Below are 205,326 nucleotides of genomic sequence, written 5' to 3'. Positions count from 1 at the left end.
GGATGCCGATTTAGCCGCGCCGGGCCATGGATGGCCCGTCGCGGCGGCCCGCGGAACCGGGCCGGAGTGCGGGCATGCCGAGCCTAGGCGAGGCACCGAGTGGTGGGGCAAAGACCTTTTGGTTACTTTTGGGGCGTTTGCCAAAAGTGACCCGCTGTAAGAGCGGAACCATAAGCGGCCGTTACCGCAGCAACGGATATGTACACGGTCCATTACAACCAACTCAAACCCCACACAACGAACGCAACAACCCGGTATCCAGGTGCCGCTCTACCAAGTCCGCCAACCGCTCAATATCCCGCTCCCGCAACCCGTGATAATCCACCGATTGCACATCCTCCAACCCCGCCCACCGCAACAACGCACTACACGCAGCCGGCGTCTCAAACACCCCATGCAGATAGGTCCCGAGAACCTGCCCATCCTCACTCTGAGCCCCATCCAGGCGCCCATCGTCCAACTGCACCGCAGCCCGCACCAAGCCAGCGCCACTGGTTACACCCGCGTGGATCTCATACCCACTCACCTCGGTATCCTCCAGTAACAACCGCCCCCGCACGTTACGCAGCTGCTTCTCCTCCTCCAGGGTCGTACTGAACGCCAACAACCCCAGCCCAGCGCTAGAACCACAAGGCCCTTCCAAACCCAGCGGGTCATGCACCTGCTCCCCGAGCATCTGCAACCCACCACAAATCCCCAGCACCTTCCCGCCATAACGCAGGTGCCGCGCCACGGCCGTGTCCCACCCATTGGCCCGCAAATACGCCAAATCACTGCGCACACTCTTCGAGCCCGGCAAAATAATCAGGTCCGCCGCAGGAATCGCCTGCCCCGGCCCCACAAACTGCAAATCCACCTGCGGGTGCAAGCGCAACGGATCAAAATCCGTGTGATTACTGATCCGCGGCAACACCGGCACCACCACCTTGAGCACCTGCGCCGCCTTGTCGATCTGGCGCTGGTCGATGCCGTCCTCGGCCTCCAGGTGCAAGTCCATCACATACGGCAACACCCCCACCACCGGCTTGCCCGTGCGCGCTTCCAGCCAATCCAGCCCCGGCTGCAATAGCGCGATATCGCCGCGAAAGCGATTGATGATGAAGCCTTTGACCCGCGCCTGTTCGGTGGGTGACAACAATTCCAGAGTGCCCACAAGGTGCGCAAACACCCCGCCGCGATTGATGTCGGCAATCAGCAGCACCGGGCAGTCCACCGCTTCGGCAAAGCCCATGTTGGCAATGTCGTTCGCCCGCAGATTGATCTCGGCCGGCGAACCCGCACCCTCGACCATCACCACCGGGTAAGCCGCACTCAACCGCGCATGAGAGGCCAGCACCGCTTGCATCGCGATGGCTTTGTAATCGTGATAAGCCACGGCATTCATGGTGGTCACGGCGCGCCCGTGGATGATCACTTGGGAGCCCGTGTCGCTGTTGGGTTTGAGCAGCACCGGGTTCATGTCGGTATGGGGCGCCAGGTTCGCGGCCTGGGCCTGCACCGCCTGGGCCCGTCCGATCTCGCCACCTTCGGCGGTCACGGCGCTGTTGAGCGCCATGTTCTGCGGCTTGAAGGGCACCACCGGGATGCCCTGGCGCACCAGCCAGCGGCAGAGTGCGGTCACCAGCGTGCTTTTGCCGGCGTCAGAGGTGGTGCCCTGCACCATCAAGGTACTCATGAGGCTTCCTTGTAGGCCTTCAGTGCCTGTTCCAGCCGCAACCAGTCGGCCTCGGTATCCGGCAGGCCGAAACGCAGGCTGCTGTTGTCGACAAACAAGCGCAGCAGAATGCCGCGCTGGGCCATGAATTCATGCAGCTGCTCAGCCCGGTCCGTGATCATCCACTGGAACAACGCGCAGCCGCCCTGGGGCCGCAAGTCGTGGCGTTCAAGCACATCAAACAGGCGCTGGCTGGCCGATTCGCAACGCAGCCGCTGTTGCGCATGGCCGGCGGTATCGCGCAGGCATACTTGCCCAAGCACCCGCGTCGGCCCGCTGACGGCCCACGGCCCCACCTGTTCGGCGAGCAGCTTGAGCAGCTTGCGCTCGGCCAGCACGAACCCCAGCCGCACTCCGGCCAGGCCGAAGAATTTGCCGAACGAGCGCAGCACGATCAGGCCGACTTGATGGGCCTGGCCCGCCAGGCTCAGTTGCGGGGTGATGTCCATGAAGGCTTCATCCACCACCAGCCAGCCGCCGCGTTGGGCCAGGCGAGCATGCCAGTCCAGCAGGCGTTGCGGCGTCAGGCTCAGGCCGGTGGGGTTGTTGGGGTTGACCACCACCAGCACGTCGAGGCTGTCGAGGAAGAAGTCGACTTCCTGCTCCAGCACTTCGCGCACGATGTAGCCGGCGCGACGCCAGGCTTCTGCGTGTTCGGCGTAACACGGCGACAGCACACCGACCTTGCCGGCCCGGCGCAGGCGCGGCAATAACTGGATCGCGGCCTGGGAGCCGGCCACCGGCAATACGTGGGGCGTGCCGTAATATTCACAGGCAGCCTGCTCCAGGCCGTCGTCGTTTTCAGGCAGGCGCGCCCAGGCCCGCAGCGGGATTTCCGGAATCGGAAACGGCCATGGCGCCAGGCCGCTGGACAGGTCCAGCCAGTCTGCTTCTGGAATGCCGTACTGCATCGCCGCCTTGCGCAAGCGGCCACCGTGCTCAAGCATAAAACTCAGCCCCCACACACAGGATCAGCAACCACAGCCACACGCCGCGTTGCACCAGTTGCCAGCCACGCTCGATGGAATCCGCATCCGCCGGCGGGCCTTCGCCCAGTGGCGGGCGCTGGTGCAGCTCACCGTGATAAATCGCTGCACCGCCCAACTCCACGCCAAGGGCACCGGCACCCGCAGCCATCACCGGGCCGGCGTTGGGGCTGTCCCAGGTCGGGCCCTGGGTGCGCCAGCATTTGAGAGCCAGGCGGGTTTTGCCCAGCAGCGCGTAGGTCAACGCCACCAGGCGCGCCGGAATGTAGTTGAGCACGTCATCGATCTTTGCTGCGGCCCAGCCGAAACGCTCAAAGCGTTCATTGCGATAGCCCCACATGGCATCCAGGGTGTTGCTCAGGCGATAGAGCACCACGCCGGGCACGCCAGCGACCACAAACCAGAACAAGGCGGCAAATACCGCGTCGCTGCCGTTTTCCAGCACCGATTCGGTGGCTGCACGGGCGACTTCGGTGCGATCCAGCTCGCTGGTCTGGCGGCTCACCAGATAGCTGACACGCTTGCGGGCCTCGTCCAGATCATCACTGCGTAACGCTTGCGCCACCGGCAGCACGTGTTCGCCGAGGCTGCGCATGCCGAGGGCGCAATACAGCGCGAGGATTTCCAGGACCCAACCGATGTAAGGCGCCCACGAGAGGGCCGTGGCCAGCAGGGTCAGCGGCACCACCGCAATCACCCAGGCGGTAACGCCATGGCTGCGCCAGCCACGGCCGCCGGAGTTGAAACGCTGCTCGATACGCCCGGCAAAATTGCCGAACGCCACCAGCGGATGCCAGCGCCTGGGCTCGCCCAGCAGCGCATCCAGCGCCACGGCAGCGACACTCAGCAAGGCCACACTCATTGACTCACTCCCCAAACATTCTCGTACAACATGTCACTCAGCGGCCGTGGTTCGGTCCAGCCTTCGAGCTGCAACATCGGTGCCGGGTAGAACTCGGCCACCGGGCCCAGGCACAACACGGCCAACGGCTTGGCACCGGGCGGCAGGCCCAGCAGATCGGCCAGGGCCTGGGGCTCGAACAGCGAGACCCAGCCCATGCCCAGCCCTTCGACACGAGCCGCCAGCCATAGATTCTGAATCGCACAGGACAACGATGCCATGTCCATTTCCGGCAAGGTGCGGCGCCCGAAGATATGCCGCTCGCGGTCGTCCATCAAGGCAGCCACCAGCACTTCGGCGCAGTCGTTGATGCCTTCGACCTTGAGCTTCATGAACTGGTCGGAGCGCTCGCCGAGAGCCTCGGCGGTGCGTACGCGTTCTTCTTCCACTAGCTGCTGGATCTGGCCGCGCAGGTTGCGGTCGCTGATGCGGATAAAACGCCAGGGCTGCATCAAGCCGACGCTCGGCGCCTGGTGCGCGGCTTGCAGCAGGCGATGGAGCAATTGCGGCGCCACGCTGCCACCGCTGAAGTGCCGCATGTCGCGGCGTTCGGCAATAGCGCGGTAGACGGCTTCGCGGTCGGCTTCCGGAAAGGCGTTGTCAGTCATGGCCTCTTCGCGAGCAAGCCCGCTCCCACATTGGATTGCGTTTCAACTCGGTCAAGTGTGGGAGCTGGCTTGCCTGCGATGGCGGTCTCAAGGCTTGGCGCAAACAAGGCAGCCACCGCCATCGGGTTGGACGGGAAGTAAAAGTGCACGTAGGACGCCGTCATCCGGCCCTGACGATAAACCGCCTCGGCACCGCGCCCGCCATTCGGGCTCAGGCCCCGGGCAATCGGCTGCCACTCGGTGCTGGTCAGCGAGTGATGGTAGGTGTGACCGCGCAAGAGGCCTTCGGGCAGTTCGACGTTTTGCAGGGCCAGTGCCGCCAGACGCTTTTGCATCACGGCGTCGCCCTGGAGCAGGCCGACCAGTTCGGCACGGGTGCCGTCGACATCGGTGAGTGAGTCCAGCAGATAGAGCATGCCGCCGCATTCGGCCAGCAGTGGCTTGCCAGCAGCGTGGTGGGCGCGGATGGCGTCGAGCATCGCGGTATTTTCCGACAGCGCCTGGTGATGCAATTCCGGATAACCGCCGGGCAGGTAGAGGCTGTCAGCTTCGGGCAATGCGCGGTCACGAATCGGCGAGAAGAAGCGCAGCTCGGCGCCCATCGCTCGCAACAGGTCGAGGCTGGCGCCGTAGGTAAACGCGAAGGCTTCGTCGCGGGCCACGGCGATGCGCACGCCGGCCAGCAACGGTTGGGCCTCGATTACCTCGGGCGCAGCGAATTCCACCGGCGGTGGCAGCGCTACCTCACAGCTGCTGCCCAGGGCCTGGGCGGCGGCGTCGAGGCGCAGGTCGAGGTCGTTCAATTCGCTGGCCTGCACCAGGCCAAGGTGGCGGCTGGGCAATTCGATCCCGGTTTCCCGGGACAGTGCGCCGTACCAGCGCAGGCCTTCGGTGAGGCTGCCCTCAAGCAGTTGCGCATGGCGCAATGTGCCGACGCGGTTGGCCAGCACGCCGGCAAACGGCAGGTCCGCCTGGTAACGCGCCAGGCCCAATGCCAGGGCACCGAAGGTCTGGGCCATGGCCGTGCCATCGATGACCGCCAGTACCGGCACGCCAAAATGCCGCGCCAGGTCGGCGCTGGACGGCGTGCCGTCGAACAGGCCCATCACGCCTTCGATCAGGATCAGGTCGGCTTCCCCCGCCGCTTCCCACAGCAATCGGCGACTTTCCTGCTCGCCGACCATCCACATGTCCAATTGATAGACCGGCGCACCACTGGCGCGCTCGTGGATCATCGGGTCGAGAAAGTCCGGGCCGCATTTGAACACTCGCACCTTGCGCCCCAGGTTGCGGTGCAAACGGGCGAGCGCGGCGGTGACGGTGGTTTTGCCCTGGCCGGACGCCGGTGCGGCGATCAGCACAGCAGGACAGTGACGGGGCTGATTCAAAGTTCGATGCCTTTCTGCGCCTTGATACCCGCCTGGAACGCATGCTTGAGCATGCCCATTTCAGTTACGGTGTCGGCCATTTCGATCAATTCGGGTTTCGCGCCACGGCCGGTAACCAGCACGTGTTGCATCGGCGGGCGGGCCTGCAGGTCGCTGAGTACCTGGTCCAGGTCGAGGTAGCCGTGCTTGAGGGCGATGTTCAGTTCATCCAGCACCACCAGGCCGATGGCCGGGTTCTGCAGCATTTCCCGGGAGACCGCCCAGGCGGCTTCGGCGGCCACGATGTCGCGGGCGCGGTCCTGGGTTTCCCAGGTAAAACCTTCGCCCATCACGTGGAAGCGCACCTGCTCGGGGAAACGGCGGAAGAACAGTTCTTCGCCAGTGCTGTTGCGGCCCTTGATGAACTGCACCACGCCACACTGCATGCCGTGGCCCATGGCCCGGGCGAGCATGCCAAAGGCCGAGCTGCTCTTGCCTTTGCCATTGCCGGTAAGCACCAGCAGCAACCCGCACTCGTTCGGTGAATTGGCAATGCGCTCGTCAATCACGGCTTTTTTGCGCAGCATGCGCGCCAGGTGGCGTTCGTCACGATCGGGGGATTCAGTCATGGCAGCTCTCCGTTGGGGCTGGACAAAAACGGCGGGCAGGAAAAAGACACATACAGACAGCCAAGCATCGCCCACCGTGATGCTGTTGGATGGATCAGGCCGGTCTCCGGGCTCATGAGTGGCATTGGATGCCGAAGGTGCGCCTTCCCATATCGCGGGCGATACAGTGGCTTAAGGCACCGTCTTGACTCATTTACCGTTGCGGGGGCAGCGCCGGGATCGTGGCAGCACTGTAGAAAAATGCGCTCACTCACCGGCTTCCCTGTTTCACTCAGTCGGCGCGTACGCCACAGAGCACCTGAAACAAGCCGCGAAGGTTAGTGGGTTGGGGGTGGAGCGTCAATTAAAGCCGGACATGCGCGTGAACCATCGGGCCGCTGCGCGCCTCTACCGCTACAGGTATTAAGGAGAAAACCATGCACAAGACCCGACTTGCCCTACTGATCATGCTCGCCGGCACCCTCGCCGCCTGCGGCGAAAGCTCTACCCTGCAAGTGTCCGACGGCACCGGGCCCTCGCCCAAACTGCCGGAACCGAATAAAACCCTGATCCCCACGGTGAATATCGCCCCAGCCATCGGCTGGCCCGAAGACACCAAGCCAACGGCGGCGGCAGGCACTCAAGTAGCGGCGTTTGCCGAAGGCCTGGACCATCCGCGCTGGCTGTATGTGCTGCCCAATGGCGATGTGCTGGTGGCAGAAACCAATGCGCCACCCAAGCCGGACGATTCCAAGGGTATTCGTGGCTGGGTGATGGAGAAAGTCATGGGCCGCGCCGGGGCCGCCGTGCCGAGCCCCAACCGCATCACCCTGCTGCGGGACGCCGACCACGACGGCATAGCCGAAACCCGCACGGTGTTCCTGGAGAACCTGAACTCGCCGTTCGGCATGACACTGGTGGGCAGCGACCTGTATGTGGCCGATTCGGACAAGCTGCTGCGCTTCCCCTATCAGCCAGGCGAAACCTCGATCAAGGAAGCCGGCACCACGGTGACCGACTTGCCGGGCGGCAGCATCAACCATCACTGGACCAAGAACGTGGTCGCCAGCCAGGACGGCAGCAAGTTGTACGTCAGCGTGGGCTCCAACAGCAACGTCGCGGAAAACGGCCTGGAAGCCGAACAAGGCCGCGCCGCGATCTGGGAAGTGGACCGTGCTACCGGCCAGCACCGCATCTTCGCCTCCGGCCTGCGCAACCCCAACGGCATGGCTTGGGAACCGCAAAGCGGCAAGCTGTGGACGGCGGTCAATGAGCGCGATGAAATCGGCAGCGACCTGGTGCCGGACTACATCACCTCGGTCAAGGATGGCGCGTTCTATGGCTGGCCCTTCAGTTATTACGGCCAGCACGTGGATGTGCGGGTGAGTCCGCAGAACCCTGAACTGGTAGCCAAGGCGATTGCCCCGGACTACGCGGTAGGCCCGCACACAGCCTCCTTGGGACTAACCTTTGCCGACGGCAGCAAGCTACCGGCGCAATTCAGCAATGGCGCGTTTATCGGCCAGCATGGTTCGTGGAACCGCAAGCCCCACAGTGGCTACAAGGTGATCTTCGTGCCGTTTGAAGGCGGCAAACCCAAAGGCCAGCCGGTGGATGTGCTGACCGGGTTCCTCAATAGCGATGAGAAAGCCATGGGCCGCCCGGTCGGCGTGGTGATCGACAAGCAGGGGGATTTGCTGGTGGCGGATGACGTGGGGAACAAGGTGTGGCGAGTGTCGGCGGCTAAATAGTCAGCTTCGCAAACACCGCAAAACAAATGTGGGAGCGGGCTTGCTCGCGAATGCAGTGTGTCAGTCAGCTTGTTGTCGACTGATCCACCGCATTCGCGAGCAAGCCCGCTCCCACATTTGGTTTCGTGTTTTCCTAGGGGTTTCGTGCCAGGTGCTCGGCTGGCAACACACGCTTGGCGCTCAGGTAGGCGTTTTGCCAATAGGCTTTGGACAGCGTGTCCAGCTTCACCGTACCGCCGGTTTGCGGCGCATGCACAAAGCGCCCTTCTCCCACGTAGATCCCGGCGTGGCTGACCTGCGAGCCGCCACCGGTGGCGAAGAAAATCAGGTCGCCGGTCTGCAGGTTGTTTTCGCTCACGTCCTGGGCGCGCATCACGATCAGCTCGCGGGTGGTACGTGGCAAGGAGATGCCCGCCGCGTCACGGTAGACGAAACCGATCAAGCCACTGCAATCAAACCCCGAGTCCGGCGTGTTGCCGCCCCAACGATAAGGCGTGCCGACCAGGCCCAGCGCACGAAAAAGCACGTCTTCGGCCGCAGGCGAGAAACTTTGGGTGGCATAGGTGTTGAACACCGGCTTGGGCTTGACGGCCACGGGAGCAGGCGGAGGACGACTTGCGCAGGCGCTGAGCAGCGCGGCGCAAACGAGAAGAATTAGGCGGGCCGAGGTCGACATGGGCAGAACAATCCTGATCTGGATGCGGCTTTCGCTGCCGAACGTTGAAAAACAGAACGCGCAAGCAAAGCTCGCGCGATCAATTTACAACAATGTCCAGGGATTCTAGCGCTTACACGTCAAACTTCAAGTATCACTTTAACTTTACTTGCTGGCGGTAACGGTAGTCGGGGCCATCGCCAGGGCGCGCTTGGCTTCGATGAAGGTTTTGCTCCAGTAGCTGTCACCCAGGTTGTCGACTCGCACACCACCGCTGCGGCGGCTGCTGGAGTGGATAAACTGGTTGTCGCCCAGGTAGATACCGGCGTGGCTGACACGACCACGGCCAGCCGTACTAAAGAAAAGCAGATCACCGGGCTTGAGGTTGTTCCGCGCGACCAACGGTGCATCCACGTTGATCATTTCGCGGGTGGAACGCGGCAGGTTCATGCCGGCTTCCTCGCGGAACAGGTAGCCGATGAAACCGCTGCAGTCGAAACCGGCTTCAGAGGTACCGCCGAAACGGTAACGGGTACCGATCAGGGACATGCCGCGTTCGAGAATGCTGTCGGCCAGAACGGGAAGCTGGTAAGGCTTGGCGCCGGCGAAGTCGGCGAGTTCTTTTTCAGTTGCGATCTCTTCCTGATAAACAGTGGAAGACTGCGACGCAACGAATTTTGCCTGGGACTGCTGTACTGGTTTTTGCTGCTCAGCCACGTTTTGAGTGTGGGTGGCGCAACCAAACAACAGGGTAACGAGTGCGAGAGGCACGAGGGGTGCGAAGCGATTTAGCATGGGCACGACCGTGGCTGATGTGTAAAGAAGCCGAGACTATGCCTTCTATCACATCGATTTGCAAATTCAATCGTGATCTATGTGACTTCTTGTTTGGACTATGACATCTAAGCCCTTAACACCCTATGCCAGCCATTTGCGTGGCCAAAACGGCCCAAACGCAGGTTTTCTGGCGCCTGTAATTTGCCGAAAACCCCGGTTTTAAAGGGCTGGCTACCAGCCCAGGGTTTCTTTGAGGAAGGGAATAGTCAGCTTGCGCTGGGCTTGCAAGGAAGCCTGGTCGAGCTGTTCGAGCAAGTCGAACAGTGCGCTCATGCTGCGTGTACCGCGGGTGAGAATAAAATGCCCGACTTCATCGGTCAGGTGCAACCCGCGGCGCGAAGCACGCAGTTGCAGGGCCCGCAGTTTGTCTTCGTCGGACAACGGGCGCATCTGGAAAATCAGCGCCAGGGTCAGCCGCGACTTCAAGTCCGCCAGCTTCACCGGCAGCTCACGTGGCGAGGTGGAGGCGGCAATCAACAAGCGCCGCCCGCTGTCACGCAAGCGGTTGAACAGATGGAACAGTGCCTCTTCCCAATCTGCCCGCCCCGCCACTGCCTGCAAATCGTCCAGGCAGACCAGTTCGTATTGTTCGAGGTTGTCGAGGATCTCGATACCGCGGTCCAGCAGCTCCGCCAGCGGCAGGTACACCGCCGGTTCACCCATCTGTTCGAAGCGCAGGCAAGCGGCCTGTAACAAGTGGGTACGCCCCACGCCGTGCTTGCCCCAGAGGTAGATCAAGCTTTCGGTCCACCCGGCGTCGGCTTCGCAGAGCCGCTCGACATAGCCGAGTGCAGCGGCATTGGCGCCTGGGTAGTAATTGATAAAGGTGGCGTCGTCACGCAGACGCACACCTAGGGGCAGCTGAATCGGTTTCATGCTGACTGAACGGTTCCAATCGAACCGTTAGTGACCTCTGTGTAAAGTTTGCAAAGTTTATACCCGTGACGCCGGGCGCACAATGCAGCAGACCACAAGCAAAATCAAAGGTTTGCGTTAACTTGTTGGATTTGGTGAGGAATGTTTGACGCAATGGCGAAACGCCAGAGCCGATAAATGACAAACCCGGCCTTGAGCCGGGTTTGTGATGCTGCGGTTATAACTCCGGTTCGTCGGTTCCGGCGTACATGTCCGAGTCCTTGTACAAGTCGTGCACATGGCGCACCAGCACCATGATCACCGCCGCCACCGGCAGCGCCAGCAGGATGCCGGTAAAGCCGAACAGCTCGCCGCCCGCCAGGATCGCAAAGATCACCGCCACCGGATGCAGGCCGATCCGGTCGCCCACCAGCAACGGCGTCAGCACCATGCCTTCCAGGGCCTGGCCGACCATGAACACCGCGACGATCCCGAGCATCGGGTACAGGTCGCCGTGGAACTGGAACAACCCGGCCACCAGCGCCGCACCGATACCAATCACGAAGCCCATATAAGGCACGATGGCTGCCAGGCCGGCGATCAGGCCGATCAACAGCCCCAGTTCCAGGCCGATCGCCATCAACCCCGCCGCGTAGATGATCCCCAGCGCCAGCATCACCAGCAACTGGCCACGGACGAAGGCGCCGAGCACCTCATGACACTCCTCGGCCAGGGAGACAATGCGCTCCTCACGGTCGCGCGGCAGCAGGCCGCGGATCTTGGCCATCATGATGTCCCAGTCCCGCAGCAGGTAGAACGCCACGACCGGGATCAGCACCAGGTTGGTCAGCCAGCCAATCAGCGCCAGGCTCGACGCCGTCGCCTGGCTCAGCACCACGCCGACAATGTCGGTGGTCTGGCCCATGTGCTCGCTGATGGCCGCCTTGACCTTGTCGAACTTCCAGAAGCCGTCTGCCAACCCCAGCTTGGCCTGCGCCCACGGCATGGCCGTGTGTTGCAGCCAGTCGAGCATCTGCGGCGCCAGCTCATAGAGCTTGAACAACTGCTTGGCCAACATCGGCACCAGCACCAGGACCAGCGCCGTGATGATCAAGGTGAACAACGCAAACACCGCCACCACGCCCCAGGTACGTGACAGGCCGATCTTTTCCAGGCGATCCACCACCGGATCGAACAGGTAGGCCAGCAGTAACGCGACCAGGAACGGCGTCAGGATCGAATGCAGCAGGAACACAAAAACGCACAGCAGGACAATCCCGCCAAGCCACACCCAACGACGCGTATCCGCCATAAACCACTCCCTCTGTTATTTGCTTCCTGCTTCTATATAAGAAGGAAGAACACTTACCAATGAAAACGTAGCTGCGGCGTCGGCTCGACCGGTGCCGGTTGCGCGCCTTCTACCACCGGCTGCGGAGCCGGAGCTTCACCTGCCGGGATTTCCTGCAACTTGGCCAGGCTCAACTGGGTGCGCAGCTGCTCGGCGCTGCCATTCACCCGATAAACGATGCGAGTGCCGTCCACGCGCACCGGCTGGGCACCGAACGGTTCCAGCAGATGGCCGAGGGCGGCGTAATGCTCGAGATTCATGCCCTGCACTTCCAGCAACTGATCACTGGTGGCAGCGCCTGCCTTGACCGCAAAGCGTGGTGCCAGGCGTTCGCTGACGGCCAGCAGCACGGCGTCAGCCAATGCGGCAGTATCAGTGCCGGTGGCGGTGCCCTGCTCGCTTTTATCCCCCAGCCACAGGCGCCATTTGGCCGACCATTGGCCGCCATCTTCGCGAGCATGCACCGCCAGCAAGGCATCGGCCCCATAACGCTCGGACGCGGCGCGCAGCGGTGTGGCGTCAGGGCTTTCAAGATTCGGGGCGGTGGCGACGATCTGTTCGTCCAGGTCACCCAATGGCAGACGCAGCGGCAAACCACGGTGCTGGGCCGCGCGGCGCAGCGGCTGGGCGACAGCCTGGCCATCACCGACCAGGCTGCTGCCTTCCACGGAGTCGTTCAGCCACCAACCGAGGATCGATGGCCGATTGCTGCCCCACAGCGCCAGGCCCGCGCCACGCAACGCGCGGTCGGTGCTGACCGGGTCGAAATCCACCTGCAGGCTTTCCGGCGGGCCGGCGTCGTAGCCATACTGACTGATGATTTGTTGCGGGTCTTTGCGGATCGCCGCCAGGCCCGGGCCATCGGCGGCCTTGGCGTCGCCGGTCAGGCGGATCACCAGGGTTTGCAGGGCACGCTGGGTCGCCTGGTCGCGCTCCTGGGGAGACTGACTGCTGACCGGCTCCAGCACTTGATAGAGACCATTGAGGGTTTCGGCATGACTCGCCAGGCTGACCAACGACAAGCAGCCCACAAAAAAATATTTACTCAGACCCATGAAAGAAGATTCCCGAACGGCAAATAAGCGGTTGGAACAGACCGCGTGAACACTGTTGAGCAAGGCTGTGACCACAGCGACCGGCAAAACATTCACAGGGTCTCGGCAAGTTTTTGTACTGTCATAACGATAGCGAGTTAAAGGCTATACCTTAATAGGGCCTGTGACCGACTCGATTAGCGATTTTTTTAACAGCTATTGCCCCTGCCCGTCGGCCCGAGGATGGCCGCTGCCCCTCAAGCCTGATAAAATCGCGCGCCTTCGCAGACCGTCAATGGCAGGCCGTGCTGAAACTTCAGGTTTCGGTACACCCGCCGCATTCGGTCGTTACCCCTGAATCCCCCCTAAAGGCCTGGATCATGAGCAAGCAACCCTCCCTGAGCTACAAGGACGCCGGTGTAGACATCGACGCCGGTGAAGCATTGGTCGAACGCATCAAGAGCGTCGCCAAGCGCACTGCGCGCCCCGAAGTCATGGGCGGCCTGGGCGGTTTTGGCGCCCTCTGCGAGATCCCGGCCGGCTACAAGCAGCCTGTATTGGTCTCCGGCACCGACGGTGTGGGCACCAAGCTGCGCCTGGCACTGAACCTGAACAAGCACGACAGCATCGGCATCGACCTGGTTGCCATGTGCGTGAACGACCTGGTGGTGTGCGGCGCCGAGCCGCTGTTCTTCCTTGACTACTATGCCACCGGCAAGCTCAACGTCGAGACCGCTACCCAGGTGGTCACCGGCATTGGCGCTGGCTGCGAACTGTCCGGCTGCTCCCTGGTCGGCGGCGAAACCGCTGAAATGCCAGGCATGTACGAAGGCGAAGACTACGACCTGGCCGGTTTCTGCGTCGGCGTTGTCGAAAAATCCGAAATCATCGACGGTTCCAAGGTGGCTGCCGGTGACGCCCTGCTGGCCCTACCATCGTCCGGCCCGCACTCCAACGGCTACTCGCTGATCCGCAAGATCATCGAAGTGTCCGGCGCCGACATCGAAACCATCCAGCTCGACGGCAAGCCCTTGACCGACCTGCTGATGGCCCCGACCCGCATCTACGTGAAGCCGTTGCTCAAGCTGATCAAGGACACCGGCGCGGTCAAGGCCATGGCCCACATCACCGGTGGCGGCCTGCTGGACAACATCCCGCGCGTACTGCCTGAAGGCGCCCAGGCGATTGTCGACGTGGCCAGCTGGCAGCGCCCGGCAGTCTTCGACTGGCTGCAAGAGAAAGGCAACGTCAACGAAACCGAGATGCACCGCGTGCTGAACTGCGGCGTGGGCATGGTCATCTGCGTGGCTCAAGAGCACGTTGAAAGCGCGCTGAACGTATTGCGTGAAGCCGGCGAACAGCCTTGGGTCATCGGCCAGATCGCTACCGCCCCTGAAGGCGCGGCTCAGGTTGAACTGAAGAACCTTAAGGCGCACTGATGCCTGCAACCTGTGATGTCGTGGTGCTGCTCTCCGGCACCGGCAGTAACTTGCAGGCCCTGATCGACAGCACGCGCGCCGGCGACAGCCCGGTGCGCATCGCTGCGGTGATTTCCAACCGCAGCGACGCCTACGGCCTGCAACGCGCCAGGGACGCAGGTATCGACACCCGCTCCCTGGATCACAAGGCTTTCGAAGGCCGCGAGGCCTTCGACAGCGCCTTGATCGAACTGATCGACGCCTTCAACCCCAAACTCGTGGTACTGGCCGGCTTCATGCGCATTCTCAGCGCTGACTTCGTGCGTCACTACAACGGGCGTCTGCTGAATATCCACCCGTCCCTGCTGCCAAAATACAAAGGGTTACACACCCACCAGCGTGCCCTGGAGGCCGGCGACACCGAGCACGGCTGCAGCGTGCACTTTGTCACCGAGGAACTCGATGGCGGGCCTCTGGTCGTACAGGCAGTAGTTCCGGTAGAGTCTGCGGACTCTGCGCAGACGCTTGCGCAACGGGTTCACGCCCAGGAACACAGGATTTACCCGCTGGCTGTTCGCTGGTTCGCTGAGGGACGGTTGATTCTTGGCGACCACGGTGCATTATTGGACGGTCAGTTACTTGCGGCCAGCGGCCACTTGATTCGAACCTAGGAGACTTTATGCGTCGCGCCCTGCTCTTCGCTTTTGCGCTGTTCGCCTTGCCTGCCGTGCAAGCGGCAGACCTTCACCCTTTCTCCGCCAGCTACACCGCCGACTGGAAACAGTTGCCCATGAGTGGTTCGGCAGAACGCAGCCTAACCAAGAATGACAACGGCAGCTGGACCTTGAATTTCAAGGCTTCCATGATGATCGCCAGCCTGACTGAAACCAGCGTGATCCGCTTCGACAAAGACGCCCTGCAACCGGTGAGCTACACCTTCGAACGCGGTGGCCTGGGCAAGACGAAGAAGATCAACCTCGACTTCGATCAGACGGCCAAGAAAGTCACCGGCTTTGAAAACAAGGACCCGGTCAACGTGGCCCTTCAAAGCGGCATGCTCGACAAGTCGACCTACCAGCTGGCATTGCAGCGCGATGTGGCAGCAGGCAAGAAAAGCATGAGCTACAACGTCGTCGAAGGCACTGATGTCGATACCTACGACTTCCGCGTGATCGGCCCGGAAAAGGTCCAGACCAAAGCCGGCTCCATCGATGCGATCAAGGTCGAGCGCGTGCGTGACCCGACTCAAAGCAAGCGCATTACCCAAATGTGGTTTGCCAAGGACTGGGGCGGCATCCTGGTTGCCCTGCGCCAGGTCGAGACTGACGGCAAGGAATACAACATCATGCTGCAAGACGGTACCGTTGACGGCAAGGCTGTCAAAGGCAGCTGATCCTCTGCGCAATGAAAGAGCCTCGCGTACGCGGGGCTTTTTTTCGCCTGTCGCCTGACGCCAACATGAAACTTTTGTCATAAAACTCAGCGCCCTGCGACGCAATGTCGCGGTTTCCGTGGGCTCGCGGGATTACTCCAGTTTCTGTAAAGGTGTGTTGCAATTCCTGGTTATTTACTTAGCAAGCTAACAAATCATATAACAAAGGCCTGCGACGCCTTGCCGCAGATCAACCAGAGATTGGAGCAAGCAGATGACTGTAAAAGTAACTGAACGCGACGATGAACATATGTCCCATGAAGCAGTAGCCCACGGGATTCACATCTGGGATGTACACCAGCAAGACCTGCTGGTCGGCATGTTTCACGACGAGGCCGAAGCTCATAATTATAAAAACGAGCTCGAGACCCTTGAGATGAAACGCCAGGCGCAAAGCTCCTGAAACTCTGAAATCCTGTAGATAACCAGCCCCACGCAGCTGGAGTGTCTATAAACACAAACCCCGCCTTTTGAGCGGGGTTTGTGTTTTGGGGGTTGGGGGTTGGGATTTTGGGGGCGCTTCGCGCCCCAGCGGGAGCAAGCTCCCTCGCCACAATGTGTGTTTCTAACGCATTACCACATCAGGTCATCAGGGATCTGGTAGGCGGCGTACGGATCATCCTCATCCGGCACCTGGCTTTCGGTCAGCACGTTCATCTGGACGATGCGCTCTGGCGCCCGCTCCTGGATCTTCAGCGCGGCTTCGCGCGGGATCACCTCGTAACCGCCACCGTGGTGCACGATCGCCAGGGAGCCGTTGCTCAGCTTGTTACGCATCAGCGTGTTGACCGACAGGCGCTTGACCTTCTTGTCGTCCACGAAGTTGTAGTAGTCCTCGGTGGTCAGCTTGGGCAGGCGCGAGGTTTCGATCAATTGCTTGACCTGCGCAACGCGGGCCTTAGCCTCGGCTTTTTCCTGCTGCTGACGGTTCAGCTCCTGGTCGCGCTTGACCTTTTCGGCATGCGCCTGGATGGCCAGGCGCGCCTGGCTATCGTCCGCTTCGGCCTGGCCTTTATGCACCAGGCGCTGCTGTTTCTGTTTCTCTTTGCCGACCTGCTTGGCCTGCTTTTGGTTGACCAGGCCTGCTTTGAGCAACTGGTCGCGAAGGGAAATGCTCATGGTGCTTACTCACTTGGGCAACGGCTCAGCCGCAGCTGGACAGATTCTTTTCCTGGCGTTTGGCTTCGCCCCACAGGGCGTCCAACTCTTCGAGGGTGCAATCTTCTATGGGACGGTGGGTCTCGCGCAATGCCTGTTCGATAAATCGGAAACGTCGTTCGAATTTAGCGTTGGCTAAACGCAAGGCTGCTTCCGGATCGACCTGGAGGTGACGGGCCAGGTTGACCGCCGCAAACAGCAGGTCACCTACTTCATCGGCGATGGCTGCCGGGTCGTTATCGGCCATGGCTTCGAGCACTTCATCCAGCTCTTCGCGCACGTTATCCACCACGGGCAACGCGGCCGGCCAGTCGAAACCCACCTGCCCGGCACGCTTTTGCAATTTGGCTGCGCGGGAAAGCGCCGGCAAGGCCGTGGGCACATCATCCAGCAGGGATAACTGCTGTGGGACGTCGGACTTTTCCGCACGCTCCTCGGCCTTTATTTCTTCCCAACGCTGCTTGACCTGCTCCTCGCTCAGCTGCGGAATATCCAGCGGCGCGTACAAGTCTCCCGTGGGAAACACATGCGGGTGACGGCGAATCAACTTGCGGGTAATGCTGTCGATCACCCCGGCGAATTCGAAGCGCCCTTCTTCCCGCGCCAGCTGGCTGTAATACACCACCTGGAACAACAGGTCGCCCAACTCACCTTGCAGGTGATCAAAATCCCCGCGCTCGATCGCATCAGCGACTTCGTAGGCTTCTTCCAGGGTGTGGGGGACGATGGTGGCGTAGGTTTGCTTGATGTCCCACGGGCAACCGTATTGCGGGTCGCGCAGGCGGTTCATCAGGTGCAGCAGGTCTTCAAGTGAATACATCAGTCTCTTTCCGCAGAAGTGGGAACGCTGAGGATCAAATGTGGGAGCGGGCTTGCTCGCGAAGGCGTCGTGTCAGTTGCCTGATATTTGACAGACACATCGCCTTCGCGAGCAAGCCCGCTCCCACATTTCAGTCCGCGCTCATCCAGCTACTCATGGCGTGCGATTACGCCGGGTCTCAATGATGTTCGGCAACTGGGAAATACGCCCCAGCAACCGACCCAACGCGTCCAGCCCCGGAATCTCGATGGTCAGGGACATCAGCGCCGTGTTGTCCTCTTTGTTCGAGCGGGTGTTGACCGCCAGCACGTTGATCCGCTCATTGAGCAGCACCTGCGACACATCACGCAGCAGCCCGGAACGGTCGTAGGCACGAATGATGATGTCCACCGGATAGGTCAACACCGGCACCGGGCCCCAACTGACCTGGATGATCCGCTCCGGCTCGCGCCCGCCCAGTTGCAACACCGAGGCACAGTCCTGGCGGTGAATGCTCACCCCGCGGCCCTGAGTGATGTAACCGACGATGGCGTCGCCCGGCAATGGCTGGCAGCAGCCGGCCATTTGCGTCATCAGGTTGCCGACGCCCTGGATCTGGATATCGCCGCGCTTGCCCGGCTTGTAGCCGGTGGCCTTGCGTGGAATCAGTTCCAGCTGCTCGCTGCCCCGCTCCGGCTCAACCAGTTGCTGGGCCAGGTTGACCAACTGCGCCAGGCGCAGATCGCCGGCACCGAGGGCGGCGAACATGTCTTCGGCGATCTTCATGTTGGCCTTTTCGGCCAGCTTGTCGAAGTCCACCTGCGGCAGGCCCAGGCGTGCCAATTCGCGCTCGAGCAAGGTCTTGCCGGCGGCGACGTTCTGGTCGCGCGCCTGCAATTTGAACCAGTGGACGATCTTCGCCCGCGCCCTGGACGTGGTGATGTAGCCCAGGTTCGGGTTCAGCCAGTCGCGGCTCGGCGTACCGTGCTTGCTGGTAATGATCTCGACCTGTTCACCGGTCTGCAGGCTGTAGTTGAGCGGCACGATGCGCCCGTTGATCTTGGCGCCACGGCAGTTGTGGCCAATCTCGGTGTGCACCCGGTACGCAAAATCCAGCGGTGTGGCGCCCTTGGGCAGGTCGATCGCGTGGCCGTCGGGGGTGAAGATGTAGACCCGGTCAGGTTCGATATCCACCCGCAGCTGGTCGGCCAAACCGCCGATGTCGCCCAGCTCTTCGTGCCACTCCAGCACCTGGCGCAACCAGGAGATTTTCTCTTCGTACTGGTTCGACCCGGCCTTGACGTCGGTGCCCTTGTAGCGCCAGTGAGCGCATACGCCCAGCTCCGCCTCTTCGTGCATCGCGTGGGTGCGGATCTGTACTTCCAGCACCTTGCCCTCGGGGCCGATCACTGCCGTGTGCAATGAGCGGTAACCGTTTTCCTTGGGGTTGGCGATGTAGTCGTCGAATTCCTTGGGGATGTGCCGCCACAGCGTGTGCACGATACCCAGCGCGGTGTAGCAGTCGCGCATTTCCGGCACCAGCACACGCACGGCGCGCACGTCGTAGATCTGGCTGAAGGCCAGGCCCTTGCGCTGCATTTTGCGCCAGATGGAATAGATGTGTTTGGCCCGGCCGCTGATGTCGGCTTCAACGCCGGTGGCCTGCAATTCCGTGCGTAACTGGCTCATCACGTCGGCGATAAAGCGCTCACGGTCCAGCCGCCGCTCATGGAGCAGCGTGGCAATCTGTTTGTATTGATCGGGTTCGAGGTAACGGAAGGACAAGTCCTCCAGTTCCCACTTGATATGGCCGATGCCCAGGCGGTGGGCGAGCGGCGCGTAGATGTCGAACACCTCGCGGGCGACGCGGTTGCGCTTTTCGTCGTCGGCGGTTTTCACCGCCCGAATCGCGCAGGTACGCTCGGCCAGCTTGATCAAGGCGACGCGCACGTCGTCGACCATCGCCACCAGCATCTTGCGCAGGTTTTCCACCTGGCCCTGGGTGCCCAGCACCATCGACTGGCGCGGGCTGAGGCTGGCACTGATCGCCGCCATGCGCAGCACGCCGTCGATCAGCTTGGCCACCACGGTGCCGAAACGCTGGCTGATGGTGGGCAGCTGAATGTGCCCTTCGCGCACGCCGCGATACAGCACCGCCGCGATCAGCGAATCCTGATCGAGCTTGAGATCGGCGAGGATCTCGGCGATTTCCAACCCGGTGCGAAAGCTTGAAGTGCCTTCGGCCCACAGGTTCTTCGCCGCATTGTCTTGCTGTTCAGACTCACGAGCGAACTCGCAGGCTGCTTTCAAGGCTTCACGGTCCAGTGCCGGGTCGACACTGATGGCATGATCCAGCCATGCCTCGAGATTGATACTGCCGTCGGTGTTGATCGGCTGGTGTGCTCTCACCTGTACCATCTTGCTTACCTTCCCTACGACGCACCTTTTAGTGCGTCAAAATCATCGCTGACCTGCTTTACAAAAAAAGCTTGTGCACGCTCCCTGGCAGGTCACAGGCCCAGGAGATGCAGGCCAGTCGGATTAAACGGGCATCCTAGCCCGCTTCAAATAACGCCATGGCCTCGACATGGGCCGTCTGGGGAAACATGTCGAGGATCCCGGCACGTTTTAGCCGGTAGCCTTGCTTGACCAACTCGACCGTGTCCCGCGCCAGCGTTGCCGGATTGCAGGACACATACACCAGGCGATCAGCCCCCAGGGTAGCGAGCTTGCGCACAACCTCCAGGGCACCATCGCGGGGTGGGTCCAAGAGTACCGCAGAAAAGCCCTGTTTGGCCCATTCCGCGTCGGTCAAAGGCTGGGACAAATCGGCCTGAAAAAACTGAACATTATGCAAATTATTGCTGACGGCATTCTGTGCCGCCCGGTCCACCATGGCCTGCACGCCTTCCACCGCCACCACTTCCCGCACTTGGCGGGCCAGCGGCAAGGCGAAGTTGCCCAAGCCACAAAACAAATCCAGCACCCGCTCGTCGGGCTTTGGCGCCAGCCAATCCAGCGCCTGGGCGACCATCGCCTGGTTGACCCCGGCGTTGACCTGCACAAAGTCTCCCGGGCGGTACGCCAACTGCAAATCCCACGGTTCCAGACGATAGCCCAAGGCCTGGTCTGGTTCGACCGGTTGCGGCTGGCCCTCGCCATGCAGCCACAGTTGGGCTTCATGGAACGTGCAAAATTCCTGCAGGATCGTCAGGTCCGCTTCGGACAAGGGCGCCATGTGTCGCAACAACACGGCAATCGACGAACCACTGAATAATTCCACATGCCCCAATGCCTGAGGCTTGCTCAAGCGCCGCAGCATGTTGGGCAAACGCTGCATGATCGGTTGCAAGGCCTGTACCAGCACCGGGCAATCGTCGATGGCGACGATGTCCTGGCTGGCCACGGCACGAAAGCCGACCTCGAGTTTCTTCGCCTTGGCATCCCAGCGCACGGCCACGCGGGCGCGGCGACGATAGCCGAATTCCGGCCCGCTCAAAGGCGCGGCCCACTCCTGGGGTTCGACACCTGCCACACGGGATAATTGCTCGGCGAGCATGCGCTGTTTCAGGGCGAGTTGTTCGTCATGGGGCAAGTGTTGCAGGCTGCAACCGCCGCAACGGCCGGCGTGGACACAGGGTGCCGGACGGCGCAGTTCGCTGGCGGTAAATACGCGCTCGGTGCGCGCCTCGACCACTTTGCCGTGGGCGCCCAACACCCGCGCTTCCACCTCTTCGCCGGCCAGCGCACCCACGACAAACCAGGTGCGGCCTTCAAAGAACACAATGCCACGGCCGTCGTTGGCCAGGCGCTCGATGGTCAGGCGCTGCTTCTTGCCTACGGGAATCTGTGGGGCCCGGCTGCCGCCCGTCGGTTGGAAGCGCAGGCCTCTCTCGTGCTTGGCCATCAGTTGGGCGCGTCGAAAATGCCGGTCGACAGGTAACGGTCGCCACGGTCACAGATGATCGCGACGATCACCGCGTTTTCCAACTCCTGGGACAAGCGCAACATCCCAGCCACCGCGCCACCGGACGACACGCCGCAGAAGATCCCTTCTTCACGGGCCAGGCGGCGGGTGGTGTCTTCGGCTTCACGCTGGGCCATGTCGATGATGCGATCGACGCGAGCCGCGTTGTAGATCTTCGGCAAGTACTCTTCGGGCCAACGACGGATCCCCGGGATCGCTGCGCCTTCCATCGGTTGCAGGCCGACGATCTGGATCTCGGGATTCTGCTCCTTGAGGTAGCGCGAGTTGCCCATGATAGTGCCGGTGGTGCCCATCGAACTCACGAAGTGAGTGATGGTGCCCTGGGTCTGGCGCCAGATTTCCGGGCCAGTGGTGGTGTAGTGCGCCTCGGGGTTGTCGCCGTTGGCGAACTGGTCCAGCACCAGGCCACGGCCTTCGGCAGCCATACGCTCGGCGAGGTCGCGGGCACCTTCCATGCCTTCTTCCTGGGTGACCAGGATCAACTCGGCGCCGTAGGCGGTCATCGCCGCCTTGCGCTCGGCGCTGCCGTTGTCGGGCATGATCAGGACCATCTTGTAGCCCTTGATCGCCGCGGCCATGGCCAGGGCAATCCCGGTGTTACCGGAGGTGGCTTCGATCAGGGTGTCGCCGGGCTTGATCTGCCCACGCAACTCGGCGCGGGTGATCATCGACAACGCCGGGCGGTCCTTGACCGAGCCGGCCGGGTTGTTCCCTTCGAGCTTGAGCAACAAGGTATTGCTGGTGTTGCCCGGCAGGCGCTGCAAGCGGACCAGCGGGGTGTTGCCGACGCAATCGGCGATGGTGGGGTACTGCAAGGTCATGGCGTATTCGCAATCCAGACTGCGGGGGCGACTATCATACCGGGAAAGGCTTGCGGGCCATATCACGCAAAGTGTGGTGCTTATCGCTTAATGGAATAAGTCAGGCGGGGCCGTGGTTTCTCTGGAACACTTCATCGCCCATCGCGGCAATCTGTCCTTCGATCAATGCCTCGAACGGTTTCAGCAGCGACTCAAATGAGGTGGGCGCTTCAAGCACCTGCAACGCCTGCACGATGGCCTCCACCGTCGACAACGCCCCGGGCCCCGGTGCCTTGCGCAGCCGATAACGGGACACGGCGCCTTCCGCCAGCGTCACCCGAGGCAGCGCCGCCAATAAAGGATTGAGGTGCAGCAACTTGCGCGCCTTGCGCCAGGTACCGTCCGGCACCACCAGCAGCAACGGTTCGTCGGATGGCGTATAGGCCTGCAAGGGTTGGGCATTTTCGTCCGGAAACAACAGACGCGCCTGATAACCCGGCGGATTCAACAACGCCTGCAAATCCTCAAACACCTCCCCCACCACCAACTGCGCATTCACCAAGCCCAGCGCCGCCAACCGCGCGGTATTCAAGGCGTGATTGACCTCACTCGGATGCTGCAACAGCAACACCCGGGTTCGGCTATCCAGCCGGGGAATCAGCGCGCACAGGCAGTGAGTGGTGGGCCGCAGGCAGCGGGAGCATTGGGGTCTGGACATGGGTTTTCAGGCCTGGTTGAGCTGGGCTTTGAGTAAATCGCGGAAGGTCTGGATCAGGGGTTCGCGGCTGCGGCCCCGGCGCATGATCATCGAGAACGGCGCCTGGTAACCAAAGGTTGCCGGCAGCAGTACCCGCAAATCCCCTTTGTCGGCCCAGGCCTGGGCGTAGTGTTCAGGGAGGTAGCCGATATAGGCGCCGGACAGCACCAGGATCAATTGCGCCTCCATACTTTCCACCGTGGCGGCGCTGTGCTTGAAGCCGTGACGCGCCAGTTCGGCCTGGCTCCAGTAACCACGACCGACCATGCGTTGCTGGGTGATGACTTGTTCGGGAATGCGCCGCTCGTTGAACAATGGGTGACGGGTGCTGCAATACAGCCAGTGCTGTTCGCGGTACAGCGGCATATAAATCAGCCCGCTCATCCGGTTGGAAAACGCACCGATGGCCAGGTCCAGGCGATTATCCTGGACGCCGAGTTGCAACTCGTAAGGACTCATCACCGACAGGTGCAAATGCACCGCCGGGTGTTCCTGACTGTAGGCGCCGATCACTTCGGCAAACGGCAAGGCCTTGTCGCTGACGGTGGAGTCGAGTACGCCGAGTTTCAGGGTGCCGCGCAGTTCGCCTTTGAGCGCGGCGGCGTATTGCTCGAAGCCTTCCAGCTCGCCCAGCAGGCGCAGGGTTTCCTGATGGAACAACTCGCCCTTGCTGGTGAGGCTGAACCCGCCCCGCCCGCGATGGCACAGCACCAGGCCCAACGCGGCTTCCAGCTGGCTCATGTAAGTGCTGATGGCCGAGGTCGACAGGTTGAGTTCGTGCTGGGCATTGGCGAAACCCTGGTGCCGCACGACGCTGACGAAGATGCGCAGGAGTTTCAGGTCGGGCAAGGCGTTGGCCATGGGCTCTCCAGAGGCAAACATAAAACCTGTGGGAGCGGGCTTGCTCGCGAATGCGGTGGATCAATCGAACCCTCCGTGACTGACACACCGTATTCGCAAGCAAGCCCGCTCCCACATTTGAACCGAGTTTACCTCAGGCATTAGTTTAGAAAAATCTGAACTAAGTATTTGCCCCTGCCGATTCTTCCCTTCCCATGCATTTCGCAGAATCGGCTTCTAATAAACAAAACGATGAGGCAATCCCGTGGACAAGATTTTCCACCAACCACTGGGCGGCAACGAAATGCCGCGCTTCGCCGGCATCGCCACCATGATGCGTCTTCCCCATCTGCAATCGGCCAAGGGCCTGGATGCCGCCTTCGTCGGCGTGCCCCTGGACATCGGCACCTCCCTGCGTGCCGGCACCCGTTTCGGGCCGCGGGAAATTCGCGCCGAATCGGTGATGATCCGCCCTTACAACATGGCCACCGGCGCCGCGCCGTTTGACTCGCTGTCGGTTGCCGACATCGGCGACGTGGCGATCAACACCTTCAACCTGCTGGACGCTGTGCGCATCATCGAAGAAGCCTACGACGAGATCCTCGAACACAATGTGATCCCGATGACCCTGGGCGGTGACCACACCATCACCCTGCCGATCCTGCGGGCGATCCACAAGAAACACGGCAAGGTCGGGCTGGTGCACATCGATGCCCACGCTGACGTCAACGACCACATGTTCGGCGAGAAAATCGCCCACGGCACCACCTTCCGCCGCGCGGTGGAAGAAGGCTTGCTGGATTGCGACCGCGTGGTGCAAATCGGCCTGCGCGCCCAGGGCTACACCGCCGAAGACTTCAACTGGAGCCGCAAACAGGGCTTCCGTGTGGTCCAGGCCGAAGAATGCTGGCATCACTCCCTGGCGCCTCTGATGGCTGAAGTGCGCGAGAAAGTCGGCGGTGGCCCGGTGTACTTGAGCTTCGATATCGACGGCATCGACCCAGCCTGGGCGCCCGGCACCGGCACCCCGGAAATCGGTGGCTTGACCACGATCCAGGCGATTGAAATCATCCGCGGCTGCCAAGGCCTGGATCTGATTGGTTGCGACCTGGTAGAAGTTTCGCCGCCGTACGACACCACCGGCAACACCTCGCTGCTGGGCGCCAACCTGCTGTACGAAATGCTCTGCGTATTGCCGGGCGTGGCGCACCGCTGATGAGCGCCCAGGCCGAGGTATTAAAAGCCGCGGCCGACCTGGTGTCGGCCTTCGCCCGCAATGATCGCGATGCCTACTTCGGTGCGTTCAGTGCCGACGCCAGCTTCGTGTTCTACACCCTCCCCCAGCCGCTGCTGAGTCGCGATGCCTACCAGGTGTTGTGGGACAGCTGGCGCCGGGACGAGGGATTTGAGGTGCTGTCCTGCACCTCAAGCAACGCTTTCGTCAGCCTGCACGGTGACGTCGCGGTATTTGTGCATGACGTGGCCACCGAGCTGCGCATGAACGGGGAGCAATTCTTTAGCCAGGAACGCGAGACCATTGTCTTCAAGCGGCAAGGGGATCGCACACAACAAAAAGAAGGCCTGTGGCTGGCCTGTCACGAACATTTGTCCGCTATGCCGGAAGGGCTGCCGCCCCATTAGCCAATGTGATCGGAGCAGATCATGAATAATAAAAACAACGAAAACAGTATTCGCAACATAGAAACCAACGGCGTCGAACAGATCCCGGACCACGAACGTACCGCCGGGCCGAAGGATTTGTTTCGCCTGATTTTCGGCGGTGCCAACACCTTCGCCACCGCGGTGCTGGGGAGCTTTCCGGTGCTGTTTGGCTTGTCGTTCCAGGCCGGCGTCTGGGCGATTGTGCTGGGCGTGCTGGTGGGTGCGGTGATCCTCGCCCCCATGGGTCTGTTCGGTCCGATCAATGGCACCAACAACGCCGTGTCTTCCGGTGCGCATTTTGGTGTGCACGGGCGGATTGTCGGCTCGTTCCTGTCGCTGCTGACCGCTATCGCGTTCTTTTCACTGTCGGTGTGGAGTTCAGGCGATGCACTGGTGGGCGGTGCGAAACGTCTGGTGGGCTTGCCGGAAACCGACCTGACCCTGGGCCTGGCCTACGGCGTCTTCGCCATTCTCGTGCTGACTGTGTGCATCTACGGCTTTCGCTTCATGCTGTGGGTCAACCGCATCGCAGTGTGGGCGGCGAGCCTGCTGTTCCTGCTGGGGATCTTCGCCTTCGCGCCGGCCTTCGACAGCCACTTCGCCGGCACCGTTGCCCTCGGCCAGACCGGCTTCTGGGCGGCGTTTATCGGTGCAGCACTGGTGGCCATGAGCAACCCGATTTCCTTCGGCGCGTTCCTCGGTGACTGGTCGCGCTACATCCCGCGGGAAACCTCGAAGATGCGGATCATGCTGGCGGTGGTGTTCGCGCAGATCGCCACCTTGATCCCGTTCCTGTTCGGCCTGGCCACCGCGACCATCGTGGCAGTCAAGGCACCGGACTATATCGCGGCCAACAACTATGTCGGCGGCCTGCTGGCGGTGGCACCGAGCTGGTTCTTCCTGCCGGTGTGCCTGATCGCGGTGATCGGCGGCATGTCCACCGGCACCACCTCGCTGTATGGCACCGGCCTGGACATGTCCAGCGTATTCCCGCGCCTGCTGTCCCGGGTCAAGGCGACGCTGCTGATCGGGGTGATGTCGATTGCCTTCATCTTTATCGGACGTTTCGCCGCCAACCTGGTGCAGAGCGTGTCGACCTTCGCCGTGCTGATCATCACCTGCACCACGCCGTGGATGGTGATGATGATCATCGGCCTGATCGTGCGCCGGGGTTACTACTGCCCGGATGACCTGCAAGTGTTCACTCGCGGCGAAACCGGCGGGCGCTACTGGTTCAGCCATGGCTGGAACTGGCGCGGCCTGGGGGCCTGGATCCCGAGTGCGCTGGTGGGCCTGTGCTTCGTCAACCTGCCGGGGCAGTTTGTCGGGCCGCTGGGCAACCTCGCCGATGGCATCGACATCAGCTTGCCGGTGACCCTGGGCCTGGCCTCGCTGGTGTACCTGACACTGCTTCGCGTGTTCCCTGAACCGGCTGCCGTCTACGGGCCGACTGTGGCGAGGGAGCCTGCTCCCGTTCGACTGCGCAGCAGTCGCGAGGCCGCCTGATGAATTGCGTGGAATGGATTGGGGCTGCAATGCAGCCCAGCGGGAGCACGCTCCCTCGCCACACAGCCCCCTTTAGCCCCACATAAAAAAGATAATCGGAGACTCGCCGTCATGGCCTTAGATCTATTCGTCGTCCTCATCTACGCCGCCGGCATGCTGGTGCTCGGCTACTACGGCATGCGCCGCGCCAAGACCCATGAAGACTACCTGGTGGCCGGCCGCAACCTCGGCCCGACGCTGTACATGGGCACCATGGCTGCCACGGTGCTGGGCGGTGCGTCCACCGTCGGCACCGTGCGCCTGGGCTATGTACATGGTATTTCCGGTTTCTGGCTGTGCGCCGCGCTGGGCGCGGGGATCATTGCGCTGAACCTGTTCCTGGCCAAGCCGCTGCTGAAACTGAAAATCTTCACCGTGACCCAGGTCCTGGAGAAACGCTACAACCCCATGGCCCGCCAGGCCAGTGCGGTGATCATGCTGGCCTACGCGCTGATGATCGGCGTGACCTCGATCCTGGCCATCGGCACCGTGCTGCAAGTGTTGTTCGACCTGCCGTTCTGGATGTCGGTATTGGTAGGCGGTGGCGTGGTGGTGGTGTACTCGACCATTGGCGGCATGTGGTCGCTGACCCTGACCGACATCGTGCAGTTCGTGATCAAGACGGTCGGCCTGATGTTTATCCTGCTGCCAATCTGTCTGTACCGCGTCGGCGGTTGGGATGAATTGGTGGCCAAGCTGCCCGCGTCGAATTTCAGCTTCACTGAAATCGGCTGGGACACCATCATCACCTACTTCATGATCTACTTCTTCGGCATCCTGATCGGCCAGGACATCTGGCAACGGGTGTTCACCGCCCGTGACGAAAAGGTCGCCCAGTACGCAGGCACCTTCGCCGGTTTCTACTGCATCCTCTACGGCCTGGCCTGTGCGCTGATCGGCATGGCCGCCCACGTACTGATCCCGGACCTGGACAACGTCAACAATGCGTTCGCCGCCATCGTCAAAGTCTCGCTGCCCGACGGTATCCGCGGCCTGGTGATCGCCGCTGCACTGGCTGCGATGATGTCCACCGCCAGCGCCGGCTTGCTCGCCGCTTCCACCGTATTGACCGAAGACCTGCTGCCGCGCCTGCGTGGTGGCAAGCAGTCGAGCTTGAAGATCAACCGTCTGTTTACCTTGCTGACCGGTATCGCTGTGTTGGGTATCGCGCTGGTGGTGAGTGATGTGATCAGCGCACTGACCCTGGCGTACAACCTGTTGGTGGGCGGCATGTTGATCCCGCTGATCGGGGCGATTTTCTGGAAACGTGCGACGACTTCCGGGGCGATCACCTCCATGACCCTGGGTTTTGTGACCGCGCTGGTGTTCATGATCAAGGATGGTTTGGACGCCAATACGCCGATCTACTACAGCCTGGGTGTGGGCCTGGTGAGTTTTGTGCTGGTGAGCTTGCTGTCGCGTCGTCCGGAGGCTGTTGCGGCTCGGGCGATCTGAACGAATAGTTGAAAGTAGCTTTCTTCAGCGGGTGCGACGTCGGATGTCGCACCCGTTTTTTTTATTCCCACATTGCCGAAACCGCCGGCGCTCTGGCCTGGATGACTTCCTGGACCAAAGAGGCCCATACCAATCCCTGCGTGGTGCCCCCGGCATAAGTTGCCCCCGCGACAATGCGGTTGTAGGCGGACCAATGCACGATTGAAAGTCCATCTGCGGTGCCGGGCCTGGCACATTCGATTTGTTGCAAGTCGCCACGTTCGATTGCGCGGCTGCAGGACTTTGGAAAGTGTCGAGAAACGGCAGCCAGGCACGCCGCCCGTATCTGTTCCTTGTACTGCGGCGTCGAATCGGGCGGCACCTGCCCGGCGGAGACAAGGATGCAGTTCCCGTCCAGGCGGCAATTCATGACGCCGATTGGCAGGTCGTACTGCAGCTTGAGTCCGCGCATGTCGACACCTTCATCATCAACGGCGCGCAGCTTGAAAAACCAGCCAATGATCGGGATGACCTCTGGCTCGTCCACCCCCATGGCCGTGACGACAAAGTGCTCTCTACTCAGATCGGCAATTTGGACCGGACTCAGGTGCCGTGGCAGGAACTCAACCCCTGAGCGCTGCAAAAGCGTCACCATCTCATCCATTAAATGGATAAATTCCAGATCGTAGCCCGACACCTCAATCGCCCGCCCGACCTCGGGAACTCCATACATTGCCTGGAATTGCAGCTGACTGATCTCTGCAAGCTCTCGCCCCGGCTTGCCACTCGGCCATGGCCTGTTTTCAATATCCCGTTGCTCGCGGATCGCGGCCTCCGTGCCACTGGAGTCGTCCACATAGGCTCGTACAATTCGCGATCGTGCAAATCGTGCCAGCGATGGGTTGTCGGCCAGGAATTTTTCAAACAGCTCGATGCCTGCGCGATTGCACTCAATGGCCAGGTACTGATTTGCGGGAGTCAGGTAATCGTTAGGCAGCGGTTTTGCAGTCGTCTCCGTTGCTGACAGATGACGCATGTTCACCTGCTTGTGACTGGCACCATCGCGCTGCTGATTTCCTCCGTAAACCGTGACCTGATAATTTGCCAGGCGGAACATCACGGCTTGGAGCAGCCCGTTGATACCTCTGCCGATGATCGACACACGCGGCGCACCGGCATCGGCTTGCCGAGAGGGGATCGCCAAAGAGTGTGCGAGTTTGCGCCGGACAAGGCCGCGCAAGGCCATCAAGCTCAGTTGCACCGAGACCGCATAGTCGAGGTCGCAATGGCAGGCTTCGGTGGTGGCCGCCTGTGTGGTCAGCGTCGCCGGCTTGTACCACGTGGAGACACTGCAGCCGAGCGCTTGTGTGCGCACCCGAAACGCATCCAGTGTCCTGGGGCCGTAGTCCAATATGAGCTGGATGTCTTCGGAGATTGCCAGGGTCTGCAACGCATCGTCGCTAAAGACATCCGGCTTGGCGACACAGACAAGGCGAGCCTTTCTGTGCAGGCACTGAATGAGGGTCCGATCAATGCGATAAATGGATTCATCATTCAGGGATAAGCATAGGGCGACTGCATTGGCCCCCTCGAGCGCCTCAAGCCAGTCGTCAACCAATGAAACCCTACAATCGGAAGAGGCTTTCCCGAAACTGTCCGGCACTCGATCGCGTCGATCCAACACCTTAATCCGAACATCCGGATCTCGAGCAAGCAACAACTTAACAAGCTCTTTCCCTACATTGCCGTATCCCAGTACACAGATGTCACGGGGCAAGGAGCCATCGGCCAGCGTCAGCCAGTGCGCAACATAGGCAGCAACATGCGGCGCATTGACCCCTGGCGTGTTAATCACTCGAACATTGTTGCGCTCGCACAGATCCAATCGGATCTTATCCAGACTTGTACCTCTGCGGACCAAATAGAGTTCGCCAAATGGGTGGGATATACGCCATTGGTTGATGACGTCGGCATCAATAACCTGGTCTGCGACAACGAGCGTTGATGGGCGCAGCAGTGCAATCTGTATAAGCAGAGCCTGCTTGGTTAACGTCGGCGGGAAAAACACCACGTTGCCGGGTGCATCAGCTTTCCAGCCACGCGATGCACGGGCGATATGCAAGATGTTTTCGGTGGTGGCAATGAGTGACGCGGCGACTGGCGGAACGGAAGAGAACATCATGGTTTTGTCTCCAACAGTTCTGACTGGCTCATACTCCGGAGAGCGCAACTCAATGAAGTTGGGGGCTTGCAAGAACTGCAAACGATACAAATCTTTTCGTGATGAAACTCAACCTACGCCTATCCTAATAATCAAATAAGCCCGTCGACTCTGACAAACAGGTAGTCCAATTCCGATACTTAATGGCAAAACTCGACTGACGCGCACACGTCCGGACTACCAATCGGTATTACCGTGGCATTGTTAAATTAAATATTTGAAGGATTATTCCGAAAGCAGGTGTCTTGAGAAAATCACCAAACCCCGGAAATGAAAACGTCCGGCCAAAGCCAGACGAAGAATTGAAGTACACAGCAACGGGTCATGATCAATCATGACTCCAATACATAGGCAAACCTCCTGGCCGCGCCCAAACAAACATGCTTGAGCGCTTTCCAGGACTTACCTGCGACGCGGGCGACGCTGCTCGTCATCGGTGCGGATTGGCACCGGTTGCAGCGGTGGCTCGATCAAGCCGAGTGCGACGCCGAGGTCGTGCAGCCAGTTTTGCAGTTTCTCTTTCATGGTGCCCCCTTGGGGTAATGCCGAGCGGCTGGAATTCTGTGGCCGCTTCCTACAGATAGTAGTCTTAAGTCTTACGTATTGCTTGAACGAAACCACAACGAACTATTACTGAATTGATCAAAATCCTGACGGATCGTTCAAGCAATCGCTCGGGTTTCGGTTTCCGGTAGCACCTTGCCCTCCTGCTGCAGGTCAATCCACGCATTGAGGTTAGCGCCGAGCATGCCCTTGCGCCACATCAACCAGGTGGTGGCGCTGGCAAAAGGCTCGGCCAGCGGATGAATGGACACGCTGTCCTTGCCCGGCAGGCTGTCGAGCATCGATTCCGACATCAACGCCACGCCGGAACCGGCGATTACACAGGCCAGCATGCCCTGGTAGGACTCGATCTCGATGGCCCGGCCCATGGCCACGCGATCGTGGGAAAACCAGGCTTCCAGGCGCGCCCGATAAGAACAACTGCGTCGGAAAGTGAACACCGAACGGCCGGCAACATCCTGCGGCCCACGCACCGGCGGATGATCCGCCTCGCAGATCAGCAGCAGGCGCTCTTCGCACAGCGGCACGCCGTCGAGGGTGGCCAGGGTCAACGGCCCATCCACCAATGCGGCGTCCAGGCGCCCGGTGATCAAGCCTTCCAGCAGTTCACCGCTGGGAGCTGACTGCACCTGCAGGTTCACCATCGGATACGCCTTGTGGTAACGCGCCAGCAGCTTGGGCAAATGAATCGCCGCCGTGCTGTACATGCTGCCGAGCACAAAGTCTCCAGCCGGTTGCCCGCCTTGCACCGCGCCATGGGCTTCGTCATGCAGGGCCAGCAGGCGCGCACTGTAGTCCAGCAGCACTTTGCCTGCAGGAGAAAGCTGCAAGCGCTGGCGCTCGCGCACGAACAGTTCGACGCCCAGTTGTTCTTCCATCTGTTTAAGCCGGGTCGACAGGTTGGACGGCACCCGGTGCAAGCGCTCAGCGGCACGGGTGATGGAGCCTTCCTCGGCCACGGCCTGGAAAATCCGCAATTGACTGAACTCCATCACCATTCTCCAAAACTGAACAAGTTACTCACTATTATTCATTTTTAAAGAAAGTCAATCCGCTTTAGCCTGATGGTCACTCGCTGCTCCCAGGAAAAACCACCATGTCACCGCTGATCCGCTTACTCGCCAGCTTTATCGCCCTGATGATGGCCATGGGCATAGGTCGATTCGCGCTCACCCCGCAAATGCCGCATTTGCTCAGTGAAGGGCAAATCGACCTGACCGGCGCCGGCCTGATTGCGGCGGCCAACTACCTGGGTTATTTCGTCGGTGCGGTGGATTCGATCTTTGCCCGCAGCCATCATCATGTACGCGGGCGTTTGTACGGTGGGCTGTGGCTGTGTGTGCTGCTGACCCTGGCGTCGTACTGGGCCCACGGGTTCTGGCCGCATCTGTTGTTGCGCTTTGGTACCGGTGTAGCCAGTGCCTGGGCGCTGGTGATGATTACCAGCCTGAGCCAGCCGCTGGCCATTGCGGCCGGGCGCCCACGCCTGGGTGCGCTGGTATTTGCGGGGCCGGGGCTGGGAATTCTGTTGACCGGGTTGCTGGCGCTGGGCTCCAACCTGTTGGGGCAAGACTCTGCAACCTTGTGGCTGGTGTATGGGGTAGTCGCCCTGGTCATGCTGCTGGCAATCCTGCCGTTCCTGCCCAAGCCTTCTGCTGCCGACTCGCCCGCTGCCAGCCACACCGACGTGGCCAGCAACGGCAGCATCACACACCTGTGCTGGATCTACGTGTTGTATGGCCTTGGCTACATCATCCCGGCGACATTCCTGTCACAGATGGCCAGCGCGCAATTCAAGGGCGCATGGCAAGCAGACCTGTTCTGGCCCTGCTTTGGCCTGGCTGCCGCGATTGGCGTGGTGGCGGCAAGTTTGCGCCGCAAGGACCCGGACACTACCCGTCGCTGGCTGATGACAACCCTTTGGCTGCAAGCGGCCGGCGTGTTTGCCTGCCTGCTGGGCAACGGTTGGGGGCTGGCGCTGGGGGTGTTGCTGTGCGGTGGGCCATTCCTGGCGTGCATGCAACTGGTGATGGCGCGCTTGCGTGAGGTCGCCCCCCACGGCTACCAGCGCAGCACCGGGTTGCTGACCGCCAGCTTTGCGATCGGCCAATTGAGCGGTCCGTTGCTGGCGTCGGTGAGCAGCCACCTCAGCGGTGGCCTGCAACCGGCGCTGGTGGTAGCAGGCGCCGGCTTGTTGGTGGCCGGATCGGTGCTGGTCAGCCGGCAACCATCGACACAGGCGCGCGAACCTGTTCACGCCGCGCCAACACCAGGAAAAACAGCCCACCCAGGAAGCAGCCGGTAAACCAGGCGAAATTGGCCATGCCCTGCAGCGCCGGGGTGAAGGTGATCGCGACGCCTACCAGCGTCGCGGGCACCAGTGCCTTGACCGCCGTCCAGTTCACGCCGCCGTCAAAGTAGTAGCGCCCGCTCGGGCTGTCATCGAACAGCGCATCCACGTCGATCTTCTGTTTTTTGATCAGGTAGAAATCCACCAGCAGAATCCCGAACAACGGCCCGATAAACGCGGCGAGGATATCGAGGGTGTAGTGGATCATCAGCGGGTTGTTGAACAGGTTCCATGGGGTGATGAAGATCGAGGCCACCGCCGCAATCATTCCACCGGCACGCCAGCTGATTTTGCTCGGTGCCACGTTGGCGAAGTCAAAGGCCGGCGAGACGAAGTTGGCCACGATGTTGATGCCGATAGTCGCAGTGACAAAGGCGAACGCCCCCAGCAACACAGCCATGTCATTGTCGATGCGCGAAACGGTGGCAATCGGGTCGTGGAGCATTTCGCCGAACACCGGCAAGGTGCCCGAGACGATCACCACGGTGACCAGGGAGAACGCCAGGAAATTTACTGGCAAGCCCCAGAAATTTCCGCGACGCACGTCTTTCATCGTGCGGCAGTAGCGGCTGAAATCACCGAAGTTCAAGGTCGGCCCGGAAAAGTACGACACCACCAACGCGGTTGCCACGATGATTTGGCCAAACGCCTGCCAGCCTGATAGGGATTTTTCCGCCAGGGTGAAGCTGATATTGGCCCAGCCAGCCTTCCAGACGATCCAGCCTGCCAGGGCAAACATCACCGCATAGACCACAGGCCCCGCCCAGTCGATGAAACGACGGATGGACTCCATGCCCGCCCAGAACACCAGCGCCTGGAGCGTCCACAGGCTGAGGAAACCGAACCAGCCCAGGTACGACAGGCCGGCAAAGTGCGGTTCTGCGTATACCGCCATCTGTGGGAAAAAGCGCAGCACCACGATGATCAATGCACTGGACGCCAGGTATGTCTGGATCCCGTACCAGGCCACTGCGATCAACCCACGAATCACCGCCGGGATATTCGCCCCGAATACCCCAAAGGCCAACCGGCAGATTACCGGGTACGGCACTGCCGCCTGCTGGCTCGGCTTGGCCACCAGGTTGGCGATCAATTGCACAATGCAAATCCCGGCGAGCAAGGCGATCAATACCTGCCAACTGGCCAGCCCCAGGGCGAACAGGCTGGCGGCGAATACGTAGCCGCCGACGCTGTGCACGTCGCTCATCCAGAAGGCGAAGATGTTGTACCAGTTCCATTTTTGCGGCAGCGGTCCCAGGTCCTGGTTGTACAGGCGCGGGCTGTAGCCTTTGGGCAATTGTTCGGTCATCGCAGGGCTCCTCGTAAATACCGGCCTGCCACCCGCGACGGGAGTGCGTACGGGAGGCGACATGGTTTGTATACGAGTTGTTGAGCAGAATGCGTGCCAATGCAATAAAACTCGGCACAATCCCCCGTGGAGCTTGGCTCTTCAGGAGGCGTAGAGACGATTGAACGGTGATGATTCGCTCAGGGATGGTGCAGGGCAATCCTGTACACAATCAATTGTGCACCCTGCGCGCACATTGATAGCCCACGGTGCAGCAAACGGCAGTCAGGAAGGTGCCCCAGGCGATGTCCATGAAGGCCAAACCGGCCGACCAGCCCTGCAGGGTTGCCCAATTGCTCAGGTCATAGGTGCCGTAGGCTACCAATCCCAGGAGTGCACCAAGCCGCGCGGCACGCTGCCAGCCGCCGCTCGCCAACGCAGGCAGCACGACAAGCACCACACAACCGAATACATAGAGGAGATAGAACGCCACGGCTGGGAACAGGCGCGGCTGATCAAGCATCAACGGACCGAGCAGCGCTTTGTAGGTCGGGCCCATGAGGACACCGAGCCACAGGCCGTCAAGAATCAGAAAGGCAAGCAACGTACCGAGGTAGGCGAAAAGCGTTTTTCTGGACATTGAGGCGGCCTTCTGCAGGAGCAAGCGTGCTCCTACAGAAGAGCAAACCGCGATCAGCTTAGTTCAATGCGATCCGCGTGGATCACGATGTGACCCTGCTTGTAGAGGGCGCCGATGGCCTTCTTGAAGTTGCCTTTGCTGACACCGAACAAACTGCTGATCAGTGCCGGGTCGCTTTTATCGCTGACCGGCAAGGTGCCGTTGTTGTCGCGCAACTTGGCGAGGATCTTCGAGTTCAGGCTGGAGGCCGCTTCTTCACCCACAGGCTGCAGGCTCAGGCTGATATTGCCGTCGGCGCGGATTTCCTTGATGAAGCCTTTCTCTTCCTTGCCCGGGCGCAGGAACTTGAACACTTCGTTCTTGTGGATCAGGCCCCAGTGCTTGTTGTTGATAATGGCCTTGAAGCCCATGTCGGTGGCTTCGGCCACCAGCAAGTCAACTTCCTGGCCGACCTTGTAGGTGGCCGGGGTCTTGTCCAGGTAGCGGTCAAGGCGTGCGGTGGCGGTGATGCGCTTGGTGTGTTTGTCGAGGTAGACGTGTACCACGCAATACTCACCGGCGGTCAGCTGGCGCTTTTCTTCGGAGTAAGGCAGCAGCAGATCCTTGGGCAGGCCCCAATCGAGGAATACACCGATACTGTTGACTTCAACCACTTTCAGACTGGCAAATTCACCCACCTGTACTTTTGGTTTTTCGGTGGTCGCGATAAGTTTGTCATCGCTGTCCAGATAAATGAAAACGTTGAGCCAGTCTTCATCTTCACTGGGAATATCTTTGGGGATATATCGGTTGGGCAAGAGGATTTCGCCCTCTTGATCACCATCCAGGTACAAACCAAAGTTAGTGTGTTTAACCACTTGCAAGCTGTTGTAGCGCCCGACTAAAGCCATCTCAAATACCCTCATTGCGTGGGCGGCATTCTACCCGAGTTGACGACGGCGGTCCCGCGTACCGGCGTACAGGCCTGAAAAATCATGGGTTTGCCGAGAAGCGCCCCGCTCGTCAGGTCATCGGGCTGAATCCGGCCAGTACCCACGGCCGGATTTCCTCGAGGGATTCGAGTTAAAACAGCAAGTTAGGTGAGTATTTCACTTAATAATCCAGGCGATTCATAAACCCTGCGTATATTTCAGGGGGATATTTGCCAAGCAATTGTCAAGCATTTCATGTACGATGCATGGCCAAGTTAATTTTCTACAGGTTAGTGGCCGCCATGCGCGTAAAAGCATCCAACAGCAAAGCAAAGCCAGCTCCCGCCGTTGAAACCAGCGAATCGATCAACAGCCAAATTGCTGCATTCCTCAAGCAGGGCGGCGAAATCCAGCAGATTGCCAAAGGCGTAAGCGGCCAGACTTTCGGCCCGTCCAAGCAGATCACCCTGGGTAAAAAGTAAGACTCGCGCATTACACCTGGTCCCTATGCGCTTTGCCTTTCAAGGCGCTAGGACTAGAGCCCGCACTACCCCCTGATACACCCCTTTATTACGCCAATCGACGAACGGGCCTCATCTGCGAACCATCGCCGGTATGCTTGCACACGTCTAGATCGGGCATTTGCCTGATATTTCCCGTTACTGCTCCTCGCTTTTCATGGAGTGAAGCATGCTCAAATCCTGCATATTCCTGGCCGGTGCCCTGTTGGCCAGCCCCCTCGCCGAAGCGCAGGTTTTCCAGCGTGAATTGGGTGATTTCGACCTGAAATTGGGCACGACACCCAGCCGAAGCATGGCTCAAGGCCTGGTAAAGCCCACGGCACCCGGGAGCGACTCGTTCCATGGCGGCCTGGACCTGAGCCACGGCAGCGGCCTGTACCTCGGCCAATTCTCACCGAGCATGGGCATTTCCCCTACCAGCAACCTGGAAGTCGACTCCTACCTGGGTTTCAAACGCCCCTTCGACCAGACCCTGGGTTATGAACTGGGGATGATTCACTACAGCTATCCCAAGCTGAGCCCCCTCGACAGCCAGGAGTTCTACGGCGGCCTGACCTTGCTGGGCAATCGCTTTGGCGCCTCCTTCAGCAACGACCCGGACCGGCAGGACAGCACCCTGTTCGCCGACCTCGGCGGCACCAAGCCGTTCGGCATCGGCGTCAGCATGAAATACACCACCCACCAGCTCGGCACCCCGGTCTCGGTGGCCGATGGCAGCTCGATCCGCAGCTTCAGCGACTGGTCGGTACAATTTTCCAGGCCATGGATGGGCGTCGACCTGAACCTGATCTACAGCGACTCCAGCCTCAGCGGCGGCGATTGCTCGGCCTACTCCGGACACAACTCGCAATGCGACGGGCTGTTGACCCTGAAGGCCGAGCGGGCGTTTTATTGATGGGCTGAACTGTCGCTGCCCTGACGGGTTCAGATGCAATACTCTCGTCTGCGCAAGGACTCGCTCATGCTGCGTCGGTTAAAATTTCTGGTGATGTTGCTGACCCTCAGCCTGGTGCTTGCCGGCTGCAATCGGGTGGGCCTGGCCTATCGCAATCTGGATGTGATCATCCCCTGGACCCTCAGCGACTACCTGGAAATGAACGCCGGGCAGAAGAGCTGGTTCAACGACACACTCAAGGAACACTTGGCCTGGCATTGCACCACACAATTGCCGGGCTACCTGGACTGGCTCGATCGCCTGCAACAGATGGTCGACACCAACCAGGTGACTGACGCCGCCCTGCAAACCCGTACCGCCGAAGCCAAACAAGCCATTGCCGAGAGCGCCCGTGCGATCACGCCGTCCGCCGTCGAGCTACTGCAGGGGCTGGACGACCAGCAAGTACAGGATATGGAGCAAGCGTTCGCCAAGGACCTGCGCAAGCGTCAGGACGAATACCTGAAACCGCCCCTCGAGCAGCAGATCAAGGAACGCGCCGAGCGCATGAACAAGCGCCTCGATGCGTGGCTCGGGCCGTTAAGTGCCAGCCAGCAGAATCGCGTCACCGCCTGGTCGATCGCCTTGGGTGAGCAGAACCAACAATGGATTGGCAACCGCGCCCACTGGCAAACACTATTTATTGCAGCCGTCAAAGACCGCCACAGCAGCGATTTCCCACAGAAGATCGAGCAACTGCTGGTGAACCGCGAAAGCCTGTGGACGCCGGAATATCGCCAGGCCTACGCCCAGACCGAAGCCGCTGCCCGCAGCCTGATCGTCGACCTGATGGCGGAAAGCACCGTGCAACAACGCCAGAAGCTGACACAAAAGATCGACAAGGTGCGCAGCGACTTCAAGGCACTTAAATGCCTGAAGGCTGGCACCCCATAGTCATCAGGCAATCTGTGGTTTGGAAGCCAGTTCATCAAACGTCGCCGGATCCAGCGCATCCGCCTGCTCGTCCAGCACCTGACGCGGGTGATTATCACCGGGGATACAGCTGTCGATCAGGCTCAGCAACTGTGAGCCGCGCTGGGTCAATTTGAAGTTCTCACCATTGCCGCACTCTTCCTCTGACCGCGACTCAATAAAGCCGTGCTTGAACAACAACGCCTCGTAATCCGCCGCGAGCTTTTTAAATTCATCGAGATTACCGATGGGCTCTCCGGCGGCGGCCCTTTTAGTCGCTTCTTCCTCGGCGTATTTGCGTGGGGCGAAGCTGGCGCCACCGTTCTGTACCTCATGCAGCAGTCGTTCGATCAAATCCCAATCGTAAGTCGTCATCCTGATTCCTCCTGAAGGCACACGAAATAGGCCCTTCAAAGGTGTGACATGCCGGACCCGTCGTCCGTTCAGCCTAGCGGACGGACGCGATTTCGCTGAACTTTTCAGTGCTCACGGCCCTCAACCGTTCATCACCGCCATGGAGGTCCGAATCATGAAAACCCTGCTGAATATGGCCGTCGCCGCCACGCTGCTTGCCGCCCTGCCCGCCTGGGCCTGCACGCCGGAAGAAGCCACCGCCAAACGTGAGCAACTGGCCAAGAAGGTGACCGAGCTCACCCAACAGAATCCAGAGAAGGCCAAGGAGATCAACGAAGAACTGCAGAACATGAAGCTGGAAACCGCCAGCGCAGACCTGCCCGACAAGTGCCAACTGATCGACCAGCGCCTCACGGAACTCAATGAGGCGACCGACAAAACTAAAAACTGAGGCGAAAAAAAACCGGACATTGTCCGGTTTTTTTATGGCTCAAGCCTTACTCGGCAGCCGGTGCTTCCGGCTTGCGGCGCTTCAGAGGCGCCATGCCGTCCTTGCTGACCAACGACAGGTTGTCGGTCTTTGGACGGTTGGCAATCTTGCGCTTGGTCGGCGACTTGGCACCGGCCTTCTTCTTGTCGCCCTTGGCGTCGACCTTTTTCTTCTTCACGCCAACGGCCTTGCCCGATGCCTTGACCTTCTTCGGCCCGCCGTAGGTGCCTTTGACTTCCTTGATGGTGCGGCGCTCGAACGACTGCTTCAAGTAGCGCTCGATGCTCGACATCAGGTTCCAGTCGCCATGGCAGATCAGCGAGATCGCCAGGCCATCGTTGCCGGCACGCCCGGTACGACCGATACGGTGCACGTATTCGTCGCCGCTGCGGGGCATATCAAAGTTGATCACCATGTCCAGGCCATCCACGTCCAGGCCGCGGGCGGCAACGTCGGTGGCGACCAGGATCTTCACGCCGCCTTGCTTGAGGCGGTCGATGGCCAGCTTGCGGTCCTTCTGGTCTTTCTCACCGTGCAGGACGAACGCCTTGTACTCCTGAGCCACCAGGCGACCGTAGATGCGGTCGGCCATGGCCCGGGTGTTGGTGAACACGATAGCCTTCTGATAGGTCTCGTTGGCAAGCAACCAGTTGAGGATCTGCTCTTTGTGCACGTTGTGGTCAGCAGTGATGATCTGCTGACGGGTGGTCGAGTTCAGGTCGCTGACGTTGTTGACCTGCAGGTGCTCAGGGTTGTTCAGGACCTTGGCGACCATGTCGCGCAGGGTCGAACCACCGGTGGTGGCCGAGAACAGCATGGTCTGCTGGCGGTTGACGCACTCTTGCACCAGGCGCTGCACGTCGTCGGCAAAGCCCATGTCGAGCATGCGGTCGGCTTCGTCGAGCACCAGGACTTCAACTTCCTTGAGGTCCAGGTTGCCGGCGTTCAGTTGTTCGATCATCCGGCCCGGGGTGCCGATCAGGATGTCCGGCACCTTGCGCAGCATGGCGGCCTGGACCTTGAAGTCTTCGCCGCCGGTGATCAGGCCGGACTTGATGAAAGTGAACTGCGAGAAGCGCTCCACTTCCTTCAAGGTCTGCTGGGCCAGTTCGCGGGTCGGCAGCAGGATCAGGGTCTTGATGCTGACACGGACTTTCGCCGGGCCGATCAGACGGTTAAGAATCGGCAGGACGAAAGCGGCAGTCTTGCCACTCCCGGTTTGAGCCGTCACCCGCAGGTCACGCCCTTCGAGCGCGAGCGGGATGGCCGCTGCTTGCACAGGCGTTGGCTCGACAAATTTAAGCTCGGCCACGGCTTTGAGCAGGCGTTCGTGCAGGGCGAATTGGGAAAACACGGGTGCTACCTCGAAGAAATACAAAAAAACAGCTGCATAGGGTAACGGTTTCGGGCGCCGAGGCCGAGTTTCTTTACGCGAACTGGGTTAATCAGGCGCTTTTTTGTCAGGGGATTTGTCCACAACCACAACTTTGACGTACTTAAATGCTCTAATCGGCCCGTCACGTCTTACAGAAGAATCGCGTTTACCCATGGATATCAAACAGCTCTGGCTCAACGTCAAAGACCTTTGGGGCACCCTCGACGAACACCCGCTGCTGCATTCCAGCCTCGCGCTGATGGTGTTGCTGGTAGTGGCATTGCTGCTCGGACGAGTGGCCCGCTACCTCATCCTGCACGCCGTCAAGCTGCTGGGCCGGCAACCCGCGCTGCACTGGCTCAATGACCTGCGGCACAACAAAGTCTTCCATCGCCTGGCACAGATGACGCCGTCACTGGTGATCCAGTTCGGCCTGTACCTGGTGCCGGACCTGAGCAAGACCGCCACCCTGTTCATCGGCAATGTCGCCCTGGCGTTCACCATTCTGTTCATGGTGCTGGCGATCAGTGCACTGCTCAACGCCCTGCTGGACATCTATGCCCGCACCGAACACGCCCGCACCCGCTCGATCAAGGGCTATGTGCAGTTGGCGAAGATGGTGCTGTTCGTGTTTGGCGCAATCATCATCGTCGCCACGTTGATCGACCGCTCGCCACTGCTGCTGCTTTCCGGTCTGGGTGCAATGTCGGCGGTGATTCTGTTGGTCTACAAGGACACCCTGCTGTCGTTCGTCGCCAGTGTGCAACTGACCAGCAACGACATGCTGCGGGTCGGCGACTGGATCGAAATGCCCCAGGTCGGCGCCGACGGTGACGTGGTCGACATCACCCTGCACACCGTCAAAGTGCAGAACTTCGACAAGACCATCGTCTCGATTCCCACCTGGCGCCTGATGTCCGAGTCGTTCAAGAACTGGCGCGGCATGCAGGCCTCCGGTGGCCGGCGGATCAAGCGCAGCCTGTATATCGACGCCAGCGGCGTGCGTTTCATCCGCGACGACGAAGAGCTGAAGCTCACCCAGGTACACCTGCTGACCGACTACATGAGCCGCAAGAAGGCCGAGCTCAAGGCCTGGAACGAAGCCCAGGGCAATGTCGCGGCGATGTCCGCCAACCGCCGACGCATGACCAATATCGGCACCTTCCGCGCGTATGCCTTGGCCTATCTGAAAAGCCATCCGGAGATCCAGCCGAACATGACTTGCATGGTGCGGCAGATGCAGACCACCGCCCAGGGCATTCCGCTGGAGATCTACTGCTTCACCCGCACCACCGCGTGGGCCGACTACGAGCGGATCCAGGGCGATATCTTCGACTACCTGCTGGCGGTGCTGCCGGAATTTGGTTTGAGCCTGTACCAGCAGCCCAGCGGCGGTGACTTGCGGGCGGGGATATTGCCGGCGGTGCTGGGGGCCAGTCACCTGCCCCCGGCGGAAAAGGCAGTGATGTAACAACAAAAAACGGCACAACCCGAGTTGTGCCGTTTTTTTTGCGTTGGACCTTACTTGACCTGACGCTGCGGCGCGCCGTGAACCATGGTGTAGGCGTAATCCACGCCCATGCCGTAAGCGCCGCTGTGCTCCTGTACCAGGCCCATCACCGCGTCGTAGGTTTCCTTGTGAGCCCAGTCACGCTGGTATTCCAACAGCACTCGCTGCCAGGTGACCGGTACCGCGCCCGCCTGAATCATCCGCTGCACCGACATGTCATGCGCTTCTTTGCTGGTGCCGCCGGAGGCGTCGGTGACGATGTACACCTCGTAGCCTTCGGCCAGGGCTTCCAGGGCCGGGAAGTTCAGGCACACCTCGGTCCACAGGGCCGCCATGATCAGCTTCTTGCGCCCGGTGGCCTTCACCGCGGCCACCAGCGCCTTGTCTTCCCAGGAGTTCATCGAGGTGCGCTCGATCGGCTGCTGGTCCGGGAACACGTCCAGCAGTTCCGGCCAGATGTAGCCGCTGAAGCTCTTGGTCTCAACCGAGGTCAGGATGGTCGGCACGTTGAAGATCTTCGCCGCCTTGGCCAGCGCCACCGTGTTGTTCTTCAGGGTCTGGCGATCGATCGACTGCACGCCAAAGGCCATCTGCGGCTGGTGGTCGATCAGGATCAGGGTGGAGTTGGCTGGGTTGAGCAATTCGCGAATAGACATGGTGACTTCCTTTTAATGGTTTCGATTCGGTAAGGGGTGCGTTCAGCGCCGCTGTGAAGCTTGGCTGGCGGCTTGGAAGTAACTTTATGGGATGGATAAAATCGAGACAATTACCTAAAATCGAGAATCATTGATTCTAAAAAAGGGACAATCATGGATCGTATCGAATGCATGCGGGCGTTTGTCGTCACGGTCGGCGAGAACGGCTTCGCGGCCGCCGCGCGAGCCATGGACGTACCGCGCTCAAAAGTCAGCAAACAGATTCAGGCGCTGGAAGAAGCCATAGGCGTGCAACTGCTTCAGCGCACCACCCGCAGCCTGCATTTGACGGAGGCCGGGGCCGAGTATTTTGAAGCTGCGCGTGAAGTACTGGCCGCCCTGGACGAAGCCGAACAGCGGGCCCGGGATGGTATCGGTGAGCTACGGGGCGTGTTGCGGGTCAATGCGCCGATGTCGTTCGGGCTGCATCGCCTGGGGCGGTTGATTCCGCTGTTCCATGAACAGCATCCGCATATCGAACTGCAACTGGTGCTCAGTGACCAGCAGGTGGACCCGGTACGCGGCGGGTTCGACGTGACCATCCGCATCGCCAGCATGCCCGACTCAACGATGATCGCCCGCCAGTTGGCACCTGCGCCAAGGATCATGGTGGCTGCGCCAGCCTACCTGGCACGCGCGGGCATACCGCAGACCCCGCAAGACCTGCGCCACCACCAATGCCTCAATTATGGGTATCTGCAAAGCGGCGTCAGCCTGCAATTGAGCAAGGGCCAGGAAACCCAGCGGGTCAACGTTACCGGCCCTCTGCACGCCAACAACGGCGACCTGCTGGCCCAGGCGGCAGAGGCCGGGATGGGCATCGCGCTATTGCCGGACTTTATCGTCGAAGACGCCCTGAGCGCCGGGCGCCTGGTGCCGGTGCTCTGCGAATGGCAGGCGCCGGCAATCACCATCAATGCGGTTTATTCGTCAGCGCGACGCGTGCCGCAAAAGACCCGCGCATTCATTGATTTTTTGCTGACGCAATTGGCGCCGACGACCGCAGGCCCAGCCGGCTGATCCACACCGCCCCGAGAATCACCAACCCGCCCAGCAGCAACCTGCCCAACGGTTCATGCTGATTCCAGATCAGCAAGTTCAGCAACAACCCCACCGGCACATGCAGGTTGTTCATCACCGCCAATGTGCCACCGTTGACCAGGCAAGCGCCCTTGTTCCACCAGTACATGCCCAGTGCCGTGCTGACCAGCCCGAGGAATACCAGCACGCCCCATTGCAACGGCGCTTCCGGCAGGTAGTTGGCCTTGCCGAACATCAGGAACGCCGGCAACGCCACCGCCAACGCACCGAGGTAGAAGTAGCCAAAGCGCCGGTAATGCGGCAGATCACTTGGATGACGGGCCACCAGATGCTTATAAAGCACCTGCCCGGCGGCGTAGGTGAAGTTGGCCAGTTGCAGTAGCAGGAAACCCATGAAGAAGTTCGGGGTGATCTGGTCGAAGCGAATCACAGCTGCCCCCGCCACCGCCACCAGTGCGGCCACCAGCGCCCACGGGTTGAAGCGGCGGTTCAGGGCGTCTTCGATCAAGGTCACGTGCAACGGTGTCAGGATGGTGAACAGCAACACCTCCGGCACAGTCAGTACGCGAAAGCTCAGGTACAGGCACACGTAGGTCACGCCGAACTGCAGTGCGCCGATCAACAGCATGCCGCGCATGAACGCCGGCTCCACCGAGCGCCAGCGGGTCAGCGGGATAAACACCAGCCCGGCCAACAGTACACGCACCAGCACCGCGAAATAACTGTCGACGTGACCGGCCAGGTATTCGCCGATCAAGCTGAAGGAAAACGCCTGGATCAGCGTCACAACAAGTAGATAGCCCATGCTCGCCTCATTTTGAATGGGCGCGACATTAGCGGTTTTCCGCGCGTTACGAAACTCAAGGCAAAAAAAACCCGACCTCGCTAAAAGCGTCAGTCGGGCGGGAGCACTCAGGAGCAAAAAGTGCAAAGGGAGGTTCGATACGCGTACTTGAAGGGTTGCGTGGAGCTATCTAAACAGCGGGCGATTATCTGACGATTAACATCTCACGCCACTTGGGCCAACAACGCCTTGGCCTGGTTCAAACCCTTCTCCTGGAAATCACCGCCCAGGTTCACCCCTTCGGCATGAATGAACGTGACGTCATGGATGCCGATAAAGCCCATGACCTGACGCAGGTACGGTTCCTGGTGGTCGGTGCTGCCACCGGCGTGAATGCCGCCGCGGGCGGTCAGCACAAAGGCGCGCTTGTCGGTCAGCAGGCCCTGGGGGCCGGTGGCGGTGTACTTGAAGGTCACACCGGCACGCAGCACATGGTCGAGCCAGGCTTTGAGGGTGCTGGGAATCGCGAAGTTGTACATCGGCGCGGCCATCACCAACACATCGGCGGCCAGCAACTCATCGGTCAGTTCGTTGGAGCGGTCCAGGGAGGCCTGTTCAACCGTGCTGCGCTGCTCGGCAGGTTTCATCCAGCCGCCCAACAGATTGGCATCCAGGTGCGGAACCGGGTTGATGGCGAGGTCTCGTACGGTGATCTGATCAGCCGGATGGGCGACTTTCCATTGGCTGATGAATTGTTGGGTCAGCTGCCGGGAGATTGAATCCTGCTGACGGGCACTGCTTTCGATGATCAGAACACGGGCCATGATTATGTAAGCTCCATCGGTGAATGCTGTAAGGCGATGGAGTGAAGGTTAGACAGGGTCCGTTCGATTAAAAAGCGTAAAAAACTGCTATAACCCATCTAGAAATTTGTTTATAAGCGGAGTATTGCTGTACGCAAGCTCCGCTTTTGCCTTATTTCGGTGCGCAGGTCAGCTGGATACGCATCTTGATGATGGCACGGCTGAAATTGGCCGTGGTGTTGGTGGTTTTCCCTGCCGCGACCGTGACCTTGCGCGTACGCGGGGCTTCCGGACCATTGGTAAAGCGTACCTTGCACTCCGCGTCATTGGGGCCGTAGTTGGTGAGTTGGATCGAACTGATAGTGCTGTCGACGTCCGACGCGCTGTAATCGATCTTCACGCCTTGAATGTCTTTCGTCACATCGGTACTGAATGCAAACGCACTCAACGGCAGCAACGCCAGCAGCACACAACAGAATTTTCTCATTCGGCAGTCTCCAATAAGGACCGCCAGCTTAGGACAAGAGGAGCTCATCTTGAAAGCGCCCCGCGTTACCCTTGATCAATGGCGCACCTTGCAAGCCGTGGTCGACCATGGCGGCTTCGCCCAGGCGGCCGAAGCGCTGCACCGCTCGCAATCCTCGGTGAGCTACACCGTGGCCCGCATGCAGGATCAGCTTGGCGTGCCGCTGCTGCGCATTGACGGGCGCAAGGCCGTGCTCACCGAAGCCGGTGAAGTGCTGCTGCGCCGCTCCCGGCAACTGGTGAAAAACGCCAGCCAACTGGAAGACCTGGCCCACCATATGGAACAAGGCTGGGAAGCCGAGGTGCGGCTGGTGGTCGACGCGGCCTACCCCAACGCCCGCCTGGTGCGCGCCCTCACTGCCTTTATGCCGCAAAGCCGTGGCTGCCGGGTGCGTTTGCGCGAAGAGGTGTTGTCCGGCGTCGAAGAGCTGTTGATGGACGGCATGGCCGACCTCGCCATCAGCGGGTTCATCATTCCCGGTTACCTCGGTACGGAAATGAGCGACGTCGAATTTGTCGCCGTGGCCCACCCCGAACATCCGCTGCACCAACTGCACCGCGAACTGAGCTTCCAGGACCTGGAAAGCCACATGCAGGTGGTGATCCGCGACTCCGGCCGCCAGCAGCCACGGGACGTCGGCTGGCTCGGCGCCGAGCAGCGCTGGACCGTCGGCAGCCTGCCCACCGCCGCCACCTTCGTCAGCAGCGGCCTGGGCTTCGCCTGGCTGCCGCGACACCTGATCGAACGCGAACTCAAGGAAGGCCTTCTCAAGCTACTGCCCCTGGAACGGGGTGGCAGCCGCAACCCGACCTTCTATCTTTACTCGAACAAGGACAAACCCCTGGGCCCGGCCACGCAGATTCTCGTCGAGTTGCTGCGCACCTTCGACACTGCACCACTGGACGCGCCATTCGCCGCACCGCAGCAAGCCTGAACAAGGAGTTCACGTGGCCTATTTCGAACATGAAGGTTGCACCCTGCATTACGAGGAATATGGCCACGGCGCGCCGCTGATCCTGATCCACGGCCTGGGCTCCAGTTGCCTGGACTGGGAACTGCAAGTGCCCGTGCTGTCCCAACACTATCGCCTGGTGGTGGTGGATGTGCGCGGTCACGGCCGCTCCGACAAACCCCGTGAGCGCTACAGCATCGCCGGCTTCACCGCCGACCTGGTGGCCTTGATCGAACACCTGCATTTGCCGCCGGCCCACGTGGTCGGCCTGTCCATGGGCGGCATGATCGCCTTTCAACTGGCAGTGGATGAGCCGCAAATGCTCAAGAGCCTGTGCATCGTCAACAGTGCGCCCCAGGTCAAGGTTCGCAGCGCCAGCGACTATTGGCAGTGGGCCAAGCGCTGGAGCCTGGCGCGCATCCTCAGCCTGAACACTATCGGCAAGGCCCTGGGCAGCCTGCTGTTTCCCAAGCCCGAACAGGCCGAACTGCGGCGCAAGATGGCCGAACGCTGGGCAAAAAACGACAAACGTGCTTACCTCGCCAGCTTCGATGCGATTGTTGGCTGGGGCGTACAGGAACAACTTTCGAAAATCTCCTGTCCAACCCTGGTCATCAGCGCCGACCACGACTACACCCCCGTGGCGCAGAAAGAAATCTATGTAAAACTGCTGCCCGATGCGCGGCTGGTGGTGATCGAGGATTCCCGCCATGCCACGCCGCTGGACCAACCTGAACGCTTCAACAACACCCTGCTCGATTTTCTCAAGACAGTCGAAACCACAACCCAGGATCACTGACCCATGCTGAAAAAAATCGCCTTCTTTGCCGGTTCCGTACTGTTCGCTGCCAACCTGATGGCGGCCGAACCCGCCAAGGCACCCCACGTATTGATCACCACCACCAATGGCGACATCGAGATCGAACTGGACCCGGTCAAGGCCCCGATCAGTACCAAGAACTTCCTGGCCTATGTCGACAAGGGCTTCTATACCAACACCATTTTTCACCGGGTAATCCCGGGTTTCATGGTGCAGGGCGGTGGTTTTACCCAGCAAATGTCGCAAAAGCCGACCGAAGCACCGATCAAGAACGAAGCCAGCAACGGCCTGCATAACGTGCGCGGCACCCTGTCGATGGCGCGTACCAACGACCCGAACTCCGCCACCAGCCAATTCTTCATCAACGTTGCGGACAATGCCTTCCTCGACCCGGGCCGTGATGCCGGTTACGCGGTGTTCGCCAAAGTGGTCAAGGGCATGGACGTGGTCGACATCATCGTCAACTCGCAGACCACCACCAAACAGGGCATGCAGAACGTGCCAATCGATCCTGTCCTGATCAAGTCGGCCAAGCGCATCGACTGAAGGCTACAGGGAGTTTCGCGCGGGGCCCGCAGGGCGTCGCGCGCATTTGAACAGGAGAGCCCGCCGCGCGGGCGTCAGACCTAATGCTCTATCGTCGTTTTGAACAACTGATCGACATCTTCCGCGAACCTCCCAGCGCGGCCCCTCCAGACAAAGTCCTGCCCTTCTACGTCTATTACCTGCGCCAGGTATGGCCAAGCTTTGCCGCCTTGCTGGTGGTGGGCCTGATCGGCGCGCTGATCGAAGTGGCGCTGTTCAGCTACCTGAGCCGCATCATCGACCTGGCCCAGGGCACGCCGCCCGCCAACTTCTTCCAGATCCACGCCACCGAGCTGATCTGGATGGCCGTGGTCGCCCTGCTGTTGCGCCCGATCTTCGGCGCCCTGCATGACCTGCTGGTGCACCAGACCATCAGCCCCGGCATGACCAGCCTGATCCGCTGGCAAAACCACAGCTATGTGCTCAAACAGAGCCTGAACTTCTTCCAGAACGATTTCGCCGGGCGCATTGCCCAGCGCATCATGCAAACCGGCAACTCCCTGCGCGACTCCGCAGTGGCCGCCGTGGACGCGATCTGGCACGTGGCGATCTACGCCATCAGCGCCCTGGTGCTGTTCGCCGAAGCCGACTGGCGCCTGATGATCCCGCTGATCACCTGGATCGTCGCCTACAGCCTGGCCCTGCGGTACTTCGTGCCACGGGTCAAGGAGCGCTCGGTCATCTCCTCCGAGGCACGCTCAAAACTGATGGGGCGGATCGTCGACGGCTACACCAACATCACCACCTTGAAGCTGTTCGCTCATACCAATTTCGAGCAGAACTACGCCAGGGAAGCGATCGTCGAGCAGACCGAGAAAACCCAGTTGGCCAGCCGCGTCGTGACCAGCATGGACATCGTGATTACCACCATGAACGGCCTGCTGATTGTCACCACCACCGGCCTTGCCCTGTGGCTGTGGACCCAATCCCTGATTTCGGTGGGCGCCATCGCCCTGGCCACCGGCCTGGTGATTCGTATCGTCAACATGTCCGGCTGGATCATGTGGGTGGTCAACGGCATTTTCGAAAACATCGGCATGGTCCAGGACGGCCTGAAAACCATCGCCCAGCCGCTGGCAGTGACCGACCGGGAAAATGCCCCGCGCCTGGAAGTGCCCCATGGCGAGGTGCGGTTCGATCAGGTGGATTTCCACTACGGCAAGAAGAGCGGGATCATCAGCGGCTTGAACCTGGCGATTGAACCGGGTGAAAAGATCGGCCTGATCGGTCCGTCCGGCGCGGGCAAATCCACCTTGGTCAACCTGCTGTTGCGCCTGTACGACCTGCAAGGCGGCCGTATCCTGATCGACGGCCAGAACATCGCCGACGTCGCCCAGGAAACCCTGCGCGAACAGATCGGCATGATCACCCAGGACACCTCGCTGCTGCACCGCTCGATCCGCGACAACTTGCTGTATGGCAAGCCGGACGCCACCGACGAAGAGCTTTGGGCCGCCGTGCACAAGGCCCGCGCCGACGAGTTCATCCCATTGCTGTCGGACGCCGAGGGTCGCACCGGCCTCGACGCCCACGTCGGCGAACGTGGGGTGAAACTCTCCGGCGGGCAACGTCAGCGCATCGCCATCGCCCGGGTACTGCTCAAGGACGCGCCGATCCTGATCATGGACGAAGCCACCTCCGCGCTGGATTCGGAAGTCGAAGCGGCGATCCAGGAAAGCCTGGAAACCCTGATGCAGGGCAAGACGGTAATCGCAATCGCCCACCGGCTTTCCACCATTGCCAGAATGGACAGGCTGGTGGTGCTGGAAAAAGGCCAGATCGCCGAGACCGGCAGCCATGCCGAATTGCTCGCACACGGCGGTTTGTATGCGCGATTGTGGCAACACCAGACCGGTGGCTTCGTCGGAATAGACTGATTCCGTTGGTTAACCGCGACCTCAATTCCGAACAATTCTGACAGTTTTCTCTATCCCGCTGGTCTTGCGACACAATCCTGCTGTACTCCAATCAGGCCCCAGGAGGGCCCTGATTTAAGGCAGCAGGGATGCATCACAGACCCGTTAATCAGATAGAGCAATCTATTAAGGATGTGTTCATGTCACTGTTCAAACGTTCCGTTACGGAAGGACTGGGTACGTTTTGGCTGGTGTTGGGTGGCTGCGGCAGTGCGGTACTGGCCGCATCGTCCCCGGTCGGGATCGGTGTGCTCGGTGTGGCCCTGGCGTTCGGGCTCACGGTGCTGACCATGGCATTTGCCATCGGGCACATCAGCGGTTGTCACCTGAACCCTGCAGTGTCGGTGGGGCTGGTAGTGGGCGGAAGATTTCCGGCCAGGGAGTTACCGGCGTACATCGTGTCCCAGGTAATCGGCGGCGTCGTTGCCGCTGCATTGTTGTACTTCATAGCCAGCGGCAAGCCGGGGTTCGAACTGGCTTCGGGCCTGGCCAGCAACGGCTACGGCGAGCATTCGCCTGGTGGTTATTCGATGGCAGCGGGGTTTGTGTGCGAGTTGGTGATGACGGCCATGTTCGTGCTGATCATCCTCGGCGCCACCGACCGTCGTGTGCCGACGGGCTTCGCGCCCATTGCCATTGGCCTGGCGCTGACGCTGATCCACCTGATCTCGATCCCGGTCACCAACACCTCGGTCAACCCGGCCCGCAGTACCGGCCCGGCGCTGATTGTCGGCGGTTGGGCGCTCCAGCAGTTGTGGATGTTCTGGCTGGCGCCGATCCTCGGTGCAGTGGTCGGCGGCATTACCTATCGATGGCTCGGCACGGAAAAAACCGCCTGAGCCAGACAGGTTCAGCCCTGCCGATAAGGCAGGGCTGTCCTCGCCTCCTCGGCATACGCCAGGATCCCCACGCTTTCGCGCTCCAGGAAATCCGCCACGGCGGTCTTCAATCCCGGGTGTCGCAGGTAATGCCAGGAGTGCGTGATCACCGGCTCAAACCCGCGAATCAGCTTGTGCTCGCCCTGGGCGCCGGCGTCGAAACGCTGCAGGCCATGGGCAATCGCGTAATCCATGCCTTGGTAGAAGCAAGTCTCGAAATGCAGCCGGTCGAACTCGGCCAGGCAGCCCCAGTAACGCCCATAAAAACTGTTGCCGCCGATCAGGCTGAAGGCCATGGCCACCGGCCGTGAGCCTTGCTTGGCCAGCACCACGCGAATCGCCTCGGGCATGCGCTCGGCCAGCAGACTGAAAAACGCCCGGGTCAGGTACGGCGATTGTCGGCGTATGGCGTAGGTATTGGCGTAACAGGCGTAGACAAAATCCCACTGCGCCTCGCTCAACTCATGACCTTGCAGCCACTCGAACTCGATGCCCTGCCCCGCCACTTGCTCGCGCTCCTTGCGCATCTGTTTGCGCTTGCGCGAACTCAGCGCGTCGAGAAAGTCCTGGAAGTCGCGGTAGCCGCGGTTTTGCCAATGAAACTGGCAGCCCAGGCGTTGCAGCCAACCCGGCTGCCGGGCCAGTGCGGTGTCCGCCAGGGCGTCGGTAAAGTTGATATGGGCGCTGGAAAGGCCTTCGATTTCCAGGTAACCGGGCAGGCTTTTAAGCAATTCGAAACCGTCCTCGGCGCTGGCGGCCAACAGGCGCGGGCCGCTGACCGGGCTGAAGGGCACGGCCGTCAGCAATTTCGGGTAGTAGTCAATGCCCGCCCGCTCGCAGGCATCGGCCCAACCGTGGTCGAACACGTACTCGCCATAGGAATGCCATTTGCGATAGCTGGGCAACGCGGCAATCAGCCGTCCACCTTCATAGTGCAGCAAATGCTCGGGCTGCCAGCCGGAGTGCGGGCCGATGCTGGCGCTGTCTTCCAGGGCACTGAGGAACGCATGGCGCAGAAACGGCTGATCGACGGGGACCAACGCGTTCCATTCATCGGGCGCAATCTCGGACAGGTTATTCAAACGTTGTAACGGCATCCCATTCCCCGACGGTCACGGCTTTGTGTAGGAGCGAGCGTGCTCGCGATGATCGTTAACGACAACGCGACCATTCTGACAGAACGCGGTGATCTCGGGTTCTTCGCGAGCAAGCTCGCGCCTACAGGACACGGCGCAAAAAAAAGCCCCGCCAAACGGCGGGGCAAACCAAATGAGGAGCGCTTTGACGGATGAAGAAAGAGCGCTTTGGAGCGGTATTACAGGTTGCCTAGAACACGTATTGCACGCGGGCCACGATGGCGTCGCCGCTGTCGTCGCCGGCGGCGTTAACCACTTTGTCGGTCTTGGCCTTGATGTAGTTGGCAGAGACTTTCACCGCCTCGTTGGCGTACCAGTTCACCCCGATGATGTTCAGGTTGGCCTTGGCATCGCCCACTTCACGGGTGGCGGTGTTGCGCACTACGTTTTTGTCATCAACGGTGATGTTGTCGTAACGGTAGAACACTTCCCACGCGCCGTACTGCTTGTTCTCGGGCTTGATGGTGTCGAACTTGGCACCGTCGAGTTTGTAGACGCGGGACTCTCCGGTCAGGGTGTAGGCCACCTGGCCGTAGAAGCCGCTGGCTTTCACGTCCTGATAGGCACTGCTGTCTGCCTTCATCTTGCGGTTCAGGTATTCGCCCTGCAGGGACAACGGACCACGGGCGAATGCAAATTCGCCGCCGAACACGGTGTCGGTGTCGTAGGCGTCGTTCGCCGTCAGGCTGCCGGAATCCAGACCCACACCGCCGCCGAAGGTCGCACGGTTGCCGTTGGCGCCCGCATCGTTGCCGCCGTTGGTGGAAACGCCGCGAACCCCAAGACGCGGACGAATACGCGAGTCGAAGGCCGTGTCCTTCAGGTCACGTACCGCGTAATCCAGGCCCAGGTGCAGCACGTTGCCGGTGTCATGCATCGGCGCAAACACCGCACGGGCGTTGAATTGCTTCACGCCTTTGCCGTTCTTGTCGTTGATGTCCTTGGAAGAAACGCTGGCCGACAGGTAAGCCATGTCGCCGACCACCGAGCTGGCCTGGATGCCCATGCCGTTGGCGTGGGAGTGGATCCAGTCCGCGACTTCATACGCTGCGTTGCGGTCAACGCCGGTGACCCACTTGGAGCTGGTGGCTTTTTCCAGGCCGAAGTCTTCGTCGAAGCGACCGGCGCGAATCACGACAGGCTTGAAGCCGGTGTAGGACATGGACGCTTCATCGAAGTAGCCATCGTCTGCGTTGCCGGAGTTGTGGGACAGGTCGTAGTTGACCTGGTATTTCCAGTCCTTGTAGACGGTGCCGCCAAACTCGATGTAGGCGCGGCGGAAATAGGCCGCGTCAGCCGAGTTGCCATTCTTGGTGTAAAAGCCATCAAACGTGCCGTAATCGGCCTGCAAACGACCACCCAGCTTGAAGCTGAAATTCTGGTCGGTGGTTGCAACCTCAAGGCCGCCCTTGGTTTTGACAACGATATCGGCACCGTCAGTAGTGACAGTACCGGCGAAAGCCTGGGCGGTGACGGCCAGGGCCAAGGCGCTGGCCGCGAAACCGGCGAAGTGCTTGCGGATCATCGAAGAATTCCCCTAATTGATGGTCTTGTGCATTGGTAAAACACGCGGTTTAGAGCCGCTGGTGTTGGGGGGCGATCTTGGCGAGGGGATATTTCAGCTGGGTTGCCGGAACATAAAGATTTTGTTACTCGGGAACTTTTTAATAGCCATTCGAAATAAGCTAGAGCCTACGGAAATCAAGGCTCCAGCCCTGAAAACTGGTGAAAATGGCAGATGATACAAAATGTAAAAACACCTGATAAAAATGAAATATTTTTCATCTTGGTTGTTTTTTGAGCAAAAAAAAGCCCGCATCTTTTGTCGATGCGGGCTTCGTTTCAGTGTGAAAAGTGATGGATATTATTGGTCGCGGGAGCGCTCGGCGGCCAGGCGTTCGGCCAACGCATCAACATCGGCGATAGGCGGCTCGGGCAGGATCTTCAGCGTCGCCTGCATCAAGCGCATCTGCCGGATAAAGCGCCGGCAGTTGGGGCAGAACATCAGGTGATGGCGCACCAGCAGGCGCTCGCGAAAGGTCAGTTGCCCATCGAGATAGTCACTGGAACGTGCCACTTGTTCCTTACAGGTCAACATTCGCCGGTTTCCTCAAAATGCTCCACCGTGGCGAAGACTTTAAGCCGTGCTCGATGCAACAGCACACGAACATTGGAGAGCGATAGCGTCAGAAGATTACAAATCTCCTCCAACTCCAGCCCCTGACGTTCGCGCAGCAGCAGTACGCTGCTTTGCAGTTCGGAAAGACTGGCCAGCGTGTGCTCCAGGCAATTACGCAGTTCGTCTTCGGTAAGCAGCGCTTCGGGAGTGTCCTGATGCCAGGCAAACGGCGCGACCGCCCAGTGGCCATCGTCGGGCACAAAGCGATCATCACCGATGGTGCCATGGGGCGCCGGCAAGTCATCGAGCAGTACTTCCCGGCGGTTCTGCTTGTAGCGGCCCTTTGCCGAGTTGGCCGTGATGGTCAGCAGCCAGGTCTTGAGGCTGGAACGCCCCTCGAACTTCGCCAGGTTACGCACCACCGACAGCCAAGCGTCCTGCACCACCTCATCGGCATGGCGCTGGCCAACGATGGCATAGGCCACGGCACGCATCGCGCTCTGGTAGGTGGTGACCAACTCCTTGTAGGCCCGCTGCTCACCCTTGAGCAATCGTTCAAGCAGGTGCGCGTCGTCCGCTGCTGCCATTCAAGACCTCGATTTCAAAACATGATCAGCGTTTGCGCAGGATCACGCTACCAATCGAATACCCTGCGCCAAACGAGCTAAGCACAGCCACAGCGCCCTTGGGCAAGTCGTCCTGGTAGGTGTGGAACGCAATCACCGAACCCGCCGAACTGGTGTTGGCGTAAGTATCGAGGATCACCGGCGCCTCTTCCACAGAAGCCTCGCGGCCCAGCAGTTTCTTCACGATCAGGTGATTCATGCTGAGGTTGGCCTGGTGCAGCCAGAAACGCTTCACATCGCCAACATTCAGCTGGTTTTCCGACAGGTGCTTGCCGATCAACTCGGCGACCATCGGGCAGACATCACGGAAGACCTTGCGGCCTTCCTGCACGAACAGCTTGTCCGGGGCACCAATCCCCTCTTCCGCCGCGCGGTTGAGGAAGCCGAAGTTATTGCGGATGTTGTTGGAGAACTTGGTCAGCAACTTGGTGCTCACCACGTCGAACTGATGCTCGGAAGTGGCCAGGTCGGCCCGCTCCAGGATCACGGCGGTGGCCGCATCGCCAAAGATGAAATGGCTGTCGCGGTCGCGGAAATTCAGGTGGCCGGTGCAGATCTCCGGGTTGACCATCAGGATCGCCCGCGCCTGGCCCAGCTGGATGCTGTTGGCGGCGTTCTGGATACCGAAGGTCGCCGAGGAACATGCCACGTTCATGTCAAAGCCAAAACCCTGGATACCCAGCGCTTCCTGGACTTCGATGGCAATCGCCGGGTACGCCCGCTGCAGGTTGGAACAGGCGACGATCACACCGTCGATATCGGCGGCGGTCTTGCCGGCGCGGTGCAAGGCTTGCTCGGCAGCACTGACGGCCATCTGGCAGAGGATCGACCATTCGTCGTTGGAGCGCTCGGGCAGGCGTGGCGCCATGCGTTGCGGGTCGAGAATGCCGGCCTTGTCCATGACAAAGCGGCTCTTGATGCCCGAGGCCTTCTCGATAAAGGCGGCGCTGGATTCGGTCAGGGCCTCCACGTCACCGCGTTCAATGGCGGCGGCGTTATCCAGGTTGAACTGTTGCACGTAAGCATTGAAAGACTGCACCAGCTCTTCGTTGGAGATGCTGTTGGCCGGGGTGTACAGGCCTGTGCCGCTGATGACGACGTTATGCACGGTCGTTCCTCTAAATCTGTTCAGGCAGAAGGGTATTGGTACCGTCGTACCAAACCGTAAGTAGTTTTATGCCGCCCAGCGGCCTTCAAACTGGAAACGCTTTATTCCATCGCGCCACGGCTGCACCAGCCCAACTCGACGATCCCGGCATTTATAACCGCGAAGTTTGCCACAACATCGGACACTTGGCGCCTATCCCGCGCAAACACCTTCCCTGTGGCGAGCGAGCAAGCTCGCTCGCCACAGTTGCTTGCCGCACGTCGGTCACGCTTCGACCAGGCTCCATTGCTTGCTCAGGCGCTTGTCGGAAATCGGTACCTTGGTGCCCAACTGCTGGGCAAACAGCGAAACCCGGTATTCCTCCAGCCACCAGCGATACAGCTCCAGCTGAGGGTCGCGCTTGCCTTCCTGGGCGTGTTTGTTCAGGCGGTTCTGATACTGGCTCCACAAGCCGCCCAACTCGGTACTCCAGACCCGGTCCTTCTGCACCTGGCTTGGCAATTTCTCCAGGCGCAGCTCGATGGCCTTGAGGAAGCGCGGCAGTTCCTTGAACCATTGCGCCGGGGTTTCCCGTACGAAACCGGGATACACCAGATTGCTCAGTTGCTGCTTGATATCATTCAGCGCCACCGCCTGGGCCAGGTCAATCTTGCCCTTGAAGCGTTTTTGCAGGCCATGCCACAGTTTCAAAATTTCGAGGGTCAGGCGCGCCTGGCGCTCGGCGTGCTCGGTCCAACTGCCACGCTTGCGCTCGGCCAGGGCGGCCAGGCCGGCGCCGTCCCGCGGCAGGCTGGCTTCGCCTTCCAGCACGCAACTGTCGAGGCTGGCCAACAGAATGTCTTCCACCAGGGCTTCGATACGCCCCAGCTCGCGGTACATCAACCCCAACTCGGTCAGGCCCGGCAATTTGCCCCGCAGGAACTTTGCCGGCTCGGCCAGTTGTTGCAGCAGCAGGCGCTGCAAGGCTCGACGGTGCTGGAACTCAGCCTCGGCAGCGGTAGAGAAACGCCCTTCCTTGACCGTGCCGTTTTCTTCGACCAAGGCCGGATACACCGTCATCGAAAGCCCGGCGATGTTTTGCTGGGTTTTCTCGGCCACCGCCGCGAACACCTTGGCCTCCACCGGCTGCTGGCTCTTCGCAGTCTGCGGCACCGCCAACGCAGCTTGGCTGGCCTCGGCGAAACGCGCGGTCAACTCGGCCAGGTCGCGGCCTTCACCGAGGAACTTGCCCTGGCCGTCGACCACTTCCAGGTTCATCTTCAGGTGGCTCTCCACCTGCTGCGCAGCCTCGGCCCAGGCTTCATCGCTGACCCGTGCCCCGGTCATGCGCAGCAGCTCACGCCCCAAGGCCTGAGGCAACGAGCCTTGGCCGAACTCGATACGTTGCAACGCCGCCTTGACGAAATCCGGCACCGGCACGAAGTTCTTGCGCAGGGCCTTGGGCAAGTTGCGCACCAGGGCAATGCACTTGGCCTCGATCACACCCGGCACCAGCCATTCCAGGCGCTCGGGTGGCAAGGCCGGCAACAGCGGCGCCGGCACGCGCAGGGTCACACCGTCCCGTGGATGGTTGGGTTCGAAGTGATAACTCAAGGCCAGGGCCAGGTCGCCCAGGTGCAAGGTGTCGGGGTAATGGGCGGCGGTGACTTCACTGGCCTCGCGGGCCAGCACGTCTTCTTCGCGCATGATCAACAGCTGCGGGTCTTTCTGGCTGTTGACCTTGTACCAACTGTCGAAGGTCGCAGTCTGGTGGATCTCGGCGGGCAGGCGCGCATCGTAGAAGGCGTACAGCGTTTCCTCGTCCGCCAGGATATCGCGCCGGCGGGCCTTGGCTTCCAGTTCGTCGAGCTGCTCCAGCAATTGCTGGTTGGCCGTCAGGCAGCGGGCCCGGGACTGGATCTCGCCGCGCACCAGGCCTTCGCGGATAAACAGCTCGCGGGACGTCACCGGATCAATCGGCCCGTAATGCACCGGCCGGCGCCCGACGATGATCAACCCGAACAGGGTGATCTGCTCAAACGCCACCACCTGGCCGCGCTTCTTTTCCCAATGGGGTTCGAAGTGGTTTTTCTTGATCAGGTGCCCGGCCAACGGCTCGATCCAGTCGGCGTCGATCTTGGCCACCATCCGCGCGTACAGCTTGGTGGTTTCCACCAGCTCGGCGGTCATCAGCCATTGCGGACGCTTCTTGCCAATACCCGACGACGGGTGAATCCAGAAACGCCGCTGACGCGCGCCGAGGTAATCGCCCTCTTCGGTCTTCTGGCCAATCTGGCTGAGCAGGCCGGACAGCACCGCCTTGTGCAGTTTGGGGAAGTCCGCCGGTTCTTTGTTGACGGTCAACTGCATGTCGCGACAGATCAGGCTCAACTGGCGGTGGGAGTCACGCCATTCCCGCAGGCGCAGGTAGTTCAGGAAATTCTTGCGGCACCAATTGCGCAGCGGGCTGGCGGTCAATTCCTGGCGCTGCTCTTCAAAACCCCGCCACAGGTTCACCAACCCGGCGAAGTCCGAATCCGCGTCCTTCCATTGTGCGTGAGCCTGGTCGGCGGCTTGCTGGCGCTCCGGCGGACGCTCGCGCGGGTCCTGGATCGACATGGCGCTGGCGACGATCAGCACTTCCTGCAGGCTGCCAAGCTTGGCTGCCTCCAGCAACATGCGGCCCATGCGTGGGTCCACCGGCAGACGCGCCAACTGGCGGCCCATCGGTGTCAGCTGGCTGTTGCGGTCAACGGCGGACAACTCTTGCAGCAGGTTGAAACCGTCGCTGATGGCCTTGCCGTCCGGCGGCTCGATAAACGGGAAATCGGTGATCTCGCCCAGGCGCAGGTGCAGCATCTGCAGGATTACGGCCGCGAGGTTTGTGCGAAGAATCTCGGGGTCGGTAAATTCCGGGCGCCCGATAAAATCCTCTTCGCTGTACAAGCGCACGCAGATACCGGGTTCGACCCGCCCGCACCGGCCTTTACGCTGGTTGGCACTGGCCTGGGAAATCGCCTCGATCGGCAGTCGCTGCACCTTGGCCCGGTAGCTGTAGCGGCTGATGCGCGCGGTGCCGCTGTCGATCACATAACGAATGCCTGGCACGGTCAGCGAGGTTTCCGCGACGTTGGTCGCCAGCACCACACGCCGGCCTGGGTGCGACTGGAAGATCCGCTGCTGCTCCGCCGGTGACAGGCGCGCATACAGCGGCAGGATTTCAGTGTGCTTGAGCTGGGCCTTGCGCAGCATGTCGGCAGCGTCGCGAATCTCGCGCTCGCCGGGCAGGAACACCAGCACATCGCCGGGGCTCTTGCGCTCGCTGCGCTCGAAGGCGGCGATCTCATCGAGAGTGGCGAGAATCGCCTGGTCGACGGTCAGGTCGTCCTCGACGCGGTTGCCCTCCTCGTCCTGCTCCAGGGTCAGCGGGCGATACCAGGTTTCCACCGGGAAGGTGCGGCCCGACACCTCGACAATCGGCGCATCGTCGAAGTGCTTGGAAAAGCGCTCCAGGTCGATGGTGGCCGAGGTGATGATGACCTTGAGGTCCGGGCGACGCGGCAGCAGGGTTTTCAGATAACCCAGCAGGAAGTCGATGTTCAGGCTGCGTTCGTGGGCTTCGTCGACGATGATCGTGTCGTAGCGTTCGAGGTAGCGGTCGTTCTGGGTTTCGGCCAGCAGGATACCGTCGGTCATCAGCTTGATCAGGGTGTTGGAATCACTCTGGTCTTCAAACCGCACCTGATAACCCACCAGGGAACCCAGCGGCGTCGCCAACTCTTCCGCGACCCGGCTCGCCACGCTGCGCGCCGCAATCCGCCGCGGCTGGGTGTGGCCGATCAGGCCGTATTGGCCGCGGCCGATTTCTAGGCAGATTTTCGGCAACTGGGTGGTTTTACCCGAACCGGTCTCACCGGCAATGATCAGCACCTGATGCTTGAGCAACGCTTCCTTGATCTCGTCACGCTTGGCGGCGATCGGCAGGCTGTCGTCATAGCGAATCACCGGCAGGCTGGCGCGCCGCGCCGTCACCTGGGCGCAGGAGGCCTGCATCCGCGTCACCCACTGCGCAAGTTTTTCCTCATCGGGTTTCTTGCGCAGCTCAAGCAGCTGCCGCCGCAGGCGGTGGCGGTCGGCGAGCATGGCGTGATCGAGGTTTTTCAGCAGTTGGTCGATAGCGGGCGCTTGGTCAGTCATCAGGTACGCAAAGGTCGTCTATGTAGGCAGGGGGCGGATTGTCGCAGAAAAGCGCCGCCGCGCGCTCCCCTCATTCATTGTCCAGGCCCTTGCGCCGGTAAGGAAACACATCGATTACCTTGCCGGCGCGAATCGCCTCTTGCAGGCCTTTCCAGTAGTCGGCGTTGTACAACTCGCCGTGCAGTTCGTCGAACAGGCGGCGCTGACCGGAATCAGCAAACAGGAATGGCGGAAACTCCTCGGGAAACACGTCCAGCGGACCGATGGAATACCAGGGCTCGGAGGCCATTTCATCTTCCGGGGTACGCGGCGCCGGAATGTGGCGGAAGTTGGCCTCGGTCAGGAAACAGATTTCGTCATAGTCGTAGAACACCACGCGACCGTGGCGGGTGACGCCAAAATTCTTCAGCAGCATGTCGCCCGGGAAAATATTCGCCGCCGCCAGTTGCTTGATCGCCAGGCCGTAGTCTTCCAGGGCTTCGCGCACCTGGGCTTCGTTGGCGTTTTCCAGGTAGAGGTTCAGCGGGGTCATGCGCCGCTCGGTCCAGCAGTGGCGGATCAGTACCGTATCGCCTTCGACTTCGACGGTACCGGCGGCGACTTCCAGCAGTTCGGCCAGGCATTCAGGCTCGAATTTGCTCAACGGAAAACGGAAGTCGGCGAACTCCTGGGTGTCGGCCATGCGCCCTACCCGGTCGACACTTTTCACCAACCGATACTTCTCGATCACGGTGGCGCGGTTGACGTTTTTCGACGGTGAAAACCGGTCCTTGATGATCTTGAACACGGTGTTGAAACCCGGCAGGGTAAACACGCTCATGACCATGCCGCGCACGCCCGGCGCCATGATGAACTGGTCATCGGTGGTGGCAAGGTGGTTGATCAGCGCCCGGTAGAATTCGGATTTGCCGTGTTTGTAGAAGCCGATGGAGGTGTACAACTCGGCGATGTGCTTGCCCGGCAGGATGCGCTTGAGGAAGCCGATAAACTCCGCCGGCACCGGCACGTCCACCATGAAATAGGAGCGGGTGAACGAGAAGATGATCGACACATCGGCCTCGTCGGTGATCAGCGCGTCGATCTGGATGCCGCGCCCTTCGCGGTGCAGCAGCGGGATCACCAGCGGCCACTGTTCGTCGCGGGTGTAGATGCGCCCTACGAGGTACGCGCCTTTGTTGCGGTACAGCACCGAGGAAAACAGTTCGACGTTGAGGTCCGGGTCCTTGCACACCCAGTCCGGCAGGTTTTCGCGCAATTGCGCCTCCAGGCGGCGCAGGTCGGCGGGCAAGTCGGCGTAGGGTTCGCTGAAACTGTAGTCGGCGAAAATCTGCTCCAGCATGCCCGCCAGCTTGCCGCCCGGCTTGTAGGTGCGGGTTTGCGCCGCCCGGGCGCGGCGCAGGCTGGGCCGGGTGGTGTGGATGAACATGCAGCCATCGCTGATCAGGTCATGGCTGAACAGGCCGCAAAACGTCGAGTTGTACCAGGTCTCGGACAGCTCATCGTCAAACCGCAGGTCGATCAGGCTGATGTAGGCACTTTTCACCAGCGGCCAGGCGGCAATGTCGAGCAACACGGCTTCATCGAAAGCCGCGCGCAGCCGCGCCGTGACTTCGCTGACCTTCTCTTCGTAAAGATTGATGCGCGCAGCCGATGCCGCCTGCCCTTGCTGCCACTGCGCCTTTTCAAAACGCTCCCGGGCGCCGTCGGTGATCTGGCGGAAGTGCTCGCGGTAGTCGTCGAAGCCGTCGAGGATCATCTGCGCAATGTCGAGGGCGGGCGTTGGCTGCGGCATTCGGGAAACCTCTGCGGGCATTTGGAGTGAGCTGAGCTTAGCCAGTGTGCGGGAACAGGAGAAGGATCATTTTTCATTCAGACTTGTACAAGATTGTTCATTTCGTACATTTATTTACTCTTTATTTAATTCGACTAACCGGTCAACAAAAAACCCGCGCGTCACCCTTCCCGCATTAAACGTTTCATCTACAGGCCTTGTGTGACGTGGCCTGCCTGTGCGAGCCGGGGTAAATAAGAGTCTTTGCTCTACTGCTCCGGTACTGGTGGCTTCTCGACCATTGGATCCAACGTAAGGGAAACCCTGACTACCCTAGCTAGTGGCACTTTGCTATATAGCGCGCCCTCTCCCACCTAACAAGGTCAGAAGACCGATCCGGGATCAGGTTCTAACCGCCAAAGGAGCATTGAGATGTCATTGAGGAATATGGGGATCGGCCTGCGCGCCAGTCTGAGCTTTGCGGTACTGGCCGGCTTGCTGGTAGTGGTGGGTCTGTTTGGCTTGGGGCAAATGGCCAAGCTGCGGGAAAGCGCACTGATCATCGAAGAGTCGTGGATGCCGAGTATTGAAAACATTCACGACAGCGCCGCCTACGTCGCCAGCATCCGTCTGGAAGCGTTGCGCTTGCTCACCTCCGATGAGTCCCGGGTGCGTGACAACAGCAAAAACCTGATCACCCGCCAGCGTGGCGACCTTGAAGAACTGCTGAACCGTCACGAAACCCTGCTGAGCAACGAGCAGGAACGCGACCTGCTCAAACAGTTGAAAGCCAACGTTGCGAGCTATATGACGATCGTCGGCCAGATGATTCAACTGGTCGACCAGGACCAGCAGCAAAACGCCATGGACCTGCTCAACAGCCGCCTCGCCCCCCAAGGCATGGTCCTCAACAAAAGCCTGGAAGACATGATCACCTTCAACCAAAAAGGTGTGGAAGACGCCGCAACATCGGCGGCGCAGATGTACACCAGCGCCCAATGGGTGGTCGGCACCATCATCGTCACCGCCCTGATGGCAACTTTGCTGCTGGCCTGGCTGCTGACCCGCAGCATCACCGCGCCCATTGGTCAGGCACTGACAGTGGCCCGCACCATCGCCTCCGGCGATCTGAGCCGGCCGATCGTCGTGGAGGGCAAGGATGAGCCGGCGCAACTGCTCACCGCGCTGGCCACCATGCAGGCCAACCTGCAGGAAACCATCCGTGGCATCAGCGAATCGTCGCAGCAGTTGGCCTCGGCGGCGGAAGAGATGAGTTCGGTAATGGAGCAGAGCACCCGCGGCCTGCAAGCGCAGAACGACGAGATCGAACAGGCTGCCACCGCCGTGACGCAGATGAGCGCGGCAGTCGATGAAGTGGCGGGCAATGCGGTGTCCAGCGCCGAAGCCTCCAAGGCCTCCGACGAAGACAGCAAGCACGGTCACTACCAGATCAGCGAAACCATCAGCTCGATCCAGAACCTGGTGGACGAAGTCCTCGGTGCCTCGACCAAGGCCGAGGGCCTGGCGGCACAGGCCCAGGACATCAGCAAGGTGCTTGAAGTGATTCGCGGGATTGCCGGGCAGACCAACCTGCTGGCACTCAACGCGGCGATTGAGGCGGCCCGCGCGGGCGAGGCCGGTCGTGGTTTTGCCGTGGTGGCTGACGAAGTGCGCTCCCTGGCACAACGCACCCAGGACTCCACCGAAGAAATCGAGCAGATGATCAACGGTATCCAGCAAGGTACCCAGGACACCGTCGGCGCCCTGAACAGCAGCGCCGAACACGCCGGCCAGACCTTGCAGCGAGCCAACAGCGCCGGCAGTGCACTGGAGAAAATCACGGCGGCAATCTCACAGATCAGCCAGCGCAACCTGGTGATCGCCAGCGCCGCCGAGCAGCAAGCGTTGGTGGCTCGTGAGGTGGACCGCAGCCTGGTGAACATCCGGGACCTGTCGACGCAAACCGCCGCCGGTGCCACCCAGACCTCGGCGGCCAGCCAGGAACTGTCGCGGCTGGCGGTGGACCTCAATGGCTTGGTGACGCGTTTCGTGCTGTAAAACATGTATTAGCGATTGTGCCAGACAGGTCGGTGGGCAACACTTCCGCCCTTATCAAACTGGAGTTCCTCCGTGAGACCTGTCGACACCCTGCACCTGTTGGTGCTGGCCGCTATCTGGGGCGCGAGTTTTTTGTTCATGCGAATTATCGCGCCGGAAATCGGCACCCTTCCTACCGCGTTTTTCCGGGTGTCGATTGCCGCCACCGGCCTCCTGGTGATCCTCGCCATGATGCGGGTGAGTTGGGATTTCCAGGGCAAGTTCAAGACGGTCCTGTTGCTCGGGGTGATCAACTCGGGCATTCCCGCGACCATGTATTCAGTGGCGGCCCAAGTGCTGCCGGCCGGTTACTCGGCGATCTTCAATGCCACGACGCCACTGATGGGCGTGCTGATTGGCGGGTTGTTCTTCAGTGAGCGCCTCACGCCGTCGAAAATCGCCGGGGTATGCCTGGGCCTGTTCGGCGTTGGCATCCTGACCCGCGCCGGGCCGGTGGCCTTCGACATGGAATTGTTGATGGGTGCGCTGGCATGCCTGTTGGCGACCACCTGCTATGGCTTTGCCGGCTTTTTGGCACGCCGCTGGCTCGATCAACAGGGCGGGCTGGACAGTCGCCTGGCGGCCCTGGGCAGCATGCTCGGGGCCACGCTGTTCCTGTTGCCACTGTTTGCCTGGAGTGCCATCAGCCATCCACCGGTCAGCTGGGGTGGCTGGCCTGTATGGTTGTCGCTGCTGGGGTTGGGGCTGGTATGCACGGCGTTTGCCTACATCCTGTACTTCCGCTTGCTGACGTCCATCGGCCCGGTGAAGTCGATGACCGTGACCTTCATGATTCCGCCATTCGGGGTGTTGTGGGGCGCGTTGCTGCTGGATGAGCCGTTGTCCATGGCGCATCTGTATGGCGGGTTGTTGATTGCGGGGGCGTTGTGGCTGGTGCTTCGGCCGGGGAAATTGGCCCGCAAGCTGTAGGAGCTTTTTGGCTCCTACAGCGTTGGTTTTATCAGCTCTTACGGAACACAAAAGCCAATCCGACGATGATCAAGCCCATCCCCAGCAAGCTCAACATTGCCAGCTTGTTGCCGAAGATCAGGTAATCCATCACCGCCGTCACCGCGGGCACCAGGTAGAACAAGCTGGTGACATTCACCAGGTTGCCCCGGGCAATCAGCCGGTACAGCAACAGCGTCGCCAGCAATGACACCACCAGCCCCATCCACAGCACCGGCACGAAAAAGCCGGTGTTGTGTTCAAAGTGGAACGGCTGGAACGGCACAAACACCGAGCACAACAGCAAGCCGGCCAGGTATTGCACAGGCAACGTGCCCAACGGGTTATCGGTGATGCGCTTCTGCATGATCGAACCAAAGGTCATGCTGGCCAGGGCCAACAGGCCAAAAAGCATGCCTGCCAGGGACATGCCGGACATCCCGATGCCCTGGTACACCACCATGATCAACCCCGCCAATCCCAGCGCGAGGCCGAACATCCGGCTCCAGGAGCGCCGACGCTCCATCAACACCACGGTCAGGATCGGCTGCACGCCCATGATGGTTGCCATCATGCCGGGCGTGACTTTGAGGTCCAGGGCCAGCAGATAGAAAATCTGGTAGGCCCCCAACAGCACCAGCCCGGTAGCCGCCGCGTAAAGCATCGGCTTGCCGGGACGCGGCAACTTCAGCTTGAGGATCGGTACCAGTATCACCAACCCCGCCAGGGCGATGGCGAAACGGATCAGCAGAAACGCAAAGGGTGAAGCGTGGGCCAGGCCCCATTTGGAGAAAATCGCCCCGCTGCTCCACAGCAAGACAAACAGGCTCGTCGAGGCCGCCGCGGCCACGGATTGTTTCGAAAGAACAGACATGGATACCACCTGTGATCAGGCAAAAAGCCAACTCAGCAACAGCTGAAATTCAGTAGGTTTTTTCAGGCGGGCACAGGGGAACAGCCATCAGCTGATCAGCCCGAAATGCCAACACCCGGCGGTGATACGACTGCGTACACCGGCGTGCTACTGACAGGTGGGGGGTAGTGACTGATCTGCGCAGGCTGCTGGCTCCCGCACGGCACGACCGCAGCGTTGACCGCTGAATCGACTACCGCTATGCGCAGGGAAGCTGGCATGTGCTGATCTTTTATGAAGGGATGAACAAGGTGTCTGGAAACACCTGCGGCCGACTATAACCAGCTGGGGACATGCTTTGCAATAACTTCGCCCGCACAAATCCAGCGCATAAAAAAACCGCTCATCGGAGCGGTTTTTTCGTGCCTGCAAAAGCCTTAACCAAACAACCAATACCCCAGCGCCGTCAGCACCACCACCGCCAGCACTGGCCGCAGGATGCGATAAGCCTTCGGATGCTTGCGCTTCCACTGCTTGACCACGCCACTGAAGCTGTCGCTGAAGCGCTTGCTCCAGGCATACGCCTGGTTGATCCCGCCAACGCGTTCGTCATCCAGGTTCTGCGGCGCGGTGGCGCGCCCCAGTTGCGCGCTGACCCAACGGTTGATGCGGGTCATCAGGCGGTTGCTCAGCGGGCGTTCGATGTCGCAGAACAGGATCACCCGGGTGTGCTCGGTTTCGTTCTTCACCCAGTGCACGTAGGTCTCGTCGAACATTACGTCTTCACCGTCGCGCCAGGCGTACACCTGGCCGTCGACGAAAATACGGCAGTCGTCGGAGTTCGGCGTGGACAGCCCCAGGTGATAACGCAGGGAACCGGCAAACGGGTCGCGATGCGGGTTGAGGTGGCTGCCACCTGGCAACAGGGCGAACATCGCGCCCTTGACGTTGGGAATGCTGCTGACCAGGGCCACGGTTTTCGGGCACAGCAGTTCAGCCGACGGCAACGGTTTGTCGTACCACTTGAGGTAGAAACGCTTCCAGCCCTTCTTGAAGAACGAGCCGAAACCGGCGTCGTTGTTCTTCTCCGCGGCGCGGATGTAGCCCTCGTCGAACAGGTGCATGGCCTCTTCGCGAATCACTTCCCAGTTGTCCTTGAGCACGTCCAGCTCCGGGAACTTGCTGCGGTCCAGGTACGGCTTGGACGGCACGGCGGAGAAGATGTACATCAAGGCGTTGTACGGGGCGAACAGCGCTGAATGGTTGACGAACTGACGCAACATCGGCAAACGGGCCTTGCCACGCAAATGCACATACAGCGTGCTGCCGATAAACAGCAGCAACACCGACAGTTTGGCGGCCAAAGAAAAGGTCATGCAGCAACTCCTGGAAATAGGCGTCTGGCCATTAGCCTCCCGTTAAGGGGAAACCAGACGTAGCAGCCGGCCATGATAAACACTCCGGGCCTCGGGAAAAACCCGCGCACTCCAACAATCAGCATCTAGCGGTGCGCGATAACGGGCCAATTATGCATAAGGGCCACGCCATCGCGCTGATTTGAATCAAGCCTGGTTTTCCTGATCGGTGAACAAATCGGCGAACAGCATGCTCGACAGGTAGCGTTCACCGGAGTCCGGCAGCACCACGACGATGGTCTTGCCCTGCATTTCCGGCTTCTGCGCCAGTCGCACCGCCACGGCCATCGCCGCGCCGCAGGAGATACCACACAGAATCCCCTCCTCCTGCATCAGGCGCAACGCCATGGCCTTGGATTCTTCGTCGCTGACCAGTTCGACCCGGTCGACCATCGACAGGTCGAGGTTCTTCGGCACAAAACCGGCGCCGATACCCTGGATCTTGTGGGGGCTGGGCTTGATCTCTTCACCGGCCAGCGCCTGGGTAATCACCGGCGAACTGATCGGCTCCACCGCCACTGACAGGATCGGCTTGCCCTGGATGTTCTTGATATAGCGCGACACCCCGGTGATGGTGCCGCCAGTGCCCACGCCCGCTACCAGCACGTCCACCGCGCCATCAGTGTCATTCCAGATTTCCGGACCGGTGGTTTTCTCGTGGATCGCCGGGTTGGCCGGGTTTTCGAACTGGGCCGGCATAAAGTACCTGGCCGGGTCGCTGGCAAGGATTTCGCCGGCTTTTTCAATCGCGCCCTTCATGCCCTTGGCCGGCCCGGTCAACACCAGTTCGGCGCCGAGGGCCTTGAGCACCTTGCGGCGCTCGATGCTCATGGAGGCGGGCATGGTCAGCAACAGCTTGTAACCACGGGCGGCGGCGACAAATGCCAGGCCGATCCCGGTGTTGCCGGAAGTCGGCTCGACAATGGTCATGCCCGGCTTGAGTTTGCCGCTGCCTTCGGCATCCCAGATCATGTTTGCGCCAATCCGGCACTTCACCGAATACCCAGGGTTACGCCCTTCGATCTTGGCCAGGATAGTCACGCCACGCGGCGCGATACGGTTGATCTGAACCAGGGGCGTGTTACCGATGGAGTGCGCGTTGTCTGCAAAAATGCGGCTCATGACGGGTCCTTAAGGCAATTTCAGGAAGGCCCCAAGGGTATGCCTCGTGTTGCAAGGCGTCCAGTCAAGCGAACGTCCGGCGGCGCCAGCAGTCAATCGCCTACACGGATGGAGAATTTTCCTATGAAACGTCGCTACAGTTGGCCCCTCTGGACCCTCGTCGGGGTCGTGGTACTGCTGGTCGTCCTGGATATCGCCCTGCCCTATCTGGTGCGCAATTACCTGAATGACAAACTGGCCGACATGGGCGATTACCGCGGCCAGGTCACCGATGTCGACCTCGCACTGTGGCGCGGCGCCTATCGGATCAACGGCCTGCAGATCGTCAAGGTCGACGGCAAGGTGCCAGTACCGTTCGTCAAGGCGCCGGTGATCGACCTGTCAGTGAGCTGGCATTCGCTGTGGTACGACCACGCGGTGGTGGCCGAGGCACAGTTCATCAAGCCGGAGCTGAACTTCGTCGACGGCGGCACCAACAAGCAGGCATCCCAGACCGGTCAGGGCACCGACTGGCGGGCCCAACTGAGCAAACTGTTGCCGATCACCCTCAACGAGGTACGCATCGACGACGGAAAGATCGCGTTCCATAACTTCAGTTCGAAACCGCCGGTCAATATGTACGCGACCCAGGTCAACGCCAGCTTCTACAACCTGACCAACGTGGTGGATGTCAAAGGCCAGCGCGACGCGCGCTTCGACGGCAAGGCGCTGTTTCTGGGCCAGGCACCGCTGGAAGCCACCGCCACGTTCGACCCCCTGAGCAATTTCGAAAACTTCGAATTCCGCTTCCGGGCCCGGGATATCGAACTCAAGCGCATGAATGACTTCGCCTCGGCCTACGGCAAGTTCGACTTCAATGCCGGCAACGGCGACCTGGTGGTGGAAGCCCAGGCCGAAAAAGGCCAGTTGACCGGCTACATCAAGCCTTTGCTGCGCAATGTCGAAGTGTTCAACTGGCAGCAGGATGTCGAGAACAAGGACAAGGGCATCTTCCGGTCGATCTGGGAGGCGGTGGTTGGCGTCAGCGAAACCGTGCTGAAGAACCAGCAGAAAAACCAGTTCGCCACCCGCGTGGAGCTCAGCGGCAACGTGCACCAGCAAGATATCAGCGCGTTCCAGGCGTTTTTGCAGATTTTGCGCAATGGTTTTGTCCAGGCCTTCAACGCCCGCTATGAACAACCCAAGCCCTCGACAGATTGATCTTCAACGTGACTGCCCATTCAGAGACTGAATAGCCCGTCTGCGTTCACAGTCGCCGGGGCTGCGCGGTATAGTCGGGCCAAGCTGATTACTCGCCCGCTTCGGTCCTGCACCGTTCGGCGTCACGTTCGAGGATTGATAGATGAAGTTCGAAGGCACCCAGGCCTACGTTGCCACCGATGACCTGAAACTGGCCGTCAACGCCGCCATCACATTGGAGCGGCCACTGCTGGTCAAGGGCGAACCGGGCACCGGCAAGACCATGCTCGCCGAGCAACTGGCCGAATCCTTTGGCGCCAAGCTGATCACCTGGCACATCAAGTCCACCACCAAGGCGCACCAGGGCCTGTACGAGTACGACGCGGTGAGCCGCCTGCGGGACTCGCAGCTGGGCGTGGACAAGGTGCACGACGTACGCAACTACCTGAAAAAGGGCAAGCTCTGGGAAGCCTTCGAGTCCGAGGAGCGGGTCATCCTGCTGATCGACGAAATCGACAAGGCCGACATCGAGTTCCCCAACGACCTGCTGCAAGAACTCGACAAGATGGAGTTCTACGTCTACGAAATCGACGAGACCATCAAGGCCAAGAAGCGCCCGATCATCATCATTACCTCCAACAACGAAAAAGAGCTGCCGGACGCGTTCCTGCGCCGCTGCTTCTTCCACTACATCGCCTTCCCGGACCGCACCACCCTGCAAAAGATCGTCGACGTACACTACCCGAACATCAAGAAAGACCTGGTCAGCGAAGCCCTCGACGTATTCTTTGACGTGCGCAAAGTACCGGGCCTGAAGAAAAAACCGTCCACCTCCGAACTGGTGGACTGGCTGAAACTGCTGATGGCCGACAACATCGGCGAAGCGGTACTGCGCGAGCGCGACCCCACCAAGGCCATCCCGCCCCTGGCCGGTGCCCTGGTGAAGAACGAGCAGGACGTGCAGTTGCTGGAACGCCTGGCGTTCATGAGCCGTCGCGGTAACCGATAAGGGCGATTGCCATGCTGCTCAACCTGTTCAATGAAATGCGTGCAGCCAAGGTGCCGGTGTCGGTGCGTGAGCTGCTGGACCTGATCAACGCGCTGAAACAGCGCGTTACCTTCGCCGACATGGACGAGTTCTACTACCTGGCCCGGGCGATCCTGGTAAAGGACGAACGGCATTTCGACAAGTTCGACCGGGCCTTCGGCGCCTACTTCAATGGCCTGGAAAAACTCGATGATCACCTGCAGGCGCTGATCCCCGAAGACTGGCTGCGCAAGGAATTCGAACGCTCGCTGACCGACGAAGAGCGCGCACAGATCCAGTCCCTCGGCGGCCTCGACAAGCTCATCGAAGAATTCAAGAAACGTCTGGAAGAACAGAAGGAACGCCACGCCGGCGGCAACAAGTGGATCGGCACCGGCGGTACCAGCCCCTTCGGCTCCGGCGGCTTCAACCCCGAAGGCATACGCGTGGGGGATGCCGGCAAGCGCCAGGGCAAGGCGGTCAAGGTCTGGGACCAGCGCGAGTACAAGAACCTCGATGATTCGGTGGAACTGGGCACGCGCAACATCAAGATCGCCCTGCGCCGCCTGCGCAAGTTCGCACGCCAGGGTGCGGCGGAAGAGCTCGACATTGACGGCACCATCGACCATACGGCCCGCGATGCCGGGTTGCTGAATATCCAGATGCGCCCGGAGCGGCGCAACACCATCAAGCTGTTGCTGCTGTTCGATATCGGCGGCTCGATGGATGCCCATGTGAAGACTTGCGAAGAGTTGTTCTCGGCGTGCAAGACCGAGTTCAAGCACCTGGAGTATTTCTACTTCCACAATTTCATTTATGAATCGGTGTGGAAGAACAACATGCGCCGGGGCTCGGAACGCACCTCGACCCAGGATTTGCTGCACAAGTACGGCGCCGACTACAAAGTGATCTTTATCGGCGATGCGGCCATGGCGCCGTATGAAATCACCCAGGCCGGCGGCAGCGTCGAGCACTGGAATGAAGAGCCCGGGTATGTGTGGATGCAGCGGTTCATGGAGAAGTACAAGAAGCTGATCTGGATTAATCCGTACCCGAAAGATACCTGGGGCTATACGGCGTCCACCGGGATTGTGCGGGATTTGATCGAAGACCAGATGTTTCCGTTGACGTTGCGCGGGCTTGAGGAAGGGATGCGCTTTTTGTCGAAGTAAGTTGTTTCCCAGACAACCACGATCAAATGTGGGAGCGGGCTTGCTCGCGAAAGCGCAGTGTCAGTCACCGAATATATTGGCTGATACACCGCCTTCGCGAGCAAGCCCGCTCCCACATTTTGTCCTGCGGCGGTCTTTAGTTTCTGGCAAGGTACTGCAAATACTCCACTTGCTGGCGATGCGCCGTCTCCTGCACCACCGGCGCCAACCTCACCTTCTCCCCCGGCAAGCACTGCGTCAGCCGCGCCAACGCCAATGGCGTCAACGCGCCCAATCGTGGGTAGCCGCCAATGGTCTGCCGGTCATTGAGCAACACAATCGGCTGCCCGTCCGGCGGCACCTGGATCGCCCCCAGCGGGATGCCTTCCGAGATCAGCGACGGCCCCTGATATTCCAGCGGCGTACCCAGCAAGCGCATGCCCATGCGGTCGGCACGGCTGTCGAGGATCCACTCGCTGTTGAACACATCAAACAGACTCTGCCCGCCAAACTGACCGATCTGCGCCCCGAGGATCACCTCCAGTGGCGCCTTGGAATCCAGCTTCGGCAATTGCCCGGCGGACAACACCTGCATCGCACCGCCCACGCCCGAATAGGTCAATTGCGCACCTTCGGCCAGTGACCGGCCAAAGCCATCCAGCCCGCCCAGTTCTTCACGTCCCACCGTGGCGCAGCTGCCCAGCACCTGCGGCGCATCAAACCCGCCCGGCGCTGCCAGGTAAGCCCGCGCACCGCTGAAAGGCTGGGTAAAACGCAAGCGCTGGCCCTTTTGCAGAATAAAGCTGCGCCCCGGGCTGATCGCGCGCTCGTCGACATACGCGCCCAAGTCCGCCCCGGCCAGCGCCAGCAGGCAATAGGCCTCGGCCTGCACGGTGAAGCCACCCAAGGTGATTTCCACCACCGGCGCATCCAGGGCATTGCCCAGCAACCAATTGGCCCACGACATCGACACCCAATCCAGCGCGCCGCCCTGGGTCACGCCCAAATGCCTGACGCCAAAACGTCCGGCGTCCTGCAACAGGCACAGCGGCGTGCTGGCCTCGATCAGCAAGCGGCTCATGCCTGCGCCTCCAACGGCGTGTCATCGCCACCCAGGTTGATGAATTCGCGATGGCTGACCGCTTCGTAACGCACGGTGTCCCCCGGCTGCATCAGGCTGTAGCCGTCGCGTTCGCGGTCAAACAACTTGGCCGGTGTGCGGCCGATCAGGTTCCAGCCGCCTGGCGAGACCACCGGATAAGCCGCCGTCTGCCGCTCGGCGATGCCCACGCTGCCCGCCGCCACCCGCTTGCGCGGGGTGTTGAGCCGCGGTGTCGCGAGCTGTTCATCCACCAGCCCCATAAAGGCAAACCCCGGGGCGAAGCCCAAGGCGAATACCTGGTACTCATGCTGGCTGTGACGGCGAATCACCTCCTCCACTGCCAGGCCACTGCGCTGCGCCAGCAACGCCAACTCCGGGCCGACACTCAGGTCATACCAGACCGGCAACACATGGCATCGCCCGCTGCCCTTGGGTTCGGGCTGCAATTCCTTGAGCGCCTGGTCGATCAACGCCCGTGCCTGGCCAGGGTCCAGCGCCAGCAGGTCGTAGTGCACCATCAGGGTCGTGTAGGACGGCACCAGGTCCACCAGCGCCGGGCCAAAACCTTCGCGCAAACGGCGGGTGGCGGCGAGCATCCAGGGCATGTTGTCTTCGGCGATCACCTCAAACAGGCGCACCATCAGGCAGTCGATGGCCACCACTTCAATCCGTGGCTTCATGCTGGGGTCAACGCCTCGCGGATGCGCTGCACGGCAGCCACTGAGCTGGCGTTATCGCCATGCACGCACAAGGTATTGGCTTGCAGGTGCAACGGACTGCCATCACTGGCGACCAACTGTTCTCCCCGGGCGATGATCAAGGCCTGCTGGATGATCTTTTCCGGGTCATGATGCACCGCGCCCGGCAACTGGCGGGAGACCAGATGGCCGGCGCTGTCGTAGGCACGGTCGGCAAAGGCTTCGAACCACAGGGTCACTCCATATTCCTCACCCAGGGCCTGGGCGGCGCTGTTGTCACGGGTGGCCATCAGCATCAATGGCAGGCTGGCGTCGTAGGCCGCCACGGCCTGGATCACCGCTCGCAATTGCGCAGGCTTGGCCATCATGTCGTTGTACATCGCGCCATGGGGTTTGACGTAGCTGACCCGCCCGCCCTGGGCCCGGCAAATACCGTCGAGGGCGCCGACCTGGTAGTGCAACAGGTCCTGGATTTCCTGCGGGGTGTAGGCCATGGAGCGGCGGCCGAAACCCTGCAGGTCCTGGTACGCCGGGTGCGCGCCCACCTGAACGCCATGCTCGAAGGCCAGGCTGACGGTCTTGCGCATGATGCTCGGGTCGCCGGCGTGGAAACCGCAGGCTACGTTGGCGCAATCAATGAACGGCATGACTTCGGCGTCCAGACCCAAGGTCCAGTTGCCAAAGCTTTCGCCGATGTCGCAGTTCAATAGCAGGCGGCTCACGGTAGGGCTCCTGTAGGCTTTATTTTTTTGTAGTGTGGGATCTTTTACCAAGATCTCGCAACGATGTTGTCCCGAGCCCCAACGACGCTTATCGTGAGACAGCTCGATTTTTGGCGGTTGCGGCACGCTGCGTCCAACTAATAAAAAACAATCCATGCATAAGAAAAGTTGATCCCATGAATTTGAAGTTCCTCGAAACCTTCGTCTGGGTGGCCAAGCTCAAGAGCTTTCGCCTCACGGCAGAGAAGCTGTTCACCACCCAGGCCTCGATCTCCAGCCGCATCGCCGTGCTGGAAAGCGAGTTGGGGGTAAAGCTGTTCCTGCGCGATTCCCGAGGTGTGAGCCTGACGCCGGAAGGCTTGAAGGTGCTCGATTATGCCGAGCAGATGATGGCGACCATGCAAGGGCTCAAGCAGTCCCTGGAAACCACCAGCAGCAAGGTCGGGCGTATCCGCATCGGAGTGATGGACACGGTGATCCACACCTGGCTGAGCGCGCTGGTGGCAGAACTGACGGACAACTTTCCGCGGGTAGAAATCGAGTTGGTCGCCGATACCGCGCTGAACCTCAGCGATCAGTTGCAAAAAGGCTTTCTCGACCTGATCCTGCAAACCGACCTGCTGCGCCAGGAAACCTTGCGCAGCCTGGAACTGGCCAGCCACCCCATGGGCTGGATCGTCGCCAGCCACTCGATCTACAACCGCGACTACGCGTCCCTCGCCGAACTGGCCCAGGAGCGCATCATCACCTACTCGAAAAACTCCTGTCCGCACCAGGACGTGCTCAGCCTGATGCAGGCTAACGGCGTATCCGCCCCACGGATGAACTGTGTGAACTCGGTGTCAGCGATCACCCGCCTGCTGCGGGACGGGTTCGGGATTGGTGCGTTCCCGCCCGTATTGGTCAGTGAAGAGCTGGCACGAGGTGAGTTGACCATGCTGCCCATGGAACAACGGCCGCCGAACCTGCAGGTGGTGGTGTCGTGGCGAGTGGGCGTGGAGTTGGTGGAGGAGATTGTGGCGCTGTGCCAGAGCGTGGTGCAGCAGTATGCGCAGAAGGTGGGCGAGGACTTGATGGTGTTGAGCAAACCCATGCCACTGAAGGAACCGATTTAAAACTGTGGGAGCGGGCTTGCGCGCGAATGCGGTGTGCCAGCCAACCCCTATGTCACTGACGCACCGCATTCGCGAGCAAGCCCGCTCCCACAATTTGACCGCGTCAGCCTTTAAAGCCCCTTGAGGTCCCGCTCTTCAATCGGTCGGCTCTGGCGCAGGCGCTTGCCGCCCAACACCACCCAGTCGATCAGGCGGAACAGGCACTCGATGCCGAACGACAACAGCATCGCCCCGCCCAGGCCCCAGCCCATGGCTTCCGGGGTCAGCAACAGCATGTAGCTGTAGCCGTTCCAGGTTTCCTGGCGAATCGCCGGGTCGGCGGCCACCGCCACTTGCAGCGCGCGGATGTACCACGGGCCCTGCATCGCCTGGAACTGCTTATCCAGCGCTACCTGGCGGTCGAGCAAGGTGCCCAGGCTGTTGGCATCGCTGCGAAACACCGGGTCGTCACTGGCACGGTAATGGGCCACCAGCGCCTGCAAGTCACCGTTGAAGAACTGTTGCGCCGTGGCATCGAAGCCGCGCAAGCCGGTCTGGGCTTCGATCAAGTGGGCTTCGACGCGCTTGGCGTAGTCGCTGATAAACCCCGGCACCTGCACACCGACCAACAGACCCACGGCAAACAACACCAGTCGCAAATAGCTGAGCAACATATTCGACGTCCTTATTCCGTTTTACCTTGGCTGACACATTCGCCGCGTCGCCACAGGCTCCACTGGCCCGGTTCGTAGCGGGTCCAGGTCTCGTTTTCGGTCAGGGGTTCGGTGGCAATTACCGTCACCACGTCATTGGGGGTGGTTTCGGCCTGAAAATCGACGATCACGTCGACATCTTTCAACCGTGCGGGGCCAAATGGCGCACGCCGGGTGATCTGTGCCAGCTTGGTCGAGCAATAGCAGAACAGCCAGTCACCGTCGCTGAGCAGGCAGTTGAACACGCCCTTGCTGCGGTATTCGCTGCAGGCGGCGATCAGGTCCGGCAGCACCTGTTCGATGTCCACCGGTTCCGGGAACGCTTCACGGACTCGGTTGAGCAAATCGCAGAACGCCGCTTCGCTGTCGGTATCGCCCACCGGGCGGTAGAACGTGGCGCGGGGGTTGAAGTCCGCCAGTTGACCGTTATGCGCAAAGCACCAGTTGCGGCCCCACAGTTCACGGACGAACGGATGGGTATTGGACAGGCACACCTTGCCCACATTGGCCTGGCGGATATGGCCAATCACCACTTCACTCTTGATGGGATAACGCTGCACCAGCAGCGCGACTTCCGATTCGCTGCTGGCCGCCGGGTCCTGGAACAACCGCAGGCCACGGCCCTCGTAGAAGGCGATGCCCCAACCGTCGCGGTGGGGCCCGGTACGTCCGCCGCGCTGCATCAGCCCGGTGAAGCTGAAGACGATATCGGTCGGTACGTTGGCACTCATGCCCAATAATTCACACATGCCAGGCTTCTCGATACAGGGCGTACAACGTTAAAGGCGCGGTTCGACCCGCATACCGCTGACAGGTGCCGGGCGACCGTAACGCTCATCGGCGAAGGGTTCGTCGTCATCCTCCGGCTCGGCAGCAGCGGCTGCCGCAGCGGCGGCCTTCTGCTCACGACGAACCCTGGCGGCACGCTCGATGGGCCAGCGGATCAGCACGAACACCAGGTACACGCCGAACGCGATCATGCAATACATGAACAGATCGGAAATCGCCCGCCAGGCGTTGTTGCCGACCTTGAGCACCAGGTCCAGGGCGGTGATGGCCACGGCCGGGGCGAACTGGGTCTTCACCGGGTCGACGATGGTCGGGCTGAACAGCAGCACCGCCACCAGCAACCGCAGTGGCTCGCGCAGCCAGCGCCACATCCAGCGGGTCATGGCAAACCACACCAACAGGCAACCCAGGGCTGCGAAGGCGTAGAGGCCCCAAGCGATCAGATAGTCGTTCTCGGTCATGGTGTCCATGGCAAGGTAGGCAAACAGGCCGCTATGATAACGGCTTTTCAGTGCCGAGGCTGCAATGCCGTCGGCCAACCGCCAGACAGAGAGTGATCCATGCCCCCATCGACCCACATCACTGCCGCCCCGATCGCCCGCAAGGCCCCAGGCACCGACCCGTATGCCTGGCTGCAAGCGCGTGACAGCGCCGAGGTGCTCGATTACCTCAAGGCGGAAAATGCCTGGCAAGAAGCACAATTGTCCGACCAGCAGGCGCTGCGCGAGACCCTGTTCGAGGAGATCAAGGGCCGCATTCTCGAAACCGACCTGTCCCTGCCCTCGCCCTGGGGCCCGTACCTGTATTACACCCGCACCACCGCCGGCGACGAATACGCCCGCCACTACCGCTGCCCGCGCCCGGCGGACGACAGCCAACAGGTCGACGAAAGCGCGGAAGAGCTGCTGCTGGACCCGAACGTACTGGCCAATGGCGGCTTTTTCTCCCTCGGCGCCTTCAGCATCAGCCCGGACCACCAGCGCCTGGCCTACAGCCTGGATACCAGCGGCGAAGAGATCTACACCCTCTACGTGAAGGAATTGGCCACCGGCAAGGTCAGCGAACTGGAGTTTGAAGACTGCGATGGCAGCATGACCTGGGCCAACGACAGCCTGACCCTGTTCTTCACCGAACTGGACGACACCCATCGCCCGCACAAGCTGTATCGCTATCGCCTGGACGGCACTGCCGCCGAAGAAGTGTTCCACGAGCCTGACGGACGTTTCTTCCTGCACTGCTACCGCTCCAGCTCCGAGCGTCAGTTGCTGCTGGCCCTGGGCAGCAAGACCACCAGCGAGATCTGGGCCCTGGACGCCGAAAAGCCGCAGCAGGCGTTTACCTGCATGGCGCCACGGGTCGAAGGCCATGAATATGACGTCGACCACGGCAAGCTGGACGACCAGTGGACCTGGTTTATCCGCAGCAACCGTGACGGCATCAACTTTGCGCTGTTCCAGGCGGCCGACACCGGCAGTGTGCCGACCCAGGACGACTGGCTGAACCTGATCCCCCACGACGACGCGGTAATGCTCGATGGCGTAAGCCTCAATGCCCGGGCCATGACCCTGAGCCTGCGGATCGGCGGCCTGCCGATCATCGAAGTGCACCCACAGGGGCAAGCCGCTTATCGCGTGGAGTTACCGGACGCGGCCTACAGCCTCTATGTGCAAAACAGCCTGGAATTTGCCAGCGACAAGATCCGCCTGCGCTATGAGGCGCTGAACCGCCCGGCCCAGGTTCGTCAGCTGGAACTGGCCGGCGGCGCACAACAAGTGCTCAAGGAAACCCCGGTGCTGGGCGTGTTCAACGCCGACGACTACGTCAGCCAACGCCTGTGGGCAACGTCGGCCGATGGCACTCAGGTGCCGATCAGTCTTGTCGTCCGACGCGATCAGTTGGGTAAGCCGACGCCCCTGTATCTGTACGGCTACGGCGCCTACGGCCACAGCCTCGACCCGTGGTTCTCCCACGCCCGCCTGAGCCTGCTGGACCGTGGCGTGGCCTTCGCCATTGCCCATGTACGCGGCGGCGGCGAACTGGGTGAGGCCTGGTATCGCGGCGGCAAGCAGGAGCACAAGCAAAACACCTTCAGCGACTTTATCGCCTGCGCCGAACACTTGATCGCCCAGGGCCTGACCACCTCCAAGCAACTGGCCATCAGCGGCGGCAGCGCCGGCGGCCTGTTGATCGGCGCGGTGCTCAATCAACGCCCGGAGCTGTTCCAGGCGGCGATTGCCGAAGTGCCGTTCGTCGATGTGCTCAACACCATGCTCGACCCCGAGTTGCCGCTGACCATCACCGAGTACGACGAATGGGGCAACCCGCAGGAGCCCGAGGTGTATGAGCGGATCAAGGCGTACGCACCGTACGAAAACGTCAGCGCCCAGGCCTATCCGGCCACGCTGGTGATCGCCGGCTACAACGACAGCCGCGTGCAGTATTGGGAAGCGGCGAAGTGGGTGGCCAAGCTGCGCGACACCAGGACCGACGACAACCTGTTGCTGCTCAAGACCGAGCTGGGCGCCGGCCACGGCGGCATGAGTGGTCGTTACCAGGGATTACGTGACGTAGCACTCGAATATGCATTTGTTTTCAAGGCGCTGGGGCTGATTTAAGGAACTCCGCCTGGCGGGCCGGTCTGAACACTTGACCGCCGGGCGCGCCCTGCACGATTTATGGACAAAGACTGTAAGCCTCATGCCAGAACCGACCTTACTCAATAACGAAATCCGCGACATGCTGATGGATTGCGGCCTGTTCGACCCGTTGCTGCCGGAAGACTTCCACGTAGCGGCGGGCTATTTCAACATCAGCAGCATCGCCCGCGATGAGGTGATTTTCCTCGAGGGCGACGCGGGCACCTTCATGTGCATCATTCACTCAGGCCAGGTGGCGGTGCAGAAGACCAACCATGCAGGCCAGCGCCTGACTATCGCCACCTTGCGCAGCGGGCGGACCTTTGGCGAGATGGCTGTGCTGGACGGCGAGCGCCGCTCCGCCAGCTGTGTGGCGGCCAGCGATTGCGTGCTGTTGAACCTGGGCAAGGATTCCCTGGAAAAGATGCTCAACGATGCACCGAAAATCGCGGCCAAGATCATTCGTGCGATTGCTATCGCCCTGTCCAGGCGCCTGCGCATGGCGGACGGGCAATTGCTGTCCCAGCAGTTTTAGCCGCCTGGGGTCTTGGGCTTGATGTCGTTTTGCTGCAAGCCGGGGATCGTCTGGTCCTTCGGCGGCGCGGGCAGCACGATCGGCGCCAACAATGGCTCACCGCTGCCGGCCGCCTTTGGCGTTGCCGGTGGCGTGACTTGCGGGTAAGGCGTGGGCGTTGCAGTACCCGGTGAACCCGCCGTGGGCGCGGGGGTAATCGGCACGGTTTGCGACTCCTGAGCCTGGGCCACACCGCCAAGGGCGAGCGCGCTCCACACAATGACCGTTAGAATGCTGCACTTCATCGATGGCTCCATGGCCTGACCGTAAAGTCGTAAGGCTACTCCCAACCGCGCAAGAATGCCCTTCCCAATGAGATTTCCATGAAACGTTTCGTTCTGCTGGACACCACTCCGATCCCCGATAACGGCGGTGCCTTGTGCCTGTTCGAATACGGTGAGGACTTTGTCATCAAGATTCAGGGCGGTGACGGTGGCCAGTTGATGAACACGCGCATGCACGGTTCCGAGGATGCGCTGGCGGAGATTCCGTGCCGCAAAGTCGCCGGTCGGCCCGGCTCCAGGGTGTTGATTGGCGGCCTGGGCATGGGTTTTACCCTGGCGGCAGCGCTCAAGCATTTGGGCAAGACTGCCGAAGTGGTGGTTGCCGAGCTGGTGCCCGGCGTGGTCGAGTGGAATCGCGGGCCCCTGGGGGAAAAGTCCGGCCGCCCGCTGCTGGACCCGCGCACCGTGATCCGTATGGAAGACGTGGCCAAGGTGCTGCAGGCCGAGCCCCAGGGGTTTGACGCGATCATGCTGGACGTCGACAACGGCCCCGAAGGCCTGACGCAAAAAGCCAACAGCTGGCTGTATTCCGCCGGTGGCCTAAGCGCCTGCGCCAAGGCGCTACGGCCCAAGGGCGTGCTGGCGGTATGGTCGGCCAGCGCCGACAAGCAGTTCAGCGACAAACTGCGCAAGGCCGGCTTCAAGGCCGAGGAAGTGCAAGTGTTTGCCCATGGCAACAAGGGCACGCGGCATACCATCTGGATTGCCGAGAAACTCAAGGGCTGAAACAGCCGCCTGAATTCACTGCGCGGGTCGTAGGTCAGATCGACCGGCGCAGTCGATTCAAATGCCTCAAGCCTTCCAGCACCAACACCACCACCGCCAGCCAGATCGGCAGGTAGGTCATCCATTGGCCCGGTTTGAGAGCGTCTCCCAGCATCAGCGACACGGCCACCAGCAGCACCGGTTCCGCGTAACTGAGCAAACCGAACAGGCTGAACGGCAACAGCCGGCTGGCCAGGATGTAGGAATAACCCGCCGCCGCGCTGACCAACCCCATGAGTGGCACCAGCCAATAGAGCGCCGGGCGCTGCGCCAGGGTCTCGTTGATGGGCTCACTACCGAGGACGAACCACAGCGCGACCGGAATCATCAGCATCATGTCCAGCCACAGCCCGCCGAGGTTGTCGGTGCCACAACGCCTGCGCAGCACGAAATACAGCGGATAACCGACGCACACCACCAGGGTGGTCCAGGAGAACCCGCCCGTGCGATACAGCTCGTTGGCCACGCCCACCGCCGCCAGCGCAGCGGCAATTTTTTGCAGATGGGAAAGGCGTTCGCCGTAAACGATGCGCCCGGTGATGACCATGGTCAGCGGTAACAGGAAATAGCCCAGCGACACATCCAGGCCGTGGCCATTGAGGGGCGCCCACATGAAGATCCACAACTGCACACCCACCAGGGCACTGGTGAGCACGACACAGGGCAGCAACGCGGGTTTCTCCCGCAGACGCTTGTAGATCAACGGCACCCACTTCCAATCCCCGGACAGGCACAGCAGCAACGTCATGAAGGGCAAGGAGATGAGCATTCGCCAGCCAAATATCTGCTGGCCATTCAAGGGTTCAAGAAGGGAGGTAAAGAAATACAGCACACCAAACAGGAAGGAAGCGGAAACCGCCAGAACAACGCCTTTAGACACAACAGCCTCTACAAAAAATTGCATGCATTCAATTGAAGCAGGCCGTTGCATTCACGCAGTGTGAATGTCAGTGAGATGAACATCAGAAGTTTATTAACGGGCACCATAAACTTACAACTTGCACAGGACACCTATCCCGAATCTTCAAGTTATAACAACAGGGTAACGCGTTGATTTTTTATTATTTGCACGACGATCATCAGACACTTCAACCACCCGACTTCGGTTATTGGAAGCAGTACGCTCTGGATGAGCGCTTCTGATTTGAAACGCCACAACGTCAACCACGGCGGTTGATATCGTGAAAGGAAAGCCCGGCTTGCGGGAAACTGACAGTCGCCAGGAAAGACCTGACGTATTGACTACCTGACGCCACCACAGAACACACTAACGGCAGTAGGCCAAGAGGCGCCACATTAAACAAACTGGCAAAGTTAGTCCAACACTTTATCACCCTGAAGCCAATTAAATGCCCCACGGCATTTAAATCGATATTTGCCGGATCTTTACTGTATATTAAGCCGTTATACGCCCGACAGAAACAGCACAAGGCCGCCCCTGCCGGTTCGTCACTTAGTTACTTCTACTGTCGATAACGTAGGGCACTTTCTTCTTGAACGTATCGTTCAGTTCTTTGCGGTCAAGTGACGTGAAGCCGCCCAACTGCCGGGCGCTGAAGCCGCTGTCCCCTACCGGTGCCTCGGGCGCCAGGCTGACCATGCGCTTGGCTACCGCCTCGATTGCCTTTTCATACCCGCCTTGCTTGTTCAGGTTGAACGCGCCGAGGTCAATCTGCGTGCGCAACCATCCTCCCCAGTAAAACTCCAGGAATTCCGGCACCACCTCACCAGAGGTCGGCTTGCCGTAGGACGCCTTGCGGGAGAAGTAAACCAGGCTGCGGAACATATCGTCGCCGAGGTCCTTGAAGCCCAGGTGTGCCGGAATGTGCTCAGGCGTGATGGTCTTGCCCTGGCCGTCCTTGAGCCAGACCTTGCGGCCCTGCTCCATGCGTTTCCAGAAAGTCGCCAGGTCGGGACTGTCGCTGAAGTTATCGGTGACCCGCACCCACATCTTCAGTTTGGCGCCGGCACCTGGCTGCTCCCACAAGGTACTGAACGAGTGGTGGCCGTCAGTGAGGTACAACTGGCCAGCGGGGCCGACCACCACGGTTTTCATGTCCGCCACGTGAGCGCCCACCGGGTCTTTGCAGGTGAAGCTGCCTGGCTTATGCAGATCGGCATCTTCAGGCACCTTGTCGACACCGCCCTGGCCGTTGGTTTCACAATATTCGTCGAACACTTTTTTGGGCGACTCGGCAAATACCCCCAGCTTGTAATGAATCTGATCAAAACCGATGACGGCCTGGGTCGGGTGGAGCTGCTCCAGCGCCACATTGATCACCTGGCCTGGCTGGGGCGTGGAAAACGCCTGGACCTGAACACTGACGGCGCACAACAGCAGCGCCCACAACCATGAATGCATCCGCATGAGTACCGCTCCTTATGATTCAGTTCGTCGATACTACAAACAATCCCCCTCACCGGTATGACCGCGCCTGAAAAAGCCGGAGGTTTATTAGCCCGCAAGCAGCTAGAATCAACGCTATCCGTGATCCACTAAAAGACAGGAGCCATGATGAGCTCGACCAACCCGCCCTCCCACACCGCCAAGCTGGACCGCATCCTCGCCGATGCCCAGCGCGACCGGGAAATGGGCTACCGCGACAAAGCCCTGAAGATGTACCCCCACGTGTGTGGCCGCTGCGCCCGTGAATTCGCCGGCAAGCGCCTGAGCGAACTGACCGTGCACCACCGCAACCACAACCATGACGACAACCCACAGGACGGCTCCAACTGGGAGTTGCTGTGCCTGTATTGCCACGACAACGAACACTCGCGTTATACCGACCAGCAGTATTTCGGCGAAGGCTCCACCAGCAGCCCGACGATCGCCAAGGCGACGCACAACCCGTTTGCGGCGTTGGCCGGGTTGATGAAGAAAGACGACTGAAGCGATGTAATGACCGACCTGCTGTGGGAGATGGCTCGCTGTGGAAGGAGGCTCGCAGTGGGAGAAGGCTTGTTGTGGCGAGGGAGCTTGCTCCCGCTGGGCTGCGTAGCGGCCCCACGTTTTTTGGGAGCGCTTCGCACTCCAGCGGGAGCAAGCTCCCTCGCCACAGCAAGCCCCTTTGCCATAGCAAGCTCCCTTGCCACAGTGTTGCAACACGTGCCGCTCAAACTGACCGCCTTTCGAGCAATCCCCGTATAATCGCGGTTTTTCTCGAAGGCACCCTCTCCCGTGGGCAATAAACGCTACAGCTGCATCGGTCTGTACAACCCCAAATCCCCCGAAAACGTCGGCTCGGTGATGCGCGCCGCCGGCTGCTACGGCGTGGCCTCGGTGTTCTACACCGGCAAGCGCTATGAGCGGGCCCGGGACTTTATTACCGACACCAAGAAGGTCCACCACGACATTCCGCTGATCGGTATCGACGACCTGAAAAAGATCCTGCCCCTGGGCTGCATCCCCGTCGCCGTCGAGCTGGTGGAAGGCGCCCGCCCTCTCCCCGAATACACCCATCCGGACCGTGCGCTGTATATCTTCGGCCCGGAAGACGGCTCCCTCGACAAAGAGATTCGCGACTGGTGTGAAGACGTGATCTACATCCCGACCACCGGTTGCATGAACCTCGCCGCCACCGTCAACGTGGTGCTTTACGACCGTCTGGCCAAGGGCAACAACACCCGTTCGGGCCCCAAATACTGATTTTTTGGGAACATCCGCGGCCTGTGTGCAGTCAGCTGCATATCAATCAGCCCTTGTTGGAGACAGATCATGAGCGACAGCAAAACCCTGCGACCCGTTATCCGGTCCACCCCGTTCGAGCCCCAACCCACGCAAAACGTCCAGGGCTGGGAACGCATCGGCTCCCTGGCTGGCGGTGTGGTGATGATGGGCAAAGGCCTGCGCCGTGGCGGCTTTTTCGGTTTGATCCAGGTGGCGATTGGCGGCGTAGCGCTGGCACGCGGGATCAGCGGGCATAGCTCGGCGAAAGAGTTGCTGGAGCGCAGCCGCCAGGAAATGAACAGCGTGCGAACCAAGATCGAACGCGCCGGTGAGGAACTGAAAAACCTCAAGACCAAGGCTGAAGTGGCGGCTGAAAACGCCAGCAAAACTGTGGGTTAACCCCGATCAAAAGTGGGAGCGGGCTTGCTCGCGAAAGCGGAGTGTCAGTCACTGACTGTGTTTCTGATACACCGCTTTCGCGAGCAAGCCCGCTCCCACCTTGGTTTCAGTGCAGCAGTTTGGTATCGAGTACTACCGACGACTCGCCAATAATGCTCTCCCCCAGCTGCACGAATTCCTTTGTGCTGATGCTGTTCAAGCGCATCACCGCCTGGGTCAAATCATCCAGCGAACGCTTGTTGTGGGTTTTCACACGAATCTCGCGGTCCAGCTCCTGCAACAACACCACCGCTCGTGAGACGGTCGCGCTATTGGCGTGCTCGACCCGCAGGGTGGTCACGTCCTTGCCTTCGTTGGCCAGCCGGGCCTGCAGGGCGGCATAACGATCGTCGCTGATCCCCCCTGCGCGGCGCATCAGCTCAATGGCGTAGTACTGCGCCAAGCCCTCGCTGATCCAGTCGCTGCCCTGGTGGTCGTTGAAGCGGCCGATAGCCTGCACCACTTCACGGATCAACGGGCTGCTGCCGTTCTCGCTGACCAACGGCGTACGGCTGTTGAGGTAGATCGAGTCCCGCGCCGAATACGCACCGCGCCGCATCGGGTCACTGGCGCCCACCACCAGCAATTTCGCCGGGTGCCGTGGGAATGCCGCTTGCACTTGCGGCCAGACAAACGTCAGCAAGGTCAGCACATCCATGCGATGCATGCCTTGCCCTTTGGGCGACGCCACGGTGATTTCGGTTTCCCCCAGGCGCATCCTGCGACTGCCCAGCGTACCCGCGAGCATCCAGCCGGTGGGCCGGTCAAACAGGCGGGAAACGTTATCGATGCGGAATTTGTTCTTGCCGATGCGCGGCCAGGACGTCTCGACGCTTTTCCAGCCGGCAGGCAGTTCAAACACCAGGCGCGACACCAGTTCAATGCCGTCCTGTTGATCCAGACGTGCAGTGGGCACCAGGTCTTCGCCGCGAAACAGCGCCCAACTCGGGGTCATCCGCGCTTCATAGACGCCTTTCTTGCGGGCGTGGGTGAGGCGTACACGGTAGGTCAGGCTGGCCTTGTCGGCACTCGGTTGCCACAGGCCGCGGCTGTCACCCGGGGTAATGCCCGGCAACACTTGCCACTGGCCATCGGCCTTGAAGTCGCTGTAGTCGCCGTCGCGGCCCAGGTCGAAGTTGAGGCTGCGCACCGCCGAGCCCTGGGACAGGCTCAGGCGCACTTCTGCCTGATCACTTTGGGGCAACAGCTTGACGTGATAGTCCAGGTCAACTTTCTTCGCCGCCCACGCCGGCGCACTCAATACCAACAACAGCAGGCTCGCCGCCAGCCTGGCTCCAACCGTCATACACACTCCTTCTCAGCCTGCTCGAAAAATCAGGTAATCCTCCCAGTCATCCTCGGGCACGCTGCCTTCGCTGAGCATGCGCCCGGACTGGGAAATGCGTTCCTGGTGCACAGCGTCGCGATCGCCGCAGACCAGGTGGTGCCACAGCGGCAAGTCCTTGCGCTCGCTGACCAGCCGGTAACCGCAGGTGGGCGGCAGCCATTTGAACTGGTCGGCCTGGCCCGGAGTGAGCTGGATGCAATCGGGCACCGAGGCGCGACGGTTGGGGTAATCGGTGCACTGGCAGGTTTTCAGGTCCAGCAGTTTGCAGGCGATGCGCGTGTAGTAGACGCTGTTGTCGTCTTCATCCTCGAGCTTTTGCAGGCAGCACAGGCCGCAGCCGTCGCACAACGACTCCCACTCATCCTGGTCGAGTTGTTCGAGGGTTTTGCGGATCCAGAAAGGTTCGACTTTGGCGGCCATGGCTCTACATCAATATCGGTATGTTAAAAGGCCGCCAGTCTAGTGCCCATGGCCCCCGGGGCCAAGCGCTTACGACTGTCGGTAGAACAAGACTTGTCAGCCACCCGGCGGCGAAGTAGTTTTGAACCCCGGTTTTTCATCAGGATCAGCCCAATGAGCAGCAACCCACGCGTCGCCGACTATCCGATCCACCCACAATTCACCGACCGCTGGTCGCCGCGCGCCTTCACCGGCGAAAGCATCCCGGTGGACACCCTGTTGAGCTTCTTCGAAGCCGCGCGCTGGTCACCTTCGGCCTACAACTCGCAGCCATGGCGTTTTCTCTATGCGCGCCGCGACACGCCGAACTGGGAACGTTTCCTGGGCCTGCTGAACGAATTCAACCGTGGCTGGGCACAGCATGCCTCGGCCCTGGTGATCGTCGCGTCGAAGACGACCTTTGCCGTGCCTGGTGCCACCGAAGAAACCCCGGCCCTGTGGCACACCTTTGACACCGGCTCGGCCTGGGGCCACCTGGCGCTGCAAGCCAGCCTCAGCGGCTGGCACACCCACGGCATGGCCGGTTTCGACCAGGAACTGACCCGCAAGGAACTGAAGATTCCTGAAGGTTACGCCCTGCACGCTGCGGTGGCGATTGGCAAGCTCGGCGACAAATCGACCCTGGCCGACTACCTGCAAGCCCGGGAAACCCCGAGCCCGCGTCGTCCATTGAACGAGCTGGTGTCCGAAGGCGACTTCAACCACCAGGACTGAACACGCTCTGGCAGTCGTTGACGGTCACGTCAAAACCCTGCTGCTGCGATCACAGCAGGGTACACCCGCCACAAGTGCAGCTACGCCTTGGCGATCAGCGCGTAATAGGCCCTGCGCAGCTCGTCTCGATCACGCTTGTACATACTGGCGAGAAACGGTGTCATGTCTTCAAGACCGTTTGCGTTCAAGTCCACTGGATAGATTTTATTATCCCTCGCTGAATACAGGAAATTACTTAACTGCAGATCGTTGTGGTAAAGATTTTTCTGTTCCATGCGCCGAAATGCGTCATCCAGTAAAAGCCTGGCCTCTGGGGGCAAACTTCCCCTTGCCAGGGTATTTACATCCACCCCGTCCAGCTTGCCCATTTTCAAATAACGGCGACCATTTTCAAATATCGTGGTTGCAAAGCCGTCACCGTAATAGCTGTTCAGGCACAGGGTCTCGTTATCGACAAAGTCGTCGGCAGAAGTCATGGATGAAGGGCCATAGTCCTTATAGACACTTTTCCCGTCGAGACTGTCGTAGATCGTCCCCTCACCGCCCCCGCCAATTTCCGGCCCCAGGTCTGATGCCACAGAAGGCGGGTTACCGCCGCGTGCCCCCAGGCGCTGCCATTGGTCCCCCTGAAGGTGCTGCACCAGCAACGGCGTTTGCCGGTTGTTGTGATAAATCTGCGCCTGTACGGCACCGTCGGCGGTGCGAGTCACTTGCCGCACTTCGTAGACCGCAGTGTTGCCGGCAGTATCGGTATGGCGGATGTGGGACAAGTGACCGTCCGCCGCCACATAGATCCCCTGACTGTTGCGCGCAAGCCCGGCTATTTTCGATTCGGCCACGCTGTAGTCGCCAAGCAACCGGTTGTTCAGGGCGCTGCCCGGCTCGGCAGGCGTGGTGATGATCGCCCCATCCATCGCACTCGTTTTTGCGGTGAAGCCTTCAAGAGGGCTGCCGTAAGGCCGCATCCTGTCCACATCAAACGCATACCATCGACCGTTCTGGAGTACCGCGCCTCCATCAACGCTTTGCCCGGCGACCTTGAAGGTACCCGTCGCTGCTGCGTCATAGTGTTTACTGGCAGCCTTCAACAGGTCATAGCTGCCGCTCGCGCCCCTGAGCTTGTTGACCACCTCTGCACCCGTGGCGCGTACAAAGTTGGCGCCTTTGCCCAGCAATCGGGCACCGCCCGCGACCAGTTCGCTGAAGCCATCCAATGGGTTGAATGCTTGAATGGCAGCCACACCGATGACTTTTGCCACTTGAATGGCCTTGGCGGCGGCGCTCGCGACCTTGGCCCCCGCCTTCGTGACTTTCGCCGCCACACCCGCGCCCGCCGTGACAAAACCAAAGACATCCAGCGCCAGGTCACTGGCCCCTTCCAGGTGGTTACCCCTGGAAAAATTCACGATGGCGGACCTGAGCGGAATCAGGTCAAGAAAAAAGTGGGTGACGTTCCACTCGGTTGCCATTTGTTTATCGAACGAGGTGACACCCCGGGCATAGGTTTTTATGTCATCACTGTCGAGATCAAGATGCTCAACAAAGGCATCGGCAATGTGCTGGGTTCGCGCACTGGAAAAACTGGGGGGCGGCGTTGACAAGCCGTCCTGGCTCTTTTGGCCAAGGGCAGCCTCGCTCACGGTCTTGGGCTTGAAGGGCTCCGTCTTGAACTCCTTGTTGGCCTGCCGCTCGCGTTTTGTTGTTAACTCCGAGGCCGGCACCGACTTGATTGCACCTGCGTTCAAATCAATTTCATAAACGGTGTTGCCATTTCTTCCGGTGGCCTTGACCCACAGTTTGTTTTCCGCGCCCTGGCGTTTTTTAGAGGTGAAGTCGAGGCCCAGTTCATAAGTGTTTTTCTGAAAAAACTCGAGCTTTGCAAACTCCAGGTTTTCCCGGTCAACCAAGGGCAGTGTTGCGACAAGGTGCCTGATGACGCTGCGAACCCCTTGCTGGCGAGAAGTGATTGCTTGTTCAAATTCTTCGTTGAAGATTTTGTTCACGCTGAAATCCAGGCTCTTGCCTTTGATTGCCTCGGCAATGCTCGAGTCCCTGGTTTCCCATGGGTATTGGCCAAGTCCGCTCATGGCGATGTCCAACAACGAGAAAAGCCCGCCGGGCGCCCGGTTCGGATCATAAAGTGGTTGGGCTGACGGTTGTTTCGAGTCAACGATCTTCAGTCGTTTCTCTTCAAAAGGTACGTGTTCGCCAAACCGCTCCTTCAAATGGGCCAACGCAATGTCTTTACGGCTTGGAATTTCGGCTTCCAACAAACCGGTAGCCGCAAGCGTCGACTTCAGTTGTGCGTTGAATGCCGTCCTTGCACGGTCTATCTCATCGTCGCTGTAACGATCACCTGGCTGGCATGTGACGATCCCGTTGACCACGGCCCAGTCCACCAATGCCGCCTTTTGTGCATGTTCGGCGGCGGCTCGATTCGTCAGGATCGCGTTTTCCGCGCTGGACATGACTTGGGCAAAGGTCATGTGCGCCACCTTTCCGGGGAACTGCGCCTCTATGGCCGCCGCTGCGACCGCGAGGCTTACCCAGGCCGGGCTGCCGTAGGTCACGCGGTCGGGGATGTCCTTGATCAAAAACTCGGGCGCCTTTCGTGCCAGTAACAAATAGGCGCCGGCCTTGGCCATCTCGGGACTGGTCTTGTGATTTTCGTGCAGGTAAGTGCTCAGGCGCTCGAGCACTGTCGAAGCCGGCTTGCCCCAATGGGCTTGTTGGGCGAGGTCGAAACCCGCCACGCGGTTACGGTGCGGCGCCGTGATGGACTCCGGGTCAAGCAGCAGATGGATCGCACTCAGTGCGTACTCGTTCACGCTGGTCTCGGAGGCGGCGCCCCCAAGCTGGTCCTGTATGGCTTGCCCCAGTGCCTGCCCGCGGGTGGAGCTGACGAGGGTTTCGAGTGCCTTGGCAGGATCAGCCAATGCCTCGCCCGACAACGGCTGGTTCGCGTTCAGATATTCCAGTACACCCACGCTTGCGCCGATGTGCGGTGCATTGGGGTTCTGGCTGCCATGGTCGGTAGCCGCCGCCAGTACCCTGCGTTGTTCAGCGGCGCTCATGGGAACAGGCCAGGACAACCCGCCGCCAAAATTGCCGAGCGGATGCTCCAGTGCCCTGTCACTCACCGCATGGGCATGACCGGTCAGCTGAAAATGATTGGTGGGCAACCCCAAGCCGATACTTCCGAGAAAGGTCTCTACCGTCGCCGCTTTACCCGCCTGGGTCGGGTAGGACGAGTCGGGGTGTATTTGCATCGGTGTCGTTTGCAGCGCGGCCAGCACCGCTTGAGGGCTGGCATTCACGCCAAGACGGCTGGCGATTTCGTTGAGCTTCTGGCCCAGTGTCCGCAGATTCTCGCGGTCGCCCAACGCCGCGGTGAGACCGGATTGCCGGGGGACTGGGGCGAGGGCCTGCGTATCGCGATCGGCCGTAGCACCCAGAGCAGAGGGCAATAGAGGGAGCGCCGCCGGCTCGGTAGAAAGCGGGGAAAGTTGCGGAGTTACCCGTGGAGGGAGAGACACAGTGCCAGCATTCAACATGAGAATGTACCCATCTGGAGAGGGGTACGAGCCTCACATACGGCCTGCGAAACGAACATCTGATTAGTGTTTGCAGAAATTTGTAAGCGCCCGGTAACACGCGTTGCCGGGCCTTCGCGCTGTCAGTAACCGCGCTCGAAACTCACTTCGCCGCGCAACGTTTCCTGCGCCTGGTACGCGCGCAAATTCTCGACAAATAATTGCACCATCATCCCCGGCGAAGTCGGCGCCGAGCTGTGCCCGGTCAGCAGCAAGCCCCAGGCGGTCCAGAACGGATGGCGCTGGGGCAATGGTTCCTGACGGCAAACGTCAATCACCGCGCCGGCCAGATGGCCTTCCTTCAACGCTTCCACCAGGTCCGCATCGACCACCGCCACACCGCGCCCGACATTGATGAACAACCCGGTCGGCTTGAACTGCTTGAACAGCGCCGCATTGTACAAATCGTGGGTATTCGGCGTGTTGGGCAGCAGGTTGACCACGTAGTCCACCTCACCCACCAGGCGCGGCAACGCGTCGAGCCCGGCAACTTCGACAAACGGCGCCTGCTCACGGGCCTCACTGGCAATGCCGTACAGCTCAACGCCAAACGGCTGCAGGAATTGCGCAACGCTGCGGCCGATATCACCGGTACCGACGATCAGCACTTTGCGCCCCGCCAGGCTCTGGCCCATGCGGTTATCCCACTTGCGCTCGACCTGGCTAACCAGCCGCGCCAGCACTTCACGCTCATGGCCAAGCATGTAAGTCAGCACGTATTCGGCCATCACCTGGCCAAAAATGCCCACGGCGCGGGTCAGGCGGTAATCCCGCGGCAGGCCGTCGGCCAGCAGCGGCGTAATGCCGGCCCAGGTGGATTGCAGCCATTGTGGCTGGTGCCCCTGGCGCAGCAAGGTGGCCAGAAGATCCGGCTGGCCCAGCCACACCGGGCAATCGGCCGCCAGGCGCGACAATTCGGCGGAGTCGCCGCTGGTCATGACCTCAAGGTCCGGCGCCGCTTCGCGCAGCAGCCGGGCGTACAGCGGGTGATCGTGTTCAGCAATCAGAACGCGCATGGTTCAAACCTTTCAAAAACACTGCAGGCGGCCGCCGGTCCAGTTCACTGTACCGTGCGGCCGCCGCAAAAAATTGAATTCCATTGATGAATGTGCCCCGGACGGGGCACTGACCGATCACATCGGGTCATTGCGTCGCAGCAGCTCTTCGGGCAAGTGTTCGATGTACTCGTCCTCGGCCGGCGGCATTTGCAGGTGGTAACCCTGCTTTTCGAGGTTCTCCAGAACCACGGTGATGTCCTCGCGGGACAGCTTGCGCTCCGGGCTCAGCACCAGGTCGAAGGCGTGGTGCGGCTTGCCGAAGGCGGCCAGCAGACTTTCCGGCACGCGCTCCAGTGCATCGCTTTTCAGCACGTAGAGGTACATCTCGTTTCGTTTGAGGCTGCGATAGATGGAGCAGATACGTTTCAAGGCTGTTCTCCGGCAGTGGCCAGGCTGTCCAGCAGCGCCTGGCCCATCAGTTCGCGGCGCCAGCCACGCAGCGAATCTGGCAATTGGTAAGGCCCCTCGGGGTAGCCGCTCTTGACCAGGGCTTCAAGGGTTTTCTTGCGCAGCATCAGTTCCGGCGCCATGTCCAGGCGTTCGGCCTCGGCCTGGCCCAGGGCGCGCAGTTGCTTGATCAGCGTGGCGGCGTCCACCGGCAATGGCTCGGCAACCGCCGGTGGCCACTGGTCCATGGGCACGCTGCCGGCGCGCTTGATCAGGCCCAGCAGGAACTCGCCGTCCTGGCGCACGGTGCGCGGGTGCATGTCTTCGATCTTGCCCAGCGCGGCGAGGTTATCCGGCTGGGATTTGGCCAGGGGCCATAACGAGTGCTCACGGATGATCCGGTTGCGCGGCAGGTCACGGGCACGGGCTTGCTGTTCGCGCCAGGCGCACAGTTCCCGCAATACGGCGAGCTGGGCACGGGAGAGTTTCCAGGCGAGCTTGGCGTCACGGTAAACCTCGTACGGGTCGACTTCGCGGCGCAGGTTGGCCACCAGTTCGGCACCGTCTTCCAGGACCCAGGCGTATTTGTCGTCGGAAAGCTTCGGGCGCAGGCGTGTGTAGACTTCTGCCAGGTGCACCGCGTCTTCGGCGGCGTAGCTGATTTGCGTCTCGGACAATGGCCGCTGCAACCAGTCGGAGCGGGTCTCGCCCTTGGGCAACTCGATATCGAGGACGGCTTGCACCAACCGCGAATAGCCCATGGAGAAACCGAGGTTCAGGTAGGCCGCCGCCAGTTGCGTGTCGAACAACGGCACCGGCAGGCTGCCGGTTAGGCGCAGCAACACTTCCAGGTCTTCGCTGCACGCGTGTACCACCTTGATCACCGCCGGGTTCTCCAGCAAGGCGGCCAGGGGTTGCCAGTTGTCGATGGTCAGGGGGTCGATCAGGTAAGCGCGCGCGCCATCACCGATCTGGATCAGCCCGGCTATGGGATAAAAGGTGTCGACCCGCATGAATTCGGTGTCGAGGGCGACGAATGGCAACTGCTGCCATTCGGCGCAGTGCTGGCCGAGGCTATCGTTGTCGCAGATCCAGTGAATATCGATGGCCACACGGCTCTCCCTTGAAGAATGGCGCGCAGTATATATCGCGAAAGGGAGTTGCGAGCATTCGCAGTACAGCATCCGCCATGAAAACTCTTATAGGAGCTGAAGAATAGTCCGACAGTCGGTACTTATCCTCTCTTACGCAGGACATACACCCGCCACATGGCTGAGCCGGGCATGAACTCCTGTTGACCGAGGACCTTGAAACCCGCCAGGCGAAACTCCGCCTCCACTTGCGCCCGGTGGCTGGCAACTGCCGCCGGGCCAGGCTGCAACGCCCGGTAGCCGCTGTCGCTGTTGACCGAAACAATTACCGTGTCGCGGCTTACCCGATGAAACTCACCGAGCAGGGCCAGGCGCCCTTCTGCCGTTGGCACATGGCGAAACAACTCCAGGCAAAAAATGCAGTCCACCGCGTTGGCCGAAAGGCCGATGGAAAATGCCGAGCCCTGGAAGGTCTTGATCCGCTTGAGCAAGCCCGGCGCGTGGTGGGTACGTGCGTGGTCGAGCATGTCCTGGGAATTGTCCGACGCCAGGATCACCCGGTTGCTGTGCTCGGCCAGCACCGGCCAAAAGCGCCCGGAGCCGCACGCCAGGTCGAGAATCAGCCCTGGCTCGCCGGCGATCTTCAGTGCACGGCGCACCAATTGCTCATCGCGCCACAACCCCAGGCGCCGCAACAGCCCCGGCGGGCGCGTGTCGGCGCAGACCAGGGCATGCTGCTGGCCAGCGCGTTCGGCAAATTCAATCTCGATGGAAGACGGCGGTTGCGACGGCATCACACGACTCTGTTAATGGATCAGACATTCGCAGCTTAACCACCGTCTCGTGAAAAAAAGGTCGAAGGATTGTTCGCCGTTAATGCAGAACCAGTATCCAGCCCGCTGCCTGTCTGTTAACTGTCTGTGATCAGCGCCTTCATCTTCAGGCCTGGTGCAGATACCAGCGCCAATCCTGCTCGCCCACCTCGCCCATGAACTGACGGTATTCGGCCCGCTTGACCGCCAGGTACACGCCGAGGAATTCGCCGCCGAACGCCTCACGCGCCCAAACCGAGCCTTCAAGCGCACGCAAGGTGGTCAGCCAATCGGTGGGCAGCAACTCCTTGGCCTGGGCATAACCGTTGCCCTCCACCGGCGCGCCGGGGTCGCGCTGTTCGCGGATGCCCCGGTGGATACCGGCCAGAATCGCGGCCGCCGCGAGGTACGGGTTGGCGTCGGCGCCGCAGATACGGTGTTCGATATGCCGGGAAAACGCCGGCCCGCCGGGCACCCGCAGTGTGACGGTGCGGTTGTCCACGCCCCAGGTCGCGGCCAGCGGCGCGTAGCTGTTGGTCTGGAAGCGTCGATAGGAGTTGGCGTTGGGGCAGAACATCAGCAACGAGTCGAGCAAGGTGCTGAGCATGCCGCCCACCGCGTGGCGCAACAGCGGCGTGCCGTCGGGCGCTTCGCTGGCAAACAGGTTATTGCCGTCGCGGTCCGCCAGGCTGACGTGCATGTGCATGCCGGTGCCGGCCAGATCGTCGAACGGCTTGGCCATGAAACACGCGGTCATCCCGTGCTTGTGGGCTACGCCCTTAACCAGGCGCTTGTAACGCACCGCCTCGTCCATGGCTTGCAGGGCATCGCTGCGATGCTCCAGGGTGATTTCCACCTGGCCCGGGGCGTATTCGGAAATCGCCGTGCGCGCCGGGATGCCCTGGAGTTTGCAGGCGCTGTAGAGGTCGGCGAGGAACGGTTCGATCTGCTCCAGCTCCCGCAGGCCGTAGACCTGGGTCGAGCGCGGGCGCCCGCCGTCGACATCCCGCGCCGGTTGCGGGCGGCCGTTGCTGTCGGGTTTCTGGTCGAGCAAATAGAACTCCAGCTCCGCCGCCATCACCGGGTAATAGCCGTCGGCCTTGAGGTCGTCAATCACCCTGGCCAGCAGGTGCCGGGGATCGGCCACGGTAGCGGGCATGCCTTCGGTGGGGTGCATGCTGACTTGCACTGCTGCCGTCGGGATCAGGCGCCACGGCATGCGCTGCAAACTGCCGCTGACCGGGTAGGCACGGCAGTCGATATCACCGACTTCCCAGACCAGCCCTGAGTTCTCCACGTCGTCGCCATTGATGGTCAGGCCGAGGATGGTACTCGGCAGCGGCCGGCCACTTTCATAGACCGCCAGCAGTTCATCGCGGTGCAGCAGTTTGCCGCGAGGCACACCGTTGTTGTCGAGGATGAACAGCTCGAACATCTCGATATCCGGGTTCTGCTCAAGAAAGGACTGGGCTTCGTGCAGGGTGGCAAAGGGCGTGCTCATGGGCATTCTCATACGTTCGCGTCAGGCAGGCGCGCGGGCGCTGCCGGGCAGATGCGCGGGGCATCCATTCGGGCAAATCAACGTAGGAGAAAGGTGTCCGGTGGGCGCGCGTGGCGGCAGTGCCAGAGCGCCCAGAAGGCGAGTTCGGAAGGGAGGGCATCAGCGGTGACTCGACGACGATCCGGACGGCTGGACGCGGTGGCGCCTGGCGATGTCTCAGGGTGTGTGTCGGGGGAACCGTCCATGCGGGATTCACAGTAAAGAGATGCCGGGCAGCCTCACACGCGAGGTTAAGCCGTTAAATCCAGTCTTGATGGAGTTTGGTTGTGCCGTGGCTAAACATTTGCAAATAATGGCGGCCCTGCCCATGCCCAAGGACCCGACCGCATGAAAGCATTGCTGACCCTTTCCCTGCTGGCCGGCCTGTCTGCCCAGGCCCTGGCCGACAGCCCTGCGTCGCGCCTGGATGAAGTGCTCCAGCGCGGCGAAATGAGCGTCTGTACCACCGGCGACTACAAGCCGTACAGCTATTTACGCCCGGACGGCAGCTACGAAGGCATCGACATTTCGATGGCCCAGTCCCTGGCCAAGAGCCTTGCGGTGCAGGTGAAGTGGGTGCCGACCACCTGGAAAACCCTGATGCCGGACTTCCTGGCCCAGCGCTGTGATATTGCGGTGGGTGGTATTTCAGTGTCCCTGGAGCGGCAGAAAAAGGCGTTTTTCAGCCAACCATTGGGCGTCGACGGCAAGATCCCGCTGGTACGTTGCGCCGATGTGCAGCGCTATCAGACGGTGGAGCAGATCAACCAGCCGCAGGTACGCGTGATCGAGCCTGCGGGCGGCACCAATGAAGTATTTGCGCGGGCGCATTTGGGCAAGGCACAACTGACGCTGTTCCCGGATAACGTGACGATTTTCGAGGAACTGCTGGCGAACAAGGCGGACGTGATGATCACCGACGCCAGCGAGGCGCGGTATCAGCAGAAGCTCAAGCCGGGACTGTGCGCGGTGAATCCCGAGCGGTACATGCAGTACAGCGAGAAAGCGTTCCTGCTGCCCCGCGATGATGTCCCATGGAAGAGTTACGTGGACCAGTGGCTGCACTTGAGCACGGTGACCGGCGTGTATGACGGCATCATCAATCAGTGGCTGGCTGCGCCCTGACCAGCTCGACAAACGCCCTGCACGCCGCACTGCGATAGCCTCCCTTGCGGCTGAGCAACGCCGCCGTGCGTTGCGGCAACGGCGGGCTTAGCGGCACCGCCTGCAACCCCGGCTGCACCTGGGCAATCGCGCTGGGCAGGATGGTCGCCAACTGCGTATTTCGTACGATTTCGATAATCGCGCTGATGGAATTGGCCTCCATGGTGATCAGCGGTTTCACCGCCTGGCTGCGAAAATACTCATCGATATAGCGACGCGTGGCGAAGCCGGCATTCAGCAGCACCAACGGCTGCTGGAGCCACGACTGTCGATCAATGCCGGGATGACCGGCGCTCACCACTACGCTCAACGCCTCGACAAACACCCCTTCACACTCGATATCCGGCAAATGCTCGCCGGTAAAACCGATGCCGATATCCAGCAAATCCTCCGTCAGTGCCGCCTCCATGCGGTCCTGGGTCAGCTCCTCGACACTCACTGTAATCCCCGGATACAGCCCGTTAAATCGCGCCAGCAGCGGCCCGATCAGGTAGGCGGTAAATGTCGGCGTCATCGCCAGGCGCAAGCTGCCACGGCTCAGGTCCTGCACGTCATGCATGGCGCGGGTGCCGGCCTGCAGATCCTGCAAGGCCAGGCGCGCAAACCGCACATAGGCCTCGCCTGCATCGGTCAGGCTGACGCTTCTGCCGGAACGGTCCAGCAGTGGCGCACCGAGAGTGTCTTCCAGTTGCCGGATCTGCTGCGACAAGGTCGGCTGCGACACATGCAGCGCCTCCGCCGCCCGGGTGAAATTACGGTGCTCGGCAACGGCCAGCAGGTAGCGGATATGACGCAGCAACATGGAAGGCGCTCCAACTATAGGCATGACTTATAGAAACCATAATAAGCCGGTCTTGGACGCTATAGCTGAAAACTTCCATCCTTGCCCCATCAGCGACGCAAGGAGAACCACCATGCAAGATCTCATCGACGGCTTTCGCAAGTTCCAGGGTGAAGCCTTCACCCAACGCAGCGACCTGTTCAAACACCTGGCTACCACGCAAAACCCCGGCACGTTGTTCGTGTCTTGTTCCGACAGCCGCGTAGTCCCGGAACTGCTGACCCAGCAGGAACCCGGTGACCTGTTTGTGATCCGTAACGCCGGCAACATCGTCCCGTCCTACGGGCCGGAGCCTGGCGGCGTGTCGGCCACCGTCGAATACGCAGTAGCCGTTCTCGGCGTCAGCGACATCGTGATCTGCGGCCACTCCGACTGCGGTGCCATGACCGCGATCTCCACCTGCAAATGCCTCGACCACTTGCCCGCCGTGGCCAACTGGCTGCGCCACGCCGAGTCGGCCAAGGTGATCAACGCCGCCCGCACTCACGCATCGGATGCCGACCGGCTGAACTCGCTGGTACGGGAAAACGTGGTCGCCCAACTGGCCAACCTCAAGACCCACCCTTCCGTGGCCCTGGCCCTGGAACAAGGCCGGCTGAGCCTGCACGGCTGGGTCTACGACATCGAAAGCGGCGCCATCGACGCCCTGGATGGCCGCAGCGGGCGCTTCGTGTCGCTGCTCGACCACCCGGCCACCCGTGCCTACGCCGCCTGAACCTTATTCAAACCCAAGAGGACATCACCATGCTGCAATCCCAATTCGCCCAATCCCCACGCCTGGCCCTGGCCGACACCATCATCGACATCAAGGCGCGCAAGAACCTGTCATGGCAGGACCTCACCGACGGCACCGGCCTGAGCCTGGCGTTCGTTACCGCCGCCCTGCTCGGCCAGCATCCGCTGCCCAAGGACGCTGCCGATGTGGTCTGCGAAAAGCTTGGCCTCGACCAGGACGCCAGCCGCCTGCTGCAAACCGTGCCCCTGCGCGGCAGCTTCCCGGGCGGCGTGCCGACGGACCCGACCATGTACCGTTTCTATGAAATGCTGCAGGTCTACGGTTCGACCCTCAAGGCCCTGGTGCACGAACAATTTGGCGACGGCATCATCAGCGCGATCAACTTCAAGCTGGACATCAAGAAGGTCGAAGACCCGGACGGCGGCTCCCGCGCGGTGATCACCCTGGATGGCAAATACCTGCCGACCAAACCGTTCTGATTTGCCGGCAAACCGTCTACGCTCTTGGCACACCAACAAGATCGAGGGACGGGTAATGAAGGCAATGCTCCGAGCCACCTGGCTGCTGCTGTTATGTGTTGGCCAGGTGCACGCCGCCACCGCTGAGGAGGCGGATGCCCAAGCCGCCAAGGCCTTGCTGGAAAAGGCCTTGGCGTATTACCAGACGAATGGTGACAAGGCTTTTGCGGCGTTCAGCCGCCAGGGTGAATTCGTCGACCAGGACCGTTACGTGTTCGTGGTCAACACCAAGGGCGTGCTGCTGGCGAGTGGCGGGCCCTCTTCTGCGTTGATCGGGCGCAATGTTTCCGAGGTACTGGGGCCGGATTTGAACAAGTCGTTCAAGGAGGCGTTGGCGGTGCCTGAGGGCAGTGGCATCCAGCAGGCCGATTACCGGTGGCAGAACTGGAATGACGGCAAGGTGGAGCGCAAGCATGTGTATTACCAGCGCGTCGGGCAGCGGATTTTGGCCGTTGGCTACTACCTGCCGCGGGCGACGCCGGAACATGCCAGAGCGCTGCGAAACAAAGCCGTCAAGGCGCTGGAGAAAGACCCGGTTGGGACGCTCAAGGCCATCAACGCCATGCAGGGTGGTTTTCTACAGGACGATTTGTATGTGTTTGTGGTTGACCTCGACACCCAGCGCTACGTGGCCCATGGCACGACTCCGCGGCTGGTGAATACGGATTTCAGCAACATCAAGGATCCCGACGGGAAGCCGGTGGGTGAGCCGATCCTGGCGGTCATGGCCGAGCAGGATCAGGGGGAATACAAGTACCGCTGGAAAAATCCGGTGACCGGAAAGGTTGAGAACAAGCATGCGTATTTGCGCAAAACCGGACATTTCATGGTGGCTGTGGGGTATTACAGCCCGTGAAGGTCAGCTATTTAAATGCTGGAACGCAATCGAATGTGGGAGCGGGCTTGCTCGCGAATGCGGTGTATCAGCCAACCTATTTATCAACTGACAGACCGCATTCGCGATCAAGCCCGCTCCCACATTTAATCTTCATTGTTCCAACTATTTGGCCTTGTCTTCCCGACCCCGCAACACGCGATCAGGCATGGCAATCGCCGCCGCCAACCCCAACAACGACACCCCGGCACTGACCATCAGCAAATGCCTGAAGGTAATCAACAACTCCCCCCGCAAGGCATCCTGCGCCGGCCCAGGCGCGGCATTCAAACCATCCAGCAGCACATTCCCCGAACTCCCCTCCGCGACCAGCGCCCCACTGGCCAGGTGCGCAAAACTGGAGTCCTGCAACAACGCCAGCAACAGCGCCGACATGCATGCCACCCCAACCGCACCACCCAGGGAACGGAACAGGTTGGTGGTGCTGGTCGCCACCCCGATATCCCGCTGCTCCACCGAGTTCTGCGTACCCACCAGAGAAGTCGGAAACTGCATCCCGGCGGCAATCCCGCACAGCAACATAAACAGACTGGTGACCGCCACCGCCTGAGGTGCACTCAACGCCATGCCGAAAATCGCGATCGGGCTCAGGAAGGCGCCAATCAGGATCATCGGTTTATAACGCCCGGTCACCGAGGTCATGCGCCCGGCAAAATACGCCCCCATCGGCAAGCCCATCGCCAGCGGCAGCAAATGCAAGGCGGCACTGTCGGCACCGGAACCGGTGACGGTCTGGTAGCGCAGCGGCATCAGCACCGTCAGGGAAATCGCCTGGAAACTGGTAAAGAAAATCGTGCACCAGCACAATACCGCGCTGCGGTTGGCAAACAGGTGCATCGGCAACAAGGGCTCCCGCGCCCGGCGCTCGTGCCACACAAACACCGTCAACGCCACCACGGCACAGACCAACAGCCCCAGCACTTCATCGTCGCGCCAATGATGGCCCTGGCCGATTTCGGTGATACCCAGCAACAGCGCCGTCAAACCGACGATCATCAGCACAGTGCCGAGGTAGTCGATCACCGGCTTGCGTTGCGGCACCGGCAGCCCCACCAGCGTGCGATGGGCCACCCACCAGGCGCCCGCGCCCAGCGGCAGGTTGATCAGGAACACCCAGCGCCACGACAGGTACTCGGTCATGTAGCCGCCCAATACCGGGCCGGCCACGCTCGCCACCGCGTACATGCTGCTGAAGTACCCCTGGTAGCGCCCGCGCTCACGGGGCGGAATAATGTCGCCGATAATCGCCTGGCTGACCGAAATCATCCCGCCGGCACCGATGCCCTGGAGGATCCGCGCCAGCACCAGTTGCTCCATGCTCTGGGCCATGCCGCAGAACAGTGACGCGAGAGTGAACAACCCCATGCCGATCAGCATCATTGGCCGGCGCCCGTACAAGTCGCCGAGCTTGCCGTAGATCGGCACGGCCACGGTCATTGCCACCATGTAGCCGGAGATCACCCAGGCCAGCAGGTTGACGTCATGGAACTGCGCGGAAATCGCCGGCATGGAGACGGCGACGATGGTCTGGTCCAAAGCCCCGAGAAAGATAGCCATCATCAAGGCGACAAGGACACTGCGCACGGCGGGTGTGGCGGGCTGATTGAGGTTGGTCACGGCAGAACCTGCGAGCAAGGGCCCGCGGGAAAAGGAGGCCCACGGGAATGCTCGTCAGTGTACTAGATAGCTGACTATTCGATAGCCTCGTAAGGAAGTCCGACGTAATTTTCTGCAATGGTTTTACGACCGGCTTCTGAGTCGACGAAGTATTCCAGTTCGCTCTGGGCGATGCGCTGGCTGAAGCCGTCCGCCTCAGGGAATTGGTGCAACATCGAGGTCATCCACCAGGAAAACCGTTCGGCCTTCCAGATCCGCCGCAGGCAAATCTGCGAGTACTTCTCCAGCAATTCCACTCGGCCCTCGCGATACACCTTGAGCAGGATATTGAACAAGGTACTGACATCGCTGGCCGCCAGGTTCAAACCCTTGGCGCCGGTGGGCGGCACAATGTGGGCGGCGTCGCCGAGCAGGAACAGGCGGCCGTACTGCATCGGCTCCACCACAAAACTGCGCAGCGGCGCGATGCTCTTTTCGATGGACGGGCCGGTCACCAGTTGCTCGGTGAGTGAGTTGGGCAAACGGGTTTTCAGTTCATCCCAGAAGCGCTCATCGGACCAGTCGTCCACCGACTCATCGGCCGGCACCTGCAGGTAATAACGGCTGCGGGTCGGTGAACGCATGCTGCACAGGGCAAAACCGCGTTCGTGCTTGGCGTACACCAGTTCATCGTGGATCGGCGGGGTGTCGGCGAGGATGCCCAGCCAGCCAAACGGATAGACCCGTTCAAAGACTTTCAATGCCTCGGTGGGAATCGACTGACGCGCCACACCGTGAAAACCATCGCAGCCAGCGATGTAGTCGCAGTCCAGCCGGTAATGCTCGCCTTTATGTTCGAAGCTCAGCCACGGCTCCGGGCTTTTCAGATCATGGGGCTGCACGTTGCCGGCTTCATACAACGTTGTCGCGCCGCTGGCCTGGCGCGCGGCCATCAGGTCGCGGGTGACTTCGGTTTGCCCGTAGATCATCACCGTCTTGCCGCCGGTCAGCGTCTTGAGGTCGATATGGGTCAGTTGCCCATTCAGCGCCAGCTCAAAGCCCTCATGCACCAGGCCTTCGGCATCCATCCGCGCACTCACGCCGGCCTGGCGCAGCAGGTCGACCATGCCTTGTTCCAGCACCCCGGCACGGATGCGCCCTTGCACGTAATCCGGCGTCTGGCGCTCAAGAATCAGGGTTTCGATCCCGGCGTTGTGCAACAGTTGCCCGAGCAGCAGCCCCGAGGGACCGGCGCCGATGATGGCGACTTGGGTTTTCAGCGTTTTCATTATTTTTATGGCCCGCAAGCTTCACCCGAACGTATCCGGTGAAAGAGTTGTCATTGAAGGTGTTGCTGGCATTTTTCACTTGAGTGCCCGGCATAAGAAGGTGAAAACTGAGCCCAAAGCTGCGCTTTTCGCCAATTGGGGCGATTACCGCACAACTCTCCCGAAGTATCGGATGAAGCCATGACCAAAACTGCCAGTGCCGCGATTCCAGTGTTCAAACTCTACGGTGAGAGCCAGCAATGGCCGACCCCGGATTTGTTGCACTGTGAAACCATCTCCCGGCGCAGCCGTGAGTACCAGTGGGAAATCCAGCCCCACCGGCATGCGGACCTGTGCCAGTTGCTTTACGTGCACAAAGGCCAGGCACAACTGGAGATCGAGGGGCAGCGCAGCACCCTGAATGAATCGACGCTGCAGGTGCTGCCGCCGTTATGCGTGCATGGCTTTCGCTTTTCCGAAGACGTCGAGGGGTTTGTGGTCACCCTGGCCGCGCCGCTGATGGCGCACCTGCAGGGGCAACTGGGCGCGGCGCTGGATGGCCTGAATGCCCTGGGCAGCTACCCTGCCGGCAACGACAGTGACTACCTCAACAGCCTGTTTGCGCGCCTGCAGGAGGAGTACGCCAGCGACCAACCGGCGCGAGACATGATGATGCACGCCCTGGTCAGCGTACTGCTGGTGTGGATCAGCCGCCAGGCCATCCAGCGTCGCCATCCACGGGCACCGCGGGGCCGCGAATACTTCCGCCGGTTCACCCAGCTGGTAGAGCAACATTATCGCGAGCACCCGAAAATCGAAGACCTGGCCCACAAGCTCGGGATCTCGGTCTCACACCTGAACGGTACGTGTCGGGAGTTGGGCGGGCAGCCCGCGTTGCAGATCATGCACGACCGCCAGTTGCTGGAAGCCAAGCGCCTGCTGACCTACACCAGCATGACCATCAATGAAATGTCGGAGGTTTTGGGCTTTTCCGACCCGACCAACTTCTCACGGCTGTTTCGCCGACGCGTCGGGTTCTCCCCGAAGGCGTTTCGGGAGCAGTTGAAAGCCGACCAGGACGCTAGCGAAGCGAACTGAAGGCAGCCATGTGGCCAACGCATTGACCGTGATTGCAGCTGGAGGCGAAGCCCGGCTGCATGCGGGTCTGTTCGACGCGGTAGGCGGCAGTGCCATAGAGCGCGGTGGCGGCGGCGCACAGGGTGAAAATCATCAGGTACTTTCTTGTTTTGATCGACATGATGCTGACCTCTGATCCGATCAAGAAGGTGCTTTGATAAGCATAGGTCAGCTGGGGCAAGTCGCCATTATCGGGCGACATTCAACCTGTTTATGTCGGCTTAGAGACCGACGTCCCACACCGGCTCTTCCGGAAACCTCAATACCAGGAAATCCAGCAGGCTGCGCAGCGCCGCCGGCATATGCTTGCGCGAGGCGTACACCGCGTAGATGTTCATCTGCTGCGGCTCGGCCTCGGGCAACAAGCGGATCAACTCGCCACTGCGGATGTAGTCGCCCGCCTGATAACTCGGCAGCCGCGACACCCCTGCTCCCGCCAGCGTCACCCGCAATAAGGTACTGGCCTCGTTGGCGCTGATATTGCCCTGCACCGGCACCGACACCGGCTCGCCGTTCTCCATGAAGTGCCACAGGCTTTTGCCGAAGTAGGAGTGGGTCAGGCAATTGTGCCGGGCCAGGTCCTGTACCTGCTGCGGCTGCGGATGCTCCAGCAGGTAAGCGGGCGATGCGCAGATCACCGAACGGCACAGCGTGAGGCGGCGGGCGATCAGGTTGGGGTCCAGCTCGAAGCTGGTGCGGATCGCCAGGTCGATGCGCTCATCCACCAGGTTCACCGTGCGATCAAGCATCTGCATATCGATGTTGACCAGCGGGTAGCGCTTGACGTATTCGGCCATGGCATCGGCCAGCTGTGCCTGGCCGAACGAGGTGCTGACACTCAGGCGCAGCAGGCCTCGAGGCGCTTCGTCGGGTTCGCTGACGGCGGCCTGCATGTCGCTGCACAACTCCAGCATCTGTCGGCAACGGGGCAGGGTTTCGCTGCCGGCGGCGGTCAGGCTGAGCTTGCGGGTGGTGCGGTGCATCAGGCGCGCGCCGACCCAGTCTTCCAGCTCCGCCAGGTAGCGCGACACCACCGGGCGCGACAGGTCCAGATGGTCGGCTGCCGCCGACTGGCTGCCCAAGTCCACCACCGCGACAAACACCCGCATTGCTTGAAGACGATCCATGATTTGCCCGCTTTTAGAAACAAACTATGTCCAAGCATCGCATTTTTTGTAGCGTTTGGTGCAACTAAGCTCTGTCCACACCTTACCGATGACTGGAGCTGCACATGTTTGGATTCTCCCCGCTCAAGCGCGTGGCCCTGGCCGCCGCCTCCCTGGCCTTCGCCGCGCACGCCATGGCGGCCGACCTGACCCTGGACGCCTACAACCCGGGCGAAACCGCGATGATGCCGGTCACCTCGGTACTGGTCAGCGGCGACAAAGATGCGATCCTGGTGGACGCCCAATTCGGCAAGACCCAGGCCGAGCAACTGGTGCAAAAAATCCGCGCCAGCGGCAAGCGCCTGACTACCATCTACATCAGCCACGGCGACCCGGACTACTACTTCGGCCTCGATACCCTGACCGCCGCCTTCCCCCAGGCCAAAGTCCTGGCACCGCAGCCGGTGGTGGACCATATCAAGGCCACCGTTGAACACAAACTGGCGTTCTGGGGCCCGAAACTGGGCGCGGACAAGCCTGGCAAAGCCGTCATTCCCCAGGTGCTTGAGGGCCACAGCCTGACCCTCGAAGGCAAGCAGTTGGAGGTGATCGGCCTCGACGGCGCACAACCGGACCGCACCTTTGTGTGGATCCCGTCGATCAAGGCGGTGGTCGGTGGTGTAGTCGTCGCGGAAAACATTCATGTGTGGATGGCCGATACGCAGACCGCGAAGTCCCACACCGATTGGCTGGCCACCCTGCAACGTATCCAGGACTTGAAACCGCGCACCGTGATTCCGGGTCACTACCTGGGCACGCCGTCGCTCAAATCCGTGGCGTTCACCGCCGACTACATCAAGGCCTTTGACGAAGAAACCGCCAAGGCCAAGGACTCCGCCGCCCTGATTGCGGCGATGCAAAAGCGTTACCCGAACCTGGGTGACGAGAGCACCCTGGAACTGGGCGCCAAAGTCGCCAAGGGCGAAATGCAGTGGTGAGTTGATTCAACCCTTAACCGTACTGGAGAACGTCATGAGCAAGATCGCAATCATTGGTGCCACCGGTCGTGCCGGTAGCCAACTGCTGGAAGAAGCGCTGCGTCGCGGGCACACCGTCACGGCCATCGCACGTAATACCGACAAGATCGGGGCGCGCCCTGGCGTCACCGCCAAGCAAGTCGATGCGCTGGATGCCCAGGCGCTGGAACAGGCCATCCGCGGCAACGACGTGGTGATCAGTGCGGCGCACTTCGCCACCCTGCCTGCGGAAGCAGTGATCGACCCGGTGAAAAAAGCCGGCGTGAAGCGCCTGCTGGTGGTCGGCGGTGCCGGTTCGCTGTTGTTGCCGGGCGGCAGCCGAGTGATCGACAGCCCGGGCTTCCCCGAGGAATACAAAGCCGAAGCCAGCGCCGGCAGTGTTTTCCTCGATACCCTGCGCCAGGAAAAAGACCTGGACTGGACCTTCCTGTCGCCTTCGGCGGAGTTCGTCGAGACCGCACGCACCGGCACATTCCGCCTGGGCCAGGATGAATTGCTGGTGAGCAGTGAAGGCCGCAGCTGGATCAGCTTTGCCGACTTTGCGATTGCGCTGATTGATGAAGTGGAAACACCGAAGCATTCACGCCAGCGGTTTACCGTCGGCTACTAAGGCTGACGCGCACTAAAAATGTGGGAGCGGGCTTGCTCGCGAATGCGGTGTGTCAGTCAACAGATGTATTGGCTGACCCGGCGCCTTCGCGAGCAAGCCCCCTCCCACATTTTGATCTTCATTGTGACGGCGACTGTGCCTGGCTCACCAGCCAATCCATAAGCTGCTCCAACCCCGCCGAGGGCTCAGTGCCCGGCGGGTACACCAGGTAATACCCCATCCCCGTCGGCACCCGTAGTTCAAACGGCGTGGCCAACCGCCCCGCCTTCAGGTCCTCGCCAATCAGCGCGCTGTCGCCAATCGCCACGCCCGAGCCTTGGGACGCCACCGTCATCGCCAGGTCCAGGGTTTCAAAATGATGCCCCTGGGCCAGATTGCTCAAGCGTGTATTCGCCGCTTTCAACCACAACGCCCAATCGCGCTCATCCCGCGTAGGGTGCAACAACACCTGTTGCTGCAAATCGGCGGGCGTGTGCAAGTCACCGAGCAAGGCCGGCGCGCACACCGGTGTCAGGCGCTCATCGAACAGATGCCGGGCCTGGGCCGACTGCTCGGCAATCGGCGCGTAGATCACCGCGGCATCGAACTGCTCGCGGCGAAAGTCGACGGTATAGGCCACGGTGGTGGTCAACTCCACCGGCACATCCGGGCGTTCCTGCTGCCACTGCATCAGGCGCGGCAACAGCCAGCGCATCACGCAGGTGGAGGCCTTGAGCTGCAAGGTCTCGCGGCGGGTGCCGATCTGCTCCACCGCCTCGCCGATCAGGCCGAACACCTGCTGCGCCCGCAGTGACCATTCGCGGCCCTCTTCGGTGAGGCTCAAGCCACGAGCCTGGCGCTGGAACAGCGCATAGCCCAGATGACTTTCCAGCCCGGCGATCTGCCGGCTCACCGCGCCCTGGGTGATGTGCAATTGCTCGGCGGCTCGGGTGAAGTTGCAGCACTGGGCCGTGACCCAAAAGGTGTGCAGGGCCGGCAGCGGCGGAAGACGTTTCATAAGGGCGCAGCCATGACGTGAGGACATGGCTAGTATGACTTTTTATCGATTGTTGCCGCTACGGGCCAGCCGTTCCAATACGGGCCTTTATCAACAATAAGAGCGACGACAATGGCGACCTGCGGCGAAGTATTGGTCAACCTGCTGGAAGGCTACGGCGTGGACCAGGTATTTGGCATCCCCGGCGTGCACACCGTGGAACTCTACCGGGGCCTGGCGCGCTCGAGCATCCGCCACGTCACCCCGCGCCACGAACAGGGCGCCGGTTTCATGGCCGACGGCTATGCGCGCACCAGCGGCAAGCCCGGCGTGTGCTTCATCATCACCGGCCCCGGCATGACCAACATCACCACCGCCATGGGCCAGGCCTACGCCGACTCGATCCCGATGCTGGTGATCTCCAGCGTGCAGTCCCGCAGCCAGCTGGGCGGCGGGCGCGGCAAGCTGCACGAGCTGCCGAACCAGAACGCGATGATCGCGGGCGTGGCGGCGTTCTCCCATACCTTGATGTCGGCGGCCGAATTGCCCGGTGTACTGGCCCGGGCATTTGCGCTGTTCCAGGCCGGACGACCGCGCCCGGTGCACATCGAAATCCCGCTGGACGTGCTGGTGGAAAACGCCGACGCGTTGCTCGGCAGTGAACCGGTCAGCGTTTCCCGCGCTGGCGCTGCGCCGTCGGCGGTCAAGCAGATGAGCCAGTTGCTCGCAGCGGCGAAACGTCCGCTGATCCTCGCCGGTGGCGGTGCCATCGACGCAGCCCCCGAGGTGACGCAGCTGGCCGAAGCCCTCGGCGCGCCGGTGGCGCTGACCATCAATGCCAAGGGCATGCTGGCCGCCAACCACCCGCTGCTGATCGGCTCGACCCAAACCCTGGTCGCCACCCGCGCGCTGGTGGCCGAGGCAGACGTGGTGCTGGCGATCGGCACCGAGCTGGCCGAAACCGACTACGACGTGACCTTCGCCGGCGGCTTCGACATTCCCGGCGCCCTGCTGCGCATCGACATCGATTCCGACCAGACCGTGCGCAATTACCCGCCGCAAGTCGCGCTGGTAGCCGACGCGCAAATCGCTGCGCAGGCACTGCTTGCCGAGCTGGGCAACAAACCCCTGGCCGCCCGCGACAGCAACTGGGGCGCCCACCGCGTCGCCCGCCTGTGGAGCGAACTGGAACCCACCTGGGACGCCGCCACCCGCGCGCAAACCCTGTTCCTCAACACCGTCCTGGACGAACTGCCCGACGCCGTACTGGTGGGCGACTCCACCCAACCGGTGTACACCGGCAACCTGACCCTGAACCTCGACCAACCGCGCCGCTGGTTCAACTCCTCCACCGGCTACGGCACCCTCGGCTACGCCTTGCCGGCGGCCATCGGTGCGTGGCTGGGGCGCGGCAACGGTGCGCCGGTGGTGTGCCTGATCGGCGACGGCGGCCTGCAATTCACCCTGCCGGAACTGGCCAGCGCCGTGGAAGCGCGCACGCCGGTGATCGTGCTGCTGTGGAATAACCAGGGCTATGAGGAGATCAAGAAATACATGGTCAACCGCGCCATCGAACCGGTGGGCGTGGACATCTACACCCCGGACTTTATCGGCGTGGCCAAGGCCCTCGGCGCTGCTGCCCAGCGCATCCGGGGTGTTGAGGAATTACGCAGCGCCTTGCGTGCCGCGACTGATCGCCAGGGCCCGACGCTGATTGAAATCGACCAGGGGCTTTGGATGAAGGAGGTGGCGGTATGAGCGCGGTATTGAATGGGCTGTTTATCAATGGCGCGTGGCGTGCCGGCCATGACGTGCTGGACGTGATCAACCCGGCCACCGAGGCCACCCTGGCCCAAGTGAGCGTGGGTGATGCAGGCGCGGTGACTGAGGCCATCGGCGCCGCCAGCGCGGCCTTCCCGGACTGGTCGAAAAGCACCGGCCGCGACCGCGCCGCACTGTTGCGCAAGATCGCCGAGGGTGTGAGCGCAGAGCGTGAACACCTGATGCAACTGCAATCGAGCAACAACGGCAAGCCGCTGTTTGAAGCCGGCATCGATGTGGATGACGTGATCGCCACCTTTGCCTATTACGCGAACCTGGCCGACGAAATGGACGCCACCCAGGACCGTCCGGTGGCGCTGCCCACCGAGGACTTCAGCGCCCGCGTACGCCGTGAACCCTGCGGCGTGGTGGGCCTGATCGTGCCGTGGAATTTCCCGATGGTGACCACCGCCTGGAAACTCGCCCCCGCGCTGGCGGCCGGTTGCTGCGTGGTGCTCAAGCCTTCGGAAGTGACGCCGCTGGCAGAGCTGGAACTGGCCCGGATCATCGCCTCGGTGGGCTTGCCTGCCGGTGTGTTCAACCTGGTCTGCGGCACTGGCCTGGCGGTGGGCGCGCCGATGGCGGCTGACCCACGGATCGCGAAAATCTCCTTCACCGGCAGCAATGCCGTGGGCGTGCAGGTGATGCAGCGCGCCGCCGAAACGGTCAAGGGTGTGAGCCTGGAACTGGGCGGCAAATCCGCGTTGCTGGTGCTGGCGGACGCCGACCTCGACCTGGCCGTGGAACTGGCCTGCGGCGGTGGTTTCTTCAACGCCGGGCAGATGTGTTCCGCCACCAGCCGGGTGTTGGTGGCCGACGAACTGGCGGACGAGTTTCTCACCCGCTTGCAGGCCAGGGCCGAGAGCATTCGCGTGGCGGACCCGTTTGCCGAAGACGTGGAAATGGGCGCATTGGTCAACCGTGCGCAGTACCAGCGGGTGCTGGGGCATATCGAACGTGGCCTGCAAGCCGGCGCGAAGCTGCTGTGTGGCGGCGGGCGCCCGGCGGATTTGCCTCATGGGTATTTCATTCGCCCGACGGTCTTCACTGAAGTGCCGTTGGACAGCGCGTTGTGGAACGAGGAGATCTTCGGCCCGGTGCTGTGCGTGCGCAGTTTTGCCAATGAGGCCGAGGCGGTGGCGCTGGCCAATGACAGTGAGTTTGGCCTGGTCGCGAGCGTGCTGAGCAGCAACGTGGAAGCGGCTGAGCGAGTGGCCAATGCTTTGCAGGTGGGTTTGGTGTGGATCAATGCGCCGCAGGTGATCTTCCCGCAAACGGCGTGGGGTGGTTACAAGCAGAGCAGCATTGGCCGCGAACTGGGGCCTTGGGGGTTGCAGGCGTTTCAGGAGATCAAGCATGTGATCCGGGCGGTGTAGAAACACTCAAGAGCACCACTGTTCCCTGTGGGAGCTGGCTTGCCTGCGATTGCGGTCTATCAGACACAGATGTGTTGCCTGAGCCACCGCTATCGCAGGCAAGCCAGCTCCTACCTGTTGATTTGTGCCGTGTCAGCAGATGCATTTTTTCAATAGCGCCAACGACTTTCTCATTTGCCGCCCTCCCCCACGCCCGGCCTAATACTGCCCTTGTCAGTTTAAGGCCTGCCCATGGAAAACGTCCGCGCAAAACCCGCCACCGCCGTTTGGCTGATGATCAGCGTTGTGCTGGTTGCCCTCAACCTGCGCCCGTCGATGGCCGCCGTCGGCCCGTTGTTGTCGTCGATTCGCGCCGATGTGGCCCTGAGTTTCAGCACGGCCTCCCTGCTGACCATGCTGCCCGTCATGGCCATGGGCCTGGCGATGTTTTTTGGCATGGGCGTGGCCAAACGCTTCGGCGAGCATCGCAGCATTGTGCTGTCGCTGGTGGTGATCGGCCTGGCCACCGTCTCCCGGTTGTTCCTGGACTCGGCGGTTGAGCTGATCCTCAGCGCCATTGCCGCCGGTGTGGGGATCGCGATGATCCAGGCGTTGATGCCAGCCTTGATCAAGTCGCGCTTCAGCGACAACGTTTCCCTGTTCATGGGCCTGTACGTCACCGCGATCATGGGCGGCGCGGCCCTCGCCGCTTCGTTCTCGCCGTTTATCCAGGTGCAAACCGGCAGCTGGCGCATCGGCCTGGCCATCTGGGCGGTTCTCGCGGTATTGGCGCTGGTGTTCTGGTACGCCCAACGCTCGGTACTGCCGCCGCTGCCGCAAGCCGGCGCAGGCCCGCAGGCGTCATTCTTCGGCAATCGCCGGGCCTGGTTGCTGGCGATTTTCTTCGGCCTCGGTACCGCGTCCTACACCTGCGTGCTGGCCTGGCTGGCGCCGTACTACGTGGAACAAGGCTGGAGTGAACAGAACGCCGGCCTGTTGCTGGGCTTTTTGACGGCCATGGAAGTGGTCTCCGGCCTGATCACCCCGGCCATCGCCAACCGCCGGAGGGACAAGCGGGGTGTGGTCGCGGTGCTACTGGTGCTGATCATCGCCGGCTTCTGCGGGCTGATCCTTAGCCCGCAATACCTGAGCCTGCTGTGGCCGTGTTTGCTCGGCCTGGGGATTGGCGGCTTGTTTCCGATGAGCCTGATCCTGTCCCTCGACCACCTCGACAACCCGCGCCGTGCCGGTGGCCTGACGGCCTTTGTGCAGGGCATCGGCTACCTGATCGCCGGTTTGTCGCCGCTGATTGCCGGGATGATCCGCGACCAGTTGGGCAGCTTCGAGTGGGCCTGGTGGTCACTGACGGCCGTGGTGGTGGTGATGCTGCTGATCGTACTGCGCTTCGATCCCCGGCATTACGCGCGGCATATTCGCTGAGGTCGTGTTGTAAACATTATTTGTCCCACCTCAAACAGAGAAAGGTCCGACAGAGCTTTCTATTGGTACGAGCGTTCCGTTAACATTTTGTATTGTCTTGTACCGAGTTCGGTACAAAGCGCTTGCGGACGGAACGGATGCTAAACAGCAACTTGCTTAGAAAGCTCGATATGCAGGACCTGATGGTGTTTGTCGCTGTTTACGACCAAAGCAGCGTCACCGAGGTTTCCGAAACCCTGTTCGTCAGCCAGTCCACCGTGAGCTACAGCCTGAAGAAGCTGCGCACGAGCTTCGAAGACGAGTTGTTTATCAACACCCGGGCGGGCATGCGTCCTACGTACAAAGCCGCCACCATGTACGGGCATGTGCAGAAAATCCTCGAAAGCATCAACCTGTGCCATGCCGGCAGCCAAACGTTCGACCCCACCCAGAAAACTGTGACCTTCAACGTCTGCGCCCCCGAATACTTCGAACAGTTGATCCTGCCGCGCCTGCTGAAAAACTTCGACCGCGCCGACCTGCCGGTGATCGTCAACGTGCAGAAGCTCGAAACCGAGGTCCCGGCCGACGCCTTGCGCGACGGGCGTCTGGACCTGGTGATTTGCTTCGGGCCGCACTTTCATCGCGAGCACAAGGACATCAAGACCCAGATGCTGCTGGAGGACGACCTGGTGTGCGTATTCGACAAACACTCGGCGCCCCGGGAACCGGCGTTCAGCCTGCAATCCTTCGTCGCCCGGCGCCATGTGTTCCCCACGCCCTGGAGTTCCGACACCAACATGATCGACGGCTGGCTGGCGCGCCAGTCCCACAAACGCCAGGTGATCGCCCGCGCCAACAGCTACAGCGCGGCGCTGAAGATGATCACCGGCACTGACTTTATCGTCACCTTGCCCCGTCGAGTGCTGAAGCTGCTGGCAGACACGACCGTGTTCGGCCATTGCGAAGCGCCGAACGGTTTGCCGGGGTTTACCCTGGATATGCAGTGGAATGAACACAGCGCGCAGGACAGCGCCAACACGTGGTTCAGGGAGCAGGTGGTGAAGGTGTGTGCGGATCAGGGGTTGCTATAACTTTTTTGTAGGAGCGAGCTTGCTCGCGAGGAACGTTAACGATGACACGGGCATTCAGGATCCCCGCGTCGTCTGTTAGTTTTTCGCGAGCAAGCTCGCTCCTAAAGTAGTTAGCCGATGGTGACTTTGCTGTAGGAATCGCGATCCATGTCTACCAGCAGGACGCTGAGCTGAACCTGCAAATCCGCCGGCCATTCGCCCAGGTCCTGCAGCGCCGCCAACAGGCTTTCCGACAATTGCTTCTTGACCTGCGGTGAACGCCCGCTAAGCAGCGACAGCTTGACCGCGATAAAAGCGCGCGGGCTGATGGACGTGCCAACCTGGAATGTCTCCACCTTCAGCGCGCGGCTTTTGATATCGAACTCGGAACCGAACTGCCCGGACGCCATCAGCACGTTGTTGAGCCGCAATAAGGTTTTCTCAACGGCCAGCTCTGTGAGGTTGGCGGTGTATTCCAGATGCAGATGCGGCATGAAAGGCTCCGAGTTGTTGTAGGAAAAGAGTCATACATATAGCACGGGGCCGGGCGGAATCAGACCGCTTTCAGTGTGAAACTTCGGTCAGGCTGTGCAGCGAGCGATTTTCCCAGATCGCCACGATCACCAACACCGCCGACGTCAACGCCCCCAGTACCAACGCCGAAAACACCTGCTGCAATCCCAGCGGCAGCAATACCAGCAGCATCAGCAAGCCGCCCAGGTGCGAAAACGGTGGCAACGGCCGGTCGCTCATCACCCACTTGAACAGCGCACTGCCCAGCAGGAACAACCACGGGCCGGCGATGATCGCCACCACGCCCGCCTGGCTGGCATGCCCCGGATGCACCAGCACCAGTTCGTCGGCCACGGCGCTGACGATAATCCCGGCGACGATCAATACATGCAGGTAGGTGTAGGCGATCCGCGCCTGACGGCCCGGGTCGGCAGAGCTGGCAATGCGATGGTGGGCGCGCTCGGCGCCGCTGTCGAAATAGATCCACCACAGGGCGATGCTGCCCACCACTGCCACCAGGAATGCCGCCAGCCCGTCCACGCTCCAGGGCAGTTCGGCGAAGGTCGCGCCGGTCACCAGCAACGACTCACCGAGGGCGATGATCACAAACAGGCCGCAGCGTTCGGCCATGTGGTTGCCTTCCACATTCCAGTCCGCAAGCGTCGAGGGCCCAAGCCCGGGCACCCAGAAATACACCGACGGGGAAATCAACTCGATCAACAGCGCCAGGGCCCAGAAGGCCAGGCGCTGCTCGCCTTCGAGCAGCGCACCGGTGATCCAGAACACCCCGGAAAACAGCATCCACGCCAGGATCCGCTGGAAATTGCGGGTCATGTTCAGCGACTCGCCGCGCACCGCCCACAACGCAAACAGCGTGCGTCCTACCTGCATGAACACATAGGCGCCGGCGAACAACAGCCCGCGATCGGTAAACGCCTTGGGGATCGACGAGGACAGCAACAGGCCCGCCACCATCAAACCGAACAGGCCGATGCGGATCGGGATTTTTTCCGGGTCCAGCCAGTTGGTGACCCACGAAGTGAAGATCCACACCCACCACACCGCGACCATCATCAACGCCACCTGCACGGCACCGCCGATGGACAAGTGGGCGAGCAGCGAATGGGACAACTGGGTCACGGCAAACACGAACACCAGGTCGAAAAACAGCTCGACCATGCCAACCTTGCCGCTGTCATGACTGCCGCGCCCACGCAGCAAGGAACGGGATGGGGCCATGCCTGGATCTCCCTGAAGGTTTTATCTCAAGATTTGGGTGCGACCACCGGCAGCATGTCCCGCTCGCTCATGAACGCCTCCAGCCGCGAACGCATCCAGCGCTCCGCCGGATCGGTGTCAACGTGGCTGAGCCAGACCATCGACAAATCCAGGGTCGGGGTTTCGAACGGGAACGGTTCACAGAACAGATTGCCCCCGGCGGCCATGGCCTGGGCGGTGTAATCCGGCAGGCTGGCGATCATGTCGGTGCCGGCGAGCAGCGCCGGCAATGCGCTGTATTGCGGCACCGAGAGCACCACGTGGCGCTTGCGACCGATTTCCGCCAGCCACTCATCGGCAAACCCGGACACGTTGGCGGTGTGGGACACCAGCACATGGGGCCGTGCGCAATATTCGTCGAGGGTCAGGGGTTTGTCCGAGGCGTCCGCCCGCAGCAGGCACGGGCGGATATGCCGCAATAATTTGCGCTTGGCATTGGCCGGCAGGCCGCGGGTCTGGGTGATGCCGACGGTGATATCCCCGGAACCCAGCAGGTCCGGGATGCGCCAGTAATCCACATGCTGCACCACGAACACCACCTGCGGCGCTTCCTGGCGCAAGGCGCGCAGCAGCGGCGGCAGCAGGCCGAACTCGACGTCATCGGACAGGCCGATGCGAAAGGTCATGGTGCTGATGGACGGGTCGAAATCGTGGGTCAGGCTCAGGGCCGACGACAAGGAGTCGAGGGCCGGCGACAGGTGCTTGATGATTTCCTCGGCCCGCGCGGTAGGTTCCATCCGATGGCCGACACGAATGAACAGCGGGTCATTGAACAACGTACGCAGGCGGTTGAGGGCCGAACTGATGGTGGGTTGCCCGAGAAACAGCTTCTCCGCCACCCGGGTCACGTTGCGTTCGAGCATCAAGGTTTCAAAGACCACCATCAAATTGATGTCGGCCTTGCGTAATTCATTGCGATTCATCGGCGACCGCCCCACTGCCCTGGATAACTCGCAGTTTAGAAACACCCGGGGCCCTGCGTCTATGCGCACACTGTTCAACACGGGCCTTTGGGACTATAAAGCAGCTTCCAAGGCTTGCGAGAACACCATCGTGCTGGTCATTTCTGCCTTGAGCGTCCTGGTTGCCGGGATTTTGCTCTGGGCCATCAAATTCATCGCTCATCCCACCGCCAGGACACTGTTACGGGTATTTGTCGGTTTGTGCCTGGCGGCAGTCGTGGCTTACCTGGTGCTGGCTTCGGGGTTTCCTACCTCGTTGCTGGTGTGACCGGGCTCCTGCTCCTGCTCCTGCCCCTGACGCAAACGCAAGGCGGCCAACGCGGCCACCACCAGCACCACGGCAATTACCTTCAAGCCATTCGTGGCATTGCCGGTGCTCATCTCGATCGCGCCCATCACCGACGGCCCGACAAACCCGCCGAGCAATCCGCAGGCATTGACGAAACCCAGCCCGCCCGCCAGCGCCACGCCCTTGAGGCGCGAGGCCGGGTAGAGAAAGATGATCGACTGCACCACAAAGAACATCACCGCCGACACACAAAAGCCCAACAGGCTGAACACCGGCCCCGACACCGAGGCAATCCCCAGCCCCAACGCCATGGTCAGCAAACCGGTAATCAACAGCCGCCGGGCACGGGTGGGCGTGGTCGCAAAGCGCGGCAGCAACACAGCGCCGGCCGCTGCGGCAATCCACGGCAATGAGGTCAGCAAGCCGACGCTCATGGTGCTCAATTCACCGTATTTGCTGATGATGCTCGGCAGGAAAAAGATCACGGTGTAGATGGTGATCTGATGGCAAAAATACACAAAGATCGCCAGCAGGATCTGCGGTGTCAGCCAGTTCTTCAGGGAATGCCCGCCCTCGCCTGCGCCCTCTTCGGTCTCCATCGCGATGCGCTGTTCAATCCCGCGCGCCTCTTCGGCCGAGAGCCATGGTGCCTTGCTCGGACGGTCCGGCAACTTGCACCACACCACCCAGGCAAACGCGACTGCCGGCAGCCCTTCGAGCAGGAACATCCACTGCCAGCCGTGCCAGCCGAGCAGCCCGTCCATGCGCATCAACGCCGCGCCCACCGGGCCACCGATGATGTTGGCAAAACACACGCCGAGCAGGAAATACCCGGTAGCCCGCGCCCGTTGCTCGCGGTTGAACCAGTAGGTGAGGTACAGCATCACCCCGGGAAACAGGCCGGCTTCGGCAATGCCCAGCAGCAGGCGCAGGATATAGAACGAGGTCTCACCCTGGACGAACGCCATGGCCGCCGAAATCAGGCCCCAGGTCACCATGATCCGGGCTATCCAGAACCGCGCGCCGACCTTGTGCATGATCAGGTTGCTGGGGATTTCCGACAGCGCATAGGTCAGGAAAAACAGCCCGGCGCCCAGGCCATAGGCCGCTGCTGAAATCCCCAGGTCAACGTCCAGGTGGTGCTTGGCCAAGGCGATGTTGGTGCGGTCCAGGAAGCTCAGCACGTAGGCGATGATCAGCAAGGGCATCAGCTTGACGAACATCAGTTTGTTCAACTCCCGTGGTTCACGGGCGGCGTTGGCAGTCTTCATCGGGCAATTCCTCTTGGCGCCCCGCCAGCGCAACGGCTGGGGGACGCATCGGTGTTGTTCTAGGGTTCGAGTTGCGCAACCAGCGCCGGCGGGCGATGGGAAAACAGTTGCAGCAGCGCCCCGCCCAGGGCGCAGCCGGCCATCACGAAGAAGCACACCGTGTAGCCGTGCAAGGTGGTCCAGCCTCCGCCCATGGCAATCAGGCTGCCCATCAGCACCGGCGCCAGGCCGCCACCGATAAACATCGCGGTGGTGATGATGCCGTTGGCGGTGGAGGTCGCCGACGGCTCGGCCGAGTCGCAGGCCACCGCGTAGTAGATCGGCCACACTGCGTTGGCCACCAGGCCGAACAGCAGTTGTACGACGATGATCAGGGTCAGGGTGTTGGCGAAGTAGAACGCACCGACACTGGCCGCCATCCACACCCCGCAGATGATCAGGGTGACGCGCCGGCCAATGATGTCCGACAGCGACGGCCACACCAGTTGCCCGAGAATCCCGGTCAAGGTGAACACCACGCTCATCCCCGCCGACTCGGCCAGGGACAGCCCGGCGATGTTGTACAGGTAGGCCGGCAGCACGATGTTGACGCCCATGTACACGACTTGGGTCAGCATCGTATTACCCGCCGTCAGGGCGATATTGCGGTTGCGCAATGTGGCGATAAAGGTGCGCCAGGCGTGGCCCTTCACTTGGCTGGCCGGTGCGTTGTCCGGCGGGGTCATGCCCTTGGCGGCGATGTCGACGTACAGCGCGGTGATGCGTTCGGCGGTGGAATACCGCGCCCAGAAAATCATCAGCGGCAACGCCACCACGAACGCGAAGAAGAACACGTAGCGCCAGTTGTCTTCACCGAAGGTGCTGATGACAAAGCTGGCGACGATGCCACTGAGCATGGCGCCGATCGGGTAACCGGTGTGGTGGGCGCCAAGGGCAAAACCACGACGCTCCACCGGCCACCATTCGGCGGTGTTGCTCACGCCCACCGGCTCGCCCCAGCCTGCGCCGAGGTTGACGCCGACCCGCAGCGCGATAAAGGTCGCGAGGTTGCCGCTCAGGGCCTTGAACCCGGAGAGGAACGAAATAGCCGTGTAGCCCAGCACCAGCGGCACCTGGAACCGTGCGCGCTTCCAGCCACCGCCGTAGCGGTCACTCCACATCGAGCCGGGAATATCCAGCAGGGCCAGGGCGAGCATGATCACCGTGGCCATGGTGCCCCACTGGTCGGCCGACAAATCGAAATGCTTGGAGATGGTCGGCCCCAGGCGCAGCACGATCTCACGGTCGTAGGCGTTGAGGATCCAGATCATCCAGCACACCAGCAGCGACACCCAGGAGTGCCGGTGAATACTGCGCAGCGAGGCTTTTTTCAAGGTTGCCATGGGTTTCTCCAGGCGCGCGAGGGCGCGCACTGACACAAGGTTGCGAAAGGAAAGTGCCTTGTTGAAAAAAACGCGCTAGCTGGCGAACCGTCGCTCGGCTATTCCTTGCACGCCCAGCCCGGTGATCGCAAAAAGCGCCCCGCGCTGCTGACCGTCGGCCGGGAAACGCGGCAACGGTGGCTTGGCCATGGAGGTGACAAACAGGGTGTCCAGGTTCGGCCCGCCAAAGGTCAGGCTGGTGACCTTTTTCACCGGCATCTGGATGATCCGGTCGACCTGGCCGTCGGGCGTGTAGCGCACCAGTTTTCCGGCATAGACCAGCGCCTGCCACAGGCAGCCTTCGGCATCCACGGTGCAGCCGTCGGCAGCGCCACCGCCGCTGGTATCGACCTTGGCGAAGGTGCGTCGATTGCTCACCGCGCCGCTGGCTGGGTCGTAGTCATAGGCCCAGATCTCGCCGGACCAAGTGTCGCAAAAGTAGAACGTATCGCCCGCCGGGCTCCAGCACGGACCGTTGGACACGATGATGCCTTCGTCCAGGGTGTGCAGGCTCAGGTCCGCGTCGAGGCGGTAGAGCTTGGCGCTGGCGCTGTCTTCGAGGGTGTCCATGGAGCCGAAGACAAAGCGCCCCTGGCGGTCGACCTTGCCGTCGTTGAGGCGGTTGTTGGGTAGTGCGGGTTCCGGGTCGATCACCAGGGCCAGTTCGCCGCTGTTGAGGTCCAGGAGGTGCACGCCGTTTTGCAGGGCGACGATGGCTTGCTCGCCGCTATGGCGCAGGGCCATGGAGCCGATTTTCTGGCCCACATCCCAGGCGCGCAATTCGCGCCCATCCTCGGTGCAGCGCAGGATCCGGCCGTCGGCGCTGTCGATCCAGTACAACCGTTGTTGTTCGACGTCCCACACCGGGCCTTCGCCCAGGGTGGTCTTCACGTCCACAAGCACTTCGATACGCATGGTGTTATCCCCTTTTTTGTTGTTGTGCGGGATGGGCATGGCCGCGCCGTGACGCGGCCGGTTTATCACTTAGAAATTGACCTGGTCACGCCCCTTGAGCCCGAGGATTTCCCGCGCTTCATCCGGCGTGGCGACCTGATGGCCGAGGGCTTCGATCACTGTGCGAATGCGCCGTACCTGGTCGGCGTTGGACGCGGCCAGTTTGCCCGGGCCATCCCACAGCGAATCCTCCAGGCCGACCCGGGCGTTGCTGCCCATGGACAGGCCCATGGTGGCCAGCGGAATCTGCCCACGGCCGGCGCCGAGGATCGACCACACGTAGTCGTCGCCAAACAGGCGGTCGGCGGTGCGGCGCATATGGGCCAGGTCTTCCGGGTGCCCGCCGATGCCACCGCGCAAACCGAATACCGACTGGATAAACAACGGTGGTTTCAGCAGGCCGCGCTCCAGGAAATGGGCGGCGGTGTACAGGTGGCCGATGTCGTAGCACTCGATTTCAAAACGGGTGCGGTTCTCGGCGCAGGAATTGAGGATGTGGGTAATGTCGCGGAAGGTATTGCGAAAGATCCGGTCGTCGCTTTCTTCCAGGTACGGACGCTCCCAGTCATGCTTGAACTCGGTGAAGCGGTTGAGCATTTCGTACAGGCCGAAGTTCATCGAGCCCATGTTCAGCGAGGCCAGTTCCGGCTTGAACTGCATCACCGGTTGCAGGCGTTCTTCGACGCCCATGGTCGGTGCGCCGCCGGTGGTGATGTTGATCACCACGTCGCTGGCGGCCTTGATCTGCGGCAGGAATTCGGCGAACAGCGCGGGGTCCTGGCTGGGACGGCCATCGATGGGATCACGGGCATGCAGGTGGACAATGGCGGCGCCGGCTTCGGCGGCACCGATGGCGGCGTCGGCAATTTCCTGCGCGGTGATCGGCAAATGCGGCGACATCGACGGCGTATGGATGGCACCGGTGACGGCGCAGGTGATGATCACAGGACGATTTTTGGACATGACGATTCTCCGACTTTTATTCTTATGAAAAAAATCCCGGGTGTAACTTGTGTGTTCTTCCCTGGCTTAACGCTGACGCGGCCTACAGGTACTCGACGTTACCGTCGACACTGATCGCCTGGCCGGTGACATTGCGGGCAGCAGGCGAGCAGAGAAACAAGGCCATGGCCGCGACGTCTTCGGCGGTGACCATGCGCTTGAGGGAGATCTTGTTCAGGTATTCCTGGCGCATCCCGGCTTCCGGCACACCGACCTGTTCGGCACGGGCGCGGATCACGCCGTCCATGCGCGGGCCTTCAACGATGCCGGGCAGCAAGGCGTTGACGCGGATGTCGCTTTCACCCAGCTCCGAGGCCAGGGATTTCATCAGGCCGACGATGGCCCATTTGGTCGCCGCATACGGCGTGCGCCAGGCGTAGCCGAGGCGCCCGGCGACCGAGGCGATATGCAGCAGATGGCCGTGGGACGATTCCTTGAGCATCGGCACCGCGTGGTGGGCAAAGCGGTATTGCGCCGTCAGGTTGATATTGATCGTGGCTTGCCACTCGGCATCGCTGATGGCGTCGATGCCGCCGGTGGGCCCGGCAATCCCGGCGTTGTTGACCAGCACATCCAGCCCGCCGAATTGCTCGCGCTGCACCTGGAACACCGCCTCGATCTGCGCGGCATCGCTCACGTCGGCACGGGTGGCGACAGTGCCCGGGTACTTGTCGCGAAACGCCGCCAGGGCCGCTTCGCTGACATCACACACATGCACCTTGGCACCCGCCTCCAGATAGGCCGCCGCCAACACTTCACCGATGCCGGCAGCCCCGCCGGAAATCAACACACGTAACCCAGGATAGGGCTGCAGCCGCTGTAGGACACTCATGCACGTTTACCTCCTGAAACAGACGACCTCGAACGGTCGTTCTTGACGAGCAGGCGCGCCAGGGAATCGGCGGCCTGCATGATGTCATCGGTCACGGCCGCGCGGGCACCGGCGCCATCGCGGGCGGCCAGGGCTTCGACGATGCGCGTATGCGCCTCCATCGAGCGTTGCAAGTGAGCTTTATCGGGGGCGACCAGGGCAAAACACGGGCCCATGTGCAGCCAGAAGTTTTCCACGGCGGCCATGGTCAATTCGGCCTGGGCGACGGCATAGATCCGACGGTGAAAGGCGAAGTTGGTCCACAGGTAGCGGGAAACGTCGACTTCGTCGGCGGCCTGTTGCATCTGTTGGCAGAGGTCGGAAATTTCGTCGAGGTCGGCTTTTTCCAGGAGCAATACGGCCTTTTCTGCCAGCAAACCTTCCAGGGCGACCCGCGCATCGCGGATTTCCCGCAGGCGTTCGACCGTCATCATGCGTACCCGCAGACGGGAGGTTTCGGTGACTTCAAAGGCGTTTTCGGCGCTGAGGCGCTGGAGGGCTTCGCGCACTGGCATGGGGCTGGAGCCGAGGGCTTCGGCGAGGCCGCGGATGGTGAGTTTCTGGCCGGGCTGGAAACGACCACTCATCAAGGCTTCGCGGATCTGGCGATAGACCTGGTCTTGCAAGGTATCGCGGGACACCTGGCGCAAGGTGGGAAGGAGAAGCGGGCCATCTGTCATGAGTCAAAACCTGTGTTGTCGTTCTTATGGCTCCAATATGTGATCACAAATCAAATATGTCAAATAGTTTCCCGTTGACGGTATGCACGACGCTGACTCTAATGAGCCCTTTCTCCAGCAAGGACCGCTGAACCATGAAATTTGCCTACACCATCGTCTACGTCCCGGACGTCGCTGCATCCCTGCAATTCTTCGAAAAAGCCTTCGGCTTCAGTCGCCGTTTCCTGCATGAATCGGGAACCTATGGCGAGTTGGATACCGGTGATACCACCCTCTCTTTTGCAGCGCATGAGTTGGGCGAGATGAACTTCAAGGGCGGGCATGTGGAGGCGCATGCTTCACAGCAACTGCTGGGGATGGAGTTGGGGTTTGTTACCGAGGATGTGTCAAAGGCTCATGCCAGAGCGCTGGCCGAGGGTGCGACAGAACTTGCTGCGCCGAGCACCAAGCCTTGGGGGCAGGTGGTGTCGTATGTGCGGTGCCCGGATGGGACGCTGGTGGAGTTGTGTACGCCGATTCAGTGAATCGTACTGTGGCGAGGGAGCTTGCTCCCGCTGGACCGGGCTGGCGCTCCAGTGCGAAGCGCTCCCAAAAATCTTGGGGCCGCTTCGCAGCCCAGCGGGAGCAAGCTCCCTCGCCACAGCAAGCTCCCTCGGCACAGCAAGCTCCCTCGCCACAGTGAATTGCCTGCATCAGGGCTTGAGCGGTCGCTCCTGGTCACGCTCCGACAGCTCGGTGCCATCGTCCGGATGCTTCCAGGTCTGCGGCTTTTCTTCCTCGCGAAGCTTCCTCGCCCGCTCCTGCTCCAACTCTTCGCGCTGCTTCTGTTCGTTGCTCATACCCACCTCCCATCCGTAAGAATTGGACACACTGGGCAAGCATAGATGAGGGAGCGGTTTTGTGTGCATCCGGCAATTGATAACCACGACGCATCAATACATGTAAACAACTCACTTATCATTTCCAAATGTGTCAGCCACTATCCGCGGTCTTAAGCGAAACAAGCACTTTAAAAAGAACGCTGGAGACACAAGAAAATGCAAAACCCTTCACGGCCTGACTCTGCCCGCTCCAAAGTCGGCGCGGTCTTTCGCGTCACCTCCGGCAACTTTCTCGAACAGTTCGACTTCTTTCTGTTCGGTTTCTATGCCACCTATATCGCCGCCGCCTTCTTCCCTGCCGCTAATGAATTTGCGTCATTAATGATGACCTTCGCCGTGTTCGGCGCGGGCTTTTTGATGCGTCCGCTGGGGGCTATCATCCTCGGCGCGTACATCGATGATGTGGGCCGTCGCAAAGGCTTGATCGTGACCCTGGCGATCATGGCCAGTGGCACCCTGCTGATCGTGCTGGTGCCCGGCTATCACACCATTGGTTTGTGGGCACCGCTGCTGGTGCTGATGGGCCGGCTGTTGCAAGGTTTCTCGGCCGGTGCCGAACTGGGCGGCGTGTCGGTGTACCTGGCCGAAATGGCCACCCCGGGCCGCAAGGGTTTCTATACCAGTTGGCAATCGGGTAGCCAGCAGATCTCCATCGTGGTCGCGGCCGCCCTGGGTTATGGCCTGAACCAGTGGATGGAACCAGCCGTGGTTGCCGATTGGGGCTGGCGCATTCCGTTCGCCATCGGCTGCGTGATCATCCCGTTCATCTTCGTCCTGCGCCGCAACCTGCAGGAAACCGAAGAGTTCGCCAACCGCAAGCATCGCCCGACCATGCGCGAAGTGCTGGCCACCCTGGTGAAGAACTGGACCATCGTGATCGGCGGCATGATGATGGTGGCGATGACCACCACGGCCTTCTACCTGATCACCGTGTACGCACCCACCTTCGGCAAAACCGTACTCAACCTGACCACCGCCGACGCCCTGCTGGTGACCCTGCTGGTGGCCGTGTCGAACTTCATCTGGCTGCCCATCGGTGGCACCCTCAGTGACCGTTTTGGCCGCAAGCCGGTGCTGATCGCCATGACTGCTTTGACCGTGCTGACCGCTTACCCGGCACTTTCCTACGTGGTCAATGCGCCAAGCTTCGCGCACATGCTGGAAACCCTGCTGTGGTTCTCCTTCCTCTACGGCATGTACAACGGTGCCATGATCCCGGCCCTGACCGAGATCATGCCGGTGGAAGTGCGTGTGGCCGGCTTCTCCCTGGCCTATAGCCTGGCGACCGCGATCTTCGGCGGTTTTACCCCGGCGATTTCCACCTGGTTTATCCACGAGACGGGCGACAAGGCATCGCCCGCCTACTGGCTGATGTTCGCCGCGCTGTGCGCCCTGTGCGCGACGTTCGCACTGTATCGCCGCGCCAGCGCCCGTCTGCAAGTTGCCTGAGGAGTCGCACTGATGAACCCCATGCTGAAAACACTGGCGGTACTGGCGATCGGTTCCCTGGCGATGGTCGCCCACGCCGAAGAGCTGAAAGTCATGACCTCCGGCGGCTTCACCGCTGCCTACAAGGTGCTGGGTGCGCAATACGCCACCCAGAGCGGCGACACCCTCGACACCATCCTCGGCCCGTCGATGGGCAAGGCGCCGGAAGCGATTCCCAACCGCCTGGCCCGTGGCGAACACGCCGACGTGGTGATCATGGTCGGCTACGCCCTGGATGAGCTGATCAAGCAAGGCAAGGTCGACAAAGCGTCCCGGGTTGAACTGGCGGACTCGCGCATCGGCCTGGTGGTCAAGGAAGGCGCGGCCAAGCCCTCGATTGCCACCGATGCCGAACTGAAGACGGTACTGACCAACGCCAAATCCGTCGCGTACTCGGACAGCGCCAGCGGCGTCTACGTCGAAAAGGAACTGTTCAAGAAGCTCGGCATGCCGTCCAAGGGCACCATGATCGAACGCATCCCGGTGGCCTCACAGGTGGCCAAGGGTGATTACGAAGTGGGCTTGCAACAGGTGTCCGAACTGCTGCCAATTCCAGGCGTGACCTACGTCGGAAAGATCCCTGAAGACGTGCAGTCCGTCACCCGTTTTGCCGCCGGCATTCCGGTAAATGCGCAGCACCCGGCGCAGGCGAAAAAGCTCCTGCAATTCCTCGCCTCGCCCCAGGCGCAACCCGTGGTGCAATCCACCGGCCTGGATTCGGTCTCACACTGACCGGAACGGCATCTCCCGCGTCAACCGCTCCAGTTCCAGTGCCGCCGGCGTCAACGTACGCCCGCGGCGCTTGATCAATCCCACGTTGCGCACCACCTCCGGCTCCACCAGCGGCACGCTCGTCAGAATCGGATGTTCGCCGCCCGGCATCGCAATCGACGGCACCATCGCCACCCCAAGCCCCGCCTCCACCAGCCCGATCATGGTCGTCACGTGATGGGTTTCGCAGATGCTTGGTTTCTTCACCCGCACGCCGCGCAGGGCCTGGTCCAGCAGGAAGCGGTTGCCTGAGGTCTTGTCCACGGTGATGTAGTCGTGCTCGTACGCCTCGGCCCACGTCACACTGGCGCGGTCCGCCAGCGGATGCTCCCGGCGACAGGCCAGTACATAACGCTCCTGCAACAGCAGCTCGAACTCCACCCCGTCTGCCAGGCTGCCGCTGAAACTCACGCCGAAATCCGCCTCGCCACTTTCCACCGCCGCACACACCTCGCCCGCACTCGCGTCCAGGACCCGCAGGCGAATCTTCGGATAGAGCTTGTGGAATTCGGAGATCACGTGGGGCATGAAGTAGTACGCGGTGGACGGCACACAGGCGATGGTGACATTGCCCATGCGGGTCGAGGCGACGTTGCTGATGCCCATCAGGGCGATGTCCAGGTCATCGAGCATGCGCTCGACTTGCGGCAGGAACGCGCGGCCGACCATGGTCAGGCTGACCCGGCGCGTGGTGCGTTCGAAGAGTTTGACGTCGAGGGCGGATTCGAGCTTCTCGATACGCCGGCTGAGGGCCGGCTGGGAGATACGGATGGCTTCGGCCGCCGCACGGAAACTGCCCTTATCTACGACGGCGCGGAAGGCCTGGAGGTCGTTGAGGTCGAAGTTGATGATCACGGGGGCAGCCATTGGTTGAGCAGATGTGGCGGGCATTATCGTATGGAGGCTGGCGGGATGCTATTGGCGCGGGCCACAGAATCGGGATCAGCCAATAACCCTACGGAAAATATGCGGTCATACATATCAGCAGGGAATTTGCGTGGGTTGGAAACGAGACTTCTGAAAAGCGTCAATACTGACAGCTCTTAGGTACCACCTCACAGGTCTAACATGGGAAAAACAGTTGTCAGCACAACACTGCTGATTTGTCTTACTGGATGCGTAGGGATCCATCTAGCCCTTCCCGATGATAAAGATGCTCACACCAACACCCGACCACAACCTACCAAACGTGAATGGTGCGGAATGACTGTATGGGCTGTAGTTCCACTCCCACTGAAATTGCCTATGTGCAACTCGCCTCCTGCCAAATCCCCGCTGTATGCCTGCGGTCCCTTTATGTTTCTCGCACCACTCATGCATGGGTATAAAGGAAATTCTTTATGCGGGAAAATTCCTGCTTAGAGCCTCTTGCAGGATGACGACGACAATCAACCGCAGCGGCAATCTTTTCCACTCACGAATACAGACTGGTAACGCAATCAATGGATGAAACAATAAAAAGGACTTCCAGCCCTGCGCCTCTCTATCGAGCGCTTCGAGCGGGGTTGTGGCTCCTGGGTTTGCTCTGCCTTGCAGCTTTGGGCTTCTTCGCCTGGCAAAGCTTCTACCCGGTCAGTGCAGCCGAAGACTGGAGTGTTCATGTCGTCCACCGAGACGTAGCAAAGGCCGCATCACTGATGCCGATGCCCGACGGTTCGCTGATGGTGAGCCAGGAATTGAGCGATGGGCTTGGCAGTATCGTACGCATCTTGCCCGACGGAAAACGCGAGCTGGTTGTAGGAAAACTATCCAAGCCCGATGGCATGGTCGCCACTCAGGGCGGTTGGGTGTTCAGCCAGGAAGTGGACGGCGCGCCGGTCAGCTTCCTCAAGGACGGCGTCGTCACCGAGCTGTTCAGGGGAGAAAGCGTGCAAGGGCTGTGGGACGACGGCGAGTACCTGTATGCCATCGAAGACCGCAAGGTCGGGGCGCGGATTCTGCGCTATCACTGGAGCGACAGGACCTTGAGCGTCGTGCGTGACCAACTCAGCGAAGGCGAGTCGATTGTTCGCTGCACGGATGGGCGCATGCTCTACACAGAAAAGAAGAAGGGTGTGGTCCGCGAATTAACCGAGGACGGTAGCGATCCAGTGGTACTGAGCCAATTGAACAAACCCACCTTCCTGATGTGCGATGAACGCGGGTTATGGATCAACGAGGATTCCACCCACCGCGCGCGTTTGTTGTTGATCGACAAGCAAGGACGCCAGCAGACGATCCTGTCTTTCCTGAAGGCGCCACAGTCGATTGTGCGTACGACGAAGGGAACGTACCTCGTGGCCGAAGGTGGCCGTGACCGTATCCTGGAACTGGTGCCATCCGTGGCACGAGTAGACCCCGTTACAGCTGAAACCGCGCCACCGCCTCATTGAGCGACACGGCCAAGCGCGCCAGCTCTTGGCTCGACCCGTTGATCTGCCCTGCTCCCGAAGATGATTGCGCGGACAGGTCACGAATGTTGACGATGTTGCGATCCACTTCCTTGGCCACTTGCGCCTGCTCCTCGGCGGCGCTGGCGATGACCAGGTTGCGCTGGTGAATCTGGTCGATGGAGTCGGTGATCTGGCTCAAGGCTCCACCGGCGCCTTCGGCCAGGATCAAGGTTTCGCTGGCCCGCTGGGTGCTCGATTGCATTGAGGTCAGTGCCTCGCTGGAGCCACTGCGCATCGCGGTGACCATCTGGTCGATTTCCAGGGTCGATTGCTGGGTGCGATGGGCCAGCGCACGCACTTCGTCGGCCACCACGGCAAAGCCACGCCCGGACTCACCGGCACGCGCCGCCTCGATGGCGGCGTTCAGGGCCAACAGGTTGGTCTGCTCGGCGATGGAGCGAATCACATCGAGCACCTTGCCGATGTCCCGCGATTGATCGGCGAGGTTTTGCACCAGGCTCGAGGTTTCACCGATGTTGGTACTCAACGCCTGAATCGCGCTGACCGTCTCGCCGACGCGCTGCTGGCCATCGCGGGCCGTTTCATTGGAGAGCCGGGTGGATTCGGAAGTGGAGACTGCATTACGTGCCACCTCATCGGCGGCCGAGGTCATCTCGTTGACCGCGGTGGCGGCTTGCTCGATTTCAGCGGTCTGCTTTTGCAGGCTACGGCTGCTCTGGTCGGTGATGCCGTTGAGGTCGGTGGCCGATGCCGCCATCTGCCCGGCCGACTGGCGAATCAGCTGCAAGGTACTGCGCAGGCTGCCTTGCATGGTCTGCAACGCCACCAGCAGGCGCGTCACTTCGTCATCGCCGGTCACTTCAACGGTTTGCGTCAGGTCGCCTTGGGCGACGTTTTCTGCGGCGCGCACCGCGTGGCTCAGCGGACCAACGATGCTGCGCGTCAGCAACCAGGCCAGGGCCACGGTGCTCAACGCCGCCAGCAGCACGAAGCCGAAGACCATCGTGCGCGAGCGGCTGTACTGCAACTCGGCCGTCTGGCCCTGCAGGTTTATCTGGGCGTTGTAATAGTCGGCCAGGGCATTGAGCTGATTGCCGGAACCGTCGACCACGGTCTTCATGTCCACCAGCAGCAACTTGTTCAGCTCGGCGGTCTGCTGCTTGTCGGCAAGGATGAACGACTGGGTGAGGCCTTGCTGGTATTGCCGCAGGGAGACCTGAAACTGGTCGTAGAGATTGCGTACCTCAGGTGTATCAAGCACCGCACTCAGGTCGGCCAGTTTCTTTGCCAGATCCTGGCTGCGGGTGTCCATCTGGCTGCGGTATTGCGAGAGGCTCGCGGGATTGGGATCAAGGGCCATGCGCAGGGAAATAGTGCGGATGCGCAGCATGATTTCGCGGATATCCGAGACCAGGCGCATTTTCGGCACCAGGCCACTTTCAACCTGCACGGCGCTTTCGCGGATGCTTGCCATGTTCGAGAGCGCAAAGAACCCCAACAGCGCCACGAGCAAGGCAATCAAGGCAAAACCGAGACCCGCACGGCGGGCGATGGACAGGCTGCGGAGCGACATGGCGATTGTTCTCATTATGGGCATACGACATCGTATGACAGAGTTTCGGCCAGTCGGGGCGGGACTTTAGGGGTGTCGACCAGAAGTTAAGAGATATAAATTATCGACGTGAAAGGCCCACGGGGCGGACGCGCCTTGAATGTATTTCCAAGGCAGTCCGGGGCGCTTTATTCAGCGGGTTACATCGACCACGCCTGCGCACTTGCAAAAAACGCCTGAGCATTACTGTCCAGCGTTTCCAGGTGATACCCGCCCTCCTGCACGATCACACACGGCAACCCCAATCCACGAATGCACTCCCCCAGCCGCGCAAATCCTTCCCGCGTCACCGCCACTTTGCTTTGCGGATCCAGCTCGTAGATATCGAACCCCAGCGACAACACCAGCACGTCCGCCGAGAAGTCCTTCACTGCCTTCAATGCCAGTTCCAGCTTTTGGAAAAACACCGCCTCACTCGCGCCATGCGCCATCGGCAGGTTGAGGTTGAAGCCTTCCCCCTTGGCTGCGCCGCGCTCCTCCGCAAAGCCTGCAACCCCCGGATAGAAGTTGGTCGGGTCGCCATGAATCGACACGTACAGCACGTCATCACGCTCGTAGAAAATCTCCTGGATGCCTTGCCCATGGTGCATGTCGGTGTCGAGCACGGCGACGCGCTCGAAGCCAGCGCGCAACGCCTGCGCCGCAACCGCCGCGTTGTTGATATAGCAGAACCCACCGGCTGCATCAAAACGCGCGTGGTGGCCTGGCGGGCGGCACAGCGCGTAGGCCGCGGGTGCGCCGTCGAGGATGTCCCGGGCGGCAGCGACGGCGCTTTGGGCGGACCAATAGGCCGAGCGCCAGGTGAGTTCGCCAATCGGGCAACTGCCGTCGGCGAGGTAGCGCGCCGCCTGGGCAAGGATGCCGCGCAGGGCGTTGGGCTCGCGCACGAAGATGTTGGACATGACTTCGTCGCCCCAGTCTTCGGGGATTTCTTTCCAGCGCTGGTGGGCTTCCTGGAGGAAGGCCAGGTAGGCCGCACCGTGCACAGCCAGCAGTGGATCAAGGCCGTGGTCGTGGGGTTGCTGGATGTCGAAGCCCAGGTTTTGCGCGGCCAGCAGCAGATTGCGGGCGCGCTCCGGAACTTCCTGCGGGGTACGCATCTGGCCACGGGAGTAGTAGCTGCGAGGATGGTGCAGGAGTTGTTCGGGGTGGAAATAAGTACGCATGGGATTTCTCCTGATGGGCACACATCTGCGGTTGAACACCGGACCTGTAGGAGCTGGCTCGCCTGCGATTGCGGTGGCTCAGATACAAATTTGTTGCCTGAACCACCGCTATCGCAGGCAAGCCAGCTCCTACATTTTGATCGTGTTCAACCTTGCAGAAATGTTTCGTTAATTAGCCTGGCCGGCACGTTTCAACACGGCATTGAGCAATACATCGGTGCCCTGGCGAACATCCTCGGGCAGCACATCTTCGGCTTCGTTATGACTCAAGCCTCCCACGCACGGAATGAACACCATCGCCGTGGGGCAGAACCGCGCCAGGTGGATGGCGTCATGGCCAGCACCGCTGACAATCGATTGCTGGGCATAATCCAACGCATCCACGGCGGACTGCACACAGGCGACACACTCGGCATCAAACGGTGTCGCCGGGCTGATCCAGTGCGGGCTGACGGTGACGCTCAGACCACGTTGGGCGGCGATGTCCTGCAAGCGGGCACGCACCTGTTGCTCCATGGCTTCTATGTCGGCGTCGCGGTGATGACGCAGGTCGACGGTAAAATTCAGCAAGCCGGGAATGGTGTTGCGCGACGACTTGGCGATGCTCAATTCACCCACGGTCGTGAGGCCCTCAGGCGCAAAATCAGCCCCCAGGTTTTCCAGCGACTGGATCATCTGCGCGGCGCCGTACAAGGCGTCCTTGCGCAGTGGCATCGGCGTGGTCCCGGCATGGGCGGCCATGCCTTCCACGCGCACGTCTAGCCAGCGAATCGCCTGCCCACCGGTGACCACGCCAATGCTCTTGGCGTTGTCTTCCAGAATAGGACCTTGCTCGATGTGCGCTTCAAAATACGCATCCACCGCGCCACCCAAGGGGCGCTCGCCGTTGTAGCCGGTGCTGCGCAACGCATCCGCCACGCTGACACCGGCGACATCCCGGGTGGCCAGCGCGTTATCCAACGCCAAGGTGCCGGTGAACACGGCCGAGCCGAGCATGGCCGGGGTAAACCGGGCGCCCTCCTCGTTGGTCCACACCGCGATTTCCAGCGGTTTGCGGGTCTTGATGCCGTGGTCGTCGAGGCTGCGGATCACTTCCAGTCCGGCCAGCACACCATAGACGCCATCAAAACGCCCGCCTTCCGGCTGGGTGTCGAGGTGGCTGCCCATCATCACCGGCGCAGCTTCAGGGTCGGTGCCAGCCCGGCGGGCGAACAGGTTGCCGATGGCATCGACGCTCAGGGTCAGCCCGGCATCTTCACACCAGCGGCTGAACAGTGCGCGGCCCGCCTGGTCTTCGGCGCTCAACGCCAGGCGGCAACTGCCACCGCGGGCCGTGGCGCCGATTTCGGCCATGGCCATCAGGCTGGCCCACAGGCGCTCGCCATTAATCTTCAACATACACATTCTCCAATCAAACGCTTCAAGCCATTTCAAGACGGTGGGCGGTGGCGTGACGCCGGGACAACGCAAGTACGCACAGCAGCGAAACCGCCGCGATCGCGCTGTAGAACACAGCCATCGGCCACCACTGGCCCTGGTATTCATGGGCCAGCCAGGTGCCGATCAACGGCGTGAGGCCACCGGCCAGTGCGCCGCACACTTGGTAGGCCAGGGAGATGGCGGTGTAGCGCACGCGGGTTTCGAACAAGCCGCTGACGAAGCCTGCAATCACCGCATAAAACGAGGCCATGCACACCACGGCCAGGGCGATGCCGAGGATGATCAATGGCGCCTGGCCGCTGCTGACAAGCACGAACATCGGATAAGGCGAGGCCATCGCAAGCACGCTCATCGCACACAGAAAGCGTGTGGCACCGACCTTCTCCGCCACCCAGGCCGCCAGCGGCTGGACACAGAACTGGATGATGGCCACGACAAACAGGCATTCCAGAATCAACGAGCGCGGCAGGTTAAGTTGCTGGGTGGTGTAGGCAATCATGAAGGTGTTGGTGAAATACACCCCGGCAATCCCCAGGGTGTTGGCGCCGATGCACAGCAGCAGCGGGCGCCAGGCCGTTTTCAGCACTTCGATCACCGGGGCCTGATCCTGGGTGATGGCCCGGGCCTTTTCTGCCTTGGCTTTGTCTTCCAGGAACTCAGGCGATTCGTTGACGCCCAGGCGGATTGCCAGACCGACGATCAACAACAAGGCACTGGCCAGGAACGGCACGCGCCAGCCCCAACTGAGCAGGTCGGCCTCCGGCAAACGGGTTACCGCACTGAAGGCCAGCAACGACAGGATCAAACCCGCCGGGCTGCCCAACTGTGCAAAGGAGGCAAAGAAATTGCGACGGCCTTTGGGTGCATGTTCGCCGGCCATCAGCACCGCCCCGCCCCACTCGCCGCCAACGGCGATGCCCTGCACGATGCGCAGCAGCACCAGCAACACCGGCGCCGCGACGCCGATCTGCGCGTAGGTCGGCAACAGGCCGATACATACGGTGACCACGCCCATCATCACCAGCGTGATCACCAGGGATTTCTTGCGACCGATACGGTCACCGATATGCCCAAACACAATGCCGCCCAATGGCCGAGCGAAAAAGCCCACGGCAAAGGTGCCGAACGCGGCCATGGTGCTGAACAGTTTGTCGTCGGAAGGGAAGAACAATTGACCGAACACCAGCGCGGCGGCGGTGGCGTAGATGTAAAAGTCGTACCACTCGATCATGGTGCCGATGAAAGCGGCGGCCGCGGCACGGCGCGGCTGCGGCGAAGCGGAAGGCTTCATGGGGCTGGCTCCTTTGGTTATTTTTTTGGCAGGAGAAAGGTCTGGCGCACGCGCTCTGATGGCGCTGGTTGAGGGTGATTTTTCGTCTCGGCCCTATGATTAGTCAATTTTCTATTTATTATTCCGATTATAAATCCTGCTTATTATCGAGCTGTCGACATGCCTGAAAATCGCCGCGATGCTCATCCGCTGCTCAATGACCGCCTGGACTGGAACCTGTTGCGCACCTTCCGGGTGATCGGCCAGGAGTTGAGCATCAGTCGCGCCGCCGCCCGCCTGCACCTCACCCAGCCGGCCATCAGCCAGGCGCTCAAGCGCCTGGAAGAACAGCTCGACTGCCAGTTGATCGCCCGGCGCGGCCCGCGCTTCGTGCTGACCGAAGCCGGCGAGCAGATTTTCGCGATCGCCGGCGAGATGTATGGCCAGGTCTCGCAGATGAGCAACGCCCTGCAAAAGCCTGGCGACGAGGTGCTTGGCAAAGTGCGGTTGCTGATGATCAGCCGGATCAGTTCGGACACCTTTGATGACTTCCTGGCGGACTTCCATCGCCAGCATCCCCGGGTCGACCTGGACGTTGAGGTGATGCGCAGCTCTGACATCGTCGCCGCCCTGCTGGAGAAAACCGCGACGCTGGGCCTGAGCCTCAATCGCCGGCCGCAACCACGGCTGGAGCAGCACCTGTTCCTACGTCAGCGTTATGCATTTTTTTGCGGGCGGCATCACCCGTTGTTCGGACGCACCGGGCTGGCGGAGGGAGATTTGCAGTCGGAGAACTTCGTGAGTTTTACCAGCGACCAGATCGGCGGGATGCTCTCGCCGTTGACGATCTTTCGCGACCAGCAGGGCTTCAGCGGGCGCATCGTGGCGTCGTCCTCCAGCCTGGAGGAAGTTCGGCGGTTGGTGATTGCCGGGTTTGGCCTGGGCTGCCTGCCGATTCATGTGGTGGCCGAGGATGTGAAGCATGGGTTGCTCTGGCGCTTGCCGCCAGACGAAGGGATTACCGACGTGGATATCCACCTGCTGTGGAACCGTGAGCAGAAGATGAGCCGGGCGGAGACGGTGTTTATCGAAAGCCTGTCGGCACGGTTGGCCGCAGAATAAATGGCGTGATATGCAAGTCACTTGGCAGCCTCTTGCTAGTGTATGAGAGAGGCCCGTCGACCATCATTCGTTCACAAGTTACTCCCGCAGTCTCAAACGAAGAGGTGTTCGAATGTCCAGGATATGGTTTATCACCGGCAGTTCCCGCGGCCTCGGCCGCTCGATTACCGTAGCCGCCCTGCGCGCCGGTGATCGTGTGGTTGCCACCGCGCGCAATCCCAAGCAGTTGGATGACCTGGTGGCCGAATACGGCGAGGCGATTTATCCGGTCACGCTGGACGTGACCAATAACCAGCAGGTGCTGGAAGCGGTGGATGCCGCGGTGAAACATTTTGGTCGCCTGGATGTGGTGGTCAATAACGCCGGCTACGGTGACCTGGCGTCGGTGGAAGATGTGACGCTGGAGGATTTTTCCGCGCAGATCAGCACCAACTTCTATGGTGTGGTGCACGTGAGCAAGGCGGTGGTGCCGGTGCTGCGCGCCCAGGGCCGTGGGCATATCTTCCAGGTATCGTCGTTGGGTGGCCGCATCGGCATGGCCGGCCTGGCCGCGTATCAGAGTGCGAAATGGGCAGTCGGTGGATTTTCCACAGTACTGGCACAGGAAGTCACACCACTGGGCATCCAGGTGACCGTGCTGGAGCCGGGCGGCATGCGCACGGACTGGTCGGGCAGTTCCATGACGATTCCGGCCATCAGTGAGCCCTACCAACAAACGGTCGGCGCCCTGGTTGAATTGCTCAACTCCCCCGGCATCCTGCCGACGGGTCCGGACCGGGTTGCCGAAATCGTGCTGGAGCTGGCACTGAACAAAGACGCCCCGCTACGCTTGCTGATCGGCAGCGATGCCGTGCAATACGCCGCCCGGGCAGCGGCAGACTTGGCCGAGTCGGATAAAAAGTGGCATGACCTCAGCGTGTCAGCCTCGGATTAATCTCACGCTTTTGAAAAAGGTGCCGCATGCCTGACGTGACCCAACCCCGTTTCAACATACCGGATGTGTTCTGGCTGGCGCTGCAGAGCGTCGGGCTGGAGCCGTCGGTGGTGTTGCGTCAGGCACGCTTGCCCATGACCCTGCATATCCGCGAGCGGCGAGACCGGCGGCAGGTGACGACGCTGGAGTTCTTTCGCTTGTGGGAGGCGGTGCGCATACTTAATCCTGATCCGGCTGTCGGGATATTACTGGTGACGCGGCTGGATATCACCGCGCTTCCACCCTCCAGCTTTGCCGCTTTTATCGCCCGGGATTATCGCGATGGCCTGCACCGCCTCGCCCGCTTCAAGCAATTGTGCACACCCGAGCGCCTGCAGGTTTGCGAGGATGGCCGTACCTGTACGGTGACCATCGACTGGTTGCACACGCCAGAATTACCGCCTGCGCTGCTGGTGGATGCGGCGTTTGCGACGTTTGTTGAATTGGGGCGACGGGGAGCACGGACGCAGATCACTCCCCTGCAGGTCGAACTGGTTCGCCCGGACGATGGCAGCCGTGCACTGGCCGAGTTTTTCGGTTGCTCCGTGCGTTTTGGTGCCGGGCGCAACGCGCTGATACTGGACGCCGCCGATCTGGACCGACCTTTTCCGGGGTACAACCCGCAAATGCTCGAAATGCTGAACCCGGGCCTGGTGGCAGCGCTTGCCGAGGCCTCGACACCGGCCAGCATCAGCCATCAGGTCAAGATCACCCTCAAGCGCTTCCTGGCCAGTGGCCGCCCCGAGATGGTCGAGGTAGCGCGGGAGCTGGGCATGAGCGAACGCACGTTGCAACGGCGCATTACCGAGGCCGGCACCAGTTTTCGGCAACTGATGCTGGAAACCCGCCAGGAAGTGGTGCGGCATCTGCTCACCGAGCCGTCAATTGAGATAGACGAGATCGCGTGCCTGGTGGGCTATGAAGATACCAACTCGTTTTATCGTGCGTTTCGTTCCTGGGAGGGGACGACGCCGGCTCGGTGGCGGGCGTTGCAGACGCCCTCATCGTCTCATTGACGCTATGCCGACAAAGCCTTCTCGGCACTGCGCGCCATGATCTGCAAATCCTCGAACGGGTTTCTGCCAATCAACATGAACGCATGGGACGGGCTGGACCAAAACACCACGTTCATGCCCCGGCGCTGTTCGGTGGCCATGGCCACCGCACCTTTTTTCGCCGCCGTAATGCACAGCGCCAGCGGGCCGTGGCGCGCGTCGAGGTAGGTCAGTTGGCCGATCAGTACGCCGTCATAATCAAGGATTTGTGCGCGGCGAAATTCGGCGCCAGGCAGGTGTACTGCATCCGGGTTCAACGACAGGCCGAGCTGGGTCCCGACCGAACTCAGCTGGGCGATATGGGAGTCGGGATCGGCGCTGAGGTTTTCCAGGGTCTGGGGCGTATACAGCGCCATGTATTCGGCCACCGAGGCACGCCAGCCCGAACCGGGCTCAGGCCGGGGCCAGGTCATGAACAATCGATCAGCGACCACACCTGCCACCGCAAAGCTTGCTGCTACCGCGAGAAATTTGCGTCGACTCAGGGTCGGTGTTTGTGCCGGCGGCAACGCATCGAGCATCACCTGCAAACGCTCTGTAGGGGCTTGATCGAGAACCGAATCGAAGGCTGATTTGAACGGCAAGTGGCCGCGCTTGAGCAGCTCCAAGCGGGCTGTCACGGCAGGATCGATCCCCAGCAGGTTATCGATAAGCTGGCGCTGCTGAGGGTCTAACTCACCGTCCAGGTAAGCCACCAGCAGTTCATCCGACGGTGGTGTATTTTGAGTCATCGTCGTTCTCCGCTCGATTTATCCAACAAGCCGCTTGAGTGCGCAGTTTCAGCCAGCTTCATGCGTGCAGCGGCCAACCGGCTCATCACCGTTCCTACGGGAATATGCAGGACTTCGGCAATTTCCTTGTATGAGAGGCCTTCGACGTAGGCCAGAAAAACAGTCTCCCGCTGCGCTTCGGGTAATGCATTGACGCGCTTGATCACCTGCGCGGCCAGGACCTGGTCCTGAGCCAGGGCTTCACCGTCGAACGACAACGCCTGCTCGGCGTCGACAAACCCCTGCCCTTGCCGTACTCGCTGGGCGCGCAATTCGTTAAGCCAGATCGAATGCATGATCGTCAGCAACCAGCGGTCCAGCCGCGTGCCAGCCACGAACTGGCCTGCACGCTCCAACGCCCGCACGCAGGTGGCTTGCACCAGGTCATCAGCCACATGCTTTTGTCGCGACAGCACCAGTCCGTATCGCCATAAACGTGGCAACAGCTGGCTCAACTCTCGGCGCAACTCAGCGTCTGTGGTGATGGCAATCTCCCGGCTGTTCGCTCACAGCTTCAAGCCTGAGGCGCGGCGGCGATGGCTTCAGCCAGGTCTTCGTACTCTTCGCAGGTGGTGCTGCACAACGCCTTGATCTTCACCAGTTGCTCCTGGGCCAGGTCCACACGGCCCTTGATGACGTAGGCCTCCCCCAGGTACTCACGGACTTGTGCGTAGTTGGGGTCCAGTGCCACGGACTTCAGGTAGTAGCTGATGCCTTCATCGGTGCGCCCCAGTTTGCGGGTGGCGTAGCCGCGGTAGTTCAGGGCCTTGGCGGTGTTCGGGTTTTGCAGGGTGTCGAGCAGTGACAAGGCTTCTTCATAACGCCCGTCCTTGGCCAGGCGATAGGCGTAGTCGGTGCGGTCGGCGTCCGACGTGGCCTTGCTGGTTTGCAGCACGCACTTGCCGGTCTTGGTATCCCAGACCTGGCCTTTGGGGCAGTTGGGCTTGGGCGGCGCCGATTCGTCACCGGAGGCATGGGCCTGGCCGGCCAATAGCGCGGCGGCCATACAGGCGCCAAAGAACAAAGCGGTGCGGTAACCAACGGCGTGCTCGGGACGATTCTTCATGGCATTCATGCTCCGTAACGATAGGGAAAGTACAGCAGCAAACTCAGTAGGGAAGATCGCCACGAGGGGCCGGCAGCATGCGGCGCAACGTGCTGTCGCGCTGGATGTAGTGATGCCACAGCGCGGCGCAGGCATGCAGCCCGGCGAGTACGATGATCGCCCAGGCGACATTGTTGTGCAGGCCACCCAGAGTGCCTCGCAATTCGTGATCGATCACAAAAGGCGCTGGCACCGGGAACAGTCCGAAAAAGTTGAAGGGCTCGCCCTGGGCCCAGCGGAACAGGAAGCCCAGGGTCACCTGCGTCAGTAACAACAGGTATAAACAGCCGTGGGCGATTTTGGCGGCCACGTTAAGCGCAGGGTGATTGTCGGCCTTTGGGTGATTGCCGCCGAACACACGCCAGAGGATACGTGCAGCGATCAGCACCGCCATGGCGATGCCCAGGGAGATATGGACCGATTGCAGGCCCTTGCGCAGTGGCGTGCCTTTTTCCAGGTTTTCCCAGACGTGGGCGCTGGCGAACATGAAGATCACCAGGGCGGCGGTCAGCCAGTGGAAGGTGCGGGTCAGGCGGTCGTAGCGGTCGGCGGGATTGTTCATGGGCGTTTCCTGAGTGGTCTGTGTGGTGAACACCGCAGCAGGAAAACTTATTCAGAGGGATGGAAAATTTACAGATTAGACTTGTTTATTTTCCAACCCCGCATCCTTGGTCAAAATATGCGAACTAAATGCTAGAAACTCATCCAGGTGTTTTGTAATGATCGCTACAGTAATCGGCAATTGAAGCGTCTGGTACTCGTGAACAGCAATGTTACGGAACCCGACCATGTTCTTCAGGTTGGTCAGCAACGCAGGATTGACCCAACCGCCCTGACATAACAACTCAAACACGTCACGAGCTCCTTGTGGAACACCCAGGCGCTCACGACGAATCAAATGCTGGCCCATGTCCAGCGCTGCCTCACAGGCACGCTGAATATTAAAAATCGCCGCATCCTGGCGCGTGAAATCGGTGGTGAAGCTGGTGGGATCCTTATCGTATTCCTGACGGGCGCGCGCAACGCAACGCTCAATACTGGCTGCTTTATTGATGAGAACATCATCGACCATAAACTTTCCCTTCCTTCTGGATATCCGCCAACAACTCAGCCCTTGCCGTGTCCAGCGCGGCTTTTTCGCTCAGGACGTAGCTCTCGAATAGACCCGCCTGGACGTTCCCGGACCAGAGCCGACGCCCAGTGGTCAATACTTGGTATTGCATTACCGTTGAGGCTGCGCGCAAATCAAGCAAGTCGACGGGAACTCCAACGATATCGGCCAACTCCCCAGAAAGCTGCCATAGCAATAAAGGCTCGACCACTCCCGCAGAAAGGACCGCAACATCCAGATCACTCTCACTACGTGCCTCACCCGTCACTTGGCTACCGAACACATACACAGCCAATAGCTCGGGAACTTCAGCCTGCAAATGCGCCAGTACTTTTTTAAAATTCATGACCGATGTCCGAAGCGCCAATTAACGAAGACCGTAGCAGAATTCATTATGCAGTTTCTGACTGAAAGCAAAAAACCCCCGACAACATTGAAGTTATCGGGGGTTTTTCATTTTTCAATAATGGCGGAGAGATAGGGATTCGAACCCTAGGTACCGGTGAAGGTACAACGGATTTCGAATCCGTCCCATTCGGCCACTCTGGCATCTCTCCAACGGCGCGCATCATAACAGCCTGTTTCCTGGAAGCAAAGCGCAAAAGCGATTTTTTTCCGTGCTATCAGATGCTTGCGTCGATTACAGCGGTACGCCGAGACGGTTGGCGACTTCTTCGTAGGCTTCGATAACGTCACCGAGGCCCTGGCGGAAGCGGTCTTTGTCCATCTTCTTGCGAGTGTCTTTGTCCCACAGGCGGCAGCCGTCCGGGCTGAATTCGTCGCCCAGGACGATGGAGCCGTCGTGGAACACGCCGAATTCCAGTTTGAAGTCCACCAGCAGCAGGCCGGCGTCGTCGAACAGTTTGCTCAGGACGTCGTTGACCTTCAGCGACAGCTCCTTCATGCGAGCCAGTTGCTCAGCGGTGCCCCAACCAAATGCCACCACGTGGGATTCGTTGATGAACGGGTCACCCTTGGCGTCGTCTTTCAGGAACAGTTCGAAGGTGTAAGGGTTGAGCTTGAGGCCCTCTTCCACGCCCAAACGCTTCACCAGGCTGCCGGCCGCGTAGTTACGCACGACGCACTCGACCGGGATCATGTCGAGTTTTTTCACCAGGCATTCGTTGTCGCCCAGCAGTTTGTCGAATTGGGTCGGAATGCCGGCCGCTTCGAGTTTCTGCATGATGAAGGCGTTGAACTTGTTGTTCACCATGCCTTTGCGGTCGAGCTGTTCGATGCGCTTGCCGTCGAACGCCGAGGTGTCGTTGCGAAACAGCAGGATCAAGCGGTTGGCGTCGTCGGTCTTGTAAACCGATTTGGCTTTGCCGCGGTAGAGTTCTTCACGTTTTTCCATGATGGGCTCCGCTTGCTAAGTAGGTGGGCTAGGCGATGTGTCGCCAGTCGAGCCCTGAATCTTGATCGGCCAGTTGCAGCCAGTCCGGGTCGCACCCAAGGGTGTCGACAAAACATTGCCGGGCCAGCTGCGGCAGGTTGTTCTTGCTGCTCAGGTGGGCCAGGACCAGGTGTTGCAGGTCTTGCCAGCCCAACTCATACACCAGGTACGCCGCCTGGTGGTTGTTCAAATGTCCAAACTGCCCGCCGACCCGCTGCTTGAGAAAGGCCGGGTAGTGGCCACGCGCAAGCAGGTCACGGCAGTGGTTGGACTCGATCATCAATGCGTCGAGGTCCCGGTAACCGTCCAGCACCTTGGCGCAGTACGAACCCAGGTCAGTGAGCAGGCCAAAACGCCGTTCACCGTCACTGAATACGTATTGCGTCGGTTCCTGGGCATCGTGGGCCACTTCAATCACATCGATGCTCAAGGCACCGATCTGCAATTGTTCGCCACCGGCCAGCAAACCTGCGGGCTCAATCGGTTTGCGCATCCCGCGCAAGGTGCCGCGACTCAGGTACACCGGAAGATTGTAGCGCCGAGACAGCAAACCCACGCCATGCACGTGGTCGGCATGTTCGTGGGTCACCAGAATCGCGCTCAGCTGCGCGGGGTGAACCCCCAGGCGCAGCAGGCGCCGCTCGGTTTCCCGCAGGGAGAAACCACAATCCACCAGGACGTACGTGTCGTCATGGGCTACAAGCGTGCCGTTCCCTTGGCTACCGCTGCCGAGAACGGCAAAACGCATCGGATCAGCCCAGGTTGTCCTGAATCACGCCCAACACTTTGCGTGCCACTTCTGCCGGCGCCACGGTGTTGATGTTTTTCTCGACGGTGACTTGCACGCTTTCGCCTACCTTGCTCAAACGAACCTGGTAACGCTCGGCGCGGGTCTCGATCTCTTCCTTGGTCGGCTTGCTGCCGAACAACTTGCTGAAGAAACCTGGCTCGTCGTCTTTCTTCTCGGCTTTTTCGGCCAGGTTGATGTAGTACAGGCCCAGGCTGCGGTTGATGTCTTCAACGCGCCATTCGCCGTGCTCCAGTGCGCGGCCGACACTCGACCAGGCGCGGTCCAGGTCTTCACCCAGGTTGAGCACCACGTTGCCGCTGCCGTCTTCGCTGAGGCTGACGCGGCTAGGTGTGTCAAAGCTACCGGCGGCGAGCAGGGAGACGGAGCCGCCCTTCTCGGAAATACGGCTCATGCTGGCGAGCATTTCGTCGACCAGGGCAGCGTCCACGCCGGTGTTGACCGAACGTGGCGTGAAGTCGACGTTGGCGGTGCTGCCGGCAGGACGCTCGGCGCTGACTACGTAGACTTCACTGGTGTTGCGTTGCACGCCTGGCTCGATACGCACGCGGATGCGGGCTTCGCTGTCATTGGCTACACCACCGGCCTGCAGGCGCTTGGCCATGGATGCCGACAGTTCGCTGGTGTGCTGCCACGCGGTGGTGAACTCACCGGTCTGCGGGCGTTGTTCGTCAATGCGGAAACCGTTGTCCTGGAAGAACTGGACCGCCACCGGCCAGACTTCGGCAGGTGGGCGCTGTGCCATGACCCAACGGGTATCGCCGCTCTTCTGCAGGCTGTAGTCGCTGGCGTCGGCCACGGCCGACAACGGCTGTGGACGCGGCACTTCGTATTCACCCTTGACGGTGTCGTCGGCCACGTTGCGCGGAATCGGCAGCAACGGGTCAAGGCGCTTGGCGACATTGACGTCCGACGGCAATTTCATCGGGGCGGTTTGTTGGGCTTCCAGGTAATCGCTACCGCGGTCGCGGAAGTAGCCTTCCGGGCCCCAGATCCAACCGCAGCCACTGGTGCTGGAGATAATCAAGGCAAGTGCGGAAAGTCCGGCCAATCGCTTCATGCGTAGTGCTTCCTCAATTAAACCAGGACGCCGGACTGGCGCAGGGCCTGTCGCAGCGGTTCGTGACAGGCTTCGCTGAGCCAGGTGAGCGGCAGACGGATACCGTCCGGCATCAGGCCCATCTCATGCAGCGCCCATTTCACGGGGATAGGGTTGGATTCGATAAACAGGGTTTTGTTGAGCGGTGCCAATTGTTCGTGGATCGCCCGGGCCTTGACCGCATCGCCGGCAATGGCTGCGGCACACAGCTCGCTCATGGCGCGCGGTGCGACGTTGGCAGTCACCGAGATGTTGCCTTTACCGCCCAGCAGGATCAGCTCGACCGCCGTGGCGTCGTCACCGGAATACACCAGGAAGTCGCTGCTGACGCCGGCCAGGATGTCCTTGGCGCGCTGCAGGTCACCGGTGGCTTCCTTGATACCGATGATGTTCGGTACGGTGGACAGGCGGATCACGGTCTCGGCCTTCATGTCGCAGGCGGTGCGACCGGGTACGTTGTAGAGGATCTGCGGGATATCGACCGCTTCGGCAACGGCGCGGAAGTGCAGGTACAGGCCTTCCTGGGTCGGCTTGTTGTAGTACGGCGTCACCAGCAGGCAGGCATCGGCGCCGGCTTTCTTGGCGTTGCTGGTCAATTCGATCGCTTCGCGGGTCGAATTGGCGCCCGTGCCGGCGATGACAGCAATGCGCCCTGCAACGCGCTTGACCACGAACTCGATCACTTCGATGTGTTCTTCCACATCCAGTGTGGCCGATTCACCTGTGGTGCCGACCGCCACGATGGCGTTGGTGCCCTCTTGCAGGTGGAAGTCCACCAGTTTGCCCAGGCTGTCCCAGTCGAGATTACCTTGTGCATCCATGGGTGTGACCAGTGCCACCATACTGCCCGCAATCATGCAACCGCTCCTGCCGGAAAAAGAGAGCGGTAATGGTACTGGCGCCAAGATGCTTGTACAAGCGAAGTACCGCCTGAGGATGCGTTCTGGATCAACTTAGTTCGCAGCGGCGCCATCATTCGGCCAAAGCGGGGTTTGATGAAGCTGATTACGTAATGAAAACGCCACCTCCTAGCCCTTGGCGATGGTTTTCGCTACCCTTCATCCTTTGATTGATACCGCTTGCATCGTATCGACCGCTCATCGCTTTAGGAAGGCTGCATGTCCACCCCCACAGTCCGCGAACAATTCCTTGTCATCAGTGCCCTCGGCGCCAACCCCATGGAGCTGACTAACGTCCTGTGCCGCGCCAGCCATGAAAACCGCTGCGCCGTCGTGACCTCCCGCCTGACCCGCCATGGCGAGTGCAGTGCGCTGGTCCTGCAGATTTCCGGGACCTGGGATGCCCTGGCCCGCCTTGAAACCGGTTTACCGGGTTTGGCGAAGAAGCATGACTTCACGGTCAACGTGGTGCGCAGCGCCGCCCTGGAAAACCGTCCGCAGGCCCTGCCCTACGTGGCCTATGTCAGTTCGGCCTACCGCTCGGACATCGTCAACGAGCTGTGCCAGTTCTTTATCGACCACAACGTCGAGCTGGAAAACCTGACCTGCGACACCTATCAGGCTCCGCAGACCGGCGGCACCATGCTCAACGCCACCTTTACCGTGACCTTGCCGGCCGGCGTGCAGATCAGTTGGCTGCGCGACCAGTTCCTGGATTTCGCCGATGCCCTGAACCTCGACGCACTGATCGAGCCTTGGCGCCCACAGAACCCTATGTAAGGAAGTCTTCATGTCCGTAGTGATCGACCAACCGGTAGCCGACTTCGAAGCCCAGGCCACCAGCGGGCAAACCTTCAGCCTCGCCGGGCTCAAGGGCAAGCAAGTGGTGATCTACTTCTACCCGAAAGACAGCACCCCGGGCTGCACCACTGAAGGCCAGGGCTTCCGTGACCAGCATGCTGCGTTCAAGGCGGCCAACACCGAGGTGTTTGGCGTGTCCCGGGACAGCGTGAAGTCCCACGAGAACTTCAAGGCCAAGCAGGAATTCCCCTTTGAGCTGATCAGCGACAAGGACGAAGCGGTTTGCCAGCTGTTTGATGTGATCAAGCTGAAGAAGCTGTATGGCAAGGAATACCTGGGTGTTGATCGCAGCACCTTCCTGATCGACAAGAATGGCGTACTGCGCCAGGAATGGCGCGGTGTGAAAGTGCCAGGCCATGTGGATGCAGTGCTCGAAGCGGCACAGGCGCTGAACCAGGCTTGATTCACCTGCTGGCTTTGAAATAGCTATCGCAGCCAAGCCAGCTCCCACCTGTGATCATTGTTCGACAGGACAACTCAGTCAATGTGGGAGCCGGGCTTGCCCGCGATGAGGCCTGCACCGGCACCACAAATATCAGAGTAACGGCGCCACCACCGGCTCCTGCCGAGGCCAGGCATCCAGCACCGCCTTGAACAGCGTCGCCAGGGGAATCGCAAAGAACACCCCCCAGAAGCCCCACAACCCGCCAAACAACAACACCGCACAGATGATCGCCACCGGATGCAGGTTCACCGCCTCGGAGAACAGCAGCGGCACCAGCACGTTGCCGTCCAGCACCTGGATGATGCCGTACACCGCCATCAGGTAGATGAACTGATCACTCCAGCCCCACTGGAACAGCGCGATCAACATCACCGGCACCGTCACCACCACCGCGCCAACGTATGGCACCACCACTGAAACACCCACCAGCAGCGCCAACAGGGCAGCGTAGTTAAGCCCCAGCGCGACAAAACCGATGTAAGTGACGCCACCGCAGATAAAAATCTCGATAACCTTGCCGCGGATGTAGTTGGCAATCTGCCGGTTCATTTCCTCGGCGACCCGGGTAATCAGCGCACGCTCACGGGGCAGATAGCCACGCACCCAGCGACCGATCATCTCGCGGTCCTTGAGGAAGAAAAACACCAGGATCGGCACCAGTACCAGGTAGATCATGATGTTGACCAGCAGCGGCAAGCTCGAAAGGGAAAAGGTCAGCGCCCATTGTCCGAACTTTCCGATTTCGCCGCGAGCCACCTCAATGGCCTGCAGGACCTGCTCGTCCGACACCAGGTGCGGATAGCGCTCAGGCAACAGCAGCAGCAATGACTGCCACTTGGCGAGCATGCCCGGTAGCTCGTTGAACAAGGTGATCAACTGGTGCCACAGCAAAGGCACCACGATCACGATAAATACCAGCAACAGCCCCATGAACAAGGCAAACACTAGACCCACCGCTGCCCCACCCGGCAAGCGCAGACGCTCCAGGATGGAGACCAGGCCTTGCATCAGGTACGCCAGCACCATCCCCGCCAGTACCGGCGCCAGCATGCCGCCCAAAGTGAGCACGGCCGTAAAGGCAAGAAACAGCAGGACGGCCAGCACCACGGCTTCTTCGTCGGAGAAGTAGCGCTGAATCCAGTCACGTAACACTTTGAACATCAATAAACCTCAGGCGATAAGGACAGCATATTCAAGCGATTCAGGCCTTGCGCAACCAGTAACGATAGACGCCCGCTTCGTCTTCTTCATGCAGCAGGGTGTGGCCGGCCAGCTTGGCAAACGTACGAAAGTCCCGCTGGGAGCCAGCGTCCGTGGCGATCACCTTGAGCACCGCGCCGCTGGCCAGCCGATTGAGCTCCAGCTTGGCCTTGAGCAACGGCAGCGGGCAGTTAAGGCCACTGGCATCCAGTTCGGCATCGAAGGCTACAGCGTCGGTCATGGTCTAACTCCGGGTGGGCGTCGAGGGCGCTTAGAATATCTGGTCCGAAGCTCAGTGTCCGGCTACAGTAAGCTCTTTGTCGAAAGGCTTTGTGCATGACTTTTTTGCGCCCTACCCTGCTGACGCTGGCTTGCCTGCTTGCCTCTCCAGGCTTCGCCGACGACCTGCCGTCACTTGGCGACGCCAGTTCTGCCATTGTCTCGCCAAAACAGGAATACGATCTGGGTCGGGCATGGCTGGCCTACCTGCGTGGCCAGGTCTCGCAACTCAACGACCCGCAGCTCAAGGATTACGTCGAATCCAGCGTTTATAAGCTGGTGGAAACCAGCCAGGTCAATGACCGGCGCCTGGAATTCATTCTGATCAACAGCCCGCAGTTGAACGCCTTTGCCGCACCGGGCGGTATCGTCGGGGTCAACGGAGGCCTGTTCCTCAACGCCCAGACCGAAGGCGAATATGCCTCGGTACTGGCCCACGAATTGGCTCACTTGTCCCAACGTCACTTCGCACGAGGCGTGGAAGCACAGCAGCGCATGCAGATCCCGATGATGGCTGCGCTGCTCGGCGGCATCATCGCTGCCGCCGCTGGCGCAGGCGATGCGGGCATTGCCGCGATCGCCGGCAGCCAGGCCGCCGCGATCCAGGAGCAACGGCGCTTTTCCCGGCAAAACGAGCAAGAGGCTGACCGCATCGGCATTCTCAACCTGGAGAAAGCCGGCTACGACCCACGGTCCATGCCAACCATGTTCGAGCGCTTGATGCGCCAGTACCGTTTCGATGCCAAGCCGCCTGAATTCCTGCTGACTCACCCGGTAACCGAATCGCGGATCGCCGACACCCGCAACCGTGCGGAGCAAGCCAAGCTGGGTGGCATTGAGGACAGCCTGCGCTATCAACTGATCCGTGCTCGAGTGCAACTGTATTACGAAGACACCCCGGGGCTGGCCGCCAAACGTTTCCAGGCCCAGCTGGATGAAAATCCGAAGAACGATATCGCGCGTTATGGCCTCGCCATCGCTCAGATCAAGGGTGCCCAGTTCAACCTGGCCCGGGAAAACCTCAAGCCGCTGCTGGCCAAGGCGCCCAACGACATCACCTACAACCTGGCGCAGATCGAGCTGGACATGACCAACAATCGCCTGCCGGATGCCCAGCAGCGTACGGACCGAATGTTGACGCAATATCCAGGCAACTATCCGCTGAACCAGGTTCGTGTGGATCTGCTGCTCAAGCAGAACCGCAACGCTGACGCGGAAAAAGCCCTGGAAGGATTGTTGAAGTCTCGCCCAGACGATCCGGACGTCTGGTACCAGGTTGCGGAAACCCGTGGCTTGTCGGGCAATATCATCGGCCTGCACCAGGCCCGCGCCGAGTACTTCGCGCTGGTGGGAGATTTCAAGCAGGCCATCCAGCAATTGGATTTCGCCAAGCGTCGCGCCGGCAGCAACTTCCCGCTTTCGTCACGTATCGACGCACGCCAGCGTGAACTGATCGACCAGGAACGCATGGTCAAAGACATGATGGGCTAAACCTTTCAGCCACAAAAAAGCCCCGCTCTCGAACATCGAGAGCGGGGCTTTTTATTGGACTAGCGGATTACTCGGCCAGTTTGAAGGTAATGAAGCTGGCACGCCCCTGACGCAGGACGCGCATCGACACCGAACGGTTCTTCGGCAGCGCCTTGGCGATGTCGGTGAACTCTTTGGTGGAGTTGATAGCCTGGTTGTTCAGGTGGGTGATGACATCACCTGGTTGCAGGCCGATCAGGGAGGCAGGACCGTCCTGGACTTCCTTGATCACTACACCGCTCTTGAGGTCGAAGCTCTTTTTCTGTTCGTCGGTCAACTCGACTACAGCAATGCCCAGGCGATTGCTGCTGCGCTCGGCACCTGGCTTGCTGTTGCCCAGCGCATCCAGCGCCGCGCCTTCTTCCGGGATAGCACCGACGGTCAGTTCGACGTTCTGGCGCTTGCCGTCACGAATCACTTCCAGCTTGGCCTTGCTGCCGGCCTTGAGCGCGCCCACCAGGTGTGGCAAGTCCGCAGACATGACGATCGGCTGGCCGTTCATGCTCAGGATCACGTCACCGACTTGCAGGCCACCTTTGGCAGCAGGGCCATCGTCCTGGATCTGCGCGACCAGGGCACCGGCCGGCTTGTCGAGACCGAAGGATTCAGCCAGGTCCTTGTTCACTTCCTGGATCACCACGCCCAGCCAGCCGCGGCTGACTTTGCCACCGGTTTTCAGCTGGTTGGATACGTCCATGGCCACATCGATCGGAATCGCGAACGAAACGCCCATGAAACCACCGGAGCGGGTGTAGATCTGCGAGTTGATGCCAACGACTTCACCCGCCAGGTTGAACAACGGACCGCCGGAGTTGCCCGGGTTGATCGGCACGTCGGTCTGGATGAACGGCACGTAGTTTTCGTTCGGCAGGCTGCGACCGATGGCGCTGACGATACCCTGGGTCACAGTATGGTCAAAACCAAACGGCGAACCGATGGCGACGACCCATTGGCCGGCTTTCAGGTCCTGGGATTTGCCCAGTTTCAGCACCGGCAGGTCCTTGCCTTCGATTTTCAGCAGGGCAACGTCGGAACGTGGGTCGGTGCCCACCAGCTTGGCTTTCAGCTCACTGCGGTCCGCCAGGCGCACCAGGATCTCGTCGGCGTCGGCAATCACGTGGTTGTTGGTGAGGATGTAGCCGTCAGGCGAGATGATGAAGCCCGAGCCCAGGGACTGGGCCTCACGCTGGCCGCCACCACCGCCACGCGGCGTGCGCGGCTGGGGCATGCCGCGTTCGAAGAACTCCCGCAGCATCGGCGGCAGGCCTTCCAGGTCGGGCATCTGCTGGTTGGAGACCTTACGATCCGGCAGCTTCTGCGTAGTACTGATGTTCACCACGGCAGGCGACGCCTGCTCCACCAGTTGGGTGAAGTCAGGCAGCTCGGCCGCTTGCGCGGTAACCGCCTGACCCAGCACCAGCACCGTGGCGACTATGGATAGGTAAGACTTCAAACGTGGTATCGACATACAGCTCCCGTTACGACGAGCAGGGTTGAGCGACAGGGTTCAATAAACGCCGAAAACTGCGACCGACATTTTTGTTCCGCGAACAAAACAAGGCCAGGGCCGTTAAGCCCTGACCTATAAAAAACATAGGGGATATTAGCAAGTGAAAAAAATGATCCAGACATTTCATGCTCTCGGCAGAGGCAGGCATCAACTATCTCCTGCGCAACATTGAAATATCAGGATGAACATAGGATTAACAACTCAAGGCTTGGCGGGCACGGTGCCACTGCGTAGTGACAGCGCAATTCGCTCGGCGGTGCCAATCGGGATCTCGCCGACGACGGTCACCATCACCTCGCCTTCCAGGGTATTCAACCGCCGTGAAACGGCGACTGTCGGGCCCAACTGGGTGCGGGTCTCGTTTACGGTCGCACCGTTAAGCGGCTCCAGGAATACCGAAAAACGCGCCAGACCATCGTCATACATCAGACTGCTGACGGTTACCTTGGTGTGGGAGTCTTTATGGGCACTGCTGTTGACCAGCTGAAAGCCTGGTGGCAACCAGTCGAGGCGCCAATCCTGAGGGATCTCGACCTCCGGGGCCTTGGCGTTGGTCACCGCCACCGGCGTGCATTCGCCACTGGGCTGCAAATCACGATCGTCAGGCACCGATGTATTGAGCTGGGTGAACTGGAAACGCTCCAGCAACTGGCCCTGGTCGTTAAGCAACAATGACTTCAATGGCAGCGCAGTTTCACGATCCAGATGCAGCTCAAAACCATAACGGTATTGATCGCGGGGGGTCACGGAGACGATCACCGCATTCCGACCGGCCACGCGCGATTTGCCGATGACGGCAAGATCGTAGAACGCTTTGAGTTTTTGCGGATCAAGGGTACGCGCAGAGGTATTGGGGGAGCCCCCAAGCCCGGCAACCAGCGTGCCGCTCACGCATTGGGTACGGCCATCGACGCGCAGGACTTCCTGGGCAGAACCATCGAGCTGCAAAAGCCGCTCACGGACCTGACCATTCTGGACACGATGCCAGATGTCATGGGTAGAAAAACTACCGTTACGCTCGTAGATGAAGGTGCCCTGAAAGCTTTGCTGCTGCTCCGCCCGCCCAAGACGCGTCAGCCAGTCTTGGGCTTCATCGGCATGGGCGGGGACTGCAAACCAGCCACTGAGCAAAAGCGCAAGGAGCGGTATGGCGCGCATAAAGCTCCTTGGCGGACTAGCGGTTTTCCAGGCTTGCAGCGCGAGCGTAAGGCAGAGCGCTTTCAGTGCCTTTCAAGGCCGATTCCTGTGCGTGTTGGCGCAGGTAGCCTGGAAGACGCTGATCCTGCCAGCCGGATTGCCCTTGAAGTACACCGTTGGCCATAGGCCCGGTGGTATCGGAGCTTTCCTTGTAGCCGGCCAGTACGGCTGGACCCTTGACCTGCGGGCCGGCCATGACCGGTTGCTGGGTCTGCTGGGCCAGTTCGGCACCGGCGATTTCGTCCTGGTTGTACAGGCGAACACCTGCCAATACAGCGACGGTCACCGAAGCAGCGACTGCCAGACGGCCCAGGCTACGCCAAGGACCGCGAGCAGCTTTTGCCGGAACGGCTTCATCAGCCAGTGCAGCAGAAACGGCCGCAGCAATATCCAGACGAGGGATTAGAAGATCCTTGTGCATCACCGCCCGAGCGACTTGGTAACGAGACCAGGTATCACGGGTTTCGGCATCATCAAATGCATTAAGCACTCGACGAAGTTCCAGTTCATCCGCTTCGTTATCCATCACTGCGGACAGCGATTCCTGCAGGGCATCACGACTCATGGCGGTTCCTCTCTTGGCTGTCGCCGCTGTCTCAGTTTTCCTGCAACAACGGCTGCAGGGCTTTATCGATGGCTTCCCGAGCCCGGAAGATCCGGGAGCGTACGGTACCCACCGGACATTGCATGACGCTCGCAATGTCTTCGTAACTCAGACCATCGAATTCACGTAAAGTTAACGCCGTACGCAAATCTTCTGGCAGTTGTTGAATAGTGCGATGGACGGTTCCTTCGATCTCGTCGCGCAGCAATGCACGCTCCGGCGACTCGAGATCCTTGAGGCCGTGATCACCATCATAAAATTCAGCATCTTCCGAACTAACATCACTATCCGGCGGGCGGCGACCGCGAGAAACCAGATAGTTCTTCGCCGTGTTAATGGCGATGCGATACAGCCACGTGTAAAACGCACTGTCACCGCGGAAATTACCGAGTGCACGGTACGCCTTGATAAAGGCTTCCTGTGCAACGTCCTGCGCTTCATGGGTGTCGTGCACAAACCGCACGATCAACCCGAGAATTTTGTGCTGGTATTTCAGCACTAGCAGATCAAATGCCCGCTTGTCGCCGCGTTGAACGCGCTCGACCAGCTGCTGATCCTCTTCCTGGGTTAGCATGAACACTCCTCGTTGTACTTGAAGGAGGCTTGCATAACTAATCGATCAGGCTTGCAAACATAGACTCGGACTTTTCGCAAAAGTTCTCCCCCTCCAAGCAAGTTTCCGGCGCGCACTGATTTGGCACACACGAAAAACGCAGCGCGGGCAATGCCGGCTGCGCGAATAATCTGTCGCCAGTTTCCTGACGCGCCTGACACAGACGCGGCTCAGCAAATCCAGCGTGTTCCCAGCTTTCGGGCATCCTGCTATTGAGTCGGGGCCTATGCAAAAAGTTCCCATCCCAATCGCTGTCCGTTTCATGAAAGCCGTGCAGTTCGTTGCCCGTAGTCTCACAATGCCACGAATGCCCGGCTATTGTGCCGCTCCCCCCCTCTATATACTAGTGGGCCGTGTCACCCTTTGATTCGCCGATCCAGGCGTCCTGTTTGCGCCCCCTACGGATCGCTTTTTGCGGAATCCTTCAAATGAGCCAACAGTTTCAACACGATGTCCTGGTGATTGGCAGCGGCGCCGCGGGCTTGAGCCTTGCACTGACCCTGCCGGGCCACCTGCGCATAGCCGTACTGAGCAAGGGCGACCTCGCCAATGGCTCGACGTTCTGGGCCCAGGGCGGTGTCGCCGCGGTGCTCGATGACACCGACACCGTGCAATCCCACGTCGAAGACACCCTGAATGCCGGCGGCGGCCTGTGCAATGAAGAAGCGGTGCGCTTCACCGTCGAGCATAGCCGCGAAGCCATCCAGTGGCTGATCGACCAGGGCGTGCCCTTCACCCGCGACGAACATTCCGGCACCGACGACGGCGGCTTCGAGTTCCACCTGACCCGCGAAGGCGGCCACAGCCATCGGCGGATCATCCATGCCGCCGACGCCACCGGCGCCGCGATCTTCAAGACCCTGCTCGCCCAGGCCCGGCAACGCCCCAACATCGAACTGCTGGAACAGCGGGTCGCCGTCGACCTGATCACCGAAAAGCGCCTTGGCCTGCCGGGCGAGCGCTGCCTCGGCGCCTACGTGCTCAACCGGGCCAGCGGCGAAGTCGACACCTACGGCGCGCGCTTCACCATTCTCGCCTCGGGCGGCGCAGCGAAGGTCTACCTCTATACCAGCAACCCCGACGGCGCCTGCGGTGACGGCATTGCCATGGCCTGGCGTTCGGGCTGCCGGGTGGCGAACCTGGAATTCAACCAGTTCCACCCCACTTGCCTGTATCACCCGCAGGCCAAGAGCTTCCTGATCACCGAAGCCCTGCGCGGCGAAGGCGCACACCTGAAGCTGCCCAACGGCGAACGTTTCATGCAGCGCTTCGACCCACGAGCAGAACTGGCCCCGCGGGACATCGTCGCCCGGGCCATCGACCATGAAATGAAGCGCCTGGGCATCGACTGCGTCTACCTGGACATCAGCCACAAGCCCGAAGCCTTCATCAAGACCCATTTCCCGACGGTCTACGAGCGCTGCCTGGCGTTCAATATCGACATCACCAAGGGCCCGATCCCGGTCGTCCCGGCGGCGCACTACACCTGCGGCGGCGTAATGGTCGACCAGAACGGCCGCACCGACGTGCCCGGCCTGTACGCCATTGGCGAAACCAGCTTCACCGGCCTGCACGGCGCCAACCGCATGGCCAGCAATTCGTTGCTGGAGTGTTTCGTGTACGCCCGCTCCGCCGCCGCCGACATCCTTGAACAGCTGCCGCGCATCCCGGTGCCGGCCGCCCTGCCCCGCTGGGACGCCAGCCAGGTGACCGATTCGGACGAAGACGTGATCATCGCCCACAACTGGGACGAGTTGCGGCGCTTCATGTGGGACTACGTGGGCATCGTGCGCACCAACAAGCGCCTGGCGCGGGCGCAGCACCGGGTTCGACTGTTGCTGGATGAGATCGACGAGTTCTACAGCAACTATAAAGTCAGCCGCGACCTGATTGAGCTGCGCAACCTGGCCCAGGTGGCGGAACTGATGATCCGCTCGGCCATGGAGCGCAAGGAAAGCCGGGGATTGCATTACACCCTCGACTACCCGCAAATGCTGCCCGAAGCGCGCGACACTATTCTGGTGCCAACCACCTACGGCGGCTGAACTTCAAGCGCACCCGCAGGCGCCGATGCACATCGGTAGCCTGCGAATCCCGTGGCACGCAGATCGAACGCACCCGCCAGTCACCCTGCACCCGAAAGCGCAGCACCACGATCAACGGCAACGCCAGGCTGTCGGGACGCAGTTGCACGCTGTGCCAGCCACGCGCGGCGCTCCACAACTGCCAGCCATCCTCGTCGCGACGCAGGCCACGGATCGACGAACGGTGAGTCAGCAGGATATGACGCGGCAATACCCAACCGGCATGGGCCAGGCACAACAAGGCGCCAAAGGCTCCGAACCACGGGGACACATCGAGAAACCACAGCGCACCCAGTGCGAACGCCTGGGCGAAAAGATAAGCCGCCAGCAACTGCCCGGAGGCGTGCCAGCGGCATTCGAACGTATTACTTGGGCTGGACACGATCCAGAATCATTCGAACCATGCGCTGCAGCTCCGGGTCTTCCGATTCGGCGCGTTCCATGAACCAGCCGAACATGTCCTGATCCTCGCATTCCAGCAGCTTGCGGTAGCAGTCGCGGTCGACGTCGTTGAGGTGCGGATAGACCTCCCTGACGAACGGTACCAGCAACACGTCCAGTTCAAGCATGCCGCGGCGGCTGTGCCAGTAGAGGCGATTGAGTTCTACATCTTCGACCATGGAGCGCTCCTCAAATAGAGCGCAAGTATACAGGCCGAAGCTGCCTGGAACAGTCGGCTTTGGTCGGCCATACGGAAACTATCCATTTGCCGGGCGCCCCTCTATGATGCACTCATGACTTTTTAACCTGCGATGACCCATGGCTGACTCTGCTTTTTTCTGCCCCCTGTCCCACGAAGGCGTTCTCGCCGTCCGCGGTGCCGACGCTGCCAAGTTCCTCCAGGGACAACTGACCTGCAACCTTAACTACCTGAGTGACACCCAGGCCAGCCTGGGCGCGCGCTGCACCCAGAAAGGGCGCATGCAGTCGAGCTTCCGCATCCTGCTGCAAGGCGATGGCGTGCTGCTGGCCATGGCCACCGAACTGCTGGAGCCACAACTGGCGGACCTGAAAAAGTACGCCGTGTTCTCCAAATCCAAACTCACCGACGAAAGCGCTGCCTGGGCGCGTTTCGGTGTGTCGGATGCCGATCAGGTACTGGCCGGCCTCGGCCTCCAACTACCCGCCGAGACCGACAGCGTGGTGCGCAGCGACGACCTGATCGCCATCCGCGTATCGCCGGGCCGTGCCGAACTCTGGGCCCCCGCCGCCCAAGCTCAAACCCTGCACGGCCAACTCGCCGCACAATTGAACGAAGGTGAACTGAACCAATGGCTGCTGGGCCAGATCCGTGCCGGTATCGGCCAGGTCATGCCCCAGACCCGCGAACTGTTCATCCCGCAGATGCTCAACCTGCAAGCCGTCGGCGGCGTCAGCTTCAAGAAAGGCTGCTACACCGGCCAGGAAATCGTCGCGCGCATGCAGTATTTGGGCAAACTCAAGCGTCGCCTGTATCGCCTGAGCCTGAATGCCGGCGAGCTGCCTGAGCCCGGCACCCCACTGTTTTCCCCGAATCACAACAGCGCCATCGGCGAGGTGGTGATTGCCGCCCGTGCCGATCAGGCGATTGAACTTCTAGCGGTGCTGCAAGCCGAAGCAGCAGAGAGTGGCGATGTGCATGTGGGCACGCTGGAAGGCCCGGGCCTTCAACTGCTCGACCTGCCCTACCAGCTGGACCGTGATCGCGAGATCCAGCGCTGATCGTCGTACCTTTTTGCTACACCCTAGAGATCTTGAATGAACAAGCTGGCGGAAAAAGTCCAACAGGCGTTGGTTGTGGCCATCGATAACGATGACCTGGTTCTGCCAACGCTGCCGGAAGTGGCCCTGAACATTCGCCAGGCCGCCGAAGACCCGGACATCAGCATCAGCCACCTGAGCAAAGTGATCGGCCGTGACACTGCCTTGTCGGCACGGCTGATCAAAGTGGTCAACAGCCCGCTGTTGCGCGCGACCCAGGAAGTCACCGACCTGCACACCGCCATCACCCGCCTGGGCACCAACTACAGCAGCAACCTGGCGATCGGCCTGGTGATGGAACAGATCTTCCACGCCCGTTCCGAAGTGGTCGAACAGAAGATGCGCGACGTCTGGCGGCGCAGCCTGGAAGTGGCCGGCGTGAGCTATGCGTTGTGCCGCAACCACAGCCAGTTGAAGCCTGACCAGGCGGCGCTGGGTGGGCTGGTGCACCAGATTGGCGTGCTACCGATCCTGACCTTCGCCGAAGATCACTATGAACTGCTGTCCGATCCGGTCAGCCTCGATCACGTGATTGAAAGCATCCACCCGTTGCTGGGGGACAAGCTGCTGCGGCGCTGGGACTTCCCGGAAATGCTGGTGAACCTGCCGGCGCAGTACATGAACCTTGAGCGCGACTCCGAGCGCCTGGACTATATCGACCTGGTGCAGGTCGCCGTGTTGTATTGCCACCGCGACACTGACCACCCGCTGGCCAGCGTACCGATATCGACGGTACCTGCGATCAAGAAACTGCGACTCGACCCCTACAGCGACACCTTGCGCGCCGAGCTGGATGAAGCACGGTCAATGTTCTACTGATTACCCCGCGATAAAACTGACCCGCACTTTCAACCCCGCCAACTCTCCGTCATGCAAGCTGATCTGCGCCAGGTGTGCCCGGCAGATCTCGCCAACAATCGCCAACCCCAAGCCCGCCCCCAAGCCCTGCTGGCTGCGCCGATAGAAGCGCTCGAACACTCGGTCCCGCTCATCCAGCGGGATGCCCGGGCCGTCATCTTCCACCTCAAGTACCGCCGGCGCCGTGACCCGCAGGATCACGTTGCCGCCCGGGGGCGTGTGGGCCAGGGCGTTGTCCACCAGGTTGCTCAACAACTCGTTCAACAAGGTGGGCTCGCCCCGCAGCCACACCGGTTCATCCGCCTCCAGCGCCAGGGCCACGCCACGCGCATGGGCCAGCGGCGCCATGGCCATGCCCAGCTCGCGAGCCAACTGGCTCAGGTCCAGCAACTGCGCCCCGCCTTCGGCAATCGCCCGGGCGCCGTTTTCGATGCGCGCCAGCGAGAGCAATTGATTGGCCAGGTGAGTCAGGCGATCAGTGCCCTGGGCTGCGGTTTCCAGGGTGGTGCGCCAGGTAGCCGGGTCTTCGGCACGCAGGCCAAGCTCCAAGCGTGCCTTGAGCGCTGCCAACGGAGTGCGCAGCTCATGGGCGGCATCGGCAATAAACTGTGCCTGGCGCTCGAACTGCCCGCGCAGGCGTTCGGTGAAATGGTTGAGCGCATGTACCAGCGGGCCCAATTCATGCTGCACCTCCACCAGCGGCAATGGCCGCAGGTCATCGGGCTGACGCTCTTCCACGGCCGTGCGCAAGCGCTCCAACGGCCGCAGCGCCGCACTCACGGCAAAGAACACCAACAACAATGCACCGATGGCCAGCATCCCCAGGCGCAGCAAGGTATCGGCCATCAGGCTGCGCGCCATCGCCACCCGCGCTTCGTCGGTTTCGGCCACGCGGATTTCCGCCATGCCGTTCATGTTCGGTTCGGAGACTGCCTTGAGCAGGCTGACCACTCTCACGTTCTGGCCCTGATACCTGGCGTTATAAAAGCGCGCCAGCGCCGGATAGTCATCGGTGCGTGGAGTGCCCGGCGGCGGGCCCGGCAGGTTTTCGTAGCCGGAAATCAGCTTCTGGTGAATATCGTTGACCTGGTAGTAGATTCGCCCGGCGCTGTCGTAGGCGAACGTATCCAGGGCGACGTAGGGCACATCGGCACTCAAGGTGCCGTCGCGGTGGGACAGGCCGGCCGCAATGGTCCGCGCCGAGGCCAACAGCGTGCGGTCGTAAGCCGTGTCCGCCGCCTCGCGCCCATTCCAGTAAGCGCTCAAGCCGCTGGCAATCATCAACACCACCAGCAACAGCGCCAGGTTCCACAGCAGGCGCCAGCGCAGGCTGCTGGGCTTATGCATCGCGGGCTTCCAGCAGGTACCCCAGGCCACGGAAGGTGACGATGGCCACAGGCTGGCCATCGAGTTTCTTGCGCAGGCGGTGCACGTAGATTTCGATGGCATCGGGGCTGGCCTCTTCATCCAGGCCAAACACCTGGGAGGCCAGTTGCTCCTTGCTCATGACCCGGCCTGGGCGCGCGATCAGCGCCTCAAGCACCGCCTGCTCGCGGGAGGTCAGGGTCAGCAGTTCACCACCCAGGGTGAAGCGCCGCGTATCCAGGTCGTAAATCAGCACGCCACACGCCTGTTGCCGCTCACCGCCCAGCACGCTACGGCGCAGCAGCGCCTTGACCCGGGCTTCCAGCTCCGTCAGTTCGAACGGCTTGGCCAGGTAGTCATCCGCGCCCAGGTTGAGGCCATGCACGCGGTCCTTCACATCACTGCGTGCGGTCAACATCAACACCGGCAGATTTTTCCCACGGGCCCGCAGGCGCGCCAATACTTCGAAACCGTCCATGCGCGGCAGGCCCACATCGAGAATCGCCACCGCGTATTCCTCGCTGCTCAAGGCCAGGTCCGCCGCCACTCCATCGTGCAACACGTCGACGGTCAAACCCGTGCTCTTGAGCGCCTGGGCGACACTTTCGGCTAGCTGCAGATGGTCTTCGACCAGAAGGACACGCATGGGTTTTTACCTCGTTCGGGGGTGGTCGGCGCCACGCTTTGCCGGGGAGTTTACAGGCGCGGCCTGCGCTGTGAAGCCCGAAAACATTGAAAGGCGACTGAAAGGTTAGTGAAAGCTTCGCCCTTTAGCATCCAGCCACGGTGGGTTTCGCCTGCCGAGCTATTTCACCCATAGCGCCCGAAAAACGCCTCGAAGCGTTTTCGCCAAAATAAGAACAATAACGGAGTACACCCACGATGCTGCGCACACAGCCGCCTGCTCGTTCTTCTCGTATCACCCAGACCGCCCTTGCCAGTGCCGCCGCCCTCGCCGGCTTTTCGCCCGCAGGCCAGGCCGCCTTTTTCGAGGACAGCACCGCCACCCTCGAAACCCGCAACATGTACTTCAACCGCGACTTTCGCGACGGCACCAGCGCACAACAATCCAAGCGCGACGAGTGGGCCCAGGGCTTCATGCTCAACCTGCAGTCGGGCTACACCGACGGAACCGTCGGCTTCGGCGTGGATGCGCTGGGCATGCTCGGGGTCAAGCTCGACTCCAGCCCCGACCGCACCGGCACCGGGCTGTTGCCGACCCACGACGACGGCCGCGCCGCCAACGAATATTCCAAACTCGGCCTGACCGGCAAAGTGAAGATCTCCGCCACCGAGCTGAAGATCGGCGCGCTGATCCCCGAATTGCCGATCCTCAAGCCCAACGACGGGCGCATCCTGCCGCAGACGTTTGAAGGCGGCCTGCTCAGTTCCAGGGAATTCAAGAACCTGGTGTTCACCGGCGGCCGCCTGAACAAGGCCAAGGACCGCGACGACACCAACTACGAAGACATCGGCCTCAACAACAAGAACAGCCGCTTCCTCAGCGGCGCCACCGGCAAGCATTTCGACTTCGGCGGCGTGGACTACAAGTTCGCCGACAAGATCACCGGCAGCTACCACTTCGCCCAACTCGACGACGTGTACCGCCAGCATTTCCTCGGCCTCGTGGCCTCGCGCCCGATGGGCCCCGGCACCTTCGGCGCCGACCTGCGCCTGGCCGTCAGTGACGACACCGGTGCGGCGCGCGGCGGCAAGATCGACAACACCTCCCTCAACGGCCTCTTCAGCTATGCCCTCAATGGCCATAAGCTCAGCGCCGGTTACCAGCACATGTCCGGCGACAGCGCCTTTCCCTACGTGGACGGTAGCGATCCTTACCTTGTCAACTTCGTGCAGATCAACGACTTTGCCGGCGCCGAAGAACGCTCCTGGCAGGCCCGCTACGACTACGACTTCGCCAAGCTGGGGATTCCCGGCCTGAGTTTCATGAGCCGTTACCTGTCGGGTGACAACATCAAGCTCAAGAACGGCGAGACCGGCAAGGAGTGGGAACGCAACAGTGAGATCCGCTACGTGGTGCAAAGCGGCACGTTCAAGGACGTGGCCGTGCGTCTGCGCAATGCCACCTACCGTTCCAACTATTCGGCCCGTGATGCGGATGAAGTGCGCCTGCTGGTGAGCTACAGCGTCGCACTCTGGTAACAGCAACCTCATAACAACAATGATGGAGATGAACATGACCCTTTCACTGCGTAAATTTGCCCTGACGGCCAGCTGCATGCTGTTCGCCAGCCAACTGCTGGCCGCCGAGCCCAAGCGCCCGGAGTGCATCGCCCCGGCGTCCCCTGGCGGTGGTTTCGACCTGACCTGCAAACTGGCGCAGAGCGCGCTGGTCAACGAGAAACTGTTGAGCAAGCCGATGCGCGTGACCTACATGCCCGGCGGCGTGGGCGCGGTGGCCTACAACGCCGTCGTGGCGCAGCGTCCGGCCGACGCCGGCACGCTGGTGGCGTGGTCCAGCGGCTCGCTGTTGAACCTGGCCCAGGGCAAATTTGGCCGCTTCGATGAAAGCGCCGTGCGCTGGCTCGCGGCCGTCGGCACCAGCTACGGTGCCATCGCGGTGAAAAACGATTCGCCCTACAAAAACCTCGACGATCTGGTCAAGGCCCTGAAGAAAGATCCGGGCAGCGTGGTCATCGGTTCCGGCGGCACCGTCGGCAGCCAGGACTGGATGCAAACCGCCCTGATCGCCAAGGCCGCCGGCATCAACCCGCGTGACCTGCGCTACGTGGCACTGGAAGGCGGCGGCGAGATCGCCACCGCCCTGCTAGGCGGCCATATCCAGGTAGGCAGTACCGACATCTCCGACTCCATGCCGCACATCCTCAGTGGTGACATGCGCCTGCTGGCGGTGTTCTCCGACGAACGCCTGGACGAGCCGGAAATGAAGAACATCCCGACCGCCAAGGAACAAGGCTACGACATCGTCTGGCCGGTGGTGCGTGGCTTCTACCTCGGGCCAAAAGTCAGCGACGAAGACTATGCCTGGTGGAAAGACGCCTTCGACAAACTGCTGGCTTCCGAAGAGTTCGCCAAGCTGCGTGACCAGCGCGAGCTGTTCCCGTTCGCCATGACCGGCCCGGAGCTGGACACCTACGTGAAGAAACAGGTGGCTGACTACAAAGTGCTGGCCAAAGAGTTCGGCCTGATCCAGTAATCGCCCCTCTGTGGGAGCGGGCTTGCTCGCGAAAAACTTCAACGATGACGCGTGCTGCCTGTATAAACGCGACGTCCTGGCGTTCTTCGTGAGCAAGCTCGCGCCTACAAGAGTCTCCAAGGAGTTTCCCATGCTCTTACAACGCATTTTCGCCTCAGTGATGTTGCTGGTCTGTGCCGGCCTCGCACTGATGGCCTGGCCATATCAGGCGTCGTTTTCCTACGAGCCGGTAGGGCCTCGGGCCTACCCGCTGCTGATGCTCGGGCTGATGGGCCTGGGCCTGATCTACATGCTGTTTCGTCCACAGCCCACCAAGCACACAGAAGAAGAGCCCGCGCTGGACCGCCAGACCCTGATCAAGATCGGCATCTGCGTCGGGTTGCTGCTGGTGTTTGCCGGCACCTTCGAACCCTTGGGTTTCATCCTCAGCAGCATGCTGATCGGCATTCCGATGGCGCGCCTGTATGGCGGCCGCTGGATGCCCAGCGTGGTGATCGTGACCTTGATGAGCATCGGTCTTTACCTGCTGTTCGACAAGGCCATGGATGTACCGCTGCCGCTCGGCCTGCTTGAAGTTCTGGAGAACTGATATGGATACGTTCAGCTATTTGGGCCAGGGCTTCGGCGTTGCACTGACCCCTTACAACCTGATCACCGCACTGTGCGGCACCTTGATCGGCACCGTGGTCGGCCTGTTGCCGGGCCTTGGGCCGATCAACGGCGTAGCGCTGTTGATCCCCATCGCATTTGCCCTGGGGCTGCCGCCTGAGTCGGCATTGATCCTGTTGGCGGCCGTGTACCTGGGCTGCGAATACGGCGGGCGCATCAGCTCGATCCTGTTGAACATCCCGGGTGAAGCTTCCACCGTGATGACCACCCTCGACGGCTACCCGATGGCTCGCAAAGGCCTGGCGGGCGTGGCGTTGTCGCTGTCGGCGTGGAGTTCGTTCATCGGTGCGTTTATCGCCACCTGCGGCATGGTGCTGTTCGCCCCGCTGCTGGCCAAATGGGCGATTGCCTTCGGCCCGGCGGAATATTTCGTACTGATGGTGTTTGCCATCGTCTGCCTGGGCGGCATGGCCGGTGACAAGCCGCTGAAGACCTTTGTCGCGGCATTGATCGGCCTGTTTCTGTCAGCAGTGGGTATCGATGCCAACAGCGGCGTATACCGCTTCACCGGCGATAACATCCACCTGACCGACGGCATCCAGTTCGTGGTGCTTGTATTGGGCCTGTTCTCCATCAGCGAGATCCTGTTGCTGCTGGAAAAAACCCACCGTGGCCAGGAAGCCGTGAAAGCCACCGGACGCATGATGTTCAACCTGAAGGAAGCTTGCGCGGTATTCGTCGTGAATATTCGCTGCGGCCTGCTGGGTTTCATCATGGGTGTATTGCCGGGCGCGGGTGCCACACTGGCCTCGGCCGTGGCCTACATGACCGAAAAACGCCTGGCCGGTGCCAGCGGTAAATTCGGCCAGGGCGACATGCGCGGCCTGGCGGCTCCGGAAACCGCGATCGGCGCTTCCGCCTGCGGCGCCCTGGTGCCGATGCTGACCCTCGGCGTACCCGGCTCGGGCACCACGGCGGTGATGATCGGCGCCCTGTCGCTGTACAACATCACCCCCGGCCCGCTGCTGTTCCAACAGCAACCGGACATCGTCTGGGGCCTGATCGCCTCGTTGTTTATCGCCAACATCATGCTGGTGATCCTCAACATCCCGATGATCCGCATCTTCACCCGCATCCTTGCCGTGCCGAACTGGGCACTGGTGCCGGTGATCGCCATCATCACTGCGATCGGTGTGTACGCGGTTCACGCCACCACCTTCGACCTGTTCCTGATGGTCGGCATCGGCATCTTCGGCTACATCCTGCGCAAGCTGGATTTCCCGCTCTCGCCGGTGCTGCTGGGCTTTATCCTCGGCGGGTTGATGGAGCAGAACCTGCGTCGTGCGCTGTCGATTTCCAACGGCGAATTGCAGATCCTCTGGTCGAGCCCGATCACCTTCGGCGTGTGGGTACTGACGGCCTTGATGCTGTTGTTCCCGCTCCTGCGCATCTGGCGCAAGCGTTCCCTGCAGCGTCGTGCCGTGGCCGATGTCTGAGGCCACGTTCAGAAACTGGTGGGCAACACCGCTGGTCGGTCTGCTGGGCGGGTATCTCGCCAGCCAGATCGGCTGGCCACTGCCGTACATGGTCGGCTCGTTGCTGGCGATCATCCTGGTGCGCTGCCTGACACCCTGGCAGCTCGCAGAAATTCCCGGCGGCCGCAAATGCGGCCAATGGGTGGTGGGCATCGGCATCGGCCTGCACTTCACCCCGGTGGTGATCGAGCAGGTGATGAGCCACTTCGGCCTGATCTTCTTCGGCGCGCTGGTCACCAGCCTCTCCAGCATCGTGGGTGTGTGGTTGATGCGCCGCAGCGGTGAAGACCGTGCCACAGCGTTTTTCTCGAGCATGCCGGGTGGGTCGGGGGAGATGGTCAACCTCGGCGCACGCAACGGCGCAGTACTCAGCCGCGTCGCGGCGGGCCAGAGTTTGCGGGTATTGGTGGTGGTGCTCTGTGTGCCGGCGGCGTTCAAGTATTTGCTGGGGGAAGGTGCCCCGCAGTTTCATCCGGCGACGGTGGATTGGACCTGGCTGGCGCTGCTGTTTCCCGTCGGCGCACTGGTGGCCTGGGGCTGGCAGCGCTTGCGTCAGCCAAACCCCTGGCTGTTCGGGCCGCTGCTGGTCAGTGCCGCCGCCAGCATTACCTGGGACTTGCACATCGGGCTGCCCGACGGCGGCAGCCAGATCGGCCAGTGGCTGATCGGCAGTGGCCTGGGCTGCCACTTCAACCGGCAGTTCTTCCGGCGCGCGCCGTTGTTCATGGGACGTACGTTGATCGGTACGGCGTTGACTATGTTGATTGCGACGCTGGCGGCTGTGGGCTTGAGTGCACTCACACATCTGGACCTGCGTTCGCTGACACTGGGCATGATGCCAGGCGGAATTGCGGAAATGAGCCTGACGGCGGAAACCCTGCAATTGTCGGTGCCGTTGGTGACGGCGATGCAGGTGATGCGTTTGTTGTTTGTGCTGTTTCTGGCGGAGCCGTTGTTTCGGCACTGGAACCGGCAGCCAGACAAAATCTGAAGCCCAAGAGACGTTCAATTGTAGGAGCTGTCGAGCTTTAGCGAGACAGCTCCTACATTGGAGCTATGTCAAACCGGCGGCAATCGCCACTCGATCGGCGTCTCGCCATTCTGCTCAAGAAACTTGTTGGTGCGGCTGAAATGCCCGCAGCCAATAAACCCTCTATAGGCCGACAACGGCGACGGATGCACCGACGTCAGCACCAGGTGCTTGGTAGCGTCGATCAGCTTCTGCTTGCCCTGCGCATGGGCGCCCCACAGCAAGAACACCAAGTGCGGCTGATGCTCGCTCACCACTTCAATAATCCGATCGGTAAAGAACTGCCAGCCCTTGCCCGCATGGGCGTTGGCATTCGCGCGCTCCACGGTCATGGTGGTGTTGATCATCAGCACGCCCTGGTCGGCCCAGCTTTGCAGGTAGCCGTGGTTGGGAATGTCGATGTTCAGGTCACGCTTGAGTTCTTTGTAGATATTGACCAGCGACGGCGGTGCCGGCACGCCCGGTTGCACCGAGAAGCACAAGCCGTGGGCCTGGCCCGGGCCGTGATACGGGTCCTGGCCGAGGATCACCACCTTGACCTTGTCCAGGGGCGTTGAGTTGAGTGCGTTGAAGATCATCGGGCCGGGTGGATAGATCTCCTTGCCTGCCGCGTGCTCCTGGCGCAGGAATTCCCGCAACTGGGCCATGTACGGCTGGTCGAACTCGTCACGCAGGGCGTGTTTCCAGCTGGGTTCGAGTTTGATACGGTCGTCGGTGGTCATGGTTACGCTGTCTAGTCAAAAGAATGAGGCGAACCCTAGGAAAGCCGACCTTGCTTGTCAATTGATCTGACGCAGATACCGCACTTTCCTGCGAAGCGATCATACTGAACCTTCACTTTCTCGATTGAGGTCATGATGAACCTGCACTTCGAAGAGCTGATTGGCACCGGCGGCGCCCGCGTTGGCATCGCCAGCCTGGACGCGGAAAAATCCCTCAATGCCTTGTCGTTGCCGATGATCCTGGCCCTGAGCGAACGCCTGGACGCCTGGGCCAAAGACCCGCAAATCGTCTGCGTGCTGCTGCGCGGCAATGGCCCCAAGGCCTTTTGCGCCGGTGGCGAAGTGCGCAGCCTGGCCCAGGCCTGCCGTGAACATCCCGGCGAAGTACCGGCGCTGGCCGCTCAATTTTTCGCCGCGGAGTACCGCCTCGACTACCGCCTGCACACCTATCCCAAACCGCTGATCTGCTGGGGCCACGGCTATGTGCTGGGCGGTGGCATGGGCTTGCTGCAAAGCGCCGCCGTGCGCATCGTCACGCCAAGCAGCCGCCTGGCCATGCCGGAAATCAGCATCGGCCTGTACCCGGACGTGGGCGCCAGTTGGTTCCTGTCTCGCCTGCCCGGCAAGTTGGGGTTGTTCCTCGGCCTGACCGGCGCCCATATGAATGGCCGCGACGCCCTGGACCTGGGCCTGGCCGACCGCTTCCTGCTGGATGAACAACAAGACGAACTGCTTGAAGGCCTGCTGCAACTGAACTGGCAGGAACAGACCGACATGCAGCTCAACAGCCTGCTCAAGGCCCTGGCCCAGGAAGCCGCCGGCCAGTTGCCCGAAGCCCAATGGCTGCCGCGCCGTGGGCAGATCGACGAGTGGCTGGACGTGGGGGATGTGCGCTGTGCGTGGCGAGCCTTGAGCCAGTTACGCGATCACACCGACCCGCTGCTCCGCCGCGCAGGCAAGACCCTGAACGAAGGCTGCCCGCTGACCGCGCACCTGGTGTGGGAACAGATCCAGCGAGCGCGGCACCTGTCCCTGGCCCAAGTGTTCCAGATGGAATACACCTTGAGCCTGAACTGCTGCCGTCACCCGGAATTCAGCGAAGGTGTGCGGGCGCGGTTGATCGACAAGGACCAGCAGCCACACTGGCACTGGCCGGACATCAACTTGATCCCCGAGGCCGTGGTGCAGGCGCACTTCCACAAGGTCTGGGAAGGGCGGCATCCGCTGGCGGACCTGTCTGACTATTGAGCGCCCGCCGGCGCTTTTTTGCCCTCGAACGTGAAGGCACAATTATCGGGTTGGTGGTCGTCGCACTGGAAAATCTGTTGCCCGAAAGCATCGGTGCCCGGTACCCAATGCGTGGTATCTGCCAGCGACATCGCCCCCCCGGCTTGAGCCGTGCCGTACCTCAGGGTGACTGTCTTACCCCTCAGGGTTTTATAAATGCACTTTTCCAGATAGCCATGCTTGCGCTCGTCCTGCTCGCTAGGAGTAAAAAGCGCGCCGACAAAGGTTTCCACGAATTCCCCGCCGCTCATTGCCTGGCTTATCCATGGCGAGTCGCTGTCAGTTCCCTGAAAGTGACCGTCAACGTAGCGTACAGCGCTCGGGTAAGGACAGGATTGCGCTGCTGCCAACGTACTGACGCCAAGAAAAGCAAAAAATAACAGGTAGAGCGGGCTGACGTTCATGTCATGGGTTCCATCAGTCGATGCTGGAAGCGATACGCCAAACAGGCGACTGCTCCCAATTAACTACAGGCGTAACCCACAGGATAGCTGTCAAATATGACAGTACCGACCAACGGTAAACAAAAACGGCGCCTGAGCGCCGTTTTTCCAATTATTCCTATCAGCGATGACCGCCGCCACGGCCTCCACCCTGACCACCACCCTGACCACCACCCTGGCCATGTCCGCCACCATTACCCCAGTGACTGTTGCCCCAACCCTGGTTTGGGTAAGGCCGATAACCCGCGCGCGGCCCCGCAGGATAATAGCGCGGCGCCGGCTGGTAATAACGCGGCGACGGGTAATAACGCTGCGGTGGCGGGTAGTAACCCTGGCGGTAATGGTAATACGGGCCGCCGCCGTAGTAATACGCCGGCGCGGGCGCCGTGTAGACCTCGGAACCGTAGTAGGCCTGGCCGCCACCGTAATAAGGCGCGCACGCAGAAAGGGTCAAGCCGAGCAAAGCGATGAGAAGCAGTCGACGATACATGGCGGCCTCCTGGACCGCGGAAGAGCACACCCAGCGACGCTGGGGGGCGGCAAACAGCTTTCACTGCCTGACGAAATATCTGACATCAAAAACGGAATCTGGTGCGATTTAGACATAGATTGATACATCTGCCGGTCGCCTCATTGCAGTGCAACCCCGCACCACCACAATGCATATTCCCTGCACGTTTCTCCCTCCTCCTCGCGCCAACCCACGCCATTACTGCACCCGTGCCACTTGGCACGACTCTCGCTTTACCTCTCCCGTGCAGGAGTCATCACAGGTTCGCGGCACCACAATTTGCAATGGCTGACTAGGGTTCCGGCTCGCTAAGGCGAGTGGCTGGTCCGAGAGTCGGCGACCTCCAGTTGAGGTTACACGGCGGGATAAAAGCCCGGGAGACAAGCCACCGTTCACGGTGCCGCGTTGCTCCTGCTCGCCCTTGATCAACTGGAGAAGCATCCATGCCCTCGATACGTTTACCCGCCCTGCTCGCCGCCGCCTTCGCCGCCGTGGTGAGTTTTTCCGCCCAAGCCGCCCCCAAAGACCATTTCAGCGTGTGCTGGACGATCTATGCCGGCTGGATGCCGTGGGAATACGCCGGCAGCCAAGGCATCCTCGACAAGTGGGCCAAGAAGTACGGCATCAAGATCGACATGGTGCAGCTCAATGACTACGTCGAATCCATCAACCAGTACACCGCCGGCCAGTTCGACGGCTGCACCATGACCAACATGGACGCCCTGACCATTCCCGCCGCCGGCGGCGTGGACAGCACCGCGCTGGTGGTCAGCGACTTCTCCAATGGCAACGATGGCGTGGTCATCAAAGGTGAAGGCAAGACCGTCGCCGACCTTAAGGGCATGAACGTCAACCTGGTGGAACTCTCCGTGTCCCACTATCTGCTGGCCCGCGCCCTGGAGTCGGCCAACCTCAGCGAAAAAGACCTGAAAGTGGTCAACACCTCCGACGCCGACATCGCCGCCGCCTTCAACACCGACCAGGTCAAGGCCGTCACCACCTGGAACCCGATGCTCTCGGAGATCAAGGCCAAGCCCGGTGTCACCGAAGTGTTCGACTCCAGCAAAGTGCCCGGCGAAATCATGGACATGATGGTGGTCAACACCCAGACCCTCAAGGACAACCCCAAGCTGGGCAAAGCGTTGACCGGCGCCTGGTTTGAAGTGGTGGCGCTGATGAACGCGAAAAACGCCGCCAGCACCGACGCCCTGGAGCACATGGCCAAGGCCTCCGGCACCGACCTCAAGGGCTTCCAGTCGCAACTGGACACCACCAAGCTGTTCGCCACGCCCAAGGAAGCCCTGGCCTTCGCCACCAGCGCGCAGTTGCCCGCCACCATGGGCAAAGTCGCCGAGTTCTCGTTTAAACACGGCCTGCTGGGTGAAGGTGCCAAGGACACCAACGCCGTGGGCATGAGCTTCGCCAATGGCGTGACCCGCGGCGACACCGCCAACCTCAAGCTGCATTTCGACCCCAGCTACGTACAGATGGCCGCCGACGGCACGCTGTAAGAGGACCCGGCCATGCGCCTGATCAACCGTCACCCGGAACGCTCCAGTCGCCTGCTGTTGGTGCTGCTGCCCTTCGCCCTGCTGCTGTTCGCCTACTTCGTGGGCTCGGCCGAGCGCCTGGCAGACAACCCCAACGACAAGCTGCTGCCCAGCGCCGCACAAATGGGCGACGCAGTGAAACGCCTGGCCTTCAGCGCCGACACTCGCACCGGTGAATACGTGCTGTGGCAAGACAGCGCCTCAAGCCTGCGCCGCCTGGCGATCGGCCTGGGCATCAGCGCCCTCGCCGGCCTTTGCCTGGGCATTGCAGCCGGCACCTTGCCGCTGTTTGGCGCACCGTTGTCCCCCTTGCTGACGGTGCTGTCGATGGTGCCGCCGCTGGCGATCCTGCCGATCCTGTTCATCGTGTTCGGGCTGGGGGAATTGTCGAAAGTGATGCTGATCGTGATCGGTATCACCCCGGCCCTGGCGCGGGACCTGGAACAGCGGGCACGGGAAATTCCCGTGGAGTTGCTGGTGAAGGCGCAGACCCTCGGCGCCTCCACCTGGACCCTGATGCTGCGGGTGGTGCTGCCGCAATTGCTGCCGCGCCTGCTGATCTCCCTGCGCCTGACGCTCGGCTCGGCGTGGCTGTTCCTGATTGCAGCCGAAGCCATCGCCTCAACCGACGGTTTGGGTTACCGGATCTTCCTGGTGCGCCGCTACCTGGCGATGGACGTGATCCTGCCCTACGTGGTGTGGATCACCCTGCTGGCCTGGCTGATGGACTGGGGCCTCAAGGCCCTGACGCGGCGCGCGTTCCCCTGGTACGAAGGAGCGCGGGCATGAGTTTTATCAGCGTCAACAATGTGTGGCAGCGCTATGGCGACCAGGTGGTATTGGAGCGCCTGAACCTGCACGTGGCCGAAGGCGAATTCTGCACCCTGGTCGGCACCTCCGGTTGCGGCAAATCGACCTTCCTGCGCCTGCTGCTGGGGCAGGAAACCGCCAGCCATGGCGAGATCCTGCTGGACGGTAAACCGCTCGCCGCCGAACCCGATGCCAGCCGTGGCGTGGTGTTCCAGCGCTACTCGGTGTTCCCGCATCTGACGGTGCTGGACAACGTTGCGCTGGGCCTTGAGTTGCCGCGTTCAGCGTTGCTCGGCCGCCTGTTCGGCAGCGCGAAAAAACAGGCCAGGGAACAGGCCGCAGCGCTGCTGCATAAAGTCGGTTTGGGCCATGCCCTGGACAAGTACCCGGCGCAGCTTTCCGGCGGTATGCAGCAGCGGCTGGCCATCGCCCAGGCGCTGATCATGAAGCCCCGCGTGTTGCTGCTGGACGAACCCTTCGGCGCACTCGACCCGGGCATTCGCAAAGACATGCACCTGCTGTTGCTGGAGCTGTGGCGCGAAACCAGGCTGACGGTGTTCATGGTCACCCACGACCTGAGTGAAGGCTTCAGCCTCGGCACCCGCTTGCTGGTATTCGACAAGGTGCGCCTCGACCCACACGCCCCCGGCGCCTACGGCGCCCGCATCACCTACGACATCCCTTTGAACAGCGAGCGCCGCAAGGCGATCGCCGCCGAACCTGGAGCCACTTCCAAATGACCGACTCAACTCAATTGTTCCCACCTTTTGCCGAGGAAATGCTCCCCGGCGGCGGCCACCGTTCCTTTGTGCTCAAGCGCGGCCAACTGCTGCGCCTCACCGACATTCGCGGCGGCGCCAACGTCAGTTTGACCCTGCTCAATGCCAATGAAAAAACCGAGCGCCTGAACCTGCCCGACAGCCTCAAATGCCAACACACCGCCAAGCTCACCAACGGCCATTGCCTGTACTCGGACATGGGCCGCGTGCTGGCTGCCATCACCGCCGACACCTGCGGCTGGAGTGACAGTATCGGCGGCGTGTCATGCGCCTCCGAGGTCGCGGAAAAATACGGCAAAGGCCGCTATCAAGAGCTGCGCAACGGCTTCTACCGCAACGGCACCGACAACCTGCTGGTGGAACTGGGCAAGTGGGGCCTGGGGCTGTCCGACCTGCTGATGACCCTCAACCTGTTCAGCAAAGTCACGGTAGATGAAGCTGGCAGCCTGCACTTTGTCCCCGGTCACTCCAAGGCCGGCGACTACATCGAACTCTACGCACCGATGGACACACTGGTGGTGCTCACCGCGCTGCAACATCCCATGGACCCCAACCCCGAGTACGCGCCGCAGCCGCTGAAACTCAGCTGGATGAACGCCGACCCAAGCGTCGCCGAACACTGCCGTACCTCGCGCCCGGAAAACGAGCGCGGCTTTATCAACACCGACCGTCTGTTCGCCTGAGGACCTGCCATGTCTATCGCACTCGCCAAACAACCGGACGCGGCCGTGTACCGCGCGACCATTCCCGCCGGCGAACCCTGGCTGATGGAAGTCAAGGCCGGCCAGACCCTGCGCATCCTCGACCTTGAGGGCAACCAGGCGGTCGACACGCTGTTCTACAGCCTGAAAAACCCCAGGGAACGCTACGACGTGCAGCGCACCCTGCGTCGGCAAAACAGCGTGTACCTGAGCACCGGCAGCGTGCTGTATTCCAACCTCGGCCAGCCGATGCTGACCATCGTCGACGACACCTGCGGACGCCACGACACCCTTGGCGGCGCCTGCGCCCAAGAGAGCAACACCGTGCGCTACGCCCTGGAAAAACGCTACATGCACAGCTGCCGTGACAACTACCTGCGGGCCTGCGCCCACGATGGCCGGCTGGGTAAAAGCGACATCGGGCCGAACATCAATTTCTTCATGAACGTGCCGGTGACCGCCGATGGCGGGTTGACCTTCGAGGACGGGATTTCCGCCCCCGGCAAGTACGTCGACCTGCGGGCCGAGATGGACGTGATCGTACTGATCTCCAACTGCCCGCAACTGAACAACCCGTGCAACGGCTACAACCCAACCCCTGCGGAGTTACTGGTATGGAACTGAAGATCAAGCGGTTGCGCCAGTGGTTGTTCGCCCTGTGCCAGGCTCGCGCCGGGCAGTGCCTCCGAAAACGCTGAAGATCACCTGTGGGAGCGAGATTGTGTGGGAGCGGGCTTGCTCGCGAAAGCGGCGTATCAGGCGACTGATGTATTGACTGAACCACCGCATTCGCGAGCAAGCCCGCTCCCACACTCCACCTCCCACACTGACTGCATGCGCTGCGGACGACCGTAGCGCCATCCACATTTGCGGGACGGCCCGCATCCCAGGACAAGGCCGAGCACTCATCGGCCTGCGGGGTTTTGCCATGTTCGAAAAACTGTTGATCGCCAACCGTGGCGCCATCGCCTGCCGCATCCTGCGCACCTTGCGTGAGCTTTCGGTCAAGGGCGTGGCGGTGTATTCCGAAGCCGATGCCGCGAGCCTGCATATCCAGCAAGCGGATGAGGCCTACAGCCTGGGCGAAGGCGCGGCGGCCGGCACCTATTTGTCGGTGGAGAAAATCCTCGCCACGGCCAAGGCGTGTGGCGCCACCGCGATTCATCCCGGCTATGGCTTTCTATCGGAAAACGCCGCCTTCGCCGAAGCCTGCGAAACAGCAGGCATCGCCTTCGTCGGCCCGACGCCGGAACAGCTGCGGGTATTCGGCCTCAAGCACACCGCGCGCGCGTTGGCCAGGCAGCACAACATCCCGCTGCTGGAAGGCACCGAGCTGCTCAACAGCCTCGACGCCGCACTACTGGCCGGGGAAACCGTGGGCTATCCGATCATGCTTAAAAGCACCGCCGGTGGTGGCGGGATCGGCATGCGCGTGTGCCACAGCGCCGATGAATTGCGCGACTGTTTCGAGGCAGTGAAACGCCTGGGCCAGAACAATTTCAGCGATGCCGGTGTGTTTATCGAGAAGTACATCCAGCACGCCCGGCACCTGGAAGTGCAGGTGTTTGGTGATGGCTGCGGCGAGGTGATCGCCCTCGGCGTGCGCGACTGTTCGGTGCAGCGGCGCAACCAGAAAGTGCTTGAAGAAACCCCGGCGCCGAACCTGCCCGACGGCATGGCGGATGAGCTGTGCCGTGCCGCCATCACCCTGGCCAAGGCAGTGGATTACCGCAGCGCCGGCACCGTGGAATTTATCTTTGATAGCGCCGATGGCCGCTTCTATTTTCTGGAAGTGAACACCCGGTTGCAGGTGGAGCATGGCGTCACCGAGCAAGTGTGGGGCGTGGACCTGGTGCGCTGGATGGTGCAATTGGCCGCCGGGAAAATGCCGCCATTGCGGGAACTGCAACTGAAGCCTCACGGCCACGCGATTCAGGCACGCCTGTACGCCGAAGATCCGGGCCGGGAGTTTCAGCCAAGCCCGGGGCTTTTGACGTATGTGGACTTCCCGGTCGCTGAAGGCCTGCGCATCGACACGTGGGTGGAGGCCGGTTGCGAGATTCCGCCCTACTTCGACCCGATGATCGCCAAGCTCATCACCTGGGCGCCGACCCGCGAACAGGCACGCCTGGATTTGCATCAAGCCCTGAGCAACAGCCAACTGTACGGCGTGGAAACCAACCGCGATTATCTGCGCCAGATTCTGCTCGCTACACCGTTCGCCAGTGGCCATCCGTGGACGCGCTGCCTTGAATATTTGGTGTACCACGCCAACACGTTTGAAGTGCTCAGCGCCGGCACGCAAACCAGTGTGCAGGACTATCCGGGGCGCCTCGGTTACTGGGCCGTAGGCGTGCCGCCGTCGGGGCCGATGGACAGTCGCGCGCTGCGCCTGGGCAATCGCCTGCTGGGCAATGCCGAGGGCACCGCTGCGCTGGAAATCACCATGAGCGGGCCGTTGCTGCGCTTCAATTGTGCGGCGGTGGTGGCGGTGACGGGTGCAGACATTGTGCTGCGCTTGAATGATGAAGCGGTACCGATGAACACCGCGTTGCTGATCCCGGCGGGCGCAACCTTGAGCCTGGGCACCATCGCCGGGGCCGGAGCTCGCAGCTACCTTTGCGTGCGCGGCGGGCTGCAGGTTCCGGATTATCTGGGAAGCAAAAGTACCTTCACCCTTGGCCAGTTTGGTGGGCATGGCGGGCGGGCTTTGCGGGCGGGTGATGTGTTGCACTTACTGCCGTTGGAGGATCTCAGTTGCGGCAATACGCTAGTGCCTGAACCGCTTGGCGAGGTGCGAACACTGCGGGTGATCTACGGCCCCCACGGCGCGCCGGAATACTTCAAGCCCGAGTACATCGAGACGTTCTTTGCCACCCAGTGGGAAGTGCATTTCAACTCCAGCCGCACGGGTGTGAGGTTGATCGGGCCGAAGCCTCTGTGGGCGCGTACGGATGGCGGTGAGGCGGGGTTGCATCCGTCGAATATTCACGACAATCCCTATGCGATCGGTGCGGTGGATTTTACCGGGGACATGCCGGTGATCCTCGGCCCCGACGGCCCGAGCCTGGGTGGGTTTGTATGCCCGGTGACGGTGATCGAGGCGGACTTGTGGCAGTTGGGCCAGCTCAAGGCGGGTGACAAAATCTGCTTCACCCCCGTCGATATCAAGACCGCCCGAGACCTCGCCTTGAACTGGGATCGTTCCCACGCTCTGCGTGGGAATGCCGCCTGGGACGCTCCGCGTCCCGCTGTCGACGCAATGACGCAGAGCGTCACAGGATGCATTCCCACGCAGAGCGTGGGAATGATCAGGTCGCCTGTTGTTCTGGACGTCGGCCAGGCCGACACCCGCCTCGTCGCCCGCCTCGCCGGCGACACCCACCTGCTCCTGGAAATCGGCGCCCCGGAACTCGACCTGGTGCTGCGCTTTCGCGCCCACGCCCTGATGCAAGCCCTCGAAGCACAAGCCCTGCACGGCGTCATCGACCTGACACCCGGCATCCGCTCCCTGCAAATCCACTATCAGCCCGAACAACTTACCCTCGCCGACCTCCTGGCGCTGATCACCGCCGAATGGCACGCCGTCTGCGCCAGCCAAAACCTGCAGGTGCCGTCGCGCATCGTCCACCTGCCACTGTCCTGGGACGACCCGGCCTGCCAACTGGCGATCGAAAAATACATGACCACCGTGCGCAAGGATGCCCCGTGGTGCCCGAGCAACCTGGAGTTCATCCGCCGCATCAACGACCTGGCCAACCTCGACGAAGTGCGCCACACCGTGTTCGATGCCAGCTACCTGGTGATGGGCCTGGGCGACGTCTACCTCGGCGCGCCCGTGGCCACGCCGCTGGACCCGCGTCACCGCCTGGTCACCACCAAGTACAACCCGGCACGCACCTGGACCGCCGAAAACTCCGTGGGCATCGGTGGCGCCTACCTGTGCGTCTACGGCATGGAAGGCCCCGGCGGTTATCAGTTCGTCGGGCGTACCTTGCAGATGTGGAACCGCTACCGGGAAGTGGCCGCGTTCGATGGCAAACCGTGGTTGCTGCGCTTCTTCGACCAGATCCGCTTTTACCCGGTGAGCGCCGATGAGCTGGTGCAGATTCGCAGGGATTTCCCCCTTGGGCGGTTTGAACTGAGCATCGAACACAGCCAGTTGAACCTGACGGATTACCAGGCCTTTCTCGCGCAGGAAGCCGAAAGCATCGGCGCGTTTCGCGGGCAACAGCAGCGCGCGTTCAACGCCGAACGCGAACGCTGGATCGCCAGCGGCCAGGCGCATTTCGACAGCGAGGAACTCGCCGCACCACAGGGCGCAGACACGCCCTTGCAGGCCAACGAATACAGCATCGACAGCCACATCGCCGGCAATCTCTGGCAAGTGCAGGTCAGCGCTGGCGAACGCGTGGCGGCGGGAGATGTGCTGGTGATCCTGGAGTCGATGAAAATGGAAATCCCGGTAGTCGCACCGTTCGCCGGTACCGTGCGGGAAATTCCGGTGCAGCCCGGCAGCAGCATTGGCGCAGGCCAACGGGTGGTGGTGCTGGAGCGTGATTTGCAATAACGCGGCGGGGCTGTATCGTGCAAGGCACACCGGGTTTCACCGGGACCTTGTCCGATACAGCCTGAACCGACCGATGACCACGCCAACCCTCTGCCCCGCCTGCGGCGCCCGCAACGATTGCGTCCTGGCCGACCCGCGCACTGCCGACCAGGCGTGCTGGTGCTATTCCGTCAGCATCGACCCCGCAGTGCTCGAAGCCTTGCCGGCGGAACTGCGCAATAAAGCCTGCCTGTGCCCGCGTTGTGCTCAGGTGGACGAACAACTGCGCGGCAACGAGCGGTCGTAATGCGCGTAGATCGTTTCCTCAGCAACCTGCCCCGTTTCAACCGTAAACAGGTTCGCCTGTTGCTGGTGGAGCGGCGGATCAGCGTCGACGGCCAGGCCACCAGCGATCCGCACCACCCGGTAAGCGAGTTCAGCCGTGTGTTGCTGGATGGCGAAGTGCTGCAAGCCGGCAAACCCGCGCGTTACTTCATGCTGCACAAACCCCAGGGCTGCGTCAGCGCCACGTCCGACCCGCAACACCCCACGGTGCTCGACCTGCTGGATGAACCGGACAAGCACGAGCTGCACATCGCCGGTCGTCTGGATTTCAACACCACCGGCCTGATGCTGATTACCAACGACGGCCAGTGGTCGCGCCGCCTGACCCAGCCGCAAACCAAACTGCCCAAGGTCTACTACGTCGAGACCGAGCAGGACATCGGCCCGCAATACGCGGCCACCTTTGCCGCCGGCCTGTACTTCGCCTTTGAAGACCTCACCACCCAACCGGCGGAACTGGAACTATTGGGCCCCAGAACGGCGCGCCTGAGCATCATTGAAGGGCGTTATCACCAGGTGAAGCGCATGTTCGGGCACTTCGACAACAAAGTGATGCGCCTGCACCGCGAACGCATGGGACCGCTGGAGTTGGACGCAGCCCTTGCGCCAGGCCATTACCGGGCGCTTACAGAGGCTGAAATCCAACAGGTCTGATGACCGTTCAGCCGATGATGGCAAAAACCCACGCCATCGACTGGCGAACTGGCATCCCTGATGCTTGAATCAACCCAGCCAGCCGCAATCTGACTGGCGAGTCACCCCTACCTACAAGAAACACTTTGCCCGTCCGCACGCTTGACCTGCGGGCCTCTCACGGCAAATTGCCCGCCATAACAACACCCGTCGGCCAGCCAGTACCGGATCGACATGGGCCCTCACTTCCAGGCGTATGCCTACCTGTCACAAAGCTCGTGCAGAGTGATCTGCGCGCATTACCCGCTTGCCAGGAGTCTTACGACATGAGGCCAGAAATCGCTGTGCTGGATATACAGGGTCAGTATCGGGTTTACACGGAGTTCTATCGCGCGGACGCAGCAGCCAAGACCATCATCCTGGTCAACGGCTCAATGGCCACCACTGCGTCTTTCGCCCAGACCGTGAAAAGCCTGCACCCGACGTTCAACGTGGTTTTGTATGACCAGCCCTACGCTGGCCGCTCCAAAATCCACAACCGCCACGAGCATATGCTGACGAAAGAAGTCGAGGGCCAGATCCTTCTGGAACTCATCGACCACTTCGCCGCCGAACACGTGCTGTCCTTTTCCTGGGGCGGCGCCGCGACCCTCGTCGCCCTCGCCCATCGCCCGCGCCGTGTGGAAAAGGCCGTGATCAGCTCGTTCTCCCCGGTGATCAACGCCCCGATGCGCGACTACCTGGAGCGCGGTGTCGACTACCTCGGCAACCTCGACCGCGACCGCGTGGGCCACCTGGTCAACAGCACCATCGGCAAACACCTGCCGTCGCTGTTCAAACGCTTCAATCACAAACACGTGAGCAGCCTGGCCGAGCACGAGTATGGGCAGATGCACTTTCACATCAGCCACGTGCTCAACAGCGACCGGCTGTGCTACCTCAAGGCCGCTAAGCAGATTGATATACCGGTGTTGTTCTTGAACGGCGAATGGGACGAGTACACCAGTGCCCAGGATGCCAAGCTGTTTGGGCAACATATTGCGAAAAGCAGCTTCGGCACGATTCAGGCAACCGGGCACTTTCTGGATATGGAGCACAAGGCCGCGTGCCGGGATAGCCGGGAGGCGTTGATGGGCTTTTTGAGACCGGAGCAGCAGCCAAGCCGGTTGCGGTACCACGCGTCACAGCCACAGCATGCGTTTGCCGTATGAGCGGTGGGGTTGTGGGCGGGCCGGATTTCCCAGGGGGGCCGCCTGCCCACGATCGACCGTTGGCACGTAAAACACAGAATTTTCGAAGAAAAACTTCAAATCCGCGAGCACATCTGGTACAAAGTCAGCCGCTCTGAGCGGGTATAGTTTAGTGGTAGAACGAAAGCTTCCCAAGCTTTAGATGAGGGTTCGATTCCCTCTACCCGCTCCACTCAGATTTTGGTCCTGCGTCAGGCTGGTTTTGACGGGGGATGTGTAAAAAAACCGGTCCTTGGTGACCGGTTTTTTTATGGGTGGGATTTGGAAATTAAACGATCGAACCGGGCTCATTCAATCGCCTGATAGACCTTCTTCCCACCAACCCAAGTCTGCAGGACGCGTGTCCTCCAGATGTCTGCCGGGCTGACGGCAAAAATGTCCTGATCAACCAGGATAAAATCGGCCCACTTTCCGGGCTCAATGCTGCCTTGGGTAGCTTCTTGATGGGCTGCATAAGCTGCATCCAGCGTAAACGCACGGAAAGCCTCGAAGAGGGTCATGGCCTGCTCAGGGTGCCATCCAGCCAAGGGGTTGCCCTCATGATCCGAGCGAGTCACGGCAGCATGTATGCCGTAGAACGGATTGGCAGATTCGACTGGGAAGTCTGACCCTGCCGCAATTTTCGTTCCCTGGTTAAGCAGAGTGCGCCAGGCATAAGCCCCCTTGATCCGTTCGACACCCACCCTGTCCTCAGCCATATTCATGTCGCTGGTAGCATGTGTAGGCTGCATCGATGCAATCAGCCCTAGATCGATAAAGCGCGGTATCTGCGCCACATCAACCACCTGCGCATGCTCGATCCTGTTACGCAAGGGCCGCCCACCGACTGTGGCGTAAGTCTGTTCAAAGCTATCCATGACCTGCTTGATGGCAGCATCACCGATGCCATGCACATTAGCTTGAAAGCCGGCTTTCAGTACCGACTCAATCTTGTGCTTCATCTCCTGCCGGCTTTCAAAAAGCAGCCCCTTGTTGGTTGGGTCGTCGGTGTATGGCTCAAACAGCGCCGCACCACGGCTTCCCAAAGCGCCATCGGCATAAAGCTTGACGCTACGAATGGTAAGACGATCATCGCCGTAGCCGATCAAAGGGCCGTCCTGGGACAACACCGCGAAATCATCCCCCGCACCGTTGATCATCGAGTAGACACGTAACGGAAGCCGGCCGCGATCGGCAAAACCGCGCATCGTCTTGATCATCTGCCTATCAGCACCTGCATCGTGCACAGATGTCAGTCCTTGTGCATTGAGATGCTCCAATGCAGCCTGCAACGCGACCTCTCGCTCCTGCTCGTCAGGCAGCGGAATAATATCCGCGACCAGCCCCATAGCGGCGTCGATAAATACACCTGTCGGGTTACCTTCTGCATCCCGTTCGATACGTCCGCCTTTCGGATCAGGCGTGTCCTTAGTAATACCCGCCAGTTGCATCGCCTTGGTATTAGCCCATCCGGCATGGGCATCCACCCGAATTAGCCACACTGGTCGATCGACAACGACCTTATCAATTTCGGCAGCCGTCGGAAACCGCCCCAACTTCCAGGTAACGTGGTTCCAGCCTGAGCCAGTCAGCCAACGGGCGCCGGGGCGCGCTGCAGCGAATACCCGAAGCCTCTCCTGCGTATCAACCAGTGTTGGAGAGCCCCGTAAAGCAATGCTTCGAAGGGACTCTCCAAGCCATTTGATATGGCCGTGCGCATCGGTCAACCCAGGCAAGAGGGACGCACCCTTACCATCGATGCGCGTCGCCAATGCATGCTTGCCAGCAAGATCAGCCGCCATACCGACGCAAATCACTTTGCCCGACGCATCAAAGGCCAACGCATCAAAACGCATCAGACCGCCTCCACTCACGGTATAACCACGCACATTTTCCATAATCGTTGGCTCCGCCCGGACAGGCCCCGCCAGCGACAGGAACATAGCCACCGGGATCAACGCCTTGGGCTGAGTTTTGATACACATCAGCAGCTGTTCAAACGCGGCAAGCATCGGGCCGAGCGTGAGACTTTTAAATGCTGATGGTTGCAGACTCGGTTTTTCTCCTGAAAATCGTGGAGTCATGATTTCCTCCAGTAAGAGGTCACGTCATGCGGTCAGAAAGAAGGTTATAAAAAAGGGCGCTAACACCGTCAGAATCAAACCACTCATGAGAGCGGTAGGCAGCGTGTCGCAGTGGCAGGTTTGGCGCACGATCGGTAACGTCGAGTCCAGAGCGGTTGCCCCAGCGGCGGCAATACCGACCTTTGGGTGGAAGCCACCGACCAGGTACAGTAAAGCGATCGCGATCAGTTCGCGCCCCAGGTCTGCGAGCAATGCCGTAGCGCCATGAACTTCTCCGGACAGCCCTCCGACCAGGACGCTGGATAGCGTGAACCATCCAAATCCCGTCGAGAGTGCCAGGAGCAAACGGATATCTTCGCCAGTGATGAAATGAACCGCATAGGCTCCCAATATTGAGCCAATGACCACGGCAATCGGAACGCATAGAACGCCCCATGAGATCCAGTCACGACCTAACTTGATGCTCGACAAGTCGAGTCCCACCAAGAAGATCAGTACCATTAACATCACGTTGCTGGGTGGAAGCCACAAGCTTGCAACGGTTGATTCTGCATATGTGAACAACACGCCCAAGGCCACCATCAGCAGCGCAATAAAGCACTCTTTCAGAGGAGCAGCAGCGCCATGCATATCGAAACTGGCAACCCTGCCTGGTTCTCGTCCAGCCCCTCTCAAAGCCGCCAAGCCCAGCAGCAGCATGCAAGGCACCACTGTTGTTGCGACCGCGACAAGCGAAGATGTCTTGAGCACATAGCCAACCGCATCCAGCGAAGAAACCACTTCGCCGAACTCAGTGCCTATCAGAAAAAGTAGCCCCCAAACCAAAGGGCTGATCAGACTGACCAATCGGGCAACAACTTTATCCGGGAGCAAGAGTTTGCTCGATAGATAGCCTATTCCCAACGCAATCAAGATGGGTAATATCGAGCTCAACGCCTGCACCGTCATATCCTCTGAATGGTTGGCGAGAAATCAACCAAAACAATACAGCGCTCACAGACTCCGGGAGAGGCGTCGTCAAGTTTCTTGATCGGGCTTATATAGTGCGAAACCTTCGGATCATGAACGGCAAAACTATCGAGAGGCTCCGAAAGGGTAAACTCCGCCCAAATCTGACTTGACCGCGCGTCCTCAAACAGCATGTTTCGAATTTCCGGATGCCCAATAAAATTGATGCCACCCGTCATGTTCGAAGAACGGTAGATCAAGTGCGCAAACGTGAAGGGCTCTCCATCCTGGTGAAAAAAGTTCGGTGAGCTTATACCTGGCTGATCCGAACTCGCGGACGTGAGTTTTACAAAATGCACCCCAAAATAGATAGGAAGGGGCTGGCCAGGATGCTGCCAGAACGTCAGGGAAAAATCTTCATCGATCAGGTCGAGTAGTACGCGATTGTTTTTTACCGCATCACTCAACGCGTGAAAGTAGCGAATATTTGCGTGATCCGGATTGTTACCGCCTTGGTCGTAACCTGCGCGTCCGTGGCCTGCCCCATCTTTGACGATTGGCAACCAGTGGCCTTTATGCGTGTCTTGCCAGGGAAGAATGACTCCGTTGCCATACCGTCGAAACCTGTTTACTCCAGGCGGGGCGTACTCATCCGGCTCCAACTGTTCAAACTCTCGACGTAATTCTGCGAGCTCTTCGACGCAATGAGTCTGGCTCACACGAGGCATGTAATGCAGATATCCATCTTCTGCTAAGGCACTTCGAGGCATGGTCATTCCTCCTTGGTTTGATGCCATCAAACATAGGCAATCACCGTGGAGAACTTCAATGGAGGCGCGAACAACGAGACGTGTCTTACAACGACGTCGGACGCTAATGGGGAGAGGGGGAACGAATCTTTTTACTCGGCATTACTGACGCAGTACTGCGCAGACCGGGTGAAACTGTACGCGGGTTGCTGGGCCGGGGAGTCTCTGAACCGGCGCACACTGCTACTGGTAACCCACATCCAGGGAGGTGTACGCAACAATAGCTGCCCCGCCGTCCTGCTCAGCGGTCTGGTTGTAATTCCCGGCCTTGAAATACAGATTGATGCCCTGCCAACCCGATGGCGGAATATCGAACTCCCGGCTGGCCTGCCTGCCATTCGCCGCAGCCGAAACCAGCAGCACCATGCCGCCCTCGGAGCCCTTGACCTCAATCTTGTAATTCAGCTTGTCGTTAAGCTCGAGCCCCGTCAGCAATACTGTCCGTTGCTCCTTCTGCCCATAGCGCGTTTTGGTCCCGGCGACGATCGAGCCACCTTCCCAGCGAAGCTTCAGCAGCTCCGAACCTCCCGCCTTGTCGCCATGTATCTGGGCAAATATGATCGATTTTGTGCTTGGATTTTGCACCACATAAAGCTCGCCGGACTGGGTGTTATCAAACACATCACCTGCGGTGAACTCTCTTTTTGCCCGCAGTTCAACCCGGGGATAGTGACTGTTGGGCGTCGCGTTAAAACCCGAGGGTGTGTTGAATACCAGCGCTCCTTCCGGCACACCTTGATGGCATCCCGATGAGCGATAACAGTTTGTGTAGAAATAGGCGTTCTGAAGATTTTCGCCTAGCGCTATTTCTTCTGGCTGACCTTGCGCATTGAAATCCTGAAGAACGTACGCACGGCTCAGGTTGGGCAGGTTGTCGCCTGGGGTTTTTGTGGCATCCAGGGCAAAGGCATTTCCACCGTTAAAAATCACTCCGATGGCCAAGACCGACACCACGCTAAATCCAGCGCCAAACACTTTAAATGCGTGCATCACCGTCACCGATCATTCGTCAAAGCGCCAACTGCAACGCCAGCAATCCGACAGCGATTGGGGGCGTCGAATCAATGTGGGTGAGTTATACGAGCCAGTACACATCTGTTGATCCTCGGTTAGGACCACCTTCCGGAGATACTAAACAAAGGGTGGCGGCTATACGCGGGTTAGTAGACCGGTTGATCAACGAAACCGGCGCGCCCAAAGGCGCCCCGCGTACAGCCACCATAAAGACCAGACATTCAAACGTCTGAAAAATGGCACAGCCATACGCCGTTGATCAAATCGGCTACTAAACCCGACCGCTGATGGGCAGCGGCTGACGAACCTTAAAGACGTCGCCCAAGGCGTACAACCGGGACGATTCTGATGGCTGTGTAGGCAAAGCCGCAAGATCTCTCTTCCAGATAGCTGCGCTCAACAATCCCCCCTTGGTTCCTCACCTTCCCTACACACTAAGCATCCCCCTCATACCGGGCGCATCAGCGTCGACCGACGGAAATCCGTCATCCCTTCCCTCAAGATCCATCCCCCAATCAATCGCTTTTTTATACATATAAAATATGCATAATGAAAACCTTCAGAATCCAGTATGACTACACCAAGAACACACTGAATCAGCTAAAGCACAGAGGTGTAAGCCTGGCCGATGCTGAACCGGTATTTCACGACGCTAAAGCATTGATGATAGAAGACCGCGACCACGATGAAGAACGCTGGGTAGTCGTGGGCAAAGATGCAAAGGATCGAATATTGGTGGTGGCCTACACCTACCGTGATCCGAATTTCGTACGCATCATCAGTGCAAGGCTCGCATCCAAAAGTGAACGACGCCAGTATCTGGAGGTTTGAACCATGAAAGACGAATACGATTTCAGCTCAGGAAAGCGCGGTGCTATTGCAGGCAACAAAGGCAAGACACGCATCACCATCATGCTGGATGACGTCGTGATCGATGCAGCACGCACATGCGCCGAAAACGCCGGTACGGGCTATCAGACGGTGATCAATAACATTCTGCGCCAGGCTCTGGTCTCCCAGGATGCACATAACCTAGTAACCGCCCCGAAAAAGCGGGCGAAAACCTTGCCTGTCATCAATGACAGGATCAACGCATCCGATGTGGAAGCCTTGGAACAGCAACTGCTTGCTGTCGCGGGGGAGTTGCATCGTGTGTTAGGAGCACACAACTCCGGCAAACACTAAGCCAGGCTTCAAGCGTGGTGTTTCACAATGATCAAACGGCCCGTCTCATTCACCGAATACGTTTGAAATAAACCAGCTCCGGATCATCCTCATACGGGTTCTCGATAACCCCGCTTGGAAAAAACCAGCCTTGGCGATGAGTCTCTGGGAAGCGACGTTGGACGTATTTGCCGAGGTAAAAAGCTTCATCGTCTTGCAGGCGGTCTCAGACGCAGCAAGCAGCCGAAGCGCTATTCCTTGACGTTGGAATGCTGGAGAATCAACGACTAATGAAACAAACCCGTTCTCGAAAACATTAGTAATCTGCCCTCCAGCAATTCGACCTTAAAAGCCCTCCAACTGCGCAAGATCCGCAAGCAACCCCGGCCCCACCGGTTCCCATCCCAACTTCTTGCGCGTGATCGCACTGGATGCAGGCATATCGTGAGCGGTAAACCTTGCCAACCAACCAAAAAACCCCTGAGCCTCTTGCGCCGAAATGGATTTAACCGGCAACCCTAGCCGCGTCCCCAACACCTCGGCAATCTCCCTTTGCGACACACCCTCCTCCGCCACCGCGTGATACCTCGTGCCCGGCTCGGCCTTTTCAATCGCCAGCCTGTAGAGCCGAGCCACATCCAGAATATGTGCCGCCGGCCAACGGTTTTTCCCGTCGGCGATGTAAGCGCAAACGCCCTTCTCGCGATACAACTCGATCACCGGGCTAACCAGCCCCTGCCTGACGGTGTCGTGTACTTGAGGCAAACGCATCACCGACACATTCACCCCCGTCGCGGCTACAGCGTTAGCTGCTTCTTCCGACGCTGCACGAGGAATCTGCGCTGAGGTAACCACCGCACCATCCTCCGTCGCCAACTGCCCCGGCACGGTGCTCGCAATTCCGACACCGGAGGTAATGATCAGCGGTCGATCCGACCCGGCAAGTGCCTCTCCCAGCACCTGGATAACCCGGCGGTCGTCCTCGCAGTTCGCGACGAATTTCGAGAAGTCGTGATTGAACGCCAGGTGAATCACGCCATCCGCCTGGGCAACACCAGACTTGAGGCTTCCCAGGTCCTCAAGCGACCCACGATGTACCTGAGCCCCGGCGGCCTCCAGCGCTGCCACCTTGTCATCCGAGCGGCACAACCCCAGCACCTGATGGCCCGCCGCGATCAGTTCCTTGACGACAGCCGACCCGATAAATCCGCTGGCACCCGTTATAAATATGCGCATGAACCGTATCTCCGTGTGTATTCAGAGACTAATCTGTGCGCCTGCCCTATACGGGTAAAGTAGTGAAGTTATCAGGGTATAGAGGCTAACAGGCTATGAGCGCAAACCAGTTGGGCAGCTATCTGAAAGACCGACGTACCCGGCTTGATCCGGCGGCATTCGGCTTCTCATCGGCACGACGGCGTACGCCAGGTTTGCGTCGCGAAGAGGTGGCCCAACGCGCGAACATCAGCCCTACCTGGTACACCTGGCTCGAACAGGGCCGTGGCGGCGCGCCGTCGGTGGAAGTGCTGGAGCGGATTGCCCATGCGCTGATGTTGACCGATATCGAACGCGAGCATCTGTTCCTGCTGGCCTTCGGACGCCCACCCGAAGTGCGCTATCAGCAAAACGAAACGGTGACGCCACGCCTGCAACGGGTACTGGATGCCTTGAACCCCAGCGCCGCGATCCTGCGTACGGCGACCTGGGATGTGGTGGCCTGGAACCAGGCGGCGACGGTGATGTTGATGGACTACGGATCCCAGGCGCCGGAACAGCGAAATATCCTGCGGTTCATGTTCCTTGATCCCAAATCCCGCGCGGCCCAATACGACTGGGAAAGCGTGGCACGGTTTGTGTTGGGGGCTTTCAGGATTGATACGGCGCGCTCAGGCGCGGCGGAGCAGGTGCAGCCGCTGGTGGATGAACTGTGTCGACGCAGCCCTGAATTTAAGGCGATGTGGAGCGAAAACGATGTTCAGGGCGCCCATGGTGATCGCATCAAGCGGATACGCCATTCGGTGTTGGGGCCGATCGAATTTGAGTATTCAGTGTTTGCGGTCGATGGGCGCAAGGATCTGAATATGGTGGTGTACAACCCGGCGACGCCGGAGGATGCGCAGCGGATCGCATCCTTGATGGATTAGGCGCCAGCAACTGCAAGAGACTTCGACACTGCAATCGCTCGCAACAAGAGACCATTTGAATCCTTAGCCTTACTCACATCATTCTCCTGCGCCTAACCGCGCCGCGCGCACGTGCTCATGCCTATTGCCAGCCAGTATCCATATGGATACAGTGAGAACCCGTGAACTATCATGTCCAGCAAACGCAGACCTTCATTACCTGGCATTCAGCAATACGTGATTTACGCGCAAAAATCGCCATCGCCCGGCGCATCGATCGCGCATCTGCTGGCAATCTGGGCGATATAAAGACGGTAGGCAATGGTGTCTCGGAAATGCGCGTAGATATCGGTCTGGGTTATCGAGTGTATTTCACGCAGCGAGGAAGAACCGTCATCGTCTTGCTGGCCGGTGGCGACAAATCCTCACAAGACGCCGACATCCGGCGAGCAAAAAAACTGGCAAAGGAAGTTTGATCATGAGCCAAACACTGACGACATTTGATATGGCGGCACTGCTCGACAGTGATGAAGCCATCAGCGAATACCTTTCTCAAGTTCTGGCCGACGGCGATAACGAGGAGTTCCTCAGGGCCGTCGGGTACGTGGCCAAAGCTCGCGGGATGGCGCGGGTCGCGACCGATACCGGCATGGGCCGTGAGAGTCTGTATAAGGCATTTGCCCCTGGAGCAAAGCCCCGCTTCGAAACGGTACTCAAGGTGCTTCACGCACTGGGTATCGATCTGCAAGCACAGCCGGGGCATGTCGCCAATCATTCGATTATTTGAGTGAGCAGCCCCGCTGCACCACCCACGCCAACGGCAACGTCAGCAACAACATCCCCGCCAGCACCATCACCGCCACCGGCACGCCCATCAAGTCCCCCAGCCCGCCAAACAGAACCGGCGCCAACGCGCCACCTCCGATGGTGCCGGTGTAGAACACGGCAAACGCCTGCTCTCGTTTACCTGCGCCAGCGAGATCCGGCACCGCGCCGTACAGCACCGAAGAGGTGCCATTCAACGCCAGCCCCAACACCGGCAATATCACCATCAACCCGCTCAACGGCAGGTACACCGCCGCGACGATTAACAGCGCCGTGACGGTTTCCGTCAGCCACACGGTTTTCATCATGCCGATGCGTGCGCCGAGGTAGCCGCAGAGCAATTTGCCGAAGGCGCCGCCGATAAACAGCATGGTCAGCGCGAGACCGATGCCCGCAGTGCCGGCGCCTTTAGCTTGCAGAAGAAAGGGCAGAAACGTGAGAAAGCCCATCCGCACGGCACTGTCGAGTGTGCCCGTGACGATCAGCGCACGCAGACCGCTGACCGAGCCACTTCCGATCAAGGTCTTGGCGGTTTTGCCGGAAGCAGACGCCGCTGCCTGCGTTGGGATCAGCCACCACAGCAACCCCGCCGCGGCCAATCCCAGCATTCCAAGAAGCGTGACGCTCGCGCGCCAGCTGATGACGGTCAGCAACAGGCCGACCAGCCCGGGAACCAGGGTTTTGCCAATGTCCCCGGAGAAGTTGTATTGAGACAGCGCTTCCTTGACCCCACCACCGCTCTCGTAGGTGTCGGTGATCATCGAAGAAGCCAGCGGATGCTGGGTACTCGCCCCCAGCCCGCCCAACAGCAGCGCCAGCAACAACATGCCCAACCCGGTCGCCTGCCCCACCAACAGATAGGCAACACCGGCAAGCGCCGTGCCGCCCACCAGCATCGGCGTGCGTCCCCAGCGTTTGGCGGCGCGACTGGCCATCAGCTGAAACACCGCCATCATCCCGGAATAGGCACCGCGCAGCAGGCCGACCTGGGCGTAGGTCATGCCGAACTGCGCTTGCCAGATCGGCAGCAGCACGTAGATCACATCGGTCAGGCCATCGTGAATCGCGTGGGCGCTGCAGCCGGCGATCAACGAGCGGCGACGGGCGGAAGTCTCGGGTACCGGCAGGGCAACGGCATCGTTCATGAGGTCTTGCTCAGTTCAGGTTGGAGGGGCTTCCAGCCCGCCAGGGCGATCAGCAACGACAGTAGCTGGAAACCGATGATCAGCGCCACACACCCCACCCAACCCCAACGCCCCCAGATCAGCGCCGGGACGATGGCGCCGAAGCTGCCGCCCAGGTAATAGCAGGTGAGGTACAGGCCCACGGCGCCGGCCTTGTTGTGGCGGGCGGTGGCGGTGGTGAAGGCGCTGGCGGCGGCCTGGGCGAGGAACACGCCCGTAGAGCTGAGGGCCAGGCCCCATACGATGCACCACAGGGATGGCAGCAAGGTCAGGCCCGAGCCACAAACGCCAAGCACCGCAGCCGCCGTCAGCAGTTCGGATTGCGGGCGGGATTTGCTCAGGCGCCCGGCAACGGGAATGACTACCAGGGCCAGCAGGAACACCATGTAGATCGTGCCTAGCGCCGCCGGGCCAAGGTCGAACGGGGCCTGGCTGAGGTAAAGGCCAGCGTAGGTAAACGTCGCCACTTGGGAGAACAGCACGCAAAATCCTACGGCGTAGGCTGCCAGCAACGGCGTGCCGAGCACATCGGCCCAGGTGGTTGAAGGTCGCGCAATTCGGGGTGGATTGCCCGGCAGCAGGAACTGGATAAACCCGCCCACCATCAGGCTCAACACTGCCAACAGCTCGAAGGCTTCACGCCAGCCGACGTACTCGGTCATCACACCGGTGACGAAGCGCCCGGCAAACCCGCCGAGCACGGTGCCGGCCACGTAGAGGCTGGTGACTTCGGTGACGGTGCCGCCGCGCCAGCGATCACCGATGTAGGCCACGCTGGTGGCGAACACCACGGGGATCAGCATGCCTTCGATAAAGCGCCACACCAGCAGTTCGGCGAAGCTGCTGGCATAGGCAGTCATCAAAGCCGGCAACGCCAGCAACAGCGAGGCCGCCGAGATCACCGTGCGTTGCTCAAAACGCCCGGTCAGGCGGCTGACAAAGGGCGCGGTCAGCGCTACCGCCAAGGTGGTGACGGTAATGCTCCAACCGGCCGCCCTGGCGCTCACTTCAAAGCTGGCGGCAAGGTTCTGCAAAATGCTCTGGGTGGCGTAGAGGTTGAGAAACGCCGCGCAGCCACACAGGAACAGGGCAAGACGGGCACAATGCAGGCGCGGTTTCATGAAACCTCTCGTTTTATTATCTGAGGCCTTTATAGAATGACCCGCACACCCGAGACCAATACCGATTTCGAACCGATCAATACCCTGGGGCCAGGATGCTCGACCTACGCAAGCTGCGTTACTTTCTGACCGTCGCCGAAGAATTGCACTTCGGCCGAGCGGCCATTCGCCTGCACCTGGCCCAGCCGCCGTTGACCCGGCAGATTTCCGCGCTGGAGACTGAGCTGGGATTTCGCCTGTTCGACCGCACCAGTCGCACGGTTTCGCTCACTCCCCAGGGGCGCGCGTTCCTGCCCTACGCACGGGCGGTGCTGGAGCAGGTCGACCTCGCTGAAGTCATCGCGGGCAAATTGGCGGCGGGTGCCGCCGGGCAACTGGCGCTGGGTTACGTCAGTTCGATAGCCCTGTCGGACTTGTTCAGCCAGGCGATTCAAGCCTTCGCCCAACGCTTTCCCGATGTGCAACTGACGCTGGTGGAATGCGCCTCCGGCAGCCTGGGCGCACAGGTGGCTGATGGCCGCCTGGATATCGGCTTGAGCCGGTTACTGCCCCAGGACGGTCAGACTGAGGTGCAAGCGTTGTCGTTGGGTGAGGAGCGGCTGGTGGCGGCGGTCTCCAGCGACAGCCCGTTGGCCAACCAGGCCGAGGTCAGCCTGGCGCAGTTGAGTGGGTACCCGTTAATTCTGTTCCCAGCCGATTATGGCTCGGGGCTTAACCAGTCCATTGAGCAGCTTTATCGGCACAAAGGTTTGCCACTGAGGGCCGGGCCGTCGGGACGGCAAATTACCTCGATCATTGCACTGGTGGCGGCGGGACAAGGTGTGGCGCTGGTGCCGGAATGTACGCAGAGTTTGATGAACAAGGGCGTGACGTATCGGCCGTTGGTGGACGCGGAAGCGTATGCACGGCTGCTCGTTCTTACGCGTAGCGGCGCAAGCAGCTTGATGGTCACGGCATTTCTCACGGTAATTGATGAGTTGCTGCAGGCTCGTCAGAAAGCCTGATTGCTCTCTCGAAAAACCTCGCAATACCTCCGTCGGGCACCGTCCCCATGCGCTCATACACTGAATACAGCCCCTACAGAAACACAGGTCATCGACCGCTGGTAGGTAGAGTGTTGATAATTTATTTTCAGTAGTTATAGTCTCCACCAACACACACCACAAGGAGGTGCTGTGGACAGCCGATATTTGATAGGTCACATCGTTGCGGATGGCTGGTATCTGGTGCGAATCAGAGGCAGCCATCATCATTTCAAGCACCCCACAAAGCCGGGGCTCGTGACGATTCCCCATCCTAAAAAAGACCTGCTGGACAAGACCGCAAAGAGCATTTTGAAACAAGCTCTGCTCAGCTAACACGTTCGTGGAGGACAACAAACATGCTGTACCCAATCGCAATTTCAACCGGTGACGAGGACCATGCCTGGGGTGTGGAAGTCCCGGACATTCCCGGTTGCTTCTCAGCTGGAGATGATCTGGACGACGCCATGGCCATGGCCCGCGAAGCGATCGAAGGCCACTTCGAGATCCTCGCAGAAGACGGTGCGCCCATTCCTACAGCACAGAAAGTCACCCTCCATGCCGCCAACCCGCAATATGCCGGCTGCACGTGGGCGGTGGTGGATATTGATGTGACCAAGTACCTGGGCAAGGCACAGAAACTCAATATCACGTTGCCCGGCTATCTGCTGAACCGCATTGACGAATACGTCCTGCATCATCCGGAAGAAAAAAGCCGTTCGGGCTTTCTTGCGTCTGCTGCCCTCAAGGTATTGCAACAGGACCGGTAACAGCACTTCAAGGAACCGCGCAATGCTCCCTCCCTCACACCGCACGCCCAGCCCCGTACTGCGCAAGGTACTGGGCTGGGTGCTGATCGCTCCTCTGCTGCTCTCGTTCCTCAGGCTGCCCTTTGCGCTGGGACTCGTGTTGGTGCTGGCGTCCATCACCGCCTCCGTTTATGGCGCCCGGTTTGCCCAACTGCATGCCAGTCGGCGTGTAACCGTATTTGCCGTGATCATCACGCTGCTCAACATCGCTTCATTTTTTGTCATTGGCACGGCATCGGTACTCAAGGCGCTGTACTGGTTCTCGTGGTTTTATTGGTATCCGTATTACGCCGATTGGGTTTACTGGAACTTCTAAGTCGTTCGCGAATTCGACCGCAAGAAACGTAGTTCCACCCTGGGTCGGCCCATCTACAGTAGAGCCATACCCACTCAAGGAGCCCGACCATGTCCTACGAATACAAATACATGCCCTCCCCCGTCGGCCAACTGACCCTCGTGGCCCGTGACGGAAAACTCACCGCCATCCTCTGGGAAAAAGAGCGGCCCAATCGCGTTCGCCTGGGTGCCCTGCAAGAAGCCAGCAACAGCCCGGTACTGCTGGAGACCGAGCGACAGTTGAAGGAGTACTTCGCCGGTGCCCGCAATCGTTTCGAGCTGGAACTGGACTTCGCCGGCACCGACTTCCAGAAGAAAGTCTGGCAGGCGCTGTTGACCATCCCGTTCGGAGAGACCCGCAGCTACAGCCAGATCGCTGCGCAGATAGGCAATCCCAAGGCCGTGCGTGCCGTCGGCGCCGCCAACGGGCGCAATCCGATTTCGATTGTTGCGCCGTGCCATCGGGTGATTGGTGCGTCGGGTGGCTTGACCGGGTTCGCCGGCGGGCTTGAGGCCAAGCAGTATCTGCTGGCGCTGGAGGATCACGGCTGACCCCCAGCAGGAAAACGTACAACTTTGTTCAGATCCTCAATTGTAAAAAGAAATTTCAGAGCGCGCCTGCGGTCAGTATTTTCATCACCCACCCTTATAGGAAAACGGTCATGAAATTCTCCGCCATCTCACAATCCCTGTCCCGTTGGGCAGGCAGCGCCCGCACGTTCTACGCGGCGGTGGGATTGATCCTCCTGTGGAGTCTGAGCGGGCCTTATTTCCACTACAACGACACGTGGCAGCTGATCATCAACACCTCCACCACCATCATCACCTTCCTGATGGTGTTCCTGATCCAGAACACGCAAAACCGCGACAACGACATTTTGCATATCAAGATTGACGAGTTGCTGCGCGCCACCAAGGATGCACAAAACGCCGTATTGAGCCTGGACGGCCTGGACCGCAAGGAACTGGAGAAACTGCGCAAGGAATACAAGACCATCGGCGACAGTGAAACCATCACTGTGACGACGCTGGTTACCGAAACAACGGATGACAATGGTCGGTCCAAGACAGACCTGAACCAGGCATAAAAAAACGGCGGCTGGATCACTCCAGCCACCGTTTTTCATGGGGTACTCAAGGCAATCAACCGTCGCCCTGGTGACCCTTACCGTACGTCGACGCCAGCGCCCGGGCTTTCTCCAGGCGCTCTTCCAACTTGGGCAAGGTCTCATCCACCAAAGCCTTTATTTCCGGGATATCGGACTCGGCGCCCTCCTGCTTGAACAAGGCGATCGCGTCTTCGTTGGCCTTGATCTGCTGGGCGGTGTAGGCGGCGTCAAAGGAGTCGCCGTCCTTGAGCTCGGGCATCAGCGATTCGGCCTTGTCGACAATCTTGTCCCGTGGGGCCACCGGCAAGTCGAGCTTCTTGGCGATGGCCGCCAGGTGCTGATTGGCCAGGGTGCGTTCATTGATGACTTCGATGGTGTAGTCCTTGATCTCCTGGGACGAAGTCTTGGCGTGTGCCATGCGGCTGGTCTCGATATCGGCCATGCCCTTGGCCGAAGCCTGCTCGATGAAATCGGCAGGCGACTGGGCGAAAGCATTGCTGGCGCCGAGGCCCAGCAGCATCGCGAAACTGGCGGTGCGTAACCGGATAGCCATGCGGCTCATGATGGGTTCCTCCAGGTAATAAACAGGTGCAGGGAAACGAGCCCCGCTCTGAATCTGAATTTTCAGGGCGGTAAAGGTTTAGAAAAAACTTGTTAGTGCGACGAACGGTCGTCAGGGCTTACTGAGGAGCAGTCCTGACGAACGGGACACAACGATGCAACGGTGACAATGTAGTATGTTGTATTACACATCACTACATCGAGGCACTTATGTCGGTCATGTCATTACGTCTACCTGAAGACATCTCCGAAACACTCGCCAGCCTTGCCAAGGCCACCGGGCGCAGCAAATCGTTCCTCGCCGTCGATGCGTTACGCGAATACCTGACGCGTGAAGCATGGCAAATCGAGGAAATTCAAAAGGCGTTGAAAGAAGCCGATGCGGGTGACTTTGCAACTGCCGCCGAAGTAGACGCAGTGGCAAACAAATGGCGTGCCAATGCGCGTTGAGTGGCTGAAGGCAGCACTCAAAAATCTTGATGATGAAGCAGCTTTCATCGCCCAGGAAAACCCCAAAGCGGCTTATGAGTTTGTTCAGGCCATCCGGACGGGGCTTGAGCATGTTGCTGAGTTTCCGGCGATGGGTCGAGAAGGACGCGTTCCTGGTACACGTGAGTGGGTGATGCCACGCTGGCCCTATCTCGTGCCATATCGTATTCGCGAGGGACGGTTACAGGTTCTTCGAATATTTCACACACGGCGCCAACCACCGAACAGTTGGTAACGCCGATCAACCCTGTATCACAACCTGCACCTGCCCATTCAACCACTGCAACGCCGCGTCCCCACCCCGCCGCGAATGCCACGCCAGCACAAACGCAAACGACGGAATGTGAAACGGCGGCGGCACCGCCAACAACTGTTCGTGATCAATGTTCAGCAGCCCGCGAGACGACACGGTAAGAATCAGGTCCGTGCCCTGGATCAACTGCGGCGCAACACCCCAATGAGGCAAGCTGATAGACACGTGCCGGCGCTCACGAATCGCCGTCAGCGCCCGTTCGATTTCCGGGGTGCCGCTGCCACGCATTTCGAGCAATACGTGGGGCCGCGCCAGATAGGTGGGCAGGTCGAGTACACCGCTTGCCGGCAGGCTGTCACGGTCCACCAGGCACACGTAATGCTCTTCAAACAGCGGCGTGCTGCGCAGTTCGGCAGGCATGTCGGGAAACACCCCGGCCGCCAGGTCGATATCGCCATTGAGCACACCGTCAAGCATGCCTTCGCGACTGGCCTGGATAATCTGCAAATCAATCCCCGGCGCTTCCCGGCGCAAGGTGCGCACCAGCCCCGGCAAGAAAATCGCCGCACTGTAGTCCGACATGGCGACCCGGAAGGTGCGCTTGGCCGACGCCGGATCAAAACGATTGGGCTCCAGCAGCGCCTGTACCTGGGCCAGCGCTTCCGCCAGCGGCATGGCCAGTTCCAGAGCACGAGCAGTGGGCACCAGCGAACTGCCCTGGCGCACCAGCAACGCGTCTCCAAGCAAGTCCCGCAACCGCGCCAGCGCGTGGCTCACCGCCGGCTGGCTCAGGTGCAGGCGCTCGGCGGCACGGGTCACGTGTTGCTCGCTGAGCAAGGCGTCAAGGATCACCAGCAGGTTAAGGTCGATGCGTCGTAGATCATTCATCAGCTGCATGTTCTGCATAAGAACTTGGAATTTAAATTTGCGCGACGAATAGCCTAGAGTCCAGCAAAACCTCTGGGATATTGATCATGACGACGTTGCATTGGGTAGGTTTGTTGCTGTTGGCCGCGTTTGCCGGGGCAGTGGTGCCGTTTCAAAGCGCGATCAACGCCAACCTGGGACGCGGCCTGGGGCATCCGCTGTGGGCCACCCTCGCCTCGCTGCTGGTGAGCATCGTCGTGCTGCTGCCGGTGATCCTGGCCCTGCGCCTGCCGCTGCCCAACCTGGGTTTTATCACCAAGGCGCCGCTGTGGATGTGGAGCGGCGGCGCGTTCGGCGTGTGCTTCATTTCGCTGGCGTTGATCCTGATGCCCAAGCTCGGCGCCTCGGGGTTTATCGCCCTGGCGATGGCCGGGCAAATCGTCGCCTCGTTGATGCTGGACCACTTTGGCTTGTTCGGGCTGGTGGAGCGCCAATTGACCGCGCCCCGGTTGATCGGGGCGCTGATGTTGATTGGCGGTGTGGCCCTGATTCAATTCAGTGCCGCACCCACCCGCTCGCTGGTGACCGCCGGCTGATCAGCGCTTGTCGAGGGTGCGCAGCTTCTGCGGCAAGCCCCACAGCAACAGCGCCGCCGCCAGCAACGCACACACGCCGATGACATACAGCGCCGGCGTGGTGCTGCCAGTGAGGTCCTTGATCCGGCCGACCATCACCGGGCTGACGATGCCGCCGAACTGGCCCAACGTGTTGATCACCGCGATCCCGCCAGCAGCGCCCGCGCCGGCACCGGCCAACAACTTCGGCGGCAGCGTCCAGAACGTCGGGATCGAAGCGATGATCCCGGCGCCCAGCAAGCTCAGGGCGACGATCAGGAACGTGGTGTGATCGGCAAAGATCCCGGCACAGAAGAACCCCACCGCCCCCAGCGCCACCAGGCCGCTGACGAACTTGCGACGTTCGCCGGTGGCGTCGGACAAGCGTCCGATCACCACCATGCTAATGGCGCCGCAGACGTAGGGAATCGCCGTCAGCAAGCCGATCATCACCGGGCTCTGGGTGCCGGCGCTGCGGATCAGTTGCGGCGCCCAGAAGTTCAGCCCGTAGGACGCCACCTGGATCAGGAAGTAGATAAAACCCAGCATCAGGAAGCCTGGGATACGCAATGCAGCCAGCAACGAGCCACCGCTCTTGTGGGGTTCATGCACGGCAATGCGACTGGCCAGCAACGTCTTCTCCGACGGGGTCAGCCAGTGGGCATCCTCGATACGGTCCTTGAGCAGCTTGAGCACCAGGAACCCCAGGCCCACACAGGGCAAGCCACCGAGCAAGAACAACCAGTGCCAGCCGCGCATTTGCAGCACACCATCGAGGTGTTCCAGCACCAGCCCGGAGAACGGCGCGCCCACCAGCCCGGCAAACGCCGACGCCAGGAACAGCATCGAGGTGATACGCCCACGGTAGTGCTGCGGGAACCACAACGTCAGGTAATACAGCACGCCCGGGGCAAACCCGGCCTCCATCGCACCGATGATGAAACGCAGGCCGTAGAACTGCCATTCGGCCGTGACGAACACCATAGCGGCCGTCGCCAGCCCCCACGACATCATGATGCGGGCGATCCAGCGGCGGGCGCCGACCTTGTACAGCATCATGTTGCTCGGTACTTCAAAGATCACGTAGCCCACCACAAACAGCCCGGCGCCGAGACCATAGGCAGTGTCACTCAGGCTCAGGTCGGTCTGTAGCTGGAACTTGGCGAAGCTGATGTTGATGCGGTCAAAAAACGCGAACAGGTAGCAGACCATGATCAGCGGCATCAGGCGCCAGGCGACCTTGCTGACCAGGGCTTTTTCGGCATCGTGTTCAGCGGCCGGGCGCACGCCGGCCTCCAACGTATTAAGGCTCATCGATTCTCTCCAGCGGACTGCTCGCAGGCGTCCGATTGTTTTTGTTGTCTGGTTACGGCTTACAAGGTGGCGATGTAGGCCGGTGGCGGATGCAGGTCGCAATTGCGCCCGGCCTTGGCCACCTGGCCCGGCAATTCGTGGCCCAGCAAGGCTGGCAATTGCCGCGACATTTTCAGCAGGTGCGGCAGGTCGATGCCGGTGTGGATCCCGACTTCATCACACAGGTTGACCAGGTCTTCGGTGCAGATATTGCCCGACGCGCCGGGCGCAAACGGGCAACCGCCGAGGCCGCCCAATGCCGCATCAAACCGTCGCGCACCGGCCTCGTAGGCGGCCAGCACATTGCACAAACCCAGGCCGCGGGTGTTGTGGAAATGCAGGGTCAGGTCGCTCGCCGGAACACGTTCGAGCACGCGCTTGACCAGGCGCTCGACCTGACGCGGATTGGCCATGCCGGTGGTGTCGGCCAGGCTGATGCCCTGGATGCCCAGCCCGCGGTAGGCGTCGACCAATTGCAGCACGCGGTCCTCATCGATCTTGCCCTCGAACGGGCAACCAAAAGTGGTAGCGATGCTGCCGTTGAGGCGCACCGGGTGCTCGGCAGCAAAGCTCACGATATCGCCGAATGCGGCCAACGAAGCCTCGCAACGCATGCGCATATTCGCCAGATTGTGGGTCTGGCTAGCGGACATCACCAGGTTCAACTCATCGGCCCGGGACTCGATGGCACGCTGGGCGCCCTTGAGATTGGGGATCAACGCCACGTAGATAACCCCGGCGCGACGAGTGATGCCCTGGAAAACCTGTTCACCATCGCGCAACGCAGGGATGGCCTTGGGCGACACGAACGAGCCGGCTTCGATCCGGGAAAAACCCGCCAGGGACAGTTGGTCTATCAACGCGATCTTGTCGACAGTCTCGACCCAGGTCGGCTCGATTTGCAGGCCGTCACGGGGTGAGACTTCCTGCACGACCAGGGCATCGGAATAGTTTTTCATTGCACCACTCCCGAGGATTTCAGGCGTTGAATATCGGCGCCGCTCAGGCCCAGGTCGCCGAGGATTGAATCAGTGTGCTGGCCCAGGCTCGGGCCCTGCCAATTCACCGCGCCGGGGGTTTCCGACAGTTTGGGCACGATACCGGGCATCTTCACCGTGAGGCCGCCGGGCAGGTCGGCGCTGAGCAGCATGTCGCGGGCCTGGTAGTGCGGGTCGGCGACGATATCGGCCACTGAATAGATACGCCCCGCCGGTACTTCGGCGGCTTCCAGGGCGCTGAGCACCTGGTCGATGGGCAGGCTGCTGGTCCAGTGGGTGATGGCGGCGTCCAGCAGGCCGCTTTTCGCGGCGCGGCCATCGTTGTGGGCAAACTCCGGCGCTTCGGCCAGGTCGGCGCGGCCGATGGCGAGCATCAGGCGCTTGTAGATCGGGTCGCTGTTGCCGGCGATCACCACATAGGCGCCGTCGGCGGTCAGGTAAGTGTTGGAGGGTGCGATGCCGGGCAAGGCGCCGCCGCTGCGTTCGCGCACATGGCCGAGCATGTCGTATTCCGGCACCAGGCTTTCCATCAGGTTGAACACGCTTTCGGCCAGGGACACGTCGACAATCTGGCCGTCGCCCTGGCCGGTCTTGACCCGCAGCAGCGACATCAGCGCGCCGATCACACCGTGCAGCGACGCCAGGGAATCACCGAGGCTCACGCCGACCCGCGCCGGTGGTGAATCCGGGTTGCCAGTGGTGTAGCGAATCCCGCCCATGGCCTCGCCGATGGCACCGAAGCCCGGGCGGTCGCGGTAAGGGCCGGTCTGGCCGTAGCCGGAGATGCGCACCAGGGTCAGCTTGGGGTTGAGGGCGTGCAGCACGTCCCAGCCCAGGCCGAGTTTTTCCAGGCCGCCGGGGCGCAGGTTTTCGATCAGCACGTCGGCATCGCCCAGCAATTGCTTGACCAGGTCCAGGCCTTCTGCCGACTTGAGGTCCAGGGCCAGGGACTTTTTGTTACGCGATTGCAGGTACCACCACAGCGACGTACCTTCGTGAAGCTTTCGCCATTTGCGAAGCGGATCGCCCTGCCCCATGGCTTCGATCTTGATCACCTCGGCGCCAAACTCGGCCATCAGCCGGGCGGCGAAGGGCGCGGCAATCAGGGTGCCGATCTCGATCACCTTGATACCGCTCAGGGGAGCCGTCATGGGGTGTACCTCTTGTTCTTGGAATGTGGGGCCAAGGCTAGAGGACGCAGGCAGTAGAAATCCAACCGTCAGTTGGCAACGAGCGTTCGCCAAATGCGAACGCTTGAGTAAGGACTGGTTGTGGCGAGGGCCCTCGCCACAGGGTTTGCTTACGCCTGCTCCCGCCGCAGGTAATCGAACAACAGCCGGCTCACCGGTGACAGCTGTTCTTCATCACGCACCACCAGGATCAGGCTGCGGTCCGACCAGGCATCCGTCAGCGGCACCGCGTGCAAGCCCAACGCCCGGCCAAACAGTTCATAGGCTTTTTGCGGCAGGATGCCGATGCCCATGTTGGCCTGGACCATCCGGCACATGGCATCGAAGCCCGGCACATGGATCCGCAAGCGCAGCACCTTGCCCGCCTCCCGCGCCGCCGCATGGGTGCGCATGTTGATCGAACTGGCGGAATGCAGCCCCACGTAGTCGCTGTCCAGCGTCTCGGCGAACGTCAGGGTCTTGCGCGACGCCAACGGGTAATCCGCCGGCATCAGCACCACCAGTTTGTCCCGGCGATAGGTCACACCGGGCAGGCCTTTGGTATCGGTGTCGCTGGAACAGATGCCCAGGTCCGCAACGCCGTCAATCACACCCTGGACCACGCCATTGCTGGGCCGCTCTTCCAGGTCGGCCTTCACCTGTGGATGCAGCGCGGAAAAGTCGCGCAAGTCTTCGGGCAGGAACTGAATGATTGCCGAGAGGTTCGCCAGCATCCGCACATAACCGCGCACGCCGTGACTGTGTTCGCCCAGCTCCAGGCCCATCTTCTCGACATTGAACAGCATCTGCTGTGCATGGTGCAGCAAGGTCTCGCCGGCAGCCGTGAGCTGCATGCCCTTGGCCTGGCGCACAAACAGGCTGACGCCCAGCACCTGTTCCAGCTCCATCAAGCGCTTGCTGGCCGCGGAGACCGCGATGGCTTCACGGGCGGCGGCGCGGGTCAGCGTGCCTTCCTCATGCACTGCCACAAACAATTGCAGGGTGATCAGGTCAAGGCGGCGAACCAGGCTTTTGTGCAGCATCTAGGCGCGCTCGGTGGCCAGGCGATTGATATCGGCCTGCTCCACCACCGGCAGAGGTGCGCCGTGCCGGACGGCCGAGAGCATTGCGCGGCCAACGGTTTCAGTGCTCACCACCCAGGCCGGTCGCACATGGCGCAGCAGCGACAACAACGGGCCGACCACGGTGTAGATGGACTGGTAGAGCGGGGTTTTCGAGCGCACGCCGTGCAACGGCTGGATCACCCCGGGACGGAACAGGTACACCGCCTTGAACGGCAGGCGCAGCAACGCATTCTCGGTCTTGCCCTTGATCCGTGCCCACATGGTTTTGCCGGTTTCGCTGCTGTCGGTACCGGCGCCGGACACGTAGATAAAGGTCATCTGCGGGTTGAGCCGCGCCAGGGTGCTGGCGGCCACCAGCGTCAAGTCGTAGCTCAAATGGGTGTACTTGGCTTCATCCATGCCCACCGAAGAAACGCCCAGGCAAAAGAAGCAGGCATCGAAACCTTGCAGCAGATGCTCCAAGGGCTGGAAATCGAACATGTCGGCATGCAGCACCTGGTGCAGCTTGCCGTGTTCCTGGGTCAGCGCGGTACGGCCGACGGCGACGACTTCCTGCACGTCACTGGCCAGCAGGCACTCGCGCAACACGCCTTGGCCGACCATGCCGGTGGCGCCGAATAATAGAACTCTCATAAGGTTGGTTCCTAAGCGACAAGCGGTTAGCTTCATGCTGCAAGGTAGAGACAAACCCACTGGCAACTTGTAGCTTGCGGCTTGCAGCTTACTGCTCAACAGGATCTTTTGCCCCTTGAAAAGCACCACGACCCTCACCATTGCCTGCAGCGCGGCCTTTTTGTCCCAGGTTGGCATCAGCAGTTATCTGCCCGCCGTGCCGGCGATTGCCTTGTCATTGACCGCTGCAGAGGACCAGGTGGCACTGGCCCTGGCGGTGTACTTGATCGGCATGGCGTTGCCGATGCTGCTCTGGGGCAGCCTCGGTGAGCGCCTGGGTAGAAAGCCGGTGTTGCTGGCAGCGTTGGCGTTGTATGCGCTGGCCAGTGCGGCGATTCCGTCCGCCTACAGCCTCGAATCGTTCCTAGGCCTGCGCCTGGTCCAAGGCCTCGGTGCGGGCGGTGTGTCGGTGATGGCGCGGGTGCTGGTTCGTGACAGCTTCAGCGGTGCCCTGTTGGCCAAAGGTTTGTCGTGGCTGGGCATGACGTTCGTGATCGCCCTGGGCATCGGGCAGTTTGTGGGCTCGCTGTTGCAAGTGGCGTTTGGTTGGGAGGCGATCTTTTATGGGCTGGCGGTCGCGGCTGTCGGCTTGATGATTGCGCTGCAACGGGTGGTGTTTGCAAGATTGGAAAAAGCCTCTGGACACGTCTCGGCCTGGCGCATCTACGGCACGATCCTGCGCCATCCGGCGTTCCTGCGGCCTGCGTTGGCGGGCGGTTTGGGTTACGGGGTGATCATCGCGTTCAACACCTGCGCACCGTTGATTTTGCAGGGCCATTTCGAGTGGAGCGCGGCGCAATATGGCTGGCTCGGCTGGCCGATCAGCGGGGCGTATCTGGCGGGGGCGTTGATGGTCAATCGCCTCGTCGCCCGCACCGGGCGCCTGTCGATGATGAGTTGGGGCGTGGCGTTGGTGATGTGCGGCAGCGCAACGATGTTGCTGGGCAGCCTGTTTGCCAATGGGCTGGCGATCCTGCTGTGGCTGCCGTATTGCCTGGCGGTGTTCGGCCAATCGATGAGTTATCCCATCAGCCTGTCCCTGGCCAATGATGAATCACCGGTGAGCGGCTCCTACGCCATGGCCTTGAGCGGCTTTATGCATCAGTTGATGGCAGCGGCGATCGGTGGCGTGGCCAGCCTGCTGGCGAGTCAGCAGGCCTGGCCGTTGGCGGTGTTATGCGTGGCGCTGGCGGGCGGCGCACTGCTGTGCGTCGCCATGGCCAGGACTGATCAGAACGCGCTGCGGAAGATCTCTTCAATCTGACGCTGATCCGCCCGCCGCGGATTGGTCAGGCCGCAGGCGTCCTTCAGGGCGTTGGACGCCAACAGCGGGATGTCCTGTAACTTGGCGCCCAACTCCCGTAGCCCGGCAGGAATTTCCACATCCTGGGACAGGCTGCGAATCGCCGCGATGGCCGCCTGGGCGCCCTCTTCCACCGACGTACCCTTGATATCTGCGCCAAGGGCCCGTGCCACATGGCTCAGGCGCTCGGCGCTGACGCTGGCGTTGAAGCTTTGCACATGGGGCAACAGCACCGCATTGCACACGCCGTGAGGCAAGTCATACAGCCCGCCCAACTGGTGCGCCATGGCGTGCACGAACCCCAGGGACGCGTTGTTGAAGGCCATGCCGGCGAGGAACTGCGCGTAGGCCATGTTCTCCCGGGCGGCCAGGTCTTTACCGTTGCGCACCGCAATCCGCAGGTTGGCGCTGATCAGCTCGATGGCCTTGATCGCGCAGGCATCGGTGATCGGGTTGGCGGCGGTGGACACGTAGGCTTCGATTGCGTGGGTGAGCGCGTCCATGCCGGTGGCGGCAGTCAGGCCCTTGGGCATGCCGACCATCAGCGCCGGGTCGTTGACCGACAGCAGCGGCGTGACGTTGCGGTCGACGATGGCCATTTTCACGTGGCGGGTTTCGTCGGTGATGATGCAGAAGCGGGTCATTTCGCTGGCCGTGCCGGCGGTGGTGTTGATGGCCACCAGCGGCAGTTGCGGTTTGGCCGACTGATCGACGCCTTCGTAGTCGCCGATGTGCCCGCCGTTGGTCGCACACAGGGCAATGCCCTTGGCACAGTCATGGGGTGAGCCACCGCCCAGTGACACCACGAAATCACAGGCACTCTGTTGCAGCAGTGCCAGGCCTTTTTCGACGTTATCGACGTTCGGGTTGGGCTTGGCGCCGTCATAGATCACCGAGTCGATGTCTTGCATCGCAAGCTTCTCGGCGATCATGCTGGCCACACCTGCCTTGGCCATCCCGGCGTCAGTGACGATCAGCGCCTTGCGAAAACCGTAGTTGCGAATCGCGGTCATGGCTTCGTCGAGGCAGTCGAGGCCCATGATGTTGACGGCGGGAATGAAGAAGGTGCTGCTCATGGTGGCTAATCCTTTAAAGTCGTTATGCCTACAGCATCGACCTCGATTGCCTGCGGCATCTTGACCAGGATCAACGCCCGCTCGTGATAAAGTCACCGCCCAGCCGATTTCGAGTAGACCCGCCGCAATGAAGGATTCCCAGGATTTTGATGCCCACCTAGAAGACTGGAACGCCTTGCGCAGCAGTACCGCCATCAGCGGGATCCTGATCGGCAACGGCGCCAGCCGCGCAGTGTGGGAAGATTTTGCCTACGACTCACTGTTCGAAAACGCCCGCACCGTGGAAGAAAAACCTCTGAGCCAGTCCGAACTCAGCGTGTTTGACGCGATGCAGACCCGCAGCTTCGAGCAGGTGCTGGGTGCACTGAAAACCACCAGCCGGGTCAACAAGGCCCTGGCGGTCAGCTCGGCTGCGCCGCGTAATCGCTATTACGCGATCAAGGAAGCGCTGATCAATACGATCCACAGCGTGCATATTCCGTGGCGCCTGGTGAAGCCGTCGACACTGGCGACCCTCCATCAGGAGCTGGCGAGTTACCCGACGGTGTTCACCAGCAATTACGACCTGCTCAACTACTGGGCGATCCTGCATGCGCCGGGCATCGATGATCTGTTTCGCAGTGCCGATGCGAGCTTTGACCTGCGTAATACTGCCTGCGACACCACGCGCATTTTGTATCTGCATGGTGGCCTGCACCTGGTGCGTAACCTTGACGGTACGGCGCGTAAATTGCCGACCACTGACAGCACGTTGCTCAGCAGTTTTGCGATCAACAACACGATCAAGACGCTGGATGATGTGCCGTTGTTTGTCAGCGAGGGCAAGGTTGAGGAGAAGCTGAAGACCATTCGCAGTTCTGACTATTTGTCGTTCTGTTACGAGCAGTTGTTGGGCCATGAAGGTGGGCTATGCATCTTTGGGCATCACCTCGGCGCGCAGGATGTGCATCTGGTGCAGGCGATTCGACAGGCGAAGATCAGCACGTTGGCGATTTCGGTGTTTGGCCGCAGTGCGGGGTTTATCCAGCAGCAGAAGCGGCGTTTTGCGGAGCTGTTTGAGGGGATGGAGGTGGAGTTGCGGTTTTTTGATGCGCGTAGTCATGCGCTTGGGAATTCGGGGCTTTCGGTGCCCGTGGAGCGGTGATGGTAGTTGGGGTGAGGTGGGGTGGGGTGGGATGTACATATCCGTTGCTGCGGTAACGGCCACTTA

At 60.9% G+C, this 205,326-nt stretch carries 208 protein-coding genes, 2 tRNA genes, 1 pseudogene and 2 riboswitches; of the genes and pseudogenes, 92 read left to right on the top strand and 119 right to left on the bottom strand.

Features of this window, described 5'->3' with window-relative positions; all coding sequences use genetic code 11:
* Positions 1–223: 223 nt before the first annotated feature.
* Genes HX821_RS13905 through cobO form a run of 6 tightly spaced genes read right to left on the bottom strand, consistent with a single transcriptional unit; the run spans position 224 to position 6,205 of the window.
* Complete coding sequence (locus tag HX821_RS13905) at positions 224–1,675, bottom strand: cobyric acid synthase (protein ID WP_177035910.1); 1,452 nt, start codon at positions 1,673–1,675, stop codon at positions 224–226.
* A complete protein-coding gene (gene cobD / locus HX821_RS13900; RefSeq protein WP_003210755.1) occupies positions 1,672–2,661 on the bottom strand; it encodes a threonine-phosphate decarboxylase CobD in 990 nt (329 codons plus the stop codon). The genes HX821_RS13905 and cobD overlap by 4 nt, the downstream gene beginning before the upstream one ends.
* Positions 2,654–3,562: an adenosylcobinamide-phosphate synthase CbiB gene (gene cbiB, locus HX821_RS13895; RefSeq protein ID WP_087694822.1), complete on the bottom strand. Its 909-nt coding sequence runs from the start codon at positions 3,560–3,562 to the stop codon at positions 2,654–2,656. Before cbiB ends, cobD begins: the two co-directional genes overlap by 8 nt.
* On the bottom strand, positions 3,559–4,209 hold the full coding sequence (bluB, locus tag HX821_RS13890; RefSeq protein ID WP_003210753.1) for a 5,6-dimethylbenzimidazole synthase: 651 nt from the start codon (positions 4,207–4,209) through the stop codon (positions 3,559–3,561). The genes cbiB and bluB overlap by 4 nt, the downstream gene beginning before the upstream one ends.
* Complete coding sequence (locus HX821_RS13885; RefSeq protein WP_043225537.1) at positions 4,206–5,597, bottom strand: cobyrinate a,c-diamide synthase; 1,392 nt, start codon at positions 5,595–5,597, stop codon at positions 4,206–4,208. The genes bluB and HX821_RS13885 overlap by 4 nt, the downstream gene beginning before the upstream one ends.
* The gene (gene cobO, locus HX821_RS13880) at positions 5,594–6,205 is read right to left on the bottom strand and encodes a cob(I)yrinic acid a,c-diamide adenosyltransferase (protein ID WP_003210751.1); all 612 of its coding nucleotides are present in this window, start codon (positions 6,203–6,205) and stop codon (positions 5,594–5,596) included. Before cobO ends, HX821_RS13885 begins: the two co-directional genes overlap by 4 nt.
* Before the next feature lie 79 nt (positions 6,206–6,284).
* A riboswitch (cobalamin riboswitch) is annotated at positions 6,285–6,522 on the bottom strand.
* A gap of 99 nt (positions 6,523–6,621) precedes the next feature.
* On the opposite strand from cobO, the gene HX821_RS13875 reads away from it, so the two are divergent.
* Entirely contained in the window at positions 6,622–7,935 is a 1,314-nt protein-coding gene (locus HX821_RS13875) for a sorbosone dehydrogenase family protein (RefSeq protein ID WP_177035909.1), read from the top strand.
* A 133-nt stretch (positions 7,936–8,068) separates the two neighbouring features.
* Here HX821_RS13875 and HX821_RS13870 read toward each other — a convergent pair whose 3' ends face one another.
* The 5 genes from HX821_RS13870 to HX821_RS13850 all read right to left on the bottom strand — a co-directional run bounded on the left by HX821_RS13870 (position 8,069) and on the right by HX821_RS13850 (position 12,688).
* Positions 8,069–8,611, bottom strand: a complete 543-nt coding sequence (locus HX821_RS13870; RefSeq protein WP_003210749.1) for a C40 family peptidase — start codon at positions 8,609–8,611, stop codon at positions 8,069–8,071.
* A gap of 144 nt (positions 8,612–8,755) precedes the next feature.
* A complete protein-coding gene (locus tag HX821_RS13865; RefSeq protein ID WP_003210748.1) occupies positions 8,756–9,385 on the bottom strand; it encodes a C40 family peptidase in 630 nt (209 codons plus the stop codon).
* 213 nt (positions 9,386–9,598) lie between these two features.
* Complete coding sequence (gene hda / locus HX821_RS13860; protein WP_003210747.1) at positions 9,599–10,303, bottom strand: DnaA regulatory inactivator Hda; 705 nt, start codon at positions 10,301–10,303, stop codon at positions 9,599–9,601.
* 217 nt (positions 10,304–10,520) lie between these two features.
* Positions 10,521–11,594, bottom strand: a complete 1,074-nt coding sequence (locus HX821_RS13855; RefSeq protein ID WP_003210746.1) for an AI-2E family transporter — start codon at positions 11,592–11,594, stop codon at positions 10,521–10,523.
* Positions 11,595–11,647: 53 nt separating this feature from the next.
* Positions 11,648–12,688 (bottom strand): DUF2066 domain-containing protein, encoded by a 1,041-nt coding sequence (locus HX821_RS13850; protein WP_003210745.1) that lies wholly within the window; start codon positions 12,686–12,688, stop codon positions 11,648–11,650.
* Positions 12,689–13,047: 359 nt separating this feature from the next.
* Here HX821_RS13850 and purM point away from each other — a divergent pair, with 359 nt between their 5' ends.
* From purM to HX821_RS13830, 4 genes are all read left to right on the top strand, one after another.
* Positions 13,048–14,106 carry a phosphoribosylformylglycinamidine cyclo-ligase gene (purM, locus tag HX821_RS13845; protein ID WP_003210744.1) on the top strand — a complete coding sequence of 353 codons (1,059 nt, stop codon included), beginning with the start codon at positions 13,048–13,050 and terminating at the stop codon, positions 14,104–14,106.
* Positions 14,106–14,756 (top strand): phosphoribosylglycinamide formyltransferase, encoded by a 651-nt coding sequence (gene purN, locus HX821_RS13840; RefSeq protein WP_087694819.1) that lies wholly within the window; start codon positions 14,106–14,108, stop codon positions 14,754–14,756. Before purM ends, purN begins: the two co-directional genes overlap by 1 nt.
* 8 nt (positions 14,757–14,764) lie before the next feature.
* Positions 14,765–15,478, top strand: coding sequence for a DUF3108 domain-containing protein (locus HX821_RS13835; RefSeq protein WP_003210742.1), 714 nt, complete (start codon positions 14,765–14,767; stop codon positions 15,476–15,478).
* Positions 15,479–15,731: 253 nt separating this feature from the next.
* The gene (locus tag HX821_RS13830; RefSeq protein ID WP_003210741.1) at positions 15,732–15,920 is read left to right on the top strand and encodes a hypothetical protein; all 189 of its coding nucleotides are present in this window, start codon (positions 15,732–15,734) and stop codon (positions 15,918–15,920) included.
* Positions 15,921–16,090: 170 nt separating this feature from the next.
* Here HX821_RS13830 and HX821_RS13825 read toward each other — a convergent pair whose 3' ends face one another.
* The 7 genes from HX821_RS13825 to HX821_RS13795 all read right to left on the bottom strand — a co-directional run bounded on the left by HX821_RS13825 (position 16,091) and on the right by HX821_RS13795 (position 23,880).
* Positions 16,091–16,636 carry a DUF2058 domain-containing protein gene (locus HX821_RS13825; protein ID WP_003210740.1) on the bottom strand — a complete coding sequence of 182 codons (546 nt, stop codon included), beginning with the start codon at positions 16,634–16,636 and terminating at the stop codon, positions 16,091–16,093.
* A gap of 25 nt (positions 16,637–16,661) precedes the next feature.
* Positions 16,662–17,495 (bottom strand): nucleoside triphosphate pyrophosphohydrolase, encoded by an 834-nt coding sequence (mazG, locus tag HX821_RS13820; protein ID WP_008438185.1) that lies wholly within the window; start codon positions 17,493–17,495, stop codon positions 16,662–16,664.
* A gap of 153 nt (positions 17,496–17,648) precedes the next feature.
* Positions 17,649–19,892 carry a GTP diphosphokinase gene (gene relA / locus HX821_RS13815; protein ID WP_008438176.1) on the bottom strand — a complete coding sequence of 748 codons (2,244 nt, stop codon included), beginning with the start codon at positions 19,890–19,892 and terminating at the stop codon, positions 17,649–17,651.
* Between the two features lie 136 nt (positions 19,893–20,028).
* Positions 20,029–21,381, bottom strand: a complete 1,353-nt coding sequence (gene rlmD, locus HX821_RS13810; protein WP_008438175.1) for a 23S rRNA (uracil(1939)-C(5))-methyltransferase RlmD — start codon at positions 21,379–21,381, stop codon at positions 20,029–20,031.
* Entirely contained in the window at positions 21,381–22,283 is a 903-nt protein-coding gene (gene cysM, locus HX821_RS13805) for a cysteine synthase CysM (RefSeq protein ID WP_003210736.1), read from the bottom strand. The genes rlmD and cysM overlap by 1 nt, the downstream gene beginning before the upstream one ends.
* Before the next feature lie 100 nt (positions 22,284–22,383).
* Positions 22,384–22,980: a tRNA-uridine aminocarboxypropyltransferase gene (locus tag HX821_RS13800; RefSeq protein WP_177035908.1), complete on the bottom strand. Its 597-nt coding sequence runs from the start codon at positions 22,978–22,980 to the stop codon at positions 22,384–22,386.
* Positions 22,981–22,986: 6 nt separating this feature from the next.
* Positions 22,987–23,880 (bottom strand): LysR family transcriptional regulator, encoded by an 894-nt coding sequence (locus HX821_RS13795; protein WP_003210734.1) that lies wholly within the window; start codon positions 23,878–23,880, stop codon positions 22,987–22,989.
* Positions 23,881–24,124: 244 nt separating this feature from the next.
* On the opposite strand from HX821_RS13795, the gene speB reads away from it, so the two are divergent.
* The 4 genes from speB (at position 24,125) to HX821_RS13775 (ending at position 28,521) form a co-directional block, all read left to right on the top strand.
* Positions 24,125–25,075, top strand: a complete 951-nt coding sequence (gene speB / locus HX821_RS13790; protein WP_003210733.1) for an agmatinase — start codon at positions 24,125–24,127, stop codon at positions 25,073–25,075.
* Positions 25,075–25,500 carry a nuclear transport factor 2 family protein gene (locus HX821_RS13785; protein ID WP_003210732.1) on the top strand — a complete coding sequence of 142 codons (426 nt, stop codon included), beginning with the start codon at positions 25,075–25,077 and terminating at the stop codon, positions 25,498–25,500. The genes speB and HX821_RS13785 overlap by 1 nt, the downstream gene beginning before the upstream one ends.
* Before the next feature lie 21 nt (positions 25,501–25,521).
* Positions 25,522–27,027: a cytosine permease gene (locus HX821_RS13780; RefSeq protein ID WP_003210731.1), complete on the top strand. Its 1,506-nt coding sequence runs from the start codon at positions 25,522–25,524 to the stop codon at positions 27,025–27,027.
* 111 nt (positions 27,028–27,138) lie between these two features.
* Positions 27,139–28,521, top strand: coding sequence for a sodium:solute symporter (locus tag HX821_RS13775; RefSeq protein ID WP_003210730.1), 1,383 nt, complete (start codon positions 27,139–27,141; stop codon positions 28,519–28,521).
* Positions 28,522–28,582: 61 nt separating this feature from the next.
* Here HX821_RS13775 and HX821_RS13770 read toward each other — a convergent pair whose 3' ends face one another.
* The 3 genes from HX821_RS13770 to HX821_RS13765 form a co-directional block, all read right to left on the bottom strand.
* A complete protein-coding gene (locus HX821_RS13770) occupies positions 28,583–30,682 on the bottom strand; it encodes an FAD-dependent oxidoreductase (protein ID WP_177035907.1) in 2,100 nt (699 codons plus the stop codon).
* 441 nt (positions 30,683–31,123) lie between these two features.
* On the bottom strand, positions 31,124–31,246 hold the full coding sequence (locus tag HX821_RS31800; protein WP_003210728.1) for a PA1414 family protein: 123 nt from the start codon (positions 31,244–31,246) through the stop codon (positions 31,124–31,126).
* A 137-nt stretch (positions 31,247–31,383) separates the two neighbouring features.
* Positions 31,384–32,277 carry a LysR family transcriptional regulator gene (locus HX821_RS13765; protein ID WP_003210727.1) on the bottom strand — a complete coding sequence of 298 codons (894 nt, stop codon included), beginning with the start codon at positions 32,275–32,277 and terminating at the stop codon, positions 31,384–31,386.
* A 104-nt stretch (positions 32,278–32,381) separates the two neighbouring features.
* Between HX821_RS13765 and HX821_RS13760 the strand changes: the two genes are divergently transcribed.
* Entirely contained in the window at positions 32,382–33,590 is a 1,209-nt protein-coding gene (locus HX821_RS13760) for an MFS transporter (RefSeq protein ID WP_003210726.1), read from the top strand.
* Here the strand turns inward: HX821_RS13760 and HX821_RS13755 are convergent.
* The 3 genes from HX821_RS13755 to HX821_RS13745 form a co-directional block, all read right to left on the bottom strand.
* Positions 33,502–34,944, bottom strand: a complete 1,443-nt coding sequence (locus HX821_RS13755; protein WP_008438164.1) for an NCS1 family nucleobase:cation symporter-1 — start codon at positions 34,942–34,944, stop codon at positions 33,502–33,504. The two genes, HX821_RS13760 and HX821_RS13755, sit on opposite strands and share 89 nt — an antisense overlap.
* A 211-nt stretch (positions 34,945–35,155) precedes the next feature.
* The gene (locus tag HX821_RS13750) at positions 35,156–35,563 is read right to left on the bottom strand and encodes a DUF2177 family protein (RefSeq protein ID WP_177035913.1); all 408 of its coding nucleotides are present in this window, start codon (positions 35,561–35,563) and stop codon (positions 35,156–35,158) included.
* A gap of 53 nt (positions 35,564–35,616) precedes the next feature.
* The gene (locus HX821_RS13745; RefSeq protein WP_076014775.1) at positions 35,617–36,453 is read right to left on the bottom strand and encodes a S1 RNA-binding domain-containing protein; all 837 of its coding nucleotides are present in this window, start codon (positions 36,451–36,453) and stop codon (positions 35,617–35,619) included.
* Between the two features lie 323 nt (positions 36,454–36,776).
* Between HX821_RS13745 and HX821_RS13740 the strand changes: the two genes are divergently transcribed.
* From HX821_RS13740 to HX821_RS13730, 3 genes are all read left to right on the top strand, one after another.
* Complete coding sequence (locus tag HX821_RS13740) at positions 36,777–36,956, top strand: hypothetical protein (RefSeq protein ID WP_003210722.1); 180 nt, start codon at positions 36,777–36,779, stop codon at positions 36,954–36,956.
* A gap of 208 nt (positions 36,957–37,164) precedes the next feature.
* On the top strand, positions 37,165–37,890 hold the full coding sequence (locus HX821_RS13735; RefSeq protein ID WP_003210721.1) for a TorF family putative porin: 726 nt from the start codon (positions 37,165–37,167) through the stop codon (positions 37,888–37,890).
* 66 nt (positions 37,891–37,956) lie between these two features.
* A complete protein-coding gene (locus HX821_RS13730; protein WP_003210720.1) occupies positions 37,957–38,823 on the top strand; it encodes a DUF6279 family lipoprotein in 867 nt (288 codons plus the stop codon).
* Between the two features lie 3 nt (positions 38,824–38,826).
* On the opposite strand, the gene HX821_RS13725 is transcribed toward HX821_RS13730, so the two are convergent.
* A complete protein-coding gene (locus HX821_RS13725) occupies positions 38,827–39,216 on the bottom strand; it encodes a hypothetical protein (RefSeq protein ID WP_003210719.1) in 390 nt (129 codons plus the stop codon).
* 154 nt (positions 39,217–39,370) lie between these two features.
* On the opposite strand from HX821_RS13725, the gene HX821_RS13720 reads away from it, so the two are divergent.
* Positions 39,371–39,646: a hypothetical protein gene (locus HX821_RS13720; RefSeq protein ID WP_102368338.1), complete on the top strand. Its 276-nt coding sequence runs from the start codon at positions 39,371–39,373 to the stop codon at positions 39,644–39,646.
* A 46-nt stretch (positions 39,647–39,692) separates the two neighbouring features.
* On the opposite strand, the gene HX821_RS13715 is transcribed toward HX821_RS13720, so the two are convergent.
* The gene (locus HX821_RS13715; RefSeq protein WP_063034035.1) at positions 39,693–41,039 is read right to left on the bottom strand and encodes a DEAD/DEAH box helicase; all 1,347 of its coding nucleotides are present in this window, start codon (positions 41,037–41,039) and stop codon (positions 39,693–39,695) included.
* A 193-nt stretch (positions 41,040–41,232) separates the two neighbouring features.
* On the opposite strand from HX821_RS13715, the gene HX821_RS13710 reads away from it, so the two are divergent.
* Positions 41,233–42,531 (top strand): mechanosensitive ion channel family protein, encoded by a 1,299-nt coding sequence (locus HX821_RS13710; RefSeq protein ID WP_177035906.1) that lies wholly within the window; start codon positions 41,233–41,235, stop codon positions 42,529–42,531.
* 50 nt (positions 42,532–42,581) lie between these two features.
* Here the strand turns inward: HX821_RS13710 and HX821_RS13705 are convergent, their stop codons facing one another.
* Positions 42,582–43,226: a hydrolase gene (locus HX821_RS13705; RefSeq protein WP_177035905.1), complete on the bottom strand. Its 645-nt coding sequence runs from the start codon at positions 43,224–43,226 to the stop codon at positions 42,582–42,584.
* 153 nt (positions 43,227–43,379) lie between these two features.
* Between HX821_RS13705 and HX821_RS13700 the strand changes: the two genes are divergently transcribed.
* Positions 43,380–44,285 carry a LysR family transcriptional regulator gene (locus HX821_RS13700; RefSeq protein WP_177035904.1) on the top strand — a complete coding sequence of 302 codons (906 nt, stop codon included), beginning with the start codon at positions 43,380–43,382 and terminating at the stop codon, positions 44,283–44,285.
* Here the strand turns inward: HX821_RS13700 and HX821_RS13695 are convergent.
* From HX821_RS13695 to HX821_RS13685, 3 genes are all read right to left on the bottom strand, one after another.
* A complete protein-coding gene (locus HX821_RS13695; protein ID WP_087692555.1) occupies positions 44,230–45,111 on the bottom strand; it encodes a carboxylate/amino acid/amine transporter in 882 nt (293 codons plus the stop codon). The genes HX821_RS13700 and HX821_RS13695 overlap by 56 nt on opposite strands.
* 203 nt (positions 45,112–45,314) lie before the next feature.
* Complete coding sequence (locus HX821_RS13690; protein ID WP_003210712.1) at positions 45,315–45,914, bottom strand: FMN-dependent NADH-azoreductase; 600 nt, start codon at positions 45,912–45,914, stop codon at positions 45,315–45,317.
* A gap of 151 nt (positions 45,915–46,065) precedes the next feature.
* On the bottom strand, positions 46,066–46,380 hold the full coding sequence (locus HX821_RS13685) for a 3-phosphoglycerate kinase (protein WP_177035903.1): 315 nt from the start codon (positions 46,378–46,380) through the stop codon (positions 46,066–46,068).
* A 49-nt stretch (positions 46,381–46,429) separates the two neighbouring features.
* Here HX821_RS13685 and HX821_RS13680 point away from each other — a divergent pair, with 49 nt between their 5' ends.
* The 5 genes from HX821_RS13680 (at position 46,430) to aqpZ (ending at position 51,531) form a co-directional block, all read left to right on the top strand.
* Positions 46,430–47,353 carry a LysR family transcriptional regulator gene (locus HX821_RS13680; RefSeq protein WP_003210710.1) on the top strand — a complete coding sequence of 308 codons (924 nt, stop codon included), beginning with the start codon at positions 46,430–46,432 and terminating at the stop codon, positions 47,351–47,353.
* A 13-nt stretch (positions 47,354–47,366) separates the two neighbouring features.
* The gene (locus HX821_RS13675) at positions 47,367–48,170 is read left to right on the top strand and encodes an alpha/beta fold hydrolase (RefSeq protein WP_087692557.1); all 804 of its coding nucleotides are present in this window, start codon (positions 47,367–47,369) and stop codon (positions 48,168–48,170) included.
* A 3-nt stretch (positions 48,171–48,173) separates the two neighbouring features.
* Positions 48,174–48,737, top strand: coding sequence for a peptidylprolyl isomerase A (locus HX821_RS13670; RefSeq protein ID WP_003210708.1), 564 nt, complete (start codon positions 48,174–48,176; stop codon positions 48,735–48,737).
* Positions 48,738–48,820: 83 nt separating this feature from the next.
* Positions 48,821–50,653 carry an ABC transporter ATP-binding protein gene (locus HX821_RS13665; RefSeq protein WP_102605387.1) on the top strand — a complete coding sequence of 611 codons (1,833 nt, stop codon included), beginning with the start codon at positions 48,821–48,823 and terminating at the stop codon, positions 50,651–50,653.
* 179 nt (positions 50,654–50,832) lie between these two features.
* Positions 50,833–51,531, top strand: a complete 699-nt coding sequence (aqpZ, locus tag HX821_RS13660; RefSeq protein ID WP_087692558.1) for an aquaporin Z — start codon at positions 50,833–50,835, stop codon at positions 51,529–51,531.
* Between the two features lie 11 nt (positions 51,532–51,542).
* Here aqpZ and HX821_RS13655 read toward each other — a convergent pair whose 3' ends face one another.
* Positions 51,543–52,667: a GNAT family N-acetyltransferase gene (locus HX821_RS13655; RefSeq protein ID WP_177035902.1), complete on the bottom strand. Its 1,125-nt coding sequence runs from the start codon at positions 52,665–52,667 to the stop codon at positions 51,543–51,545.
* Between the two features lie 39 nt (positions 52,668–52,706).
* On the opposite strand from HX821_RS13655, the gene HX821_RS31795 reads away from it, so the two are divergent.
* Positions 52,707–52,862, top strand: a complete 156-nt coding sequence (locus HX821_RS31795) for a hypothetical protein (protein WP_157222855.1) — start codon at positions 52,707–52,709, stop codon at positions 52,860–52,862.
* Positions 52,863–52,896: 34 nt separating this feature from the next.
* Here HX821_RS31795 and HX821_RS13645 read toward each other — a convergent pair whose 3' ends face one another.
* The 6 genes from HX821_RS13645 to aceK all read right to left on the bottom strand — a co-directional run bounded on the left by HX821_RS13645 (position 52,897) and on the right by aceK (position 62,527).
* The gene (locus tag HX821_RS13645; protein WP_102605384.1) at positions 52,897–54,231 is read right to left on the bottom strand and encodes an OprO/OprP family phosphate-selective porin; all 1,335 of its coding nucleotides are present in this window, start codon (positions 54,229–54,231) and stop codon (positions 52,897–52,899) included.
* Between the two features lie 339 nt (positions 54,232–54,570).
* A complete protein-coding gene (locus tag HX821_RS13640; RefSeq protein WP_003210701.1) occupies positions 54,571–54,804 on the bottom strand; it encodes an anti-sigma factor in 234 nt (77 codons plus the stop codon).
* A complete protein-coding gene (locus HX821_RS13635) occupies positions 54,798–55,412 on the bottom strand; it encodes an RNA polymerase sigma factor (protein WP_008437987.1) in 615 nt (204 codons plus the stop codon). Before HX821_RS13635 ends, HX821_RS13640 begins: the two co-directional genes overlap by 7 nt.
* 25 nt (positions 55,413–55,437) lie before the next feature.
* Positions 55,438–56,559, bottom strand: coding sequence for a beta-ketoacyl-ACP synthase III (locus tag HX821_RS13630; protein WP_177008943.1), 1,122 nt, complete (start codon positions 56,557–56,559; stop codon positions 55,438–55,440).
* Between the two features lie 264 nt (positions 56,560–56,823).
* Complete coding sequence (gene hrpA / locus HX821_RS13625; RefSeq protein ID WP_008437986.1) at positions 56,824–60,735, bottom strand: ATP-dependent RNA helicase HrpA; 3,912 nt, start codon at positions 60,733–60,735, stop codon at positions 56,824–56,826.
* 70 nt (positions 60,736–60,805) lie between these two features.
* Entirely contained in the window at positions 60,806–62,527 is a 1,722-nt protein-coding gene (gene aceK, locus HX821_RS13620; protein ID WP_177035901.1) for a bifunctional isocitrate dehydrogenase kinase/phosphatase, read from the bottom strand.
* 411 nt (positions 62,528–62,938) lie between these two features.
* Between aceK and HX821_RS13615 the strand changes: the two genes are divergently transcribed.
* Together HX821_RS13615 and HX821_RS13610 are read left to right on the top strand one after the other, a co-directional pair.
* On the top strand, positions 62,939–64,564 hold the full coding sequence (locus tag HX821_RS13615; protein WP_177035900.1) for a methyl-accepting chemotaxis protein: 1,626 nt from the start codon (positions 62,939–62,941) through the stop codon (positions 64,562–64,564).
* A gap of 72 nt (positions 64,565–64,636) precedes the next feature.
* The gene (locus HX821_RS13610; RefSeq protein WP_003210695.1) at positions 64,637–65,533 is read left to right on the top strand and encodes a DMT family transporter; all 897 of its coding nucleotides are present in this window, start codon (positions 64,637–64,639) and stop codon (positions 65,531–65,533) included.
* 31 nt (positions 65,534–65,564) lie between these two features.
* Here the strand turns inward: HX821_RS13610 and HX821_RS13605 are convergent, their stop codons facing one another.
* From HX821_RS13605 to cysK, 3 genes are all read right to left on the bottom strand, one after another.
* Positions 65,565–66,425 (bottom strand): DMT family transporter, encoded by an 861-nt coding sequence (locus HX821_RS13605; protein WP_177035899.1) that lies wholly within the window; start codon positions 66,423–66,425, stop codon positions 65,565–65,567.
* Positions 66,426–66,841: 416 nt separating this feature from the next.
* Positions 66,842–67,780, bottom strand: coding sequence for an aspartyl/asparaginyl beta-hydroxylase domain-containing protein (locus HX821_RS13600; protein ID WP_003210693.1), 939 nt, complete (start codon positions 67,778–67,780; stop codon positions 66,842–66,844).
* A gap of 186 nt (positions 67,781–67,966) precedes the next feature.
* The gene (gene cysK / locus HX821_RS13595) at positions 67,967–68,941 is read right to left on the bottom strand and encodes a cysteine synthase A (protein WP_177035898.1); all 975 of its coding nucleotides are present in this window, start codon (positions 68,939–68,941) and stop codon (positions 67,967–67,969) included.
* Between the two features lie 123 nt (positions 68,942–69,064).
* Between cysK and HX821_RS13590 the strand changes: the two genes are divergently transcribed.
* The 3 genes from HX821_RS13590 (at position 69,065) to HX821_RS13580 (ending at position 72,319) form a co-directional block, all read left to right on the top strand.
* Positions 69,065–70,141, top strand: coding sequence for a DUF748 domain-containing protein (locus HX821_RS13590; RefSeq protein ID WP_102368329.1), 1,077 nt, complete (start codon positions 69,065–69,067; stop codon positions 70,139–70,141).
* Positions 70,142–70,283: 142 nt separating this feature from the next.
* The gene (locus HX821_RS13585; RefSeq protein ID WP_112194072.1) at positions 70,284–71,129 is read left to right on the top strand and encodes a MoxR family ATPase; all 846 of its coding nucleotides are present in this window, start codon (positions 70,284–70,286) and stop codon (positions 71,127–71,129) included.
* Positions 71,130–71,140: 11 nt separating this feature from the next.
* Positions 71,141–72,319 carry a VWA domain-containing protein gene (locus HX821_RS13580; protein WP_003210689.1) on the top strand — a complete coding sequence of 393 codons (1,179 nt, stop codon included), beginning with the start codon at positions 71,141–71,143 and terminating at the stop codon, positions 72,317–72,319.
* 136 nt (positions 72,320–72,455) lie between these two features.
* On the opposite strand, the gene HX821_RS13575 is transcribed toward HX821_RS13580, so the two are convergent.
* Genes HX821_RS13575 through HX821_RS13565 form a run of 3 tightly spaced genes read right to left on the bottom strand, consistent with a single transcriptional unit; the run spans position 72,456 to position 74,820 of the window.
* Positions 72,456–73,379, bottom strand: coding sequence for a biotin-dependent carboxyltransferase family protein (locus HX821_RS13575; protein ID WP_177035897.1), 924 nt, complete (start codon positions 73,377–73,379; stop codon positions 72,456–72,458).
* Positions 73,376–74,080, bottom strand: coding sequence for a 5-oxoprolinase subunit PxpB (gene pxpB / locus HX821_RS13570; RefSeq protein ID WP_003210687.1), 705 nt, complete (start codon positions 74,078–74,080; stop codon positions 73,376–73,378). The genes HX821_RS13575 and pxpB overlap by 4 nt, the downstream gene beginning before the upstream one ends.
* Complete coding sequence (locus HX821_RS13565) at positions 74,077–74,820, bottom strand: 5-oxoprolinase subunit PxpA (RefSeq protein WP_008437944.1); 744 nt, start codon at positions 74,818–74,820, stop codon at positions 74,077–74,079. The genes pxpB and HX821_RS13565 overlap by 4 nt, the downstream gene beginning before the upstream one ends.
* A 176-nt stretch (positions 74,821–74,996) precedes the next feature.
* Here HX821_RS13565 and HX821_RS13560 point away from each other — a divergent pair, with 176 nt between their 5' ends.
* Positions 74,997–75,935, top strand: coding sequence for a LysR family transcriptional regulator (locus tag HX821_RS13560; protein WP_008437943.1), 939 nt, complete (start codon positions 74,997–74,999; stop codon positions 75,933–75,935).
* Positions 75,936–76,045: 110 nt separating this feature from the next.
* Here HX821_RS13560 and HX821_RS13555 read toward each other — a convergent pair whose 3' ends face one another.
* The 3 genes from HX821_RS13555 to HX821_RS13545 are packed head-to-tail and all read right to left on the bottom strand — an operon-like array spanning position 76,046 to position 77,955.
* Positions 76,046–76,588 (bottom strand): DUF2937 family protein, encoded by a 543-nt coding sequence (locus tag HX821_RS13555; protein ID WP_003210684.1) that lies wholly within the window; start codon positions 76,586–76,588, stop codon positions 76,046–76,048.
* A gap of 11 nt (positions 76,589–76,599) precedes the next feature.
* On the bottom strand, positions 76,600–77,376 hold the full coding sequence (locus HX821_RS13550) for a class II glutamine amidotransferase (protein ID WP_003210683.1): 777 nt from the start codon (positions 77,374–77,376) through the stop codon (positions 76,600–76,602).
* Between the two features lie 30 nt (positions 77,377–77,406).
* A complete protein-coding gene (locus HX821_RS13545) occupies positions 77,407–77,955 on the bottom strand; it encodes a hypothetical protein (RefSeq protein WP_003210682.1) in 549 nt (182 codons plus the stop codon).
* Between the two features lie 21 nt (positions 77,956–77,976).
* Between HX821_RS13545 and HX821_RS13540 the strand changes: the two genes are divergently transcribed.
* Both HX821_RS13540 and HX821_RS13535 read left to right on the top strand, forming a co-directional pair.
* Positions 77,977–80,031, top strand: a complete 2,055-nt coding sequence (locus HX821_RS13540; protein WP_008437939.1) for a S9 family peptidase — start codon at positions 77,977–77,979, stop codon at positions 80,029–80,031.
* 82 nt (positions 80,032–80,113) lie between these two features.
* Positions 80,114–80,587, top strand: coding sequence for a cyclic nucleotide-binding domain-containing protein (locus tag HX821_RS13535; RefSeq protein ID WP_003210680.1), 474 nt, complete (start codon positions 80,114–80,116; stop codon positions 80,585–80,587).
* On the opposite strand, the gene HX821_RS13530 is transcribed toward HX821_RS13535, so the two are convergent.
* Complete coding sequence (locus HX821_RS13530) at positions 80,584–80,871, bottom strand: hypothetical protein (RefSeq protein WP_003210679.1); 288 nt, start codon at positions 80,869–80,871, stop codon at positions 80,584–80,586. The two genes, HX821_RS13535 and HX821_RS13530, sit on opposite strands and share 4 nt — an antisense overlap.
* A gap of 78 nt (positions 80,872–80,949) precedes the next feature.
* Here HX821_RS13530 and HX821_RS13525 point away from each other — a divergent pair, with 78 nt between their 5' ends.
* The gene (locus HX821_RS13525; RefSeq protein ID WP_063032534.1) at positions 80,950–81,636 is read left to right on the top strand and encodes a spermidine synthase; all 687 of its coding nucleotides are present in this window, start codon (positions 80,950–80,952) and stop codon (positions 81,634–81,636) included.
* Between the two features lie 34 nt (positions 81,637–81,670).
* On the opposite strand, the gene rarD is transcribed toward HX821_RS13525, so the two are convergent.
* Complete coding sequence (gene rarD / locus HX821_RS13520; RefSeq protein ID WP_023659097.1) at positions 81,671–82,555, bottom strand: EamA family transporter RarD; 885 nt, start codon at positions 82,553–82,555, stop codon at positions 81,671–81,673.
* Positions 82,556–83,128: 573 nt separating this feature from the next.
* Positions 83,129–84,043 (bottom strand): ParB/Srx family N-terminal domain-containing protein, encoded by a 915-nt coding sequence (locus HX821_RS13515; RefSeq protein ID WP_177035896.1) that lies wholly within the window; start codon positions 84,041–84,043, stop codon positions 83,129–83,131.
* Between the two features lie 147 nt (positions 84,044–84,190).
* Between HX821_RS13515 and HX821_RS13510 the strand changes: the two genes are divergently transcribed.
* The 3 genes from HX821_RS13510 to HX821_RS13500 all read left to right on the top strand — a co-directional run bounded on the left by HX821_RS13510 (position 84,191) and on the right by HX821_RS13500 (position 85,741).
* Complete coding sequence (locus HX821_RS13510) at positions 84,191–84,565, top strand: YajD family HNH nuclease (protein WP_003210675.1); 375 nt, start codon at positions 84,191–84,193, stop codon at positions 84,563–84,565.
* Between the two features lie 288 nt (positions 84,566–84,853).
* Positions 84,854–85,321, top strand: coding sequence for an RNA methyltransferase (locus tag HX821_RS13505; RefSeq protein WP_003210674.1), 468 nt, complete (start codon positions 84,854–84,856; stop codon positions 85,319–85,321).
* Between the two features lie 69 nt (positions 85,322–85,390).
* Positions 85,391–85,741, top strand: a complete 351-nt coding sequence (locus tag HX821_RS13500; RefSeq protein ID WP_003210673.1) for a DUF2892 domain-containing protein — start codon at positions 85,391–85,393, stop codon at positions 85,739–85,741.
* A gap of 106 nt (positions 85,742–85,847) precedes the next feature.
* On the opposite strand, the gene HX821_RS13495 is transcribed toward HX821_RS13500, so the two are convergent.
* The gene (locus HX821_RS13495) at positions 85,848–87,086 is read right to left on the bottom strand and encodes a hypothetical protein (protein ID WP_177035895.1); all 1,239 of its coding nucleotides are present in this window, start codon (positions 87,084–87,086) and stop codon (positions 85,848–85,850) included.
* Positions 87,087–87,098: 12 nt separating this feature from the next.
* On the bottom strand, positions 87,099–87,548 hold the full coding sequence (locus tag HX821_RS13490) for a YcgN family cysteine cluster protein (protein ID WP_003210671.1): 450 nt from the start codon (positions 87,546–87,548) through the stop codon (positions 87,099–87,101).
* Between the two features lie 153 nt (positions 87,549–87,701).
* Here HX821_RS13490 and HX821_RS13485 point away from each other — a divergent pair, with 153 nt between their 5' ends.
* Positions 87,702–88,301, top strand: coding sequence for a nitroreductase family protein (locus tag HX821_RS13485; protein ID WP_008437924.1), 600 nt, complete (start codon positions 87,702–87,704; stop codon positions 88,299–88,301).
* A gap of 80 nt (positions 88,302–88,381) precedes the next feature.
* Here the strand turns inward: HX821_RS13485 and HX821_RS13480 are convergent, their stop codons facing one another.
* The 6 genes from HX821_RS13480 to HX821_RS13455 form a co-directional block, all read right to left on the bottom strand.
* Entirely contained in the window at positions 88,382–91,768 is a 3,387-nt protein-coding gene (locus HX821_RS13480; RefSeq protein ID WP_256344171.1) for a hypothetical protein, read from the bottom strand.
* Positions 91,769–91,977: 209 nt separating this feature from the next.
* A complete protein-coding gene (locus tag HX821_RS13475) occupies positions 91,978–92,910 on the bottom strand; it encodes a D-2-hydroxyacid dehydrogenase (protein WP_003210668.1) in 933 nt (310 codons plus the stop codon).
* Positions 92,911–93,027: 117 nt separating this feature from the next.
* The gene (locus HX821_RS13470; protein ID WP_003210667.1) at positions 93,028–93,321 is read right to left on the bottom strand and encodes a YcgL domain-containing protein; all 294 of its coding nucleotides are present in this window, start codon (positions 93,319–93,321) and stop codon (positions 93,028–93,030) included.
* Positions 93,318–94,451, bottom strand: a complete 1,134-nt coding sequence (gene rnd / locus HX821_RS13465; protein WP_008437922.1) for a ribonuclease D — start codon at positions 94,449–94,451, stop codon at positions 93,318–93,320. Before rnd ends, HX821_RS13470 begins: the two co-directional genes overlap by 4 nt.
* 122 nt (positions 94,452–94,573) lie before the next feature.
* The gene (locus HX821_RS13460; protein ID WP_003210665.1) at positions 94,574–95,224 is read right to left on the bottom strand and encodes a class I SAM-dependent methyltransferase; all 651 of its coding nucleotides are present in this window, start codon (positions 95,222–95,224) and stop codon (positions 94,574–94,576) included.
* Positions 95,225–95,369: 145 nt separating this feature from the next.
* Positions 95,370–96,743, bottom strand: a complete 1,374-nt coding sequence (locus HX821_RS13455) for a glutamine synthetase family protein (RefSeq protein ID WP_003210664.1) — start codon at positions 96,741–96,743, stop codon at positions 95,370–95,372.
* A 387-nt stretch (positions 96,744–97,130) separates the two neighbouring features.
* Here HX821_RS13455 and HX821_RS13450 point away from each other — a divergent pair, with 387 nt between their 5' ends.
* Positions 97,131–97,907 carry a transporter substrate-binding domain-containing protein gene (locus tag HX821_RS13450; protein ID WP_177035893.1) on the top strand — a complete coding sequence of 259 codons (777 nt, stop codon included), beginning with the start codon at positions 97,131–97,133 and terminating at the stop codon, positions 97,905–97,907.
* On the opposite strand, the gene cynR is transcribed toward HX821_RS13450, so the two are convergent.
* Entirely contained in the window at positions 97,882–98,748 is an 867-nt protein-coding gene (gene cynR, locus HX821_RS13445) for a transcriptional regulator CynR (protein ID WP_003210662.1), read from the bottom strand. The two genes, HX821_RS13450 and cynR, sit on opposite strands and share 26 nt — an antisense overlap.
* Before the next feature lie 112 nt (positions 98,749–98,860).
* Between cynR and HX821_RS13440 the strand changes: the two genes are divergently transcribed.
* From HX821_RS13440 to HX821_RS13430, 3 genes are read left to right on the top strand one after another with little or no spacing between them, the layout of a single operon-like run.
* Entirely contained in the window at positions 98,861–99,502 is a 642-nt protein-coding gene (locus tag HX821_RS13440) for a carbonic anhydrase (RefSeq protein ID WP_087692575.1), read from the top strand.
* A gap of 29 nt (positions 99,503–99,531) precedes the next feature.
* Entirely contained in the window at positions 99,532–100,002 is a 471-nt protein-coding gene (gene cynS / locus HX821_RS13435) for a cyanase (protein WP_177035892.1), read from the top strand.
* 55 nt (positions 100,003–100,057) lie between these two features.
* Complete coding sequence (locus tag HX821_RS13430) at positions 100,058–100,897, top strand: cache domain-containing protein (RefSeq protein ID WP_177035891.1); 840 nt, start codon at positions 100,058–100,060, stop codon at positions 100,895–100,897.
* Positions 100,898–101,041: 144 nt separating this feature from the next.
* On the opposite strand, the gene HX821_RS13425 is transcribed toward HX821_RS13430, so the two are convergent.
* Together HX821_RS13425 and pobA are read right to left on the bottom strand one after the other, a co-directional pair.
* A complete protein-coding gene (locus HX821_RS13425) occupies positions 101,042–102,553 on the bottom strand; it encodes an MDR family MFS transporter (RefSeq protein ID WP_177019679.1) in 1,512 nt (503 codons plus the stop codon).
* 74 nt (positions 102,554–102,627) lie between these two features.
* A complete protein-coding gene (gene pobA / locus HX821_RS13420; RefSeq protein WP_177035912.1) occupies positions 102,628–103,812 on the bottom strand; it encodes a 4-hydroxybenzoate 3-monooxygenase in 1,185 nt (394 codons plus the stop codon).
* Positions 103,813–104,001: 189 nt separating this feature from the next.
* Here pobA and HX821_RS13415 point away from each other — a divergent pair, with 189 nt between their 5' ends.
* A complete protein-coding gene (locus tag HX821_RS13415) occupies positions 104,002–104,898 on the top strand; it encodes a helix-turn-helix domain-containing protein (protein ID WP_003210655.1) in 897 nt (298 codons plus the stop codon).
* On the opposite strand, the gene HX821_RS13410 is transcribed toward HX821_RS13415, so the two are convergent.
* Both HX821_RS13410 and HX821_RS13405 read right to left on the bottom strand, forming a co-directional pair.
* Positions 104,882–105,139, bottom strand: coding sequence for a hypothetical protein (locus HX821_RS13410; RefSeq protein ID WP_003210654.1), 258 nt, complete (start codon positions 105,137–105,139; stop codon positions 104,882–104,884). The genes HX821_RS13415 and HX821_RS13410 overlap by 17 nt on opposite strands.
* A 19-nt stretch (positions 105,140–105,158) precedes the next feature.
* Positions 105,159–106,064, bottom strand: coding sequence for a LysR family transcriptional regulator (locus HX821_RS13405; RefSeq protein ID WP_177035890.1), 906 nt, complete (start codon positions 106,062–106,064; stop codon positions 105,159–105,161).
* Between the two features lie 104 nt (positions 106,065–106,168).
* Between HX821_RS13405 and HX821_RS13400 the strand changes: the two genes are divergently transcribed.
* Complete coding sequence (locus tag HX821_RS13400; protein WP_102368312.1) at positions 106,169–107,041, top strand: MBL fold metallo-hydrolase; 873 nt, start codon at positions 106,169–106,171, stop codon at positions 107,039–107,041.
* A gap of 34 nt (positions 107,042–107,075) precedes the next feature.
* Positions 107,076–107,690: an NAD(P)-dependent oxidoreductase gene (locus HX821_RS13395; RefSeq protein ID WP_177035889.1), complete on the top strand. Its 615-nt coding sequence runs from the start codon at positions 107,076–107,078 to the stop codon at positions 107,688–107,690.
* Positions 107,691–107,808: 118 nt separating this feature from the next.
* On the opposite strand, the gene HX821_RS13390 is transcribed toward HX821_RS13395, so the two are convergent.
* Entirely contained in the window at positions 107,809–108,687 is an 879-nt protein-coding gene (locus HX821_RS13390) for a LysR substrate-binding domain-containing protein (RefSeq protein ID WP_177028549.1), read from the bottom strand.
* A 111-nt stretch (positions 108,688–108,798) separates the two neighbouring features.
* Between HX821_RS13390 and HX821_RS13385 the strand changes: the two genes are divergently transcribed.
* The 4 genes from HX821_RS13385 to HX821_RS13370 all read left to right on the top strand — a co-directional run bounded on the left by HX821_RS13385 (position 108,799) and on the right by HX821_RS13370 (position 114,355).
* On the top strand, positions 108,799–110,424 hold the full coding sequence (locus tag HX821_RS13385) for a 5-guanidino-2-oxopentanoate decarboxylase (protein WP_177035888.1): 1,626 nt from the start codon (positions 108,799–108,801) through the stop codon (positions 110,422–110,424).
* Positions 110,421–111,863 carry an aldehyde dehydrogenase family protein gene (locus HX821_RS13380; RefSeq protein ID WP_177035887.1) on the top strand — a complete coding sequence of 481 codons (1,443 nt, stop codon included), beginning with the start codon at positions 110,421–110,423 and terminating at the stop codon, positions 111,861–111,863. The genes HX821_RS13385 and HX821_RS13380 overlap by 4 nt, the downstream gene beginning before the upstream one ends.
* 231 nt (positions 111,864–112,094) lie before the next feature.
* On the top strand, positions 112,095–113,282 hold the full coding sequence (locus HX821_RS13375) for a cyanate transporter (RefSeq protein WP_087692582.1): 1,188 nt from the start codon (positions 112,095–112,097) through the stop codon (positions 113,280–113,282).
* Between the two features lie 137 nt (positions 113,283–113,419).
* Positions 113,420–114,355: a LysR family transcriptional regulator gene (locus HX821_RS13370; protein WP_087692583.1), complete on the top strand. Its 936-nt coding sequence runs from the start codon at positions 113,420–113,422 to the stop codon at positions 114,353–114,355.
* A 110-nt stretch (positions 114,356–114,465) separates the two neighbouring features.
* Here the strand turns inward: HX821_RS13370 and HX821_RS13365 are convergent, their stop codons facing one another.
* The 3 genes from HX821_RS13365 to HX821_RS13355 all read right to left on the bottom strand — a co-directional run bounded on the left by HX821_RS13365 (position 114,466) and on the right by HX821_RS13355 (position 117,048).
* A complete protein-coding gene (locus HX821_RS13365; RefSeq protein WP_087692584.1) occupies positions 114,466–114,828 on the bottom strand; it encodes a 5-carboxymethyl-2-hydroxymuconate Delta-isomerase in 363 nt (120 codons plus the stop codon).
* Between the two features lie 70 nt (positions 114,829–114,898).
* Positions 114,899–116,086: a low temperature requirement protein A gene (locus HX821_RS13360; RefSeq protein WP_008437907.1), complete on the bottom strand. Its 1,188-nt coding sequence runs from the start codon at positions 116,084–116,086 to the stop codon at positions 114,899–114,901.
* Between the two features lie 26 nt (positions 116,087–116,112).
* A complete protein-coding gene (locus HX821_RS13355; protein WP_003211897.1) occupies positions 116,113–117,048 on the bottom strand; it encodes a LysR substrate-binding domain-containing protein in 936 nt (311 codons plus the stop codon).
* 61 nt (positions 117,049–117,109) lie between these two features.
* Here HX821_RS13355 and HX821_RS13350 point away from each other — a divergent pair, with 61 nt between their 5' ends.
* The gene (locus HX821_RS13350; RefSeq protein WP_023659101.1) at positions 117,110–117,355 is read left to right on the top strand and encodes a hypothetical protein; all 246 of its coding nucleotides are present in this window, start codon (positions 117,110–117,112) and stop codon (positions 117,353–117,355) included.
* On the opposite strand, the gene HX821_RS13345 is transcribed toward HX821_RS13350, so the two are convergent.
* The 6 genes from HX821_RS13345 to HX821_RS13320 all read right to left on the bottom strand — a co-directional run bounded on the left by HX821_RS13345 (position 117,310) and on the right by HX821_RS13320 (position 123,575).
* The gene (locus HX821_RS13345) at positions 117,310–118,647 is read right to left on the bottom strand and encodes an MFS transporter (RefSeq protein ID WP_177035886.1); all 1,338 of its coding nucleotides are present in this window, start codon (positions 118,645–118,647) and stop codon (positions 117,310–117,312) included. The two genes, HX821_RS13350 and HX821_RS13345, sit on opposite strands and share 46 nt — an antisense overlap.
* 59 nt (positions 118,648–118,706) lie before the next feature.
* Entirely contained in the window at positions 118,707–120,029 is a 1,323-nt protein-coding gene (locus HX821_RS13340; protein WP_003211904.1) for an MFS transporter, read from the bottom strand.
* A gap of 75 nt (positions 120,030–120,104) precedes the next feature.
* Positions 120,105–120,983: an SMP-30/gluconolactonase/LRE family protein gene (locus HX821_RS13335; protein ID WP_003211906.1), complete on the bottom strand. Its 879-nt coding sequence runs from the start codon at positions 120,981–120,983 to the stop codon at positions 120,105–120,107.
* A gap of 69 nt (positions 120,984–121,052) precedes the next feature.
* A complete protein-coding gene (locus HX821_RS13330) occupies positions 121,053–121,985 on the bottom strand; it encodes a 3-keto-5-aminohexanoate cleavage protein (RefSeq protein WP_087692589.1) in 933 nt (310 codons plus the stop codon).
* 82 nt (positions 121,986–122,067) lie between these two features.
* A complete protein-coding gene (locus HX821_RS13325; protein ID WP_177035885.1) occupies positions 122,068–122,856 on the bottom strand; it encodes an SDR family oxidoreductase in 789 nt (262 codons plus the stop codon).
* Positions 122,853–123,575 carry a GntR family transcriptional regulator gene (locus HX821_RS13320; RefSeq protein ID WP_003211913.1) on the bottom strand — a complete coding sequence of 241 codons (723 nt, stop codon included), beginning with the start codon at positions 123,573–123,575 and terminating at the stop codon, positions 122,853–122,855. The genes HX821_RS13325 and HX821_RS13320 overlap by 4 nt, the downstream gene beginning before the upstream one ends.
* A 134-nt stretch (positions 123,576–123,709) precedes the next feature.
* Between HX821_RS13320 and HX821_RS13315 the strand changes: the two genes are divergently transcribed.
* The gene (locus HX821_RS13315; protein ID WP_177035884.1) at positions 123,710–124,099 is read left to right on the top strand and encodes a VOC family protein; all 390 of its coding nucleotides are present in this window, start codon (positions 123,710–123,712) and stop codon (positions 124,097–124,099) included.
* A 168-nt stretch (positions 124,100–124,267) separates the two neighbouring features.
* On the opposite strand, the gene HX821_RS13310 is transcribed toward HX821_RS13315, so the two are convergent.
* A complete protein-coding gene (locus tag HX821_RS13310; RefSeq protein WP_166742144.1) occupies positions 124,268–124,414 on the bottom strand; it encodes a hypothetical protein in 147 nt (48 codons plus the stop codon).
* A gap of 198 nt (positions 124,415–124,612) precedes the next feature.
* Here HX821_RS13310 and HX821_RS13305 point away from each other — a divergent pair, with 198 nt between their 5' ends.
* Positions 124,613–125,905 (top strand): MFS transporter, encoded by a 1,293-nt coding sequence (locus HX821_RS13305; protein ID WP_003211917.1) that lies wholly within the window; start codon positions 124,613–124,615, stop codon positions 125,903–125,905.
* A 12-nt stretch (positions 125,906–125,917) separates the two neighbouring features.
* On the top strand, positions 125,918–126,676 hold the full coding sequence (locus HX821_RS13300) for a substrate-binding domain-containing protein (protein WP_087692592.1): 759 nt from the start codon (positions 125,918–125,920) through the stop codon (positions 126,674–126,676).
* Here the strand turns inward: HX821_RS13300 and HX821_RS13295 are convergent.
* Entirely contained in the window at positions 126,668–127,570 is a 903-nt protein-coding gene (locus HX821_RS13295; RefSeq protein ID WP_008437881.1) for a LysR family transcriptional regulator, read from the bottom strand. The two genes, HX821_RS13300 and HX821_RS13295, sit on opposite strands and share 9 nt — an antisense overlap.
* 665 nt (positions 127,571–128,235) lie before the next feature.
* On the opposite strand from HX821_RS13295, the gene HX821_RS13290 reads away from it, so the two are divergent.
* A complete protein-coding gene (locus HX821_RS13290; RefSeq protein WP_177035883.1) occupies positions 128,236–129,087 on the top strand; it encodes a hypothetical protein in 852 nt (283 codons plus the stop codon).
* Here HX821_RS13290 and HX821_RS31985 read toward each other — a convergent pair.
* The 5 genes and pseudogenes from HX821_RS31985 to HX821_RS13270 all read right to left on the bottom strand — a co-directional run bounded on the left by HX821_RS31985 (position 129,056) and on the right by HX821_RS13270 (position 134,617).
* Positions 129,056–129,865 carry a methyl-accepting chemotaxis protein gene (locus HX821_RS31985; protein WP_371316412.1) on the bottom strand — a complete coding sequence of 270 codons (810 nt, stop codon included), beginning with the start codon at positions 129,863–129,865 and terminating at the stop codon, positions 129,056–129,058. The two genes, HX821_RS13290 and HX821_RS31985, sit on opposite strands and share 32 nt — an antisense overlap.
* Positions 129,866–129,913: 48 nt before the next feature.
* Positions 129,914–130,681 (bottom strand): annotated as a pseudogene (locus HX821_RS31980) (MCP four helix bundle domain-containing protein); the annotation flags it as partial.
* Between the two features lie 179 nt (positions 130,682–130,860).
* Positions 130,861–131,886, bottom strand: coding sequence for a histone deacetylase family protein (locus HX821_RS13280; protein WP_177035881.1), 1,026 nt, complete (start codon positions 131,884–131,886; stop codon positions 130,861–130,863).
* A 168-nt stretch (positions 131,887–132,054) separates the two neighbouring features.
* Positions 132,055–133,284 carry a Zn-dependent hydrolase gene (locus tag HX821_RS13275; protein ID WP_177035880.1) on the bottom strand — a complete coding sequence of 410 codons (1,230 nt, stop codon included), beginning with the start codon at positions 133,282–133,284 and terminating at the stop codon, positions 132,055–132,057.
* A gap of 22 nt (positions 133,285–133,306) precedes the next feature.
* Positions 133,307–134,617, bottom strand: coding sequence for an MFS transporter (locus tag HX821_RS13270; RefSeq protein WP_003211933.1), 1,311 nt, complete (start codon positions 134,615–134,617; stop codon positions 133,307–133,309).
* Between the two features lie 159 nt (positions 134,618–134,776).
* Here HX821_RS13270 and HX821_RS13265 point away from each other — a divergent pair, with 159 nt between their 5' ends.
* The 3 genes from HX821_RS13265 to HX821_RS13255 all read left to right on the top strand — a co-directional run bounded on the left by HX821_RS13265 (position 134,777) and on the right by HX821_RS13255 (position 137,707).
* Entirely contained in the window at positions 134,777–135,718 is a 942-nt protein-coding gene (locus tag HX821_RS13265) for a LysR family transcriptional regulator (RefSeq protein ID WP_177035879.1), read from the top strand.
* A 112-nt stretch (positions 135,719–135,830) separates the two neighbouring features.
* A complete protein-coding gene (locus HX821_RS13260) occupies positions 135,831–136,652 on the top strand; it encodes an SDR family NAD(P)-dependent oxidoreductase (RefSeq protein WP_008437872.1) in 822 nt (273 codons plus the stop codon).
* Positions 136,653–136,678: 26 nt separating this feature from the next.
* Positions 136,679–137,707 (top strand): AraC family transcriptional regulator, encoded by a 1,029-nt coding sequence (locus tag HX821_RS13255; protein ID WP_177035878.1) that lies wholly within the window; start codon positions 136,679–136,681, stop codon positions 137,705–137,707.
* 2 nt (positions 137,708–137,709) lie between these two features.
* Here HX821_RS13255 and HX821_RS13250 read toward each other — a convergent pair whose 3' ends face one another.
* The 11 genes from HX821_RS13250 to dapA all read right to left on the bottom strand — a co-directional run bounded on the left by HX821_RS13250 (position 137,710) and on the right by dapA (position 144,889).
* The gene (locus HX821_RS13250) at positions 137,710–138,477 is read right to left on the bottom strand and encodes an anti-sigma factor (RefSeq protein WP_177035877.1); all 768 of its coding nucleotides are present in this window, start codon (positions 138,475–138,477) and stop codon (positions 137,710–137,712) included.
* Positions 138,474–138,971: an RNA polymerase sigma factor gene (locus HX821_RS13245; RefSeq protein WP_003211943.1), complete on the bottom strand. Its 498-nt coding sequence runs from the start codon at positions 138,969–138,971 to the stop codon at positions 138,474–138,476. The genes HX821_RS13250 and HX821_RS13245 overlap by 4 nt, the downstream gene beginning before the upstream one ends.
* A gap of 59 nt (positions 138,972–139,030) precedes the next feature.
* Positions 139,031–139,582 (bottom strand): tetratricopeptide repeat protein, encoded by a 552-nt coding sequence (locus HX821_RS13240; protein ID WP_017479232.1) that lies wholly within the window; start codon positions 139,580–139,582, stop codon positions 139,031–139,033.
* A 43-nt stretch (positions 139,583–139,625) separates the two neighbouring features.
* The gene (locus tag HX821_RS13235; RefSeq protein WP_087692600.1) at positions 139,626–140,183 is read right to left on the bottom strand and encodes a cytochrome b; all 558 of its coding nucleotides are present in this window, start codon (positions 140,181–140,183) and stop codon (positions 139,626–139,628) included.
* Between the two features lie 75 nt (positions 140,184–140,258).
* Positions 140,259–140,693: a DUF86 domain-containing protein gene (locus HX821_RS13230; RefSeq protein ID WP_177035876.1), complete on the bottom strand. Its 435-nt coding sequence runs from the start codon at positions 140,691–140,693 to the stop codon at positions 140,259–140,261.
* Positions 140,683–141,078 carry a nucleotidyltransferase domain-containing protein gene (locus tag HX821_RS13225; RefSeq protein ID WP_177035875.1) on the bottom strand — a complete coding sequence of 132 codons (396 nt, stop codon included), beginning with the start codon at positions 141,076–141,078 and terminating at the stop codon, positions 140,683–140,685. The genes HX821_RS13230 and HX821_RS13225 overlap by 11 nt, the downstream gene beginning before the upstream one ends.
* A gap of 121 nt (positions 141,079–141,199) precedes the next feature.
* Positions 141,200–141,289: transfer RNA gene (locus HX821_RS13220), tRNA-Ser, on the bottom strand.
* Between the two features lie 83 nt (positions 141,290–141,372).
* Complete coding sequence (gene purC, locus HX821_RS13215) at positions 141,373–142,086, bottom strand: phosphoribosylaminoimidazolesuccinocarboxamide synthase (RefSeq protein WP_003211975.1); 714 nt, start codon at positions 142,084–142,086, stop codon at positions 141,373–141,375.
* Positions 142,087–142,114: 28 nt separating this feature from the next.
* The gene (locus tag HX821_RS13210) at positions 142,115–142,873 is read right to left on the bottom strand and encodes an MBL fold metallo-hydrolase (protein ID WP_003211977.1); all 759 of its coding nucleotides are present in this window, start codon (positions 142,871–142,873) and stop codon (positions 142,115–142,117) included.
* Between the two features lie 4 nt (positions 142,874–142,877).
* On the bottom strand, positions 142,878–143,993 hold the full coding sequence (bamC, locus tag HX821_RS13205; protein WP_102604223.1) for an outer membrane protein assembly factor BamC: 1,116 nt from the start codon (positions 143,991–143,993) through the stop codon (positions 142,878–142,880).
* Between the two features lie 17 nt (positions 143,994–144,010).
* Complete coding sequence (dapA, locus tag HX821_RS13200; RefSeq protein WP_003211981.1) at positions 144,011–144,889, bottom strand: 4-hydroxy-tetrahydrodipicolinate synthase; 879 nt, start codon at positions 144,887–144,889, stop codon at positions 144,011–144,013.
* A 261-nt stretch (positions 144,890–145,150) separates the two neighbouring features.
* Here dapA and HX821_RS13195 point away from each other — a divergent pair, with 261 nt between their 5' ends.
* Together HX821_RS13195 and HX821_RS13190 are read left to right on the top strand one after the other, a co-directional pair.
* Complete coding sequence (locus tag HX821_RS13195; RefSeq protein WP_003172487.1) at positions 145,151–145,711, top strand: glycine cleavage system protein R; 561 nt, start codon at positions 145,151–145,153, stop codon at positions 145,709–145,711.
* A 10-nt stretch (positions 145,712–145,721) separates the two neighbouring features.
* Entirely contained in the window at positions 145,722–146,195 is a 474-nt protein-coding gene (locus HX821_RS13190) for a peroxiredoxin (RefSeq protein ID WP_003211984.1), read from the top strand.
* A 132-nt stretch (positions 146,196–146,327) separates the two neighbouring features.
* Here HX821_RS13190 and HX821_RS13185 read toward each other — a convergent pair whose 3' ends face one another.
* Positions 146,328–147,398 (bottom strand): AI-2E family transporter, encoded by a 1,071-nt coding sequence (locus tag HX821_RS13185; protein ID WP_003211986.1) that lies wholly within the window; start codon positions 147,396–147,398, stop codon positions 146,328–146,330.
* A gap of 40 nt (positions 147,399–147,438) precedes the next feature.
* Entirely contained in the window at positions 147,439–147,678 is a 240-nt protein-coding gene (locus tag HX821_RS13180; RefSeq protein ID WP_003211989.1) for a sulfurtransferase TusA family protein, read from the bottom strand.
* 95 nt (positions 147,679–147,773) lie between these two features.
* Here HX821_RS13180 and HX821_RS13175 point away from each other — a divergent pair, with 95 nt between their 5' ends.
* A complete protein-coding gene (locus HX821_RS13175; protein ID WP_003211991.1) occupies positions 147,774–149,207 on the top strand; it encodes a M48 family metalloprotease in 1,434 nt (477 codons plus the stop codon).
* 67 nt (positions 149,208–149,274) lie between these two features.
* Here HX821_RS13175 and HX821_RS13170 read toward each other — a convergent pair whose 3' ends face one another.
* The 4 genes from HX821_RS13170 to rpoE all read right to left on the bottom strand — a co-directional run bounded on the left by HX821_RS13170 (position 149,275) and on the right by rpoE (position 153,131).
* On the bottom strand, positions 149,275–150,714 hold the full coding sequence (locus HX821_RS13170; protein WP_003211993.1) for a DegQ family serine endoprotease: 1,440 nt from the start codon (positions 150,712–150,714) through the stop codon (positions 149,275–149,277).
* Positions 150,715–150,957: 243 nt separating this feature from the next.
* Positions 150,958–151,914, bottom strand: coding sequence for a MucB/RseB C-terminal domain-containing protein (locus HX821_RS13165; protein ID WP_003211995.1), 957 nt, complete (start codon positions 151,912–151,914; stop codon positions 150,958–150,960).
* Between the two features lie 16 nt (positions 151,915–151,930).
* On the bottom strand, positions 151,931–152,518 hold the full coding sequence (locus tag HX821_RS13160; protein WP_003172479.1) for a sigma-E factor negative regulatory protein: 588 nt from the start codon (positions 152,516–152,518) through the stop codon (positions 151,931–151,933).
* A 31-nt stretch (positions 152,519–152,549) separates the two neighbouring features.
* A complete protein-coding gene (rpoE, locus tag HX821_RS13155) occupies positions 152,550–153,131 on the bottom strand; it encodes an RNA polymerase sigma factor RpoE (protein WP_003172477.1) in 582 nt (193 codons plus the stop codon).
* A 467-nt stretch (positions 153,132–153,598) separates the two neighbouring features.
* Between rpoE and nadB the strand changes: the two genes are divergently transcribed.
* Positions 153,599–155,215 (top strand): L-aspartate oxidase, encoded by a 1,617-nt coding sequence (gene nadB, locus HX821_RS13150; RefSeq protein ID WP_003211997.1) that lies wholly within the window; start codon positions 153,599–153,601, stop codon positions 155,213–155,215.
* Here nadB and HX821_RS13145 read toward each other — a convergent pair.
* Together HX821_RS13145 and HX821_RS13140 are read right to left on the bottom strand one after the other, a co-directional pair.
* The gene (locus HX821_RS13145) at positions 155,184–155,636 is read right to left on the bottom strand and encodes a protein YgfX (RefSeq protein WP_008437845.1); all 453 of its coding nucleotides are present in this window, start codon (positions 155,634–155,636) and stop codon (positions 155,184–155,186) included. The two genes, nadB and HX821_RS13145, sit on opposite strands and share 32 nt — an antisense overlap.
* Positions 155,620–155,874: a succinate dehydrogenase assembly factor 2 gene (locus tag HX821_RS13140; RefSeq protein ID WP_003212000.1), complete on the bottom strand. Its 255-nt coding sequence runs from the start codon at positions 155,872–155,874 to the stop codon at positions 155,620–155,622. The genes HX821_RS13145 and HX821_RS13140 overlap by 17 nt, the downstream gene beginning before the upstream one ends.
* A 139-nt stretch (positions 155,875–156,013) precedes the next feature.
* Here HX821_RS13140 and HX821_RS13135 point away from each other — a divergent pair, with 139 nt between their 5' ends.
* Positions 156,014–156,955, top strand: coding sequence for a folate-binding protein YgfZ (locus tag HX821_RS13135; RefSeq protein WP_177035874.1), 942 nt, complete (start codon positions 156,014–156,016; stop codon positions 156,953–156,955).
* Positions 156,956–156,991: 36 nt separating this feature from the next.
* Positions 156,992–157,813 (top strand): HDOD domain-containing protein, encoded by an 822-nt coding sequence (locus HX821_RS13130; RefSeq protein WP_177035873.1) that lies wholly within the window; start codon positions 156,992–156,994, stop codon positions 157,811–157,813.
* On the opposite strand, the gene HX821_RS13125 is transcribed toward HX821_RS13130, so the two are convergent.
* On the bottom strand, positions 157,814–159,199 hold the full coding sequence (locus HX821_RS13125) for a sensor histidine kinase (RefSeq protein WP_003212006.1): 1,386 nt from the start codon (positions 159,197–159,199) through the stop codon (positions 157,814–157,816).
* Entirely contained in the window at positions 159,192–159,863 is a 672-nt protein-coding gene (locus tag HX821_RS13120) for a response regulator (RefSeq protein WP_003212008.1), read from the bottom strand. The genes HX821_RS13125 and HX821_RS13120 overlap by 8 nt, the downstream gene beginning before the upstream one ends.
* A gap of 236 nt (positions 159,864–160,099) precedes the next feature.
* On the opposite strand from HX821_RS13120, the gene HX821_RS13115 reads away from it, so the two are divergent.
* The 5 genes from HX821_RS13115 (at position 160,100) to HX821_RS13095 (ending at position 165,530) form a co-directional block, all read left to right on the top strand.
* Positions 160,100–161,380 carry an OprD family porin gene (locus HX821_RS13115; RefSeq protein ID WP_008437839.1) on the top strand — a complete coding sequence of 427 codons (1,281 nt, stop codon included), beginning with the start codon at positions 160,100–160,102 and terminating at the stop codon, positions 161,378–161,380.
* 28 nt (positions 161,381–161,408) lie between these two features.
* The gene (locus tag HX821_RS13110) at positions 161,409–162,395 is read left to right on the top strand and encodes a tripartite tricarboxylate transporter substrate binding protein (protein ID WP_166742143.1); all 987 of its coding nucleotides are present in this window, start codon (positions 161,409–161,411) and stop codon (positions 162,393–162,395) included.
* A 130-nt stretch (positions 162,396–162,525) separates the two neighbouring features.
* Positions 162,526–162,984, top strand: coding sequence for a tripartite tricarboxylate transporter TctB family protein (locus tag HX821_RS13105; protein WP_008437838.1), 459 nt, complete (start codon positions 162,526–162,528; stop codon positions 162,982–162,984).
* A 1-nt stretch (position 162,985) separates the two neighbouring features.
* On the top strand, positions 162,986–164,500 hold the full coding sequence (locus HX821_RS13100) for a tripartite tricarboxylate transporter permease (RefSeq protein WP_087692609.1): 1,515 nt from the start codon (positions 162,986–162,988) through the stop codon (positions 164,498–164,500).
* Entirely contained in the window at positions 164,493–165,530 is a 1,038-nt protein-coding gene (locus HX821_RS13095) for an AbrB family transcriptional regulator (protein WP_003212018.1), read from the top strand. Before HX821_RS13100 ends, HX821_RS13095 begins: the two co-directional genes overlap by 8 nt.
* A gap of 68 nt (positions 165,531–165,598) precedes the next feature.
* Here HX821_RS13095 and ung read toward each other — a convergent pair whose 3' ends face one another.
* Entirely contained in the window at positions 165,599–166,291 is a 693-nt protein-coding gene (gene ung / locus HX821_RS13090) for a uracil-DNA glycosylase (RefSeq protein WP_003212020.1), read from the bottom strand.
* A 135-nt stretch (positions 166,292–166,426) separates the two neighbouring features.
* Between ung and HX821_RS13085 the strand changes: the two genes are divergently transcribed.
* Entirely contained in the window at positions 166,427–167,539 is a 1,113-nt protein-coding gene (locus HX821_RS13085; protein ID WP_102368292.1) for an enoyl-CoA hydratase/isomerase family protein, read from the top strand.
* Here HX821_RS13085 and HX821_RS13080 read toward each other — a convergent pair.
* Together HX821_RS13080 and HX821_RS13075 are read right to left on the bottom strand one after the other, a co-directional pair.
* Positions 167,533–167,982, bottom strand: a complete 450-nt coding sequence (locus HX821_RS13080; RefSeq protein ID WP_177035872.1) for a DUF3757 domain-containing protein — start codon at positions 167,980–167,982, stop codon at positions 167,533–167,535. The two genes, HX821_RS13085 and HX821_RS13080, sit on opposite strands and share 7 nt — an antisense overlap.
* Positions 167,983–168,142: 160 nt before the next feature.
* Positions 168,143–168,511: a hypothetical protein gene (locus HX821_RS13075; RefSeq protein ID WP_177035871.1), complete on the bottom strand. Its 369-nt coding sequence runs from the start codon at positions 168,509–168,511 to the stop codon at positions 168,143–168,145.
* Between the two features lie 302 nt (positions 168,512–168,813).
* Positions 168,814–168,914: riboswitch (guanidine-I (ykkC/yxkD leader) on the top strand.
* Positions 168,915–168,975: 61 nt separating this feature from the next.
* Here HX821_RS13075 and HX821_RS13070 point away from each other — a divergent pair.
* From HX821_RS13070 to HX821_RS13025, 10 genes are all read left to right on the top strand, one after another.
* Positions 168,976–170,043: a putative urea ABC transporter substrate-binding protein gene (locus HX821_RS13070; protein ID WP_003212027.1), complete on the top strand. Its 1,068-nt coding sequence runs from the start codon at positions 168,976–168,978 to the stop codon at positions 170,041–170,043.
* A gap of 12 nt (positions 170,044–170,055) precedes the next feature.
* Positions 170,056–170,871 carry an ABC transporter permease gene (locus tag HX821_RS13065; protein WP_177035870.1) on the top strand — a complete coding sequence of 272 codons (816 nt, stop codon included), beginning with the start codon at positions 170,056–170,058 and terminating at the stop codon, positions 170,869–170,871.
* Positions 170,868–171,632, top strand: coding sequence for an ABC transporter ATP-binding protein (locus tag HX821_RS13060; protein ID WP_177035869.1), 765 nt, complete (start codon positions 170,868–170,870; stop codon positions 171,630–171,632). Before HX821_RS13065 ends, HX821_RS13060 begins: the two co-directional genes overlap by 4 nt.
* Complete coding sequence (locus HX821_RS13055; protein ID WP_003212035.1) at positions 171,629–172,354, top strand: urea amidolyase associated protein UAAP1; 726 nt, start codon at positions 171,629–171,631, stop codon at positions 172,352–172,354. The genes HX821_RS13060 and HX821_RS13055 overlap by 4 nt, the downstream gene beginning before the upstream one ends.
* A gap of 9 nt (positions 172,355–172,363) precedes the next feature.
* Positions 172,364–172,996 carry an urea amidolyase associated protein UAAP2 gene (locus HX821_RS13050; RefSeq protein ID WP_003212037.1) on the top strand — a complete coding sequence of 211 codons (633 nt, stop codon included), beginning with the start codon at positions 172,364–172,366 and terminating at the stop codon, positions 172,994–172,996.
* Positions 172,997–173,300: 304 nt separating this feature from the next.
* Positions 173,301–176,942 (top strand): urea carboxylase, encoded by a 3,642-nt coding sequence (gene uca, locus HX821_RS13045; protein ID WP_177035868.1) that lies wholly within the window; start codon positions 173,301–173,303, stop codon positions 176,940–176,942.
* A gap of 73 nt (positions 176,943–177,015) precedes the next feature.
* Positions 177,016–177,228, top strand: a complete 213-nt coding sequence (locus tag HX821_RS13040; RefSeq protein WP_008437822.1) for a cysteine-rich CWC family protein — start codon at positions 177,016–177,018, stop codon at positions 177,226–177,228.
* Positions 177,228–177,920, top strand: a complete 693-nt coding sequence (locus HX821_RS13035) for a pseudouridine synthase (protein ID WP_177035867.1) — start codon at positions 177,228–177,230, stop codon at positions 177,918–177,920. The genes HX821_RS13040 and HX821_RS13035 overlap by 1 nt, the downstream gene beginning before the upstream one ends.
* Positions 177,921–178,225: 305 nt before the next feature.
* Positions 178,226–179,110: an alpha/beta fold hydrolase gene (locus HX821_RS13030; protein ID WP_003212046.1), complete on the top strand. Its 885-nt coding sequence runs from the start codon at positions 178,226–178,228 to the stop codon at positions 179,108–179,110.
* A gap of 137 nt (positions 179,111–179,247) precedes the next feature.
* Positions 179,248–179,321, top strand: a tRNA-Gly gene (locus tag HX821_RS13025).
* A 115-nt stretch (positions 179,322–179,436) separates the two neighbouring features.
* On the opposite strand, the gene HX821_RS13020 is transcribed toward HX821_RS13025, so the two are convergent.
* The 4 genes from HX821_RS13020 to HX821_RS13005 form a co-directional block, all read right to left on the bottom strand.
* The gene (locus HX821_RS13020; protein ID WP_256344172.1) at positions 179,437–181,212 is read right to left on the bottom strand and encodes an amidohydrolase; all 1,776 of its coding nucleotides are present in this window, start codon (positions 181,210–181,212) and stop codon (positions 179,437–179,439) included.
* Between the two features lie 24 nt (positions 181,213–181,236).
* Positions 181,237–182,160 (bottom strand): lysine exporter LysO family protein, encoded by a 924-nt coding sequence (locus tag HX821_RS13015; RefSeq protein ID WP_043225584.1) that lies wholly within the window; start codon positions 182,158–182,160, stop codon positions 181,237–181,239.
* The gene (locus HX821_RS13010) at positions 182,157–182,930 is read right to left on the bottom strand and encodes a 2OG-Fe dioxygenase family protein (protein WP_177035866.1); all 774 of its coding nucleotides are present in this window, start codon (positions 182,928–182,930) and stop codon (positions 182,157–182,159) included. Before HX821_RS13010 ends, HX821_RS13015 begins: the two co-directional genes overlap by 4 nt.
* A 222-nt stretch (positions 182,931–183,152) precedes the next feature.
* Positions 183,153–183,959 (bottom strand): polysaccharide lyase family 7 protein, encoded by an 807-nt coding sequence (locus HX821_RS13005; protein ID WP_177035865.1) that lies wholly within the window; start codon positions 183,957–183,959, stop codon positions 183,153–183,155.
* A 573-nt stretch (positions 183,960–184,532) separates the two neighbouring features.
* Here HX821_RS13005 and HX821_RS12995 point away from each other — a divergent pair.
* Both HX821_RS12995 and HX821_RS12990 read left to right on the top strand, forming a co-directional pair.
* Positions 184,533–184,814, top strand: a complete 282-nt coding sequence (locus HX821_RS12995; RefSeq protein ID WP_008437813.1) for a BrnT family toxin — start codon at positions 184,533–184,535, stop codon at positions 184,812–184,814.
* A 3-nt stretch (positions 184,815–184,817) separates the two neighbouring features.
* Positions 184,818–185,168 (top strand): BrnA antitoxin family protein, encoded by a 351-nt coding sequence (locus tag HX821_RS12990; RefSeq protein WP_008437812.1) that lies wholly within the window; start codon positions 184,818–184,820, stop codon positions 185,166–185,168.
* Positions 185,169–185,213: 45 nt separating this feature from the next.
* On the opposite strand, the gene HX821_RS31790 is transcribed toward HX821_RS12990, so the two are convergent.
* Together HX821_RS31790 and HX821_RS12985 are read right to left on the bottom strand one after the other, a co-directional pair.
* Entirely contained in the window at positions 185,214–185,402 is a 189-nt protein-coding gene (locus tag HX821_RS31790; protein ID WP_371316411.1) for a hypothetical protein, read from the bottom strand.
* Positions 185,403–185,492: 90 nt separating this feature from the next.
* The gene (locus HX821_RS12985; RefSeq protein ID WP_177035864.1) at positions 185,493–186,383 is read right to left on the bottom strand and encodes an SDR family oxidoreductase; all 891 of its coding nucleotides are present in this window, start codon (positions 186,381–186,383) and stop codon (positions 185,493–185,495) included.
* A gap of 95 nt (positions 186,384–186,478) precedes the next feature.
* On the opposite strand from HX821_RS12985, the gene HX821_RS12980 reads away from it, so the two are divergent.
* From HX821_RS12980 to HX821_RS12970, 3 genes are all read left to right on the top strand, one after another.
* A complete protein-coding gene (locus HX821_RS12980) occupies positions 186,479–187,291 on the top strand; it encodes a helix-turn-helix transcriptional regulator (RefSeq protein ID WP_177035863.1) in 813 nt (270 codons plus the stop codon).
* Positions 187,292–187,452: 161 nt separating this feature from the next.
* Positions 187,453–187,746 carry a type II toxin-antitoxin system RelE/ParE family toxin gene (locus HX821_RS12975; RefSeq protein ID WP_087692619.1) on the top strand — a complete coding sequence of 98 codons (294 nt, stop codon included), beginning with the start codon at positions 187,453–187,455 and terminating at the stop codon, positions 187,744–187,746.
* Between the two features lie 2 nt (positions 187,747–187,748).
* Positions 187,749–188,057: an addiction module antidote protein gene (locus HX821_RS12970; protein WP_003212064.1), complete on the top strand. Its 309-nt coding sequence runs from the start codon at positions 187,749–187,751 to the stop codon at positions 188,055–188,057.
* On the opposite strand, the gene HX821_RS12965 is transcribed toward HX821_RS12970, so the two are convergent.
* Positions 188,050–189,240 (bottom strand): MFS transporter, encoded by a 1,191-nt coding sequence (locus tag HX821_RS12965; RefSeq protein WP_177035862.1) that lies wholly within the window; start codon positions 189,238–189,240, stop codon positions 188,050–188,052. The genes HX821_RS12970 and HX821_RS12965 overlap by 8 nt on opposite strands.
* Complete coding sequence (locus tag HX821_RS12960) at positions 189,237–190,400, bottom strand: MFS transporter (RefSeq protein WP_177035861.1); 1,164 nt, start codon at positions 190,398–190,400, stop codon at positions 189,237–189,239. Before HX821_RS12960 ends, HX821_RS12965 begins: the two co-directional genes overlap by 4 nt.
* A gap of 95 nt (positions 190,401–190,495) precedes the next feature.
* Between HX821_RS12960 and HX821_RS12955 the strand changes: the two genes are divergently transcribed.
* From HX821_RS12955 to HX821_RS12930, 6 genes are all read left to right on the top strand, one after another.
* Positions 190,496–191,404 carry a LysR family transcriptional regulator gene (locus HX821_RS12955; RefSeq protein WP_087692622.1) on the top strand — a complete coding sequence of 303 codons (909 nt, stop codon included), beginning with the start codon at positions 190,496–190,498 and terminating at the stop codon, positions 191,402–191,404.
* Positions 191,405–191,575: 171 nt separating this feature from the next.
* Positions 191,576–191,758, top strand: coding sequence for a type II toxin-antitoxin system HicA family toxin (locus tag HX821_RS12950; RefSeq protein WP_003189411.1), 183 nt, complete (start codon positions 191,576–191,578; stop codon positions 191,756–191,758).
* Between the two features lie 23 nt (positions 191,759–191,781).
* Positions 191,782–192,192: a type II toxin-antitoxin system HicB family antitoxin gene (locus tag HX821_RS12945; RefSeq protein WP_003212074.1), complete on the top strand. Its 411-nt coding sequence runs from the start codon at positions 191,782–191,784 to the stop codon at positions 192,190–192,192.
* A 22-nt stretch (positions 192,193–192,214) separates the two neighbouring features.
* Positions 192,215–192,547, top strand: a complete 333-nt coding sequence (locus tag HX821_RS12940) for a hypothetical protein (protein WP_003212076.1) — start codon at positions 192,215–192,217, stop codon at positions 192,545–192,547.
* A gap of 89 nt (positions 192,548–192,636) precedes the next feature.
* Positions 192,637–193,119 (top strand): methylated-DNA--[protein]-cysteine S-methyltransferase, encoded by a 483-nt coding sequence (locus HX821_RS12935; RefSeq protein ID WP_003212078.1) that lies wholly within the window; start codon positions 192,637–192,639, stop codon positions 193,117–193,119.
* A gap of 110 nt (positions 193,120–193,229) precedes the next feature.
* A complete protein-coding gene (locus HX821_RS12930) occupies positions 193,230–193,655 on the top strand; it encodes a low affinity iron permease family protein (protein ID WP_003212079.1) in 426 nt (141 codons plus the stop codon).
* Between the two features lie 55 nt (positions 193,656–193,710).
* On the opposite strand, the gene HX821_RS12925 is transcribed toward HX821_RS12930, so the two are convergent.
* A complete protein-coding gene (locus HX821_RS12925; RefSeq protein WP_003212082.1) occupies positions 193,711–194,238 on the bottom strand; it encodes a DUF4142 domain-containing protein in 528 nt (175 codons plus the stop codon).
* Positions 194,239–194,447: 209 nt separating this feature from the next.
* On the opposite strand from HX821_RS12925, the gene HX821_RS12920 reads away from it, so the two are divergent.
* Both HX821_RS12920 and HX821_RS12915 read left to right on the top strand, forming a co-directional pair.
* Positions 194,448–194,687, top strand: a complete 240-nt coding sequence (locus HX821_RS12920; RefSeq protein ID WP_008437804.1) for a CopG family ribbon-helix-helix protein — start codon at positions 194,448–194,450, stop codon at positions 194,685–194,687.
* Entirely contained in the window at positions 194,677–194,961 is a 285-nt protein-coding gene (locus HX821_RS12915) for a type II toxin-antitoxin system RelE/ParE family toxin (protein ID WP_008437803.1), read from the top strand. Before HX821_RS12920 ends, HX821_RS12915 begins: the two co-directional genes overlap by 11 nt.
* A 6-nt stretch (positions 194,962–194,967) precedes the next feature.
* Here the strand turns inward: HX821_RS12915 and HX821_RS12910 are convergent, their stop codons facing one another.
* Positions 194,968–195,885 carry a LysR family transcriptional regulator gene (locus tag HX821_RS12910; protein WP_008437802.1) on the bottom strand — a complete coding sequence of 306 codons (918 nt, stop codon included), beginning with the start codon at positions 195,883–195,885 and terminating at the stop codon, positions 194,968–194,970.
* A 68-nt stretch (positions 195,886–195,953) separates the two neighbouring features.
* On the opposite strand from HX821_RS12910, the gene HX821_RS12905 reads away from it, so the two are divergent.
* Positions 195,954–196,442 (top strand): DMT family transporter, encoded by a 489-nt coding sequence (locus HX821_RS12905; RefSeq protein WP_177008904.1) that lies wholly within the window; start codon positions 195,954–195,956, stop codon positions 196,440–196,442.
* Here the strand turns inward: HX821_RS12905 and HX821_RS12900 are convergent, their stop codons facing one another.
* The 5 genes from HX821_RS12900 to HX821_RS12880 all read right to left on the bottom strand — a co-directional run bounded on the left by HX821_RS12900 (position 196,443) and on the right by HX821_RS12880 (position 201,698).
* Positions 196,443–197,774, bottom strand: coding sequence for an MFS transporter (locus HX821_RS12900; RefSeq protein ID WP_010176627.1), 1,332 nt, complete (start codon positions 197,772–197,774; stop codon positions 196,443–196,445). It abuts the gene before it with no gap.
* Positions 197,775–197,833: 59 nt separating this feature from the next.
* On the bottom strand, positions 197,834–198,772 hold the full coding sequence (locus tag HX821_RS12895) for a hydroxymethylglutaryl-CoA lyase (protein ID WP_177035860.1): 939 nt from the start codon (positions 198,770–198,772) through the stop codon (positions 197,834–197,836).
* Positions 198,769–199,962, bottom strand: a complete 1,194-nt coding sequence (locus tag HX821_RS12890; protein ID WP_087692626.1) for a CaiB/BaiF CoA-transferase family protein — start codon at positions 199,960–199,962, stop codon at positions 198,769–198,771. Before HX821_RS12890 ends, HX821_RS12895 begins: the two co-directional genes overlap by 4 nt.
* A 149-nt stretch (positions 199,963–200,111) precedes the next feature.
* Complete coding sequence (locus tag HX821_RS12885; protein ID WP_177035859.1) at positions 200,112–201,023, bottom strand: LysR family transcriptional regulator; 912 nt, start codon at positions 201,021–201,023, stop codon at positions 200,112–200,114.
* Positions 201,024–201,698: an NAD(P)H-binding protein gene (locus HX821_RS12880; protein WP_102604145.1), complete on the bottom strand. Its 675-nt coding sequence runs from the start codon at positions 201,696–201,698 to the stop codon at positions 201,024–201,026.
* A 115-nt stretch (positions 201,699–201,813) separates the two neighbouring features.
* Between HX821_RS12880 and HX821_RS12875 the strand changes: the two genes are divergently transcribed.
* Positions 201,814–203,001: an MFS transporter gene (locus HX821_RS12875; protein ID WP_177035858.1), complete on the top strand. Its 1,188-nt coding sequence runs from the start codon at positions 201,814–201,816 to the stop codon at positions 202,999–203,001.
* On the opposite strand, the gene yiaY is transcribed toward HX821_RS12875, so the two are convergent.
* Positions 202,968–204,116, bottom strand: coding sequence for an L-threonine dehydrogenase (gene yiaY / locus HX821_RS12870; protein ID WP_177035857.1), 1,149 nt, complete (start codon positions 204,114–204,116; stop codon positions 202,968–202,970). The two genes, HX821_RS12875 and yiaY, sit on opposite strands and share 34 nt — an antisense overlap.
* A gap of 127 nt (positions 204,117–204,243) precedes the next feature.
* On the opposite strand from yiaY, the gene HX821_RS12865 reads away from it, so the two are divergent.
* Positions 204,244–205,260: a DUF4917 family protein gene (locus HX821_RS12865; protein WP_003212103.1), complete on the top strand. Its 1,017-nt coding sequence runs from the start codon at positions 204,244–204,246 to the stop codon at positions 205,258–205,260.
* Positions 205,261–205,326 lie beyond the last annotated feature (66 nt).

The organism is Pseudomonas sp. B6001, assembly GCF_013386015.1.
In the GTDB taxonomy this organism is placed as follows: Bacteria; Pseudomonadota; Gammaproteobacteria; order Pseudomonadales; family Pseudomonadaceae; genus Aquipseudomonas.
Note: the sequence above shows the minus strand (reverse complement) of the source record. Positions and strands in the feature narration are given on the sequence as shown.

Excerpts from the sequence above, each read along its gene's own strand:
- HX821_RS13665 (WP_102605387.1), top strand. The coding sequence starts at position 48,821 with ATGCTCTATCGTCGTTTTGAACAACTGATCGACATCTTCCGCGAACCT.
- HX821_RS31800 (WP_003210728.1), bottom strand. The coding sequence starts at position 31,246 with ATGAAAGAGAAACTGCAAAACTGGCTGCACGACCTCGGCGTCGCACTC.
- cynR (WP_003210662.1), bottom strand. The coding sequence starts at position 98,748 with ATGTTGCTGCGTCATATCCGCTACCTGCTGGCCGTTGCCGAGCACCGT.
- bamC (WP_102604223.1), bottom strand. The coding sequence starts at position 143,993 with ATGAAGCGATTGGCCGGACTTTCCGCACTTGCCTTGATTATCTCCAGC.
- HX821_RS13315 (WP_177035884.1), top strand. The coding sequence starts at position 123,710 with ATGAAATTTGCCTACACCATCGTCTACGTCCCGGACGTCGCTGCATCC.
- purN (WP_087694819.1), top strand. The coding sequence starts at position 14,106 with ATGCCTGCAACCTGTGATGTCGTGGTGCTGCTCTCCGGCACCGGCAGT.
- HX821_RS13330 (WP_087692589.1), bottom strand. The coding sequence starts at position 121,985 with ATGTCCAAAAATCGTCCTGTGATCATCACCTGCGCCGTCACCGGTGCC.
- HX821_RS13495 (WP_177035895.1), bottom strand. The coding sequence starts at position 87,086 with ATGACGGTTGGAGCCAGGCTGGCGGCGAGCCTGCTGTTGTTGGTATTG.
- HX821_RS12970 (WP_003212064.1), top strand. The coding sequence starts at position 187,749 with ATGAGCCAAACACTGACGACATTTGATATGGCGGCACTGCTCGACAGT.
- HX821_RS13390 (WP_177028549.1), bottom strand. The coding sequence starts at position 108,687 with ATGAAACGTCTTCCGCCGCTGCCGGCCCTGCACACCTTTTGGGTCACG.
- HX821_RS13095 (WP_003212018.1), top strand. The coding sequence starts at position 164,493 with ATGTCTGAGGCCACGTTCAGAAACTGGTGGGCAACACCGCTGGTCGGT.
- HX821_RS12890 (WP_087692626.1), bottom strand. The coding sequence starts at position 199,962 with ATGACGGCTCCCCTGAGCGGTATCAAGGTGATCGAGATCGGCACCCTG.
- HX821_RS13875 (WP_177035909.1), top strand. The coding sequence starts at position 6,622 with ATGCACAAGACCCGACTTGCCCTACTGATCATGCTCGCCGGCACCCTC.
- HX821_RS13115 (WP_008437839.1), top strand. The coding sequence starts at position 160,100 with ATGCTGCGCACACAGCCGCCTGCTCGTTCTTCTCGTATCACCCAGACC.
- HX821_RS12960 (WP_177035861.1), bottom strand. The coding sequence starts at position 190,400 with ATGAAACCGCGCCTGCATTGTGCCCGTCTTGCCCTGTTCCTGTGTGGC.
- cobD (WP_003210755.1), bottom strand. The coding sequence starts at position 2,661 with ATGCTTGAGCACGGTGGCCGCTTGCGCAAGGCGGCGATGCAGTACGGC.
- HX821_RS13355 (WP_003211897.1), bottom strand. The coding sequence starts at position 117,048 with ATGAATCGCAATGAATTACGCAAGGCCGACATCAATTTGATGGTGGTC.
- hrpA (WP_008437986.1), bottom strand. The coding sequence starts at position 60,735 with ATGACTGACCAAGCGCCCGCTATCGACCAACTGCTGAAAAACCTCGAT.
- HX821_RS13500 (WP_003210673.1), top strand. The coding sequence starts at position 85,391 with ATGAGCGACAGCAAAACCCTGCGACCCGTTATCCGGTCCACCCCGTTC.
- HX821_RS12940 (WP_003212076.1), top strand. The coding sequence starts at position 192,215 with ATGCTCCCTCCCTCACACCGCACGCCCAGCCCCGTACTGCGCAAGGTA.
- HX821_RS13320 (WP_003211913.1), bottom strand. The coding sequence starts at position 123,575 with ATGACAGATGGCCCGCTTCTCCTTCCCACCTTGCGCCAGGTGTCCCGC.
- HX821_RS13580 (WP_003210689.1), top strand. The coding sequence starts at position 71,141 with ATGCTGCTCAACCTGTTCAATGAAATGCGTGCAGCCAAGGTGCCGGTG.
- HX821_RS13185 (WP_003211986.1), bottom strand. The coding sequence starts at position 147,398 with ATGTTCAAAGTGTTACGTGACTGGATTCAGCGCTACTTCTCCGACGAA.
- bluB (WP_003210753.1), bottom strand. The coding sequence starts at position 4,209 with ATGACTGACAACGCCTTTCCGGAAGCCGACCGCGAAGCCGTCTACCGC.
- HX821_RS13210 (WP_003211977.1), bottom strand. The coding sequence starts at position 142,873 with ATGCGTTTTGCCGTTCTCGGCAGCGGTAGCCAAGGGAACGGCACGCTT.
- HX821_RS12965 (WP_177035862.1), bottom strand. The coding sequence starts at position 189,240 with ATGAACGATGCCGTTGCCCTGCCGGTACCCGAGACTTCCGCCCGTCGC.
- HX821_RS12980 (WP_177035863.1), top strand. The coding sequence starts at position 186,479 with ATGAGCGCAAACCAGTTGGGCAGCTATCTGAAAGACCGACGTACCCGG.
- HX821_RS13380 (WP_177035887.1), top strand. The coding sequence starts at position 110,421 with ATGAGCGCGGTATTGAATGGGCTGTTTATCAATGGCGCGTGGCGTGCC.
- HX821_RS13855 (WP_003210746.1), bottom strand. The coding sequence starts at position 11,594 with ATGGCGGATACGCGTCGTTGGGTGTGGCTTGGCGGGATTGTCCTGCTG.
- purM (WP_003210744.1), top strand. The coding sequence starts at position 13,048 with ATGAGCAAGCAACCCTCCCTGAGCTACAAGGACGCCGGTGTAGACATC.
- HX821_RS13110 (WP_166742143.1), top strand. The coding sequence starts at position 161,409 with ATGAACATGACCCTTTCACTGCGTAAATTTGCCCTGACGGCCAGCTGC.
- HX821_RS13510 (WP_003210675.1), top strand. The coding sequence starts at position 84,191 with ATGAGCTCGACCAACCCGCCCTCCCACACCGCCAAGCTGGACCGCATC.
- HX821_RS13705 (WP_177035905.1), bottom strand. The coding sequence starts at position 43,226 with ATGTCTATTCGCGAATTGCTCAACCCAGCCAACTCCACCCTGATCCTG.
- HX821_RS13360 (WP_008437907.1), bottom strand. The coding sequence starts at position 116,086 with ATGGCCCCATCCCGTTCCTTGCTGCGTGGGCGCGGCAGTCATGACAGC.
- HX821_RS13105 (WP_008437838.1), top strand. The coding sequence starts at position 162,526 with ATGCTCTTACAACGCATTTTCGCCTCAGTGATGTTGCTGGTCTGTGCC.
- HX821_RS13405 (WP_177035890.1), bottom strand. The coding sequence starts at position 106,064 with ATGGATCGTCTTCAAGCAATGCGGGTGTTTGTCGCGGTGGTGGACTTG.
- cobO (WP_003210751.1), bottom strand. The coding sequence starts at position 6,205 with ATGACTGAATCCCCCGATCGTGACGAACGCCACCTGGCGCGCATGCTG.
- HX821_RS13670 (WP_003210708.1), top strand. The coding sequence starts at position 48,174 with ATGCTGAAAAAAATCGCCTTCTTTGCCGGTTCCGTACTGTTCGCTGCC.
- purC (WP_003211975.1), bottom strand. The coding sequence starts at position 142,086 with ATGGAAAAACGTGAAGAACTCTACCGCGGCAAAGCCAAATCGGTTTAC.
- HX821_RS13440 (WP_087692575.1), top strand. The coding sequence starts at position 98,861 with ATGCAAGATCTCATCGACGGCTTTCGCAAGTTCCAGGGTGAAGCCTTC.
- HX821_RS13730 (WP_003210720.1), top strand. The coding sequence starts at position 37,957 with ATGCTGCGTCGGTTAAAATTTCTGGTGATGTTGCTGACCCTCAGCCTG.
- HX821_RS31985 (WP_371316412.1), bottom strand. The coding sequence starts at position 129,865 with ATGGCGGCATCGGCCACCGACCTCAACGGCATCACCGACCAGAGCAGC.
- HX821_RS13080 (WP_177035872.1), bottom strand. The coding sequence starts at position 167,982 with ATGAACGTCAGCCCGCTCTACCTGTTATTTTTTGCTTTTCTTGGCGTC.
- HX821_RS13270 (WP_003211933.1), bottom strand. The coding sequence starts at position 134,617 with ATGAAGCCTTCCGCTTCGCCGCAGCCGCGCCGTGCCGCGGCCGCCGCT.
- HX821_RS13560 (WP_008437943.1), top strand. The coding sequence starts at position 74,997 with ATGAATTTGAAGTTCCTCGAAACCTTCGTCTGGGTGGCCAAGCTCAAG.
- HX821_RS13035 (WP_177035867.1), top strand. The coding sequence starts at position 177,228 with ATGCGCGTAGATCGTTTCCTCAGCAACCTGCCCCGTTTCAACCGTAAA.
- HX821_RS13850 (WP_003210745.1), bottom strand. The coding sequence starts at position 12,688 with ATGGGTCTGAGTAAATATTTTTTTGTGGGCTGCTTGTCGTTGGTCAGC.
- HX821_RS13605 (WP_177035899.1), bottom strand. The coding sequence starts at position 66,425 with ATGTCTGTTCTTTCGAAACAATCCGTGGCCGCGGCGGCCTCGACGAGC.
- HX821_RS13835 (WP_003210742.1), top strand. The coding sequence starts at position 14,765 with ATGCGTCGCGCCCTGCTCTTCGCTTTTGCGCTGTTCGCCTTGCCTGCC.
- HX821_RS13655 (WP_177035902.1), bottom strand. The coding sequence starts at position 52,667 with ATGCCGTTACAACGTTTGAATAACCTGTCCGAGATTGCGCCCGATGAA.
- HX821_RS13475 (WP_003210668.1), bottom strand. The coding sequence starts at position 92,910 with ATGCGCGTTCTGATTGCTGAACACGATCACCCGCTGTACGCCCGGCTG.
- cysM (WP_003210736.1), bottom strand. The coding sequence starts at position 22,283 with ATGACCTTGCAGTACCCCACCATCGCCGATTGCGTCGGCAACACCCCG.
- HX821_RS13865 (WP_003210748.1), bottom strand. The coding sequence starts at position 9,385 with ATGCTAAATCGCTTCGCACCCCTCGTGCCTCTCGCACTCGTTACCCTG.
- HX821_RS12900 (WP_010176627.1), bottom strand. The coding sequence starts at position 197,774 with ATGAGCCTTAATACGTTGGAGGCCGGCGTGCGCCCGGCCGCTGAACAC.
- HX821_RS12920 (WP_008437804.1), top strand. The coding sequence starts at position 194,448 with ATGTCGGTCATGTCATTACGTCTACCTGAAGACATCTCCGAAACACTC.
- HX821_RS13525 (WP_063032534.1), top strand. The coding sequence starts at position 80,950 with ATGAAACGTTTCGTTCTGCTGGACACCACTCCGATCCCCGATAACGGC.
- HX821_RS13695 (WP_087692555.1), bottom strand. The coding sequence starts at position 45,111 with ATGGGCTATCTACTTGTTGTGACGCTGATCCAGGCGTTTTCCTTCAGC.
- rlmD (WP_008438175.1), bottom strand. The coding sequence starts at position 21,381 with ATGGCCAAGCACGAGAGAGGCCTGCGCTTCCAACCGACGGGCGGCAGC.
- HX821_RS13645 (WP_102605384.1), bottom strand. The coding sequence starts at position 54,231 with ATGATCCGCAAGCACTTCGCCGGTTTCGCGGCCAGCGCCTTGGCCCTG.
- HX821_RS12945 (WP_003212074.1), top strand. The coding sequence starts at position 191,782 with ATGCTGTACCCAATCGCAATTTCAACCGGTGACGAGGACCATGCCTGG.
- HX821_RS13015 (WP_043225584.1), bottom strand. The coding sequence starts at position 182,160 with ATGACGGTGCAGGCGTTGAGCTCGATATTACCCATCTTGATTGCGTTG.
- HX821_RS13775 (WP_003210730.1), top strand. The coding sequence starts at position 27,139 with ATGGCCTTAGATCTATTCGTCGTCCTCATCTACGCCGCCGGCATGCTG.
- HX821_RS13165 (WP_003211995.1), bottom strand. The coding sequence starts at position 151,914 with ATGCGCGCCATACCGCTCCTTGCGCTTTTGCTCAGTGGCTGGTTTGCA.
- HX821_RS13260 (WP_008437872.1), top strand. The coding sequence starts at position 135,831 with ATGTCCAGGATATGGTTTATCACCGGCAGTTCCCGCGGCCTCGGCCGC.
- relA (WP_008438176.1), bottom strand. The coding sequence starts at position 19,892 with ATGGTACAGGTGAGAGCACACCAGCCGATCAACACCGACGGCAGTATC.
- HX821_RS13140 (WP_003212000.1), bottom strand. The coding sequence starts at position 155,874 with ATGGTCGAAGATGTAGAACTCAATCGCCTCTACTGGCACAGCCGCCGC.
- HX821_RS13690 (WP_003210712.1), bottom strand. The coding sequence starts at position 45,914 with ATGGCCCGTGTTCTGATCATCGAAAGCAGTGCCCGTCAGCAGGATTCA.
- HX821_RS12915 (WP_008437803.1), top strand. The coding sequence starts at position 194,677 with ATGCGCGTTGAGTGGCTGAAGGCAGCACTCAAAAATCTTGATGATGAA.
- HX821_RS13345 (WP_177035886.1), bottom strand. The coding sequence starts at position 118,647 with ATGAAGACTGCCAACGCCGCCCGTGAACCACGGGAGTTGAACAAACTG.
- HX821_RS13340 (WP_003211904.1), bottom strand. The coding sequence starts at position 120,029 with ATGGCAACCTTGAAAAAAGCCTCGCTGCGCAGTATTCACCGGCACTCC.
- HX821_RS13060 (WP_177035869.1), top strand. The coding sequence starts at position 170,868 with ATGAGTTTTATCAGCGTCAACAATGTGTGGCAGCGCTATGGCGACCAG.
- HX821_RS13100 (WP_087692609.1), top strand. The coding sequence starts at position 162,986 with ATGGATACGTTCAGCTATTTGGGCCAGGGCTTCGGCGTTGCACTGACC.
- HX821_RS13040 (WP_008437822.1), top strand. The coding sequence starts at position 177,016 with ATGACCACGCCAACCCTCTGCCCCGCCTGCGGCGCCCGCAACGATTGC.
- HX821_RS13020 (WP_256344172.1), bottom strand. The coding sequence starts at position 181,212 with ATGACTCCACGATTTTCAGGAGAAAAACCGAGTCTGCAACCATCAGCA.
- cysK (WP_177035898.1), bottom strand. The coding sequence starts at position 68,941 with ATGAGCCGCATTTTTGCAGACAACGCGCACTCCATCGGTAACACGCCC.
- hda (WP_003210747.1), bottom strand. The coding sequence starts at position 10,303 with ATGAAACCGATTCAGCTGCCCCTAGGTGTGCGTCTGCGTGACGACGCC.
- HX821_RS13335 (WP_003211906.1), bottom strand. The coding sequence starts at position 120,983 with ATGCGTATCGAAGTGCTTGTGGACGTGAAGACCACCCTGGGCGAAGGC.
- cynS (WP_177035892.1), top strand. The coding sequence starts at position 99,532 with ATGCTGCAATCCCAATTCGCCCAATCCCCACGCCTGGCCCTGGCCGAC.
- HX821_RS13555 (WP_003210684.1), bottom strand. The coding sequence starts at position 76,588 with ATGTTGCTCAGCTATTTGCGACTGGTGTTGTTTGCCGTGGGTCTGTTG.
- HX821_RS13250 (WP_177035877.1), bottom strand. The coding sequence starts at position 138,477 with ATGACTCAAAATACACCACCGTCGGATGAACTGCTGGTGGCTTACCTG.
- aqpZ (WP_087692558.1), top strand. The coding sequence starts at position 50,833 with ATGTCACTGTTCAAACGTTCCGTTACGGAAGGACTGGGTACGTTTTGG.
- HX821_RS13120 (WP_003212008.1), bottom strand. The coding sequence starts at position 159,863 with ATGCGTGTCCTTCTGGTCGAAGACCATCTGCAGCTAGCCGAAAGTGTC.
- HX821_RS13585 (WP_112194072.1), top strand. The coding sequence starts at position 70,284 with ATGAAGTTCGAAGGCACCCAGGCCTACGTTGCCACCGATGACCTGAAA.
- HX821_RS13485 (WP_008437924.1), top strand. The coding sequence starts at position 87,702 with ATGAGCAGCAACCCACGCGTCGCCGACTATCCGATCCACCCACAATTC.
- HX821_RS13760 (WP_003210726.1), top strand. The coding sequence starts at position 32,382 with ATGTCACCGCTGATCCGCTTACTCGCCAGCTTTATCGCCCTGATGATG.
- uca (WP_177035868.1), top strand. The coding sequence starts at position 173,301 with ATGTTCGAAAAACTGTTGATCGCCAACCGTGGCGCCATCGCCTGCCGC.
- HX821_RS13395 (WP_177035889.1), top strand. The coding sequence starts at position 107,076 with ATGAGCAAGATCGCAATCATTGGTGCCACCGGTCGTGCCGGTAGCCAA.
- HX821_RS13275 (WP_177035880.1), bottom strand. The coding sequence starts at position 133,284 with ATGTTGAAGATTAATGGCGAGCGCCTGTGGGCCAGCCTGATGGCCATG.
- HX821_RS13740 (WP_003210722.1), top strand. The coding sequence starts at position 36,777 with ATGCGCGTAAAAGCATCCAACAGCAAAGCAAAGCCAGCTCCCGCCGTT.
- HX821_RS13780 (WP_003210731.1), top strand. The coding sequence starts at position 25,522 with ATGAATAATAAAAACAACGAAAACAGTATTCGCAACATAGAAACCAAC.
- HX821_RS13005 (WP_177035865.1), bottom strand. The coding sequence starts at position 183,959 with ATGCACGCATTTAAAGTGTTTGGCGCTGGATTTAGCGTGGTGTCGGTC.
- HX821_RS13085 (WP_102368292.1), top strand. The coding sequence starts at position 166,427 with ATGAACCTGCACTTCGAAGAGCTGATTGGCACCGGCGGCGCCCGCGTT.
- HX821_RS12930 (WP_003212079.1), top strand. The coding sequence starts at position 193,230 with ATGAAATTCTCCGCCATCTCACAATCCCTGTCCCGTTGGGCAGGCAGC.
- HX821_RS13170 (WP_003211993.1), bottom strand. The coding sequence starts at position 150,714 with ATGTCGATACCACGTTTGAAGTCTTACCTATCCATAGTCGCCACGGTG.
- HX821_RS12910 (WP_008437802.1), bottom strand. The coding sequence starts at position 195,885 with ATGCAGAACATGCAGCTGATGAATGATCTACGACGCATCGACCTTAAC.
- HX821_RS13540 (WP_008437939.1), top strand. The coding sequence starts at position 77,977 with ATGCCCCCATCGACCCACATCACTGCCGCCCCGATCGCCCGCAAGGCC.
- HX821_RS13195 (WP_003172487.1), top strand. The coding sequence starts at position 145,151 with ATGTCCACCCCCACAGTCCGCGAACAATTCCTTGTCATCAGTGCCCTC.
- HX821_RS13735 (WP_003210721.1), top strand. The coding sequence starts at position 37,165 with ATGCTCAAATCCTGCATATTCCTGGCCGGTGCCCTGTTGGCCAGCCCC.
- dapA (WP_003211981.1), bottom strand. The coding sequence starts at position 144,889 with ATGATTGCGGGCAGTATGGTGGCACTGGTCACACCCATGGATGCACAA.
- HX821_RS12905 (WP_177008904.1), top strand. The coding sequence starts at position 195,954 with ATGACGACGTTGCATTGGGTAGGTTTGTTGCTGTTGGCCGCGTTTGCC.
- HX821_RS13010 (WP_177035866.1), bottom strand. The coding sequence starts at position 182,930 with ATGCCTCGAAGTGCCTTAGCAGAAGATGGATATCTGCATTACATGCCT.
- cbiB (WP_087694822.1), bottom strand. The coding sequence starts at position 3,562 with ATGAGTGTGGCCTTGCTGAGTGTCGCTGCCGTGGCGCTGGATGCGCTG.
- HX821_RS13280 (WP_177035881.1), bottom strand. The coding sequence starts at position 131,886 with ATGCGTACTTATTTCCACCCCGAACAACTCCTGCACCATCCTCGCAGC.
- aceK (WP_177035901.1), bottom strand. The coding sequence starts at position 62,527 with ATGCCGCAGCCAACGCCCGCCCTCGACATTGCGCAGATGATCCTCGAC.
- HX821_RS13725 (WP_003210719.1), bottom strand. The coding sequence starts at position 39,216 with ATGACGACTTACGATTGGGATTTGATCGAACGACTGCTGCATGAGGTA.
- HX821_RS13190 (WP_003211984.1), top strand. The coding sequence starts at position 145,722 with ATGTCCGTAGTGATCGACCAACCGGTAGCCGACTTCGAAGCCCAGGCC.
- HX821_RS13615 (WP_177035900.1), top strand. The coding sequence starts at position 62,939 with ATGTCATTGAGGAATATGGGGATCGGCCTGCGCGCCAGTCTGAGCTTT.
- HX821_RS13350 (WP_023659101.1), top strand. The coding sequence starts at position 117,110 with ATGCGCACACTGTTCAACACGGGCCTTTGGGACTATAAAGCAGCTTCC.
- nadB (WP_003211997.1), top strand. The coding sequence starts at position 153,599 with ATGAGCCAACAGTTTCAACACGATGTCCTGGTGATTGGCAGCGGCGCC.
- HX821_RS13685 (WP_177035903.1), bottom strand. The coding sequence starts at position 46,380 with ATGAGAAAATTCTGTTGTGTGCTGCTGGCGTTGCTGCCGTTGAGTGCG.
- HX821_RS12995 (WP_008437813.1), top strand. The coding sequence starts at position 184,533 with ATGAAAACCTTCAGAATCCAGTATGACTACACCAAGAACACACTGAAT.
- HX821_RS13460 (WP_003210665.1), bottom strand. The coding sequence starts at position 95,224 with ATGCCGTCGCAACCGCCGTCTTCCATCGAGATTGAATTTGCCGAACGC.
- HX821_RS13125 (WP_003212006.1), bottom strand. The coding sequence starts at position 159,199 with ATGCATAAGCCCAGCAGCCTGCGCTGGCGCCTGCTGTGGAACCTGGCG.
- HX821_RS12990 (WP_008437812.1), top strand. The coding sequence starts at position 184,818 with ATGAAAGACGAATACGATTTCAGCTCAGGAAAGCGCGGTGCTATTGCA.
- HX821_RS13640 (WP_003210701.1), bottom strand. The coding sequence starts at position 54,804 with ATGTTGACCTGTAAGGAACAAGTGGCACGTTCCAGTGACTATCTCGAT.
- HX821_RS13720 (WP_102368338.1), top strand. The coding sequence starts at position 39,371 with ATGAAAACCCTGCTGAATATGGCCGTCGCCGCCACGCTGCTTGCCGCC.
- ung (WP_003212020.1), bottom strand. The coding sequence starts at position 166,291 with ATGACCACCGACGACCGTATCAAACTCGAACCCAGCTGGAAACACGCC.
- HX821_RS13700 (WP_177035904.1), top strand. The coding sequence starts at position 43,380 with ATGGATCGTATCGAATGCATGCGGGCGTTTGTCGTCACGGTCGGCGAG.
- HX821_RS13515 (WP_177035896.1), bottom strand. The coding sequence starts at position 84,043 with ATGCGGATGCATTCATGGTTGTGGGCGCTGCTGTTGTGCGCCGTCAGT.
- HX821_RS13755 (WP_008438164.1), bottom strand. The coding sequence starts at position 34,944 with ATGACCGAACAATTGCCCAAAGGCTACAGCCCGCGCCTGTACAACCAG.
- HX821_RS13765 (WP_003210727.1), bottom strand. The coding sequence starts at position 32,277 with ATGGAGTTCAGTCAATTGCGGATTTTCCAGGCCGTGGCCGAGGAAGGC.
- HX821_RS12880 (WP_102604145.1), bottom strand. The coding sequence starts at position 201,698 with ATGAGAGTTCTATTATTCGGCGCCACCGGCATGGTCGGCCAAGGCGTG.
- HX821_RS13430 (WP_177035891.1), top strand. The coding sequence starts at position 100,058 with ATGAAGGCAATGCTCCGAGCCACCTGGCTGCTGCTGTTATGTGTTGGC.
- HX821_RS13130 (WP_177035873.1), top strand. The coding sequence starts at position 156,992 with ATGAACAAGCTGGCGGAAAAAGTCCAACAGGCGTTGGTTGTGGCCATC.
- HX821_RS13635 (WP_008437987.1), bottom strand. The coding sequence starts at position 55,412 with ATGGCAGCAGCGGACGACGCGCACCTGCTTGAACGATTGCTCAAGGGT.
- HX821_RS13710 (WP_177035906.1), top strand. The coding sequence starts at position 41,233 with ATGGATATCAAACAGCTCTGGCTCAACGTCAAAGACCTTTGGGGCACC.
- HX821_RS13830 (WP_003210741.1), top strand. The coding sequence starts at position 15,732 with ATGACTGTAAAAGTAACTGAACGCGACGATGAACATATGTCCCATGAA.
- HX821_RS13075 (WP_177035871.1), bottom strand. The coding sequence starts at position 168,511 with ATGTATCGTCGACTGCTTCTCATCGCTTTGCTCGGCTTGACCCTTTCT.
- HX821_RS13600 (WP_003210693.1), bottom strand. The coding sequence starts at position 67,780 with ATGACCTTTTCTTTGGCCGCCAAACTGTCGGTGTTGCTGCTGTTTATC.
- HX821_RS13180 (WP_003211989.1), bottom strand. The coding sequence starts at position 147,678 with ATGACCGACGCTGTAGCCTTCGATGCCGAACTGGATGCCAGTGGCCTT.
- HX821_RS12925 (WP_003212082.1), bottom strand. The coding sequence starts at position 194,238 with ATGAGCCGCATGGCTATCCGGTTACGCACCGCCAGTTTCGCGATGCTG.
- HX821_RS13370 (WP_087692583.1), top strand. The coding sequence starts at position 113,420 with ATGCTAAACAGCAACTTGCTTAGAAAGCTCGATATGCAGGACCTGATG.
- HX821_RS13750 (WP_177035913.1), bottom strand. The coding sequence starts at position 35,563 with ATGTCCAGAAAAACGCTTTTCGCCTACCTCGGTACGTTGCTTGCCTTT.
- HX821_RS13160 (WP_003172479.1), bottom strand. The coding sequence starts at position 152,518 with ATGAGTCGTGATGCCCTGCAGGAATCGCTGTCCGCAGTGATGGATAAC.
- HX821_RS13745 (WP_076014775.1), bottom strand. The coding sequence starts at position 36,453 with ATGGCTTTAGTCGGGCGCTACAACAGCTTGCAAGTGGTTAAACACACT.
- HX821_RS13175 (WP_003211991.1), top strand. The coding sequence starts at position 147,774 with ATGACTTTTTTGCGCCCTACCCTGCTGACGCTGGCTTGCCTGCTTGCC.
- HX821_RS13450 (WP_177035893.1), top strand. The coding sequence starts at position 97,131 with ATGAAAGCATTGCTGACCCTTTCCCTGCTGGCCGGCCTGTCTGCCCAG.
- HX821_RS12895 (WP_177035860.1), bottom strand. The coding sequence starts at position 198,772 with ATGAAAAACTATTCCGATGCCCTGGTCGTGCAGGAAGTCTCACCCCGT.
- HX821_RS13135 (WP_177035874.1), top strand. The coding sequence starts at position 156,014 with ATGGCTGACTCTGCTTTTTTCTGCCCCCTGTCCCACGAAGGCGTTCTC.
- HX821_RS13325 (WP_177035885.1), bottom strand. The coding sequence starts at position 122,856 with ATGAGTGTCCTACAGCGGCTGCAGCCCTATCCTGGGTTACGTGTGTTG.
- HX821_RS12865 (WP_003212103.1), top strand. The coding sequence starts at position 204,244 with ATGAAGGATTCCCAGGATTTTGATGCCCACCTAGAAGACTGGAACGCC.
- HX821_RS13550 (WP_003210683.1), bottom strand. The coding sequence starts at position 77,376 with ATGTGTGAATTATTGGGCATGAGTGCCAACGTACCGACCGATATCGTC.
- HX821_RS13590 (WP_102368329.1), top strand. The coding sequence starts at position 69,065 with ATGAAACGTCGCTACAGTTGGCCCCTCTGGACCCTCGTCGGGGTCGTG.
- HX821_RS13455 (WP_003210664.1), bottom strand. The coding sequence starts at position 96,743 with ATGAGCACGCCCTTTGCCACCCTGCACGAAGCCCAGTCCTTTCTTGAG.
- HX821_RS13065 (WP_177035870.1), top strand. The coding sequence starts at position 170,056 with ATGCGCCTGATCAACCGTCACCCGGAACGCTCCAGTCGCCTGCTGTTG.
- HX821_RS13300 (WP_087692592.1), top strand. The coding sequence starts at position 125,918 with ATGAACCCCATGCTGAAAACACTGGCGGTACTGGCGATCGGTTCCCTG.
- HX821_RS12955 (WP_087692622.1), top strand. The coding sequence starts at position 190,496 with ATGCTCGACCTACGCAAGCTGCGTTACTTTCTGACCGTCGCCGAAGAA.
- HX821_RS13905 (WP_177035910.1), bottom strand. The coding sequence starts at position 1,675 with ATGAGTACCTTGATGGTGCAGGGCACCACCTCTGACGCCGGCAAAAGC.
- HX821_RS13800 (WP_177035908.1), bottom strand. The coding sequence starts at position 22,980 with ATGTCCAGACCCCAATGCTCCCGCTGCCTGCGGCCCACCACTCACTGC.
- HX821_RS13400 (WP_102368312.1), top strand. The coding sequence starts at position 106,169 with ATGTTTGGATTCTCCCCGCTCAAGCGCGTGGCCCTGGCCGCCGCCTCC.
- HX821_RS12985 (WP_177035864.1), bottom strand. The coding sequence starts at position 186,383 with ATGCGCATATTTATAACGGGTGCCAGCGGATTTATCGGGTCGGCTGTC.
- rpoE (WP_003172477.1), bottom strand. The coding sequence starts at position 153,131 with ATGCTAACCCAGGAAGAGGATCAGCAGCTGGTCGAGCGCGTTCAACGC.
- HX821_RS13235 (WP_087692600.1), bottom strand. The coding sequence starts at position 140,183 with ATGAACAATCCCGCCGACCGCTACGACCGCCTGACCCGCACCTTCCAC.
- HX821_RS13870 (WP_003210749.1), bottom strand. The coding sequence starts at position 8,611 with ATGTCGACCTCGGCCCGCCTAATTCTTCTCGTTTGCGCCGCGCTGCTC.
- HX821_RS13310 (WP_166742144.1), bottom strand. The coding sequence starts at position 124,414 with ATGAGCAACGAACAGAAGCAGCGCGAAGAGTTGGAGCAGGAGCGGGCG.
- HX821_RS13030 (WP_003212046.1), top strand. The coding sequence starts at position 178,226 with ATGAGGCCAGAAATCGCTGTGCTGGATATACAGGGTCAGTATCGGGTT.
- HX821_RS13530 (WP_003210679.1), bottom strand. The coding sequence starts at position 80,871 with ATGAAGTGCAGCATTCTAACGGTCATTGTGTGGAGCGCGCTCGCCCTT.
- yiaY (WP_177035857.1), bottom strand. The coding sequence starts at position 204,116 with ATGAGCAGCACCTTCTTCATTCCCGCCGTCAACATCATGGGCCTCGAC.
- HX821_RS13575 (WP_177035897.1), bottom strand. The coding sequence starts at position 73,379 with ATGAGCCGCTTGCTGATCGAGGCCAGCACGCCGCTGTGCCTGTTGCAG.
- HX821_RS13785 (WP_003210732.1), top strand. The coding sequence starts at position 25,075 with ATGAGCGCCCAGGCCGAGGTATTAAAAGCCGCGGCCGACCTGGTGTCG.
- mazG (WP_008438185.1), bottom strand. The coding sequence starts at position 17,495 with ATGTATTCACTTGAAGACCTGCTGCACCTGATGAACCGCCTGCGCGAC.
- HX821_RS13535 (WP_003210680.1), top strand. The coding sequence starts at position 80,114 with ATGCCAGAACCGACCTTACTCAATAACGAAATCCGCGACATGCTGATG.
- HX821_RS13055 (WP_003212035.1), top strand. The coding sequence starts at position 171,629 with ATGACCGACTCAACTCAATTGTTCCCACCTTTTGCCGAGGAAATGCTC.
- HX821_RS13050 (WP_003212037.1), top strand. The coding sequence starts at position 172,364 with ATGTCTATCGCACTCGCCAAACAACCGGACGCGGCCGTGTACCGCGCG.
- HX821_RS12935 (WP_003212078.1), top strand. The coding sequence starts at position 192,637 with ATGTCCTACGAATACAAATACATGCCCTCCCCCGTCGGCCAACTGACC.
- HX821_RS13375 (WP_087692582.1), top strand. The coding sequence starts at position 112,095 with ATGGAAAACGTCCGCGCAAAACCCGCCACCGCCGTTTGGCTGATGATC.
- HX821_RS13225 (WP_177035875.1), bottom strand. The coding sequence starts at position 141,078 with ATGAATTTTAAAAAAGTACTGGCGCATTTGCAGGCTGAAGTTCCCGAG.
- HX821_RS13365 (WP_087692584.1), bottom strand. The coding sequence starts at position 114,828 with ATGCCGCATCTGCATCTGGAATACACCGCCAACCTCACAGAGCTGGCC.
- HX821_RS13490 (WP_003210671.1), bottom strand. The coding sequence starts at position 87,548 with ATGGCCGCCAAAGTCGAACCTTTCTGGATCCGCAAAACCCTCGAACAA.
- HX821_RS13255 (WP_177035878.1), top strand. The coding sequence starts at position 136,679 with ATGCCTGACGTGACCCAACCCCGTTTCAACATACCGGATGTGTTCTGG.
- HX821_RS13305 (WP_003211917.1), top strand. The coding sequence starts at position 124,613 with ATGCAAAACCCTTCACGGCCTGACTCTGCCCGCTCCAAAGTCGGCGCG.
- HX821_RS13230 (WP_177035876.1), bottom strand. The coding sequence starts at position 140,693 with ATGGTCGATGATGTTCTCATCAATAAAGCAGCCAGTATTGAGCGTTGC.
- pxpB (WP_003210687.1), bottom strand. The coding sequence starts at position 74,080 with ATGAAGCCACGGATTGAAGTGGTGGCCATCGACTGCCTGATGGTGCGC.
- HX821_RS13415 (WP_003210655.1), top strand. The coding sequence starts at position 104,002 with ATGACCAAAACTGCCAGTGCCGCGATTCCAGTGTTCAAACTCTACGGT.
- HX821_RS13770 (WP_177035907.1), bottom strand. The coding sequence starts at position 30,682 with ATGATGTTCTCTTCCGTTCCGCCAGTCGCCGCGTCACTCATTGCCACC.
- HX821_RS13385 (WP_177035888.1), top strand. The coding sequence starts at position 108,799 with ATGGCGACCTGCGGCGAAGTATTGGTCAACCTGCTGGAAGGCTACGGC.
- HX821_RS13825 (WP_003210740.1), bottom strand. The coding sequence starts at position 16,636 with ATGAGCATTTCCCTTCGCGACCAGTTGCTCAAAGCAGGCCTGGTCAAC.
- HX821_RS13240 (WP_017479232.1), bottom strand. The coding sequence starts at position 139,582 with ATGAAGAATCGTCCCGAGCACGCCGTTGGTTACCGCACCGCTTTGTTC.
- HX821_RS13795 (WP_003210734.1), bottom strand. The coding sequence starts at position 23,880 with ATGGCCAACGCCTTGCCCGACCTGAAACTCCTGCGCATCTTCGTCAGC.
- HX821_RS12885 (WP_177035859.1), bottom strand. The coding sequence starts at position 201,023 with ATGCTGCACAAAAGCCTGGTTCGCCGCCTTGACCTGATCACCCTGCAA.
- HX821_RS13070 (WP_003212027.1), top strand. The coding sequence starts at position 168,976 with ATGCCCTCGATACGTTTACCCGCCCTGCTCGCCGCCGCCTTCGCCGCC.
- HX821_RS13265 (WP_177035879.1), top strand. The coding sequence starts at position 134,777 with ATGCCTGAAAATCGCCGCGATGCTCATCCGCTGCTCAATGACCGCCTG.
- HX821_RS13410 (WP_003210654.1), bottom strand. The coding sequence starts at position 105,139 with ATGTCGCCCGATAATGGCGACTTGCCCCAGCTGACCTATGCTTATCAA.